The organism is Streptomyces aurantiaciflavus (assembly GCF_049808595.1).
GTDB lineage: Bacteria > Actinomycetota > Actinomycetes > Streptomycetales > Streptomycetaceae > Streptomyces.
Genome location: NZ_JBNCAQ010000005.1, coordinates 54,395 through 249,750, shown reverse-complemented (window position 1 = coordinate 249,750; position 195,356 = coordinate 54,395). Strand labels below are relative to the sequence as shown.

Genomic DNA, 195,356 nt, shown 5'->3' with positions numbered 1-195,356 from the left:
CGGGCCCGGCCCTCGACACACAGGGTGTCAACGGGGCGTACGCCTCACAGCAACCCGTCCCACATCTGCTCCAGCAGCACCGACCACCAGCTGTCCGGCGAACCGAGCGCCGCCGGGTCGAGCGAGGCCAGCTGAGCCTGGAAGTCGACGGTCCAGCGGCCCGCCTGCTCCTGGTTCAGGCCGAACCGCAGCCGCCACATCCGCCCGAGCAGCGCCAGACAGCGCGCGAACTCCGGCAGCCCGGTGTTCACGAACTGCGGCGGCGCGGACACCCCGCCCGGCCCCGCCTCCACGGGCACCGCGACGATGTTCGCCGTCCCGTACTGCACACAGATCGCCTTGCCGAAGTCACTGCCCATGACGAGGTACGAACCCGCGTCCGCCGCCGGCTGCACACCCCGCTCGGCCGCCAGCTCCGCCAGCGTCGGCACCGGCCGCCCCGGCTGGGCCTGCGCCCAGAAGAACGGCCCCATGTCCATCGGCAGACCCGCCACCACCAGCGTGTGCGCCACGACCGGCGGCACACCCTGCCGGGACACCGCCGCCTGCTCGAACCGGAACACGCCCGGCCCGAACGCCGCGCCCAGCTCCTGCGCGATCGCCTCCGGCGGAACCGGCGGCGCCGCCTGCACCGGCGGCAACGGCGCACGCACCGGCGCGGGACGCGCGGGACCGTCGGCCACCTGATGCAACTCGCCCTGGTGCGCCAGCAGCTGCTGCATCCCCTGCTGCCGGCTCGCGTGATCCGTCCCGTACGGCGCGATGCTCGTGATCCGCGCCTGCGGCCACTGCTCCCGGATCATCCGCGCGCAGTACGCGCCCGGCAGCTCGCACGACTCCAACTCCGTGTGCAGCTCCAGCACCTGGTCCGGCGGCACGTTCATCGCCCGCAGCTCGTGGAAGATCTGCCACTCCGGATGCGGCGTCCCCGGCGCCGAACGCCGGATCAGCTGCTGCTCCGACCCGTCCTGCGCGCGGTAGCGCAGCACGGCCTGATAACCCGGACCGACCGTCGGCTGCCCCTGCTGCGGATACCCGTACGCCGGCGGCTGCCCCGGCACCGGCGCACCCGGCGGCGGCATCGCCCCCGACGACATCGGCTGCGGAGCGCCCGGAGGCATCCCGGGGGCACCCGGAACACCAGGGACGCCGGGGGCGTGAGGCGGCGGGGGCGCGCCGGGGCCACCCGACGGGGGCCCCGCCAGCATCGTCTCCGCGCGGTGAACGGCCCCTTGCCCCCCACCGGGAGAGCCGTGCACACCCGGGGCACCAGGCGCACCCGGGGCGCTCGGCGGCTGGGATGCGCCGGGCGCACCCGGGGTGTGAGGAGTACCCGAAGGGCCCGGTGCGCCGGGGGCGCCCGGAGCGACGGGCGCGCCAGGCGTGTTCGGCGCACCCGGGGCGCCCGGAGGCTGCGGCACGCCGCTCCCCGCGCCCATCCGTCCGGGGTCGGCCAACATCGTGGCGGCATGGTGAACCCCACCCGGCGGCTGGCCTCCGGGCGCGTTCGGCGCGGAGGGCGCGTTCGGCGCGGAGGGCGCGTTCGGCACACCCGGGGCGCCCGGGACACCCGGCGCGCCCGGCGCATTCGACGCACCCGGCGCGCCAGGAGCACCCGGCGCGCCCGGCACGTCAGGACCGAGCGCCGACACGAGTTGCGTCGGCACGTACCCGCCCGCCGGGGCACCGGGCGCACCCGGGCCGGAGGAGGGCGGAGGCGGCGGCGTGTTGCCGGGCCGCGCGCCCGGTGTACCCGGCGCACCCGGCGGGGGCGGCGGAGTCGCCCCGCCACCGCGCCCACGACGCGGAGGCGGCGCCGCCTTGCTGGTCGCGGCATCGGCGATGTCACCGGCGTTCGGCGCGAGCGGCCGCTCGGGAGCGCTTGGAACACCGGATGCGCCCGGCGCACCCGACACAACCGGGGCGCCCGGAGCCTGCGGCACGCCCGCCCCCGGCGCACCAGGAGCCGGAGTCCCGGGCCCACCCGGGGCACCGGGCCCCTGCGGATACCCGTACGACTGCCCCCCGGGCGGCGGCGGAGGCGGCGCCCCCTGCGGCCCGCGAGGAGGCGGAGTCCCCGGACCACCGGGAGCACCAGGCCCCTGCGGATACCCGTAGGACTGCGCACCCGGCGGAGGCGGCGGCGTGCTGCCCTGGAAGCCGCCAGGCGCACCCGGGCCCTGCGGGTAGCCGTACGAGGGCGCGCCCGGGCCGGGCGGCGGAGGGGGCGTGTTCCCCGGCGCGGACGGCACGCCCGCGCCCCGCGCACCGGGCGCACCACCCGGCGCGTTCGGGTCGTCGAGCGCCGGTGCGACCGCCGTCGGCGGGAGCTGGCTGCCGCCCGCCATGAGCGCCGTCTGGGCGTCGGGCAGGGCGGAAGGCCCCGCGTCGTCGTCGGAACCGCTCAGCGGCGGCGCGAACACGGTCGCGGGAAGAGGAACCGAACGATCCTCGCCGACATCGGCGTTGGTGTCCGTGCCCGTCCACGGCGTCGCCCCGACAGGCGTGGCAGCCGCCCCGGAACTCGCGTCCACCGGCACCCCCGCCTGCGTCTGAGGCAACGACGGATCGGGCGTCACAACCCCACCGGAACCAGCCGCCCCACCGACCGACCGCCCCCCGGCCACACCCGAGCCCGCACCCGCACCAACACCCGTACCCGCGGCCCCACCCCCGGCCGAACCCGAACCGACAGACGAACCCGCGGCCGAACCCGGCCCCGACCCCGCGGACGCCCCCGCCCCCACACGCCCAGCGGAATCCGCGCCCCCGGAAGAATCCGCCCCCCGCTGCTCCCCGATCCCCAACTTGTCCGCCGCCTCCTGCAACCACTCCGGCGGCGACAGCAAGAACGACGTCTGATTCAGATCCACCCGGGCCGCAGGCGCCGGCGCGGACTGCGCGGCCTCGCCGTCCGGACGCCCGTACTCCTCCTCGTACCGGCGGATCACCTCACCCACCGGCAACGACGGCCACAGCGAGGCCTCACCACTGTCACGGGCGAGCACCAGCCGCTGCGCACCCCCGTCCGAACGCGGCCCCTCCGCACGGTCCTCGGCCCACACCACGAAGCCCAGCCCGAACTCCCGCACCCGCACCTCACGATGCTGGTACGCCGGAACGTCCCCGTTGATCCACTCTTCCCCGCGCTCCTGCGCCTGTGCGAACGTCACCATCGCCCGATCACTCCCCCACGCCCACGGACGACACGGAAACAGCCCGCGCGAACCCGCCGTCCACCATCAGATTCGCCACCGTCTCCAACTCCGGCGGCCGGCCCGCCAACCGCGACAGGAACACGTCGAAGTCCTCACCGCACGGCAGCAACAGCCGCTCCGTCCGCTCCGCCGGGGACCACGCCGGATCGACGTCCCGCGCGTCGTCGTACGCGCAGAACCACACCGAACCGATCCGGTCACCCTTCACCTTCACGGCCAGCAGACCACCCTGCACGAAACCGACGCCGAGATAGTCCTTCGTCAGATGGTCACGCAGACACTTGTTCACGTACACCAGGTCATTGACGGCCGCCTCGTCCCGCACCGTGAAGAACGGCTGATCCACCAGCAGCCCCAACTCCGCGTCCAACGCCGCACCCACCGGCGCGCAACCACCCGCCACCTTCAGAAACGACCGGTACGCACCCGGCAGCCGGTACCCGAGATCCTCCTCGACCCCCTGCACCTGCTGCTCCGTCACCGCCACACCCGACTTCGGCAACCCGAAATGCGCCGGACGCGTCTCCTGCAACGGCCGCGTCCCCCGCTTCGACTGGTCCACCGCCGCCGTCGCGACACCACCGTGATGCCGCAGCAACGCCTTCACCTCGACCGGCACCAGCTCCAGACGCCGCGAACCCACCACGTGATGCCACGTCCAGCCATGCGGAGTCGCCACATTCGCCACCGTGTCCCACAACTCATGGCCCGACGCCGCCAACGCCGCGTTCGCCGACACATAGTCCGTCAGCCGCAACTCGTCCACGCCGAAACCCTCCGGCGGCTCCGCGATCTCCGCGGCCGCACGCGCATACGGCGAGAAGTCGGGGTAACCACGCTCGTCGACCCGTACCCCCCTCGGGTGACGCGCGGCCCGGACCGGATCCGGGAAATGCACGACCTGCCCGGCATAGGCCGCGTTCGGCGGCGCGGCTTGCTGCCCGAGCCGACCTGTCGTCATGGCGGTTGCCCCCTGCGGCACTCTGTACGGACCGCGGCGCCGGCCCCGCTTCCGGTTCCGACCACCACGCCCCGTATACGACTGTCTCCAACGGTCTCCAACGCGCGTCAACCGCGCGCCAGGCGGTGCCGACAGCCTATGCGGTACGACGACACCGGTCACCGGGCCTCCGCTTCCGTGACCAGCCGTCACCCCGCCGTGACAGCCCGCCCCGAAGCGGGCGTGTCACACCGCCCCAGCTTCCCCACCGGCCTCGCCATTTGGCACCCTGAGACCTCCGGGGGGATGCACGGGAGGGGAAAGACGATCATGAACGCCACACAAACGGGACCGCACACCAACCACTCCGGCGACCCCCGCATCGGCTGGAGCCACGACGACACCCCCCACGCCCCCACCCTCCACCACCGCCGCGACGGCATACTCCCCACCATCGCCGCCGCCCTCTCCGTCCGCGGCGCCACCCTCACCGGCACCGCCGCCCGCGGCGACCAACCCCCCACCCTGCACCCCCTCGTCCAGGACTTCCTCGACACCCTCACCAGCGCCCAACGCGACCGCTTCACCGGCCGCTGCGCCGAAGCACTCCTCATCTCCCGCCACCTCGCCGCCGTCGACGCCGCCCGCAGCAGACGCGCCGCCCGCAAACCCATGACCAACGGCGAAGCCCGCAAAGCACTCAAACAGGCGAAGCTCACCGCCCGCCGCATCCGCGAGGACGGCGACCCCCTCCACGGCAGCTTCGCCGCACCCTGCCGCGCCTGCACCGCCCTCAGCGCCCACTTCGGCGTCCGCATCGTCGACCCGACAGCACCCGAAGACTGACCTCAGAAACCACCCAACTGAGGACAAACCCACCGAGCACCGGCCCACCCCCACACCATCTCGCGAACTCGACGAACGAAGAGCACATGCACCCCGACCGCACCTCCACCACGCGCTTCCCCGTACCCGTCGACGCCGCCCTGCGCACCGCCGGCTGGCAACCCGGACGCTGGGACATCAAACAAGCCGAGATCTGGGCCGACACCCTCCGCGAACACACCTCACCCGCCGGCCACCGCCACGCCGTCTTCCCCGCCGCCGTCGAAGCCTGGGCCGAATTCGGCGGCCTGCACATCACCCCCACCGGCCCCGGCCGCCAAGTCGCCCCCGCCACCCTCGACCTCAACCCCCTCCACGGCCTCCACCTCGCCCGCACCCTCGCCGACCTCGGCCGCGCCCTCGACACCGACGTCGCCCCCCTCGGCACCGAAACCGACACCCACGCCCTCCTCGCCATCGACGCCGAAGGCCGCGTCTACACCCTCGACCACACCGGCGACTGGTACCTCGGCCCCGACATCGACCACGCCCTCGGCGCCCTCGTCTCCGGCACCGAACCCGTCCGACTCACCGCCGGCTGACCCACCACCCACGCCCACCACGGCCTCACGCCGCCGGAATCACCGCCGACACCCGAAAACCACCCGCCTCCGTCGGCCCCGACACAAACACCCCACCCAAACCCACCACCCGCTCCCTCATCCCCACCAACCCATTACCCCCCGACGGCAACCGTGCCGACGACGCCGACCCCACCTCCGGCGGCGGCTCGTTCTCCACCTGCATCGCGATCTCCGCCACCCGATGCGCCAACCGCACATGCGTCTTCGCCCCCGCCGCATGCTTGTGCACGTTCGTCAACGCCTCCTGCACCACCCGGTACGCCGTCTGCTCGACCTCCGGCGCATACACCCGGACGTCGCCCTCGACCGACAGATCCACGACCATCCCCGCAGCCGCCGACTGCCCGACCAACTCCTCCAACTCCGACAGACACGGCCCCTCACCGTCCTCCCCCACCCGCGACACCGCCACCGCCGCGGCCACCGGCACCGACGCCCGCCGCTCCCCCTCACCACTGCGCAACACCCCCAGCATCTCCCGCAACTCCGTCAACGCCTGCCGCCCCATGTCCCCCACCAGCGCGGCGTTCTTCACCGCCTTCTCCGGATCCTTGCGCGCAACCGCCTGCAACGCCGCCGCATGCACCACCATCAGACTCACCCGATGCGCGACCACGTCATGCATCTCCCGCGCGATCCGCGTCCGCTCCTCATTACGCGCCCACTCGGCCCGCTCCTCCGCCCGCTCCGCGAGCAACTGAAGCTCCCGCTCCAGACTGTCCGCCCGCTCCCGCAGGCTCTCCATGAGCCGCCGCCGAGCCCCCACGTACAACCCCAGCAACAACGGCGGCGCCGTCAGCCCCAGCGACGTCGTGATCGACGCGAACGGAACGAACCAGTCCCCCAGCGTCAGATCCCCCCGCGCCATGTCCTGCCGCACCCGCACGAACGTCACGATCAACGTCCCCACCAGCTGCATCCCCGCCAGCGACCCGATGATCCGCCGAGGCAACTCCGACGCCGCCAGCGTGTACAGCCCCACGATGCCCATCAGGAACCCCATCTGGGCAGGCGTGATCGCGATCGCCACCAACACCACCGCGATGGGCCACTGCCTCCGCACCAGCAACACGGACCCCGCGAGCAGCCCGAAAACCACCCCCGCCGGCACCGGAATCCCCGCGTCCCGCGCGAACGGAACACCCTCCAGCGCACACTCCGCGGCGGACACCACCGCCAGACTCCAGTCGAACACCGCACTACGGCGCCTGCTCCACCACAACGGCCCTCCCCGAGCCGTCGCGTCCTCTTCCCCCGTCGTGGTCATGCCCCCAGCCTACGAGCACAGGCCCCGGCTTTTCCGGCGAGTTTCCACGACTGCGCCACACCACACTCCGTAACCGAACAGCACCGAAACCCACCGGTATCCCTCGAACTGCTGAACCAGGGCCGTTCGAGGCCGGAACCTGCCATTCCGGCCGGACGGTATGCACATGGCACATTCCCATGGCAAGTACGCGGACTTCGAGGGCCTCAGGGAACAGGCGGTCGCCCTGCGGCGGGCGGGCTACAGCCTTCGGCAGATCCGCGACGAACTGAAGATCTTCAACAACGACATCCTCAACCAGCTGGTGAAGGGGGAGCCGCCGCCTGAGTGGACGAAGCGGCCACGTGCGAAGGACGACCTGCGCGAGAAGGCGCGAGAACTACGACTCCAGGGGTGGACATACGACCAGATCGAGCTGGAGCTCGGCTGCTCCAGGAGTTCGGTCTCACTGTGGGTGCGAGACCTACCGAAGCCGGAGCGCCGCGACCCGAAGGAACAGGCAGTGCTGGCGGCACGCAGGCGCTGGGAACACGAGCTGATGGTGCGAGACCAGGCGCGACAGCAGACCAAGGCCGCAGCCTCCGCAGAGATCGGCGAGATGTCCGATCGCGAGCTGTTCCTCCTGGGTGTCGGCCTGTACTGGGCGGAGGGCACCAAGGACAAACCTCACGCCCGGCGCGAACGGGTCACTTTCGTCAACAGTGACCCGAGCATGATCCGATTGTTCCTAGCCTGGCTCGACCTCCTCGAAGTGACACGAGAGGACGTCACATATCGCGTGATGATCCACGAGACGGCCGATGTGGAGTCGGCTGAGTCGTACTGGGCGGATGTCGTCCAGTCCGGTCGCAGCTCGTTCGGCAAGACAACTCTTAAGCGGCACAACCCAAAAACCGTGCGCAAGAACACCGGCGAGGACTACCACGGGTGCCTCGTACTCACCGTGCGGCAGAGTGCCGAGTTGTATCGACGGATCGAGGGCTCGTGGAGGGGAATCGCTGCTGGCGCAGCCACGCGACTCCGGTAAGGTCTGACGCACGTTCCCCCGTGGTGTAACTGGCAGCACACTAGATTTTGGATCTAGCAGGACAAGGTTCGAATCCTTGCGGGGGAGCCACTGCGCACGGCCTCTTGTTGGGCCCTGACCTCCCCGTCAGGGCCCACTCCCATGTCCCCCAAGAAACGCCCCGGTATCCTTCGGGTGTCCCCACCCCTACACAGCCGAAGGGCAACTCCGTGAGCGCCAATCGCCCGGCAGCCGTCGTCGTTCTCGCAGCGGGTGAGGGCACCCGTATGAAGTCGGCCACACCGAAGGTTCTGCACGAGATCTGTGGCCGCAGTCTCGTCGGTCACGTCCTGGCCGCCGCCCGTGAGCTGGACCCCGAGAACCTGGTCGTGGTGGTCGGGCACGCGCGGGAGAAGGTCACGGCGCATCTGGCCGAGATCGACTCGGCCGTGCGGACCGCGATCCAGGCGGAGCAGAACGGCACCGGGCACGCCGTGCGGATGGGTCTGGAGCAGCTCGGTGGCGGTGTGGACGGCACGGTGGTCGTCGTCTGTGGTGACACTCCGCTCCTGACGGGCGCGACGCTCGCTCAGCTGGCCGCCACCCATGGGGCGGACGGCAACGCTGTGACGGTGCTGACGGCCGAGGTGCCGGATGCGACCGGGTACGGGCGGATCGTGCGGGACGCGGCCTCGGGTGCCGTGACCGCGATCGTCGAGCACAAGGACGCGACGGAGGCGCAGCGGGCGATCCGTGAGATCAACTCGGGTGTGTTCGCGTTCGACGGGCAGTTGCTCGCGGAGGCGTTGAAGCAGGTGCGTACGGACAACAGTCAGGGTGAGGAGTACCTGACGGATGTGCTCGGGATTCTGCGTGAGGCGGGTCATCGTGTGGGTGCGTCGGTGGCGGCCGATCATCGGGAGATCGCGGGTATCAACAACCGTGTGCAGTTGTCGGAGGCTCGTCGGATCCTGAACGACCGTCTTCTGACGGCGGCGATGCTGGCGGGTGTGACGGTGATCGATCCGGCGACGACGTGGGTCGATGTGACGGTGTCCTTCGAGCAGGACGCTCTGATCCATCCGGGGACGCAGTTGCAGGGGGCGACGCGTATCGGTGAGGGTGCGGAGGTGGGTCCGAACTGCCGGCTGAAGGACACGACGGTCGGTGCCGGTGCTCGGGTGGACAACACGGTTTCCTACAGTTCGCACATCGGTGAGAACGCGTCTGTGGGGCCGTATGCCTATCTTCGTCCTGGTACGCGTCTTGGGGCGAAGGGCAAGATCGGTACGTATGTGGAGACGAAGAACGCGTCGATCGGTGAGGGGACGAAGATCCCGCACCTGTCGTACGTGGGTGACGCGACGATCGGTGAGTACAGCAACATCGGTGCCGCGAGCGTGTTCGTGAACTATGACGGGCAGGACAAGCACCACACGACGGTGGGGTCGCACTGCCGTACTGGTTCGGACAACATGTTTGTGGCTCCTGTCACGATCGGGGACGGCGCGTACACCGCTGCGGGGTCCGTGATCACGAAGGATGTGCCGCCCGGTTCGCTGGCTGTGGCCCGTGGTCAGCAGCGGAATATCGAGGGTTGGGTGGCTCGTAAGCGTCCGGGCAGTGCGGCGGCGAAGGCGGCCGAGGCGGCTTCTCCGCAGGGTGGCGGCGAAGACTGACCGGATTCGAGTGCGTCGAACACGGCGTACCGTGATAGGTGCACACCCGCACCTACCAGCTGAGACGACCTCTGATGCGTTGTCGAGGTCGCTCGACATCCAGCTGAGACACCTCTGAGGAGACAGTGCTGTGACCGGGATCAAGACGACCGGCGAGAAGAAGATGATGTTCTTCTCCGGCCGCGCCCACCCCGAGCTTGCCGAGGAGGTCGCCCACCAGCTGGGTGTCGGGGTCGTCCCGACCAAGGCCTTCGACTTCGCCAACGGTGAGATCTACGTCCGTTACCAGGAGTCGGCACGTGGTGCGGACTGCTTCCTGATCCAGAGCCACACGGCTCCGATCAACAAGTGGATCATGGAGCAGTTGATCATGATCGACGCGTTGAAGCGTGCGTCGGCTCGTTCGATCACGGTGATCGTGCCGTTCTACGGTTATGCGCGGCAGGACAAGAAGCACCGTGGGCGTGAGCCGATCTCGGCGCGTCTGATCGCGGATCTGATGAAGACGGCGGGTGCGGACCGGATCCTGACGGTGGATCTGCACACGGATCAGATTCAGGGTTTCTTCGACGGTCCGGTGGATCACCTGTTCGCTCTGCCGTTGCTGGCGGACTATGTGGGCGCGAAGGTCGACAAGGAGAAGCTGACGGTGGTGTCGCCGGACGCCGGCCGTGTGCGTGTGGCCGACCGGTGGTGTGACCGGCTGGGTGCGCCGCTGGCGATCGTGCACAAGCGGCGTGACAAGGACGTGGCGAACCAGGTGACGGTCCACGAGGTCGTGGGTGAGGTCAAGGGTCGTGTGTGTGTCCTGGTGGACGACATGATCGACACGGGTGGCACGATCTGTGCGGCTGCGGACGCGTTGTTCGCGCATGGTGCGGAGGACGTGATCGTGACGGCGACGCACGGTGTGCTGTCCGGGCCGGCTGCGGACCGTCTGAAGAACTCGAAGGTGAGTGAGTTCGTCTTCACGAACACGCTGCCGACTCCGACGGAGCTGGAGTTGGACAAGATCACGGTGCTGTCGATCGCGCCGACGATCGCAAGTGCGGTGCGTGAGGTGTTCGAGGACGGTTCGGTGACGAGCCTGTTCGACGAGCAGTGAGCGGCTGTTAGCGCCTCGGGTTGATCGCCCGCGCCCCGGAGGGGGCGCTCAAGGTCGATTTTTGTGCGGCCTCCCGCGCCGAGTAGACTGTTCAGGTTGCTCGGCGAGGGAGGCCGTTCCCGTGTGTTGGGGTACGGCGGTCCGTTATCGACGCGCTCTTCGTAGCAGGCCGTTCGTGGCCGGGTGACCACGTCCGTTCCGATTCCTACGAGGAGTGATGGTTATGTCCGAGGTGAAGCTCGCCGCCGAGACGCGCACCGAGTTCGGCAAGGGTGCCGCGCGTCGTATCCGCCGTGACAACAAGGTTCCGGGTGTTCTGTACGGTCACGGTTCGGAGCCGCTGCACCTGACGCTGCCGGGTCACGACCTGCTGCTGGCGCTGCGTACGCCGAACGTGCTGATCTCGCTGGACATCGACGGCAAGACGAACGAGCTGGCGATCCCGAAGGCCGTGCAGCGTGACGCGCTGAAGGGCTTCCTGGAGCACGTCGACCTGCTGCTGGTCAAGCGGGGCGAGAAGGTCACGGTCGAGGTTCCGGTTCACACCGAGGGTGAGCTGGCGCCGGGTGGCAACCTGCTGGAGCACGTGCTGAACGCGCTGCCGGTGGAGGCCGAGGCGACGCACATCCCCGAGGCTGTCACCGTGTCCGTCGAGGGTCTGGAGGCGGGTGCCTCCGTCCTGGCGAAGGACATCACGCTGCCGGCCGGCACCACGCTGGCCGTCGAGGAGGACGCGGTCGTCCTGCAGGTCCTGGCCGCGCAGGTCGAGGAGGCCGCGGAGGGCGAGGAGGCCGCCCAGGGCGAAGAGGCTTCGGCCGAGGCCTGATCCTCGCCTTTCATCGCGAGGCCTGATCCTCCCTTTCGTTGCGAGGTCCGATTCTCGCCGTCGTCGCGAGGTCTGGTCCTCGCCGTCGTCGTTCGATCGTCAGCCGCTGTTCCCGTGGGGGGCAGCGGCTGGCGCGTATCAAGGAGACATGGACGTGACGACCGACCCAAGTGCCCCCTGGCTGATCGTGGGCCTCGGCAATCCGGGCCCCGAGTACGCCATGAACCGGCACAACGTGGGGTTCATGGTGGCCGATCTGCTGGCCGAGCGGATCGGGGGGAGGTTCAAGCGGGCGAGCAAGGCGCAGGCGCAGGTCGTCGAGGGGCGGATCGGTCCGCCGGGGCCGGCGAACCGGCGGGTGGTTCTGGCGAAGCCGATGTCGTACATGAATCTGTCGGGTGGTCCGGTGAACGCGCTGCGGGACTTCTACAAGGTGCCGACGGCCCATGTCGTCGCTGTGCATGACGAGCTCGACATCGATTACGGGGTGTTGCGGCTGAAGCTGGGTGGTGGGGACAACGGGCACAACGGGTTGAAGTCGATGACGAAGGCGTTCGGTGCGGACTATCACCGGGTGCGGTTCGGGATCGGGCGGCCGCCGGGGCGGATGCAGGTGGCGGATTTCGTGCTGAAGGATTTCTCGTCGGCGGAGCGCAAGGAGTTGGACTACTTCGTGGACCGGGCGGCGGATGCGGTGGAGTGTCTGGTGATCGAGGGGTTGGAGCGGGCGCAGAGCACGTACAACTCATGAGGCCCGGGGTTGGCGGGGGCGGGTGGCGGGACAGGGGCGGACAACTGGCGACTTGTCCCCCGTCGAGGTTGACGGCTGGTTCGGGCATGGCGAATGATCCCCGCCATGCCTGCCACAGCCGCCGCTTCCTCCCGTCGGCGCTCCCGTCGGGGGGTCTCCCGCCGGGGTGCCTCGCGTCAGGTCTCGGTCACCGCGCTGCGGTGGGGCCGGCTGGCGGCGATGGGTGTGGTGGCCGTGCTCATCCTGATCGCGGGGGTGTGGGGGTCGTGGGGGACCGCGCAGCACGTGATGCTGACGAAGGGGCACGAGCAGGGCACGATCAAGGTGACCCGGTGTGGTGGGAATGTGTGCACGGGGCCGTACACGCCGTTGTCGGCGGGGTCGACGGCACGCGCGCGTGTGGTGATCGAGAAGACGGTGGCGGTGCGGGCGGGGCGGACGTACTCGGTGGTGGTGAAGCCGGACAGTGACGAGGTGGTGCGGTCGGGTCCCGCCGGGGTGCTGTATTCGTGGGTGCCGATGGGTGGGGCGCTGCTGCTGGCGTCGGTGGTGGTGGCCGGCGGGCTGGGGCGGACGCGGTTGGGGTGGGTGCTGGCCGGGTCCGGGGTGGCGTTGCTGACGGCGGTTTTCGTGGCGGTCTGAGGGTGGCGTCGCTGCGGCGGTTTTCGTGGCGGTCTGAGGGGGGTCGCTGTGGTGGTTCTCGTGGCGGTCTGAGGGGGGTCGCTGTGGTGGTTCTCTGAGGGTGGCGCTGTTCTTCCGGGTGTGGAGGGCGAGTTCGTTGCCGGTTCGTGCTTGACCGGAGGTCAGCGGGGCTGAATGCTGACCGCACCCTCCACATCTTCCCCTTTCGTCACTCGAAGATGGATTGCCCCATGCGTACCCTCAACCGCGTCGGCGTTCTGACCGCTGTCGCCGTGGCGGCGCTGTTCGCCGCCCCTTCCGCCGCCCAGGCCACCCCGAAGGGTGACAACGGTGATGTGAAGACCCATGAGTCGACGACCGACGAGTTCGATCAGCGCGACGAACCGAAGGTCTGCACGTTCTATCTGGACGCCTTCGACTTCGACGGCCTGCAGAAGGTCGACTGGCACATCGAGGCCTGGGCGAACAACGACGCCGAGAAGGGTGAGACGGTCAAGACCGGTTCCATCACCCTGGACAGCGACGGTCATGGTCGTACACAGGACATGACGCTGCCCGACGGCCAGTACAAGCTGTTCTGGAACTTCGACGGCGAGAAGGGGGCCGCGAAGCACAAGGTGTTCAAGGTGGACTGCGAGGAGGAGGGCGGCGGCACGGGTTCGTCGCCGTCGGCTTCCGCGTCGCCCTCTGCGAGCGCGTCGTCGTCCGGGTCGGCGTCCCCGAGTGCGTCCGCTTCGGAGTCGGCGTCCGCGGGCGCGTCCGGGTCGGCGTCCGCGGATCCGTCCGGGTCCTCCACGGCCGGGGCGACCCCCGCGCCCAGCGGTCAGGGCGGCGGCGGTGACCTCGCCGAGACCGGCAACGGCGCCCCGGTGGGTGCCCTGTCCGCGGTGGCGGCGGCGCTGGTCGCCGCGGGCGGTTTCCTGGTGTTGCGCCGTCGTAGGGGCGCGCGTCAGGGCTGATGTGCGGACGACGGTGCCCCCGAGCCGGTGATGGCTCGGGGGCACCGTCGTGTGCGGGCGGCGGCGGTCAGCCGGTGTTGCGCAGGCCGGCTGCCACGCCGTTGACGGTGAGGAGCAGGGCGCGGGAGAGGAGGGGGTCGGGTTCCTCGCCGGCGGCCGCGGCGTCGCGTTGGCGCTTGAGGAGGGTGACCTGGAGGTAGGAGATGGGGTCGAGGTAGGCGTCGCGGATGGCGAAGGTCTGCTTCAGCACCGGCTGGGCGTCGAGGAGTTCGGTCTCGCCGGTGATCTTCAGGACCTCGGCGACGGTGAGTTCGTGTTCGGCCTGGATGGTGTCGAAGACGTGGCGGAGCTCGTCGGGGACGAGGGTGTCGACGTAGTGGCGGGCGATCCGCAGGTCGGTCTTGGCGAGGGTCATCTCGACGTTGGAGATGAAGTTGCGGAAGAAGTGCCACTGCTGGTGCATCTCGTCGAGGACGGTGTCGAGGCCCGCCTCGCGCAGGGCCTTGAGGCCGGAGCCGACGCCGAACCAGCCGGGGACGATCTGCCGGGACTGGGTCCAGCCGAAGACCCAGGGGATGGCGCGCAGGCCGTCGAGCGAGACGCCGGAGCCGGGGCGGCGGGAGGGCCGGGAGCCCAGGTGCAGGTCGGCGAGCTGGTCCACCGGCGTCGACGCGAGGAAGTACGTCGGCAGGTCGGGGTCCTCGACGAGCCTGCGGTAGGCGGCGTGGGCGGCGTCGGAGACGACGTCCATGGCGGCGTCCCAGCGGGCGAGGGCCTCGTCGGACTGGCGGGGGGCGGTGTGCAGGGCGGAGGCCTGGAGGGTGGCGGCGACCGTCAGTTCCAGGTTCTCGCGGGCGAGGGAGGGGATGAGGTACTTGTCGGAGATGACCTCGCCCTGTTCGGTGACCTTGATCTCGCCTTCGAGGGTGCCCCAGGGCTGGGCGAGGATGGCGTCGTGGGAGGGGCCGCCGCCGCGGCCGACGGTGCCGCCGCGGCCGTGGAAGAGGCGCAGGCGGACGCCGTAGCGGTGGGCGACGTCGCGCAGGCGGCGCTGGGCGCGGTGGATCTCCCACTGGCTGGTGGTGATGCCGCCGAACTTGGAGGAGTCGGAGTAGCCGAGCATGACCTCCTGGACGTCTCCGCGCAGGGCGACGAGCCTGCGGTAGGAGGGGTCGGAGAGCATGTCCTCGAGGATGGTGTCGGCGGCCTTGAGTTCGTCGGTCGTCTCGAGCAGCGGGACGATGCCGATCTTGGCCCAGCCGGCGTGGAGGTCGAGGAGGCCGGCTTCGCGGGCGAGGACGGCGGCGGCGAAGACGTCGTCGGCGCCCTGGCACATGGAGATGATGTACGACTCGATGACCTCGGGCCCGAAGACTTCCAGGGCGCGCTTGACGGTCTGGAAGACGCCGAGGGTCTTGGCGCCGGCCGCGTCGACGGGGGCCGGGGTGGGGGCGAGGGGCCTTCTGGAGCGCAGTTCCTTGGCGAGGAGCTTGGTGCGGTACTCGCGGGGCATGTCGGTGTAGCGCCAGGATTCCTCGCCGAGGCGGTCGAAGAGCTGGCCGAGGGCGTGGTGGTGGGCGTCGGCGTGTTCGCGGACGTCCATGGTGGCGAGCTGGAGGCCGAAGGCGGCGAGGGTGCGGATGGTGCGGTTCATGCGGCCGTCGGCGAAGAGGCCGCCGCGGTGCTCGCGCAGGGAGGTCTGGATGAGGGTGAGGTCGCGCAGGAGTTCGCTGGTGCCGAGGTAGTCGCGGCCGGGTTCGTGGGGGATGCCCTTGGCGAGGCGCTGCTTGGTGTTCTCCAGCTTCTGCCGGATGCAGGTGGCCTTGAGGCGGTAGGGCTCCTCGGCGTTGAGGCGCTTGTAGCGGGGGCTGATCTCGGGGAGGCGTTCGAGGTCGGCCTTCAGGGACTCCAGGAGTTCCTCGGTGGCTCCGGCGTAGCGGATGGAGTTGGAGAGGAAGCCGCGCAGTTCGTCGATCATCTCCAGGGCGTCGTTGATGCCGTGTTCGTGCTGGAGGATGAGGACGTCCCAGGTGACCTGGGGGGTGACGTTGGGGTTGCCGTCGCGGTCGCCGCCGATCCAGGTGCCGAAGGTGAGCGGGCGGGTGTCGTCGGGGAGGGTGACGCCGACGCGTTCGAGTTCGGCGGTGAGGTCCTCCAGGACGTCGCCGACGGCGTTCGCGTGGAGTTCGTCGAGGTAGTAGATGGCGTTGCGGGCCTCGTCGGCGGGTTCGGGGCGGACGACGCGCAGTTCGTCGGTCTGCCAGACGAGGTCGATGTTCTCGGCGAGCCGGGTGTCGTAGCGGCGGCGGTCGGAGGCGATGACGGGGGTGTCCAGGAGCGCGGCGATGCGCCGGAGCTTGTTGAGTACCGACCGGCGCGCGGCTTCGGTGGGGTGTGCCGTGAACACGGGGCGCACGTTGAGGTTGCGGACGGTCTCGCGGACGTGGTCGGGGTCGGCGTCCTTGAGGCGGTCGGCGGTGCGGGCGAGGAGGCCGCCCTCGGCGGCGCGGCGGGCGCGCAGTTCGCGGCCGCGGTGGACCTGTTCGGTGACGTTGGCCAGGTGGAAGTAGGTGGAGAAGGCGCGGACCAGCTTGGCCGCGGTCTGCAGTTCGATGCCGCGCAGCAGTTCGGCGGCGGCCTCGCCGTCCTCGCGGGTGAGGCGGCGGACCTTCTCGACCAGGTCGAGGAGGTCGGGGCCCTCCTGCCGGACGAGGGTCTCGCCGAGGAGGTCGCCCAGTCGGCGGATGTCGGCGCGCAGCTCGGTGCTGGTCGTGATCTGGTCGTCGGCACTGCTCACAGGTGCGGCTCCTTGCAGTGTTGAAGCTCGTCCGGGAGGGGAACCCGTCTGGTCGGGCCCCGCGGCGGGCGCCGCATACGGGCCAGAACATCCGGGAATGAATCAGAGCGGACCGCGCTGTCCGACCGTCTCCAAGGATAGGTGTCCGTGTGGACGCGCTGGTTCTCGGGCTCGTGCCGCCGGGCGGCGCACTGCCATACTTACGATGCCGTAGGTTACGGAACCGTAGGGAACTCTCCGCGGTTGCCGGCCCGGCTTCTGTCTCGAATCCACGACCCCCCAGGGGACGCGCATGACCACAAGCTCCGACGTGATCGAAGACCCTTCGAAGGCGCCCGACGACTCTCCCACGCTCTCCGCCACGCTGGGTGGCGAACAGAAGCGTTCGATCGAGCAGATCACGCTGCTGCTCTTCATCACCGTGCCGTTCCTGGCGCTGCTCGCGGCGGTGCCGCTGGCGTGGGGCTGGGGGGTGAGCTGGCTGGATCTGGGGTTGCTGGTCTTCTTCTACTTCCTCGGGTGCCACGGCATCACGATCGGCTTCCACCGTTACTTCACGCACGGCTCGTTCAAGGCCAGGCGGCCGCTGCGGATCGCTTTGGCGATCATGGGGTCGCTGGCGGTGGAGGGGCCGCTGGTGCGGTGGGTGGCCGATCACCGCAAGCATCACAAGTTCTCCGACGCGGAGGGCGACCCGCATTCGCCGTGGCGGTTCGGGGAGACGGTCCCGGCTTTGATGAAGGGCCTGTGGTGGGCTCACATCGGCTGGATGTTCGACGAGGAGCAGACGCCGCAGGACAAGTACGCGCCGGATCTGATCAAGGACCGGGCGATTCGGGCGATCTCCCGGCAGTTCGTGCTGTGGACGGTGGTGTCGCTGGCGCTGCCGGCGCTGATCGGCGGGCTGGTGACGATGTCGTGGTGGGGGGCGTTCACCGGGTTCTTCTGGGGTTCGCTGGTGCGGGTCGCCCTGCTGCACCACGTGACGTGGTCGATCAACTCGATCTGTCACGCGGTGGGCAAGCGGCCGTTCAAGTCGCGTGACCGTTCCGGGAACGTGTGGTGGCTGGCGGTGCTGTCCTGCGGGGAGTCCTGGCACAACCTGCACCACGCGGACCCGACGTCGGCGCGGCACGGTGTGGAGCGCGGGCAGCTGGACTCCTCCGCGCGCCTCATCCGCTGGTTCGAGAAGCTCGGCTGGGCGTACGACGTGCGCTGGCCGTCACGCTCACGTATCGATTCGCGTCGGAACGCCGGTGGGGGCGGCTCCCGGCGCCGGAAGGTGACCGCTGACGCGGCATGATGGACGCCGTGGCGACCGACTCCAGCAGTACCCCGAGCAATGAGAAGCCGCGGCGAGCGCGTCGCACCCGGATGACCGGTGCCGAGCGCCGCCAGCAGCTGCTGGAGATCGGTCGCACCCTCTTCGCGGCGAAGGGGTTCGAGGGCACGTCGGTGGAGGAGATCGCGGCGAAGGCCGGGGTGTCCAAGCCGGTGGTGTACGAGCACTTCGGCGGCAAGGAGGGGTTGTACGCGGTGGTGGTGGACCGCGAGATGCGCCGTCTGCTCGACATGGTGACCAGCTCTCTCACGGCCGGCCACCCCCGGGAACTGTGCGAACAGGCGGCTTTCGCGCTCCTGGACTACATCGAGGAGTACACGGACGGTTTCCGCATCCTGGTCCGTGACTCGCCGATCCCCCAGTCGACGGGTTCCTTCGCCTCTCTGATCTCCGACATCGCCACGCAGGTGGAGGACATCCTGGGCCGCGAGTTCAAGAGCCGGGGCTTCGATCCGAAGCTGGCTCCCCTGTACGCGCAGGCGCTGGTCGGGATGGTGGCGCTGACGGGGCAGTGGTGGCTGGACGTGCGGCGCCCGAAGAAGGCGGAGGTGGCCGCGCATCTGGTGAACCTGGCGTGGCACGGTCTGGACGGCCTGGAGCAGAAGCCGCGGCTGATCGGCCACCGCAGGAGCTGAGCGGCGCGAAGAGGCCCCCGCCCGACGGGCGGGGGCCTCTTCGCGTTCTCGTCGGTGCTCGAAGATCAGCACTCGACGATCAGAACTCGCCGATCAGCGCTCGACGATCAGCGCTTGAAGATCTGTGTGTGTGGCTCAGTGCTTGAAGATGTCCTTCATCTTCTCCTTGGCCTGGCGCGCATCGCCCTTCGACTGCCCGGCGCGGCCCTCGGCCTCCATCCTCTCGTCGTCCGCGGTGCGCCCGACGACCTCCTTGGCCTTGCCCTTGGCCTGTTCCTTCTTCGCCTTGGCCTTCTGCTCTCGCGCCACCGTCGGTCACCTCAACCCGGCTCGACTTCGTTGTCACTCCGGGTGACCCTCTTCGGCGCGGCTCAAACGCCGGGTTCCAGGAACTCCAGCCGGTTGCCGACGGGGTCGTGGGCGTAGAAGCGCTTGTGGCCGGGCAGGTCGGCGTCCCAGGTGACCGCCACGCCGTGGGCCTCCAGCCGGGCGGCGTACGCCTCGATGGCGGTGACGCGGAGTCCCGGGTGGGCCTTCTTCGAGGGGTGGAAGTCGTCCTCGGCACCGAGGTGGAGGTGTACGTTCCCCGTCCGGAACCAGCAGCCTCCCCGCGCGGCGAGGACAGGTGGCTTGGGGATCTCCTTCATGCCGAGGGCGCCGATGTAGAAGGGGCGCAGGAGATCCTCGGAGCCGGGTGGGGCGGCGAGTTGGACGTGGTCGAGGGCGGTGAGCACGGTCAGGCCCCCTTCCGGGCCACCACGAACAGGCGGCGGAACGGCAGGACCGTGCCGTAGGCGTGGCTGGGGTAGGCCTCGCGCAGGAGGTCGCGGTATTCGGTGACGAAGGCGTCCCGGGCGTCGGGGTCGTCGGCGAGTGCGGTGAGGGCGGGGCGCAGGGCGGTGCCCTTGGCCCAGTCGAGGACGGGGTCCTCGCCCGTCAGGACGTGGTGGTAGGTCGTCGTCCAGACGTCCGTCTCGCAGCCGAGGCGGGCGAGGTGGTCGAGGTAGACGCCGGGGGCGTGGACGGAGTCCTCGTGGCGCAGGACGGCGGCGAGGCGGTCCTTCCAGCGGGGCGTGTTGCCGAGGTCGCGCAGGAGGGCGTGCAGGGGCGCGTGGATGTTGTGGGGGACCTGGAAGGCGAAGGTGCCGCCGGGGGCGAGGCCGTCGAGCCAGGCGGGGAAGGCGTCCAGGTGGCCGGGGACCCAGTGCAGAGCGGCGTTCGACACGATCAGGTCGTACGTCTCCGCGGGCGTCCAGGTGGTGAGGTCGGCGTACGCGAAGTCGAGGTGTGCGCCGGCGTGCGCCTGTGCCTCGGTGAGCATCTGTTCGGAGTTGTCGTAGCCGGTGATGCGGGCGGTGGGCCAGCGGTCGGCGAGGAGGGTGGTGACGTTGCCGGGGCCGCAGCCGAGGTCGGCGATGCGGGGTGAGCCGGTGGACGGTTCTGCGGGCAGGTCGGGGATGCGGGCGAGGAGGTCGGTGAAGGGGCGGGCGCGGTGGCCTGCGTGGCGCAGGTACTGGGCGGGGTCCCAGGTGGGCGCGGGCATGGGTGGGCCTCCTCGGCGTGACGGTTCCGGTGGTTCCAGCCTCCCAGCCGATTTACCTTGACGTCAAGAGACTCGACATCAAGAGACTTCATGTCGACACAACCACTACACTGATCGTCATGGAGGACGAGGTCGATCGGCTGGTCGCAGCGTGGCGCCGGGAGCGCCCGGACCTCGACGTGGAGCCGCTGGAAGTGCTCAGCCGGGTGAGCAGACTGGCCCGGCACCTGGACCGGGCACGCCGGCTGGCGTTCTCCGAGCACCAGCTGGAGCCCTGGGAGTTCGACGTGCTGACCGCGCTCCGGCGCGCGGGGGCGCCGTACCAGCTGTCGCCGGGGCAGTTGCTGACGCAGACGCTGGTCACGTCGGGCACGATGACGAACCGGATCGACCGGCTCGCGAAGAAGGGTCTGGTGGAGCGGCTGCCGGATCCGAGCGACCGGCGCGGTGTGCTGGTGCGGCTCACGGACGACGGCAAGGACCGCGCCGACCAGGCGCTGGCCGGACTGCTCGACCAGGAGCGGGCGATCCTGGCCGAGTTGTCCCACGCCCAGCGAGGTGAACTGGCCGGGCTGCTACGCCAGCTGACCGCCCCGTTCGACAACATCCCCGGCTAGGTCGACGGGCCCGACGCCCGCGCGGCGCGCGAGGGCGACCGCGGCGAGGGTGGAGTGCACGCCCAGCTTGCCCAGCACGTTCTGCATGTGGGTGCGGACGGTGTGCGGGGAGAGGAACAGGCGCTCGGCGACGGCTTTGCGCCCCAGCCCGGCGACCATGCAGCGCAGCACCTCCCGCTCGCGCGGCGTGAGGGACTCCACGAGCCGCTCGCTCTCGGTGCGGTGCTTGCGCGCGGCCGTCAGCTCCCGCAGCACGCCGGTGAGCAGGGCGGGCGGCAGATGCGTCTCCTCGCGCAGCACCCCGCGGATGACGGTGAGCAGCCGCGACAGCGAGCAGTCCTTCGCCACCCAGCCGGTCGCCCCGGCCTGCAGGGCGAGGGCCGCGCGGCGCGGGTCGTCCTTCTCGGCGAGCACCACGACCCGGACGTGCGGCTGCGCGGTACGGACCCCGGCGACGAGGGAGATCCCGTCGACGAGCCCGTCCTCGCCGACCTCCTGCACGGGCACCGCGGGCCGTACGCCCGGCAGGCGGCCGCCCAGATCGGCGTCGACGAGCAGCACGTCGTACCGGCGTCCCTCGGCGGCCGCGCGCTCCAGGCTGCGCAGGGCCGCCGGGCCGCTGCCGGCGGCGGAGACGTCGACGTCGGGCTCGGCCGCCAGGGCGGCGGCGAGCGACTCGGCGAAGATACGGTGGTCGTCGACGACCAGAACTCGGATGCGAACCACGAAACCCCCTTCCCCAGGCTCCTTCGCGGAGCAGGGGATACCCCAGGTCCGGAGAACGACGACCGGCGCGGGTACGACGCCCGGAGGGGGTGTCCGACCGCACGGCCGCCGCCGTGCAGAAATCGCTACCCCCACCACGGGCGCCGTACCCGACTGTCTCGCCCCCTGATCAGCACCGGCCCCCACCGGTGCTGTTCACAGGGTAGGGCTGTGGGCGGGGAGCGGAAGGCAATTTGCAGAACTGGCCGTCCGGCACGTTTATGGTGTGCCGCATGTTTCGTCTTGAGACAGAAGTCGACAGAACGCGCCGCGATCTTCTCCGCTCGCGGCTGCGCGACACCAACACGGCGGCCTCCCCCGTCCTGCGGGCCCTGCGCGGAACGCCCGCCGAACGCGAGACCCCGCTGCACGTCTGGGCGTCGGACGGCGCCGGCGACCTGGCCGGCGGCCTCGTCGGCCACACCTGGACCACCTGGCTGCACATCACCTACCTCTGGGTCGACGCACGCCACCGCGGCACCGGCCTCGGCAGCCGCCTGCTCACGGAGGCGGAACGCGTCGCCCGGCAGGAACGGGGCTGCCGCCGGGTGCGGTTGGAGACCTGGGACTTCCAGGCGCCGGACTTCTACCGGAAGCGGGGGTACGAGGTGGTGTGCGTGATCGAGGACTATCCGCCGGGGGTCACGGAGTTCACGCTGACCAAGCGGCTGGGGTGAGCCGGGGAGGCCGGAGCACGGCGGCGCTCGCCGGCACCGTGCCGTCCGCCCGGTTCGCGTCCGCCCCGGCCGACCGGGCGAGCAGCGCGGGCGGGAACGCCGAGCGGCCGCCGCCGACGGGGACGGGCGTCAGCCGCCCCCGTCCCCGCTCCCGTCCCCACTCCCGCTCCCGCTCCCGGAAAGACCGTCAGCCCCGCACGGGTGTACGGGGCTGACGAGGTCACGGAGGAGCTCAGCTCATGCGCCGGGCTCCCGCCGAGGGCACCGCCTCGAACACGCGCGGGGCGGTGAAGCCGGCCGCGGCGAAGGCCTCTTCGACGGCCTTGGTGACGGTGTCGACGTCGGCGGCCTCCGCGAGGACGATCGCCGAGCCGCCGAAGCCGCCGCCGGTCATCCGGGCGCCGAGGGCGCCGGCGGCGTTCGCGGTGTCGACGACCAGGTCCAGCTCGGGGCAGGAGACGCGGAAGTCGTCGCGCAGGGAGGCGTGGCCCTCGGTGAGGACCGGGCCGATGGCGCGGGTGTCGCCCGACTCCAGCAGCGCGACCACGCGTTCCACGCGCTCGTCCTCCGTCACCACGTGCCGGACCAGACGGCGGACCTCCTCCTCGTCGCCGAGCCGGGCGAGCGCCGCGTCCAGCTCGGCGTACGGGACGTCCCGCAGGGCGTCGACGCCCAGCAGCGCCGCGCCCTTCTCGCAGCCGGCACGGCGCTTGCCGTACTCACCGTCGCTGTGGGCGTGCTTGACCTGCGTGTCGACGACGAGCAGGCGCATACCCTCGGCCGCGAGGTCGAAGGGGATCTGCTTCTGGGAGAGGTCGCGGGTGTCGAGGAACAGGGCGTGGCCGGCCTCGCAGCAGGCGGACGCGGTCTGGTCCATGATCCCGGTGGGGGCGCCGACGTAGACGTTCTCGGCGCGCTGGCACAGGCGGGCGAGCTGCCAGCGCTGCAGGCCGAGGTCGTACAGGTCGTTGAGGGCGAGCGCCACGACGACCTCCAGGGCCGCCGAGGAGGACAGGCCCCCGCCCGACGGGACCGTCGAGGTGAGGTGGATGTCGGCGCCGGTGACCGGGTGGCCGGCCTCGCGCAGCGCCCAGACCACGCCGGCCGGGTACGCCGTCCAGTTCCGGTCGGTCTCGGGGGTGAGGTCGTCCAGTCGCAGCTCGACGACGCCGCCGTCGACGTCCGCCGAGTGCAGGCGAAGACGGCCGTCCTCGCGGCGGCTGACCGCCGCGGTGGCGGTGTGCGGCAGCGCGAAGGGCATCACGAAGCCGTCGTTGTAGTCGGTGTGCTCACCGATGAGGTTGACACGGCCGGGCGCCGACCAGACGCCCTCGGGCTCGGCCCCGTACAGCTCGACGAAGCCGTCCCTGACCTGCTGCTGTGCCGCCACTTACTGCTCCCTTGCGCTGCTTGCGACGCTCCGCGCGAACTCCCACGCGTCCGCGACGATACCCGCGAGGTCCGCGCGGGACGGGTTCCAGCCCAGGCGTTCCCGGGCGGTGGCCGCCGAGGCGACCAGGACCGCCGGGTCGCCGCCGCGGCGGGGGGCCATGACCTCGGGGATCGGGTGGCCGGTGACCTTGCGGACGGTCTCGATGACCTCGCGGACGGAGAAGCCGTTGCCGTTGCCGAGGTTGCAGATGAGGTGCTCGCCGGGCTTCGCGGCCTCGACGGCGAGCAGGTGGGCCTCGGCCAGGTCCGCGACGTGGATGTAGTCACGGATGCAGGTGCCGTCCGGCGTCGGGTAGTCGTCGCCGAAGACGGAGATGGCGTCCCGCCTGCCCTGCGCGACCTGCAGGACGAGCGGGATGAGGTGCGACTCGGGGTCGTGGCGCTCGCCGTACGCGCCGTAGGCGCCGGCCACGTTGAAGTAGCGCAGGGAGACCGCGCCGAGTCCGTGGGCGGTGGCCTCGCCGGTGATCATGTGGTCGACGGCGAGCTTGGACGCGCCGTAGGGGGAGGTCGGCGCGGTGGGGTCGGTCTCGGTGATCGGGGTGTTGACGGGCTCGCCGTAGGTGGCGGCCGTCGACGAGAAGACCAGCTTGCGCACGCCCGCCTCGCGCATGGCGCCGAGCAGGGCCATGGTGCCGCCGACGTTGTTGTCCCAGTACTTCTCCGGCTTCACCACCGACTCGCCGACCTGGGAGAACGCGGCGAAGTGGAGGACGGCGTCGAAGGAGGGGTCGAGCCACTTGGCGGCGTCGCGGATGTCGCCCTCGACGAAGGAGGCGCCCGCGGGGACGCCCTCGCGGAATCCGGTGGAGAGGTTGTCGAGGACGACGACCTCGTGTCCCGCCTCCAGCAGGTGCTGGGCGACCACGCTGCCGACGTACCCCGCGCCGCCCGTGACCAGATACTTGCCGCTCATGAACTCGCTACCTCTCGCAGTCGCTCGGCCGCGCGCTCCGGCGGCACGTCGTTGATGAACACGCTCATGCCGGACTCGGAACCCGCGAGGAACTTCAGCTTGCCGGACGTACGGCGGATGGTGAAAAGCTCGAGGTGCAGCGCGAAGTCGTCGCGGTTGACGCCCTCGAACTCCTCCAACTGGCCGAACGGCGCCTGGTGCCAGGCCGCGATGTACGGCGTCGGCGGCTCACCCTCCCCGAAGATCCGGTCGAAGCGCCTCAAGAGTTCCAGGTAGACCTTGGGGAACTCTGTGCGCGCCGCCTCGTCGAGGCCGAGCAGGTCCGGGACGCGGCGCTTGGGGTACAGGTGCACCTCGTACGGCCAGTGCGCCGCGTACGGCACGAAGGCGACCCAGTGTTCACCCTCCAGGACGACCCGCTCGTCGGCGAGTTCACGCTCCAGGACGGCGTCGAAGAGGTTCTCGCCTCCGGTGGCGTCCTTGTGAGTCGCGAGTGAACGCAGCATCAGGGCGGTGCGCGGAGTGGTGAACGGGTACGCGTAGATCTGCCCGTGCGGGTGACCCAGGGTCACACCGATCTCGGCACCGCGGTTCTCGAAGCAGAACACCTGTTCCACGGAGGGCAGATGCGACAGCTCGGACGTCCGGTCCGTCCACGCGTCGAGCACCAGGCGCGCCTGCTCCTCGGTGAGGTCGGCGAAGGAGGCGTTGTGATCGGAGGTGAAGCAGACCACCTCGCAGCGGCCGGAGTCGCCGGCGAGGGAGGGGAAACGGTTCTCGAAGACGACGGCGTCGTACGACGAGTCCGGGATCTCGCTCAGCCGGTCGCCCTGGGACGGGCACAGGGGGCACTCGTCGGCCGGGGGATGGTAGGTGCGCCCCTGCCGGTGCGAGGCGACGGCGATGGAGTCGCCGAGGAGCGGATCCCGGCGTACCTCCGAAGTGGTGACGGTGCGCTCCAGCGGACGGCGGTCCACCGCGTCGCGCACCGAGTCGTCCCGCAGGTCGTAGTAGATCAGCTCACGACCGTCGGCCAAGCGGGTCGAGGTCTTCTTCACCGCGACTCTCCATCCCTGCACCGAGCAATATCAACAAAGCTTCAAACAGAACCGAACACATAAAACCATAACTCCCCACGGGAGTCACCACCACAACCAAACAGAGCACCCCAAGCGAAGTGAGCAGCGCATGCGAACCCCCACGTATCACGCGGCAGGGCCCCTGGCGGCGGAGCTACGGCTCCCCACCAACTGGCTCGACTACACGATCCTCGGGATCTACTTCGTCGTCGTCCTGGGCATCGGCTTCGCCGCCCGCCGGTCGGTGAAGACCAGCCTCGACTTCTTCCTCTCCGGCCGCTCCCTGCCCGCCTGGATCACCGGCCTCGCCTTCGTCTCCGCCAACCTCGCGGCGACGGAGATCCTCGGCATGGCCGCCAACAGCGCGCAGTACGGCGCGTACACCGTCCACTGGTACTGGATCGGCGCCATCCCGGCCATGGTGTTCCTGGGCCTGGTGATGATGCCGTTCTACTACGGCTCCAAGGTCCGCTCGGTCCCGGAGTTCCTGCTGCTGCGCTTCGACCGGGGAGCGCATCTGCTCAGTTCCCTGCTGTTCGCCTTCGCCGCCATCCTGATCTCCGGCGTGAACCTGTACGCGCTCGCCATCGTCGTCGAGGCGCTGCTGGGCTGGCCGCAGTGGGTGGCGATCGTCGTCGCGGGCTTCTTCGTCCTGGCGTACATCACGCTGGGCGGCCTGTCCTCCGCGATCTACAACGAGGTCCTCCAGTTCTTCGTGATCCTGGCCGCGCTGATCCCGCTGTCCGTGCTGGGCCTGAAGCGGGTCGGCGGCTGGGACGGTCTGTCGGACTCGCTGACGAAGGCCCACGGCCCGGACTTCGTGACGGCGTGGGGCGGCACCGGCATCGGCGAGGCCAATCCGCTGGGCGCGAACTGGCTGACGATCGTGCTGGGACTCGGCTTCGTGCTGTCGTTCGGCTACTGGACGACGAACTTCGCGGAGGTCCAGCGCGCCCTGTCCGCGCGGAACCTCTCGGCGGCCCGGCGCACGCCGCTGATCGCCGCGTTCCCGAAGATCTTCATCGTCTTCCTCGTGATGATCCCGGGGCTGGTGGCCGCGGTCCTCGTCCCGAGGATCGGCACCGCCGACTCCGACCTGCAGTACAACGACGCGATCCCGTACCTGATGGAACAACTGCTGCCCAACGGTGTGCTGGGCATCGCGGTGACGGGTCTGCTGGCGGCGTTCATGGCGGGCATGGCGGCGAACGTGTCGTCCTTCAACACGGTGTTCACCAACGACATCTGGGCGAAGTACGTGGTGGTCGGGCGGGAGGACGCGTACTACGTCCGCTTCGGCCGGCTGATCACCGCGATCGGTGTGCTGGCGTCGGTCGGCACGGCGTTCCTGGCGTCGTCGTTCTCGAACATCATGGCCTACCTGCAGACGCTGTTCTCCTTCTTCAACGTCCCGATGTTCGTCGTCTTCATCGTCGGCATGTTCTGGCGGCGGGCGTCGATGAAGTCGGGCTTCTGGGGTCTGCTGGCCGGCACGACGGCCGCGATGGTCAACTACTTCGTCCTCTACAAGCAGGACGTCATCGGCATCCCCACCGACCAGGGCGCCAACTTCGTCTCCGCGATCGCGGGCTTCGTGGCGGGCGCGGTGGTGATGGTCGCGGTGTCCCTGTTCACCTCCCCCAAGCCGGACGAGGAGCTCCAGGGCCTCGTCTACGGCACCCGCTCTCCCGGAATGGCCGAGCCGCCCGCGCCGGGCGACGAGGCCTGGTACCGCAGGCCCGCCCTGCTGGGCTGGGGCGCGGTGATCCTCGCCGCCGCCTGCTACATCCCGTTCTCGTTCTGAGCCCGCCGACGCCGATCGCGGGAGGATGGAAAGACCATGTCCGAGCATTTCGAACCCGACGAGCGCGCGGCGGCGGCCGAGCGGCTGCGGCACGCGGGATTCTCCGAGGCCGACGTCCAGCGGGAAGTCACCGAACTCGAGGAGCGCTCCGCGACCGCGGCCCGCATCTTCGACCTGCGCCGCATCATCGGCGGCCTGTTCGTCGTCTACGGCGTCATCGTCACGATCACCGGCCTGACCGACGGCGACGCGGCCATCGACAAGGCCCAGGGGATCAACATCAACCTGTGGACGGGCCTGGGCATGCTGCTGCTCGGGATCTTCTTCCTGGTCTGGCTGAAGCTGCGGCCGGCGGCCCATCCGACGCCGCCGCTGCCGCCGGAGGCCGTGGAGGAGAAGCAGCCGGAATGACCCCCGTCCGGCTCCCCTCGCGGGTTGGGCACCGCCCGGCCTCAGTGGGTGCAGGCGCCGCTCCGGCGGTCGGCGGCCCAGCGCACGCCGCGGCCCGGGCGAGGGCGGAGAGGGTGCCCTGCGGGGGTGGGCCCGGCGCGCGCATGTACCAGGGAAGGCCAACATGCGGCAGCGTGTACGCGAGAAGGACGCCCGGGTCGAAGGTGCGGCCGTACGCCGCGGCGAGGCGGGCGAGCAGCGTGGGGTCGCCGCGGGTGACGACGAGGTCGGCGGTGTCGGCGAGACGGACCAGGCCGTGGAGGGTGAGGATCAGTCTGAGGGTGCGGCGGGAGACGGGAGCGCTCCGGGTCGCGGGTGGCCGGCCGCGGGACGTTCCGTACTCAACACTCCCCGTGTCCTGGACCAGATCGAGCAGGGAAGCGTCGACGTGCGCGTCATCCCCACGGAACGGGAACAGGACGGCTTCGCAGGCGCCGGCGCCTCGATCGGCGAGGCTCGCCTGTGTGCCGGCGGGCGGGGCGGCATCCGCCCCGCCCGCTCACCGGATCAGCCGTAGTAGGGGTTGCCGTCCCAGGGCGAGGTGTCGCAGGAGAGCGGGGTGTCGCCCTCGAACGTGCACACCTGGATGCGCATGGCCCAGATGCCCCTCGAGTCGGTCAGCGAGGTCGCCCAACTGCCCTTGACGCCGTAGCCGCCGGTGACGGAACGCCACGGGTAGGTGCTTATGTTGCGGAGCGGGTCCTCGGCCTGCGCACGGACCCGGACGTGGTGCCCGTCAGCCGCAGTGTCCTGCACAGCCAGGGTGATGCTGTACGCGCTGGTCCTGCTGTTGTAGTAGAACTCGCCCCAGCCTTGGGAGCCGGTGGCCCGGGCGTACACGTCGCCCGCGAACGCGGGTGAAGCGGCGAGGGCGAGGGTCGCCGCGGCGGCGGCCCCCACGGTGAGTCCACGACGGACTGTCAACTTCACGAAATCCCCCAGCGATTGAGTCGGAACGGTCTGCCGCAGGGGATCCTAGAGGTTCAGGAGAACAGCACACATCCTTCAAAGGATCACGTGATCCAGGTAACAACGAGGGTCCGAATACTGAGCCCGACCTCAGCCGCAGCCGGGCCGGCTGCTCCACCCTGAGCCTGGTGCGCCACGACGTCTCGTACATCCGGCCCCTGCACCTCACCGGGTTCGTCCGGGCTCCGATCAGGACGATCTCACCCTGGGTCCTCGGGACGTTCACCGGACCCGTACGAGCACCGCGGCGTGCTCCGGATGCCTGTCCAGCACACCGGGCCGACCGGCCCGCACGCTCTTCGCCGTCCTGTGCCCCACGGCCCGAGGGGGCGGACCGCTCGCGGGCGGTGGTGATCAGCACATCCCGTGAGGGGTCGGCGACGAGGCCGGCGTTCGGATGAGAACGCCGTGAGCATCCGGCCGGCGTGACCGGGGCGGAGTACTGCGGAACTCCGGCCTCCTTCGGGTGCGCAGCCGTGAGGCGGGTCAGGAATCCGGTGGGCTCGGTCGGTGCGGGAGAGGTCCCGCACGGTCCAGCAGCCCCGTGCGTGCCGCCAACGCCGCGGCCTCCAGCCGCGACCCCACCCCCAGTTTCATCAGGACGCGCTGGACGTGGGTGCGGGCCGTGGAGGGGGCGATGCCCATGCCGGCCGCGATCAGACGGGTGTCCTCGCCGTCGGCGACCCGGACCAGGACCTCGACCTCGCGGGGCGTCAGCATCTGCAGCAGGCGCTGGCCCTCGTCGTCGGGCTGGGCCGCGGGGTTCAGCAACTCGCTGAAGGCGCCCTGCAGGAGTTGCGGGGCGACCGCCGCCTCACCCGCCCGCGCCTTCATGATCGCCCGCTCGACGCCCTCGATGCGCTCGTCGTGCCGTACGTACCCCGAGGCGCCGGCCGCGAACGCCGCCGCGATGCCGCGGGGGCTCGGGACCGGACCCAGGACCAGGACGGCGACCTGCGGCCGCTCCCGTTTGATCCGGACCACCGGGTCGAAGATCCCCGGCTCGGCCGGGGTCGCCGTACCCAGCAGGCATACCTCCGGTGCCCGGGTGATCACCAGCTCCGCCGCGCCCGCGGCGGGCGCCGCCGCGGCGAGCACCCGGTGCCCCCGCAGTTTCAACGCCGAGGCGAGCGCCTCGGCGAGCAGTCGGTGGTCGTCGACCACCATCAACCGCACTCCCATCGAGCAACCCCCCAGTCCCCCCATGGATGCCCACACGGACCCACAGACAAAGCCGGATGCCACCACGGACACCCGGATCATGCGCACAGACAAAAGGTGCCCCCCGGCACCTCGTCCTTCATGCCCCCGGAAGCTACACGCTTGTTCGACGTTGCGCTGCCCCTACTCGTGAGAAGTGCCCGGATCGCCGAAATTCCTCTCATTCGAGGGTGATGAGCGGTAAGTGAACGGCCCCGCCCCTGAGCAGGGGCGGGGCCGTCGACGGCCGTCACGCGGCTATCAGCCGCTCGTGCCGAACGCCAGCGCCAGGTACTCCTTCTCGCCCGAGGCGGGCTCGTCCGCGTACACCTCGGCCATGTACAGGTGCCCCTGGGAGTAGATGATCTCGGCCGACTCCGGGGACATGCTGGACTCCGCGTCCCGCGCCGCCTCCGTGTCCGGATTCTTCAGGAGCGTCGTCTGCTTGAACGAGCCGCCGTCGATGCTGACGATCTGCCCGCCCTCGTCGTACGGCGGCTGCTTGTACGCGATCAGGTTGCTGCCGTCCATGCGCAGCGGGGTGAGCTCGTAGCCGTCGCCGGCCTCGGCACGCTGGCCGGTCTGCTTGCCGGTGGTCAGGTCGAAGGCGATGATCTGGTTGGTCCGGCTGTACTCGCCGGTGCCGTCGTCCTCCTCGGTCGGGATGTACAGCCGGTTGGCGCCGACCGCCAGGCCCGTGCACTGCTCGATCTCGGTGATGCCGTCGCAGCGGGCCGCGAACTGTTCGCCCGGCGCGGAGATCCGGGTCTTGAGCTTGCCGGTCCTGTTGTCGATGGAGAAGAAGTCGGAGATGCCGCTGCCGTCCTGGGCGCTGTCCCCGACGTCGGCGGCCACCACCAGCGGCTCCGTCGACACGACGCTCGCGTACTCGATACCGGTCGCCATCCTGTACTCGGAGAGCACCTTCCCGGAGGCCGGGTCGATGGTCTGGATGTGCAGCTCGCGCGCGTCGAAGTCACCGCACTTGCGCACCGCGACCAGCTTGGGGCCGCCGCCGTAGCCGGCGTCGTAGCAGGTGTCGTCGGGCTTCGGAGCCCACAGCTGCTTTCCGGTGTCGATGTCGAAGGCGGCGCCGCCCTCGGTGGCGCCGAGGGCCACCGTGTTCCCGCTGACGGTGACGTTGTCGAAGGTGACCGGGTAGTCGCCGGACGAGACGGTCTTCGTCCACAGCTGCTTGCCCGCGGCGAGATCGATCGCCGCGACCTGGGTGCAGCCGGCCGAGGAGTCCTTCGCGGGCATCTTCGGCTGGAAGACGATCGCCGTCCTGTCGTCGTCGGTGGCGTACCTGCTGGCCGTGCACACCGGGCCGGGCAGCTTGATCGTCCACAGCTTGGAGCCCTTGTCCGGGTCGTAGCCGACGACCTCGGCGACGCCCGACTTCACGTACGCCTTGCCGGTCAGCCAGGAACCGGTCACGACGATGCTGTCGTCCTTGGCGACCGTGGGCGACGGGATCTGGAAGAGGAGCTTGGAGGCGGGGTCGGCGGGCACCTTCTCGCTGCCGCCGGAGGAGGTGCCTCCGGTGCCGCCCTTGTTGTCGCCGCCTCCGCCGCTGGTGCCACCGGAGCTCGCGGTGTCGTCCTTCTTGCCGCTGTCACCCGAACGCGCGTACCAGACACCACCGCCGATGATCAGCGCGATCGCGACGACCGCCGCGACGATGATGGCGACCTGGGCGTTGACCTTGCGGCCACCGCCGCCCGGCTGACCCGGCTGGGGGTGCATCGGCATGGTGACGTGACCGGGGTAGCCGTAGCCCGGCTGCGGGTAGCCCGGCTGACCCGGTTGGCCGGGGTAGCCGTAGCCCGGCTGCTGGCCGTACGCCGGTTGCTGACCGTACGCGGGCTGCTGGCCGTACGCGGGCTGCTGGGCGTAGGGGTTCGGCTGGCCCGACTGGCCCGGCTGATCCGGCTGGCCGGGTTGAGCGGGTTGGCCGGGTTGAGCGGGTTGGCCCGGTGCCGGCTGGTTCGGGTAGCCGTAGCCCGGGCCGGTGGGGGGCTGGGGCGGCTGGGCGGGCTGGGCCGCCTGCGGATAGCCGTAGCCGGGCTGGGGCTGTGGGGGCTGGGACGGGGCGGCGGGTGCCTGCGGGGGCTGGGCGCCGGGCCGGCCGGGCTGCGCGGCCTCGGCCGTCCGGGCTGCCTGGGCCTCCTGGGCCGCCTTGGCCGCCTCGAAGTTGCGCAACACCTGGTCCGCGACGGCCGCCTGATGGGGCATGGGGCCGCTGACCTTCTTGCTGAGCTGCGGGCCCTCGGGCGGGGCCTGCGGTGCCGGGCGCGGGGGCTGAGGGGCCGGGGGCTGGGACGCCGGGGCCGGGGGCTGGGGGGCGCCGAAACCGCCCTGCGGCGGGGCGTCCTGGGGGGTCTGCGACGGCTGGGGCTGCTGGGGCGCGCCGAAACCGCCCTGCGGCGGGGCGTCCTGGGGGGTGGCGTCCTGGGGTGTGGCGTCCCGCGGTGGGGCGTCCTGCGGGGGCTGGTCCTGGGGAGGGGTGTCCCGTGGGGGCTGGTTCGGCGGCTGGGGCGGCGGCTGGGTCATGGTGTGGGTACCTCGGAGGAACGCTCGGGAAGACGGCGCACGGGGGCCGGGACGACGGGCCGGGGAGAACGGAGGGCCGGGCGGACGCGGAAGTGCGCGCCGCCGCGGCCCGGTTCGCCCGCCTCACTTGCCGTAGGCGAGCATCAGCTTCTCCTTCGTGTCGTCGTTGCCCGTCAGCCGGGTGGAGGAGAGGTAGAAGCGGCCGTCGACCCAGGCCACGTCCCGTGAGTAGAAGCCGTTCTCGAGGTCGGCGGTGCTCTCGGGCAGCTGCAGCAGCGTCTTCGGGGTGTGCGCGGCGCCGGCGACCGGGATCGACACGACCCGGCCGGCCGCGTCGTACGACGGCTCGACGTACGCGACGAGGTTGCCGCCCTCGATCCGCACCGGCAGCATCGACTCGTCCGCCGGGGACTTCACGCGCCACTTCTCCTTGCCGGTGGCGAGGTCGATCGCGACGATCTCGTTGGGGCCGCTGGTCGCCTCCGTCGGCAGGTACAGGGTGCCGGCGTCGGCGGCCGTGCCCTCGCAGCCGGTCAGGTTGCGCTGCAGGACGGCCCAGCCGCACTCGGGCGCGAAGTCCTCGTCGAAGGCGACCTGCGAACGGAAACCGCCGCCCGGCTTGAACGCCGCGATGTTCCAGGCGTTCTTGTCCTTGTTGGTGCTGTAGATGACCAGCGGGTCGACGGAGTAGGCGCGCGAGACCGTCCAGCCCTTGTCGAGCTTCTGGGTCCACTTCACCTTGCCGGTCGCCGGGTCCAGCTCCTGCACCTCGTCGTGCTCGTTCGCCTCGGTCGCGGCGCAGGAGGCCACCGAGATCAGCTTGGTGCCGCCCGCGAAGGCGGTGGGGAAGCAGGCTTCGCCGTACTTCTTCTTGTCCCACAGCTTCTTGCCGGTACGGACGTCGTACGCCGTGCCGGACTGTGAACGGCCCACCATCAGCGTGTTGCCCGTGAGCGACAGCTCGATGGTGAGCGCGCTGTCGAACAGCTCGCCTTCGTCGACCGTCCCCTTCCAGCCCTTGGCGCCGGTGTTGAGGTCGATCTGCTGGAGCTGGTTGCACTCGGCGCGGTCGCTGGTGCCGCTCATGTACGCCACGACGACCTTGTCGTCCGCGGTCTTCTGCGGCGTGACCGCGCAGATCTTCTGCGGGAACGCGATGGTGTCCCAGGTGGGCCTGCCGTCACCGACGTTGTAGGCGACGACCTCCTTGTAGGCCGCCTTCACCGCCGTCTTGGCGGTGATCCACATGCCGGGGGCGTCGGCGCCGGAGGCGGGCGCGTCCGGCGCCTCCTTGTACCAGAGGACCTTGGCCTCGCCGGCCTTGCGGTCCGCGTTGAAGTCCTCCGGGTCCTCACCGCCGTCGCCGCTGCCGTCACCGGGGTTGACGGGGCTGTCGCTCGCCGCCGGTTTGTCGTCGTCGCTCTGCTGGGCGACCGGCTTCCTGTCCTCGTCGTCCCCGCCGCCCGTGACCGCGAACACCGTCCCGCCGATCACCAGCAGCGCCGCCACCGCCGCCCCCACGACCAGGGCGGGCTTCCCCTTGAAGGGGTTGCGCGAACCGGGCGCCGGGGCGCCGGGGGCGCCCGGGAACTGGGCTCCGGGCGGGGGCGGGTAGCCGTAACCGGGCTGCTGCCCGTAGGGGCCGCCCGGCTGGGCGTACGGGCCCGGCTGCTGCGGCGGGCCGTACGGTCCCGGCGCGGCCGGGGCGCCGTAAGGGCCGGCCGGCTGGGCGTACGGGCCGGGCTGCGGCGGCTGTTGCTGCGGGTGGCCGTAGCCGGGCTGCGGGGCCTGCGGCGGCTGGGCCGGCATCTGCGGCGCGCCGAAACCGCCGCCCTGCGGGGCCTGCGGGGCCTGTGACTGCTGCGGGGCGTGTGGTGGCTGCGGTGGCTGGTCCTGCGGCGGCTGCTGCTGTGGTGCTCCGAAACCGCCCTGCTGCGGCGGCTGGTTGGGCGGCTGAGTCATCAGCGTGTCCCCCTCGCTCACTGATTTTTAGCCACGCCCTGAGGTTCGTGACGGACCCAGAGTCGTTCTCATTCGGTTCTCAGACGGCTCTTTCTATCACCCGGGACCGACAGCCCACCGGCCCGTATCGGCCGCTGTTCCCAAGGGAGCACACCGCTGTGATGCCGTCGTTATGCGCCTTCACGCCCCCTTCACGCAGCGCACGCGCCGTCATCGCGCGCGGGGGGTGGGGGTGTTGGGCGAGGGCGCGGGTGCAGTCGTTCGCGCCGGGGCGTACGGGGAGTTGGGGGCGTGGGTGGAGTGATTCGCGCCAGGGGTGGTCAGGGGGTGTCTGTGGCCGGGGGTGAGGCGCGCGGTGGGGATGCGCGCGCTGAACTGGGGGGCTCACGGGGTGGATTGCGCGAGCCTGCGAGTGAGGCGCGCGGTGGGGGCGTGCACGCTGGCACTGGGGCGCGCGCTGGGGGCGTGCACGCGGGGTTGGGTGGGTGAGGCGCGTGGTTGGGGCGTGCGCGCTGTCCCTGGGGCGTGCGGTTGGGGCGTGCGCACTGGCACTGGGAGCGCGCGGTTGGGGCGTGCGCGCTGACACTGGGGCGCGTGGTTGAGGCATGCGCGTTACCGCTGGGGCGCGCGGGGCGGGTTGGCACGCGGGGTGGGGGTGCGTGCGCCGCCGGCTGCGAGGGGTGCGCCGCGGCTCACGGCGCGCACAACCAGCGCACTTCCCCGCCCGCACGCACCCCCGCCCGCACGCGCTCTGCCTACGCGTCCTCCGCCAGCTCCAGCCAGCGCAGTTCCAGTTCCTCGCGCTCCCCGGCCAACTCGCGCAGCTCGGCGTCGAGTCGGGCGACCTTCTCGAAGTCGGTGGCGTTGTCGGCGATCTGGGTGTGGAGTTTGGTCTCCTTCTCGGAGATCTTGTCCAACTGGCGCTCGATCTTCTGGAGTTCCTTCTTGGCGGCGCGCTGGTCGGCGGCGCTCTTCTCCGGTCCGGCCTTCGGGGCGGCCGGAGCCGCGGCGGCCGCCGCTACGGCCTCCTCCATGCGGTGGCGGCGTTCCAGGTACTCGTCGATGCCGCGCGGCAGCATCCGCAGGGTGGCGTCGCCGAGGAGGGCGAAGACGCGGTCGGTCGTGCGCTCGACGAAGAAGCGGTCGTGGGAGATGACGATCATCGAGCCGGGCCAGCCGTCGAGGAGGTCCTCGAGCTGGGTGAGGGTCTCGATGTCGAGGTCGTTGGTGGGCTCGTCGAGGAAGAGGACGTTGGGTTCGTCCATCAGGAGCCGCAGGAGCTGCAGGCGGCGGCGCTCACCGCCGGACAGGTCCCCGACCGGAGTCCACTGCTTCTCCTTGCTGAAGCCGAACGTCTCGCACAGCTGCCCGGCCGTCATCTCGCGCCCCTTGCCGAGGTCGACGCGCTCCCGCACGCGCTGGACGGCTTCCAGCACCCGCCAGTCGGGGTCGAGTTCGACGACCTCCTGGGAGAGGTAGGCGAGCTTGACGGTCTTGCCGACGGCGACGCGGCCGCCCGCCGGCTGGGTCTCGCCCTGCGTCCGGGCCGCCTCGGCCATGGCCCGCAACAGGGACGTCTTGCCGGCGCCGTTGACGCCGACGAGGCCGATGCGGTCGCCGGGGCCGAGCTGCCAGGTGACGTGCTTGAGGAGCACCTTGGGGCCGGCCTGGACGGTGACGTCCTCGAGGTCGAAGACGGTCTTGCCGAGCCGCGAGGACGCGAACTTCATCAGCTCGCTGCTGTCGCGCGGCGGCGGCACGTCCTTGATGAGGTCGTTGGCGGCCTCGACCCGGAAGCGCGGCTTGGAGGTGCGCGCGGGGGCGCCCCGGCGCAGCCAGGCCAGCTCCTTGCGGACGAGGTTCTGCCGCTTGGTCTCCTCCGTGGCCGCGATCCGCTCACGCTCCGCGCGCGCGAAGACGTAGTCGGAGTAGCCGCCCTCGTACTCGTGGACGGTGCCGCGCTGCACGTCCCACATGCGGGTGCAGACCTGGTCGAGGAACCAGCGGTCGTGCGTCACGCACACGAGCGCGGAGCGCCGTTCGCGCAGGTGCTGGGCGAGCCAGGCGATGCCTTCGACGTCGAGGTGGTTGGTGGGCTCGTCGAGGACGATGAGGTCCTGTTCCTCGATGAGCAGCTTGGCGAGGGCGATACGGCGCCGCTCGCCGCCGGAGAGGGGGCCGATGACGGTGTCGAGCCCCTGGGGGAAGCCGGGGAGGTCGAGGCCGCCGAAGAGGCCGGTGAGGACGTCCCTGATCTTGGCGTTGCCCGCCCACTCGTGGTCGGCCAGGTCCCGGATGACCTCGTGGCGGACGGTGGCCGCCGGGTCGAGGGAGTCGTGCTGGGTGAGCACGCCGAGCCGCAGGCCCCCGGAGTGGGTGACGCGCCCGGTGTCGGCGTCCTCCAGCTTGGCGAGCATGCGGATCAGGGTCGTCTTGCCGTCGCCGTTGCGGCCCACCACGCCGATGCGGTCCCCTTCGGAGACGCCGAGGGAGACTCCGTCGAGCAGGGCACGCGTGCCGTACACCTTGCTGACGTTCTCGACATTGACCAGGTTGACGGCCATTTCTCTCCTGCCCAGGGGGATCGGTCAGCCTCCCAGCGTAATGTGCGCCGGTCGGTGACCGATCCCCCGCAGGTCAGCGTGCGGCCGCCCGGGTCGGCGGGCGGTCGTCACCCGGGTCGGCGGACGGTCGGCACCGGGGCGGCGGACGGTCGTCGCCCGGGTCAGCGGGTGGCCGCGCGGACCTCGTCGAGCAGGTCGTACATCGTCTGGCCGGGGCATTCGGTGTCCAGCCAGTCACGGTGGCCGGAGACCGTCGTCACGTCCTTCGTGACGCCGTTGACCGGGTTGACGTAGGTGATCTTGGCCTGGGGGTCGAGGCCCTTGAAGCGGGCGACCACCTTGATCAGGCGGATCAGGGCCTTCTTGGCCGCGTCCGTCGGGGGCCGGTCGGTGAGGGTGCCGAGGAAGGCGATGCCGAGGTTGCCGGAGTTGTAGCCGGCGGTGTGGAAGGCGGTGACGAGGTCGCCGTCCTTGTCGAAGGCGGGGAGGGCGTCGTCGCCGGAGTAGCGGCCCTCGTAGACGGTGCCCGCCTCGTCGATGAGGAAGTGGTAGCCGATGTCGCCCCAGTCGAGGGTGACCGCGTGGTACTCGTAGATGCCCCGGACGGTCGCCGCGGGGTCGGGGTCGTCGTTCGGCGTGTCCGTGTGGTGGACCGTGATCGACTGCAACGGGTAGTACTGCTCGGGCGAGTTGACCTTGCCGTCCTTGTAGCGCTTCGACTCGTCGGCGCCCCACGCCGGGCGCGGCAGATACGGCACGCCTCGCACGCGCGTGGGCTCGGACGGGACCTTGAAGCCGCGCGCGGGGCCGTCGGTCGTGTCGATCGCGAGGGCGCGCACGCCGCTCGCGCCCGCCGGCGCCTTCAGCTCGTACGCCGTGGCGTCGCCGGCCGCGATCAGCGCCGTACCGCCGTCCTCGACAGTCGCGCAGCCGCCGGTCAGCGACTGCCAGGTGCCAGGGGAAGCCGTGCCGTCGGTGAAACGGATGCCCGCGCCGGCGCGTGCGCCGCTCCAGCGGACGCCCACGTAGGACGCGGCGAAGGCGGCCGTGGCCGGGCCGGTGCCGGTGGCCGCGTCCGTGCGGGTGGCCGGGAAGCTCTCGGTCCTCGTGCCGGACGAGGGGGCGCCGGAGCCGGATCCGGCGTCGTCCGAGTCGGTCGCGGCGAAGACCGCCGGGGTGACGGCGGCCCCGGCGGCGACGGCTCCGGCGGCCCCGATCACGCCACGGCGCGAGAGGGGCTTCTTCCTGCGGTGGGAGGGGGTGGGGGGTTCGGACACGGACGTGGCCTTCCACAGTCGTTCACGGGGGAAGCGCCGCGTGACAGTACGTCACCCGCGGCGCTTTGAACATCAAGTGACCCTAGAGGCACCTGATTTCTCCCGTGTACTGCGAGAGCAGTAATTCCGTGTGGAGATCCCGCGAAGAGTGTTTACCGCGTCACGTGGCGGCATACAGGGGTCACGCTCCGCCTGCGTCCGCCCTCTGACGCGGCCGGTCGCCGAGCACGGTCGCCCCCGGCGCGGGCCCCGACGCCGTGCGGACGCTCCGGCAGGTTCCGGACCTCCGCAGCGCCTCCGCGACCTCCGCGGCGGAGGCGGGGTCGCGGACGAGGAACGCGGTGGTCGGGCCCGAGCCCGAGACGAGGGTCGCGAGCGCTCCGGCCGCGCGCCCCGCGGCGAGCGTGTGCGCGAGTTCGGGGAAGAGGGACAGGGCGGCGGGCTGAAGGTCGTTGGACACGGCCGCCGCGAGCGCGTCGGGGTCGCCCTCGGCGAGGGCGTCGAGGAGTGCCTCGGAGGCGACGGGCTCGGGGATGTCGCGGCCCTCGGCGAGCCGGTCGAACTCCCGGAACACGGCCGGCGTCGACAGCCCCCGCCCGGCCATCGCGAACACCCAGTGGAAGGTGCCGCCGACCTGCAGGGCCGTCAGTTTCTCGCCCCGCCCGGTGCCGAGGGCTGCGCCGCCGACCAGGCTGAAGGGCACGTCGCTGCCGAGTTCCGCGCAGATGTCGAGGAGTTCGTCGCGGCACGCGCGCGTGCCCCACAGCGCGTCGCACGCTAGGAGCGCGCCGGCGCCGTCCGCGCTGCCGCCCGCCATGCCGCCCGCGACGGGGATGTCCTTGGCGATGTGGAGGTGCACGTCGGGCGTGCGGCCGTACCGTTCGGCGAGCGCCATGGCGGCGCGCGCGGCGAGGTTCGTCCGGTCCAGGGGGACCTGGCCGGCGTCCGGGCCCTCGCAGGTGACGCGGAGTTCGTCGGCGGGGGTCACCGTGACCTCGTCGTACAGGCCGACCGCCAGGAAGACGTTCGCCAGGTCGTGGAAGCCGTCGGGGCGGGCGGCGCCCACGGCGAGCTGGACGTTGACCTTGGCGGGCACGCGGACGGTGACGCTCACTCGGAATCCTTCCGCTGCTGCTCGGCGATCCGCGCGAACTCCTCGACGGTCAGCGACTCGCCGCGCGCCTGCGGGGACACGCCGGCCGCGACGAGCGCCGCCTCGGCGCGTGCCGCGGACCCCGCCCACCCGGCGAGCGCGGCCCGCAGGGTCTTGCGGCGCTGCGCGAACGCCGCGTCGATGACGGCGAACACCTCCCTCCTGGAGGCGGTGGTCTTGATCGGCTCGGCCCGGCGGACCAGTGAGACGAGCCCGCTGTCGACGTTCGGCGCCGGCCAGAACACGTTGCGCCCGATGGCGCCGGCCCGCTTGACCTCGGCGTACCAGTTGGCCTTCACGGACGGCACGCCGTACACCTTCGAGCCGGGCGCGGCGGCGAGCCGGTCGGCGACCTCCGACTGGACCATCACGAGGGTGCGCTCGATGCTCGGGAAGGTGTCGAGCATGTGCAGCAGCACGGGCACGGCGACGTTGTACGGCAGGTTCGCCACCAGCGCGGTCGGAGCGGGGCCCGGCAGCGCGGTCACGTGCATCGCGTCGGAGTGCACCAGCGCGAAACGCTCCGCGCGCTCCGGCATGCGCGCCGTGATCGTCGCGGGCAGCGCGCTCGCCAGCACGTCGTCGATCTCGACGGCCGTGACCCGGTCGGCGACCTCCAGCAGCGCGAGGGTGAGGGAGCCGAGCCCTGGCCCGACCTCCACGACCACGTCGTCGGGCCGTACCTCCGCGGTACGGACGATACGGCGGACCGTGTTCGCGTCGATCACGAAGTTCTGACCACGCTGCTTGGTGGGACGCACACCGAGGGCCGCCGCCAGCTCACGGATGTCGGCGGGGCCCAGGAGGGCGTCGGGGGTGGGGCTGCTCACGGGACAAGGGTACGGGGGTGCGGTGGGGGCGCTTGCCGTACGGGTGTGCGCCGGGCGCGGCGGCCCGGCGCGCCGCGGTGTGACGCCCGCGGACGGCCCGTCAGCCCTGCAGTCGCTCCCCGCAGTGCGGCCAGGGGCTCGTGCCCTGGCGCATGTACAGCTTCTTCGCGCGGCGGGTCTGTTCCGCCGCCGAGGCGTCCTGGGGGCGGCCGCTGCCGCCGAGGCTGTGCCAGGTGCCGGTGTCGAACTGGTACAGGCCGCCGTAGGTGCCCGACGGGTCGACCGCGTTCGGGCGGCCGCCGGACTCGCAGGCGGCGAGGCCCTGCCAGTCGAGGTCGTCGACGCCCCGCTTGGAGGGCGGCAGGGGTTTCGTGCCCACCTTCACCACCTGGGCGCGTGGCTCGCGGACGATGTCGGTCCTGAGCCGCCTCGGCCGCTGGCGGACGCCGTTGACGGTGCGCAGGGAGTACGTGACCCGCCGCAGCCCGGGCTGACCAGCGCGTTCCACGACCTCCGTGCCCTTGAACAGGGACGGGTCCTCGGTGCGCCGCACCCGGAACGGGATCGCCTCCTCGCGCACCTCCCTGGTGCCGGTGATGCGCAGCACGGTGACCGTCTGTCCGTCGCGCGGGAAGCTGCCGGGCGGGACGGACGTGGTGTCCTGGCCGCGCAGGGTGACGCCGGCTTCCTCGACCGCCTCGCGCACGGTCGCCGCGTTGGTGCGGACGGTGCGGGAGCGACCGTCGGCCATGATCGTCAGGGCGCGCTCGGTGCGTACGTCCAGCGCGAGCCCCGCGCGTCCGATGCGCTGGGAGCGCGAGGTGGAGAGGTACGCGCCCTCCGCACGCACCCCGAGCTGCTTGAGCGCTTCCTCCACCGTGCGCGCCGTCGTCCACACCTCGCGCTGGTGTCCGTCCAGCGTGAGCCGTACGGGGCGCCCGTAGCGCACCGCGATCTCGTCGCCGCTGGCGAGCGCCGCGCCGGGGGCGGGCGCGACCAGGTCGTGCTCCCCCACTGTCACGCCCTGCTCCGCCAGCAGTTCGGTCACGTCGTCGGCGAAGGTGTGCAGGGTGCGCGGCTTGCCGTCGACGGTCAGCTCGATCGCCTTGTCCTCGGCGACGAAGGAGGTGGTGCCGCCGGCGAGGAAGGCGACGACGAGTGCCTGTGGCAGCAGACGGCGCACGGTGGATTCCGGGCGCTCGGCAAAGCGCGCTCTGCGCCGACGCGCGGCCCGCCGCCTCGCCCCGGCGTGCGCGACAGGCGTCGGCGCCCACTCGACCAGGGTGCGCGCGTCACCGACGGCGCTCGCCGTGACTGCCGCGCCGTCGCGACCGTCGATACCGGCGGCGCCCTGCACGCCGTACGCGCCGGCGCCGTACGCCTCACCCCCGCTCCCGGCGCCTTCGGGGTTCCCCGCCCCCCAGCCCGCCTGTCGTGGGAGCGTCGCTTCGGGTGTCTCGTAGGCGGGCCGGTACGTGTCCTCGTACGCCCCGGGCATCTCGTAGGCGCCGGGCGTGCCCTGTTCCTCGGGCGCCGCGTACACGCCGTAGGCCTGCGTCTGCGCGCTGTGCACGTCGGGGTACGGGTCGTGGCCGTAGGGGTCGGGGTGGCCGTGGGGGTCGTGGTGGGGGTTCTGTGCGTACTGCGCGTTCCACGGATGGGAGGGGTTGCTCACGCCGACACGCTCCAGGGGTCCTGGGTCCGGAGGGGTCCGGATCGGGCCCCCAGAACCTAGCGGAGCGGTCGTCACTCTCCAAAGCGACGCGACTACTCAGAGTCGTGTTCGGGTGAGTCAGTAGTCGAACGCGCGGGCCGTGTTGGCGGCGAGGGCCGTCGCCAGGGTGTCCTCGTCGGTGCCGCGGACGGCGGCCATGGCACGGACCGTGACGGGGACGAGGTACGGGGCGTTGGGCCGTCCGCGGTAGGGCGCCGGGGTGAGGAAGGGGGCGTCGGTCTCCACCAGAACCAGTTCCAGGGGGGCGACGGTGAGGGCGTCGCGCAGGTTCTGGGCGTTCTTGAAGGTGACGTTGCCGGCGAAGGACATGAAGTATCCGGCGCGGGCGCAGATCTCGGCCATGTCGGCGTCGCCGGAGTAGCAGTGGAAGACGGTGCGCTCGGGGGCGCCCTCCTCCTTCAGAACGCGCAGGACGTCGGCGTGGGCGTCGCGGTCGTGGATGACGAGGGCCTTGCCGTGTCGCTTGGCGATCTCGATGTGGGCGCGGAAGGACAGCTCCTGCGCCTCCTTGCCCTCGGGGCCCGTGCGGAAGTAGTCCAGTCCCGTCTCACCGACGCCCTTCACGTGGGGGAGCGCGGCCAGGCGGTCGATTTCGGCGAGCGCCTCGTCGAGCGCCTGTGCGCCCCCCGGCTCGCGGGCGCCCTGCCGGGACCAGCCGTCGGGGTCGCCGTGGACGATGCGCGGCGCCTCGTTGGGGTGCAGGGCGACGGTGGCGTGGACGCTCTCGTGGGCGGCCGCCGTCTCGGCCGCCCACTGGGAGCCGCGGATGTCGCAGCCGACCTGGACGACCGTCGTCACGCCGACCTGCGCGGCTTTCGCGAGGCCCTCCTCCACCGTGCCGGACTGCATGTCGAGGTGGGTGTGGGAGTCGGCGACCGGCACCCGGAGCGGGGTCGGGAGCGGCGGCGCCGCGTTCTTGTCGGCGTTCGAAGGCATGCCCCGATCCTACGAAAGGGGCATGCCCCGCGGTCGTGCCGCCTGCCGGTCGCCGGCCGGCTCAGCTCGCCTTGCGCTGGAAGGGGTGCAGCAGATCGGACAGGTGCCAGTGGTGGTGCTCCTGGGGGCGCCCGTCGTGAGGCTCGCGCCCCTCCCGCACCTCGTGCTCCCCGTCGGCCTCCGGCGCCTCCACCGGCCCGGCCGCCGGCGTGTGCCGCGACCCGCGGGTCGCGCTGAGCACCGAGGAGACCTGCCCCGGCCGCATGATGCGCACGACGTGCCCGTCGCAGTTCTGGCACGTGGGGCGGCTCAGCGGGGACGGCACTGTCCGGCCGTTCGCCACGTACTGGACGAACTCGTGTCCCTCGGCGTCCGTGTGGTGCTCGATCTCGTACGACTGCTCCCAGCCGTGCCCGCAGCGCATGCAGGCGAAGGAGTACGACTCGTGCACGACGGGGATCGCCGAGGTGCGCAGGCCGGTCTGCCCTGTGATGTCACTCATGCCAGCTCCCGTTTGTCCGCTGGACAAACGCCCCCGGCGCGCGGGTTCCCCCCGGAACCCAGTGGGGGCGAGGGACGGGTGCGTCCCTGAGTCCAGTGGACTCCCCTGCCGGGACGAAGGCAGCAGGCCTGTCGAGTGTTGGGTCCGATTTGGACGTTCCTTGCCGAAGGGGCCCGGGTGAGGGGCCGGGGCTTTGCCTTCCGCGAAGGGCGTTTTGCCCGGCCATGGGGCGCGCGCTCAGGGGAGACGCGCCCCGCTCAGAGGGGACGTCCTCCCTGGTCAGGGGCGCGCGACCGCAGGCGCACCCCTCATCCCACACGCCCCGAGTTCTTCGCGGCGACCACTGCGTCAAACACCTCCCGCTTGGGCACCCCCGCCTCCGCGGCCACCGCCGCGATGGCCTCCTTGCGGCGCTCGCCGGCCTCCTCGCGCACGCGCACGCGCCGCACGAGTTCCTCCGCGTCGAGCTCCTCGGGCCCCCGCTCGGGCGCCCCGGCCACCACGACGGTGATCTCGCCGCGCACGCCCTCCGCCGCCCAGGCGGCCAGCTCTCCGAGCGGCCCGCGCTTGATCTCCTCGTACGTCTTGGTGAGCTCCCGGCAGACGGCGGCCCGCCGTTCGGCGCCGAACACCTCGGCCATGGCGGCGAGGGTGTCGTCGAGCCGGTGCGGGGCCTCGAAGTACACGAGGGTGCGGCGTTCCTCCGCCACGTCCCGCAGCCGCGACAGCCGCTCCCCCGCCTTGCGGGGCAGGAATCCCTCGAAGCAGAAGCGGTCGACGGGCAGCCCGGACAGGGCGAGGGCCGTGAGGACGGCGGACGGGCCGGGGACGGCGGTGACCCGGATCTCCTTCTCGACGGCCGCGGCGACCAGCCGGTATCCGGGGTCGGACACGGACGGCATCCCGGCGTCGGTGACGAGCAGCACGCGCGCGCCGCCGAGCAGGTCCTCGACGAGTTCGGGCGTGCGGGCGGACTCGTTGCCCTCGAAGTACGACACGACGCGCCCCTTGGGTGTCACGCCCAGCGCCTGCGTCAGCCGGCGCAGGCGACGCGTGTCCTCGGCGGCGACGACGTCCGCGCCGGCCAGTTCCTCGGCGAGCCGGGGCGGGGCGTCCGCGATGTCCCCGATGGGGGTGCCTGCAAGGACCAGGGTTCCGGGTGTGGCTGTCACGTTTCCATCCTCGCAGGGGGAGAGACACGGGACTCGCACAGGCGGGTTCCCTACGATGGCGCGGTGACCAGTACCGCGTCCTCCACGGACTCCACGGACTACCGGCAGGACCACGCGCCGCGGGACCAGCGGCCGGCGTGGCGGCAGCGGCTGCGCCGTTTCGGCTATGCGGCGGAGCCGGGCAGCGACGTCCGTGAGCGGCTGGTGCCGCCGTACGCCGAGCCGAGCCCGCGCCTGTGGCAGGCGCTCGGCGTGCCTCCCACCCTGGCGGACCGCGTCGCGCGCTGGTCGGGCTGGGGCGGCCCGCTGCTGATCACGCTGGTGGCGGGGGTGCTGCGGTTCTGGAACCTGGGCAGCCCGAAGGCGGTGATATTCGACGAGACGTACTACGCGAAGGACGCGTGGGCGCTCGTCCACCGCGGTTTCGAGGTCAACTGGGACAAGAACGCCAACGATCTCATCCTCTCCTCGGGCGGTCATGTCCCCGTCCCGACGGACGCCGCGTACGTGGTGCATCCACCGGTCGGGAAGTACGTGATCGGGCTGGGCGAGCTGATGTTCGGGTTCGATCCGTTCGGCTGGCGGTTCATGACGGCGCTGCTGGGGACGCTGTCCGTCCTCATGCTGTGCCGGATCGGCCGTCGTGTCTTCCGCTCGACGTTCCTGGGCTGTCTGGCGGGCGCGCTGATGGCGGTCGACGGGCTGCACTTCGTGATGAGCCGCACCTCGCTGCTCGACGGGGTGCTGATGTTCTTCGTGCTGGCGACGTTCGGCTGTCTGGTGATCGACCGGGACAAGGCGCGGCAACGGCTCGCGGCGGCGCTGCCGCCGGACGCGGACGGCCGCCACCGCCCGGACGCGCACGTCGCCGAGACGACCCGCCTCGGGTGGCGCCCCTGGCGCTGGGCGGCGGGCCTGATGCTGGGCCTGGCCATCGGCACGAAGTGGAACGGCCTCTACATCATGGTCGCGTTCTGTGTGATGGCGGTGCTGTGGGACGTCGGCTCGCGCAGGGTGGCCGGGGCGCGGCATCCGTACCGGGCGGTGCTGAGGCGTGACACGGGTCTGGCGTTCCTGGCCACCGTCCCGGTGGCGCTCGTCACCTACGTCGTGTCGTGGACGGGCTGGATCCTGTCCGCCGACAACGGCTCGGGCGGCTACTACCGCAACTGGGCGGCCACCGACGGCAAGGGCGGCGCCTGGACGTGGCTGTTCCCGGACTGGTGGCGCAGCCTGTGGCACTACGAGCACGAGGTGTTCGAGTTCCACACCCACCTCACCTCGCCGCACACGTACCAGTCGAACCCGTGGAGCTGGATCGTGCTGGGCCGCCCGGTCTCGTACTTCTACGAGTCCCCGGCGCCCGGCAAGGACGGCTGCCCGGTGGACGCGGGCGAGAAGTGCGCGCGGGAGGTCCTGGCGATCGGTACGCCGGTGCTGTGGTGGGCGGCCTGCTTCGCGATCCTGTTCGTGCTGTGGCGCTGGCTGCTGCGCCGCGACTGGCGCGCGGGCGCGATCGCCTGCGGTATCGCGGCCGGCTATCTGCCGTGGTTCCTGTACCAGGAGCGCACGATCTTCCTCTTCTACGCCGTCGTCTTCCTGCCGTTCCTGTGTCTGGCGGTGGCGATGATGATCGGGGCGATCGTCGGCCGGCCGGGGTCGAGCGACACCCGGCGTGTGGCGGGGGCGACGGGCGCGGGCGTGCTGGTGCTGCTGATCGCGTGGAACTTCATCTACTTCTGGCCGCTGTACACGGGGACGTCGATCCCGATCGACGACTGGCGGTCGCGGATGTGGCTGGACACCTGGGTCTGAGTCCGTCGCCACATCGCCCAACAATCCCCAAAACCCGATCTCTGTTCGGACAACTTCCGGAAACTCCCGTCACAGGAGACCGCGCGCCCGCATACAGTGCGAGCACGACCCGGTCTTTCTGAACGCGTTCAGAAAACGCGCGGAGAGACTCACGGGGACCGAAACGGGGACAACGGGGAGGGTTCGCATCATGCGCAAGGGGGCCAAGGCGGCGATCGTCGGCTCGGTGTTCGCGGTGATGGTGGGCGGGGCAGGGTACGGCGCCTTCAACATCGTCAACGCGCTGAACGGGGACGGCGGCGGCGGATCGGGGCCGGGCGAGCCGGTGACGGTGAAGAAGAGCGGGCCGCCGAGCGAGTCGGAGGTGAAGGACACGACCGCCAGGTTCTTCGCCGCCTGGGAGAAGGGGGAGGCGGCGGCCGCGGCGCAGCTCACCAACAACGCGGTGAAGGCCGAGCCGTTGCTGACCTCGTACGCGCAGGCCGCGCACATCACCGGCGTGAAGATCACGCCGGGGGCGGCGACCGGGGACACCGTGCCGTTCACGGTGAAGGCGACGGTGTCGTACGAGGGGAAGTCCAAGCCTCTCGCGTACAGGAGTTCGCTGACGGTGGTGCGGGGGCTCACGACCGGGAGGGCGCTGGTGGACTGGCAGCCGTCGGTGGTGCATCCGGAGCTGAAGGCGATGGACGACACGCTGGTCACGGGCGAGTCGGCGGCGCCGGCGATCGAGGCCGTGGACCGCGACGGCAAGGTCCTCACGAAGGAGAAGTACCCCTCGCTCGGGCCGATCCTGGACGCGCTGCGCGCCAAGTACGGCGACAAGGCCGGTGGTACGGCCGGTATCGAGCTGGCGATCCGGCACGCCACCCCGGACGCCGGCGACACCCCGCTGCTGACGCTCGCCGAGGGCAAGCCGGGCAAGTTGCAGACCACGCTCAGCGCGAGCGTGCAGGCGGCGGCGGAGAAGGCCGTGCAGACGTACGCCCAGTCGTCGGTGGTGGCCGTGCAGCCGAGCACCGGTGACGTGCTGGCGGTCGCCAACCACCGCACGGACGGCTTCAACGCCGCCTTCCAGGGGGAGCGGCCGCCCGGCTCCACCATGAAGATCATCAGCGCGGCCACCCTCATCGACAACGGGCTCACCACGGCGAACGGTCCCGCCCCCTGTCCCGACGAGGCGATCTCCGAGAGCCAGACCTTCCACAACCTCAAGACCCTGACGCCGGACGACAACGCGACCCTCTCGGAGAGCTTCGCCCGCTCCTGCAACACCGCGTTCGTGAAGTTCGCGGACGAGGTCCAGGTCGACTCCCTGACCAACGAGGCGCAGGATCGTTTCGGGCTCGGGCGGGACAACTGGAAGACCGGCATCCCGTCCTTCGACGGCCGCGTCCCGGCCTCCGGCGGCCCGGACACCGCGGCCAACCTGATCGGCCAGGGCCAGGTCCAGATGAACCCGCTGAACATGGCGTCCGTGACGGCGACCGCGATGACGGGCACCTTCCGGCAGCCGGTCATCGTGCCGCAGAGCCTGGACGACCGTGAACTGGCACGCGCGCGTGGACTGTCCTCCAGCACCGTGCAGCAGCTGCGCTCGATGATGAACCGCACCGCGACCAGCGGCACCGCCCAGGGGGTCATGTCGGGGCTGAGCGGCCGCATCGGCGCGAAGACCGGCTCCGCCGAGATCGACGGAAACGCCCAGTCCGACAGCTGGTTCACCGGCTACCGCAACGACATCGCCGCCGCAGCCATGGTCGAGGACGGCGGCCACGGCGTCGACGCGGCCGGCCCGATCGTGGCAGCGGTGCTGAAGGTGGGCGGCTGACGCGTACGGGGGCGCAGCGGGACGGCGCGGCGCGGCGGCGGCCGGGCCCGCGCACGGGGGGCGTGCCCAGCCCCGCGGCGTGGCGCGCGCGCCCGCTACCGCACGGCTACCGCACGCCCGGCGTGCGCCAAGCCTCGCGCGCCGGGCGTGCAGAACCGCGTACGCCCGGCACGCGGGCTGACGCTCGCAGCCGTACGCGGCGTGCGCGCCGAGCTCCGCGCGGGGCGTGCGCGCCCGAGCTCCGCGCGCCGCCGGGGCGTGCAGACCACGGCAGGGCGCGCCGGTAAGTGCCCCCGCCGGGGCGCGGGCCGGCGGGCGTCGCGCAGGCCGGCAGGCGTCGCACAGGCCGGCGGCCGGGTAGCCCGGGGGCGGCGGCCGGGTAGCCCCGGGTGGCGGCCGTGCCCTTGCGGGCGCCGGGTCGGAAGCCGGGCGCGGGTTTCGGGAGGAGTCACGGGGCGTCGCGTGGGGCCGGACCTGCGGTCGAGGCCGTTCGAAGGTCCCGCGGCGGCCCGCAGGACGGGCCCCTCAGGGCGTGGCTGACGTCACATGTGACGTCTGTTTACCCGGGGGGACTCTAGGGTGGTCGTCGTCGTTGGGGTCTGTGGGGGCAACGGCAGCTGGCGGGGTCAGTGGGTCCGGTGGGCTCCCGGGATCGCGGAGGATCGCAGGCAGTGGGCAAGAGAAGGCGCGTCGCCGAGCGACGGAACAAGCGGCCTGCCGTGGTCGCCGGCATGATCGCCGTCGTCGTCGGCGGTGCCGGCTTCGGCGTGTACGCGCTGTACGGCGGTGGCGCGGCGGCCGAGGACGGCGCGAGCGCTGCCGCCGGGAAGAAGCCGGCGGTCAAGACCGGCCCGCTGTCGGCCACCGAGGTCACCTCCGCGGCCCAGGCGTTCCTCACGGCCTGGCAGCAGGAGAAGGCCGCCCAGGCGGCGGCCGCCACCGACGATCCGACGGCCGCCACCGCCCTGCTCACCGGCTACACCAAGGACGCGCACATCACCGGCGTCACCCTCACCGCCGGCACGCGCGCGGGGGACAAGGTCCCGTTCTCCGTGAAGGGCACGGTGACGTACAAGAAGGCGACGAAGCCGCTGGCGTACGAGAGCGCGCTGACCGTCGTACGGCGGGCGAAGGACGGCAAGCCGCTGGTCGACTGGCACGCGTCCGTGGTCCACCCCGATCTCGCCGACGGGGACACCCTGGTGACCGGCGAGGCCGGTGACCCGCCGGTGAAGGCGCTCGACAAGCACGGCGGCGAGCTGACGGCCAAGAAGTACCCGTCGCTGGGCACCGTGCTGGACGGGCTGCGCGAGAAGTACGGCAAGAAGGCCGGCGGCACGGCCGGCGTCGAACTGCGGGTGGTGCGCGGCAAGGCGTCGAAGGCGAAGAAGTCCTCCGACAAGACGCTCCTGGAGCTCAGCGAGGGCACGCCGGGCACGGTGCGGACGACGCTGAGCCCGACCCTGCAGGCGGAGGCGGAGAAGTTGGTGGCGAGCCGTTCGCGTGCCTCGGTCGTCCTCATGCGGGCCTCGACGGGCGAGATCCTCGCCGTCGCCAACAGCAACCCGAACTTCAACACGGCTTTCCAGGGCTCCCTGGCGCCCGGCTCCACGATGAAGGTCATCACGTCGTCGCTGCTGATCGAGAAGGGCCTGGCGTCGGCGGACAAGGCGCACCCCTGCCCGAAGTACTTCACGTACGGCGGCTGGAAGTTCCAGAACGACGACGAGTTCGAGATCAAGGGCGGCACGTTCAAGGCGAGCTTCGCGCGTTCCTGCAACACGGCCTTCATCAGCCAGGCGGGCGAGCTGGACAACGACAGCCTCACCAAGCAGGCGCAGCAGGTCTTCGGGCTGTCCATGAACAACTGGTCGGTCGGGGTGCCCACCTTCGACGGCGCGGTCCCGGTGCAGTCGGCCGCCCAGATGGCCGCGTCGCTGATCGGGCAGGGCGGGGTGCGGATGAACCCGCTGAACATGGCGTCGGTCGCCGCGACCGTGAAGGCGGGCACCTTCCACCAGCCGTACCTGGTGGCGCCGTCCGTCGACAAGCGCACGCTCGCCGCGGCCTCGCGCACGATGTCGTCGTCGACGCTGTCGCAGCTGCGGGAGCTGATGAACTACACGGCCGCGTACGGCACGGCGGCCGAGGCGATGTCCGGGCTCGGTCCCGACTACGGCGCGAAGACCGGCTCGGCGGAGGTCGACGGTCAGAAGAAGCCGAACGGCTGGTTCACGGCCTACCGGGGCGACCTCGCGGCGGCGGGCGTCGTCCAGCAGGGCGGCCACGGCGGTGACACGGCCGGACCGATCGTGGCCGCGCTGCTGAAGGCAGGCGGCTGAGCGGCCGTCAGTGGGTGACGTGCGGCCGGCGGCCGACGGACTGCGCCGCGGCCGCCGTGTACGTACGGCGCAGGAAGCGCACCAGCGTCTTGGACTCGAACTGCACGACCGAGACGCCCTGCGTGGTGTGGAACTCGACGACGGCCTGGACGCGTCCGCACGGCCACACCCTGACCCCTCCGCTGCCGACGGGGGCGCGCAGGCCCTGTTCGAGGAGGGCGCGGGCGATGGTCCACTCGTGGGTGCCGGGCAGTCCGACCCGGACCGTGCGGGGGTCGTCCTCGGGGTCGTAGCGCAGGACGACGGGGACGGCCGCGTGTTCCTCGTCGAGGAGGTCCGCGTCCGTGACGATGTGGGCTCGCGCGTACTGCTCGACTACAGACATCGACCGGCCCTCTCACCGTGCGTGACCTGTGTGGAAGCTGTGCGTCCGCTCCCCTTCCAATGTCGCATATTTTCCGGGAGCCGCTTGCCGGGGCCTGGGTATCTCACATGTGCGATACGCGAGAGCGGCAGGCGGGAGCGATGAACCAGTCACTCGCTCTTGCGAACCGTTCGCATTAAGCCACTATCATCGAACGGTGCACGTACCTGACGGATTCATCAACGCCCCCACCTCCGCCGTGACCGGAGTCGTCGCCGCGGGCGCCATCGCCGTGAGTCTGCGCGGCGCGCGCCGTGAGCTCGACGAACGCACCGCGCCGCTGGCCGGCCTGGTGGCCGCGTTCATCTTCGCCGTGCAGATGCTGAACTTCCCCGTCGCGGCGGGAACCAGCGGCCATCTGCTCGGCGGCGCGCTCGCCGCGATACTCGTCGGCCCCTTCACAGGGGTCCTGTGCATCTCCGTGGTCCTGCTGATGCAGGGCCTTCTCTTCGCCGACGGCGGGCTGACCGCGCTCGGGGTGAACATCACCGTGATGGGCTGCGTGACGACGGTCGTCGCGTACGCCGCCTTCCGTGGGCTGGTGAAGGTGCTACCGCGCGGCCGCCGGTCCGTCACCGTCGCGTCCTTCGTCGCCGCTGTCCTGTCCGTCCCGGCCGCCGCGCTCGCCTTCACGCTGCTGTACTGGATCGGCGGCACCACCGACGTGGCGATCGGCAAGGTCGCCACCGCGATGGTCGGCGTGCACGTCCTGATCGGCATCGGCGAGGCCGCGATCACCGCGCTGACCGTGGGCGCCGTCATCGCCGTACGGCCGGACCTCGTCCACGGGGCGCGCGGGCTGCGGCAGAAGCTGCAGTTGCGGGTGGACGGCGCACTCGTCGACGTGCCCGCCGCCGAGGGGGCGCGCACGGCGCCCGTCGCGGCGCGCACCTCCCGGCGCACGCTGTGGGTGAGCGGCCTGGTCACCTCCCTCGTCCTCGCCGGCTTCGTCAGCTTCTACGCCTCCGCCGATCCGGACGGCCTGGAGAAGGTCGCCGCCGACAAGGGCATCGACAAGAAGGTCGAGGAGCACGCGGCCGCCGACTCCCCGCTCGCCGACTACGGCGTCAAGGACGTCGGCGACGCCCGTCTCTCCGGCGGTCTCGCGGGGGTGATCGGCGTCGGTGTGACCGTCGTCGCGGGCAGCGCGGTGTTCTGGGCGGTGCGCCGGCGTCGCGGCGCGGACGCGTCCCCGACGGCCGTGGAGAATGTCTGAGATGGGCGCCGGGCACGCGCACAGGCTCTACCGGCACGGGCACTCGCGCGTGCATGCCCTGCCGCCGCACACCAAGCTCGCCGCCACGTTCGCCTTCGTGGTGGTCGTGGTGTCGACGCCGCGGGAGGCGGTGTGGGCGTTCGGTCTGTACGCGGCCCTGCTCGGCCTCGTCGCGTTCCACGCGCGCGTGCCGGCCGGTTTCCTGTTGAAGCGGCTGCTGATCGAGGTGCCGTTCGTCGCGTTCGCGGTGCTGATGCCGTTCGTGGCGCAGGGCGAGCGGGTGGACGTCCTGGGCGTGTCGCTCAGCGTGAACGGCCTGTGGGGCGCCTGGAACGTCCTCGCCAAGGGCACCCTGGGCGTCGCCGCCTCCGTCCTCCTGGCCGCCACCACCGAGCTGCGGGAGGTCCTCCTCGGCCTGCAACGGCTGAAACTCCCGCCGCTGCTGGTGCAGATCGCGTCCTTCATGATCCGCTACGGCGACGTCATCACGGACGAGATGCGGCGCATGCGGATCGCGCGGGAGTCGCGCGGCTTCGAGGCGCGCGGGGTGCGGCACTGGGGGGTGCTCGCGAAGACGGCGGGCGCCCTCTTCATCCGCTCCTACGAGCGCGGGGAGCGCGTGCACCTGGCGATGGTGAGCCGGGGGTACGCCGGCGCGATGCCGGTGATCGACGAGGTGACCGCCTCGCGCGCGCAATGGTCGTACGCGCTGACCCTGCCGTTCGCCGCGCTGGTCGTCTGCGTGTTGGGATGGGCCCTGTGACTGCTGCTGTGACGCCTTCGCCGTCCCTCGAAGTGGCCGGACTGGCCTTCGCCTACCCCGACGGGCACCAGGCCCTCTTCGGCGTGGACTTCTCCATCGCGCGCGGGGAGCGGGTGGCGCTGCTCGGGCCGAACGGCGCGGGCAAGACCACCCTCGTGCTGCACCTCAACGGCATCCTCACCGGCGGCACCGGCACGGTGACCGTCGCCGGACTGCCCGTGGGCAAGCAGCACATGGCGGAGATCCGGCGCAAGGTCGGCATCGTCTTCCAGGATCCGGACGACCAGTTGTTCATGCCGACCGTGCGTGAGGACGTGGCGTTCGGGCCGGCGGCGGCCGGGGTCAGGGGCGCGGAGCTGGAGGAGCGCGTGGACCGGGCGCTCGCGCGGGTCGGCATGGCGGAGTTCAAGGACCGCCCGCCGCACCATCTGTCCTTCGGGCAGCGCCGCCGGGTCGCCGTCGCGACCGTCCTCGCGATGGAGCCGGAGATCCTCGTCCTGGACGAGCCGTCCTCCAACCTCGACCCCGCCTCGCGCCGCGAACTCGCCGACATCCTGCGCTCGCTGGACGTCACCGTCCTGATGGTCACCCACGACCTGCCGTACGCCCTCGAACTGTGTCCGCGCTCCCTGATCCTGAGCGAGGGAGTGATCGCGGCGGACGGGCCGACGGGTGAGCTGCTCGCCGACGAGGAGCTGATGCGCGCCCACCGTTTGGAACTGCCCTTCGGCTTCGACCCGCGCTCCGTGACAATGGGCGCGTGACGAACCAGGAGACCGAGGGCTCGCTGCTGCTCGACGACCAGCTGTGCTTCGCGCTGTACGCGGCCCAGCGCGCGGTGACGTCCGCCTACCGCCCGCTCCTCGACGAGCTCGGCATCACCTACCCGCAGTACCTCGTCCTGCTGGTCCTGTGGGAGCGCGGCGAGACGACGGTCAAAGAGCTGGCGGCCGCCCTGCGGCTCGACTACGGAACGATGTCGCCGCTGCTGAAGCGGTTGGAGGCGGCGGGGCTGGTGCGCCGGGAGCGCTCGACGCGCGACGAGCGCTCGGTGCTCGTCGCGTGCACGGGGCGCGGGGAGGAACTGAAGGGGCGCGCGGCGCGCGTACCCGGCGCCCTGCTCGCGGCGACGGAGCTCGGGGGCGCGCAGGTGGCGAGGTTGCGCGAGGAGTTGTGGCAGCTCGCACAACGGGCGGGAACGGCAGCCGACCGCCCCCGCTGACGCCACCGTGTCCGCCCCGCCGACCGCCCCCGCTGACGCCACCGGCCCGCCCCGCCGACCGCCCCTCCCCACCGACAGCCCCGCCCTGACGTCGTGTTACCCGCGGTTGCTACCCCCTGGTAAGCAAGCCCCCACCTACCGGCCGGTACCTTGTGCACGATGTAATCGCACCATCCTCTGGGGGAGGGCCCGCCGTGACCGAGGGCGACGCCGGAGTCGGCACTGTCGACACCCGTCCGACGAAGATCATGTACGTCGCCGAGGCGACCGCGCACGGTGGTCGGGACGGGTATGTGACCAGTCAGGACGGCCAGATCGAGCTGAAGGTGGCGATGCCGCCGGAGCTGGGCGGGGACGGGAACGGCACGAACCCGGAACAGCTGTTCGCGGCCGGCTACAGCTCCTGCTTCCACAACGCGCTGATCCTCGTCGGCAACCGGGCCGGCTACGACCTGACCGGCTCGACGGTCGCCGCGAAGGTGGGCATCGGGCCGAACAAGTCCAAGGGCTACGGCCTCGCGGTCGCCCTCAGCGTGTCGCTGCCCGTCCTCGACGCCGACCTCGCCGCGAAGCTGGTGGACGCTGCGCACGAGGTGTGCCCGTACTCGAACGCGACACGCGGCAACATCGACGTAACGATCCTCCTCGGCTAGCGGGACGCAGGAATCGCAGGCTGCGGGCGCGCGTTCTCCCCACAGTCGAAGGCGAGCCGAGAGGACGTACGGGCGTGGACGTGAACGGTGCGGTGGCCGAGGGCTTCGAGCCGGTCAGGGAGGCGTTCGTACGGAACTTCGAGGTGCTCGGGGACCGGGGTGCGGCGGTGGCCGTCTACCGGGACGGGCGCAAGGTCGTCGACCTGTGGGGCGGCAGCCGGGACGTGAACGGCGGCGCGCCCTGGGAGCGGGGCACCGCGCAGATCGTGCGGTCGGCTACCAAGGGCGTCGCCGCCGCCGTACTCCTGCTGCTGGGGCAGCGCGGGGAGCTGGATCTGGACGCGCCCGTGGGGGCGTACTGGCCCGAGTACAAGGCGGCCGGCAAGGAGTGGACGGTCGTACGGGATCTGCTCGCGCATCGCGCGGGGGTGCCCGTGCTGGACCGGCCGTTGACGCCCGCGGAGGCCGCCGACCCGGAGCTCGGTGCGGCGGCGGTGGCGGCTCAGGCGCCGGTGTGGGAGCCGGGGACGGACCACGGGTACCACGCGCAGACGTACAGCTGGCTGACCGGGGAGCTGGTGCGCAGGGTCACCGGGCGGACGATCGGCGCGTGGATCGCGGAGGAGATCGCCGGGCCGGTCGGGGCGCAGCTGTGGCTCGGGCTTCCGGCGGAGCAGGCCGCGCGCGTGGGACGGGTCGGGCAGGTCGAGGCGCCCGCGCAGGCCGGGGGGCTGAGGACGCGGCCCAAGCGGGCCGTCGCCGACGCGTACGCCGACCCCGCGTCCCTCACCCGGCGCGCGTTCGCCGCGATCACGCCGATGCCCGACGAGAACGACCCCGCCTACCGGGCCGCCGCGCTGCCCGCCTCCAACGGGATCGCCACGGCGGACGGCCTGGCCCGTTTCTACGCGTCGCTGATCGGTGAGGTGGACGGCGGCACGCGCCTCTTCACGCCGGAGACGGTGGAGCTGGCGCGGGGTGAGCGTTCGGCGGGGGCCGACCGTGTGCTCGTCGTGCACACCCGCTTCGGACTCGGCTACATGCTGCACGGCGCCGCGTCACCGCTGCTGTCCCCCACCTCCTTCGGCCACCCGGGCCGCGGCGGCGCCCTCGGCTTCGCCGACCCGGAGTCGGGCATCGCCTTCGGGTACGTGACCAACGGATTCCGCTCCGGCGTGACGGCGGACCCGCGGGCGCAGGCGTTGGTGCGGGCGGTGCGGACGGCGATCGCGGGCTGAACCGTCAGGCCGGCCCAGCCCACGATCAGGACCACCCGGGCCCAGGACCACCCGGGCCCAGGACCATCCGCGCCCTGGACCGGTCGCCCCCTGGACCAGTCGCGACCAAGACCAACCGCGACCAGGACCGCCCGCAGGCGCGAATCGGACGCGGATCCAGCCCCACGTCGGACAGCGATCAGATCTGCGTCAGGCGTGGATCAGACGTTGATCGGGCCGTACGTCGGACCTTGTCCGGCCATACGTCAGACGTGGATCGGGTGCGACGTACGCCCCGACGCCTCGTCGATCTCCGTGTGGGCCTTGGTGAGGAGTTGCATGGCGAGCTCGTTGAGTGCGCGGGCGCCCGCTATCTCCTCGCCCACCCGGGGCTGGTTGGCGTCGACGCGGTGGCGGCTGGCGTGCCCGTGGGCCCTGACTTCGGTCCCGTCGGGCAGGCGCAACAACGCCGCCGCGCGCGTGTGTGTGTCGTCCTCCTGGAACTCCATCTCGACATGCCATCCCACAGCGGTGTGCATCATGACGATCACCTCCGGAACATCTGATTCCAGGGTGCTCCTTCGAGCGTGCGGACGCACCCACTCGGGTGAAAGTCGTCGAGCCGCCGACGGCTTCGCCATCAGTCCTGCGGTACGTCGATGCCGAACTCCTCCTCCAGTGCGCGGCGGGCCTCCGGTCCCTGGTGGTGGGCTGCGGGCGGCCCGGCCGGTGATGGCCGGGATCCTGATTGCGGCGGCCTGCGACGGACGACTACCGTCGGCAGGGTGACTGCCGGGTCGGCCATGGGCCATGCACGAGTGGGGCTCCCGGCCTCGGCGTGAGCGCGAGGCGGGCGCGGGGCCCGCCGTGATCTCCGTGTTCCTCGATCACTTCCGCACAGGACACCGACACCCGGAGACATCCACACCCCATGCCTGCCCAGACGCCTCTCCCCCAGCTCAACCACACCGCCGTGTACGCCCGTGACCGGCAGCTCTCGGCCGAGTTCCTCGCCGCGATCCTGGGGCTGCCGGTCGGCGCGCCCTTCGGCCCCTTCCTGCCGGTCGACCTCGGCAACGGCGTCACCCTCGACTTCTACGAGATGCGGGACGAGCCGATCCAGTCCCAGCACTACGCGTTCCTCGTGCCGGAGGAGCAGTTCGACGCGATGATCGGCCGTCTGGAAGCCGTCGGCGTCACGTACTACGCCGATCCCAGCCACACCGAACCCGGCCGCGTCAACCGGCTGTTCGGCGGCCGGGGCGCGTACTTCGCCGACCCGGACGGCCACAACATGGAGATCATGACGCGGCCGTACGTCCGCCCGTAACCGCGCCACGAGATGGCCGCCCCTTCTCGCTCGACGACGGCGGTCAGCTCCCGCATCCCGCGATGTCGTCCTCACAGTCCTGTACGTCCTCGGCGGCGACGGTGCCGAGTCGCCAGAGGACGAGTCCGTCGACGTCCCGGGTCGGTGGGGCGATCCGGGCGGTGAAGGGGCCGCCGGCGGGGAGGTGGAACTGCTCCGCCTCCCGGCCGCCGCACTCCACCTCCCACTCACTCTCCGCCTCACCCCGTACCAGGGTCAGGGTGAGCGTGCGCGGCGTCGGGGTCTGGCAGGCGACGCCGAAGGTGTAGGGCCTCGCGCCCGGCGTCGTGAACGTCCTGTCCAGCCCCTCCCCCAGGGCTGCCGTGCCCGAGTCCTCGCGGGAGGCACTCCCGGCTTCGACCGCGTTCAGCGCACGCGTGGCCCGCTCCATCGCCTCCTCCTGGTCCTCCTTTCCGTCCCAGGTGGGGGCTGGTGACGCGGACCGGCTGTCCCTGTTCCCGGGGTCTTCCGGCTCCTGTCTCTCCTCCGTACAGGCCGCGCTCAGGAGGGCAGCGAGGGAGAGAAGAAGGGCGGGGGCGAGAGTGTGGCGTGCGGGCATGGGGCTCCCTCCGGTCGAGGTGCCTGTGTGACACCGCTTCTGGAGAGACGGCGACACGCTTTGGGAGGTGCCGTCGAGTGCCGCTGCGGCGCGGGGCACATGAGAGTCCCCACCGATGGCGCAGGGCCAGCCGTCGCCGCGTCGGGAACGCCGACCGAGATTCCGGCCTGTCGGAGCGCAGACGAGCCGACGTCGGCCGTGACCGGCGCGCGATGGAGGTCTGGCCGACGGTCACTTGCGGTTGATCGCTTGCCATATGGCCGCCGCAGCCGCCAACTGCGTGATCAGGAAGGCGACCTGCCCGGACAGGCCTTGCACCTGGTAGATCGATCTCAGCAGGCCGAAGCGTTTTGTCCAGTAGGGCCGTTCACGACGGAACGTGTCAGTGTCCACCCACATGCTCGTCAGAGTCAGCACGATGAGCATGAGGATGACGTTCAGAATCGCCATGCCCACTTCCTTGGGGCCGATGTGGGGGTTGAGCACGGCAACGACGAAGACGGGGGCAAGCCAGGCGAGGAACAGGTGCAACGCTCGCATAGGGCCGCGCCTGCCGGGCAGTACGCGCCACAATGCGCCAAGGACAAGTCCCGCACCGGCGAAGGAGATCTCCCGTGTCAGGAACGTCCCGATCGCATCCGGAATGCCCGTGGGATGGTCGAGTGTGAGCGCCCAGTGCTTGACACCCCACGCGTGCTCGTACGAGGCGGTGACCACGCTGGGGAGAATGCCGAAGATGGCGGCCCAGCGCGCGGCATTGAGGGCGTTCCCCCACCAGCGGGGCTGTGGCCCCCAGCTGAGGGCGACATCGACCACGGACACCGGGTCCGGCAGGCAGTCGTGGCGACATCCGGTGGGCCGCCAGCGGTGCAGCGAGTGGAGTTGCTCCTCCAGGCTGCTTCTCGTGGTTTCCTCTGCGCCTGCGTGATCAACCAGGCGAAGCCGGTGAAGTAGATCGCGGCAGCGGCGGGAGTCCTCCATCAGCTGATCGTGTTTCGCCGTGTCGCTCAGTTCCGCTACGACGCAAGGTGTCTCTGCTTTCCGGTCCACCCGGCTCAGCACGGACCATCGACGTCCCGCCTTCACCACGGCGTAGAGTGCGACCATATTCAGAGGCAGCCAGAGGCCGTACACCGCCGCAACGCTTCCAGCAAAGGGTGCTCTCCTCAGTGCCACCACGATAGCGAAGACGGCGGTCACCAGCAGCAGATCCGCCCCCTCCGGTCCCAGGGACGCCTCAGGTCCGGTCCGGGATTTGCTGTGGAGTAGCGCCACGAGTGCAATTCCGGCCAGTACCCACGTGTAGCCGTAAATCCACTGAGGACCCATGGACGCGAAGTCCGCGAGTTGTCGACTGAGGGCGGTCCTGTAATCGATGCCGAAGACAGAGCCGGCGTCTCCCATCCAGTCGGCGCGTCCCCACTTCAAGTCGAACGAGACCGCACGGCACGCCACCACCACGGCCGCGAGGACGGCCAGGGCGGCTCCGACCGCGACGATATGGCGAAGGAGACGAGTGGATCGGCTTCCGCCTGAGGACTCGGGCTGCTCAGATTCGCCGTCACTCGAGGTTGCGCCGATCTTTCCTTCTCGTGCGAAACGCCACGCCCAAGCAGCGATCGCGGTCAGCCACAACCAGAGTATGGAGAGGTCCAACAGGGCCAGGCCGACAATTCCTGGAGTCGACGGCGGGGCTTTCGGTATCAGATTGGCCGGGAGGCCGAAGAGGTGGGGGGCCAGGATCACCAGCAGACCGATCGCTGCCGCTGCCCCCGCGGAAGTAGCGACTACCACCTTGCGGTTCTTCAGGCTTCTGTCATCGCCGTCGGAGCCCTGCTTCAACGGAAGCCACGGCCGCGCGAGGAGCACGAGGGTGAAACCCGACGAGATGCCGATGAACGCACGCCAACAGGTCACGCTCGGAGTGGGACGAAGCAGCAGCAGCAGTGTCAGGCCGAGGGCTGCACTCACCCCCGCCCACTGCAAAGCCGTGTTGGCCAGATCGGTCTTCCTGCGGAGCGGCCATGCTGATGCGGCGATCACGACCGAGGCGGAGATCCACCAGGAGACGACACCCAGCTTGCTGATCAAGGAAGTGCGGCCCTGCGTGGCAAGATATCGCGGCGGCGCCATGGTGACGTAAATCGCCTTGTCGAATTCCGGATCGTATCCGCTCCACACCCTGCTGCCTTTTTCGGCGATCGACACTTCGGGCGCATCAGGCGTATCGGGTGTGTCGCTGATTTGCAGGCCGCCTGGATGGACCTCGATCCGCTGCCACGTGGATTTGACGAGGGCGCTCGGCGGATGGAGGGTGATTTTCCAGTCGCCGGACCTGACCTCGACCGTCCAGGGACCCACCTCGAACATGCCCGTCTCGCGGATCAGATTCCATGATTCATACTTCACTACGACCGCATCTTTTTGCGTGGACGATTGGCCGCTGGTCGATGGCCACTCCGGATGCCACGTGTTGATATTCTGTGTTGCATTTTTGCCGAGTAGCAGACAGTGCAGGGCTAGACGGTAGTTGGGGGTATCCGGACTGAGTGTCAGATCGTCTGCGCCAGCACCCTTTCGCTTGGGCACCGTGATGGTTGTTATCTGCAGCACTTCGACGTATGCGGGATTTTTTCGACTGAAGGAAAGCTCGGCAGCGACATTTATCTTCTGCGACTCTTCGAATGTCGGGCACTTTTTTGTATCGACAGCGTGCGCCTGAACCGGCAATATTGCCCAGCACCCGAGCGTGGCGATGGCGACCAGGAGCCACCGCCACGCGCGGGACGTCATTTCCGCGGCGGACATCCGCTGTAGGGGTCGCACACGAGGACGACCTCGTAGGGGTCGTCGGTGAACTCGACGCGGCGTGAGTGGTCAACGCCGGGGAGAAACCGCCACTGGGTGGGCTTGCTGTGCTTGGTCCGACTCTTCTTCTCCACGCGGGTGTGAAGGGTGCGCGTCTCCGCGTCGGTCGTCTCGGTCAGAATCTCGCCCTCGGCCAGGGGGAAGTGGTCGTGCAGCAGGCACAGGCCGAAGCGGTCGAGGTTGCCGTGCCTTTCCAGGACCGCGACCAGTTCCTGGACGAATACCGCGTCCCGCGGTCCGAGAGGTTCGGCCTCCTCGAACCGCGGAAGACTCGGCCTCGGGGTCTCTTTGTGAGTGCTCACCACGACCTCCATGAATTACCGAGGGGATTCACGCCATCACCGTAAGTGTTCACAGAGTGTGCTGCCACCCGACGCGGACCAGCGCCGCGTCAGCTTCTCGCCACCGACGTCGCGGCCGTCCCGAACAGGTGCTGCGTGGAGGCGTCAGTGGACCAGTAACGGGTGATCGCGATGCAGCACGGCGAGCAGGGGATCGCCGTGCGCCCAGCCGTCAGAGGCTGGAGAGCAGGTCGTCGAGTGGGGGCGGGACGTGGTCGGGGGTGAGGGCCTCGACGAGGACGCGGCCGTAGTGGATCTTGCGGCCCTTCTTCGTGCCGAGGAAGCGTCTGAACTGCCGTTGTGGGGTGCGGCCCTGCTGTGCGGGCTGGCGCAGGAAGGTGTGCAGGGCGCGCAGGTCGCCTTCCGCCCGGACGAGCTCCTCCACCCGTGTCACGCCCAGCGCGCGGATGAGCTCCTCCTCCAGGTCCGCCGCGCAGACGAAGAAGTCCTGCTGTGCCGCTCCGGCCCGTTCGAAGCCGCGGGCGTAGTAGGGGCGCTCCGCCTCGTCGCACAGTCCTGTGAGGCGCAGGCCCAGGCCGGGAGCGCCGAGGAGTCCGGCGTAGCGCCCGACGCTCATCGCGCCGCCGATCGGCAGGACGCAGACCCCTTCGGACGCCAGGTTCCGGCCGCGGCTCTGCGCCAGGGCGTTGACCGCCGCGACGTCGCTCGGCCCTTCGAGCAGGACGGCCGTCCGAACGTGCAGCCGCGCGGCCAGCTCGTGCGCGGGGTCGCCGGGACCGCCCGCCGCCCACGCGGTGACCGCGTCCCGGAACGCCCCCATGTCAGTCATGAGACGAGTCTCAGCCCGTTCCGGCCCCCGCGCGAGGGAATTTCCGCCGGTGCGTCGATCCGCGGTGAGCTCCGCGGCGAGCAGTCGGGCCCGAGGCTGCCGCCCTGCCGGCCCCGCCGGTGCTGCCGGTCCTGCCCGCCCCACCCGTCCTGCCGGCCCCGCCGGTGCTGCCCGCCCCGCCCGTCCCGCCCGTCCTGCCCGTCCTGCCCGCCTGCCCGTCCCTCGGTGCGCCACGGCATGTGCGCCCCCCGACTCAGCTCAACCCGCGTGCAGCATCAGCCCGATGCCGGCCACGAGGAGCGCCGCGGCCGCGATGCGCGGTGCTCCGAACCGCTCCTTGAAGAACACCGCTCCGATCGCCGCGCCCACGATGATCGACGACTCCCGCAGCGCGGCGATCGGGGCCAGTTCGGCGCGGGTCTGGGCCCACAGGACGAGGGCGTAGGCGGCGACGGACAGGGCGGCGCCGAGCAGGCCCAGGGTGGCGAATGGGCGGAGGACGGTGAGGGTTTCGCCGCGCCAGCGGGTGAACGCGTACGCCGGGAGGACGGTCCCCTGGACGGTCATGAGCCAGGCGATGTAGCCGAGGGAGGTGCCGGAGGCGCGGACGCCGAGGCCGTCGACGACGGTGTACGCGGCGATGGTCAGGCCGGTCGCGAGGGCCGCGCCGATCGCCGCCCAGTCGGGGCGGTGTCCGCGCAGGCCCCACAGGGCCACGCCCGTCAGGCCCGCGCAGGACAGCGCGATGCCCGCCGCCGCCCAGCCGTCGGGCACCTCGTGCGCGAAGACGGCGGCGAGGACCGTGACGACGAGGGGCGCCGAGCCGCGCGCGATCGGGTACGCCTGGCCGAAGTCGCCCAGCCGGAACGACCGCATCAGCAGCGCGTAGTACGCGATGTGGATCACGGCGGAGGCCAACAGGTACGGCCACGCCCCCGCCGCCGGGAACTCCGTGAACGGGACGATCGCCAGGCCGATGAGCAGGCCGCCGCCCGAGATCAGGGCGAAGCCGGTGAGTTTGTCGGTGATGCGGTGGGCGATCGCGTTCCACGCGGCGTGCGTGACCGCGGCGAGCAGGACGGCCGTGGTGACCAGCGGCGTCACGAAGCGCGCTCGCGCACGTCCACGAGGGTGGCGCCGGCGTGTTCGACCAGTTCCTTCGGCGCCATGGGGAAGACGGTGTGCGGGGTGCCCGCGGCGGCCCAGACGACGTCGTGCGCGAGGAGGCCGCGGTCGGCGAGGACCCGGGTGCGGGTGCGGTGTCCGAAGGGGGGTACGCCGCCGATCGCGTACCCCGTCGTCTCCCGTACGACGTCGGCGGCGGCCCGCGTCACCTTCTCCGCGCCGAGTTCCTTGCGGACCAGGCCGACGTCGACCCTGGACGCCCCGTCCATCAGCACCAGCACCGGAACCCCGTCCGCCGCGAAGATCAGCGACTTGCAGATCTGGCTCAGCTCACACCCGATCGCGGCGGCCGCCTCGGCCGCGGTACGCGTCGCGTCGGGGAAGCGGCGGATGCGGGGGTGCAGGTCGTCGAGGCCCAGCTCGTGCAGGGCTTCCGCGAAACGGGGGTGGGCGTGTGCTCCGGGCGTCGTCATGGACAGGGACGGTAGCGGTGCGTGTAGGGGGCAGGCGAGTGGGTTATGGGAGCGCGGGTGGCGTACGTCACATTCAGCCGTGTCACACCTCGCCGGGCCGTGCCGTCAAGGAGGTGTAGTCACCGAACAACGCCGAAGGAGACCGTCATGGAAGCCCGCCTGAACCTCTTCGCCAGCCCGCTCGCCACCAAGCTCGTCAAGCACTTCGTCTCGGCCGGCAAGGTGATCTCGGACTCTGCGCTGCCCGCCGCGACCCGCGACCTCGTGCTGCTCCGCGCCAGTCAGATCAACGGCTGCGCCTACTGCACCGACATGCACACCAAGGACGCCGCGCACGCCGGGGAGACCGCTCAGCGCCTCCACCTGGTCGCCGCCTGGCGCGAGGCGACGGTGTTCACGGACGCCGAGCGCGCCGCCCTGGAGCTGACCGAGCAGGGCACCCGTATCGCCGACGCGGCCGGCGGCGTCACGGACGAGGCCTGGGCGAACGCCGCCAAGCACTACGACGAGGAGCAGCTCGCCGCCCTGGTCTCGACCATCGCCGTCATCAACGCCTTCAACCGCCTGAACGTCATCGTCCAGCAGCCCGCCGGCGACTACCAGCCCGGCCAGTTCGGATGACGATCCGTCACTTTCCGGCGTAGGTGAGGAAGTCGGCCCAAGCGCTGGGAGAGACGGTGAGTACGCCGTGGGCGGGGTTCTTGGAGTCGCGGATGTGGATGATGGCGGGGGCTGTGGCGACTTCGACACAGTCGTTGATGTCACTGCTGTCGCTGTAGCTGCTCTTGAACCAGTGGAGTTCCGTGGCGCTCATAGTCTCCCCAGCGCTTGCTCGATGAAGGCCAGCGACTCCCTGGGCGGGAGCGCCTGGGCCCGGATCATGCCATATCGCAATTCCAGGATACGGAGATCCTTCGGGTTGGAGACAGGGCGGCCGTTGAACGCACCCGAGCACCGGCCGATACCCGTGCCGTCGGCGAACTTCAGCACGTGGATCAGGCCATGGTGCACTCCAGCGTGCTCCTCACGTTCGGTTGGCATGACCTGAAGGGTGACGTTCCTCAACTTACCCAGCTCCAGCAGGTGTTCGAGTTGCCGGGCCAAGACCGCTTTCCCACCAAGGGGCCGTTCCAGCGTCACCTGTTCCTGGACGAAGCTGAGTGTGGGGGCGGGCTCGCGCTCGAAGATCGCCTTTCGCGCCATGCGGGCAGCGGTTCCCCGTTCGACCTCGTCCGGCGAATACGCGGGCTGTGCCATCTCGAACAGCGCCCGCGCGTATTCGGGTGTCTGCAACAGCCCTTGGATGTTGTGGTTGTTGTAGACGAGAATCTCGACGGCCCGATCCTCCAGCGCCTTCAGTTCTCGCACCTTCTTCGGATACCGGGCCTTCCTCATGTCCTCCATGAATGCTTTGAGGTGCCCCTGCGCCTTGAGGACCTGGTCCGCTCGCTCCAAGAACTCGGGGCGGGGAATGCGCACTCCGCGCTCCATCTTGCGGACCATGTCCTCGCCGTATCCCATGATCTCCGCCATGTCGGCCGGTCGCATCCCTGCCGCCTCACGACAGACCTTGAGCAGGCGCCCCACCGCCTGGACAACCGGTTCGATCTCGTCCCCCGGTTCGAGATCCCAACCGGCGTCGTCCACACCTTCGTTCATAGCCACCTCCAACGCGCTCCCGTACCCGTACGGCACGCCGGACAGCTGAGACAACCCGAGACAGATCCCGGACAGTCACGCTACGCACAGGCGTCACCGCTCACTCAAGTGCACAACAGCAGCCACGCTGAGTGACATGAATCAAGGAACGCGTGCCCCTGAAAACCATCTCGGCTCCCCCTTCCGCAGCTTCACCGTCCTGCTGTCCCCCACCCCTCGCGGCGCCCGTCTGGCGCGGCTGCTCGCGACCGAGCAACTGCGGGAGTGGGGGCTGCCATTGGACACCGCGCCGCAGGTCGTGGCCGAGTTGGCGGCGAACGCGGCGACCCACGGGCGGGTTGCGGGGCGGGACTTCCGGCTGACGCTCCACGTCATCGCGGACACCCTCCGCATCGAGGTCACGGACACGCGCGGCGACCGGCTGCCGCAGCTCCGCCGTCCCTGCGCCGACTCGGACTCCGGCAGAGGGCTCCTCCTCGTGGCGGCCCTGGCCCACCGGTGGGGTGTCGTACCGGAGCCGTCTCCACGCAAGACGGTGTGGGCGGAGGTGCTGTGCGGGCCGGGGCGGCACGGGACATAGCCGAGCGGCGCGCCCAGCCCGGGAGGTGGGGCTGGACGCGCCGCTCGGCTATGCGGGCTCAGTGTCAGTGGCGGTCGCCGCCGTGGTGACGGTCGCCGCCGTGGTGACGGTCCCCGTCCCGGTGACGGTCGCCGTCGTGACGGCGGTCCCCGTCGTGACGGCGGTCGTCGTCGTGGCGGCGGTCGTCGTCGTGACGGCGGTCGCCCCAGGAGGCCGCGTCGACGAGCCGGTGGCGGTCGTTGCGCAGGGTGGCGGTGCCGGAGTGGTTGTCCCACACGTGGCGGTGGCGGTCCTGGTACAGGTGGCCGCGGGTGTCGCGGCCCTCGCCGGTGTGGATGCGGACGGTGGCGCGGGCGGCCAGCCGGTAGCCCTCGAAGGTGTACCTGTCGCCGTCCTCGTCCGACAGCGTCCACCCGTCCAGGTTGACCGCGTGGCGGGTGGTGTTGGTCAGCTCGACCCACTCCTTGTTCAGGGAGTCGTTGGAGCGGGTGTCACGGCCCGGCGCGTCGTACTGGACGGCGCTGATCTCCACCTGGGGCCGGTGGTCCGGACGCGGGTGGCCGGCGGCGGACGCCGGCAGCGCCACCGCGCCGATCACAGCGGCGGCCGCGAGCGAGGCGACGGCCAGACGGCGGGCGGAAACAAGGGAAACGGACACAAGGTCTCCTTGCGTGGTGCGTCGGTTCGCGACCAGTCGGCCGCAGGACCACACCTGACCACCCGACACGGCACGTTCGCCGCATCCGCGCCCTCTGTTACAGATCCTTCACATAGCGGTGACCTTCACATGTAATGTCCATTGATGCGCCGAATGCGCGAGGGGGCCGCCGCACCGCCCCGCGCGGCCCCCGCCGACCGGGGTCCTCACCCGAAAGTGGGTCACAGACGACGGCGACCCGGGCAGCTCAGCAGGTCATACGAGCATTCGGCGCGGGATTGCTGCATCCGGGTGGACCCTCCCGTCGTCCGGAACCGGCCTCGCCCGCGGTGAAGTCCCTCCGCACAACGCAGAGTTCGGGCACCCCGTGCCCGAACACCCCGTGCATGAGAGGAAGGAGCCTGACCATGGCCCACAGCACCCTGATCGGCCGGCAGTCCCGGGCGCACGACGACTTCCTGCTGCCGCCGCCCAACCCCGCCCAGCGTGTCGACGTCGCGCTCGACCCGCGTGACGTCCGCCGCCTGGAGATCCACGCCGCGCTCACCATCGCCGGCATCGCGCCCATGCCGGGCGACCTCGAGGCCATCGACCACCTCAGCTCCCTCCCGCACAGCGTCCACACCGCGCTGCACCGCTGGCTCACCGCGTCGTAGCGGGAGGGAAACGGGAAGGAAAGAGGCCGGTGAGGGCGCCCCGTCCCCACGGAGCCCTCACCGGCCGTCCTTCGGCTGCGCCCGATCGGCGCAGCGTCACACGCGGACCAGTTCGCGGTCCTCGTCCGGGTCAGTGTCCTTCGAGTCGGCGTGGGCCTTGAGCCCCTCGCCCTCGACGTCCACGTTGGGCAGGGCCCGGTCCAGCCACTTCGGGAGCCACCAGGCCTTCTTGCCGAGCAGGGCCAGCACCGCCGGGACGATGGCCATGCGCACGATGAAGGCGTCGAAGAAGACGGCGATGGCGAGGCCGAAGCCGATCATCTTGATCATCGACTCGCTGGAGCCGATGAAGCCGGAGAAGACCGCGATCATGATGACCGCCGCGGCCGCGACGACCCGGGCGCTGTACTTGAAGCCGGTCACGATGGCCTGGCTCGGGTTCTCGCCGTGGACGTACGCCTCGCGCATCCGGGTCACGAGGAACACCTCGTAGTCCATCGCCAGGCCGAAGACCACGCCGACCATGAAGATCGGCATCATCGACATGATCGGGCCGGTCTCCTCGACGCCGATGAGCCCCGCCAGCCAGCCCCACTGGAAGACCGCGACCACGGCGCCGAGCGCGGCCAGCACGCTGAGCAGGAAGCCGAGGGCGGCCTTCAGCGGTACCAGGATCGAGCGGAAGACGACGATCAGCAGGAGGAAGGCGAGGCCCACCACCAGGGCGAGGTACGGGACCAGCGCGTCGGTGAGCTTCTGCGAGAAGTCGATGTTCATCGCGGTGGTGCCGGTGACCAGCACCTTCGCGTCGGTGTCGGCCGTCACGCCGGCGCCCGCGTCACGGATGGCGTGCACCAGGTCCTCGGTCTGCGTCGAGGACGGCTTCGAGTCGGGGATCACCGTGATCACCGCGGTGTCGCCGGCCTTGTTGAACCGCGCGGGGGTCACCGTCACGACGTCCTTGAGATCCTTGACCTCGTCGGTCACCGCGGTGGCCGCGTCCTGCGGGGACGCGCTGTGCTCGGCGTCCACGACGACCATCAGGGGGCCGTTGAAGCCGGGGCCGAAGCCCTCGGACAGCAGGTCGTACGCCCGGCGCTGCGTGGTGGACGTCGGCTGCGAGCCGTCGTCGGGCAGGCCCAGCTCCAGCTTGGTGGCCGGGAGGGCGATCGTGCCCAGGCCGACCACGCCGAGCAGCAGCACGGCCAGCGGACGGCGGACGACGAAGCTCGCCCAGCGGGTGCCCAGGTTGGGCTTGGCCGCCTGCTCGGCGGACTCGCTGTCAGCGGACTCGCTCTCACCGGACTTCGCCCTGCCGCGTCCGCGCAGCCTGCCCTTCGCGCCGGCCGGGCGGATCCTGCGGCCCGCGTAGCCGAGCAGTGCCGGGATCATGGTGAGGGCGATGAGGACGGCGACGACGACCGTGCCCGCCGCCGCGAGACCCATCTTGGTCAGCATCGGGACGTTGACGACCGCGAGACCGGCCAGCGCGATCACGACCGTGAGCCCCGCGAAGACCACCGCCGAGCCGGCGGTGCCGACGGCGCGGCCGACCGCTTCCTCGCGGTCACGGCCCTCGGCCAGTTCGGACCGGTAGCGGGAGACGATGAACAGCGCGTAGTCGATGCCGACCGCGAGGCCGATCATCAGGGCGAGGGTGGCGGTGGAGTCGCCCAGGTCGAGGGCGCTCGCGAGGGCCGTGATGGTGGAGACGCCGATGCCGACGCCGATGATCGCCGTCAGCAGCGGCAGCCCGGCCGCGACGAGCGAGCCCAGCGTGAGGACGAGGACGACCGCGGCGATCGCGAGGCCGATGATCTCGCCGATGGCCGCCTGCTCGGGCTCGGCCTGCAGCGCGTCACCGCCCATCTCGACGGTCAGCCCGGCCTCCTCGGCCTTCTCCGCGGTGGCCTCCAGGGCCTCCTTGGAGGAGTCCTTCAGCTCCATGGCCGGGACCTTGTACGACACCGAGGCGTAGGCGACCGTTCCGTCCCTGCTGACCGCGTCGGTGGTGAACGGGTCGGTGACGGAGACGACTTCGGAGCCGTCGCCCAGTTCCTTGACGGTCTTCGCGACGGCCGCCTTGTTGGCGGCGTCGGTCATCTTCTCGCCGTCGGGCGCCTTGAAGACGACACGCGCGGTGGCACCGTCCGCGCTGGAGCCGGGGAAGCGCTGTTCAAGCAGGTCGAAGGCCTTCTGGGCCTCGACGCCGGGGATCGAGAAGGAGCTCGAGCCGGCGGCGGGCGCGGAGGCGGCGCCGACGCCGGCGAGCGTCAGCAGCGCCACCCACAGCAGGGCGACGAAGTGCCGTCGCCGGAAGGCGAGGCGGCCGAGTTTGTAGAGGAACGTGGCCACGGAGGCGTACTCCCGGTCAGGTCGTGGGGTGTAGGGGCCGGTGCCGGAACCCCGGCGGGGGTTGCGGTACAGGCACCCAGGGGCAGGGGTGATCGACCCGGCGGCCCGGGGAGGGGCAGGGGTGATCGGCCCGACGACGTGAGCGGTGACGTCAGGATGGGCGGACCGTGGGGACGGCCGGATGGTTCAGGAAGGGTGTTTCAGAGGGGTGTTTCAGAGGGGTGTTTCAGGAGGTGGAGACGCCGAGGGCGGGGAGGACGACGGCGTCGATGTACGAAAGGAGGAAGTCCTGCGTCGGCGGCTTCTCGTCGATCATCGTGCGGGCGGCGAACCCGCCGATCATCATGTGCATCATGTAGTCGATCGCCGGGTTGTCCGCTCGGACCTCACCCCGGTCGATCGCCCGTTGCACCACGCGACGGAACTCCGCCATCTCCGGCTCGATCAGATGCGCCCGGAACGCCTTCAGCAGGTCCGGGTTGCCGTGGATCGCCATGGCAAGCCCCCGCATCAGCGCGGAGTTCTGCTCCATCTCGCAGTCGTCCGACTTCAGCGTGAGGGCGTGCAGATCACCCTTGAGCGACCCGGTGTCGATCTCGCCGAGGCCGACACCGCCCGGCTTGTTGGACCGCACCGCCTTCGCCACCAGCTCGGCCTTGCCGCCCCACTGGCGGTAGAGCGTCGCCTTGCTGGACTTCGTCCGGGCGGCCACGGCGTCCATGGTGAGGGCGTCGTAGCCGACCTCCCGGAGCAGGTCGAGCACGGCCGCGTACAGCTCGGCCTCCCGCTCGGGGGTGATCCGGGAGCGACGTGCCGTCGCGACCTCGGTCATCTGGCTCACCTTCCCACTCCGAACGACACGGTTTCGTACGTGACGAATGTAGCGCACCCCACCAGCGAAACGAAACGGTTTCGTTCGTGTTGTGGGTCACGCCGTTCCTGATCGTCCCTGTATGGCACGAGTTGCCCTGCACTTCTGACCGGAAAAGCATGGGGAGGTGACCTATTTGCGCCTGCCGCACCTCAGCGGTGACCTGTTGTGCTTCGTGGCCGAGGACGACCTCTGGCTGGCCCCCCTCGACGGGCCGGGCCGTGCCTGGCGGCTCACCGTCGACCGCACCAAGGCCGGCCATCCCCGCTTCTCGCCCGACGGCCGCCATGTCGCGTACACGAGCTGGCGCAGTCTCGTCCCGGAGATCCACCTGGTGCCGGTGGACGGCGGGCCGGGGCGCCGGCTGACCTACTGGGGGAGTCCGGACACGCAGGTGTGCGGATGGACGCCCCCGGACGAGGACGGACACGCCGACATCCTCGCCGTCGCCTCCCACGGCGAGCCCTTCTCGTACTACACCTGGGCCTACAAGGTCTCCACCGACGGCGACCCCGGCCGCAAACTCCCCTGGGGGCCGGTCGCCGACCTCCAGGTCGCCGACATCGAGGGCGAGCACCTGACCCTGCTGCTGACGGGCACGCCCCCGCACGAACCGGCCTCCTGGAAGCGGTACCGGGGCGGCGCCACGGGCCGGCTCTGGCTGCACGGCAAGCGGCTGCTCCCCGACCTCGGCGGCCACCTCCACTCCCCCATGTTCGTCGGGGGACGCATCGCCTTCCTCTCCGACCACGAGGGCGTCGGCAACCTCTACTCCTGCGCCCACGACGGCTCCGACCTGCGCCGCCACACCGACCACGACGCCTTCTACGCCCGGCACGCCTCCAGCGACGGCACCCGGGTCGTGTACCAGTGCGCCGGCGACCTGTGGATCGTCGACGACCTGTCCGCCGGCTCCGGGCCGCGCCGGCTCGACGTGCGGATCGCCGGGCCGCGGGCCGGGCGGCGGCCGTACCAGATCCCGGCCGCCCAGCACGTGGACGGGATCTCCGTGGACGAGACCGGGCGGGCGAGCGCGGTCGTCGTACGCGGGAGTCTGTACTGGCTGACGCACCGGGACGGGCCCGCGCGGACGATCACCGGCCCGCCGGGGGTGCGGGTGCGGCTGCCGGAGATGCTCGGCTCGGGCGGGCAGGTGGCGTACGTGACGGACGCGGAGGGCGAGGACGCCGTCGAGATCGCCTACCTGCCCCGCGCGAGCGGCGACCGCGCGCCGCGGCGGCTGGCCTCCGGGGAGCTGGGGCGGGTGCTGGAGATGGTGTCCGACCCGGAGGGCGAGCGGCTCGCCGTCGCCTCGCACGACGGACGGCTGCTGCTCATCACCGTGTCCGACGAGGCGGCCGCCGCCGCGGGCACGGAGGGCTCGTACGGCGAGGTCACCGAGCTGATCCGGTCGGTCAACGGGCCCGTGCGCGATCTCGCCTTCTCGCCGGACGGGGCCTGGCTGACGTGGTCGCATCCGGGGATCGGGCGCTCGCTCAGGCAGATCAAGATGGCGCGGATCTCCGGGCTCGAAAAGGGGGAGCGGCTGATCGTCGATGTGACCAACGGCCGCTTCGAGGACGAGAACCCCGTCTTCACGCGGGACGGCCGCTACCTCGCCTTCCTCTCCTGGCGCGGCTTCGACCCCGTCTACGACGTGCACACCGGCGACCTGTCCTTCCCGCTGGGCTGCCGGCCGTACCTGGTGCCGCTGTCCTCGGCGACCCCCTCCCCCTTCGCGCTGAACCCGGAGGGGCGGCCGGCCGCCGGAGGGCTGGATCCGCTGGAGGAGGACGAGGAGGGCCACGGCACGGTGACCGTCGAGATCGAGGGGCTGGAGAGCCGGGTGACGCCCTTCCCGGTGGCCGCCTCCAAGTACTCGGCGCTGTCCCCGGTCGCGGGCGGCGGGCTGGTGTGGCTGCGCTGGCCGATCTCGGGCGCGCTCGGCGAGACCTTCGTCAACCCCGACGACATCAGCGGACGGCCGACGCTGGAGTACTTCACCATCAGCAAGGCCAAGAAGGCCGAACTCGTCGGGCATCTCGACTGGTTCGCGGTGAGCGGCGACGGGACGCGGCTGGTCGTCGTCGACGAGGGCGACCTGCGGGCGGTGCCCTCGACGGAGACCGGCGACCTCGACACCACCGTCTGGATCGACCTGCGGCGGATCATGCACGAGGTCGACCCCGGCGCCGAGTGGCGGCAGGCGTACGCGGAGGCCGGGCGGCTGATCCGGGCGTACTTCTGGGATCCGGGGATGTGCGGGATCGACTGGGACGCGGTGCTGGAGCAGTACCGGCCGCTGGTCGAACGGGTCGCCTCCCCCGACGAGTTCGCGGACCTGCTGCGCGAGGTCCTCGGCGAGCTGGGCACCTCGCACGCGTACGTCACCGCCGCGCGCCGCAACGAGGGGCCGCCGCACTACCAGCGGCGGCAGGGCCTGCTGGGCGCCAACTTCGTACGGCGCGACGGCGGTTGGACGGTCAGGCGGATCCTGCCCGGTGACTCCTCCGACTCCAGGGCGCGTTCGCCGCTGGCGGGGGCCGGGATCCGGGAGGGCGCGGTGCTCACGCACGTCGACGGGCGGCCGGTGGATCCGGTCGCCGGGCCCTACCCGCTGCTGGCGCAGGCGGGCGGGACGACGGTCGAGCTGACCTTCACGACGGCGGAAGGCGAGGCCGGGCACGCGCGGCGGGTCGCCGTGATCCCCCTCATCGACGAACGCCCCCTGCGCTACCAGGACTGGGTGGCCAAACGGCGTGCGGTCGTACGGGAGTTGAGCGGCGGTAAGTGCGGCTATCTGCACATCCCCGACATGGGCGGTTCCGGCTGGGCCCAGTTCAACCGCGACCTGCGCATGGAGGTCTCCCGGCCCGCGCTGATCGTGGACGTGCGCGGCAACGCGGGCGGTCACATCAGCGAGTTGGTGGTGGAGAAGCTCACGCGCACCATCCTCGGCTGGGACCTGACCCGGGACGCCCAGCCGGTGTCGTACGCCTCCAACGCGCCCCGGGGCCCGGTGGTCGCGCTCGCCGACGAGGCCACCTCCTCCGACGGCGACATGATCACGGCGGCCTTCAAGCTGCTGAAGCTCGGGCCGGTCGTCGGCCAGCGCACCTGGGGCGGCGTCGTCGGCATGACCGGCCGGCACCAGCTCGGCGACGGCACGGTCATCACCGTCCCCATGAACGCGGCCTGGTTCGACGCCTACGGCTGGTCCGTCGAGAACCACGGAGTCGCCCCCGACGTGGAGGCCCTGCGCACCCCCCTGGACTGGGCGGAGGGCAGGTACGCGCAGCTGGACGACGCGGTGCGGCTGGCCCTGGACCTCCTGGAGACGACCCCGACGGCCACACCCCCGGACCTCTCCCACGTCCCGGACCGCTCACGTCCGCGGCTGCCTCCGCGCACCTGACACGCACGCAGGGTGCCCTCCCGGAGAACGGGAGGGCACCCCACGTCAGCGGCCGAGGCCGAGCACGGTCACACGTCGTAGTCGGCGTCGAACCGCTCCTGCTCCTCGCGCTCGCGCTCGCGCTGCGTCCGCTGGGGGTCGTCCTCGCGGTCGCGCTGGCGGCCGCCGCGCTGCTTGGTCTGCTCCTTGGCCTGTTCCATCTTTTCCTTGGCCTGGTTCTGCCACTGCTCGGCCTGGTCCTGGAACTTGTCCTTCATACCCATGTGGGTTCACTCCCGTGAGGGTGAGGGGAACGGCCCTTGGTGGGGCCTCGACCAGATTCACATGGGCGGACAGAGCACGCATTTCGATCAACTACGCTGCGTAGCACGGGCTTCCTCGTCGGCCGCCCCACCTGCCCCGACGAGTCCCGTCCGCATTCCCCGCAACCTGGGTGCGAACCGCCTCATTTCGCGCTGCCCGACGGTCCCGACGAGTCCCGGCAGGTATCCGCGCACGCTCTGCATCCCGCGCAGCCACCACTGCCCGTACACATGGGCGGCCCGCCGCTCGATGCCGGCGACGAGCCGGTCGACGGCCGGGCCGAGCGGGTACGTCTTGTTGGACGGCCACGGCAGCCGCTGCCTCAACTCCCGCATCACGGCGTCCTGGTCGGCGCCGCGCACCATGTCGGTGTCCGTCCAGGACAGGTAGGCGACGCCGACGCGCACGCCCTGGTGACCGACCTCTGCGCGCAGGCTGTGCGCGTACGCCTCGACGCCCGACTTGGACGCGCAGTAGGCGGTCATCATCGGCGCCGGGGTGATCGCGGCGAGGGAGGCGATCTGCAGGAGGTAGCCGCGACTGGCCGTCAGCAGCGGCAGGAAGGCGCGGGCGGTGACGGCCGAGCCGATGAGGTTGACCTCGATGACGCGGCGCCAGGCGTCCGGGTCGGAGTCGGCGAAGGGGCCGCCGGTGGCGACGCCGGCGTTGGCGACGACGACGTCCACCTTGCCGAAGCGGTCCTTCACCTCCTGGGCGACGCGGGTCATCGCCGCGTGGTCGGTGACGTCGGCGTACCAGTGGGCGCTGTCGCCGTGCAGGCGTTCGGCGACCTGCTTGAGGGCGTCCGGTTCCAGTCCGACGAGCGCGATCCTCGCGCCGCGTGCGGAGAGTTTGCGGGCGAGGAGTTCACCGACGCCGCGCGCGGCGCCGGTCACGACCACGACCTGTCCTTCGAGGCCGACCTTGCTCATGCGTCCTCCTTGAGGTGCGGTGCGTAGGCGGTGACGAGTTCACGGAGCCTGCCGGTCACCTGCTCCGGCGCCTCGACCGGGGTCATGTGGCCGATGCCGGGCAGTTCGGTCAGGCCGACGCAGTCCGGGAGCGCCTCGGCGAGGCGGCGGGCGTGCACGGGCGGAGTCAGCCGGTCGGCGGTGCCCGCGATCACCGCCGTCGGCACCCTCAACTCCCGTACGGCGTGGTCGAGATCGAGCAGGTGCAGGACGTGCGACCAGGCGTGCCGGACCGTGCGGGGGCAGGCGTGCACGATCCGGGCGCAGCTCTCGACCATGTGCGGGGCCGAACCGGCGCCCATCGTGGCGTACTTGAGGATCCGGCGGGCGACCGGGGTGACCGGGCCGAGCGGTGCCCTCGACCCGAGGATGTGGCCGGTCAGCCAGGTGCGCAACCGGCCGGGGCGCAGGGGCAGGACGGTCGACTCGGCCACCAGCCGGGAACTGCCCGTGCTGCACAGCAGGACGGCCGCCGTGTGCGCGCGGAAGGCGGGGCGGGCGGACGCGGCCATGATCGTCATGCCGCCCATGGAGTGCCCTGCCACGACGGCCTTCTCGCCGGGCGCGAGGGTCGCCTCCAGTACGGCTTCGAGATCGTCGGCGAGGACGTCCGTGCTGCACGCCGGGCTCGCCGGGGTGCGGCCGTGGCCGCGCTGGTCGTAGGCGATGACCTTGTGGTCGGCGGCGAGGGCGCGGATCTGGGCCGCCCAGAACGCGGTCGAGCAGGTCCAGCCGTGGCAGAGGACGACGGCGGGCGCGGTGTCCGGGCCGTGCACCTCGACGTGGAGGCGGGCGCCGTCGGCGGAGCGGGCGGTGAGGGTGCGGGCCGGGGTGGGCGGGGCGTCGCCGGTGGCCGTGGTCACGCGGGGGCCTCCGTCTTCGGCGCCGTCTCCCGCGGGGTTCTCGCCGCCGCGTCCTGCCCGGCCTTCGTGGCCGTCTCCCGCGGGGGCTTCTTCGTCGCCGGTGGGCGCAGGACGACGTACTCGGCGAGGTCCACGCGCCGTGTCACCCGGCGGAACTCGCTCGTCGTGCCCGGCCAGACGGTGGTGTTGCGGCCGTCGGCGTCGAGGTACCAGCTGGTGCAGCCGCCGGTGTTCCACACCGTGCGCCGCATCCGGTCCTGCACCCGGCGGTTCCAGGCGTGCACGGCGCTGGGGCGGGCGTCGAGGGCGGCGCGGCCGCCGAGGACGGACAGCTGGCGGAGGTAGTCGGCCATGTAGTTCAGCTGGGACTCGATGATCAGGATCATGGAGGAGTTCCCGAGGCCGGTGTTGGGGCCGATGATCGACATCCAGTTGGGGAAGCCGGGCGCGGACGCGCCGCGCAGGGCCTCCATGCCGCCCTTCCAGGCCTGGGCGAGGGTGCGCCCGTCGGCGCCGACGACCCGCTCGGCGATCGGCATGTCGGTGACGTGGAAGCCGGTGCCGAAGACGATCACGTCGGCCTCGGCCTCGCTGCCGTCGGCGGCGACCAGGGTGGAGCCGCGGATCTCGCGCAGCCCGCTCGCGACGACGTCGACATTGGGCCGGGTGAGCGCCGGGTAGTACTCGCTGGACAGCAGGATCCGCTTGCAGCCGATGCGGTAGTCGGGGGTCAGCCTGGCGCGCAGGGCCGGGTCCTTGACGGCGCGCGCCATGTTCCGCCTGGCGAGCTGCTCGACGAAGCCGAGTTCGTTCGGGTGCTTGGTGAAGGCCTGGACCTGGAGCTCGCGGATGCCCCACAGCAGGCCACGGCGCACCTTGGCGGTGAGGGGCAGCAGCTGGTGCAGCCGGCGCTCGGCGCGGCCGATGGCCCGGTCGACGCGGGGCAGCACCCACGGCGGGGTGCGCTGGAAGACGGTGAGACGGCCGACCTTCGGCTGGATGGCCGGCACGATCTGGATGGCGGAGGCGCCCGTGCCGACCATCGCGACGCGCTTGCCGGTGAGGTCGTGGTCGTGGTCCCAGCGGGCGGAGTGGAAGACCTTGCCGGGGAAGGAGTCCAGGCCCGGGACGTCGGGGATCTTCGGGTCGGACAGCGGCCCGGTCGCGGAGACGACGAAGTCGGCGCAGAGGAACCCGCTCGCCGTCTCGATGTCCCAGCAAAGCCGCTCCGGGTCCCAGGTCATGCGCCGGACCTCGGAGTCGAAGCGGAGGTGGGAACGCAGCCCGAAGACGTCCGTGACGTGCTCCAGATAGGCGCGGATGTGCTCCTGGCCGGAGAACGCGCGCGGCCAGTCGGGGTTGGGTGCGAAGGAGAAGGAGTACAGGTGGGAGGGCACGTCGCAGGCGCACCCCGGGTAGGTGTTGTCCCGCCAGGCGCCGCCGACGCCGCTCGCGCGTTCGAGGACGACGAAGTCGGTGATCCCCTCCCGCCGCAGCCGTACGGCGGCCCCGAGCCCCCCGAACCCGGCCCCGATCACCGCCACCCGCACATGTTCGCGTCGCCCCTCGCCCACGGCTTCGTGCTCGCCCACGGCTTCGTGCTCGCCCACGGCTTCGTGCTCGTCCGCGGCTTCGTGCTCGTCCGCGGCTTGGTGTTCGTCCACGGTCATCCCGGCGCCTCCCTGCCTCACACGACCATGCCAGTGAACACTGGCGCAATGGAGGTTAGAGCAGCCCGGTACTGATGGGTAGGGGTCGTACGGGGGACGTTCGCGGCGGCGGCCACCCCCGCGGGGGCCGACGGTACGACATAGGCTTCCGGCGTGGCGGACAAGCGGGAATACCGGACGGAGGAGCTGGCCAGGGAGGCCGGCATCACGGTGCGCACCCTGCGCTTCTACCGCGAACGGGGACTGCTCCCACCGCCCCGCCGCGAGGGCCGCATCGCCTGGTACGACGACCACCACCTGGCCCGCCTGCGCACGATCACGGCGCTGCTGGAACGCGGCCACACCCTGAACGGCATCGCGGAGCTGGCGGACGCCCTCGACCAGGGCCGCGATGTCGCCGACCTCCTCGGCGTCGACGCCCCCACCGAGGAGGAGCCGGTCCGCCTCACCCCCGAGGAACTCGCCGCCCGCTTCGAGGGCCAGGTCACCCCCGAGAACCTCGCCGCCGCCCTCGACCTCGGCTACCTCGCCGCCGACGGCGACGACATCGTCCACATCAGCCGCCGCCTGCTGGACGTCTCCGCCGCCCTGGTCCGCGAGGGCATCCCCCTCGCCGAGATCCTCGCGGCGGGCGCCCGCGTCCGCGAACACGCCGACGCCCTCGCCGAACTCTTCACCGAACTCGTCCTGCGCCACGCGACCGAGGAGGACCTGCCCCGCCTGCGCCCGCTGGCGCGGAGCGTGGTGGAGGCGGAGGTGTCACTGGCGCTGGACCGGCGGTTGCGCAAGCGCGGCTAGCCGACCACGAGAGGCCGGGTCGGTCAGAGGTCGTAGACCACGGTCACCGGGGCGTGGTCCGACCAGCGCTCGGCGTGGGTGGCGGCTCGCTCGACGTAGCCCTTGACGGCCTTGGCGGCGAGGCCGGGGGTCGAGACGTGGAGGTCGATCCGCCATCCCGAGTCGTTGTCGAAGGCCCGCCCCCGGTACGACCACCAGGTGTAGGGGCCGGCGACGTCCGGGTGCAGGGCGCGGACCACGTCCACACAGCCGCCCGCCCCCGGCGTGAACACCTGGGTCAGCCACTCGCGTTCCTCCGGCAGGAAGCCGGAGTTCTTCTGGTTGGCGCGCCAGTTCTTCAGGTCGGCCTGCTGGTGGGCGATGTTCCAGTCGCCGGTGATCAGGACCTCGCGGCCGTCGGCGGCGGCGCGTTCACGCAGGGTCTTGAGGTGGGCGAGGAACTCGCCCATGAAGCGGACCTTCTCGTCCTGGCGGTCGGTGCCGACCTCGCCGGAGGGGAGGTAGAGGGAGGCGACCGTGACGCCGGGGAGGTCGGCCTCGACGTAGCGGCCGGAGGTGTCGAATTCCGTGGAACCGAAGCCTATGCGGACGGCGTCCGGTGCGCGGCGGCTGTAGAGGGCGACGCCGGCGCGGCCCTTGGCGGCGGCCGGGGCGTGCGTGACGTGCCAGCCCTCGGGGGCGCGGACCTCCTCCGGCAGCTGGTGGGGCTCGGCGCGCACCTCCTGCAGGCACAGCACATCGGCGGAGGTGTCGGCGAGCCACTCCACGAAGCCCTTCTTCGCGGCGGCGCGCAGCCCATTCACGTTCACGGAGGTCACCGTCAGCAAAACTCTCTCCTACTTCGCGGGCGACCCCTTCGGCAGGACCCGTTGTCCGAGGTCACGGTCAGCACCCGGGCACGATACCGGCACACTGGACGGGGTCCGGATTTCTCCGTCGTCACGATTACTGCATGGATGTACCTTGAGCCGCATGGATATACGTCGCGTTTCCTTCGACCACCCCGACGCCGTCAAGCTGAACGACGAGGTCCAGGCCGAGTACCACGAGCGCTACGGCGACGGCGGTGACGCCACGGTTCTGGAGCCGGCCGACTTCGAGCCGCCGCGTGGCGTGTACCTCATCGCCTACGACGAGCTGGGGCGGGCCGTGGCCACGGGCGGCTGGCGCAGTCAGGACGAGAACGGCGAGGGGAACCAGGACGGGGACGCCGAGCTCAAGCGGATGTTCGTGATCAGGGAGATGCGCGGGCTGGGGCTCGCCCGGCGGATGCTGGCCGCTCTGGAGGAGGACGCGCGGGCGGCGGGGCGCCGGCGGATGGTGCTGGAGACCGGGACGGAGCAGCCGGAGGCCATCGGGCTGTACACGTCCAGCGGGTACGAGCCGTGCGCGAAGTTCGGCTACTACCGGCACTACGAGTCCAGCCGGTGCTTCGCGAAGCCGCTCAGCTCCTGAGGTAGGCGAGGACCGCGAGCACCCGGCGGTGGGTGTCGTCGGCGGGCGGCAGGTCCAGTTTGGTGAGGATGCCGCCGATGTGCTTGCCGACGGCCGCCTCCGACACGACCAGGGCCCGGGCTATCGCGCCGTTGGACTTTCCCTCCGCGACCAGCGCGAGCACCTCCCGTTCGCGCGGGGTGAGGCGGGCGAGCGGGTCGCGGCGGCGGCGCAGCAGCTGTCGTACCACCTCCGGGTCGACGACCGTGCCGCCGGCCGCGACCTCGTGCAGGGCGTCCACGAACTCCTCGACCTGGCCGACGCGGTCCTTCAGGAGGTAGCCGAGGCCGGTGCCGTCGCCGGAGTCGAGGAGTTCGGCGGCGTAGGCGCGCTGGACGTACTGGCTGAGGACGAGGACGGGCAGGCCGGAGTGTTCGGCGCGCAGCCGGATCGCCGCGTGCAGGCCCTCGTCCTGGAAGGCGGGCGGCATACGGACGTCGGTGACGACGACGTCGGGGGTGTGCTCGGCGACTGCGGCGAGCAGCGCTCCGGCGTCGCCGACCGCCGCCACGACCTCGTGGCCGAAGCGGGTCAGCAGGGCCGTCAGGCCGTCGCGCAGCAGGACGCTGTCCTCGGCGAGGACTACGCGCAGGCCGTCCCGCCCGGGTGACTCGGCCCGCTGGGCTCGCTCGGCTCGCAAGGGATCTCCACACGCAACAGGGTCGGTCCGCCCGGCGGGCTGGTCAGCGACAGTCTCCCATCCAGCACCGACACACGGTCGGCGAGACCGGTGAGGCCGGTGCCGCGCGCGCTGTCGGCGCCGCCGCGCCCGTCGTCCTCCGTCTCCAGCACCAGCCGGCCGTCCCGGTGCTCCCCGCGCACCCGGGCGCGGCTCGCCCCGCTGTGCCGGGCCACGTTGGCGAGGGCCTCGCGGACGACGAAGTACGCGGCGGCCTCCACGGGCCGGGGGAGGCGGCGGGGGAGTGCGAGGTCCACGTCCACGGGGACGGGCGAACGGTCGGCGGCGTCGGCGACGGCGGCTTCGAGGCCGTAGTCGGCGAGGACCTTCGGGTGGATGCCGTGGATCAGCTCGCGCAGTTCCGCGAGGGCCGCGCCGGCCTGCTCGTGGGCCTTGGCGAGCTGTTCGGCGAGGGGGCCGCCGGGCGGGGCGTCGAGGCGGGCCAGGCCGAGGGTCATGGTGAGGGCGACGAGGCGCTGCTGGGCGCCGTCGTGCAGGTCACGCTCGACGCGGCGGCGTTCCGTCTCGAAGGCGTCGACGAGGCGGGCGCGGGAGCGGGTCAGTTCGACGACGCGGGTGTCGTCCGGGTCGCCCTCGCGCGGGGCGAGCAGCAGCCGGGTGAGGGCGGCCCGGGCGCCGGCGGCCACACCGAGGACGTAGGCGCCGGCGGCCAGCAGCAGGACGCCGAGGGAGGCCGCGGCGAAGGCGGTCGGCCAGTCGGTGACCGTCCACACCTTGAGCACCTTCGTCTCACGGCCGTCGCCGGCCGTCGCCAGCAGGAGCGGGGTCGCGACGATCGAGAGGGGGGAGGCGAGGGCCACGGTGAGCAGGAGCGCCTCGGCCGGCCAGAGCAGGCACGCGACGAGGAGGGTGTGGCCGAGTGCGCGCCGGGTGGCGCGTTCCCGCAGGCGCGTGGTGAGCCAGGCGCGCAGGCCGGGGGCGGGCGGCTCGGTGTGCGGGCCGGGGGCGTCGGCCGTGTCCACGAGCCGCAGGCGGCGGCGCTCCAGCGCGGCCACGGGCAGTCCGGCGAAGGCCAGGGCCGCGAGGAGGGGCAGTCCGACCAGGGCGACCGCGAGGACCGCGCCCACCGCCGCCCATGCGACCAGGCCCACGAGGACGACGGCTCCGGTGACCGTCCCCGTCAGCAGGTACGCGGCGGCCCGCCAGGGCCACGGCGACAGCAGGTAGGCCGGGCGGGAGAGGGCCTGCCACAGGGTTCGGGGGCGCATGCGGATCACCGTAGAAGCCGCGCCCGGGGGTGGGCCATCCGTTCAGGAAGAGGTCCGGAGGTATGCCTGGCCCTACCCCGGATCTCGTTCCTGCCCCAGCGACCTGGGCGGGTGTCCCACGGTTTCGTGGACCCACCGACATCGACCGGTGGGAGCTGAGGCAGAGATGACCGAACACGCCGTCCGACTGACCGCCGTCCGGCGCGGGCACGGAACGAAGGGCGCCCGGGTGATCGCGCTCGACGACGTCACGCTCGCCCTCCCCCGCGGCTCCTTCACCGCCGTGATGGGGCCGTCGGGTTCGGGCAAGTCGACGCTGCTGCAGTGTGCGGCGGGGCTGGACCGGCCCGACTCGGGGTCGGTGCGGATCGGCGGGACGGAGCTGACCGGGCTGAGCGAGCGGCGGCTGACGCTGCTGCGGCGGCAGCGGATCGGGTTCGTGTTCCAGTCGTTCAACCTGCTGCCGGCGCTCACCGCCGAGCAGAACGTGGCCCTGCCGCTGCGGCTGGCCGGGCGGCGCCCGTCGAAGGCGCGGGTGCGGGAGGCGCTGCGGCAGGTCGGGCTCGCGGAACGGGGCCGGCACCGGCCCGGCGAGCTGTCCGGCGGACAGCAGCAGCGGGTCGCGCTGGCCCGCGCGCTCATCACCCGCCCCGAGGTGCTGTTCGGCGACGAGCCGACCGGCGCCCTGGACTCCACGACCGGCCGCGAGGTGCTGACGCTGCTGCGCGGCATGGTCGACGGGGACGGCCGGACGGTCGTGATGGTCACCCACGACCCGGTGGCCGCGTCGTACGCGGACCGGGTGGTGTTCCTGGTCGACGGCCGCGTGCACGGGGAGCTCGCCGGGGCGGACGCGGAGACGGTGGCGGCGCGGATGGCGGGGCTGGAGACGGGGCGGACGGACGCGGGCGGCACCGGCAGCGGCCGGGCCGGCCTCGGCACCGGGCGAGCCGGCCGGCACGACGACGCCCCGGCCCGCCCGCACGCCGGGCCACCGGCCGGACGCGGTGCCACGCAGGCCGCGCAGGCCGCGCAGGCCGTCGCGGCGGACCCGGAGGGTGCCTCGTGCTGAGTGTCGCGGTGCGGACGCTGCGGGTCCGGTGGGCCGCGTTCGCCGGGAGCTTTGTCGCCCTCGCGCTGGGGGTGGGGCTGCTCGCCGTGATGGGGCAGGCGTTGGCGGCCTCGGTGGAGGCGCCCGTGCGGGGCCCGGAGCGGTTCGCGGCGGCGCCGGTGGTGGTGAAGGGGCAGGACGCGCTGCGGGTGGAGACGCCGACCGGGGTGCGGACGGCGGCGTTGGGGCAGCCGCGGGCCGTGCCGGACGAGGTCGTCGCCGCGTTGCGGGCGCTCGGGACCGTCACCGAGGACCGGTCCTTCCCCGTGCGGGTCGAGGGCGGCCCCGAGGGGCTCGTCGGGCATCCGTGGTCCACCGCGCGTTTCGCCCCGTACGAGCTCGGCGCGGGGCGTGCGCCCCGCGCGGACGGTGAGGTCGTGATCACGGGTGACTGGGCGCGCGTGGGTGAGCGGCTGAGCAACGGGGACCTGGTCGTGGGCGCCGTGCGGGCGCTCGGGTTCGAGGACGCCGTGTTCTGCACGGACGTACGGGCGGCCCGGCTGGCGCCCGTGTCACGGCAGTTGGTCGTGGAGGCGGACCCGGCCGCCGTCCGGGCCGCCGTCGGTGATTCCGGCGCCCGCGTGCTCACCGGGGACGACCGGCGGCTCGCCGACGCGGACCCGGGCCGCGACGGCGAGGCCCTCACGGCGCTGAACGCGCTGTTCGGCACCGCCGGCGGGGTGACCGCGTTCGTGTCGGTGTTCGTCGTGGCGTCCACCTTCGCCTTCGCGGTGGAACGGCGGCGCCGCGAGTTCGGCCTGCTGCGGACCGCCGGTGCCACACCGGGGCAGGTGCGGCGGACGGTCCTGGCGGAGGCGCTGCTGGTGGGGGTGCTCGCCTCGGCGGCGGGCTGCGCGCTCGGCGCGTACGCGGCGCCGCTGCTGGGCGAGGTGGTCGTCGACGGCGGGCTCGCGCCGCGGTGGTACGCCATCGGCGGGCACACCTGGCCGTATCAGCTCGCTTTCTGGACCGGTCTGTCGGTGGCCCTCGCCGGTGCGGCCGTCGCCGCGTGGCGGGCCGGGCGGACCGCGCCGGCGCAAGCCCTGCGCGAGGCGTCCGTGGACGGGCGCGCGCTGACCCGGGGGCGGCGGGTGTGCGGGGTGGCGCTGCTGGTCACGGCCCTGGCGACCCTGGCGTACGGGCTGGCCGCCGACCCGGGTGACCTGCTGCACCGCAAGACGTACGTCAGCCGCCCCATGCTGCTCATCACGGCGGTGGCCCTCCTCGCCCCCGCTCTCGTACGGCCGCTGGTGCCCCGGCTGCCGGGCACGACCGGGCTGCTGGTGCGGGCGAACGCCGTCGCCGCGGTCCGACGTACCGCCGCCGTCGCCGCGCCCGTGCTGGTCACCGTGGCCCTCGCGGGCTCCCTGCTCGGCGCCACGGCCACGCTGGACGAGGCGCGGGCGGCGCAGGTGCGGGAGCGGACGCGGGCGGACTTCGTGGTGACCTCGGCGGACGGAACCGCCCTGGACGTGCGGGCACTTGCGCGGGTGCCGGGGGCGGTCGTGTCGCCCTCCGCCGCGACCGCCGTCCACACCCTGGAGGACGGGGTCGCGCTGGTGCGGTCCGAGGCGCGGGCCGTGGATCCGGCGCTGCTCGCCGGGACCGTACGGCTGCCGGTGACGGCCGGCCGGATCGCCGGCCTCGACGACGGGTCGATCGTCGTGAACGAGGAGTGGGCCGAGCACCGGGTGGGGCAGCGGGTACGGGTGTGGCTCGGGGACGGCACGGCGAAGTCGCTGCGGATCGTCGCCGTACTGGCCACGGGGACCGGGGACAACGGCGTGTACGTCACCGCCGCGAACGCGGGCGGCGCCGGTGTCGACCGGGTCGACGTACGGGTGCGGGCGGGGGCGGACGCGGCGGCCGTCGCGAAGGGGTTGCGGGCGGTCGACGGGGTGCGGGTGGCGAGCAGGGCGCAGTGGGTGGCGGCGAGTCGCCCGGGGACCGACCGCACGACCCGGCTCGGGATGCTGCTCGTGCTGGGCATCGCGCTCCTCTACACCGGTCTCTCTCTCGCCAACACCCTCGTCATGGCCGCCGCCGAGCGCGGACGCGAACTGGCGGCGCTGCGGCTGGCGGGCGCGACCGGCGGGCAGGTGCTGCGGCAGGCCGCGGCGGAGGCGCTGACCGTCGTCGCGGTGGGCGGGGTGCTGGGGCTGCTGGTGACGCTCGTCAACCTGGCCGGGACGGGCGCGGCGCTGGGGCTGTTGTCGGCGCCGGTGACCGTGGTCGTGCCGTGGGCGGAGCTCGCCTGGACGACGGGGGCGTGCGCGGTGCTCGCCCTGGCCTCCGTACTGGTGCCGACGGCGTGCGCGCTGCGCCGCCCCGCCGGACGCCTCACGTGACGCCCCGGAGGAACCCCTGCCCGACGACGCGGCACCGCCGCGAACGCGGGCGCGGCTCGGTCCCGGCGGACGCCGACGCGGCCCCGAGGCAGAGCGCGAAGAGGGCGACGGCGGTGCGGGCGGCGATTCGAAACGTCGACCGCACAGCAACGCCGGGCGCACGTCAAGCACGTACGTAGCACGCTCTTGGTGAGCACACAGCAAGCTCTCCCGGCTTTGGCCCACAATCGGTCAACTTGGGCCGTGATCCCGCCACAGGTGTCTCATTCCGGCAGGACAGCCGCAGGCTGTCACTGACGATCTACTCAGCCCGCTGGGACGAGAGAGCGGGGAGACCGGTGCGTGGTCCAAGACGCGCATAGGGGGCGAAGAGTGTTGCGGATACTCGGGCTTGCTTCGGATGCCGAGAGTCTGTATCGAGCCATGATCGGCGAACCCCGTCTGGACGTACCGGGGCTCGCCGCGCACCTCCAGTGGCCCGAGGAACGGGTCCGTCACGCCCTCGACGAACTGGCCCGACTCGCCCTGGTCCGCCCCTCCGGCGACGCCCCCGGTGAACTCCTCGTCGTCAGCCCCGAACTGCGGCTGACCGCCCTGCTCACCCAGGAGGAGGTCCGCCTCGCCGAGCGCCAGCAGCAGATCGCCAACAGCCGCCAGGCCGTCACCGAGATCATCGACAGCTACCACAACGCCGTGCGCAACCAGCGCGGCCTCGAGATCGAGCGCATCAACGGCCTGGAGATGATCCGGGCCCGGCTGGAGGAGCTCTCCCAGGAGTGCGCCGAGGAACTGAGCGCCTTCATCCCGCTCAGCCGGCACCCGGCCGACTCCCGCCGCGCGGTCCGCCCGCTCGACGAGAACCTGCTGGGCCGCGGGGTCCACATGCGCAGCATCTACCTGCAAGGTTCCCTCAACGAGCCGGACATGACCACGCACTTCGACTGGCTGACCGACCTCGGCGGCCGGGTGCGCACCGTCGCCGCCCTGCCCCTGCGCCTGATCATCTTCGACCGGCGCGTCGCCATGGTCCCCTCCGACCCGGAGAACACCGCCTCCGGCGCCCTGCTGCTGCGCGGCAAGGGCCTGGTCTCCGCCCTGTGCTCGCTGTTCGAGCACGTCTGGGAGGCCGCGACCCCCTACGGCCAGGAACCGATCACCGACAGCCGCACCGGCCTGTCCAGCCAGGCCCGCGCCATCCTCAGCCTCCTCGCCCAGGGCTACACGGACGACGTCGTCGCCCGCAAGATCGGCGTCTCCGTACGCACCTCCCGCCGCATCACGGCCGAACTGATGAGCCAACTCGGCGCCCGCAGCCGCTTCCAGGCCGGCGTCCTCGCCGGCGAACGCGGCTGGCTGCGCGGCGCGACGGCGGAGGGCGGGGCCGGCTGACACGGGGCACCTGGGGAACACGGACGCGCCGGACCGCCGCGGGAACACGGGAGCGCCGGGCCGCCGCGGGAACACGGGAGCGCCGGGCCGCCGTAGGAAAGTTGTACAGGAACGAGAACACGACGAGCGCGAGCGCGGTGACGTCCGGCGAGCCCGATCCGGCGGCGCACCTCACGGGGCCGGCGCACCACGTCGTAGCCCGCCACCGTGGCCCGGCCGCCGTCCGGCGCGAGCAGTGCGGCCAGGGTGCGGACCGCGGTGGTCTTGCCCGCGCCGTTCGGTCCGAGCAGCCCGAGCACCGTTCCCGGCGGCACGGAAAGGTCGACTCCGGCCGGCACTTCGTGATCACCGAATCTCTTTTTCAACCCTTCGGCTTGCATGGCGAATTCCATGCCCCTCCCCGCCCTTCGTGGATCTTTCTCGGGGTGTGTGCGGATTCCCTTTCCGGCGCTGGAAGGCAGCAGGACAAATACCGGCCAGGTGGCCGATTTGCCCGGTATGGCATGGCAGTACTCTGCAGCCGCAGCATGCTGCCTCCGCCAGGCCTGCGAATGCCCCGGAACACCCCCCTAGCGTTTTGGAGGAATCCCGCACCCCCATGCCGCAGGAGAGAAGAAGCGAATGGCAGCCAAACGGAACCTCGCAGCCGCACTCGGCAGGTGGAGTGCCGAACACCGGAAGACCGCGGTGTTCGGCTGGCTCGTCCTGGTCGTTCTGGTGATGACGCTGGGCAGCGCCGCGGGCCAGGTCAACCTCACCGAGGCCGACTACGGCACCGGTGACTCGGGCCGCGCCGAGCGCATCCTCCAGGACGCCGGCCTGACCGAGCCCGCCGCCGAGCTGATCCACGTCCACAGCGACGAACTCACCGCCGACAGCCCCCAGTTCACCAAGGCCGTCACCGACACCGCCGACGCCGTCGAGGCCACCGGCCTCGCCACCCGCGTCCGCACCCCCGACACCACCCGGCTCGTCTCCGCCGACAAGCACGCCGTCCTCATCACCTACGACGTGAAGGGCGACCCGGACACCGCCGCCGACCGCATCCAGCCGGTCATCGACGCGGTGCGGAAGACCGACGCCGCCCACACGGACGTGACGCTCGGTCAGTACGGCGCCGCCACCGGCCTGAAGGCCATCAACGACAGCCTCGGCGAGGACTTCGTGCGCGCCGAGTACACCGCGCTGCCGGTCTCGCTGGGCATCCTCCTCGCCGTGTTCGGCGCGCTGGTCGCCGCCCTGCTGCCGATCGCGCTCGCGGTGACCGCCTGCGTCGGCGCGATGGGCCTGCTCGCCCTGACCAGCCACGTGGTGCCGGTCGACGGCATGACCAACTCCATGATGTTCCTGATGGGCCTCGCCGTCGGCGTCGACTACTGCCTGTTCTACCTGCGCCGCCAGCGCGAGGAGCGCGAGGCCGGCCGCGACAACGCCACCGCGCTCCAGGTCGCCGCCGCCACCTCCGGCCACTCCGTGCTGATCTCCGGCATCACCGTCTGCGTCGCCATGGCCGGCATGTTCCTCTCCGGCCTGACCGTCTTCGAGGGCTTCGCCATCGCCACCATCGAGATCGTCGTCATCGCCGTCCTCGGCTCCATGACCGTCCTGCCCGCCCTGATGGCGATGCTCGGCGACCGGATCGGCGCGGGCCGCATCCCGTTCCTGGGCCGCCGCGCCCGCCGCGCCGCGGCCGGCACCCCGCGCAACAGCCTGCTGCTGCGCGGCGTCCTCGCCCGCCCCGGCGTCTTCGCCCTGCTCGCCGCGGCCGTCCTGCTCGCCCTGGCCGCGCCCGCGCTCGGCATGAAGACCGAGAAGCTCGGCACCGACAAGCTGCTGCCCGCCGACAACCCGACGGTGAAGGTCTCCCGGCAGATCGAGAAGGACTTCCCCGGCTCCCCGGCGCCCGCGAGCGTCGTCGTCAAGGCCACCGACATCGACTCCGCACAGATGAAGCAGGCCCTCGCCGACTTCGAGGCGAAGGCCCTGGCCTCCGGCCGGACCGGCAAGTCCATCGACGTCACCGTCCACGCGAAGGAGAACATCGCCGAGGTGAGCGTCCCGCTCGCCGGCAACGGCTCCGACGCCACCTCCAAGAAGGCCCTCACCACCCTGCGCGAGACCCTCGTCCCCGACACCATCGGCAAGGTCGACGGCACCACCGCCCTCGTCCGCGGCGACCTCGCCTTCTCCGTCGACTACAACGACCAGCTGAGGAAGAGCATCGTCCCGGTCTTCGCCTTCGTCCTCGGCGTGACCTTCCTGCTGATGCTGTTCTCCTTCCGCTCCCCCGTCATCGCCCTCACCTCGATCGTCCTCAACCTGCTCTCGGTGGGCGCCGCCTACGGCGTGATGACGGCCGTCTTCCAGCACGGCTGGGGCGCCTCCCTGGTCGGCACGGAGGGCATCGGCGCCGTCGAGTCCTGGATGCCGCTGTTCGTCTTCGTGGTCCTGTTCGGCCTGTCCATGGACTACCACGTCTTCGTGGTCTCCCGGATCCGCGAGGCCTACGACCGCGGCGCCACCACCCGTGACGCCATCGCGCACGGCATCCGCTCCACGGCGGGCGTCGTCACCAGCGCCGGCCTGATCATGGTCGCCGTCTTCGCGGTCTTCGGCACCCTGGACATGCAGGACTTCAAGCAGCTCGGCGTCGGCCTCGCGGTCGCCGTCCTGCTGGACGCCACCGTGGTCCGCGCGGTCCTGCTGCCCTCGGTGATGCTCCTGCTCGGCAAGGCCAACTGGGCGGCCCCGTCCTTCCTGCGCGCCTCCCGCCCGGCCGGCACCGGCGCCCCGTACCCCGCCCCGTCCGCGGCGGCCCCGGAACACGCCGCGGCAGGCCGATGACCCCCACCTGCGGGACCACGACGACGACTTCGACGGAGAGGGCCCCCGTGTTCGAGTTCAGCGGGGTCGGCGGAACCACGGCCCGCGCCGTCATCGACCGCTCCCGCCCCGAGATCGTGCGCGAGGTCCGCTCCACGTACCTGGCTCACGACGACGGCGACTCGGTCAACCCCGACAGCTGCCTCCTGCGCTTCCCCGACAAGCCCGACACCCGCATCATCGCGCTCCCCGCCTGCCTGGGCGGCGAGCACGACGTGGCCGGCATCAAGTGGATCGGCTCGTTCCCCCAGAACATCGCCGACGGCATCCCCCGCGCGAGCGCCGCCCTGCTCCTGAACGACTACGCCACCGGCTACCCGTTCGCCCTGCTGGAGGCCTCCCGGATCAGCGCCGCCCGCACGGCCGCCTCCGCGGTCCTGGCCGCCGAGCAGTTGTCCGGCTCCCGCACCGCCGGCCATCTGTCGGTGATCGGCGGCGGCGTCATCGCCCGCAACGTCCTGGAGTTCTTCGCCGCGCAGAACCGGCAGTTCGGCGGCGTCACGGTCCACGACAAGATCCCCGAGTACGCCGAGGCCCTCGCCGCCCACGCCGGCGACCACCTCGGCTACCGCACGTCGACCACCGCGAGCCTCGAAGTCGCCCTCCTCAAGGCCGACATCGTGGTCTTCGCGACGACGGCGGCGGAACCCTACGTCCTGGACGCGGGCGCTTCGCCCCCGGCCAGGTCGTGTTGAACATCTCCCTGCGCGACATCGGCCCGGAACTGATCAACGACGCGTACGACATCCTGGACGACGCCGACCACTGCCTGAAGGCCAACACCTCACCCCACCTCGCGCAACAGAGGTACGGCCACCGCGACTTCGTCACCGGCACCCTCGCCCGGCACATCCGCGGCGGGGTGACCACCGGCACCGACAAGCCGGTGATCTTCTCCCCCTTCGGCCTCGGCGTCCTCGACCTCGCGGTCGGCCTCCACGTCCACCGCGAGGCCCGCGCCACCGGCGAAGCCGTCCCCGCCGACCGCTTCTTCGGCGAGACGACCCGCCGGCCGACCCGCCCACCCCGGCACGGCTGACCGTCCGCACATGACGACAGCCCCCGCCGGCTTCACCGGCGGGGGCTGTCGTCATGTCACGCATGGCAAGGGGCCCTTCCCGAGATCGGGAAGGGCCCCTGTGCTGCGTGGACCTGAGGGGATTTGAACCCCTGGCCCCCTCGATGCGAACGAGGTGCGCTACCGGACTGCGCCACAGGCCCTTGCAACGAGTGAAACTCTAGCACCCCCATCGGGCTGCTTGGAAATCCGTTCCCCGGGCCCGACCACGCACGACGCGGTCCCGCTCACTCGTTGGCGGCCCGCGGCCGCTCCCCGTCCTCGTACTGGTCGAACAGCGGTGTACGGCCCCGCTCCCGCGACCGGCGGGCCGACGCGGCACGGCGGGCGTCACTGCGTTCGCCGCCCTCGGCCCTCGCCGTCCCGCCCGAGGCGTCACCCTCCACGGAGGCCCCGGGGTCGCCCTCGGCCTCTGCGTCCGCCGCCTCCTGCTCCGGCGCGACCGAGCTCGACCGGGCCGAGCTCCACGTGTCCGGCGCGCCCAGGTCGACGCCGGCCGTGGCGCGCGGGGCGACCGGTGCGGTCACGTACGTCGGCAGGGGCACGGGCACCGGATCCCAGCTGTCTCCGTGGCCCGGCCGCCGCTGCCGCTCACGCTGCTGATCGACCCACTCCGCGTGATCGGTCTGCTCGACGAGCGCCCTGCGGTCGGCGGCGAGCGCCAGCAGCCCCGGGTCGGTCTCCGGTTCGGGGTCCGCGTGCGGCTCCTCCGCGCCGGCGTCGGGGCCGTCGTCGGCCGCCACGGGCGCGGCGGCGGGGGTGCGCCGGCGCGGCTGGCGCTCCCGCAGCCGCTGCGCGGCGACCTCCGCGCGTCTGCGGTCCATCTGGAAGGCGAAGCGGCGGCGCTCCTGGGAGCGCAGGTGCGCGATGTACGCGCTGAGGAGGACGGCGGGTACGCCGGGCGCCCACAGGAACGCGAGCCCGCCGACGGCGGCGACGATCGCACCCAGGGTGAACGCGAGGAACAGCATCACGGTGGTGCGCCGTCGGCGTGCGAGCACCTTCGTGCGCCGGGCGCGCGCGGCGGCCGCCTGCGCGGAGGCGGTGGGAGGCGTGCGCCGCGCGTCGGGCACGCGCGGGTGCGCCGGCGCGGCAGCCGGTTCGTGCGCGGGCCTGGACGCCGGTTCGCGCGCCGGCTTGGAGCTCTGCTCACGCGCGCCCATGGCCGCCGCTTCACGCGCCGGATCGCGCGCCGTCTCCGGGCGCTCCTGTTCGCGCTCCTGAACCGTCGCCTTGGCCTGCGGACGCGTCGGAGGCATGGCGAAGGCCCGGACGTCCACCGATTCGGTGACGGCGTCCGGCGCGTCGGCGTCGGGCTCCCCCTCCTCGGTGGAGCGCGCCCGCAGGTCCCTGGCGTACCGACGCTCCATCCCCGCCCGTCCGGACAGCAGCCGGATGGCGGTGCTGAAGCGTTCCGTCGGACGGGCCTCGTTCAGCTCGTCCTGCCTACGGAGCCACATCGGCACCAAGTAGGCGGCCCAGGCCCCGACGATGACTGCGTAGATGAGGCCGCTGCTGCTCACGCCTCACACGGTAGAGGGGTTTGCGCGAGGCCATCCGCCAATTGGGCCGGTGTGTCGCACGATCTGGCTGATATTTCGAGCTTTTTTTGGGACCGATGCGATCAGCAGGCCGCTCGGAGGCGTGAATTCAATGCCATGAGACGGTCACCGCCCGATCATTTTCGAACACTTATTCAATTTCCAGGACCGGTGTGATTCCGCGGCGTGTTCCGCTGGTCACCGGGCGTGCTCCTGGCCCGGGCGCGCCGCCAGCGGCTCAGCAGGCCTTCCGGTACTTCCTCCGCCGTGAGCGCGAAGACGAGATGGTCGCGCCAGGCTCCGTCGATGTGGAGATAACGCGGCCGCAGCCCCTCCTCACGGAATCCGAGTTTCTCCACGACCCGGCGGCTGGGGCCGTTCTCGGGCCGAATGCAGACCTCGATGCGGTGCAGCCCCACGGTCCGGAAACAGTGGTCCACGACGAGCGCCACCGCCGTCGGCATCACCCCGCGTCCGGCCACCGCCTCGTCCACCCAGTAGCCGACGTGCCCCGAGCACATGGACCCCCAGGTGATCCCGGCGACCGTCAACTGGCCGACGAGCCGCCCCTGGTACTCGATGACGAACGGCAGCATCCGCCCCGCGTTCGCCTCGGACCGCAGGTGCCGGACCATCTGGCGGTAGGTCGGCCGGTGCGCGATCGGCCCGCTGGGCGCGGGCGGCGGGATGGTCGCCTCCCAGGGGCGCAGCCAGTCCCGGTTGCGCCGGTTGACCTCGCGCCACGCCCTCTGGTCGCGCATCTTTATCGGCCGCAGGACGACATCGCCCTCAGCGAGTTCGACGGGCCAGGACGGGCTGTTCAGCTCGCACCCCCACTCCTGGCGCCGGGTCTGGGGTGGTCACCGCCGCGCAGCTGCTCCACCGCGTGCACCAGCAGGGGCTCCAGGACGGTCAGCCCGTCCTTCACTCCGCCGGTGGAACCGGGCAGGTTCACGATCAGCGTCCGGCCCGCCACCCCGGCCAGGCCCCGGGAGAGCACCGCGGTCGGCACCTTCTCCCGGCCGAACGCCCTGATGGCCTCCGCGACGCCCGGCACCTCGTGGTCGATGACCCGGCGGGTCGCCTCCGGCGTGCGGTCGGTGGGCGAGACGCCGGTGCCGCCGGTGGTGACGATCACGTCGTAGCCGGCCGCCACGCCGGCGCGCAGCGCGGCCTCCACCGGATCCCCGTCGGGGACGACCTGCGGCCCCTCCACGGCGAACCCGAAGCGCGTCAGCCCCTCGGCGATCAGCGGGCCGCCCCTGTCCTCGTACACGCCCGCCGAGGCGCGGTTGGAGGCCGTCACGACCAGCGCGCGATACGGCGCGCGCGGCGCGCCACCGGCGGTCGGCGCGGCGCTCACGACCGGCTCCAGTCGCCCGACTTCCCGCCCGTCTTCTCGTCCACGCGCACGTCCGTGATGACCGCTCCCTTGTCGACCGCCTTGACCATGTCGATCACGGTGAGCGCGGCGACGGAGACCGCGGTGAGGGCCTCCATCTCGACGCCCGTGCGGTCCGTCGTCCGCACCGTGGCCCGGATCTCCACGGCGTCGTCCGCGACCGACAGGTCCAGTTTCACACCGGACAGGGCCAGGGGGTGACAGAGCGGGATGAGGTCGGGGGTGCGTTTGGCGCCCATGATGCCCGCGATGCGCGCGGTGGCCAGGGCGTCGCCCTTGGGCAGGCCCTCCGCGCGCAGCAGCTCGACCACGCGGGGTGAGACGAGGACGCGTCCGCTGGCGCGCGCGGTGCGCGCGGTCACGTCCTTGTCGGATACGTCGACCATGCGGGCGGCGCCCGCCTCGTCGATGTGCGTCAGTCGGTCCTGCGTGCTCATGCGTGTCGCGCTCCCGGTCCGGGCCCGTCGCGATGCGGCGCACGGGCCTGTTGTGCGCGACACGGTACCCCCAACCTGGGGGGTTCAGCCGAGCAGGACCACTTCGACCTCGGTGCCCGGCTCGACGGACTCCACGTCCTCGGGGACGACGATCAGCGCGTCCGCGTGGGCGAGGGCGGCGACCAGGTGGGAGCCGGCGCCTCCGACGGGGCGCACGGCGCCGTCGGCGTATGTCGCGCGCAGGAACTGTCTGCGCCCCTTCGGTGAGGTCAGCGCCTTGTCCGCGGTCAGCTTCGCGCGCGTGGTGGGCCGGTGGACTTCCTCGAGCCCCATCAGCGCGCGGATCGCGGGCCGCACGAACAGCTCGAAGGAGACGTACGACGACACCGGGTTGCCGGGGAGGGCCAGCAGGGGGACGTGGTCGGGGCCGATGGACCCGAAGCCCTGGGGCTTGCCGGGCTGCATGGCGAGCCTGCGGAACTCGATGCCGCTGCCCGCCTCGTCCTCGTCCCCGACGTGCGACAGGGCCTCCTTGACGACGTCGTACGCGCCGACGCTGACGCCGCCCGTGGTGACGACCAGGTCGGCGCGGACGAGCTGGTCCTCGATGGTGTTGCGGAGGGTCTCGGCGTCGTCGGCGACGGCGCCGACGCGGTAGGCGATGGCCCCCGCGTCCCGGGCGGCCGCGGTGAGGGCGAAGCTGTTGGAGTCGTAGATCTGGCCGCTGCGCAGTGCCTCGCCGGGCTGGACGAGTTCGCTGCCGGTGGACAGGACGACCACGCGCGGGCGGGGGCGCACCCGGACCGTGCCGCGGCCGATCGCGGCGAGCAGGGCGATCTGCGGCGGGCCGAGGACGGTGCCGGCCTCGAGGGCGCGGTCCCCGGCCTTCACGTCGCTGCCCTTCGCGCGTACGTGCGCGCGTGCCTCGGCGGGCCGGTGCACGCGCACGTGCCCCGAGGCCTGTTCCGGGGCGAGGCTGCGGGCGCGCATCCCGTCGACGGGGCCCTCGCCGAGGCCCCCGTCGGTCCACTCGACGGGTACGACGGCCTCGGCGCCGGGCGGCAGCGGCGCCCCGGTCATGATCCGGGCGGTCTGGCCCGGCCCCACGTGCAGCAGGTCGGCGGCCTGTCCGGCCGCGACGTCCCCGACGACTTCGAGGACCGCCGGGAACTCCTCGCTCGCGCCCGCCACGTCCGCGACCCGCACCGCGTACCCGTCCATCGAGCTGTTGTCGAAGGGCGGCAGCGAGACCGGCACCGTGACGTCCTCGACCAGGACGCATCCCTGGGCGTCGGGCAGTTGCAGCTCGATGGGTTCCAGGGGGCGGACGGTGGCGAGGATGTCCTCCAGGTGCTCGTCCACCGACCAGAGGTGGTCCTGGCCGGTGGGACGGGGCGCGGCGGTGCTCAAAGTTGCTGCATCTCCTCGGTGACGTAACTGCGAAGCCAGGTACGGAAGTCCGGACCCAGATCTTCACGCTCGCACGCGAGTCTGACAATGGCACGCAGGTAGTCGCCGCGGTCGCCGGTGTCGTAGCGGCGACCCTTGAAGACGACGCCGTGCACCGGGCCGCCGACCTTCTCGTCCTGCGCGAGCTGCTGGAGGGCGTCGGTGAGCTGGATCTCGCCGCCGCGGCCCGGCTCGGTCCGGCGCAGGACGCCGAACACGGCGGGGTCGAGGACGTAGCGTCCGATGATGGCGTAGTTCGAGGGGGCGTCGGCCGGGTCCGGCTTCTCCACCAGTCCGGTCACCTTGACGACGTCGCCGTCCACGGTGGCCTCGACGGCGGCGCAGCCGTAGAGGTGGATCTGTTCGGCGGCGACCTCCATGAGCGCGACGACGCTGCCGCCGTACTGCTCCTGGACCTCGATCATCCGTGCGAGGAGGGGGTCACGGGGGTCGATCAGGTCGTCGCCCAGCAGGACGGCGAACGGCTCCTGCCCGACGTGCGGAGCGGCGCACAGGACCGCGTGTCCGAGACCCTTGGGGTTGCCCTGGCGCACGTAGTGCATGGTCGCGAGGTCGCTGGACTGCTGGACCTTGGCGAGCCGCTGGGCGTCGCCCTTCTTCTCCAGCGCCGACTCGAGTTCGTAGTTGCGGTCGAAATGGTCCTCGAGGGGGCGCTTGTTGCGGCCCGTGATCATGAGGACGTCGTCGAGACCGGCGGAGACGGCCTCCTCGACCACGTACTGGATCGCGGGCTTGTCCACGACCGGCAGCATCTCCTTGGGAGTGGCCTTGGTCGCCGGCAGGAAGCGGGTGCCGAGGCCGGCCGCGGGGATGACAGCCTTGCTGATCCTGGGGTGCGACTGAGTCATGGCGGCCACCTTATCCGGTGGCTTTGAGAGGAATCTGTATCTCCGGTTAATTCGTGATCGTATGGGTGTATTGGAACAGTGGCGGAACGGTGCGGGAGCGACACATGAGCCACCTCAAGGGCGGACCGGATTCTGACAAACGTATGTTGCGGCGCGAGCTCCTGGCAGTGAGAAACACGTTGACGACGGATGACGTGCGGGAAGCGGCCTCAGCACTGGCCGAGCGCGCCCTGGAGCTGCCGGAGCTGGCGCACGCGCGGACGGTGGCGGCGTACGTCTCGGTGGGGAGCGAGCCGGGGACGCTCGCGCTGCTGGACGCGCTGCGCACCCGGGGCGTGCGCGTCCTGCTCCCGGCGCTGTTGCCGGACAACGATCTCGACTGGGGCGCCTACGCCGGTGAGGGCTCCCTCGCACGGGTGCAACACGCCGGGCGGATGGCTCTCTTCGAACCCGCCGGCGAGCACCTGGGCCGCGACGCCGTGATGGACGCCGACGTGGTGCTGCTGCCGGGCCTCGCGGTCGACGCGCGCGGTATGCGCCTGGGGCGTGGCGGCGGCTCGTACGACCGCGTGCTGACGCGTCTGGCGCGCGCCGACGCGCGTCCCACGCTGGTGGTGCTCCTGTACGACACCGAGGTCGTCGAGCACGTCCCGGAGGAGGCGCACGACCGGCCGGTGCACGCCGTGGTGACGCCGTCGGGGGTGCGCCGGTTCACCTGAGGCATGCGGAAGGGGTCCTTCACGCGCGCGTGAAGGGCCCCTTCCGGTGGTTCACGGCTTGAGCACGAGGGTGTCGCTGGTGCTGTCGTCGACCGCCTTCTTGGAGAAGGACCAGTCGAGCAGTTCGCCCTTGGCCCACTTTCCGGTCTGGTCGGTGTAGTGGGCGCTGAAGGCGTGTCCGGAGGCGCCGCTGAGGTTGATCCACTTCGACTTGTCGAGGTCGTCGAGGTTGACCACCATCCGCATGGACGGCACCCACACGACCTCGTAGCCGCCGGCGGCGTTCCAGCCGGTGGCGTTGACCGCCGCCTCACCGCCGCTGAGCTTCCAGGGGCCGCGGTTGAGGAGGTACTGCAGGAAGCCAGGGCCGCTGGTGCCCAGGGTCTGGTTCTTCAGGAACAGGCGGTGCAGCCGGCCCCAGCTCCAGGTGTCGATGTCCTTGCCGAGCTTGGCGGTCAGCTCCCAGCGGGCGTCGATCATGGCGCGTTCGAACAGCTTGTCGCGGTTGTGGTCGGCGCCGTCGCGCGCGCCCCTCGCGGGCGTCGTCCACCAGTCGCTGTCCGGCTTCTCCATGAGGTTGCGCACGACCTCGAACCAGCGGTCGCCGCCGTCGGGCTGCGCCTGGTCGGCGTCGCGCTGGCCGCACTCGCGGACCTTGCCGGTGTTGTCGACCGGCCCGGTGCTGTTGACGGGGTCGACCCACAGGCACTGGCCCTCGACCCGCAGCTCCTTGGGCAGCTTGTTGCCGAAGGCGAGCTTGAGGATGTTGCGCCACACCGCGTTGAAGTAGGCGGCGGCGGCCGAGTCCGCGTCCTGGGTGTAGTCCCAGCCCTGCAGCAGTTCCTGCGCCTCACGGACGTCCGGGTCGTCCAGGTTGATCTTGAGCAGTGTGGGCACGAGCAGCGTGGCGATCTGGCTCCTGTTGTCCAGCTGCATCTGGCGCATGTCGTCGGTGGAGATCTTGCCGCCGCCCTTGATCTTCTGCTTGATCAGGTCGGTGATGCGCTGGCTGCGGGTGCCGTAGCCCCAGTCCGTGGTGAGCGTGTAGGGGTACTTGTCCGGGTCGATCACGGCCTGGTTGGCGGTGACGATGTAGCCGCGGGCCGGGTTGTACTCGTAGGGCAGCTTGTCGAAGGCGATGGTGCCGGTCCACTTGTACTTGGAGTCCCAGCCGGGCGCCGGGATGGAGCCGTCGTGGCCCTTCGCGCGCGTGGGGATCTTGCCGGGGAGCTGGTAGCCGATGTGGTCCTCGGTGTCCGCGTAGATCAGGTTCTGCGAGGGCACGTCGAAGAGCTTGGCGGCGGCGCGGAAGTCGTCCCAGTCGGCCGCCTTGTCCATGGCGAAGACGGCGTCCATGGTGGTGCCCGGCTCGAGCGCGGTCCACTTCAGGGCGACGCCGTAACCGTCGCCGCGGTCGGGGGCCGAGGTGTCCACCGTGTCCACGGTGGCCTTCTTGCCGACCTTGACGAGCTCGTCGTCGCGGTCGGACAGCAGAGGCATCCCGTCCTCGGTCTGGCGGACGACGATCTTCTTGGGGGAGCCGCCGGCGACCTTGATGGTCTCCTCGCGCGTGGTGAAGGGCTTCACCTTGCCGTCGTACTGGTAGCCGTCGCCGGAGAGCTTCTCCAGGTAGAGGTCGGTGACGTCGACGCCGGAGTTGGTCATGCCCCAGGAGATCTTCTGGTTGTGGCCGATTATCACGCCGGGCATGCCGGCGAAGGTGTAGCCGGAGACGTCGTACTGGCAGGTGCTGGATACCGTGCGGCAGTGCAGGCCCATCTGGTACCAGACGGACGGCAGTGAGGCCGACAGGTGCGGGTCGTTGGCCAGCAGCGGCTTGCCGGTGATGGTGTACTTCCCGGCGACGGCCCAGGAGTTGGAGCCGATGCCGTTGCCGTTGACGCCGACGGCCGTGGGCAGGTCGTCCAGGACGTCGTAGAGGCCCGACAGCTGGCCCTGCAGGGCCGAACCGTCCGTGTTCGAGGAGGTGCCCGTGCCGCCCGTCGTTCCGTCCGTGGAGGAGCCGTCGGAGCCGCTGCGGCCGCTGCCCTGCTCGAACTTTCCGGTCAGCTCGTCGTACTGGCCCTCCTGGACGATCGCCTGGTTGCGGTCGTAGGGGTACTGCGGGTACAGATCGGCGATCTGCTGCGGGCCGAGGCGGCTGGTCAGCAGGGCGCGGTCGATCTCGTCCTGCATGTTGCCGCGCAGGTCCCAGGCCATCGCCTTCAGCCAGGAGACCGAGTCGACCGGGGTCCACTGGGCGGGCTTGTAGTCGTTGCTGAACCCGAGCGCCGCGTACTCGAGGGAGATGTCCTCGGCGTCCCTGCCCTTGAGGTAGGCGTTGACTCCCTTGGCGTACGCCTGGAGGTACTTCTTCGTGGAGGCCGACAGCCTGGTGTCGTACTCCTGCTTGGCGACTCGGTCCCAGCCGAGGGTGCGCAGGAACTCGTCGTTGTCGACCTGGCTCTTGCCGAACATCTCCGACAGGCGCCCGGAGGTCATGTGCCGGCGCACGTCCATCTCGTAGAACCGGTCCTGCGCCTGGACGTAGCCCTGCGCCATGAACAGGTCCTCGTCGGAGGACGCGTAGACCTGCGGGATGCCGTAGCCGTCCCGCTTCACGTCGACGGGGCCGGACAGGCCGTCGAGAGTGATCGAACCCTTGGTCTGCGGGAACGAGGCGCGGACGGTGCTGATGGACCAGTAGGCGCCGAAGGCGATGCCGCCGATGAGGGCCAGCACCAGGACGAGGACGATCAGACGGGCTTTGCGCCCCTTCTTCCTGCCGGACTTGCCGGGCTTGTCACTCGTGGTGGCGGTGGTGTTGGGGGGCATCGCTGTCCTTGCTGTCCTAACGCGAGCGGCAGGTCGGGCTGTGACTATGAATGAGCGCTGGAGCAACCATAGGCGCAGGGGTCCGCGGCACTTGACGCGGAGTCGGCAACCAGCGCGGAAGGATGTTCGATCACGCCCGGACCAACGTCAAGAAATCGTCAAGAGTTAGGTAAGGTAACGAAGTAGTTGGGGCCGGAGCTCGGAGCTCTCGTGTCCCATGTACGTGATGCTCCCGCGCGCGAGGCGTGCGCCAGGGAAGGGAACCGTCGCTGACCGTCCACCACCTCAACCAGCTCCTGCTCGTCTGCTCGATCGTCCTGCTCGTCGCCGTGGCAGCGGTCCGGATCTCCTCACGCAGCGGGCTCCCCAGCCTGCTCGTGTACCTGGGCATCGGCGTCCTCATCGGCCAGGACGGCATCGGCGGCATCCACTTCGACAACGCCGAACTCACCCAGGTCATCGGCTACGCGGCCCTGGTCGTGATCCTCGCCGAGGGCGGCCTCGGCACGAAGTGGAAGGAGGTCAGGCCGGCCCTGCCGGCCGCCACCGCGCTGGCGCTGGCCGGCGTCGCGGTGAGCGTCGGGGTCACGGCGGCGGGCGCGCACTACCTGACCGGACTCGAGTGGCGGCAGGCGCTCATCATCGGAGCGGTGGTGTCCTCGACGGACGCGGCGGCGGTCTTCTCCGTCCTGCGCAAGATCCCCCTCCCCGCGCGCGTGACGGGCACGCTGGAGGCGGAGTCCGGCTTCAACGACGCCCCCGTGGTCATCCTGGTCGTCGCCTTCTCCACCGCGGGTCCCGTCGAGCACTGGTACCTGCTGCTCGGCGAGATACTCCTGGAGCTGGCCATCGGCGCCGCGATCGGCATCGCGGTGGGCTGGGCGGGCTCCTGGGGCCTGCGGCACGTCGCCCTGCCCGCCTCCGGCCTCTACCCGATCGCCGTCATGGCCATCGCGACCGTGGCGTACGCCGCGGGCTCCCTGGCGCACGGCAGCGGCTTCCTGGGCGTCTACCTCGCCTCGATGGTCATGGGCAACGCGAAACTGCCGCACTGGCCGGCCACGCGCGGGTTCGCCGACGGGCTCGGCTGGATCGCCCAGATCGGCATGTTCGTCCTGCTCGGCCTGCTGGTCACCCCGCACGAACTGGGCGACGACATCGTGCCCGCGCTCGTCATCGGCCTGGTGCTGACCATGGTGGCGCGCCCGCTGAGCGTGGTGCTGTGCCTGGTGCCGTTCCGGGTGCCGTGGCAGGAGCAGACCCTGATGTCCTGGGCGGGGCTGCGCGGCGCCGTGCCCATCATCCTGGCGACGATCCCCATGGTGGAGGGCGTCGAGGCCAGCCGCCGCATCTTCAACATCGTCTTCGTCCTGGTCGTGGTCTACACCCTGGTCCAGGGGCCGACGCTGCCGTGGCTGGCCCGCAAGCTGCGCCTGGGCGAGGACACGGAGGCCGCCGACCTCGGCATCGAGTCGGCGCCCCTGGAGCGGCTGCGCGGGCACCTGCTGTCGGTCGCGATCCCCGAGGGCTCGAAGATGCACGGCGTCGAGGTCAACGAGCTGCGCCTGCCCGCCGGGGCCGCCGTCACCCTCGTCGTGCGCGACGGCACCACGTTCGTGCCGCTGCCGACGACGGTGCTGCGGCGCGGCGACGAACTCCTCGTCGTCGCCACCGACCCCGTCCGCGACGCGGCCGAGGCCCGGCTGCGCGCCGTGGGGCGCGGCGGCAAGCTGGCCGGCTGGCTGGGCACGAACGGCGGCACGCGTTAAGTGCACGTTTCGCACCGTTCACACCCCCTTCATTCGGAGGCTGCCGGCTCCGTGGTGCTCGTTTTCACAGGCCAGGGGGTGGACGGCCCCTGTACGATGAAGGCGCACCCAGATCGAACCAACTCTGCCTGACGCAGAGCTGGCGCGACCGTATGGCGGCCGGGACGCCTCCCGCAGTGGCGCCGGTATCTACCGCGTACGCGCAAGAGGACAGCTCTCGGCGCCCCCGCCCGACATCCGGGGTCGCGCTACCAGGCGGCAGAAAGGCACGGGCCGTGGCGTCCACGGTCACCTCCGAGCCGTCGAAGGACTCGTCGGCATCCTCCCGCCCGGGATACGGGCAGCTGCTGCGCACCCGCGGCGCATGGACGTTCCTGCTGCCCGGCTTCGCGGCGCGCCAGCCGTTCGCGATGCTCACCCTCTCCATCGTGCTGCTCGTGCAGCACACCACCGGCTCGTACGGCGCGGCGGGCGCCGCGGCGGCCGTCACCGGCGTCTCCATGGCGTTGTGCGCGCCCTACGGCGGGCGCCTCGCGGACCGCTACGGACAGCGCGCGGTGCTGGTCCCGGGCGTGCTCGTGCACGCGCTGTCGGCGCTCGCGCTGACGGCGCTCGCGCTGGCGCACGCGCCCCTGTGGGCGCTGTTCGCGGCGGCCGTGCCGACAGGCGCCTCCGTCCCGCAGATCGGCCCGATGGTCCGCGCCCGCTGGGGCGTGACGCTGAAGGGCTCACCCCTGATGACCACCGCGGCGGCCTTCGAGTCCGTCACCGACGAACTCACCTTCGTCGTCGGCCCGCTGCTGGCGACCGCCCTGTGCACCACCGTGAACCCGGCCGCCGGCCTGGTCACCGAGGCCTCCCTCACCCTGCTCGGCGGCTTGCTGTTCGCCGCGCAGAAGCACACGCAGCCCCCGGCCGCCCGCGGCGGGCACGCGCGCGGGGAGCACGCCTCCGCCCTGCGCGTCCCCGGCGTGCGCGTCCTGATCGTGACCTTCCTGGGCATCGGATCCGTCTTCGGCGGCATGCAGGTCTCACTGGCCGCGTTCACCGAGTCGATCGGCGAGCCCGGCCTGAACGGCGTCCTGTACGGCACCTTCGCCGCCGGCAACATGCTCTCCGGCCTGGTCTGCGGCGCCGTCGCCTGGAAGGCGGCTCCGCAGCACCGCCTCGTCGTCGGGTACGGCGCACTGGCGCTGACGGCCTCCGGCCTGTGGGCCGCGCACTCCGTGCTCGTGCTGGCCGGGCTCGGCCTCCTGGTCGGCATGTGCATCGCGCCCGCGCTCATCACCGGCTACACGCTGGTGGAGAACCTGGTCCCGGCCGAGGCGCGCACCGAGGCGTTCACCTGGCTGACCGGCGCGGTGGCGCTCGGCCAGGCGGCCGCCGTCACGGTCGCCGGGCAGCTGGAGGACCGCTTCCGGGACGGCGCCGGGTTCCTGGTGCCCATGGGCGGCACACTGCTGGCCCTGGCGACCCTGCTGGCCCTGCGCTCCCGGCTGGTGGCGCACCCCCGGAGCCGTACCGTCGCACGTGGCGTCGGTCACCGCGTGCCGGTGACAGTGGACTGATCCCCGGGAATACGTCACTATGGATCGTCGTTAGCACTCATCGAGTGAGAGTGCCAGGAGGAAGACAGTGCCGACCTACCAGTACCAGTGCACCGAGTGCGGCGAGGGCCTCGAGGCGGTGCAGAAGTTCACCGACGACGCCCTGACCGAGTGCCCCAACTGCGGTGGTCGCCTCAAGAAGGTGTTCTCCGCGGTCGGCATCGTCTTCAAGGGCTCCGGCTTCTACCGCAACGACAGCCGCGGCTCCTCGTCGAGCAGCTCGCCGGCGTCGTCCAAGTCGTCGACGTCCTCGACCCCGGCCTCGTCGTCCTCCTCGGACTCGAAGCCGTCGAGCACCGGCACCTCCGCCGCCGGCACCTCCGCCGCGTAAGGCTTCCTCACGGGACCCTGCCGTCGTACGACGGCAGGGTCCTCGGCGTCTGCCGAGGCGGGAGGCAGGGACCACGGGCGGAGGCGGGAAGCGGTTCCGGAGCCGGAAACAAGTGTGTTCGATTCCGGCTACTGTGCTGGTCATGGCGAACGCAGAGATCGGCGTAATCGGCGGCTCGGGCTTCTACTCGTTCCTCGACGACGTGACCGAGATCCAGGTGGACACCCCGTACGGACCGCCCAGCGACTCCCTCGTCCTCGGCGAGATCGCCGGCCGACGGGTCGCCTTCCTGCCCCGGCACGGACGCGGCCACCATCTGCCGCCCCACCGCATCAACTACCGGGCCAACCTGTGGGCGCTGCGCTCGCTCGGAGTGCGCCAGGTCCTCGGGCCGTGCGCGGTGGGCGGTCTGCGCCCCGAGTACGGGCCCGGCACGCTGCTCGTCCCCGACCAGCTGGTCGACCGTACCAAGTCGCGAGTGGGGACGTACTTCGACGGGCTGCCACTGCCCGACGGCTCGGTGCCCAACGTGGTGCACGTGTCGCTGGCCGACCCCTACTGCCCCGCTGGCCGCGCGGCGGCGCTGAAAGCGGCGCGCGGCCGCGACTGGGAGCCGGTGGACGGCGGGACGCTGGTCGTGATCGAGGGACCGCGGTTCTCGACCCGTGCCGAATCGTTGTGGCACCGGGCACAGGGCTGGTCGGTGGTCGGCATGACGGGCCACCCGGAAGCGGCGCTCGCCCGTGAACTCGAGCTCTGCTACACGTCGTTGAACCTGGTCACCGACCTGGACGCGGGTGCCGAGAGCGGTGAGGGCGTCTCCCACGAGGAGGTGCTGCGGGTGTTCGCGGCGAACGTGGACCGGCTGCGCGGGGTGCTGTTCGACGCGGTGGCGGCGCTGCCCGCGAGCGACGAGCGGGACTGCCTGTGCACGAACGCGCTGGGCGGGCTGAATCCGGGGTTCGACCTGCCGTAGCCGGGTCCGGAGGCAGGGACGCGGAGGCGGAACGCATCGTTCGGGTGAGGGAGTTGTCCACAACCCCTCGGTGATCCACCGGCTCCGGCGAGCGGCGGCACGATGGCCCATCGTGGCTTCGCACACCGATTCCTCGTCGCTGGTGGTGATCCCATGTCCCTTTCCCCCTCGCCTCCCTCTCCCCTCGCCCTCCCGCCGCCGTCCGAGTCCCCTTCCGCGTCCACGTCTGCGTCGGCGTCTTCGTCCCTGTCCGCTTCGCGCCCGCCCGGCACGGACGCTCCCGCGACCCGCGAGGTGCCGCTGTTCGCTCCCGTGCGGGTGCGCGGCGGGCGCTTTCGGCTGCGGCGGCTCGTCCGCAGCCGCCGGCGCGCCCTGGCGCTCGGTCTCGCCGTCACCGCCGCCGTGCTCGTGGCGGCGGGGCCGGGGGACGCCGGCCCGTCCCGCGGGCACTCGGACGGGGGCGTGCACGCCCGCGCGCAGGCGCCGACGGGCGATCCCGTACGCCGTCGTCCCGCCGCCGAGGCCAACGAGGCCGTCGAGGCGCCGGTGCGGATCGCCGACGCGGCCGCCGTACGCCTGTTGCGGCCCGGTGACCGGGTGGACGTCATCGCCGCCGACCGGAGCGCGGCGGGCGGTGCGGCGCGTGTGATCGCGCGCAGGGCGCTCGTGACGAAGGTGCCCGAGCCGCTCGACGGGGTGGTCGGCGCGGCCGACCCCACCGGTGGGGAGGTGGTCGACGGCGGCGCGCTGGTCGTGGTGTCGGTGTCGCCGTCCACCGCGGCGCGCCTGGCGGGCGCGAGCGCCACGGCTCAGCTGGCGGTGACGCTGTGGTGAACCTCTTCTTGCGCGTACTGCGCGGTGTGCTGTCGAGTCGCCCGTTGATGCCCCCGAGGGGGACACGGCGGCCTCGTCCTGACGTAGGTTGCGGAGCTGTTCGTTCCCCTACCCGTTCAGACGAGGAGTGTCCCCGAGGTGAGCGAGAACAAGAAGGAACCGAGCGTCTGGCATGGCTTCAAAGCCTTCCTGATGCGCGGGAACGTCGTCGATCTGGCGGTGGCGGTGGTGATCGGCGCGGCCTTCACGAACATCGTCAACTCGGTGGTGAAGGGCATCATCAACCCGCTGGTCGGCGCCTTCGGTACCAAGAACCTGGACAGCTACAGCTCCTGCCTCAAAGGTCCGTGCACCGGTACCGGCGACGCGGCGACAGGCGTCCGGATCCTGTGGGGGTCGGTGCTGGGCGCCACCCTCACCTTCGTGATCACGGCGGCGGTCGTCTACTTCCTGATGGTGCTGCCCATGTCGAAGTACCTGGCGAGGCTGGAGGCGCGCCGCAAGGCACGGGAGGGCACGCAGGAGGTGGTCCAGGTGACCGAGCTGGAGGTGCTCAAGGAGATCCGGGACGCGCTGGTCGCGCAGCGGGACTCGGGGCACAAAGGGCCGTAGCGGCGACGGTTTTCCGCGGGGCCCGGCGAGCGTGGGCCCGCTGTGCCAGGCGGCTTCAGAGGTGGTGGGGAGGCTTCTCGTCGAGGAAGCGCCTGAGGTCGGCCGCGCTGTCGCCGCCGGCCACCGGCCGCTCGCCCCAACCACGGTCCGTGTCGTCCGAGGACTGCTGGTCCAGCGGGTCGTCGAAGACCAGCGCGGCCTTCGGCTCGCGCGGCTCGGGGGCGGAGGGGGTGCTCATGCGTCCAGGGTACGGCCCCGAAGCCGGCCCGGACGGAACCCGTGCCGCCGCGCCACCGGCCGGGGCACGTGCCGCCGCGCCACTGACCGGAACCCGTACCCACGCGCCACCGGCCGGAATCCGCGCCGACGCGCCACCGGCCGGGCGCCTGCGGCTCGGCCTCGTCCAGCCGGTCGAAGGGCAGGCCGTCGACGCGCCGGTGGAGGGGCGGGACACCGACGCACGTGACCGCGTCGAGGAAGACGACGGAGGCTGCTACCGACCACGTCGGGGCGTCGACGGCGGGCGGGCAGGAACGCGCGCGTGCCGCCTGGCCCCGGCGTTCGCCGAGAGTGGCGACCCTCCTGCGCCGGGGCGTCCCTGTGCAAGATATTCGGGCGGTTATCTGCTGTGCTGGGACCCATGACGACCAGCCCCGTTCCCCCGTCCTCCCCCTCCGGCGGGCCCACTCGCCAAAGACCCTTGCGCAGGCTCACCGCGCGCGGGCGCGGCGAGGCCCATCGGGTCGCCTCGCCGCTGGAACTCTTCTTCGACCTCTGCTTCGTCGTGGCCATCGCGCAGGCGGGCGTCCAGCTGGTCCACGCCGTGGCGGAGTCCCACACGGGCGAGGGGATCATCAGCTACGCGATGGTCTTCTTCGCCATCTGGTGGGCCTGGATGAACTTCACCTGGTTCGCCTCGGCGTACGACAACGACGACGTCCTCTACCGCGTCGTCACGCTGATACAGATCGCCGGCGTCCTGGTCCTCGCGGCGGGGGTGCCCCGGGCGTTCCAGGACCACGAGTTCCTCGCCGTCCTGCTGGGCTACGTGATCATGCGACTGGCCATGACCGCGCAGTGGCTGCGGGTCGCGGTGTCGAGCGAGGGCCCGGAGCGGACGATGGCGCTGCGGTACGCCGGTGGCGTGGTGCTCTGCCAGATCGGCTGGGTCGGGCTGTTGGTGCTGCCCGAGGGTGGCAGGTCCTGGCTGTTCCTGGTGATGGCGCTGCTGGAGATGTGCGTACCGGTCTACGCCGAGAAGGACCATCCGACCGCCTGGCATCCGCACCACATCGCGGAGCGCTACGGGCTGTTCACGATCATCGTGCTGGGCGAGACGATCGCCGCGGCGACGGTCGCCGTGAAGTCCGCCATCGACGAGGACGAGGCGCTGGCCGAGCTGTTGCCGATCGCCGCCGGCGGCTTGTTGATCATCTTCGCCGCCTGGTGGATCTACTTCGTGCCGGTCCACGGCCATCTGCGCTCCAGCAGGCAGGCGTTCCTGTGGGGATACGGCCACTACGTGGTCTTCGCCTCGGCCGCCGCGATCGGAGCGGGCCTGGAGGTGGCCGTCGAGGAGGCGGTCGGCGAGGCACACCTGTCCCTGCTCGCCGCGTCGGCGGCGGTGACCCTGCCGACGGCGCTGTACCTGCTCACCGTCTGGGCGCTGCACGCGCGTTACGTCAGGGTGGGCCTCGCCCAGCAGCTGGTTCTGCCGGTCACCGCGCTGCTGGTGATCTGCTGCACCTTCCTGGGCGAGTGGGCGGTCCTCGCGGCCGGGCTCGTGTTGGCGCTGGCCGTGGCGACGGGGACGACGCTGACGGCGCGCAGGCCGGCGCGAGAGAGCGCGTCGCGCGCTTCGAGCGCGGCGGCGTGACACCGCCTCCTCGCGGCGCGCTGAGTGAGACTGGCTCCCATGACAGTTGACGCTCTGACGGACGTCGCCGGCCTGCGGGTGGGCCATGCGACGCACACCGGCGACGGTTGGCTCACCGGCGCCACCGTCGTCCTCGCTCCGGAGGGCGGCGCCGTCGCCGCCGTCGACGTGCGCGGTGGCGGCCCCGGCACGAAAGAGACCGACGCCCTGGATCCGCGCAACCTGGTGCAGCGAGTCGAGGCGATCGTGCTGACCGGTGGCAGCGCCTACGGGCTCGACGCGGCGTCCGGGGTGATGGCCTGGCTGGAGGAGCAGGGGCGCGGGGTGCCCGTCGGCACGGACCCGGCGCACGTCGTCCCGGTCGTACCCGCCGCCTGCGTCTTCGACCTGGGGCGCGGCGGCGACTTCCGAGCCCGCCCGGACGCGGCCACCGGCCGGGCCGCGGTCGAGGCGGCCGCGGCGAGCGAGCCCGGCGCGCTGGTGCTGCAGGGGTGCGTCGGCGCCGGGACGGGTGCCGCGGTCGGGCCGGTGAAGGGCGGGGTCGGCACCGCCGGCACCGTGCTCGACTCGGGGATCACGGTGGCGGCCCTGGTCGTGGCCAACGCGGTGGGATCGGTGATGGACCCCGCAACGGGCGTGCTGTACGGCGAGTTGTTCCAGGGGCGTGTGGAGTACCCGGAGGGGCGCGTGCACGATGCCGCGCGCCGGCGCCTCGCGGAGAGCGCCGCGAAGAGCGCGCCTGCTCCCCTGAACACGACGCTCGCGGTGGTCGCCACCGACGCGGACCTGACGAAGGCGCAGGCGCAGAAGCTGGCGGGCACGTCGCACGACGGCATCGCACGCGCCGTGCGCCCGGTGCACCTCCTGCACGACGGGGACACCGTGTTCGCGCTGGCGACGGGTGCGCGTCCGCTCACGCCCGCGCACCCGCTCGCGCTGAACGACATCCTCGCGGCGGGCGCGGACATGGTGACGCGCGCGATCGTGCGGGCCGTGCGCTCCGCGGAGTCGGTCGAGACCGCGGGCGGCGCGTGGCCGTCGTACACGGAGTTGTACGGCGAGCGCCGGTAGCGCGGTCGGCCTGCGAGCTTCGAGAACGGGCGATTGTCCCGGTTCTGTCACGCGATGGCGTTCAGGGCGCACGGAGGGAACCTCGCCGGGCGCCGAGCTCCTCTTCCTCCACGTACTGGAGCGGAGCAACGCACATCACATGAAGCTGGAGCAGCCCGTGACAACGCCGGACATAGCAGCGCGGCGCGTACTGGGGGCCTGTGCCGTCCTGGTGGTCGGCGCCCTGACCCTGACGGCCTGCGGTGGCAGCGCCACCGCCAAGAACGACAGTGACAAGGGCGGTAAGGACGCCGCGAAGACGTCCACCGCGAAGATCGTCATCTCGGCCCAGGACGGGGCGACGGGGGCGTCGATCAACACGACCGGCGTGAAGGTGAGCGACGGCACGCTCACCGGCGTGAAGATGACGGTGGCGGGGACGAACCAGGTGGTGGAGGGCTCGGTCTCGGGCGACGGCCACAGCTGGAAGCCGAAGGAGCAGCTGGAACGCGGGACGAAGTACCAGATATCCGCGACGGCGAAGGACGCGAACGGGCGCACGGCCGCCGCCAACTCCATCTTCACCACGGTCACTTCGGCCAACAGCTTCATCGGGACGTACACGCCGGACAACGGGACGACGGTCGGCGTCGGGATGCCCGTGTCGTTCACCTTCGACAAGGCGATCAGCGACAGGAAGGCCGTGCAGTCCCACATCACGGTGACGTCCAGCAGCGGGCAGAAGGTGGTCGGGCACTGGTTCGGGTCGCAGCGGCTCGACTTCCGGCCCGAGGAGTACTGGAAGGCCGGCTCCAAGGTCACGATGAAGATCGACCTGGACGGCGTGCAGGGCGCGAACGGCGTCTACGGGGTGCAGAAGAAGACGGTGACCTTCACCATCGGGCGCTCGCAGGTGTCGACGGTGGACGTCGACACGCAGACCATGACGGTGGTGCGGGACGGCAAGACGCTGAAGACGGTTCCGATCTCGTCGGGCAGCCCCCAGCACACCACGTACAACGGGCAGATGGTGATCTCGGAGAAGTTCACGCAGACGCGCATGAACAGCCAGACGGTCGGTCTGGGGGGCGAGTACGACATCCCGGACGTGCCGCACGCGATGCGTCTGACGACGTCCGGCACCTTCATCCACGGCAACTACTGGTACAACCGGGGCAACCCGCCGTTCGGGCGCGAGGGCACCAGCCACGGCTGCGTGGGGCTCGCGGACGTGCAGGGCGCGCAGGGCGACACGCCCGCCAAGTGGTTCTACGACAACTCGCTCATCGGTGACGTGGTGATCGTGAAGAACTCCCCCGACAAGACGGTGGCTCCGGACAACGGGCTCAACGGGTGGAACATGGCGTGGAGCGAGTGGATCGCCGGGAGTGCCGCGTGAAGGGCGGCAAACCGGTCGGAGCGGCCGGGCACCAGGTGAGTCCGGTGGCGGCCGGCGCGGGTGACCTGTCCCGGTCGCCGCGTGGCAACAGGCCGCTGACCGGCTGTTTCTGACGGATCATCGGGCCGTGCGGGAATTTTTCGCGCGGCCCGCGCGTATTCCTGGCGTACGTTTTCTCGGTTCCCGGACATGATGTCCGGCCGAGGGGCTACGGTATGCACCCACAAGGTGACATGCAGCAACGCCGGGAGAAACCTTGAGCGTTCCGTACGAGACGGCAGCGCACGAACCAGCCGAGTCGCCCGAGACTCCGGAGGAGCACCTCGAGCGGCTCCTCGGTCGCGCCCTGAACTCGTTCGAGCTGCCCGACGAATGCGTGAGGCGGCTCGACTGCGCGTTGGCGCACGACAGCTCGCTGCACTCCGCGCACCACAGCGCGGGGCTGCACCGCGAGACGTACCGGCACACCTGGCTGCTGGCGGACGGCTCCGCGCTCACCCTGTGGGAGCTCGTCCACAACCCCGAGCCGGGCAGCGAGCCGCAGCACGAGGTGTACGTCGACGAGGAGGAGCTGCGCGCCGCCACGGCCCGGCTGCCGCTGCCGCCGGACGCGCCCGATTTCGAGCTGCCGGTGTTCGCCCAGCTGTCGCCGATCCCCGCGCCGCGGCATGTGTACGTACCGGACGACTCGGCGGACCACGCGCGCCGGCTGCTGCGCCGCGCGGAGAACGCCGACCGGCCCGGCGCGGACACGGCGACGCTGCTGAGGTCGGCGTTCGCGCACCAGATCACGCAGGCGTTCGGGCGCCCGTGCCGCGCCGGGCGCATCGGTCTGGGCTTCGCGCTCTACGAGCACGCGTTCCTGCTCCGTGACGGCCAGGAGATCTCCCTGTGGGAGGTCGAGCACACGGCGACGCCCGACGGGCGGCACATGTGCGAGGTGTATCCGACGGAGGACGCGGCCCGGGAGGCGATGGAGCGGCGGGCGGCGCAGGTCTCCTGACTCCGGGCGCGTTCAGCGTCCGCTGCTGAGCCGGCGTACAAGACCGGCGAAGGCGGCCTGCTCCGCCGGGCTCAGTTGCACGGCCTCCAGGGGCGGGCCTGCCTGGCGTTGGCGCGGGAGCGCCGGAAGGGCGGGCAGGGGATGGAAGGGGTCCCGCGCCGGGTGACGTACGCCGGCGCTCCCACGTCGTATACGCGCCCCTGGACGCAACCTGCCCGCCCCGGGACGCGACCCGCCCGCCTTCGAGCGCCGTGCGCGCCCTCGTGACCGGTGCGCGCCGGTCCCGAGGCCCCCTGTGCCCGCGCTCCCTCGGCTGCGGCGCAGGACGCGGCTCAGGCCGTACAGCCAGGCGGCGCACGCCAGGGCGAGGGCGGCCACGCCCGCCGCTTGGGGGATCGAGAGGTGCTCAGGCATACGGGCCAGTAGACATCACGGTCCGGGACGTAGGTCCCGGACCGTGACGTATGTCGCAGGTGGCGCAGGTCGCATGAATGCCTCATGCGGCGCGAAGGAGTTGGGAACCGCGCACAGCGCGTCAAACGGGCGAGCGGCCGGTCGCAGCCCCGTCCCGCGAGGGCTGTGACCGGCCGCTCCGGTGAGAGCCGTACCGCTACGCCGCCACCGGCTGCTTCTTCTCCGCCGCCGTGGCGGCCGCGCCGCTCTCCGCTTCGGGGGCGGTGGCGCCGGGGGCCGGCTTGCGCAGGCCCTTGAGGACGACGACCAGGGCGGTCGTGACGCCCACGCCGGCCGCGATGGCGATCAGGTAGAGGAACGGGTTGCCGATCAGCGGGACCACGAAGATGCCGCCGTGGGGGGCGCGCAGGGTGGCGCCGAAGGCCATCGACAGGGCGCCGGTGACCGCGCCGCCCACCATCGAGGAGGGGATCACACGCAGCGGGTCGGCGGCGGCGAACGGGATCGCGCCCTCGGAGATGAAGGAGGCGCCCAGGACCCAGGCGGCCTTGCCGTTCTCGCGTTCGGTCTGTGTGAAGAGCTTGCCGCGCACGGTGGTCGCGAGGGCCATCGCCAGCGGCGGGACCATGCCGGCCGCCATGACGGCCGCCATGATCTTCATGGCCGAGTCGCTGGGGCTGGCGACCGCGATACCGGCCGTGGCGAAGGTGTACGCGACCTTGTTGACCGGGCCGCCGAGGTCGAAGCACATCATCAGGCCGAGCAGGGCGCCGAGGAGGACGGCATTGGTGCCGGTGAGGCCGTTCAGCCAGTCGGTCAGGCCCTTCTGCGCCTCGGCGATGGGCTTGCCGATGACGACGAACATCAGGAATCCGACGACCGCCGAGGAGACCAGCGGGATCACCACCACCGGCATGATGCCGCGCAGTGGCGCCGGGATGTTGACCTTCTGGATGGCCATCACCACCGCGCCGGCGATCAGACCGGCCACCAGGCCGCCGAGGAAGCCCGCGCTGATGGTGAGGGAGATCGCGCCGCCGACGAAGCCGGGGACCAGGCCGGGCCGGTCGGCCATGCCGTAGGCGATGTAACCGGCGAGGACCGGGACGAGGAAGCCGAAGGCGGCGCCGCCGATCTGGAAGAAGAGCGCGCCCCAGCTGTCGGCCTGGGTCCACACGAAGTGCTCCATGACCGACGGGGCCTTGTTGATCTGGTAACCGCCGATCGCGAACCCGAGGGCGATGAGCAGACCGCCCGCGGCGACGAACGGGACCATGTAGCTGACGCCGGACATCAGCCACTTGCGGAGCTTGGTGCCGTAGCCCTCGGTGGAGTCGCCGGCGCGTTCGACCGGCGTGCGCGAGCCGGCGGGCGCCGCCGATGTCACCTCGCCGCGCTCGGCCTTGCCGCGCACCTCGGTGATGAGCTCGGCGGGGCGGTTGATGCCCGCCTTCACGCCGACGTCCACGGTGGGCTTGCCGGCGAAGCGGTCCTTCTCGCGGACGGGGACGTCGTGGGCGAAGATCACGCCGTCCGCCGCGGCGATGACGGCCGGGTCGAGCCGGGTGAAGCCGGCCGAGCCCTGGGTCTCGACGACCAGCTCGACGCCCGCCTCGCGGCCGGCGTTCTCCAGGGACTCGGCCGCCATGTAGGTGTGGGCGATACCGGTCGGGCAGGAGGTGACGGCGACGATGCGGAAGGGGCGCTCGTCGGGGCCGGAGGGGGCGCCTGCGGCCGGGGCGTGCGCGCCCGGCGCGGGCGCCGTGTCAGCCGCCGTGGCGTCGCGAGAGGCCGCCCCCGACGCCACGGCGGTGTCCTTGGAGGCGCCGGCGGCACCCTGTGCGCCCTCGCCGGCGCTCGTGGCGCCTTCGTCGGCGCCCTTCACACCCGCACCCGCGCCGTCCTCAGCGCCGTGCGCGCCCGCGCCCGTGACCGCGTTCGCGCCGTCCGCGTCCTTGTCCGCCCCGGCGCCCTGCGCGGGCGCGGTAGCCGCCGTGGCCGCCTCGTCGCCGCGGATCAGCGCCGCAGCGGCTCGCCCGTCCTCCACCGACCGCAGCGCGGAGGTGAAGTCGGTGTTCATCAGCTGGCGGGCCAGGGACGACAGGATCGTGAGGTGGGCGTCGTCGGCGCCGGTGGGGGCGGCGATCAGGAAGATCAGGTCGGCGGGGCCGTCCGGGGCGCCGAAGTCGATGCCGGCGGCGCTGCGTCCGAAGGCGAGTGTCGGCTCGGTGACGTGGGCGCTGCGGCAGTGCGGGATGCCGATGCCGCCGTCGAGGCCGGTCGGCATCTGGGCCTCGCGGGCGGCCACGTCGGCGAGGAAGCCCTCCAGGTCGGTCACCCGGCCCTGGGCCACCATGCGCTCGGCGAGGGATCGCGCCGCCGCTTCCTTGGTGTCGGCGGACAGGTCGAGGTCGACCAGGTCCGCGGTGATCATGTCGCTCATCGCGGGCTCCTTCGCACGCGTATCGCCCGGGGTGTGGGGTGGGCGGGGGAGGGGACGGGGGTGCAGTGGGGGGCGGGGTGGGGTGGGCGGGGGGAGGCAGGGGGCGCGGAGGCGGGGGCGGGGAAACCCCGCCTCCGCGGGGCGGCAGAGCGGCTCAGGTGGCCCTGCCTCCCGTCTGCCACGGCGAGTAACGGGGTGCCTCGCCGTTTCGGGGCCGGTGCGGTGAGCGCCTCGGCGGGCGCGCCGGGGTCGACGAGGAGGGTCATGACACCGGCTCCTTCAGTTCGCGGTCCACCGGCACCTCCGCTGTGACCGTCACCGCCGCCGGGTCCAGGTCGGCGGGGGTCGGCATCACGCTGCCGGGCAGTTGGACGGCGGCCGCGCCGTGCGCGACGGCGGAGGCGAGCGCCTGCGCGCCGCTGCCGCCGGCGATGAGGAAGCCGGCGAGGGAGGAGTCGCCCGCTCCCACATTGCTGCGGACGACGTCGACGCGCGCGGAGGCGAACCAGGTGCCCGCGTCCTCCACGAGGAGCTGTCCGTCGGCGCCGAGGCTCGCGAGCACGGCGCGTGCGCCCATCTCGCGCAACTCCTCGGCCGCCTTCACCGCGTCGCCCACGGTCGCCAGGGGGCGCCCGACGGCCTCCGCGAGCTCTTCGGCGTTCGGCTTCACCACGTCGGGCCGTTCACGCAGCGCTTCGAGCAGCGCGCGCCCCGAAGTGTCCAGCGCGATCCGCGCGCCCCCGGCGTGCGCCCGCGCGACCACATCGGCGTACCAGGACGGTGCGAGCCCTCGGGGCAGGCTGCCGCAGCAGGCGATCCAGTCGGCGTCGTGCGACTGTTCGCGCACCGTCTCCAGGAGCAGTTCCTGCTCGGCGGCCGTCAGGTCGGGCCCGGGCGCGTTGATCTTCGTGAGTACTCCGTCCGACTCCGCGAGCGCGATGTTCGAGCGGGTGGCTCCGGCGATCGGGACCGGCGCGACCTCGATGCCCTGCGCGTCGAGCAGGTCGGCGACGAGCGCCCCCGGCGCACCACCGAGGGGCAGGACGGCGACCGTGCGCCGTCCGGCGGCCGCGACGGCGCGCGAGACGTTCACGCCCTTGCCGCCGGGATCCATGCGCTCGGTCTCGGCGCGGATGACTTCGCCGCGCTTCAGGGCCTGGACCTCGTAGGTGCGGTCGAGGGAGGGGTTGGGGGTGACGGTGAGGATCATGCGCGCACTACTTCCGTGCCGCCGCGCTCGATGGCGGCCGCGTCGTCGGGGCTCAGCCCGCTGTCGGTGATCAGCAGGTCCACGTCGCTCAGGTCGCCGAAGCGGGCGAAGTGTTCCTGACCGTGCTTGGAGGAGTCGGCGAGCAGCACCACACGGCGGGCCGCGGCGATCGCCGCGCGCTTGACCGCGGCCTCGGCGAGGTCGGGGGTGGTCAGGCCGTGTTCGGTGGAGAAGCCGTTGGCGGCGACGAACAGGACGTCGGCGCGGATCTCTCCGTATGCGCGGAGCGCCCAGGCGTCCACGGCGGCGCGCGTGCGGTGGCGTACGCGCCCGCCTACGAGGTGGAGTTGCATGCCGGGGTGGTCCGCGAGGCGGGCCGCGATGGGCAGGGAGTGGGTGACGGCGGTGAGTGAGACCTCCAGGGGGAGGGCGGCGGCCAGGCGGGCGACCGTGGTGCCGGCGTCGAGGATCATCGTGCCCTCGGACGGCAGCTCGGTGAGGGCGGCCTTGGCGATGCGGTCCTTCTCGTCGGCGGAGGTGGTCTCGCGTTCGGCGAGGTCCGGTTCGAAGTCGAGGCGTCCGGCCGGGATGGCACCGCCGTGCACACGGCGGACGAGGCCGGCGCGGTCGAGGGCCTTGAGGTCGCGGCGGATGGTCTCCGCCGTGACCTGGAACTCCTCGGCCAGCGACAGGACGTCCACCCGGCCGCCGTCACGGGCGAGCCGCAGGATCTCCTGCTGCCGCTCCGGTGCGTACATGTCCGTCGCCTCCGACTCAGGTCCGGCCGATGCCCGACTGCTTCCGACTCATGCCCGAACTTGTGGTTTCTCTTCGGAGGCTACGCCCGGATGTCCGGAAAGTAAACACCTTCGGACCGCATTCGGGCATGAACGGACTTCGGACCCGGCAGTCAGGTGGCCGCATGCGCGGCCGGGCATGCCAAAGGGCCCGGCACCTGGTGTGGCGCCGGGCCCTTCAGGGGCCCTCAGACCCCGCGCTTGTCCGAGTCGGCCTTCGATCAGCGCACCAGCTCGGGCTCACGCCCCTGTCCAGCGGAGGCATGCCCAGCCGGCCTCTCCCCGGCCGGGCCCTCCCCAGCCGGCTTCTCGGCAGCCGGCTCGTCCGCGGAACGCGCCTCCCCGTAAGCGCCCGCTTCCATCGCCGCTTCCGCCCCAGCGCCCTCGCCCGCGCCCGCGCCCTCCACATGCTGCGCCGGCCGCTTCGGCAGGGCGAACATCAGCAGGAAGATGACGGCCATCACCACGGCCACCCAGCCCAGCGCGTACCGGAAGGCCGCCACGAACTCGGGGCCGATCCGGTCCGGGGTCAGCCGTTCGCCGATCCGCCCGAAGAAGACGACGGACACCAGGCCGAGGCCGAGCGCGTTGCCCATCTGCTGCACGGTGTTGATGAGCCCGGACGCCGAGCCGGCGTGCTCACGCGGCACCTCCGACAGCACGGCGTCCGTCAGCGGGGCGACGATCAGGCCCATGCCGACGCCCATCACGATCAGCGGCAGCGCCATCTGCCAGGAGGCGATGCCGAGGCCGTACCGCTCGGACTCCCAGATGTAGAGCAGGACACCGACGGCCATGGCCAGGGCGCCCGCCTGGAGCACCTTGCGGCCGAAACGCGGGACCAGCTTCTGCACGGACAGTCCGGCGGCCGTCGACACGGCGAGGGAGAACGGGACGCCGGTCAGGCCGGCGCGCAGAGGGCTCCAGCCGAGGCCGTTCTGCATGTACAGCGTCCAGACCAGGAAGAAGATGCCGAGACCGACGCCGAAGACCGTCTGCACCGCGATGCCCGCCGCGAAGCTCTTCACCCGGAAGAGGGAGAGCTCGATCAGCGGCGAGCCGTCCCGCGCGCCCTTGCGCCGCTCGTACGCGACGAGCGCCCCGAACACGCCGAGCGCGCCGGCCATCGAGACGTACCCCCACAGCGGCCAGCCCAGCTCGCGGCCGCGGGTGAGCGGGTAGAGCAGCATCAGCAGACCCAGCGTCACGAGTGCGACGCCGACGAGGTCCAGCTTCAGCGCCTTCGGCGCGCGGGACTCGGTGATGAAGCGGCTGCCGAGGATCAGGCCGGCGATGCCGACGGGCAGGTTGATGAGGAAGATGGGCCGCCACTCCAGCCCGAACAGGTTCCACTCCGTCAGCAGCGCGCCGAGCAGCGGACCGGAGACGGCCCCCAGCCCCACGATGGCGCCGAAGAGCCCGAACACCTTCCCTCGCTCGTGCGCCGGGAAGGTGGCGTGCACGATCGACAGCACCTGCGGCACCATCAGCGCCGCCATGCCGCCCTGCAGGATGCGGGAGGCGACCAGCATCTCCGGGTTCGCTGCGAAGCCGCACAGCGCGGAGGCGAGGGTGAAGCCGCCGATGCCGACGAGGAACAGCCGCTTACGGCCGTAGATGTCGCCGAGGCGGCCGCCGGTGATGAGGCCCGCCGCGAAGGCGAGCGCGTAACCGGCGGTGATCCACTGGATCTGGCTCCAGGAGGCGCCCGCGTCCTGCCGGATGGACGGGATGGCGATGTTGACGATCGTGACGTCGACGAGGTCCATGAAGGCCGCGGTCATCACGATCGCGAGGGCGAACCAACGACGGCGGTCTGCGACGTTCACCCCGCGGTCTCCGGCGTCCGCCCCGTAGTCTCGAGCGTCCACCCCGCTGCGCCGGCCGGCGTCAGCCCCGGCGCTCCCGGGGTTCGCACCGGCGTTTCCCTCGGCGCTGCGATGGTTCTCACCGGCGTTTCCGGTGTTCCCACCGGCGGTGGGCGTGGTCTCGGTAGAAGTCATGCTGCGACATTAGAAGGGCATTAGGTCAGATCATGTCCTAGAGGTGCGGCATCCTCGGATGCATGACGACGGACACCCCGGCACGGCTGCTGCAGCTCCTCTCCCTCCTCCAGACGCCCCGCGAATGGCCGGGCGGCGAGCTCGCCGATCGGCTCGGCGTGGGCCCCCCGCCCGGCCCGCGGGGCCACCACCCGCGCCCGGAGCGGGGGGGTCCGGGGGCCCCGCGATGGGCGGGGGGGCGTGCGCGCCGCGCGGCTCGGGGTGACCCGCCGTACGGTCCGGCGGGACATCGACCGGCTCCGTGAGCTGGGCTATCCGGTGCAGGCGACCAAGGGCTCGGACGGCGGGTACCGGCTGGTCGCCGGCAAGGCAATGCCACCGCTCGTCCTCGACGACGAGGAGGCGGTGGCGATCGCGGTCGGTCTGCGCGCGGGCGCCGGGCACGCCGTGGAGGGGGTGGACGAGGCGTCCGTACGGGCCCTCGCGAAGCTGGAACAGGTCCTGCCGTCCCGGCTCCGCCACCGCGTCTCCACACTCCAGGCCGCGACCACCCCGCTGACCAGCGGCGACGGGGCGAGCATCGCGCCCGAGACACTGACCGTCATGGCGTCGACGGTGGCCGGGCAGGAGCGGCTGCGGTTCGCCTACCGGGCGAAGGACGGCACGGAGTCACGACGGCTGACCGAGCCGTACCGGCTGGTGTCCACGGGACGCCGCTGGTACCTCGTCGCCTACGACCTCGAACGCGAGGACTGGCGCACGTTCCGCGTCGACCGCGTCCGCGAGCCGTTCGCCACCGGGGCGCGGTTCGCTCCACGGGAGGTGCCGAAGGGCGATGCGGCCGAGTACCTGCGGCAGTCGATCCAGCGGCGGCAGGAGACGTACGAGTTCGACGTCGCGTTCGCCGCGTCGGCGCAGTACGTGGCGGGGCGGATGCCGGCGTGGTTCGGGAGCCCGGTGGAGCAGGAGGGCGGGTGCGCGCTGCGCGGGGTCACCGGTGAATCGGTGGAGTGGCTGGCGGTGCGGCTGGCGATGGTGGGGTGCGAGTTCTCGGTGCGGGCGCCGGGAGAACTGGTGGAGTGTGTACGGGAGTTGGGCGGGCGACTGGCGAGGGCGGCCGACACCGGCTGACCTGGCCGTACCACTCCCCCGCTGAGGCCGTAATCCCTCTCCCCCGCTGAGGCCGTAATCCCTCTCCCCCGCTGAGACCGTACTTCTCCCCCGCAGGGCTTACCGCGCCCCGCGCCTCTCTCTCGCCCCTCCGTCACCCCCGGCGGCGGCCCCCGGACCCGGCCCCCGGACCCGGCTCCCGGCTCACGACCCCGGCTCCCGGCCCCGACCCCCAACCCCCGGCCCCCGGCCAAGTCCTTCACCGCTCCCCCTCCACCCACCCGAACCCCCGCAACGCCTCGAGATTGCGCAGCGCCAGCTCGGCCGGGCCGTCCGCACCGTTCGGCGGGCGGTCCGTCATGGCCCAGCTCTCCACGGCCACCCTGATCGCGGCACACACGACCGCCGCCGTGAAGCGTTGGCGGGGAGTGGGACGGGAAGCGGAAGCCGGAGCCTGAGCCGGCGCGGCAATGTCCGCGGGAGCCGAGGAGGCAACGCCCGCAGGGGTCGCCTCGTCAACGCCCGCTGCAGACGCCTCGTCAACACTCCCGGCGGCCGCCTCGGCAACGTTGTCGACCCCTGAGGCACGCGCCCCGAGAGCCTCGGCGAGCGTCCCCTCCGACGCATGGCAGACCTCGGCCCAGACCTTGCCCAGGGCCGGACTGGTCGCCGCCAGGCGGATCAGGGTGCGGGCCCATTCCCACGAGGCCGCCGACACTCCGGCGCCGGGGGTCAGGGTGTGCCGTACGGCGTGTTCCAGGGCCTCGGGAAGCGGCAGTTCCGCCGGGGCCGCGCGTACCGCCTCCGCCCAGCGCTGGGCGCCTGCCGCGTAGAGGGGGGCGACGGCCTCCTCCTTGGTGGCGAAGTACCGGTAGAAGGTGCGCGGGGCGATGCCGGCGGCCTGGGCGATGTCCTCGGCGCGGGTGGCCTTCAGGCCGTGCTGCACGAAGAGGCGGGCCGCCGCCCCGGCGATCTCCATCCTGGTCGCCGCTTTGCGTCGCTCTGTCAGCGAAGTCGGGGCGGACGGTGATCCGGGGGAGGGCGGTGGTGCGGGGGTGGAGCTGGTCACATCGGCAGGCTATGCCCATGTGGCACAATCTGCCATTCGGCGGGTCACCCCGTGGTTCAGGTACGGGGTGCCCCGCCTTCCAGCATGCCCGCACGTCCGGCGCGAGCGCCCGTCGGCCCTGGCCGGGTGGGCCCGTCCGCCCCTGTGAGCCGTGTGCGGCAGCAACCCGCCCGCCCCCTCCTCCCTCCCGCGCTCCCCCGCCCGGGGGCTGCGCGAAGGGAGCCGGGCCCCGGCGCCTGGGGGGAGAGGCACCGAAGCCCGGCTCGGGAAGTCCCGGCGCCGGGGGGATTGCGTCGGGACTGGTCCGGGGTGTTCACGACCCCGGGCCCTCACGGGTCGGGGCGTTCACAGGTTCGGGGTGTTCAGGGGTGTTCAGGGGTCCGGGTGGAGCAGAGCGATCCTGGGGGTGGGGGAACAGTGCTCCGACCATGCTCACGCGAGGGCTTCGAGGTCCGGTGGTGTCGAACTCTCGTGCCCTGAAGTCTTGTTCCCCCGTCTCGCGGGTTGAAGCGGCGTTGTACCGCCATGTTTTGCGCGTACTTCAGCCACCCCGCGTACGCCGGTGGCGCGGGCCTTGCGACTCCACGCCACCTCGCGTCGCCATGCCACCGGGCCGCTCACGCGGCGGCTTCGAACCCGGTGTCGCGGGCCAGCTTCTTCAGCTCGAGCAGCGCGTGCTTCTCGATCTGCCGGATCCGCTCGCGGGTCAGTCCGTGCTCCTTGCCGACCTCGGTCAGCGTCCGCTCGCGGCCGTCCTCGATGCCGTACCGCATCTTGATGATGGAGGCCGTGCGCGGGTCGAGGCGGTCGATGAGGCCGTCCAGGGCCTCGCTGCGCAGCAGGGTCAGGACGGACTGTTCCGGGGAGACCGCGGAGGTGTCCTCGAGCAGGTCACCGAACTGGGTCTCGCCCTCGTCGTCGACCGACATGTTCAGCGAGACCGGGTCGCGGGCCCAGTCGAGCACGTCGATGACGCGCTCCGGCGTGGAGCCGAGCTCGGCGGCGATCTCGACGGGCTCGGGCTCGCGGCCGTTCTCCCGGTTGAACTCGCGCTGGACGCGGCGGATGCGGCCGAGTTCCTCCACGAGGTGGACGGGCAGCCGGATCGTGCGCGACTGGTCGGCTATGGAGCGGGTGATGGCCTGGCGGATCCACCACGTGGCGTACGTGGAGAACTTGAAGCCCTTGCGGTAGTCGAACTTCTCGACCGCGCGGACCAGGCCGGCGTTGCCCTCCTGGATCAGGTCGAGCAGGGGCAGTCCGCTGCGGGGGTAGCGGCGGGCGACCGCGACGACCAGGCGGAGGTTGGAACGGATGAAGATGTCCTTGGCGCGCTCTCCGTCGGCGACGAGCGCCTCGAGCTCCTCGCGGGAGGCGTCCGCCTTGGACTCCTCGTATCCGTCGAGGATCTGTTGCGCGAACACACCCGCCTCGATGATCTGCGACAGCTCGACTTCCTTGGCGGCGTCGAGCAGCGGCGTGCGCGCGATCTCGTCGAGGTACATGCCGACCAGATCGCGGTCGGCGATCTCGCCGCCGTGGACGCGAGCGCTGCTTGCCGCGTCGGCCGTCTCGCCGGTGGCGGACTGACGACGGGCGACGGCACGGGTTGCCATGCGTGCTCCCTTGCGATGGTGGGGTCAGCGGGTGGTCCGTGGACACCGGGCCACTTCTCGGGTCCTCCCGGGACTCTCACCGGGACTCTCCTCGGGTGCCCTGCATCCGATGGAAACAACGACTGGAATCAGGACAGAATTCCCAACCCGCCCCTCATTTTTTCTGATCTTGCAGTACCCTGTCCGGCCACACAAGGAGGCGGGATGCCGTCGGAACGCACAGAGGTGCAGGTCAGGCCGGGAGTCGAGGGTGACCTCGAAGCCCTCACGGACCTCTACAACCACTACGTTCGTGAGACGCCCATCACATTCGATACCGCGGTCTTCACTCCGGAAGAGCGCCGCCCTTGGCTGCTCTCCCACCCTGAAGACGGCCCGTACCGGTTGATGGTTGCCACGGAGGGCGACCTCCGGGGCAACTCACAGGAAATCCTGGGGTACGCCACATCCAGCCCTTACAGGCCGAAGGCCGCCTACTCGACCTCGGTGGAGGTGACGGTCTACGTCGCCCCGCACGCCGGCCGCCGCGGCGTCGGCACGCTGCTGTACAAGGCCCTGTTCGCGGCCCTGGCCGACGAGGACCTGCACCGCGCGTACGCGGGCATCGCCCAGCCCAACGAGGCGTCCGTCCGCCTGCACGAGCGCTTCGGCTTCCGCCACATCGGCACGTACGGCGAGGTCGGCCGCAAGTTCGGCAGGTACTGGGACGTAGCCTGGTACGAGAAGGAGCTCTGACCTCAGGCAGCCACGGCCGTCCGGAGCAAGAAGCGTTGACGTCGGACAGCCATGGCCGTCCGGAGCACGGAGCGCCGACCTCGGACAGTTACGGCCGTTGAGAGAAGGAAACCCGGGAAGCTCCCGGGGAAACCCCGGAGAAGGCCCGGGGAACCCGGCAAGTCCGCAAGTCCTCCCGGATCTCAGCCGAACTGCACCGACCGCTTCGCCAGCCCCATCCAGAACCCGTCGATCACCGACTTCTGGTCACCCAGCTCGCCGGCCGCGTCGGCGGCCCCCATGGTCACGAACAGGGGCGCGAAGTGCTCGGTGCGCGGGTGGGCGAGCTGTCCCGCCGGGGACTTGCGGGTGAAGTCGAGCAGCGCGTCGACGTCACCGGCGTCCAGCGCCCGCCGGCCCCAGTCGTCGAACTCGGCCGACCAGCCGGGCACCCCTCCTCCCCCGTGCCGCAGGGCGGCCAGGTTGTGGGTGAAGAAGCCGGAGCCCACGATCAGCACGCCCTCGTCGCGCAGGGGCGCGAGCCTGCGGCCGATCTCCATGAGCCTCACCGGGTCGAGGGTCGGCATGGAGATCTGCAGGACGGGGATGTCGGCGGCGGGGAACATCTCGACGAGCGGGACGTAGGCGCCGTGGTCGAGGCCGCGGTCGGGGATGTCCTGCACGGGCGTGCCGGGGGCGCGCAGCAGTTTGCGTACGGACGCGGCGAGCTCCGGTGCGCCGGGGGCGTCGTACCTCACCCGGTAGTAGTGCTCGGGGAAGCCCCAGAAGTCGTAGACGAGGGGGACGGTCTCGACGGCGCCGAGGGCGAGCGGGGCCTCCTCCCAGTGGGCGGAGACCATGAGGACGGCCTTGGGCCGGGGCAGGCCGGCGGACCAGGCGGCGAGCTGGCCGGGCCAGACGGGGTCGTCCGCGAGGGGCGGGGCGCCGTGGCTGAGGTAGAGGGCGGGCATGCGCTCCTGCGGGACGGCGCGCTCCTCGGTGGCGGCGGACATGGCGGCGACTCCCTCCGAGGGCCTGTCGGCAGGCCCCCGCATCCATCAGTACTTGAAGTCTAAATCTCGTACAGTCATTACTGTATAACCCACTTGTTTAAATTTCAAAGACAGGCCCCGTACAGTGGAGTACATGACGAAGGCAGCCGCATCCACCGACGAGCCCCAGTGGCTCACCGCAGAGGAGCAGCGCATCTGGCGCTCCTATCTGCACGCCTCCTACCTCCTCGAGGACCACCTGGACCGCCAGCTCCAACGGGACGCCGGCATGCCCCACGTCTACTACGGGCTGCTCGTCAAGCTGGCGGAGTCCCCCGAGCGGCGGCTGCGCATGACCGAGCTGGCGATGCACGCCAAGATCACCCGCTCCCGCCTCTCCCACGCCGTCGCCCGCCTGGAGAAGAACGGCTGGGTACGGCGCGAGGACTGCACCTGGGACAAGCGGGGCCAGTTCGCGGTGCTGACCGACGAGGGCATGGAGGTGCTCAGGAAGGCCGCGCCGGGCCATGTCGCCACCGTGCGCAACGCGCTCTTCGACCGCCTCACCCCCGAACAGCAGAAGTCCCTCGGCGAGATCATGGAGATCGTCGCCGAGGGACTCCAGCCCAACGAAGCGGGTGCGGACCTCCCCTGGCTCCGCTGAGGACCCAGGGGGTACGGCCCTGTCGAGTACGACCCTGATCAGGTACGGCCCGACCAGGTACTGCCTGATCAGGTCCGACCCTGATCAAGCACAGCCCGATCAGGTACGGGCCCTACTCGGTTACGTACGTCAGTGGGCGACCACCGGCACCGGCACGGCGTCCTCGGCGTCCTGCGACTCCGAACCGCTCACCGCGCCCATGTCCGGCTTGCCGGCGTTGACGAGGGTCAGGGCGATCACGGCGGCGGTGACCAGGATGCCGACGGCGAACCAGATCGCGCTGGTGTAGCCGTGCACCATGCCCTCCAGCTGGACCAGCTGCTGCTGCGGCTTGGAGGCCGCACCGGCGATGTGGTCCTTGATGTAGGACGTGGTCGCGGAGGCGGCCACGGTGTTCAGCAGGGCGGTGCCGATGGCGCCGCCCACCTGCTGCGAGGTGTTGACCATCGCGGAGGCGACACCGGCGTCCCGCGGCTCGACGCCCTGCGTGGCCAGGGACATGGCCGGCATGAACGCCGTACCCATGCCGAGGCCCAGCAGCAGCATCGCCGGCAGCAGCAGGGCCGCGTACGAGGAGCCGATCTCCAGGCGGGTCAGCAGCAGCATGCCGAGGGCGGCGGTCAGGAAGCCCGGGCCCATCAGCAGCCGGGGCGCGACCCGGGTCATCAGGCGGGTGCCGATCTGGGTGGAGCCGGTGATCATGCCCGCGATCATCGGCAGGAACGCGAAGCCGGTCTTCACCGGGGAGTAGCCCTTCACGACCTGCAGGTAGTAGGTCAGGAACAGGAACAGGCCGAACATCGCGATGATCGCGAGGCCGAGCGAGAGGTAGACACCGCCGCGGTTGCGCTCGGTGACCACGCGCAGGGGCAGCAGCGGGGCCTTGACCTTCGCCTCGACGAGCACGAACGCGGCGAGCAGCACACCGGACGCGACGAACATGCCGACGGTCAGGGAGTCGCTCCAGCCCTCGGACTCGGCGCGGGTGAAGCCGTAGACCAGGGCGACCAGGCCCAGCGTGGAGAGGATGACGCCCGGGATGTCGAGCGGGGAGCGGTTGCGGCCGCCCTCCGGCTCACGAATGACGAACCAGGCGCCGGCCGCGGCGACCACGGCGAAGGGGATGTTCACGAAGAACGTCCAGCGCCAGTCCAGGTACTCGGTGAGGAAGCCGCCGAGGATGAGACCGACGGCGCCGCCACCACCGGCGATCGCGCCGTAGATGCCGAACGCCTTGGCGCGCTCCTTGGCGTCCGTGAACATCACGGCGAGCAGGGAGAGGGCGGCGGGCGCGAGCAGCGCGCCGAAGACACCCTGGAGGGCGCGGGCGCCGAACATCATCGCCTCGTTGGTCGCCGCGCCACCGAGCGCGGAGGCCAGGGCGAAGCCGGTCAGGCCGACGAGGAAGGCGTTCTTGCGGCCCCACAGGTCGGCGATCCGGCCGCCGAAGAGCAGCAGACCGCCGAAGGCGAGGGCGTAGGCCGTGACGACCCACTGCCGGTTGCCGTCGGAGATGCCCAGGTCCTGCTGGGCGGAGGGCAGCGCGATGTTCACGATGGTCGCGTCGAGGACGACCATCAGCTGGGCGAGCGCGATGAAGACGAGCGCTTTCCAGCGGCCCGGATCCGCCTGGAGGGCGCCGGGAGCCTTGGTGGCTGTTTCAGACATGGGGATACCCACTTCGGGACTTCGTGACGGAAAAAAGGTGAGTCGGAGCGAAAAAAGGACGAGTCGAGGAACGGGCCGTCCCGGGTGACGGCCGGTGATCGGGTCGGTGATCACTCGGGCGATCGGGCCGGGAGATCCGGTCGGAAGATCCGGTCGGGCGACCAGGTCGGGCAAGCAGATGGTGCGGTCGGATCGGGCAGGCGGGTCGGACGCTCGGATCGGGCAGGCAGGCAGGCAGGCAGGTCGGTCGGATCGCTGATCAGCTCGGGTGATCAGGGAAACCAGCTCTAGTGATCAGGGGTGTCAGCTCGGGTGATCAGCGCTGGTCATCAGCTCCGGTGATCAGGGTGATCAGGGTGATCGGCTCGGGTGGGCCGGGGCGGCCCCGTGGGCTCAGGCCTGGCGAAGGTCCTCCAGGGTGACGGCCGCGCCCGGCAGGATGGAGCGGGCGGGGGCCCGCAGCCCGTCCAGGAACAGCTGCAGATGGCGGTGGACGAAGCGGTCGGCGCTCAGGCAGGCGGTGCCCGCCGGGGGCCGGCTGAGCTGGGACACGGCGACCAGCAGATCGCCGACGCCGACGTCCTCGCGGAGCTGCCCGGCCCGCCGGGCGCGTTCCATGACCTCTTCGACGAGCTGCTCGGTGCGCAGACGGGCGGCGACGAGATCCGGGTGGTTGACGTCGAACGTGCTGGCCACCATCGGGCACAGCGCGCTGACGCGTTCGTCGGCGGCGGTGTGCACGAAGCGCTCCAGCGCGCCGAAGGCGTCGCCCGTCTCCGCGAGCGCCCGCCGGGCCGCCTCGGCCGTCCGGTCCATGACGGAGCAGACGACCTCGCGGACCAGCGCGTCGCGGTCGGGGAAGTTGCGGTACACCGTGGCGTTGCCGACGCCGGCCCGGCGGGCGATGTCGTCGAGCGGCACGTCGGGCCCGAGCTCGACGAACAGCTCGCGGGCGGCGGTGACGATCCGCTCCCGGTTGCGCAGGGCGTCGGCGCGCGGCCGGGTCGCCTTGCGCGGCGCGGGGGCTGCGGTCTGCACGGCGTACTCCTGACAGTGGTGGAGAAACCGATCCGGGGATCCTCTCCCCGTTTCAGTCGGACGTCTGGTTAAACGGGGAGAGGATCCCCGGATATTTCCCGCCCGCTGCTTCATTTTCTGTGACCTGGGCCACATACGCCCTACCGCCAGGTAATCCCCGAACGGTCGCCCCAGCGCGCGCCTCGGCGCGTCGCGGCGGAGGGTGATCCCAAGGGTGCAGTCGGTGACGGGTGGCTGCCTGGAGCGAAAGGTCCCTGCATGCAGCCGCGACCCGAGCGCTCCGGGGGAGGCCGCCGGAGCACGCCTTCGGAGCCGCTCCCCCGGCGGATACGCCCGCGCCGCCTGGCCGCCCTCGCGTCCGTGACCGTGCTGACCCTCGCGGTCAGCACCTCGGCCGGTTCCGGCCCCCTCGCCCCGAGCCCGACGCCGTCCGGGGCGGGCCCCATCTCCCTGGCCCGCTCCGCCGCCCTCGCCCCCTGCATGATCAGCGGTGGCGCCTCCGTCCAGATGTCCGAGGGCGTGCCGACACCCGGCGGCTACACCCGCTCCACGGGCACCGTCCGCGCCCTGACCCTGATGATCGACTTCCCGGACGCACCGGGCCGGGGCAGCGCGCAGAACCGTTTCCGCGAGTTCTTCCCCCAGACCCGGCAGTGGTTCCGCACCGCCTCCTACGGCCGCCTCGACTACCGCCCCGCGACCCCGGTCCGCGGCTGGCTGCGCATGCCCAAGCCGTTCAAGGAGTACCGCATAGAGCGCGGCGCGCCCTTCGACCCCGGCTACCGGGAACTGGTCCAGGACATCGTGGCCGCCGCCGACCCGGCCGTCGACTTCCGGGCGTACGACCTCCTGAACGTGCTGGTCACCCCGAACGCCGGCCCCTCCGCGCTGGACACGGTCCTGTCGGTGACGTTCGCCGGCAACGCCGAGGCACCGGTGGCCGACGGCGTGCCCGTCTCGAACGCCTCCTTCGTCTACTCCCGCCAGGACGACGGCTCCGGCTCCTACGACAAGACCGGCTACCGCGTCCTGCCGCACGAGAACGGCCACGTCTTCGGCCTGCCCGACCTCTACACCCAGGAGGGCGGGGGCGCCGTCGGCCACTGGGACATCATGAGCGAGGACTGGGGCGCCAACAACGACCTCCTCGGCTGGCACAAGTGGAAACTGGGCTGGCTGGACCCCGGCCAGATCGACTGCGCGGCCGCCCCCGGCACGAAGGAGTACACCCTCACCCCCCTCTTCCGGCGCGGCGGCCCCAAACTGATCTTCGTCCCGCTGGACGGCCGTACCGGCTACGCCGTCGAACTGCGCACCCGCGGCGGCAACGACGAGGCGGTGTGCCGCCCCGGCATCCTCATCTACAAGGTCGACGCGGACGTCGACACCGGCATGGGTCCGGTGACCGTCCACGACTCCCAGCGCCACAGCGGCGGCTGCACCCGCAGCCCGAACGTCCACGCGGAACTCTCCGACGCGCCCTTCGTACCGGGCGAGACCTTCAAGGACCCCAAACGGTCCGTCCGGATCTCGGTGACGGCGGCGGACCTCAAGGGGGACTACCGGGTCCGGGTGACGCGGGGCTGAGATCCCGCGATCCGCACCGGCGCCCGACCGGCCGCCCGACCGGCCGCCCGACCGGCCGCCGTGCGGAGCGCCGCCCGTCCTGCTGGAGGGGCCGGGCCCGGCTGTGACTACGGTAGGCGTGCCGCGACCGCCGTACCGGAGAACCGATGCCCGCCAAGACGCCCACGACGCCCGCCACGGAGAACCCTCCCGCGGAGGCGGTCACGCCGTTGATCCGCGGGGTCGCCGTGCTGCGGGAACTGACGACGGCGGGCGGCACGATGAGCCTGAGCGCCCTGGAACGCGCCACCGGCCTCGCCCGCTCCACGGTCGACCGCATCGCCGCGACCCTGGCCCGCATGGGGTACGTCCGCCTCGACGGCCGCGACGCCGTACTGGCACCGCCGGTGATGGAACTGGGCAACGCCTACCTCGCGGCCCTGCGCCTCCCGGCCCTGCTGTCCGCCCGCGCCGACGCCCTGGCCGACGAACTCGACGAGTCGGTCTCGCTCGCCGTCGCCGACCGTGACGGCATCCGCTTCATCCACCAGGCGACCCGCCGCCGCGCCATGTCCCTGAGCTTCCGCATCGGCGACCTGCTGCCGGCCGAACGCACCGCACCGGGCCCGCTCTTCGCGACGGAGTGGACGGACACCGACTGGACCCACTGGCGCACCCGCCGCACGACGGACCCCCAGGACCGGACCTTCCCCGCCGTACCGCCGGCCCCGCACACCACCCCCGACGAGGACTTCGTACGGCGCACCGAGCGGGCCGGGGCGGACGGCTGGTCCCTGGACGACCAGCTGATCGAACCCGGCCTGGTGGCCGTCTCCGTCCCCGTACGGGACCCCCGTACGGGCCGCATCGCCTGCGTGGCGAACGTGGTGAGCCACACCAGCAGACACACGGCGGCCGACCTGCGCGACACCCTCCTGCCCCGGCTCGCGACGGCGGTGGCGGCGATGGAGGAGGACCTGCGCCAGGCCCCGCCCCCCGAGCCGGGCCCGCCCCCCGCGGGCCTGGCCCTGTGGACGGGCGCCTCGAAGCAGGAACTGGGCCGCGAGTTCGTCGAATCCCTCGCCCGCGGTCTGACGGTCCTCACCGCCTTCGGCGAGGGCCGAGCCGCCCTCACCCTCACAGAGGTGGCCAGAGCGACGGGCCTGGCGAGGGCGACCGCCCGCAGAGCCCTGATCACCTACGACCACCTGGGCCTGGTGACCCCGACCTCCGACCGGACGTTCACGCCGACGCCCCAGGTCCTCTCCCTCGGCTTCCCACCCCTGTCCCGCACCTCCCTCCCCCACATCGCTACCCCGCACATGACAGCCCTCACGGCCCACCTGCACGAATCGACGTCCCTGGCGATCCTCACGGAGACCGGCGAGGAGATCCAGTACACGGCAAGGGTGGCCGCCCGCCATGTAATGAGCGTGGACCTAGGGATCGGCACACGAGCACCGGCGACCAGGACGTCGGCGGGGATGGTGCTGCTGGGGGAGGCGGGGAGCTGGGGTGGGGGTGGGGACATGGACGGGGCCGGGGACGGGCATGGGGCTGCGGATCGGGACGGGGACAGTGTCGGGGCCGCAGACAGGCATGGGGCCGGGACCGGGGACAGGCCCGCGACCGGGGCCGGAGCCGTGGCCGGGGCCGGACCCTCGCCCTACGCCCTGACGGACGAGGAGTTGGAGGACGGCCTGCGCACCATCGCGGTCCCCGTCCGCGACCGCACCGGCCGCACGGTCGCCGCCCTGAACGTGGCGACCCACGCGGCCCGCCGCACCCCGCAGGAATGCGTCCAGGACATCCTCCCCGCCCTCACCGCGACGGCGTCCTACATCGAGACGGACCTCCACGTCGCGTCCCGGTTCACCCGTGTCCCCCTGACCTGACCCCCACACTCCGCCCCACGAGATCCGGTACGCTGACGCCTGTGGTCCACACGACCACTGCCCTGCCTTCGTAGCTCAGGGGATAGAGCACCGCTCTCCTAAAGCGGGTGTCGCAGGTTCGAATCCTGCCGGGGGCACCATGCCTGACCAGGCACGGAGTATCGAACAGCCCCCTCGGAGTGATCTCCGAGGGGGCTGATTCGTGCCCTGTGGGACCAATGTGAGGCCGAGGCTCGCGGCGGCGTGTGTCCTGTATCTGTGCCGGCTCGCTGCGGCCCCCTGCAGCCCGTGATCCGGTTACGCGGCCGGCTCCTCTTCGATGGCCGGGGACTCGGGGTCCGGGACGGCCTGGGGCGGTCGCGGCCCCTCGCCCTGGCCGGGCTTCTGCCGCGCCTTGCGCGGGACGATCGCCACGGGCGCGTCCGCGGCTTCCTGTTCGAGCTGCGGGAGAACGCTGGTGTAGGTGTCGGCGGTGAGCTTGTACGAGGAGTGCCCCAGCATCACCTGGATGGTCTTCATGTGGATGCCGGCCGCGAGGGACAGCGTCGCGGCGCAGTGGCGCAGGTCGTGGAGCCGAATCGGCGGCAGGTCGAGCTTCTGGACAAGCCGGTTGAAGATCTGGGAGAGGTACTCCGGGTGGTACGGGCGGCCGTCCTCCCAGGTGAAGACGCGGCCTGAGTCGACGTAAGGCCCGTACTTCTTCGGCTCCTTGCGGTGCTTCTCCTCCCACTCCGCGCGCTCGGTCTGCTGGCGTCGCCGCCAGAACTTGAGGAGTTGGTGGGTCTGGCTGTCGAGCCGGATGGTGCGGGCACCGCTGTCGCTCTTGGGGGTGTCCTCCCAGACGTCGTAAGAGGCGGCGACGAGTTGCTCGCTGATGTGGACCGTGCCGACGGTCATGTCGGTCTCACGCCAGGGCAGGCCGCAGGACTCGCCACGGCGGGTGCCGCGGAAGACCATGAGGTGGAACATCGGGTAGAGCCGGTGCTCGGCGACACCGTCGAGGAAGGCGCCGGTCTGCTCTGCCGTCCAGACCATGACCGCGCCCGCCTTCTCCCTCGTCTCGCGCCAGTGGGCGACGCGTTCGTCGGTCCAGACGAGCGGCTTGGGCGGGGTGTACTTGGGCAGGACGACGTGCTTGGCCCAGTTGTCGCTGATCAGCTTCTCGGTGTTCTGGGCGTAGTCGAGCGCGGCGCTGAGCTCGGTCTTCAGCTTGAGCTGGGCGCCGGGGCCGGTGATGTACCGGGGCTTGCGGCGGGCCTCGCGGAGGTTCTCCTTGGCCGCGTTCCAGTGCTGACGCAGCTCGGGCGGGCGCGGCTTGGCCGCCCGCTTCCAGGCACGATGGGCGGCCTCGCACTCCAGCCTGGCCAGCTCGGCGGCGTCCCGGTTGGCGGCGCGCTGTTCGTTGTCACGCCAGATCTGCTCGAACATCTCCTGCAGGTGCCGGGTACGCAAGTCCCGCATCTTGATCTGGCCGAGCGCCGGGATGAAGACCCGGTGGATGTGGTCGCGGTAGCTCTCGCGTGTGGAGCGCTTGAGGTCGACGCGTTTGTCGAACCAGCGGAGCAGGAAGTGCTCGACTGTCTCGTCGGAGAGGACGTCGATGCCGTCCTGCGCCTCGTCCCACAGGCTCTGCGCCTCGTCCTCGGCCTTCTTCTTGGTGAGGAAGCCGCCCCTGCGGACCCGGCGTCTCCTGCCATCCGGTCCGGCCGGCAGCTCCATGGTGAAGTACCAGAGGCCATGGTCACGCTTGCCCATCTGCGGGCACTCCGAGCCGAGTTGCCGCTGTTTCGGTCTGCCTCTGCTGTCGAGGACGAACTCGCCGTCCTCGTCCAGCACGGGCCCCCTGCACGCGCAGCGCTTGTAGACAGAGCCTTTGAACACATCCCCTCCTGGAACTCACCTGAGCAGCCACGCAGCCGCGATCATATGTAGAGACAGAAGGTCTGTCTCCTATCTGGATGAGAGGGCACAGCGCCCGCTGAAGACTCCAGTACCGTCACGAGCCCTCTCTGCACCGACGATGGAGCGACCGACGCCAACAAAGAACATGTGTCGTGGCAGATCACAGCCAGGCGCCATACATCTTTGGCATGGATCTTGTTCCGTAGCCAGGAGAGAACTTAGACTCCGCCGGGACTTCCTGGGAGGCGCGGGGGCGGAACAGGAGAGTCTGAACATGCCAGAGCGAAACGATCCGGCCACCGACGCGACCTCGGAGGCGGTGGTGCTTCAGTGACCCGGGACGAGGTCCTCGCCCTGCCCGTGACGGTCGACGTCCTGACGGCCGGCAGGGCGTTCGGCTTCAGCAGGAACACAACGTACGAACTGATCAAGTCCGGAGAGTTCCCGGTGCCCGTGCACCCGTACGGCAAGGGCAAGCGCAGGGTGCTGACTTCCGAGCTGTGGGAAGCACTGGGGGTTCGGCCGTAAGAAAAGGCAGCGAGACACCGCAAGCCCCATCCGCCCCCTCGACATCCGGCACTGCACGGTCTCCGCCACACCAGCCGTCAATCGGCACATGCCAGAATGCCCGAACTCCCCGGTAGCCGATCTCCCCGCTGTACAGTCCGCCATGCAGCGGCTGAACCGGACTCACGAACAGCTCTACATGTCGGGGTGACAATGCTGCGTTTTGGCATACCCTGTCCGGGGAAGCAGGGGGAATCGGGCTGGAGAGAACATGAGGGCCTATGGCCACGAGACGGACGGTGTCACCGCCGTCCCGGATGAGGCTGCCTGGCTGGCGGCGGCCGCCAAGCGTCTTCTCGAGGAGAAGAGGACACTCGCGGAGACCGCGGACTGGATGACTGAGAACGCGGGTCCGACGGTGTCGGGGCGCTCTTGGTCTCCGACGACGCTGCGCCGCCGCCTCCTGAATCCGGCGATTGCCGGCCTCAGAGAGAACGCGGAGGGTGAGCTGGTTCCGGGTCCCGCCGAGCCGTTGGTCGACCGCGAGACGTTCGGCGCCCTGCAGGAACTGTTCCAGGGGAACAGGAAGAGCCAGGGCACCAGGCCCAGGCACGTGCACTATCTCTCCGGCGGCACGGCGACGTGCGCGCTGTGCAAGCAGCCGCTGACGCCCAGGTCCACGGCGAACGGCGGGCGAGGGTACGTCTGCGAGAGCGAAGGCTGCGGCAAGGTGCGCATCTCCGCCGAGCCGCTAGACGAGTACGTGGGTGAACGCGTCGTCGCCCGGCTGGCCGGCCCGAAGCAGCTCAAGCGCCTGGCCGCGATCCGTGACCGGTTCGCGGCGGAGGCTCGTCGGGGTGAGGAGTTCCTGAAGGAACTGCGAGGCCACAAGGAGGAGTTGGCGAAGGCGTTCGGCGCCAGGGACCTGAACCTCAGCGAGTTCAGGGCGGCGAAGGCCGCCCTCGAGAACCGCCGTGGAGAGGCGATGGCCGCTGTACGTCGGGGGAAGGCACTCGAGGAGCTGCCGGAGTTGACCCCACAGGGCGTCGAGACCTGGTGGAACGAGACTGCCGGTCGCCAGCAGCGCCGTAACTTGGTCCAGCTCACCGTACGGGAGGTGCGCGTGGGCCCGGCGACGGTGCGCGGTTCGCGGAAGTTCGACGAGACCCGGTTCGACATCTTCTGGCGGTGACGCCCGCACCTGCGGGCGGCGTCCGGCCGCCCGCAGGGGACCTGCTCAGGTCAGCCAGGTGAAGACGCCACCCGCTACGAGGCTGCCGAGTGCCGCACCGGCCACCACCTGACCCAGCGTGTGGTCCCGCAGGGCGACCCGCGACCAGCCGATGAGCGCGACCAGCGGGAAGGCCGCCGTCCACCAGAGACCGACTCCCACGGTCAGGATCGCGACGGCCCCGGCCGAGACCGAGGTGTGCACGCTGATCTTCCAGAACGCCGTCACCGGCAGGATCGCTCCGAGCGTGGCCAGCATCGCCACGACCAAGGCGGTCATCTGCGGCGGTGCGTCGAGAACCACCATGGCGGCGATGGCGACGCCGACCGACGACATGATCACGGGTATGAGGTGCAGGCGCCGTTCACGCTGTCCCACGTGGCGGTCCTGCCAACGTCCCGCGCGGATCCCGTACTTGATGTACGCCATGGGAATCACGGCGGCGAACACGATGGCGTGGACGGCCCAGGCCAACCCGACGAGTACGTCGTCCTGGGCCACCCCGAGCACGAGGCACACGGCGAGGATGACGTTCTTCGGCTCCAGGCCGTCGGTGACGGTTCGTGCAGCACGGTTTTCAGCAGCGTGGTCTTCGACAGTGGGCATGGTGGTCATGTGAGGTTCCTGATGGTGAGGCGGGCCTCGAGGGCATCCATGAGCGGGGAGTGGTAGTACTTGGCGACCCGTGAGAGCCAGGCCGCGTTGACGTCCAGGTCGTTGCCCATGGTCAGGAGCGGCGAGGTCGGAGAGCTGTCAGCGCGGGGCTCGTCGTCGGCGCGACCGCGGCGGCCGGTCCGCAGGCACAGCGCCTGAGCCGCGGCCTCGGCGTCGCCGCCTTCCAAGCCGTGGGCGCGGGCGGCTTCCAGGGCTCTCAGCGGCAGGTCCGCCGCGATCCAGGGAAGGACCTCGAGGGCGGAGTCGCTGATGTCGAGCACCCGTTGGTCCAGCCGTTCCCACAGGCCACGCAGGCGGTACCGGTCGCGGGACGGCGACGGAGCCTCCGCGAGAACACGGACGATGGCCTCGGCGGGCAGAACGGAGACCAGCTCCAGCCACAGGGATCGCAACGCGATCAGCCAGCGCCGGCGCCGGACCACGCGCGTGGCGTTCTCCCAGCCTCGGAACGACACGCCGGCCAGAATCAGCCCGATGGCAACGACCTGGACAAGGCTCGCGACATCGTCGGCAGCCTCAGCGGACATGGGATAGGCGATGTCGGCCAGGCCGTAGACCAGGTAACTGCCCCGGAAGAGGGAGTAGCCGACCCCTGTCCAGCAGCCGAGGGACATCAGGTACATGCACGTGCTGAACATCCGCTGACCGGAACGCCGTGCCGCCCGGGCGGCGACCGTGCACAGAGCGCCGGAGAAGGTCAGGGCCACGGCCATGGTGCCCAGGTAAGCGGCCACGTACACGGTCCCGGCCAGATCGCCCGACTGCGCCACGATGAAGTTCCGGTCGCCGTCGGCCTCCACGACCGAGGGCCTGGAGAAGGGGAACGTCGCGCCGGCACCGGCGACGGCGACCACCGCGGTGATGGTGCGCGGCCATGCGGTTGTCAGTCTCCGCCACCACCGATGGCGCCCACCATCGGCCGCTATGGAATCCACCCAGCGCCACAGCAGCACGGAACTGAGGATGACCGCCAGGTGTTTGACCAGGACCGAGATGTCGGTGACACCCGACCACCGGGTGACAGCACGCTCGACGTGGCTCAGGCGCAGTGTCGCGCCGAGCGCGAGCAGCGCCAGGACCGTCCACAGCTCCCGCTGCCCGCGAGTGCTTCTGATATAGCCGATGCGCCATAGGCACCAGGCCCACAAGGGCACGATGGTGCACAGGGCTATGACGTCGTCTCTGATCATGTGAGGGTTTTCCAGCTGTCGGTCAGAGGCTGCGGTGCAGCCGGTCCAGCAGGGGGTCGGCGTGTCGACCTGAGCTGTGCGCTGCGGCGCGCTGCCGAAGAAGGACGGCGAAGGACTCTGCCTCGTCCTCGCGTTCGGTGTACAGCGGATCGCGGTGGCGGCTCGAGGACCGCGTACGGACTCCCAGGAGATCACCGTCGAGAAACGCCGGGGAGAGCCACGTGAACGTCACCGACTCCGCGGGTTCGACGGGCTCGGACGGCTTCTCGCCGGCGGCTATGAGAGGCAGCGGAGGATGGCCAAGGAGCTGGTGGCCCAGCTCGTGGGCGTACGTGTGCACGGCGTGAGCACCGGCCGCTTCGGGCGCCACCCAGATGTGGTCCGCCTCCTCCGTCGGCCACCACATGCCGCACGGGCGCTGGAGGCCCGGCGGGAACGGTTCCCGGTGCAGGACCAGGGGCCGGTCGTGGTGTTCGACGGCGGCCCGGTGCAGCGTCTCGATGGTCAAGGGGTGCGGTACGGGGAAGCCGTCGAGTGCTTCGACACAGCGGCGGCGCAGGGCAGGTCTCAGCACGGGTGGGAGACACCGCCCGCGGTCATCGGTAAGAGGGGGCTCATCACTGGAGGCTTCCGGGAGGGTCGGCGTTCAGTCCTGGTGCTTCTGCATCTTCTGCAAGCTGGAGATGAACTCCATGGCGAGCTTCAGTCCGCGGGAGTCGAGCCGTCGGGCGCTGCGTGCCAGCATCCGGATGTCGTCGGCTTCCTTCGCCACCTCGCGGTCCACCTTCTCCGTGTGTTTCCGGCGCGCTTCGAGCAACTTGCCCGCTTCGGCGGCGACGGCCTCGTGAGTGTGGGTGCCGTCCTTGAAGGCGTCGAGCGGCACCTGGAAGAAGGCGGCGAGGTGGGCGACCCTGTCGAACGACGGCTGAGGACCACCCGGTGTACGCAGCTTGCGGATCGTCTCGTCGGAGATCACGCGCCTGCCGGCACGTTGGTTAATGGCGGCCGCGACTTCGGAGTTGGTGTACTCCACGCCGTTGCGCGCCGCCGCCGCCGCTTCGAAAAGCAGGTTCAGCATCCGGGCGCTGAACGACCACTCGTCCACGGCCGTGCCGTCAGGCGGCGTCATGAGCATCTCCTCTGCCGGCCAGTCCGCAGGCCACGTGGCAGCCGGTGACCACATATCTTTGGCCGATCAAGACTCAACAACCCAAAGATCCTTGACAGTTCGTGAAGGTCATGTGTTGGATCCGTAGCGTAATTGAGCGGTTGTGCTCATGCCAGGCACCCCGGACGCCCACCCTCCACTTCCGGACACCCTGACACGACAGGCCGGCCGCCCCACTCCCACGACGCCTGCCACCAGAGGGGCCCTCGATGCGAGCCGCCGACAACTCGCCTACACGGCCGTCCGGACCGCCCCGCACGGCCGACCCCTCCCCGAGGGCGCGGGAACCAGGCGGGCGCGGCAGCACGAGCACCGGATCACAGAGGGACACCACAGGTAACCGAGGGGACGACATGGAGCGGCACGACCCGCTGGAAGCGACGGGGGCGCGCGGCGAGAGCAGCTCCATCGGGGCACCGGAAGTTGACCCGGAGGGCGAGAGCTGGCGGGATATGGAGATCTGGAAGGTGTTCATCGGGGCCGACGTCGAGCTGAACCCGGAACTTCTCCCTTCTACATATGTTGAGACGGAAGACTGATTCCCTTCCCTCACTGGCACACAATTGTATAAAACTTACTTGACGCTCATGATCGATTGATCATAGTATTTAGCTATCACCTCACAGGAACCCGTCCTGCGAGACCGAAAGTGCGAGGAGTCGACGAAAATGAGCGTCACCGAGGCGAACATCGAGGTCATCGCGATCCCGCTCGCGGACATCGAGCCCAACCCGGACCAGCCCCGCAAGTTCTTCGACGAGGCCAAGCTGGAGGAGCTCGCGGCCCAGTTCCGCTCGGTCGGCCAGCTCCAGCCCATCGTGGTCCGGCCGGCCGGCGACAAGTTCCAGATCGTGATGGGAGAGCGCCGCTGGCGCGCGATGCACCTCGTGGAGGGCGCCACCACCATCGAGGCCAAGGTCGTCGGCAGCGTCGACGACGAGCAGGCGTTCGTGATGGGCATCTCCGAGAACATCGGCCGGGCGGACATGACGCTGATGGAGGAGGCGCAGGCGTACGCGGACCTGGTCGGGTTCGGCTATCAGGCAGAGCGCATCGCGGAGATGTTCGGCAAGACCACCGACTACGTGCGGTGGCGGATGGACCTGCTGAACCTGACCACGGACATCGCGGAACTGGTGGCCGAGGGGAAGATCAAGGCGGACTTCGCCTGGTACCTCTCCAAGCTCACGCCGGCGAACCAGAAGGTGGCGGTCACCCGGTACATGAAGGGCGACTTCAAGACGGAGACGGACGCCTCGACCTTCGCACAGGCCCTGCGGATGAAGGAGAACCAGGAGGGCTTCTTCTCCGAGAAGGAACTGTCGGACAAGGAGAAGGAGGACAAGGCCAAGGAGCGCAAGCAGGCCAGGGGCAGGGTGGACCAGGTCGAGCGGGCCGGGACCCTGCTCGAGGAGCTGGGGAAGATGACGCCGTCGGAACTGGCGGACCTGTTCGAGGGCGAGGTCGGCAAGCAGCTGGACGCGGTGGAGCGGGTGCGCAAGGCGGCGGCCGAAGCGGTGAAGAAGCTGCGGAAGGCGAAGGCGATGTCGGAGGCCAAGCAGCTGACGGTGCGGCCGGAACTGGAGGTTGAGCCGGAGGCCGAGGCGATCGAGGAGGTCGAGGGCGCGGAGGAGCCGAGCGAGGCCGAGATCGCCGGGGTGGCGACCGAGGAGCCCTCAGAGGCGGAGCTCAAGGCTGCCGCCTGAGCTGCTGCCCGAGCGCATGTGTTGCAGCCGGGGCCCTGGTGCGGGTCCCGGCTGTTTCGTATCGGCGGGCACCGGGGGCGGCGTGTACGGGATGGGGTGGCCGTGGGGGGCGAGTGGGGCAGTAGGCGGAACTCCCAATGATAAAACTATATTGACACACCCAGTCACTTGAAGATAGAATGTTATTGCCGAAAGTCGGCACCGCGAGAACTGAGTGAGTGCGTCGCGGGTGCGCGGAACGATCCGGCGGCCGGCCAGGGAGGCAGCCCCCCGGTCGGCCGCCGACTTTCAGTGACGCCCCTCGGGACGCGCGGAAAGGCGGGCGACATGGAAGTCGTCGTGAAAGAGGGCGACCGCCTGGACCCGGACCAGGCGGCCGGCCTCCTGGCAAGTGGCGTGGTGACGCCAGGGTGCGGATGGTTGGCGGCCGCGCTGGGCACGATGATCCCCTGCCGGTCATGCGGGCGGCACCTGCGAGTGGTACCCGTGCCGGGACCCGGAAGGGACACCGTGGCGGTGGACAGCGAGGGACGCCTCGTGTTCGGCTCCGACAGCGTCGCGCGGGATGCGCTCGGTGTGCGGTTGTGCGACGCCTGCTTCGAGCTGGCCGGGTGGGAGAACACCCACAGCGACGAGGGCCATGAGGAGAAGCCGGACCCGGACTGCCCGCTGTGCGGTACGCCGGAACCGGCGCGAGGGAGGAACGTGTTCGAGCTGTTCACGCACAGGTACCAGGACTTCGAGCCGTCGATGGGGGTGCCGGTGCGCATCACGTTGGGCGCGCCACGATGGACGCTGCCGTACTCGCTGGAGCACCAGGTGCGGGAGGCGGCGCCGAGTCGGGAGTACTTCGGGTCGGCCCGGCCGGTGTACGAGGCGGCATATCGGGCCCAATTGGACCGGCACGGCGTGAAGTTCTACGCGTCACGGTTCCAGGGGATCGCGAAGGCGGCGGGGGATCTGCGGCTGGTGCTGCTGTGCTTCGAGGACCTGTCGAAGCCGGACCAGTGGTGCCACCGGCGGATGTTCGCCGCCTGGTGGAAGGAGAGGACCGGAGAGAAGGTGAGGGAGCTCGGGCCACTGGGACCCGCGTTCGAGCAGGGGACGCTGCTGTGAGCGAGGAGCGCGGGCCCAACTGGGCCGAGATGAGGCGGGAGGACTTCGAGGCCCCGCCTAGGCCGAAAGCGGCGCCGCCTGGGCAGATGGAGTTGTTCGAGCCCGGGCCGGCGAGAGCGAAGGCAAAGCCACACCTTCCGCAAGAGTGCCCGATGGGGACGCTGAGCCTGCTGGACCTCCTGCCACCGGAGCAGTGATGACAGTCGCCCCAGCCTGACGATCCATGTGGTGGGTGCAGCACCGCACCCACCACATGTGTTGTGACAGTCGTACGTCTGATAGCGTTTCATCGTGGCGAGGCGATCTTCCCGGTCGGCTCCGCCGCGCGTCGGTGGTGCATCTGGCAGCACGCCCCGCCCCCGGTGGGGAGGAGCTCGTTCGAGTCGGGCCCGGCGCTCGAGGACGCGTCCGCACAGGCACGTGGTGCGGAGCCGACCAGCCAAGGAACCATCCCCCTCCAGGCGTCCCCCGCGCCTCCTGGTTCCCAGGCGGTCCGGCACGGCAGGACCAGCCCCCTGCCCCTCCGGGCCCGCGTCCCACCCTCGACGAGGCTCAAGGCCGGAACGAACGAAGAAGTCACCACAGCGGGGAGGCACGGTGTTCCACGGCTCGATCCCCGCGGACCTTCGCGCGATCATCCACGAGCACGCCACCACGTGGCGTGACCAGTCCGAGGACATCCACGTCGGCTGCTCGGGCAACTTCACCATCGAGCGCGTCCTGCACGACTCGGGCTTCCGGCTCCACGGCTGCGACGTGCAGCTGTACTCCTCCGCGATCGGTTGGTACCTCGCCGGGCAGCAACTGCCCATAGCCATCCGCGCCGAGTCGGCGGACGAACTCGACTGGCTGGCCCCGTACATGGACGGCCGGGCCGGGACCCTCGCCGTGGTGCTACTCGGATCCCGGTTCTTCCAGTGGATCGGGCGCGGCGATCATCCGTATTACGGGCGGATGTTGGCCGCGTATCGCCGGCAGTTCCCGGAACTGCACGCGAAGACGGTCGCGAAGATCGAGGCGCTGCCGCTGCGCCTGGCGTCGTACGCGCCGATGGATGTGAACCAGTGGCTCGCCGAACAGGTCCCGGCGGACGCCCCGGTCGTCGCCTTCCCGCCGTTCTACGCCGGGGACTACGAGGGTCAGTTCGCGGCTCTGGACAAGCACCTGGACTGGCCGACACCGGAGTACCCGCCGCTGGACGACGCGGCGAAGCAGACCCTGATCGAGCGCGTCACCGACCGTCCTCACTGGGTGCTCGGGCTGCACTACGACGTCGACGAGCTGGCGGACCATCTGCGCGGTCAGGTGCAGACGGCCAACCGCGGTCTGCCGATCAACGTGTACTCGTCGGTGCCGCGGTCGCGGATCGTACGCCCCAACCAGCGCCTGGAGCCGGTGCGCGCCCCGCGCCTCGTACCGGGCCAGCGCCTCGGCGAGACGCTGACGCTGGCCCCGCTGTCGATGGGCCAGTTCGCGACGCTGCGCTCGCAGTACATGAACCACAACATCCGCCCGGGCACGCCGACGATGGCGCTCGCGGTGCTCGTCGACGGGGTCGTGGTGGGCGCGTTCGCGTTCTCGACGCCGAAGTACGACCCGCACAACGTGTACCTGCTCTCGGACTTCCCGGTGGCGCCGACGTCGTACGGGCGGCTGGCGAAGCTCGTGCTGTACGCGGCGCTGTCGGCGGAGGCGCAGTTCCTGGCGCAGCGCACGATGAACACCCGCCTCACCAGGCTGAACACGACGGCGTTCACCCAGCGCCCGGCCTCCATGAAGTACCGCGGGCTGCTGCGTCTGAACTCCCGCAAGGACTCCACCGATCCCGCCTACCGCTACCAGCTCGACTACGGCGGAGAGCTGGGCCGCTGGTCGCTCAACGAAGGGTTCGCGCAGTGGAGGAGAAAGCACGGACAGGCCGAGGGACTGAAGGAGGACAGGAGGCCATGAGTGAGCCGCTCAAGCCCCGCATGGTCGAGGGCGACCCGCGTGAGCTGACGCTGTTGGACGTCAACGCACGGTTCATGCGGCATGAGCAGTTCCAGCGCCTCGTGGCGAACATTCGGGCCGACGGGGCGCTGACCTCGACCCCGTTGGTGTGGAACGACCTGGAGTCGGGGCGTCGGATCGTGCTGTCGGGCAACCACCGCACGAAGGCCGCCGTCGAGGCTGGCCTGGAGCGAATCTGGTGGATGGAGATCACCGAGCCGCTTCCCAGGCAGCGGCAGATCGCGTTGCAGCTGGCACACAACGCGATCGTGGGTGAGGACGACCCAGCCACCCTCAAAGCGCTGTACGAGGAGCTGGAGGACGTCTCCATGCGCCTGTACTCCGGCTTGGACGACAAGACGCTCGACCTGCTGGACGAGATCAGCGTGCCGAGTCTCGCGGAGGCCAACCTGGACTTCGCGACGGTGCAGATCGTGTTCCTGCCGGAGGAGAAGGAGGCCGCGGAGAAAGCCTTCGAGGCCGCGCGGAAGGCCGCATCGGCCGACGCCCGCTGGCTCGCGCGCATCGAGCAGTACGAGAGCGTGCTGGACACGCTCGACACGGTGAAGGGCGCGCACAACATCGGCAACGTCGCCGCCGTGTTCGCGATCATCCTCGCGCTGGTCGAACGCCACCTCGGTGAGCTGGCGGAGGGCTGGTACGACCCGGACGAGCGGACCGCCACCCGCAAGGGCACCGCCCCGGTCGAGACGGTGCTGGCCACCCGCACCATGCCCGCCGACGCCGCGGCCGTCGTGCAGCTGGCCATCGACCGCATGGAGCGGGACGGCGACATCGAGGCCGGCCAACGGTGGCGAGCCCTGGAGCTGTGGGCAGCCGACTACCTGGCGGGTGCGGCGTGAAGCGGCCCGATGTGCGGGTCGGCCAGGTGTGGGCCGACAACGACAAGCGAAGCGAGGGCCGCACGGTACGCGTCGACGAGGTCGACGCCCGCTACGCGTACTGCACGGTGCTCACCGCGGCAACCCCCGGCGGCCGGACCGGGCAGCGGACCCGGATCGCGCTGGAGCGGCTGCGGCCGACGAGTACGGGCTACCACCTCCTGGACGGTGCCCCGTGAACGGGGAGCTGTACCGCAGGCTGCTCACCAAACGGTACGGGCCACTCGACCGACTGGAGGCCGAGCGCTTCCCGCCGGCCGTCGGCCGGGCGGAGTCGGCGAGGTCGGTGACCGGCACGAACGAGGAGCAGTGGCGTCATCAGGTCCGCGACATCGCCACGCGCTACGGCTGGCGCCTGCAGTACCACACGGCGGACTCCCGGCGCTCCGACCCGGGCTGGCCCGACGAGGTCTTCGGCCACCTCGGCCAGCGCCGCACGCTGTTCGTCGAGTTCAAGACCGACACCGGGCGGATCCGCCCGGCCCAGCGCGAGTGGCTGGCCCACCTCGCCGACAGCGGGTTCGAAGTCGCCGTATGGCGCCCTCGCGATCTGCCCACCGTCCTGCGGGTGCTCGGCCCGGCACGGCAGCGGGCCGCTCTTCCCCCGGACTTCCGGAGGCCCGCCTCGTGAGCGGCCCGTACGCCGGCGAGTCGAACCTGCTCCACGCCGAGATCGACCACCTGACCACCGTTCACCGCACAGCCGCCGGTCTGGCCCGTGTCCTGAGAGAACACCTCGCGGACGAACCGTTCCGCCTCGCCGACCAGCTCGCTCGCCTCCTCGCGGGCGAGCTGGAGCCCGACGACATCCCCGAGGGAGAGATCTGATGAACCTCGCCAAGGACTCCGCGTCGTGGGAGCGCACCGTCTCCGTCACCCCGCTACCCGACTCCGTACGCCGCAGGGCCGCCCTCCAGGTCGCCGCCCGCGCCGTCGGCGGGGAACACGCACAGCGTCGCGCCGACTGCGCCGACCTCCTGGCGCACCTCGGCCTCCTCGACCCGGCTCTGCGAGGCCCGTCGAGCTGAGACAGGACGTCCGTCAGGAGGGGAGTGGGAGGAGACAAGCCAGTCGGGAGAGCAGTGATCGGATGTCGGACAGCGCCGAGGCATGGGAGCGGCAGCCGGGTGAGTCGACCGCCGCGTGGGAGGCGTTCGCCTGCTACCGCGACCTCGGCCTGTCCCGCAGCATCGGCAAGGTCGCCGAACGCCTGGCCAAGTCCCGGACGCTCATCGAGCGCTGGTCGACGACACACCGCTGGGTGCTGCGCGCCGAGGCGTGGGACCGGGAGCAGGACCGCCTGTGGCGCGCCGAGCAACAGCAGGCCGCTCGAGAGGTGGCCCGGCGACACGCTCGCCTGGCCTCCGCGGCCCAGTCGAAGATCGTCGCCCAGCTCCAGCAGCTCGACCCCTCACGCCTCAGCCCCTCGGACGTGATCCGCTGGCTGGAGGTCACGATCCGCATCGAGCGCCAGGCGTACGGCATGGACCTGGCCGACGCCGCCGCGTCGACCTCCAAGGGGATGGAGACGGCGGACGTGTCGGGCCTGACGGACGAGGAACGCCGGGCCCGCATGGAGCAGCTGCGCCGCGAACTCGAGGCGCGCATCAGCACGTTGGGCGGTGAATAGCCGTGACCGCCGATCCGCTGACCGCGCTGCCGGACCCGGCCGGCATGTCCGACGCCGAACTACACGCCGAGATCACCGCGCTGATCGAGGCCGACGCTGTCTCGGCACGCCGCTGGGCATGCGATCGCCCCGACTGCGACGGCCTGCCCCACGCCGGCTGGCTGCACCACCACGCCCGTGCCACGCAGCGCCTGCCCGAGGGCGACTGGGCGGCATGGATGATGCTGACCGGCCGAGGCTGGGGCAAGACGAAGTCCGCGGCGGAAGCCGTACGGGAGTGGGCGGCGACACCGGGGACGATGATCGCGGTCGTCGCGAAGAACGCCACCCTGGTCAAGGAGATCTGCTTCGAGTCCCCCAAGTCCGGCCTCCTGGCGGTCATCCCACCCGAGGACGTCCGCCGCTACAGCCCAGGCAACGGCCTGACCACCCTCCGCCTGAAGAACGGCTCAGCGATCTATGGCTTCGGGGCCGAGACCCCGGACAACCTGCGCGGCTTCGCCTTCGACAAAGGCTGGCTCGACGAGTACGCGGCCTGGAACCGGCACACCGCCCAGTCGGTGTACGACATGCTGTGGTTCTGCCTGCGCGAGGCACCGAGCCCGCAGGTCGTCATCTCCACCACGCCCAAGCCACTCCCCCACGTCAAGCGCCTGGTCGAGCGCGGCCGCCGCCCCGGCTCCACCGTGCTCCTGACGACCGGCCGCACCGAGGACAACCGCGCCAACCTCTCCCCCGCCGCACTCGCCGAACTCGACTCCGAGTACGGCGGCACCCGCCTGGGCCGCCAGGAACTCGACGGCATGCTGCTCGAAGATGTCGAGGGCGCCCTGTGGAAGCAGTGGATGTTCGAGGTCGAGGGCTTCCGCATCGCCCGCACCGCGGTCCCGCCGCTCGACCGCCTGGTCGTCGCCGTCGACCCGGCCGTCACTACAACGGACTCCGCGGACCTGACCGCCTTCACCGTGGCGGGCCGCTCCTACCCGCTGGAGCAGATGTACGGCGACCGCCGCCCCCGCGGCTACGTCCTCCACGCCGAACAGGACCGCTACACACCCACGGCCGCGATGCGCCGCGCCGCCGCGCTGTACCACGAGCACCAGGCCGACTGCGTGGTCATCGAGGCCAACAACGGCGGCGACTACCTCCCCGCCCTCCTCGCCGAGGTCGACCCGACCGTCCCTTGCCGCGTCGTCCACGCCACGCGCGGCAAGCGGGCCCGGGCGGCGCCGGTGGCGATGCTGTATGAGCAGTCCCGCATCAGTCACGCGGGCTCGCCCCGCACGTTCGCGGCCCTCGAGGAGCAGATGACGACGTATGTGGGTGCCTCTGAGTCCGAGGAGAAATCTCCTGACCTGCTCGATTCCTGCGTCTGGGCTCTGACCGACCTGCTCCTGGACCCTTCGGCTCCGGAAGCACCTACGGCGTCCACGGACAGGCGTCTCACCGGCAGGCGTTGAACCTCCGCTGTTGGCCCCGGCCCAGACTGGCAAGCCGGGGCCAACGGCTCACATCAGTCCTCCGCAGCCATCAACTCGTTGCGGAGATCATCCAGAGTCCGACCATCGGGCAGCCGCCAGAGCGTCCAGCCGTTGATGGCGTTCCCTGTCACAGCACTGGCAGCCTTGGAGGGCGACTGGAAGGGCATGGCCTTTCCCTCGACGATCAGCTGCCCATCCGGCTGGACGATGGCCGTGGCGGACCGTCGCGCGCGAGTCTGGCGAAACGTCAGCACTTCGTTGGCCTTGAGCAGGCCCGCCGCCATGAGCGGAGCCAGGGGCCCGGTGGGAGGCGCCGACGTAGCCTTGGCAGTCCCGGCATCCCCGCCAATCGACACGTTGACCTCTACGGTCCCTTCAGCTCCTGCCGCAGCGATGTGCGCCAGCACCTCTGGGTCGAAGTGAATGGTGAGTGTTGCCACAAGCTTCCCCTCCCTGGTTGGCGGCTCGCCGCCAGCTCAACTCTCTGCGCTTCACTCTAGCTTAGAGGAGAACGCAGAACAATCCTAGAAATCAAGCGTCCAGTGATGGGTCTTAGACTGCGCCGCTCAGTTCGACCGGGGAGTGACAGATGCGGCGTTTACACAGGTTGATCATCGACACGTGGGGAGCGCTGGCGTACAAGCCGGCCTTCCAGGCGGCAGCCGAAGGCCGGCCGACGCGGCTCCCCGGCCCCATGGCTGCCTCGTGGCTGCCCGATACGGACCGGCGGCGCCTGGCCGCGTACACGGTGCTCGCCGCGTACGACAGCAACCAGGCCGCAGCCCTGCTCGACGAGGACGGCGACGACCGACGCGAGTACGGAGATGCCTCCCTGATCGTCGACCAGACGCTCAGCCACCTGCTCGGCGAGACTCAGCAGATCATCGTCGACGGCGCCGAGGAGGACCCGGCCGCACAGGAGCGGGAGACCCTGCTGCGGCAGTGGGCGCAGTCCGAGCAGCTGCCGATGCGCATGCAGAGCGCCGAGCGCTCGGCCGTACTGCTCGGCGACACCGTCTACCTTCTTGCCTGGTCCCGTACGAGGAACCGCCCGGTGCTGAAGACCATCGACCCAGGCTTCTACTTCCCGGTGCTGCCGGACGGCGCCCTCGACACGGACGACTACCCGCAACGCGTCCACCTGGCATGGGAGGTACCAGAAGACCCGGCAACGGGTCGCAAAGGCACCCTGCGCCGTGTGACCTACGAGCTGGGCCCCATCGAGGACGGCGCCTCCGCGCGCACGTACCCGTGGTCGAGCCGACCGAGCACCACCACCTGCTACCTCACCGACGCCGAATGGGACCTGGACCAGTTGGACCGAACCGGCGACATCAACGTGCTCTCCCTGTCCCGCGCCCGCTTCCGCACGAACGCCGACGGCGAAGTCCTCAACCACCTGGATCTGCAGCTGGACTTCATCCCGGTCATCCACGTACCGAACACGATCGACAGTGCCGAGCACTACGGCAAGTCCAGCCTGCTGTCCGCCGCCCAGCTCCTCGATGACCTCGCCGCCGCCGACACCGACAGCCAGCGTGCCTCAGCCACGACCGGATCACCGATCATCGGCCTGTCCGGGGCGCGTCTCCCGGTCGACCGCAGGACCGGCAACCCGCTGCCCGTCCAGGTCGAACCGGGGATGCTCTGGCCGCTCGGCGACAACGGCCAGCTCAGCACCGTCGACACCTCGACACAGCTGGCCGAGCTGCGTGCCTACGTGGAGACGTTGCGCGACCGCCTGTCGGTGGTGACCCGGCTGCCGGGCAGCGTGCTGGGCACGATCCGTCCCTCCGAGGTTCCGTCCGGGTACGCCCTGCAACTCAGCTTCGGTCCACTCGACGCCATGGTCCGCTCCATGCGGCTCGCTCGCGAGGTGAAGTATCCGCTGCTGCTGAAGATGGTGCAGCGGCTGTACCAACTCGGCGGCGTGCTGCCTCCCGGCGACAACCCCCGCGCCACGATCGTCTTCGGCCCCTACCTGCCGACCGATCTGACCGGCACCCTCGACCTGGTGACCCGCGGAGTACAGGCAGGTGTGCTCTCGCTGGAGACCGGCGTGCGCATGCTGGTCGACTCCGGCTTCCCCATCGAGGATGCCGCCCAAGAGGTGGAGCGCATCCGGGCTGCGGGCCGGTCTGAGCCAGCTGCCCCGCAAAGCACTGACGACGGGGTGGAATCCGTGACCGACGACGCGGCCTGAACCCGGAGATCCCGCACCACGCAGACCGGCCAGGGGTATTAGACTCCGCGCCGACGCGGGGGCGTCTGGGCGAGGAGTGCCCATGACCGAAGAGCCGACAAGGCCCGCCGCCGAGCCCGCAACCGAGGACACCGGCGTCGCCGTGGTCACGATCCCCCAGGACGAACTCTCCCGCCGGTTCGCGCGGGAGAAGGACCAAGGCCGCCGCGCCGGGGTCCGCGACCTGCTCGGTCAACTCGGATTCGAGTCCGCGAAGGCCCTCACGGAGTTCGTGGAAAACCAACGCCAGGCCGAGCAGCAGCGCAGGGACGCCGAACAGGCACGTCTCTCCGAGGCCGAGCGCCGTGAGCAAGCCGCGGCAGAGCGCGAACGCCAGGCGCAGGAGCGGGAAGCGCAGGCCACCGCACGGGAGCGTGACGCCGCCCGCCGCGCCGCACTGGTCGGCCTGGGCGCCACCGGCCCGGAACTGGAAGACGCGGTCGTCCTGCTCGCCCGTCGAATCGAACCGGATGCCGACGACTCCACCCTGATCCAGGCTGCCGAGGAGCTGAAGCAGCGACGCCCGGAACTCTTCGACGCCCGCTCCCCGCAGCCGCCGGCGTCCCCGCCCTCGGGCAGTCCCTCCAACATCCCGGGACGTTCCGGCAGCACTCCGCCCCGACCGGGCCAGTTCGGTCTGGACCTCGCCCGGCGCCGGGGCCACCTCAGGGATTCCTAACCTCCGGCCACCTGCAGGGACCGCGCCCTCTGCACCTCCGCGGACGACGGCACCACCGGTGACCGTACGGCCTCACCGCCGACACGCCCTTCGTGGAGGAACCCGGCGTGGATCTCCAACCGATCACCTACTCCCAGTCCGCCACCGCCGACCGCCCCTGGCTGGCATCCATCCACGGACTCGACACCCCGGTGACCATCACCCTCGACACGAGCCTGTTCACGCAGGGCACTCACTACGCACCGCCGGGCCCGGCCCAGCCCCACAACGTCATGCACTCCGGCATCCCCCTCGGCCGCATCACCGCCACCGGCATGTACGGCCCCTGGGACGGAGATTCCACCGACGGCCGCGCCACCTTCACCGGGGTACTCCTCGCCGACGTGCCCTTCACCCCGGGCAGCCTCCGTGTCGGCGCGGCCCTGCTCTGGCACGGCGTGATCGCCGCCGCCCACATCCCCGGCGGCCTGGACGTCTCCACCATCGCCGCCTCGACCGCACAGATCCACTTTGTCTGAGCTCCCGACCCGCTGAGGATCCCGCCCCCATGCTCGAAACCCTGCTGCGCGACATCGACGCAGCCGACCTGAACGCCTTCGCCCGCACCATGCAGACGCCGGCCGACTTCGAACTGACCCGCACGGTCATGCCCGAACGCCGCCTGAGCTCCGTCAAGTTCCGCATCAAGAGCAGCAAGCGACGCGTGAACGCCGCCAAGTTCCGCGCCTACGACGCCCAGACAACCGTCGCCCGCCGCCAGGCCGAGAAGATCATCACCGAGGGCATGCTGCCCCCGCTCGGCCAGAAGCTGATCGTCGGCGAACTGGAGCAGATCCTTCTCGACGCCTCCCGCGGCGCAGACTCGTCGGAGTTCGTCGAGCTCCTCTACGACGACATCGAACGCCACGTCGAGTCGATCCACAACCGCATGGAACTGGCCGCCGGCGACCTCCTCCTCGACGGCAAGTTCACCCTCAACGGCGAGAACGGCCTCACCCTGGAGGCCGACTTCGGTGTCCCGGCCGCCAACATGCCCACGGCGGCGAAGCCCTGGTCGGATCCGACCAGCGACCCGATCGCCGACGAACTGCGCTGGATCGAGTACCTGCGCTCCATCGGCGCCCCGCTCCCGGCCCGCGTCCTCACCTCCTACAAGGCTCGGGCGACGCTGGCCGCGAACGACGCCTACCGGGCCGCGTACTACGGCAGCGTCAACGGCTCCACGACCCCCACAGCGGTCCTCGCCCCGAACGAGGTCGAGGTCGTCCGCGCCCGCTACGACCTCCCCCCGATCACCGTCTACGACGTCCAGATCTCCGTCGACGACACGTACCAGCGCGTGATCCCCGAAGACCGCTGGATCCTCCTCCCGCCCAACCCCGAGTCGTGGGCGGAGACCCAGTACGGCATCACCGCGGAGTCCCTGGTCCTGTCCTCCGGTACCAAGCCGGCCATCAAGCGTGAGGACGCCCCGGGCATCGTCATCACCGCCGACCACCAGGACGACCCGGTCCAGGTCTGGACGAAGGGAGCCGCCGTCGCCATGCCGATCATGTACGTCCCCGACATCCACATCACCGCGAAGGTCTTGTAATGCCGGCCGCCGCCCGCAGCCTCGCCGCCGCGGTCTTCGTCACCGACCCGAAGACCCATCAGACGCTGCTCCTCCAACCTGGCACGGAGGTCAGCGATCCAGCCCTCGCCGAGCAGATCACCCACCCCGGTGCCTGGGCGCCGGAGGCGCCTCGTCCGTCCCGACGTGCCAAGGCCGAAGCGGCGTGAACCTCACCGACGCCGAGTACGCGTACCTCCGCTCCGAACTCGGAAGTGCTGACCGTGCTGACCTGGACTCCCGCTACCTGCGACTGGGCTCACTCCAGGCCGTCGCTGTCGAGATCCTCCGGGAGCGCAAGGCGGCCTTGGTCGCCGACCCATTGGCGGTCACGGTCCAGGGGGTTGCCACCGTCAATAGTGCAGAGAACGTCAAGGCCCTGGAGCGGCAGATCGCCGGGCTGGCTGGGAGCGACCAGTCCGAGACAAGCTGCGTCTGTCCTGCTCCGCTGCAGCGTCGCCAAAGCCGATAGAACCAGCTGCTCCCGCCCATGAGAACGGTCGTGAACGAGCTGCGCGACGGCTTGCCGCACATCAGGCACCTGCACCAGAGAACACCCCCAGAATCTCGGCTCGGCTTCGGGTGACGACAGCCAATTGGCGTGGCCCGTGAGGGAGTTCGGCCCGGAGCTGTCCCACATGAGATGGAGGCCGCTCCACCGACCGATGTCAGTGGGGTGGGCTACCGTTCTGGTACCTGCTGATGCCCGAGTCGACCGCATGGCGACGCGGGCCAAAGGGACAGCAGGTCACAACCTACATGGGCCCGCCGTATAGCCGTCGGGCACCGGGAGGGGGAGCCTTGACGCTCCAGCTGTGTGACGTGCGCATCGACGCAATGTGCCGCCTGTACGAGATGTACGAGCAGGGACCGCGGGATACCGAGTTCCTGGACAAGATCGACACCGCTCTCAACCTGGCCCTCGGCGAGAACCGGGCCGCAGACAACGCCTATTACCTCTGCCGCAACCTCTTGCGGGACGCCCGCCGTACCATCTACCGATCCAGGGAGAACGCACGCGCCGCCGCTGCTGGCCGCCCGTTGGCGGATGCCCGGCACCGCCGTCTCGTCTCCTACGGCACCGATGGTTCTGTCCACGCCGACCTCATCTCTTGCGTGACCCCTGAGGAAAGCGCGATCGCCGACGAGATCATCGAACACCTGCACGATCACGCGGCGTCAATCGGAGCACATGGACCTAGCTGCCTCCAGGGACTGCTGCGTGGTGAATCCGCAGCTGCGACGGCGCGTCGGACTGGGGTATCAGTATCCACCGTGGAACGAGCGCGGCGGTCTCTCCGTGAGTTCACCGAAGCGTTGGTAACCCTGGGCTCGTAACCAGGCGACCCTCCTGGGCGCGCTGACGCCCACCCCTACAACTGTTCGTGGGCATCGTGAGCGCCACCGCAGCTAGCCACGGCGAGCAGAACGGTGGTGTGCCGGGCCATTGCCCCCCCGCTGGGGGCCGGGGCGCGCCGGGGGGGGGGGGGGGGGCCGGGGGCCCCCCCCCCCCCCCACCACCCGTTGGGCAGGCTGTCTGACAGTGCGCTGCCACCTCCACCCGCTGACTCCGCAACGTCACTAACCCTCCTGTAAGACGATCTAAGGAGACACCTCGTGAACGGTCTTGAAGACAACGCCATCCCTGTAGTTCTCTCTGGCCAGGCCCTGATGAGCTTGCGGGAGTCCGGTCATAACTTCCCCTCGGCTGTCGGAGAGGTGGTGGACAACAGCATCGAGGCCCAGGCCAACCACATCCAGATCGTCACGGAGGAGGGCCTGCGCAACCGCAAGAAGGTGATAGAGCAGATCGCCTTCATCGATGATGGAAGGGGAATGGAGGAGGAGATCCTGCACCACTACCTCCAGCTCGGCTTCTCGACGCGCTTCATGTCCAACGACACCATCGGCAAGTTCGGCGTTGGGGCGAAGCTCGCCGGTCTCAGCGTGGGTACGCGGATCGACGCATGGTCGCGAGTTGAAGGCAGTGATCACATCCGACATGTCTTCTTCGACCTGGATGCAGCCGTGGAGGAAGAGAAGGCCGGCCGCAAGATCGGGATTGCACCGCCGGACGACGAGCCCCTTCCTTCTCATCTGCTCGCATACTTCCCGGAGGGATCCGGCACGCTCGTCCTCTGGTCAAAGACCGACCGGGTATCGGACGGCCATGGCCGGAGCACTCCTGAGCATGTTCGGAACGAGCTCAACAAGGAGCTTTCGCGTGTGTTCCGCGAGTTCCTCTGCGGTGGAATCCGTATCACCGTCGATGGACTGGACCTCCGTCCACACGACCCCACTTTCCGTCGCCAAGGGACGTGGGTGGATCACGTCCTGACCGAGGAGCTGCGCCGTACCGCGAGCGGACATGTACACAGTGGTCCCCACCACTTCGAACCGCAGGTCTTCTTCAATGAGGAGGTTCCTGTCGAAGGAACCGGGCACAAGATTCACGTGACGATCACCCTCGCTCCCCCCGAGGTACTTCGCCACAAGGGGTCCGGTGGTGATGCCATGGCAAAGAAGCTGCGTCTCCCCGAAAATGAGGGGGCGATCAGCTTCCTGCGCCTCGATCGTGAGATCAGTTACACGAACGTGGCACGCATGTATCCCGATGGTGTGAAGACGCCGGACCGCTTCATCGGCTTCGAAGTTCGGTTCACCCCTGAGCTGGACCGGCTCATGGGAGTCCGGAATGTGAAGAGGGGTGCTGTTCCTTCTGACGAGCTGCGCAAGACCCTGCGCGACATCGCCCGGAAGGTCATTCCCGGCGCCCGAGCGGAACTGGCACGCATCTGGGGCCAGCAGGACAGGGAGCGTGCCGAGCATTCGGGCGAACATGCGCCTATCGCGAAGGCCGTAAAGAGCGCAGACCGCACGATGCCGAAGTCCCGCATCAAGGCGACACCCACTCCTGCCGAAAAGGAGCGGGCCTACGACGACATGGCGAAGGACGCAGGCAAGAACCACTCGGAGGAAGAGAAGGCCGCGTACGTGCAGGCGATCAAGGACCTGCCGTTCGTAATCGAGACAGTGGACTTCCCAGGTGACCAGATGTTCGAGATCACGCACCTGGGAGAGCAGACCTTCATCCGCCTCAACGAACGCCACCCCTTCTACCGGGAGATGTATCAGCCGCTGCGTCAACTCTCTGGAGGGGCGGACGGCGAAGGAGCCGGCAGCAACGTCTCCTCCACCGCCAAGCGCGCGATCGAGGCGATCACACTGCTCATCGTGGCGTACGCGAAAGCGGAGACTCTGCACGAGACACCCGACGAGCAGTATGGAGAGCTGCGGAAGCACTGGGGTAGCTTCACCCAGCTCTACATGAGCAAGATCAAGGACGTCCTGTAGGCGCTAGCGCAAGGGGCGGCGCGGAAGTGGTCCTCCTAGCGACGTATCGGCGTAGAGTTCCTGATCCCGCCGCCCCCGATGAGGTTGGTCTTGCTCCTAAGGGCACTACTTTGACAGAGGCTTGAGGCTAGGTCAGAGAGTGCCGGACACGACTAGACCAGCGTAAACAAGACGGTTTGCGAGAATTCAGGATATATAGCATGAGATGTCAGCAAATGTTGTTGGGCCTGCCAGCCCTCCGAGCGCAGCGTCGAGGGTGAGGATCAGCACGCAGTGACAGAGGGATTGCAACCAAGGCGGTTCCCGATGCTCGATGTCGATCAGGCTCCCGAGTCGCCGGGACTGTACGCGTGGTACGTCAGCTTCCGCGCCGGTCCTCACGACTGGAAGCTCAAACCTGGCCCCGACGGCGATCAGGCTATCGAGGGATTCGTTGGCCTCCTCCGTAGGTACGCCGGGTACTACGAGCCGCTACCACTCGCTTTGAGCGGACGCGGAGCCTACGGTGCCAAGTGGGATGGTGAGCTAGCTCCCGACTATCCCCTACGCGAGCCTGATGCCGAAGATCCGCAAGTAGACGACATAGAGCCGCGCCTGGAGAAGCTCACTCAGTCACTTGACACAGAATCACGCCGCCGTGTCATGGCAACGATCCTTGAAAAGGCGACCCCCGTCTTTTCCACGCCTGTCTACATAGGGGTTGCCGAGAATTTGCGTCAGCGTTTGCGCCAGCATCGAGTTTCCTACACAAAGGCACATGACTGGCTGCGCGAGCATCCGGAGGACATCGAACTGGTACGAACCAAGGGAAAGTCGTTCGGAGAGCGTGCGGCTGCACGTGAAATCGCCATGCAACACCTCGAAGCGTGGGTCATCGACCTCGCCGATGAGGAGAACGATGAAGTCACTAAGAAGAATCTGAGAAACACGGCAGAGTCGGCTGAATGGCTCCTGCATCGACTCTACTCACCGATCCTGGGAAGGCAGTAACTGGCGATGTTCGGCACTGGCACCAAACTGACGTTCCGCGACTACGTGCAGGGAACTTGGGGAAGCTTCAATACGCCGGCTGGTCGTGTGGACTACATCATGACCAAAGCGCGCCTCGGAGAGGACGCCCTGGACCCCGAGCGGCAGTTGACCAAGAGCCTTGCGCCAGTGCGTGAGGTCATGGAGGCCGGAGATCTGGACTTCAATCAGCTCTTGCAACGCGACCTTGATGATCACCGTGTTGCCGTCAAGCTCATCCCTTACCTGCTGAAGCAGAAGATGACTGGCCCGGCGTTCTTTCCACCCATTGTGGCGGTGCTGTTGCCGTTCCGCAGCAAGCGCCCCTCCCACTTCGCGGCGTTGGCCGAACCGCGTGTGGTCCCAGAGGACGGCGCACGCTGGCTGCAGGAGCGCGCTGGTGACTCCTTCCAGGTGCAGCGTCTACTCGGCGACGACGACCAGTTGCATCCCGCGAATTTGGGTAAGCTTTGGTGGAACAGGACTGAGTCTCAGCTGGTCGTCCTGGACGGACAACACCGGGCCATGGCGCTGCTGGCAGTCGAACGAACCATGACGAACAGCTGGCAAAATTCCAGCGGTGCCCGTTTCCGGTCCTTCTACGAGAACCAGGTCAAGCAACTTCTTCAAGAGGTTGGTGGTGAGCACCTGAATCTCAATAAGGTTGAGGTTCCGGTCACCGTCTGTTGGTTCCCTGATCAGACAGGCGCGGATGCCAAGCCTCACGAGGCGGCGCGCAAACTCTTCGTTGACGTCAACAAGGAGGCGCGACCGCCATCGGAGTCCCGGATCATCCTGCTGTCTGACGCTGAGCTGAGCAACGTACTCACCCGCCGTTTGCTAAGCGAGCTGCGCAACAACTCTGATGACTCTTTGCTGCCTCTGTACGCCGTCGAGTACGACAACCCTGAGGTGAACTCCAGTCGCCCGGCAAGGTGGTCAGTTCTAACCAACATCAACCTACTCAAAGCGGCGGTCGATCGGTGCATCTTCGGGCCACCGAAATACCTGAAGGACGTGACACTCAAGTTCGTTGGGCGTCCCAGCCCCACGGAACAGGACGCCTTCATGCAGGAGCAGCTGAACATCACCAGCCTCTTTCCAGACCAGTTCGACGACGGAGGCATTCCCTACCAGCGAAACAAGCTCGGCAACGTGGAATTCCCACTGGGGCAGGTAGATGTCATCAGCGATCAGTTCGCCCAGACTTGGGGAGCCGCAATCTTGACCGTGCTGTCGAAGACTGCACCCTATGCGGCGCACGCGAAGGCACTTACCCGGCTCAAGGAAGAGTGGCATATCGATGACACGGGGCTGACTTTGGCGCACGATGCCCTCTTCAGCGGTGTCGGCGTCTTTTGGACGCTGCGCGACAGCTACGAGCACTACAGGGAAAGCCGATCCCTGGGGAAGAAGACCACGAAATCAGACGTGATAAGGGCTTGGGAGGCTCTTAAGTCGAGAGAAGAGAGTTTCGAAAGCTACCGCGTTGCAGAATTCCTGGACTCTGGAGGCAAGGACAGCCTGACCAAGTCAAAGTCTGCGTACGCGGTATTCAATACCCACGCCTGCCAGCTCGGGCTCGTGATGACGCTCGGATCCCTTTGGGAGCTGCGCAAGGAACAGGGAGAGATCGATCTCGAAGACCTCCCCGCCTTCGCAGAGGACCTTGTGAAGGGTTGGAACGCGTTCTTCTCCCAGGAGCAAGGAAAGGCGAAGGACCGGAAGCTGGCCTTCAATAAGAATCACATCAGCTATCCCCTCAACCAGATCGCGAACATGGACACTCCGCAGTCTGTGTACTTCCGATACTTCTGGATGCAGGCCCTTAACACTCCGCCGGCATGGGAGCATGTATCTCACTGGTTCTCCAGCCGGGCGGGATTCGATCGAATGCTCAGCGCCGCACGGGATCTCTATCTGAAGCTCTGCATCGACCAACAGCTCAAGGCACTAAAGACGAGTCGGCCCGGTACTGGTGAAACCAAGCTTCAGAAAGAGGCCGAAGCGTCAGCCAACAAGTCGCTGATGCAGGCGCTGGACAAGTGGTTCTACGTGGATCAAGACGAGTACCGCGCCTGGCAGAAGGCACTGGAAGAGAAGCCTGGTGAGGCTTCGACAGATGCAGCACCATCTGAGGAGATCAACTCGGACGACTCTGATGCGGACGCGGAAGAAGAGGGGCGCGCCACGAGCGTCAACGACCTGATCTCCGATTAGCGAAACCTGTATGAGCGGGGTTACCGCTCGCTCAAACGATGGTGGGGTGGGTAAGTGGGGACGGTGACATTGCTTGCTTTAAGGTCACCGCGCCCACCCCAGCGTGTACTTCCGATCAGACGGCCGTGACCGAGTGCACCAGTCCTTCGATCGTGGTCAGTTCCTTCTGCCCGCCGAGGTAACCGATGCCGCGGTGCAGGTGCACAATTAGCGTCTTGGCCACGTGGTCGTCTGTGAGCGCCAGGCCATCGGAAATACATCGCTGCTTGAGCAGGGCTAGATAGATGTCTCCGTGCTGGCCGGCGAATGTCTTCCACGTCATTTCGACGTTGGAATCGGTGACGATTTCCTTCACCAGCGGGGTGGAGGGGTCCTTCAACGAAAGCACCAGGGCCCAGCGGCACAGGACGTTCCACTGTGTGATCCCGGTAGTGCGCTTCAGCCGGACGAGCCGGTCGCGAGCTGGCTGGGAAAGACGGACAGTATCAAGCGACATCCTGAATTCCTCCGTTCCACCAGTAGCCCTTAACAACGCTTGTAGTGAACTTAGTGTCGTCGTGGACGAGCATGTACGTACGCGCGACAGACTTCTTCAGGCGACCGAGCAGGGCGTCGTCGATCTCTTCATCGGTAGACAGCAGGAGTACCTGGTCGCTGGCGTGCGGGAAGTACCGATCCACCAGATGTTCGCGGTGTCGGCTGTCGAGGCGGCCAAGAGGGGTGTCGATGACGCTCGGGAGGTGGCTGCCCGCTACCTTCATCAAGCCCCAGAGGAGAGAGACCGCCAGGAGTTGGCGTTCGCCGGCGCTGAGACGGCCCGGATCAATCGGCTCGCCCTCAGAGTCGGCGAGGGTAAGCGTGAATCCATCACCAATCCGAAGATCCTTGACGAGGCTCTGCTTCCTCATCAACTCCTTGAAACTCTGGAGCACAGCTACCTCAAGTCGGGTGATGTGCTGCTGAAGCAATGCCTCGCCGAAGCGCTCCAGAGTGCTTCGCGCCTTCTCAGAGAATTTTATAATCCGGTCGACTTCTTCGGCCTTGACCTTAGTCTGCACGAAGTCGTCATGTGCGCGAGCGAGAGCAGCAACAACCTGATCACGGCGCCGCTTCAGCTCGCCAATTCGTTCTGAATCACGGAAGACTGCTGCCTGAACTCGGGCATGCTCCTGGAGCCGCTGTTCGCGGGCAATCTGAATTGCTTCTACCTTGCTCTGCTCAGGAACACCGGCCAGCTGACGGTCCAGTTGGTCCAGCTCTTCGGAAGCAACAGTAGCTAGGGTGAGCAGCTCATTAGCCCTCACCTTGTCTCGGATAAGGACTTCATCTAGCACAGCAAGTTGTGCTAGAGCGTCACCCGGGAGACCAAAGTCCACCGTGAGGGTGGTAGACCTGGCACGCTTATTCCGGTCCTCGTCCAGCGTCTTTACGACGCTCTCGCGCACGTCATCGGGTAGTAGCGCAAGTAGCCACTGATCCCGCTCTTCCAGGACGCCGAGGACCTGGCTGGCTTCGGCGGCTGTCTGCTCACGTTGGGCCTGCTTGCGAACATCTTTCAGATGTTCGCCCATCATGAGCAGAGGCAATGGTCCGGCAGCGAGTTGCATGAGGGCGGAACGCATTTCAGCAAGACGTTCAGCTGTCTGCTTCCGTTCCTGCTCAAGCTCGATGCGACGCTCGAACAGGCCGCCGCCTTCTTTCTCAAACTCCAGCTCTACGGCTTCAAGCTCGCGTTCAGCCTTACGCAGCTCGTTCTTACGCTGAGCAAGTTCCTGGGCCGCCGCGTCCAGCTCGCTCTGGACAGAGTCTCGCTCTCTCTCCTGCGCATGAATGATATCCATCAGCTGCTGTTCCTCGTCGGACAGCTTTTGACGACGTTGGAGGGCAAGGAGATCTGTACGAAGTTGCTCTACCGCGCTTACGCCCAGCAATGAGTTCACTGCCGATTCGATGACCGAAGCGGCACGCTCCGGGTCCGCAAGAGATTCGATTTTCTCTCCGTCGAAGAAGGACAACGAAGCAACTTCAAGAGGGAGTAGATCTTCGATGTGATCTGCCCAGCCTTCACTCAAAATTCTGTTGAACTTGAGGTCCGGTTGGACGCGTCGGCCACTCTTGGCCTTGTTTCCATACTCGTCATCGACGAAGACGTTGAGGAACTCCTTCAGTGTCTTCCCACTGGTGTGCCAGCTACGGACCACCTTGTAGTAGCGCTCCTTGCCGTCCACGGTGACGGTGAACTCCAACGCCACCGACGAGCCACGAGTGGGGTCGTGCTGACGATTGATACTCTCGCGCAGGTAAGTGTCGTACGCCCTGTTACCTCGGCCGCTGCACCTTGCGCGCGGCCCATACAGGACCAACTGGATAGCGTCTAGCAGTGTGGTCTTGCCGCAACCGTTGAGACCGCCGATCAAAATGATCGGTTTGTTCTTCTTCACGGTGAGGTCAAGCGACTGCTTGCCACGGTAAGCCCCGAACTCTTCGAGGGTGATCTTATGCAGAAGCATCGATATCGGTCTCTTCGTCCAGAGTCGGGTTCGCCACGAGGTCTTTCCGCCACTTCTTCTTGCGCTGCGCAAATGAGACAGCGTCGTCGCGGTCCTCGTAGTACCCTCGCCTAATAGCCTCTTCAAGCGCTTGGAAGAGGCCGGCACGCCGGGTCATGGTGCGGTACTTACGTTCCACCGACAGAAGTTCACGCACCATGTCGTAATGGAGTTCGTCACCGTCACAGACTTCCCTGAGGAGCTTCATCTCGTTGGCCCCCATGACGAGCTGTTCGTCGAGCCGGCCACCGGGAAATTCCTCGCCAGTGGCCTTCTTGTAAATCTGCGGCAACGTATCCTCGACTTCGTGCTTGTCAAAGACCCAAATACGTCGAATTTCGTGCAGCTCGTCGAGGGTGATCAGTTCGATGTTACGGACGTGCTCGGGGGCGTTTGCGCGAATCCAGGTCTGCGCGGACAGCAGCTCTTCAAGCCACTCCTGGCGATACTTCTGCAAATAGGGGCCGTGAATTGCGTTGTCGTTGAACAGCATTACCTTGCCGTTCATGCGGCGGAAGTCACGAGCGTACTTGTCCGTACGAGGGTGAGGGAGTTTCTTCCCCTTCTGGTAATCGGGGTCGTCTTCGCTCTCAACGAATCCGAATGGGGAGTCCAGCTTGTCACGCAGCGCCAAGAGCGGGAGCATCCACTCCTTTTCCTCGTCATTCTGGATCATCGCGGACATGGACTTGTCCTGCTCGACCAGCGTGCATGTCCAGCACCCGAAGCGGCTGGAGCCACATGACGGAGTTGTCGAGTCGACGACAAGCGGGCACTCGCCGTCTGCGGAAGCCCCCTGGTACATGGTGAGGAGGTCCTGATTGTTGTAACCCCAGGGGTTGGGCTTCTGCATCAGGTATTCCCACACGTCATCGTTTGTCCAGTCCTCAATAGGGCTGTACACGAGAGAGTTGGGGAGGTTCGCGTTCGGCGAGAGACGGTCACGAACGCGCCGCTTCCCGTGCTTCTCCATTGCGCGAGCACGCGCCTGGCTCTCAGTCTTGCGGATACCGAGGACCATGATCGCCTCGCCGTGAGCCGCGACGACATTGCGGATGAAGGAGTTCGACGGCTTGATCTTCAGCCGCTCGGTACACCAGCGGAACTTGGGGCGGGGCGCAGGATAGCCGCGACCGATGAGGTTGACCCAAAAGGTGTCTTTGATCTCGGGTGTCAGGCGGTGCGGCTGGATGGGGAGCCCCTGCTCTGCCGCGGCCTTCTCCATCGTGTCCAGCGACGTGGTAACCCACGCGGCGACAACGGGATTCTCGACGAGAGTGTCCGTGCTGATGACGTGAACCGGCTTGGTGAGCTTATCGGCCGGCAACACCTGGAGTGCTGACCAGACCAGTTGGAGGACTGCGGTCGAGTCTTTGCCTCCGCTGTAGCCAATGACCCAGGGGACCTCATCCGCGGTGTAGAGCTCACGGACCTCTTCGCTCAGCTCGGTGGCAACCTCCTCGAGTGAGCGTCCGTTGAACGGCAGCCGCCTCATAGAAGGGATGCCGAGAGGCAGAGGGGTGTTCATGCATCGCCTCGCAGATATGCGTCTTCCACTCGCTGCTCTTCAGGGCTCAGCCCGAGTCCCAGGTGGTTGCGCAGGTAGTTCACGGTCAGGGTCACGTTTTGGTGGCTCTTAGAGACGCGGCCTCCGACGATGGCGCGTCCCTCCCAGTCGCAGTTGGAGCGGGACCAGTCCACCTTCTTGAGCGGGTTGAGCTGCTTCTTCCACTTCGAGGGGGCTGTGGACTCCCGCAAGAGAGAGTTCCCGATGCGCCCGAGGGCGTGCAAGGCGATGCCGTGACTGTGGATGAAGTCGCGGCGCATCTCCGTGGCCGACAGCGTCCGGTCGCGGACCATGGCCCACTCCGGGAGCAGCTTGTCGATTGTCTCCCAGTACGACTGAGCCAGGTCGGCCGCTTCACCGGTCTTCATGTCCAGGCCCTGCAGGAGGGCTTGGGTTCCGTAGTAGAGAGCACTCAAGGTGAACATCATCCGCGAGCGGGCCGAGAGGTTACTCTTCTCCATCTCGACGTAGCCCTTGAAGACAGTCGATCGGCCGGCCATGACTCGCACGACTTGCGCAGACATGTCGCGGTGGTCGTAGAGGACGCTGATGGAGCGGGCTGGTCGGACTGCGTGCCGGTTAAGGTCGGCGAACATTTGTTGTGAACGGGCCAGGCCAGCGTCATGGAAGAAGACGACGGCGATCGTCTCCTCACCGAGGTCGGGGTTCTCCTTGAGGGCGAGTTCAATGGCTGCGCGGCGGTGCTGACCATCGTTGATCAAGAACCGAGAGTCCATGGGGATTCGCAGCTGGCCGGTCCGGAATCCCGCGCCGTCAGAGCTGTGGTTCTCGAAGGCCATGTCACCGTCGACGGAGGCGGTCAGAGCACTGAAAACGTAATCGTCCGGATTGTCCAGAATGTACTTGGCAAGGGCTGGCAATCGCCCCTTGTTGAGGATGCGCTGAGCCCGCAGCTCGGGAGACAGCTCATCCTCATCGAAGATGAAGATCTTAGGAATCAGCCGCAGGGGGCACATCGAGACGTAGAACTCTCGCCCTGCCTGGATGCCGCGGATAGCCGGAAAAGTGTACTCGAACCCCGTGGACGTACGGGGGGCGACGACTCGGGTCGCAGGTGCCACAGCTTCGCTCTCCACTTCGGCAACTTTAACGTACTCGCACCGCCTAACACCCTCGCATCCGCCTCAAGGCACACACTCTTTACGTACTGGTCCCCGTGGGGGCAGTGCACGGGATCTAGCGCGCGCCACGGGACACTCGCCGTACTGCCATGCCACGGGATGACGTACGGCACTGCGGTTGTTGACGGAGGTGTCGGTGCTGCGCTTCGCGTTAGCGCGTTACCCGTGTACGTTAACCGATTGACGTACACGATGGCAGCGAAGCGTCTCGGAAGTGGGTGGCAGTGGTGGTGGCGTATCTGGATGCGGCGGCAACGACCCGGGTCGATCCCCGGGTGGCGGAGGTAGTGCTCCACTGGATGACCGAAGACTTCGGGAACGCTGGCAGCCGCACGCATGAGTACGGAGCGCGCGCTAAGAAGGCAGTTCAGGAAGCCCGGGCGTTCCTCGCTGGGACGGTCGGAGCGAAGACCGAGGAGGTCATCTTCACCAGCGGGGCGACCGAATCCAACAACATCGCCCTCCTAGGGCTAGTTCCGCATGGGGAGAAGCACCAGCGTCGGCACATCATCACCTCTGCCATCGAGCACAAGGCGGTCATCGAGCCACTCTTGCACCTGCAGAGCAAGGGCTTCGAGGTGGACTTCCTTGAGCCTGGTCCAAAGGGCCGCGTCACCACCAAGGCCGTGCTTGACAAGCTACGGCCGGACACTCTCCTGGTCTCGCTGATGCACGTGAACAACGAAACTGGCGTGATCCAGCCCGTCGCCGAGCTCGCTGAGGAGCTGCGCGAGACGCAAACGTTCCTGCATGTGGACGCCGCTCAGGGCTACGGGAAGATCCCGCAGGATCTTAAGGCTCCTATCGACCTGATCAGCATCAGTGGTCACAAGATCGGGGCTCCCAAGGGGGTAGGTGCCCTGGTGACCCGCCGTCGCGGCTGGGAGAAGATTCCGCTGGCGCCGATCATGTTCGGAGGCGGCCAGGAACGGAAGCTTCGCCCGGGTACCCTTGCCGTGCCACTGATCATGGGGCTTTACGAGGCAGCCAAAGTCTTCCAAGAGGGTCGCGAACGCTGGGAGCGAGATGCCCGCGCCATGCGTGAGTGCATGCTCACTGCCCTCAGCAAGACGCGCTTCCGCATCAACGGTGATCCGGATCACTCTGTGCCGCATATCCTGAACGTGACTTTCGAGGATTTGAACGCTGAAGCGCTGATCGTAAGGTTGAAGGACCAGGTCGCCGTCGCGACGGGATCGGCTTGCACCAGCGCCTCATATACGCCGAGCCACGTCCTGACTGCCATGGGCCTGCCGGAGGAGGTTGCCAACAACGGGCTGCGCTTCTCGTGGTTTCCCAGCCAGGTCGCGGACTTCAACCCCGAGGATCTGGCCGCAGCCATCGTTCGGATGCAGCCCGCTGCTGCCTGAGACCACCCACAATCACTGCGCTGCGCGGCGCACCAGACGGTGCCCGCGTAGCGTACGTCCGCACCTGATCAGCTCAGCCTTCCAACCGTTCTCGGTGCCGATGATGTGAGGATTCTCGTAGAGACCCGCTTTGACCTCGGCCTCAGTGAGACGGCGGTAGCGGGGCGCATCACGATCGTCAGGCGCCAGGAACTCATGCTTGCGGTGGAGTACAGGCCGATTCGTGGAGTTCACGTACGACAGGTGGGAGGTTTCTAGTGACTGGAGGTCCACCATGTAGGAGGACCGGATGCGTGGATGCGGGTCGGTGTCGAAGTCCGGGTAGTCGAGCCACGATACGGCGCGGCCCTGGTGCTTCAGTTTGACCACCGTCCACTCCTGCGGGCGTCCAGCTGCGATCGACGCACAGTGCTCGTAGAGCCTCAGCACCGTGGGCATCTGGTCGACCGCACGCTGGTGTACGTACAATGCCGTTGGTGTCAGCTTTCCGACCTGCGAAGCGTTCATCGCTCCTCGGATGTAACCGTCGTCGCGGAGCTTGAGGAGCAGCCGGTCAGAGCGTCTACAAGCCTCTTTGTAGGACGTGAAGAAGGCACGTACATCGAGTTGCACACTAACCGGAAGGCTGCTGAAGGGTCCGCGCCCGTTGAAAAGCTCCACAGCCAAGTACAGAAGCGTGTTCAGAGTCGAGCGCTTCGCCCCTTCCTCGGCCTTCTCCTGGTCAGCGGAGTCACGGACGAGTCTCTTGAGTTCGTTCGGTTTGAAATGGGCAAGGAGTTCGGCCGTCGTACGCGGCACCTCATCAATCCTGGGTAGCCGGCCACGTCGTTCAACGTAGTCTACGAGCGCTGTGATCGCCGATGCCGTGTCTTCGGAAGCGAGCCACGCGGCATCTGGAACGATGCGCTGGGCGAGGTAGCTGAGACGTGCAGCGTCGTCTCTGAACGCATAGACAATGCCAGGGGCAGCCGAGACAACCCGAGCGCCGGTGACTTCCTCAACGTAGGAACGCAATTCGCTGGAACCGTAGAGGTGTTGGAAGGTCTGCCGACTGGTGCGCAGTCCGTCGCCGAACACCTCGCCCTTGACCTTGGACTTCTCCCAGGTCAGCCGCGCCGAAACGACCAGGACCGTTGTCGACAGTTCCCAGGCCCGCTTCAACGTCTCTCGGCGCTCTACCGGGTCCTCAATGACGTTCAGGACGTACGTAAGGAGGACCACCGACGATGGTTCAAGTCGCTTTTCAGGCTGGTAGTACGGATCCCAACCGATGATGTTGCAATCGAGCCGTTCCAAGGCTCGGACATCATCGCCCCGGCCACAGCCGTAGTCGAGGATCGTTCGGTCTGGGGTGAGCTGTCTATCAGCGAGCGCTTGACGCGCGGGGACGGACAAGTTGGCGCGGCTGATAGCCGTACGACGCCGATCGCTGTTCCAGGTCTGCTGCATCGAGCCTCACTGCGTCTCTCCTGCTGGAGGTCAGCGTAGTCGGGTGAACAACGTGTCGCAGATGGTCACCAAAGGTGCTGTGCTCGGTGACGCGTCTCCAAGCCGACCGATTTCTCCCGTGGTCCAACGCTGACCTGCTATTGACGCTGAGGCGTCCTTGACCAAGGTCCGTGAGGGCTGTTCCGCTAGAAGGGTTGGGGCGTCGGACTCGGGGGTTGCCTTCGTGACCAGGTCGGTTTGCGGTGTGTGGTATCTCGTCAGCGGCACCGGGGCGGAATCGGCCGCTCCCCCGGCCGCTGGGGACCGCACGTGAGACTCCGGCGCGGGATCGCTATCGCCGTCGTCGCCGGCGGGAGCGCTGTGACCACGCTGCTGGTCGGGCTCGTTACGAACGCCGCTTCCGATGAGTCTCAGTGGCCCGGCTGGCTGGGATGGTTACAGGAGCACGCCTGGTTCTCGTTTCTCGTGCTGGGCGTGGCGATGGCAGGGCTGACGGCCCTGCTCACAGCTCTGTCCGAGACGCGGGAGCCGGGACGTCCGCCTGCACCGACCGGGCGAGCAGAAGATGGAGCGGGGCCACCGGGGGCCGCCCAGGTGCTGCGGTCGTTGCCACGCGACACCGCCGCCTTCACCGATCGAGGCGCGGAGCTGGAGCGACTGGTGGGTGCAGTGCGGGCCTCGCAGGAGCGTGGCGAGGGGCTGCCCGTTCACGTGATCGACGGCATGCCAGGTGTCGGGAAGACGACCTTCGCCGTGCACGCGGGGCACTTGCTCTCCGAGCGGTTCCCCGACGGACAGCTCTTCGTGAATCTCAACGGGCACACGCCGGGGCGCACTCCGGTGCAGGCCGGCGAGGCGCTGGCCTCGCTTCTCGCGGCCGCCGGCGTGCCGACGCAGCAGATTCCCGTCGGTGATGACGTCGGAGCGGTCACGGAGGCCCGGGCGGCCATGTGGCGGAGCAGGCTCGCGGACAAGAAGGCGCTGCTGATTCTCGACAACGCGGCCAGCTACCGACAACTGGAGCCGCTGCTCCCCGGTGGGAGCGGGTGCCTTGTGTTGGTGACCAGCCGCAAGCGGCTGGTGGCGAACGAGGAGGTGGTCATGTCGGTGGACGCGCTTCCACCGGATCACGCGGTCGAACTCTTCGTGCGGCTCAGTGGGCGGCCGGCCGACGCTCTCGGCCGGGGTGTGGTGGACGAGTTGGTGCGGCTGTGCGGGTGTCTACCGTTGGGGGTGTCGCTTCTCGCGGCACGGTTGCGGCACCATCCGTCCTGGAGCGCCGAGGACCTGCGCGGGCGGCTGGTGGCGGCGCGGGACCGGCTGGGAGAGCTGCGCGCCGGGGAACGCGCCGTCACCGCGACGTTCGATCTCTCCTATCGGGATCTCGCGCCGGAGCGGCAGCGCTTCTTCCGGCGGCTCGGGTTCTTCCCCGGCACCGATCTCGACCCGCAGGTCGGTGCGGCACTTGGCGAGGTCTCGGTCGTGGTAGCACGGCGGCACCTTGAGGCGCTCTACGACGACCACCTGATCGACGAGCAACCGGGGAGTCGCTACCGACTGCACGATCTCTTGCGCGACTACGCTCGCGGTCTCGCCGCCGAGGGAGACAGCATGGATCACGTACAGGCCGTCCAGCGTGTGTGCACCTACTACCTGGCCGCTCTCGCCGTCGCGAACGGGCACATCGTGCGCAGCGGAGCCGCGGTGCCACCGGCGCCGGACGACGCCTCGCGGGTGGAGACACCGGTCCTGGAGTCGCGGTCGGATGCCCTGAGCTGGCTGGAGACCGAACGGGCCAACATCTTGGCCTGCGTCCGGCGGGCGAACGGCCTCGCCCTGTACGACCTCGTGGTCCGGCTCGCCGCGGCCATGGCGCCCTTCCTGCGCCAGGCCGGCCCCTGGGACCAGGCCGTAGGGCTCCACCGGACCGCCGCCGAGGCCACCCGCCACACAGGCGACCAGCGGGCGCGGGGTGACGCTCTCGCCGAGCTGGGTGTCGTACGCCGCTTCATGGCCGCCTACCCACAGGCGATCGAGGCCCTGAACGACGCCGTGACGGCGTACGAAGCAGTCGACGACCGGCGCGGCAAGGCGGACGCACTCAACCAGCTCGGCATCGTCTGGTACCTGACCGCGGACAACGAGGACGCGGCCCGCGCCCAGACCGAGGCCCTCGCCCTCTACCGAGAGCTGGGGTACCGGCTCGGGCAGGCGAACGCGCTCGCGGATCTCGGCATGACACACCGGCAGATGAGCCGGTTCAACGCTGCGGTGGAGGCCCAGAGCGAGGCCCTGGCGATCTACCGAGAACTGGGTGACCGGTACGGGGAGGCGAATTCCCTGCGGGACCTGGGTGTCGCGCACTGCCTCATGGGCGCGTACGACCTGGCCGCGCGGCATCACCAGGAAGCGTTCGACATCTACCTGGAGCTGGACGACCGTGTGCACCAGGCTTACGCGCTGAACGAATTGGGTGTCGTCCGACGGCTGACCGGAGACATCGAGGGAGCGCGGACGGCACACAGCCAGGCCCTGACGCACTTCACCGAGCTCGGTGAACGGTTCGGCCGCGCGAACAGCATCCGCCACCTTGGCGTCGTGGAGCGTGTGACCGGGGATGCGACGGAGGCGATCCGGCTTCTGGAGGAAGTCCTGGACACCTACCGCGAGCTCGGCAGCCGCGGAGGTGAGGCCGCCTCGCTGAGCGAGCTGGGCGTGGCGCGGGGCATCAGCGGTGAGCGCGACGGCGCGATCGAGGCGTTCCAACGCGGTTTGGAGATCCTGCGGGACCTGGGCGACCGGTGCGGCCAGGCAGAGCTACTGAACCACTGGGGGATGCTGCTGTTCACCTCCGATGAGGCGACGGCGGCGCGTCGGCACTTCGACCAGGCGCTCACGCTCGCGCAGGACATCCGCTGCCCGCTGGAGGAGGCGCGAGCGCTGGAAGGCATCGGCCGCTGCGACTGGACGATTGACGGGCCTGGTCACGGCATGGGCTCGCTGCGAGCCGCCGTGACCGTGTACCGGAGATTGGGAGTGAGCGTGGCCGCTGATGACATCGAACGGTTGTTGGTGCCGCGGTCCGGTTGACGCCGACCATGTGGCCGAATTTCCTGTGCCAGGTGGGTGGTTGAGGATGCTACGTTTCCGGCTGATCTGTCGCTTCAACCCCGTCGCACCTTGCCGCCTCCGGCAGGTACCTTACGAGGAGCGTTGAATGCCGTCACCCACGTCCGTCACCGAACCACGCACCATCACGCCCGTCGGCCCGGCGACGGCGGCCGGCACCGCCGTCCTGTACCGCGTGGCCGCCCGTGTCCGGCAGCGGCTGGAGGCCGAGGAGGGCGCGACGGGCCGGGTCGGTGACGGTACCCACGCGGCCTCGCTCATCTGGCCCTGGCCGCTGTAAGCACCTCCGCTCGATGACAGAACCCGAAGGCCCCGTTCCTTTCCGGACGTTCATCCTGAAGGTCGCCAACCGCTGCAACATCGACTGCGATTATTGCTTCGTCTTCAACTCCAGGGACCAGACAGCGCGGCGCCTGCCCGCCCGAATGGACCTCGCTGTGGCGAGGGCCGCAGCCCGGCGGATCGGTGAGCACGCCACCGCGCACGGCCTTCGGACCATCCACGTTGTACTGCACGGCGGGGAGCCGCTTCTCGTCGGCGTCGGGCACATGGCCGGGCTGCTGGAGGTCGTCCGGGACGCCGCGCCGGCCGGGACCCGGGTCCTCTTCGAGCTCCAGACCAACGGGACTCTTCTGTCCGGTGCCTGGCTGGACCTCTTCGAGCGGTACGAGGTCGCGGTCGGAGTCAGCCTCGACGGGCCGCCACCTGCGAATGACCGGCACCGGCTGACCCACGCCGGGCGGTCGAGCGCCGGCTCCGCCGTGCGCGGCATCGAACTCCTGCGGTCGCGGCCGCACCTGTTCGCGGGGCTGCTCGCTGTCGTGGACCTGGCCAACGACCCCGTGGAGGTCCACGACTACCTGGCGGCGTTCGAACCACCCGTGATCGACTTCGGCCTGCCGCACGCGACCCACGACGACCCGCCGCACCGCTCCGACCCGAGTGTGCCCGAGTACGGGCTGTGGATGAGCAGGGTGTACGACGCCTGGCTCGCCCGGCCCGAGTACGAGCACAGCGTCCGGATGCTGGAGGACATCGTGGCCCTCAGCTCTGGCGTGCGCGGTTCGGTGGAGACGCTCGGCCTGGCCCCGCCGATGAGTGTCGTGATCGAGTCCGACGGCTCCATCGAGGCCGTGGACACCCTGCGGTCGGTCGAGGAGGGTGCCTCCTGGCTCGGGCTCGACGTCCTCCGCCACTCTTTCGACGACGCGCTGTCGCATCCGAAGCTGCTGCACCGGCAGCACGGCAGGGATGCGCTCGCCGAGCAGTGCCGTGCCTGCCCGCTCGTGGACGTGTGCGGTGGTGGCTACCTCCCGCACCGCTTCAGCGAAGCCCAGGGCTACCGGAATCCGTCTGTCTACTGCGCGGACCTGGAGTACCTCATCCGACACGTCCAGGGTTCCCTGCGGCAGCACGGCTGGAACCCGTATGCGCAGGCCGCCTCGCCGCCGTAGACGCGTGTGCCGTACCGCCAGGAGGGGATCACGCGTTGGAACGAACGAGTCCAGCAGCGACAGAAGCAATCGAGGAAGGACCGGAGGCGCCGATGACCGTGACGATCCGTCCCGCGGAGAAGCGGGACGTCCCGGCCGTGGCCGAGCTGATCGAGGAGATCGAGCGGTTCTACGGCGCGACCGACACCAGTATCCAGCCGCTGGAGGAACGCCGAACCCAGGTCGAGGAAGCGCTGTTCGGCTCGCCGCCGCTGGCCTCCGCACTGCTCGTGGAGGACGAGACCGGGGACATCATCGGACTCGCCGCCTACTCGTTCCTCTGGCCGGCCGCCGGCTCCTCGCACTCCTTGTTCCTCAAGGAGCTTTACGTCCGTGACACGCTCCGACGGCAGGGCATCGGTGCTCGCCTCATGGACGAACTCCGCGCCATCGCTGCCGCACGTCCCGGGTGCAGCCGCGTGGAATGGATGACCGACAGCGACAACCCGGGGGCACGGGCCTTCTACAAGTCACTCGGCTTCACCGAGTTCGACGGGAAGATCGTCTATCGGGTCGACTCCAGCACCGGGTGAGGGTGGTACGAGGCCAGTGGAAGTAGAGCGCTGCGACGAGTGCGGCAGCAAAATCGTCATCGGGCTCGGATGCGAGTGTCCGCCGGGCTCGTCCGCGTCGGCGTCGGCGACCCCGCGTTCGGTGAGTACGTTCGTGAGGACGGAGTGGCGTACTCACCCGGAGGACACAATCCTGATCTCCCCGGCCCAGTGCGCGCACAGGCCGGGATGGTGCGACCACATGACCGAGGACGACGTACAGCCGCCGCGCTGGGGGTGGATCCCGAATCCTCCTCCCGGGCTCTGGGAGCGGTTGAGCAGTGTTTCTCCGGCGACCGCCACCGCGGGCAATCCGAGGCGGCGGGCCGTGCGACGGTGCACCACCTGTGAGGCGAACCTCGCGCAGGGCTGACCACCGTGCTGCGACAACGCTCTGTTCTCGCTCGGTGGGCGCGGCCTCACCCGTCAACGGCCACGCCCACCTGCGTCAGGATCAGTAGGCGATGACGAGCCGCACGGAGGGCCGGTCGATCAAGGCTCCGTCGGCGAGATCGCTGTCCGGTGTGTCCGCGGGGTAGGCCGTGACCACCGGTTCGGCGGTCCGGGCCGGGCTCCAGGCGCGGATCTGCGCGCAGATCCGCTCGGCGAGATCGGCGCCGGCAGGGCCGTAGCCGACGGCTCCCAGCCGGAACCGGGGCTCTGCCCCCGGGTCTTCGGCGATCCGCTCCAGAGTGAGGTACGCGATGGAGTCGCCCTCGACGAGGGCGGGGCTCAGGGCAGGTGAGGCGGGGCGGTGGAGACCAGCCTCCATCGCTGCGGGCTTCGCTGTGATACGGCAGGTCGCTCGCTCCGTGGCGCTCAGCCGTAGCCAGACACCGTCGAACGACTCGGCGGGTCCGACCGTCACATCGGTCCAAGCGACCGACTTCGATTGGGTGAGCGCGTCGCGCAGGAGGTCCAAGGCAATCGACTGGTCCTCATCCCAGTAGAGCCTGACGAGCCGGTCGTCGTCGATGTAGTCGTTCCGCTCCCCGTCCTGGCCGATCACTGGGAGGAAGCCGCACATCTTGACGGAGTCGGACCGCATCCGCCTCTCCTCGCGTTGGAAGGCCACGGCCCTGGAAAGTCCGCGCCATCGCAGTGGGACTACGAGGCGTCCGCCGACGGCGAGCTGGTCCCACCAGGCACCGGGGAGGTCCCACATACCGACCGTGGCGATCATTCGGTCGTAGGGGCTGAACTCCGGGGCGCCGAGGGCGCCGTCCCTCGTGACCACACGAACGTCGTCGTATCCGTTCGCGTCCAGCATCCGGCGGGCGTAGGCGGTCACGTCGGGGTCGATGTCGCATGTGGTGACCTGTCCGGACTTCCCGGTGAGGTGCTTGAGCAGGGCGGCGTTGTAGCCGGTGCCAGCCCCGATCTCGAAGACGTTGTCGCCTTCGCGGACCGTGAGCTGGACCAGCATGAAGTGCACGACGTCGGGCTGGGAGGCGCAGCTCAGCGGGAGGGCGTCCTCGTCAGGGTTCTCCTTGATCGTCACGCTCTTGTTGGCGTACGCCTCCTCAGGGGGAGCGTCGGGGAGGAAGGCATGGCGGGGTACGGTCCGCATGGCGGTTTCGACGCGCGCGTCGCGGAGGCCGGAGATGTCCTCCTTCACGATGGCGTCGACCAGGCGGTTGCGCAGATCCTCGGGGGAGGCGCCAGGATTGGTGTTCATCGCGTCCTTCTGGAAGGTGCCCGGCCGTGCGTGCGGCAGGGGCAGATCGTACTCATTTGTTCTGGTGCGCGGGTGCGGGTGGCGGCTTCATTTCGTCAGAAGCAGGCAGCGGTCCCAGGGGGCGGTGATCGCCGTGTTGACGGGGTCGGTGAGACGGACCAGGTGGATGCCTGCCGTGCCGTCCATCAGGCCGGCGCCGTCCGGCAGTCCGCGGTGGTCCAAGTGCTCGTTGAGCCGGGCGTTCAGGCGGGGTAGATGCGACGCGAGTTCGTCGTCGATGGCGTCGGCGGCGGCACGGGAGACGGTCCGTATGAGCCCCGCCCAGCCGTGGCAGAGCGATGCGTCGGTGAGCTGGGCGAGCTGCTGGTCGTCGGCCAGGCATCCGGCCAGGGCCTGCTCGGCTTGGCGTTGCCGGTCACGGTCGCCGAGAGCGAGGCCGGCGAGTTGTTGGGCGCGGGCGATGCCGGGGGTGCCGTAACACCAGGACGGGCGTCTCGGTCCTGGGCGCTGCAGCTCGCCACGTCGGTGTTCGGCTCGGGTGATCAGGTCCGGCCACCAGACGCGCGAGCCGGTGCCGGTGCGCCACCGGTCGAACCAGTCGCAGATCCGGTTGATGGCTTGCGTCTGTCCGGGCACCCTGTGGCCGTGGCGCCGTGCCATAGCCAGCAGCGCCAGTGGCCCAGCAATGCCGTGGGCGAGGCCGAAGTTGCCGTGTCCGCCGGGCCATCGCGGCGACGGTCGTAGATCGGGGCTGTCGCTGGTCCACCACCCGGGCAGATGTTGCGCTTCGATGATGACCGGTTCCGTCAGCCGCACCATGTAGGCGAGCACGTCCTGAAGTTCCGTCTTGTGGCCGCGGTGCAGGTGGTACACGCCCAACCCGGTCAGTCCGCTGATGAGGTCGTACTCACCCAGGGTGGGCAACGCGCCACGATCGATGCGGGCGTGTGCCCGCTTGAGTCGTTGGTGTGTGACATCGGCGAGGTGTGTGTCCAGGGTCGCCAGGGCGCGAGTGGCGGTGTTCGTGTGCGTGAAGCTGAGGACGTACGCGACGGCTGGGGCGCCCTCGTACAGACCGCATGCTTCGGGGGCGGCCTGGATCGGGCCCTTGACCATGGCGGCGGCCCACGGCCGGAGCGCGTCCCTGTCATCTTCGCCGGTGTAAGCCCTGACGGCGTGCAGTAGGGCGACTCCCGCCGCGCCCGAGTACAGCGACTGGCCCCAGCCGGGTCTGGTGGGTGTGGGCGGTGCATCGTGATTCATCAGCGCTTCTCCCCCGGCCAGGCGGCCCACGCTACGGCGGACTGACGGGCCAGGCGGCGGCAGATCCTCTCGTCCTCCCGGTCCAAGCCGCGCAGGCGGTTGTGGTGCATGTGCAGCAGGGACTCCAGGACGGAGTCGATGTCCATGCCCTCGGCGAGGCGCTCGCGATACAGGGCCAGGGCCACGGCGCGGCGGTGCCACGTGTTGGCGACCGCTTCGCCCCAGCCGCGGGTCCGAGGCGTTGTGCGGCGAACGAGTTCGATGGCCTGGTCGCTGACGCCTCGCTCGACGCGAGCCGTAGGCACGGGGCGATTCGCCAGCCACTGCATGCCCTCGTCGGGGCCGAGCAAGCCGCAGGCGATGTCCACCATGCCGGCCGCGGCCAGCGCGCGTCCGTCGATGCCGTCGGCTCCCAGGCTCTGCAGGACGGCAAGGACGTAGGCCGAGTCGGCCGTGAACACCGCCTCGGCACTGCGCAGGGCGGCGCCGGGGCCGTACCGGCCGATCTCCGGGGTGTACGTGTCGAATACGAGCCTGCTGCTGAGCCCCTCGCGGCGCAGCCCGGCGGCCCATCCGGCGACCAGCTCGGTGCAGGCGGCGTACTGCCCCGGGCTGCGGGTGCGGATGCGCAGACGCAGGTGGTCGAAGTCGTTCGGGGTGCGGTATCGGACGAACCACCACTCGGGTGTGCTCGGGAGTTGGGCCACGAGCCGGGCGAGGTGAGTGCCGATCAGCTCCTCGAACTGTTCGGGATGACTGTAGATCTTGGCGTTCAGCCAGGGCGCCTGCACCGCCCCCGGTACGGGTCCGAGGGTCCCGTTGGTGAGCACGGGGAGGAAGCCGGAAAGCGGGTCGGGTATCGGCGGGCGAGTGCTGGTCATCGGCAGGGCGATCTCGTGGACGTGTCCGCCGATCCAGCCATAGGTATCCTCGGCCGGCGCCTCCGTGAGCACGGCATGGGCTTCCTGGTCCAGGTGGGCGCGCAGGACGGTGGCGTGGGCGGGCACGTCGAGCTGCAGCCGCCGTGTCCGGTCGTCCTCCCGCAACTCGACGGCACCGTGGCAGTGCCACAACTTCCGCCACCGGCCGAGGGCGTCGGCCCACTCCCGCACGTCCGCGCCGCGGCTTGGAAGGTCGTCGGCGGTCAGGTTCCAGCGGCTAGGAGAGAGGATCACGCGCCCATAGCGGACGCGCGGCAGGAACGGCAGCCGTGCACCGTGCGGCCCCCAGTCGAAGCCCGTCCAGGCAGGGCCGAAGGAGCGGGTCATGTGTGCCAGGAACCGGGCCAGGGGCGGGGGTTGCTTGTCCAGGGCCATGGCATGGAAGACCTGCGGGTCCACCAGGCGACGGCGGGAGATGCTGACCAGGTACAGGCGGGTGTGCGTGGCCGTGACCGCGAGGTCGTCTACGTCGATGAGCGTCGGCGAGCTGTCGTCGGGGCTGCGGTGCTCGCCCAACGGGATCACGTGTGGGAGATAGGCGGGGATGCGGGCGACGTTCTCTGTGTGCGGGTACAGGGGTGGGAAGGAGAGCTGCGCGGTCAGCGCGTTCTCGACGCCCGTGGGAACTCGGCGGTAGATCTCGTCGAGTCCCGTGCCGGTGGCGACCGGAGTGAACCGGGAGGTCAGCGTGCCCGCGGCGCGAGCCGGTGTCACCGTGAGCGTGAAGTCCCCGCGCTGCAGGGCGGAGAGGCTGTCGGCGTGCAGGCGCGCGCACATCTCCACGTGGGGCGGTGCCTCCTGCCCAGTCAGCGCCTCGCCGGCCAGGCGGTCGATCAGGTCGTCGGTGAGGACGATCTCCCTGCTGCCGTCGGCCAATGCCTGCCAGGCAAGTGCCAACAGCCGCTCGTCGCGCTCCAAAACTGCTGGTGGCGGTTGGGTCATGCGGCTGCCAGGGTATTCGGCCGGATAACCCAGCCCGGACGCCGGGTCGACGACCTCCTTCACCGGCACGAGCGTGCCGGTGCCGTACCGCTCCCAGAACGCGACCTGGTACTCCTTCCACACACCCTGGCCTGCCGGTCGGCGCGTAAGCCGCAGCAGGGCGTCGGCAGCCCTCTCCATCTCGAGCGCGACGCTCTCGGGGATCCGCACCTCGGCGTCAAGCCGCAGGTCGACGGCCAGGGGACTTCGACCTGCGGCGGAGAGCCGACGCAGCTGACCCGTGAGTTTCTCCCGAGCCGACCCTTGCGAGCTCACCGGGCGCCAGTTGTGCTCGTGTACGGCGCGTTGCACCGCTTCCAGCTCGTGCAAAACCCGCGCCGCCTGCGGCACCGCGCCCGCGTCCACGCCATGCAACTGCTCGATCAGATGCGAAAGCGGATCGGTGTCGGTCATCGGCGCGCGCAAACTGGTGATCAAGAACTGCTCGCGCACCAACGCGCCGAGCAGTGTGCCGATGTTCCGCGGCTCGGTTCGGGGGAAGGATGCGGCCAACTGCTCGGCGAGGGCGGCGAAGCGGACCGGCCCGCGCGCGAGGCGCTCGATCACACGTACCGCGCTGGTGCGCCGGACGGTGGCCCCCATCGGTCCGCCGTGCGGGACGTGCAGCCGCCCGCCACGACGCGCCGCCAGGTTGTTGAGGACGACGTCCAGGCGCTCCAGCAGGGCCGGGCACGCCTCCAGGCGGACGATGACGTCGTCCAGCCACTCGGTGTCCACCCGCGCTACGGCCCGGTGGGCGTTTCCCCACCTCGCGTACGGCGTGGAGCCCATGCTGACCGGGGCCACCCCCGCGAAGAGGCCGAACGGAGTCGATCGCCCAGTGGCACGCAGCACGTAGCGGACGGTGGCCATGGCGGCACGCCGGATCTGCTTGGGGCGTGCCGGCTGCCCGGCGCAGATCGCGTCGATCCGCGCGGCGAGACCGCCGCTCGCCTGCCGAACGGCATCGGCGAACCGCGCATCGGCCCACACCTGCTTCAGCCACCTGCCGCACGCGTCCGTGTCAGTCGGATCGGGCCACCATCCCGGCAGACTCGTCAGCGGCATCGCGGCGGCCCGGAGCAGCGCCGCGCCCGTGTGCTGGTAGAGCTTTCCGTCGATTCCCAAGCCATTGCCTCCGTCATCAGTGCTGTGAACGGGCGGGGTCGGGAGCGGCAGCGCCCCCGACCCCGTGCACAAGCCGCCGTCAGACGGCGCTCGCGCAGGACGAGGCACAGGTCGACGCGCACCCGTCACCGGTGCCGCACGCCTTGGGCAGCAGGTCGGCGCCGGTCTCCGTGACGATGGTCAGGTCGATGTCGAACGGGTCGGCGGGCGCCTCGGGGACGGCCGTCGTGACGGACGCCTCGGGGACGGCCGTCGTGATCCGGCTGAGCGTGGCTGCGGTCATCGCACTTCCTCCTGTCGGAAGGATCTGAACGGTTCGTCGTGCTCCCCGGCCGACGTCTGGATTGACACGGGCCGGGTTTCTGCGTTCGCACCTTTCGGTGCGCCCCCTCTCCGGTTGATCGGATTCCGTGGGGGACATGAATTCGGAGCATCCGGAGAGGGGAGTCGAGGACACGGGCCGGAGCTACCGAATCTGGCCCGCGTAGAGCGTGGTCAACGTTGTGCCGGTCACCAGGACGGGCAAGAACAGCACCTGAAAGGCGCCGAAGCCGAACCGGCCGACGTACTTCGCCGGATGGCGAAGCACCCTTCCGACCTGGCCCAGCATCTGCCGGAGAGACCCTTGCTGCGTGGTGGTCATCACGCCGCCGGCCTACGTAAGGCCGTGGTGGAGTCGACAGCGTCGACGACCGCCCACGGCGTCGTGATCAGCGCTCCGGTCCGGGCCTGCCAGGCGGCGAGGTTGGTCCGGTCCTCCTCCAGATGACCCAGCATCACCAGCAGGGGGGTGACGATCCCGACCGCCCTCCTCTGCTCGACCGCGGCCAGAGCCCTGTGCCATCCCTCGCACAGGGCGCGGCTCTCGAACGGTGCCGCACGGTCGACGTACGTCTCGACCGCCTCCCAGCCGGCAGCGGTGACGTACCGCCGTGTGCTGGCCACGCTGTGGTCGGCGGCCTCACCGAGCGACGCGGGCAGGCAGGCGTAGAGCACCAGGCGCGTGCCTGGCGGCACCTCGTGTGGTGCCGTTTGCCTCACACTGCTGCTCATTCCGCGTTACCTCCAGCCAGGTGTGACGAGACGCCAAGGGCCGGCGTCTCGGAGAAGAGCCTCGCCGGGGGCAGTCGACGGCGGTACGCCGTCAGCACGCCGTTCGTCCGCCGTCCGGCAGCGCGCGAAGAGGCGGAGCCGCGGCGTACCGTCGCGGCTCACGGGTGGCGAGGCTGATCGATCCAGTGCCTAACCGGAAACGAGAAGCGGCGATGGACGCGGTAGACGAAGAGCGCCTCCGCAGGCGGACATCAGTGAGGCGTCATTGGGTGAAGCTGGCAGACTGCCCCGAGCCTTCGGGCCTCGCGCGCAGGCACGTACGAGAGCTCCTCGAGGGACGTGCCTCGCCGGAACGGGTCGACGACGCCGTTCTGGTCGCCTCGGAGCTGGTGGGCAACGCGGTCAGGCACACAGCCGGCGGACCGGACTGCATGTGTGTGGAGGTCTACCGGAACGTGGCGGTACTGCGGGTCCACGACGCGGGACGGGATGTCTCCAGGGTCCGGGCACGATCGGCGGAGGGGTCGTCGGACGAGCTGACGGCCAGTGGGCTCGGGCTGCTGCTCGTCGGGGAATTGGCTTTCAGTTGGTCGGTCCGGCCGACCGCGATCGGCAAGGAAGTGGTCGTGGTTCTCCCCCTGGACGCCGACGGGCTATCCGAGCGGGACGTTCTTCCGTACATCCCAGCGGTATGTCCGCCCCTCACGGCGGAGCTCCACCAACTGGGCAGCGGACACGGGGAGTTCGACGGCCGGGAGAGCGCGGAGACCTGAGACCGCCTCCACGACGGGGGCGGCGGGGCGCCGACGGTTGTTGTACGCGAGGCTCAGATGCGGCCGGAAAGCGGACGTCGGCTTCTTCGGGGCCAGGCCGGCACTGCTCCCAGCCTTGGCCAGCGCATGGTGCAGCCGGAGCAGGGGTTCCCAGGGGCCGAGGGACAGGCGGACGGCGCCTCGGGAGCCGGCCAGCGGCATGGCGCGTACGGAGAACGCGGAGGGCAGCAGCGCCTCGGCCTCCCGCGCCAGGCTGTCCAGCTGGCTGGAGGTGACGACGTCCGGCGTTCCCACTCGGGCGAGGGTGATGTGCAGTCCGTCCGCCGGAACCGGGTCAAGGCCGAGGGGGGCCAGCGCCTCCTGGCAGCGCCCGGCGAGAGCCGCGAGCCGCTGATCATTCGGGAAGGTCAACATCCAGTAGTACGCCCGGCTGCCGTCCGACCAGCCGGGGCGTGCCCAGTGGTCGGTCATCTCGTCGAGTGCGCTGAACGCCGCCCAGTCGTGGGCCGCGGTGACCGCCGGATCGTGCGTGTCGGCGGGGGGCTCGGCGGGGAACGCGGCGGGGTCGGCGCTGAGCAGGGGCACCCGGCGTACTCCTTCGGCTTCACACTGCCCCGGAGTACGACGACACCGACGGCGCCTACGACGCGGATGACGCCATGGCCAGGGCCGCTGGCTGCGAGCTCCAGGTCCGGAACTCGTCGCCATAATCGCGTACCGCCGGATGTTCACGCCACGGCCCGGCCTGCTCGTGCAGGTCGCGGGAGCGTTGGTAGACGGAGCTGATCGGGGTGTCTCCGCACAGCCGCAGGGCCTCACGGCCCAGCGCCATCGCGTGGTCGACGTCGGGCATGCGCTGCTGCAGCAACGCGGTGGCGACGTCGAGGCGCACGAGCGAACGGCTCCAGGAAGAGGTCGAGTGCTCCACCAGATCGTCGATGTGCTCGGCGTCGCGCAGTACCTGGGTCGTGTTGCGCAGGGCCACGTGTGACGTGACGGCGTTGGCCAGCGTCCGGGCCCGTCCGTACGGCTCGAAGGAGATGCAGGAGGTCAGGCCGACGGGCACCTCGTGGAGGTCGGAGAGGCGGAGGGCCTGTCCGATGGCCCGCTCGACGGCACGCCGATCGCCGGTCTTGCCGAGAGCCCGGGCCCGGCCGTTGGCGAGCAGGCGGATGGATTGGGCGTGGCGTGGGGCGCGCTCAACGGCCGCGGCAGCGCAGCCGTCCGCCTCGTCGTACCGGCCGGCGTAGTAGAGGCCGAAGGAGAGGGTGCCACACGCCCAGAGCTCTGTGTCCAGGTCGCCGATCTCGCGGCTGAGATCCCGGGCCTCGGTGCAGTACGCCTCCGACAGCGCGAAGTCGCCCGTGTTCACCGCCATGTAGCCGAGCAGGCCGGAGGCGCGGGCGGCGAGGCGGAACAGCTCCTGGCGCGCGCGTGGGGGCTGGCGCCCGTCGAGGAGGGTGTGGGCGAGCTGCCGGGCCTGGCGGGCCTGGGGGCGGAGGGCGTACGGCCCGTCCTGTTCGTACCGGGTGGTGATGCCCTCCAGGGAGGAGTCGAGGAAGGCGAGCGTCGCGTCGTCGGCGTTGCTGGCCGTCAGCTGCCGGGTCCGGGTGACGATGTCCAGTGGATTCTCGTCATCCCCTCGTGGGGGAGGCGGACTCGGTGCCTGCCGCAGACTGCGCGGCTCCTCCTCGTCTCCGTCGTGCTCGGAGTCGACGTCGTATTCCGTGGAGAACAGCTCGGAGACGGGTCGGCCCAGCATGTGCTCCAGCACCCGGCAGGCGTCAGGACGGGGCAGAGTCAGTAACTCCCCGCCGTACCAGCGGTCGAACTGGCGTGGGGAGACCTGGAGAGACGCCAGGCGGGGGTCGCGGTCAAGTTCCGCCAGCCGGGAGGCGGCCCGCTCGTACTGGGCGGCGAAAGCCTCATGCGTCGTCAGGTGCCGTTGCTGGAGCAGCTGCCGAAGCAGCGTTATCCGTGGCATGGCCCACCCTCCCGGTGCGGCGTGCGGGACCGACGCGGAGGCGCGTGCCGATATCGGGGTGGTGGCGATGCGTCGCCCATCGGTCGGTTGCGGCGCACGCCCGTACGAACGCGCACCGTGACTCATGACAGCATGCCGACGCAACCGTCAACTAGGCAATATGTCTTGAGAAGTTGACCCGTATGGGTTGTAGAGGCGTCGCCGGTACGGAGAGACTTTCGGCATGGCCTTGAAGAGAAGCCTGGTCCCGCAGTCCGTGTACCGGCGACAGCTCGCGGCCCGGCTGAAGGAGCTGCGCGACGCAGCCGGGCTCACCCTCACCGAGGTCGCCGATCAGCTCGAGGTCAACCAGAGCTCGCTAAGCCGCATCGAGAACGGGGAGCGCGGCACGACTCCGGTCCTCGTACGGGCGCTCCTGGACCTGTACGGCGTCGAGGACACGGCCCAGCGGGACGACGTGCTGGACCTTGTGCGGGCGGACAAGGAGCAGCAGAAGCCCTGGTGGCGGAAGTACTCGACGGTGCTGACCGCGACCCGTTACGACGGGTACCTCGCGCTGGAGGCCGGCGCGACGTACCTCGCCAACTACCAGCCGATGCTCGTACCGGGTCTGCTGCAGACCGAGGACTACGCACGCGCCGTGATCACACAGATGCGGATGGATCTGACTCCGCCGCAGGTCGAGTCACTGGTCAAGGTCCGCATGGAGAGGCAGAACAACCGCCTGGCCGGCGACCAGCCCGCCAAACTCTGGGCGATCCTCGACGAGTCCGTGTTGCGCAGGACGGTCGGTTCCGTGGAGGTGATGCGCGAACAGATGCGGAGGCTGGTCGAGGCGAGTGAGCAGCCGAACATCACCGTTCAGCTTCTGCCGTTCTCGCTCGGCGCGCATCCCGGGCTGTACGGTCCCTTCGTCATCCTCACCTTCCCCGACCCCACTCCCAACCTGGTGTGGCTGGAGAACCCCAAGAACTCGGTGTACCTGGAGTCCGCCGAGGACCTGGACAACTACACGGAGATCTTCGACCAGTTGAGGGCCTGCGCCCTCAGCCCGTCGGAGACCCGCACCCGAATCACTGAGATCAGCAAGGAGCTCGAGTAGTGAGCACGCGCCGCACGAACGAACCGTTGTACGACGCCGATCTCGCACACGCGCGGTGGCGCAGGAGCTCGTACAGCGGGGGTGCGAACGACTGTGTGGAGATCGCGGAACTGGATGAGTTCGTCGCGGTGCGCGACTCCAAGAACATCGCACTCCAGCCGCTGCTTTTCTCACGGCTCGCCATGCACGCGCTGATCGACGAAATCGTATGGGGAACAAATCGCGGGCCGACTCATTGATGCACGGAGCAATCGATTTCCGTAACGCGGTGTCACGCGTCTGGCCACAGCTATCACCGATTCGGTGAAGCCTGGACGATCGAGCCGCTCCCTGAAGAGAAAAACGACCCGCACTGGCGCGGGTGCGGGCCGTCCCTAGCTTCCGACTACTCGGTCGCTGAGGGACTGCATACCGTCGATGACCTTCTCAGGATTCCGAGGAGCCACCACCGTGGTGGATGGCTGATGAGCCCCGAGCAGCTCACACATGACCTGCGCGGCAGGCAGTGAGTGCGGGTGGCTGCAATTCTCGTCCACCTTCGAAACGCCGGTCACCAGCGCCGCGAGGAGCGCTGCCACAACCTGCGCCTTTCGGAGGCATGTAAACCATGCAGGCTCCGCTGAGAGCTGACCGTGGTCGACGGTAGGTGTCGGGAAGTTGGGGCGCTGCGTCCGCGTCCTGAAGATCGCGGAACGCAGAGGCTGCACGAACACAGCGACCCTGCGGAGGGTCCTCCGTAGTCTAAACACCTGAGTCCCAGTCCACTATTGACTTAGCACCGGCGCCGGATAAGCCGGCGCTCTCGGATTCGCGTGGACGGATCCGATGTCCGGATTATGCAGGAAGCGACTTGGGGCACACCACCCTTAAGCACCGAAAAGATTCCGATCGTCCATCGAGTTTGATCGCCAGTGCTGCCTCGTAGAGACCACCAGCCCTTGGCCTGCGACAAGCGGCCAAGGGTTTAGGCTCCGCCGGTGACGACACCGAACCGCTTCAAACTTCGCTTCGACGGCCGCTCGTACGCCGTCGCTGTCGACGGACGCGACGTGAGCGAGCACGTCACCGCCGTGGATCTGCACGCTGCTCAGCACGAACTGCCCCAGGTCGTACTGCGCTTGTCGCCAACCAGCTCGTGGCCCGCTGAACTCGACCTCCTCGCCCGTGTGCAGGTCGGGACGTCTCCCGCTTCCGGGCCCTCGGCGGCGGCCTTTCTGGAGGCGCTGGACCCCCTGGAGGTCGAACGGGCGGCCCTCGCTCGCATGGACCTGGAGAACGTGCCGGGTGGTGGTACCGCCGCGGTGCTGCGGCAGTTGGCGGAGTGGGCTCGTGGCACTTGATCTGTCAGGCGTCCGACGGGTCGTGGAGGGGTTGCTCGACGACCAACTGCGGCTGTGGCGTGACGTGGATGGCGAGTCGGGTGACGAACTGGACGAGGAGACTGGGACGTTGCGGACGCGCGGCCAGGCGACAGTCCCGCTGTGGGAGGGACGGGGGGCGATCGTGCGTCCGGGGCAGCTCTCGTACGTTCCGCCTTTGGACGGTGCGGCCGCCTCGCTGCCCGCCTCGACCGCGTACCAGGCGCTCCTGCCTCTGTCCGCACCGCCGGTGGCGGTCGATGACGTGCTCGGCGTTTCCCGTTCCGCTCGCGACAAGCAACTGGTCGGCAAGCGGTTCCGGGTGGCGGAGGTCTCGGTCGGCACGTACGTGGTGGTACGCGTCGTACGGCTGGAGGTGATCAACTGATGGCGGTCATGAACCCGCATCCCAACGCCCACCCCCACGCGACCGCCTTCCGGGATCCGATCCAGCTGGCGGCCGCGCTGTCGGGGATGGGGTCGGCGGTGCGTGCCCGGACTCGGGCGATCACCCGGCACCATGCCATGCTCCTGCGTGTCCGCATCCAGCGGAACGCCTCGGGGCGGCCGGGTCCCAACGTCATCACGGGGCGGTACCGGGCGTCCTGGGACGTGAAGGTGACCGTCTCCGGAGGGCTCGTGAGCGCCGAGGTGTTCACGGACGCGCCTCAGTCCAGGCGGCTGGAGTACGGCTTCGTCGGCGTCGACCGGCTGGGGCGTCACTACCGTCAGCCGCCGTACCCGCACATCGAGCCGGCCTTCCGGCAGACCGAGCCCGTGTTCCTGGAGGCACTGCGTACCGGGGTGCTGCCGCGATGAGTCCACCACGGCTGCCGCTGACGCGGGCGCTCGTGGACGTGCTGGCCGCTGGCACCGGACGGCCGTGCGGGCTCGGCGTACTGCCGCGAACGGCGGACGGGCAGCCCTCGGCGTTCCCGTACCTGGTGCTCGACAGTCTGCCCGGTGAGTTCTCCGGGCCGGTGTTCGCCGACTGGCACGCCGACGCCGGGTGGACGTACCAGGCGACCAGCGTCGGTGAACGCGCCGATCAGGTGCAGTGGCTCGGCGACCGCGTCCGTGCCGTGCTCTTCGATCGCACGCCGAACGGCTGGCGTACGCGCATCCCCGTCGCCGGAATGCGGGTCATCGATCGGGAGTTGACGTACGACGCCGCCGGGGAGCCGGTTGACGGCTCGCAGGGCGGTATCGTTACCTACGTGCAGCGGTTCACGATCACCGTGACGCCTGCCGCCTGATCTTCTACACCTCACCGCGGAGCCACGCGGACGCCCGGCCGTCGCGCCCGGCGCAGCACCCGTCCAGGAGTGCCTCCGTGGCTCAGCAGCGCTTCATGCGGCGCGGCATCACCAGGATCTACTGGCTCAAGAAGGTCGCCGCCGAGTCCCAGATCCCGACGCGTTCCGAGCTCGCCGCACCGAACGCCACCGACCTGACCGAGGCGATCAGCGACGTCGACGGCTGGTCGCTGACGAACGAGGCGATCGAGACGCCGGACATGGCCTCGACCTTCTCGTCCTCGATCCCCGGCAACGACAAGGCCGACAACTCCTCGATCACCTTCTACGAGGACCAGCTCAGCGACACCATCGAGACCCTGCTGCCCAAGGGCGCCGTCGGCTTCGTCGTCTTCCTGCGCAAGGGCGACATCCCCGGGTCGAAGTCGATGGACACCTTCCCGGTCCAGGTGGCCTCTCGCACCGCGCAGTACAACGCCGGCAACGAGGCCGCGAAGTTCCAGGCCGTCTTCTCCATCACCTCCCCGCCGACGCTCGACGCCGCCGTCCCGGCCGCCGCCTCCACCTCGTCTTCGTCCTCTTCCTCCTCCTCCGGAGGCAGCTGATGGCCCCCAACAAGGCTCAGGACACGGTGACCTGGGAGGAGAAGATGGAGCGGCTGCGCCGCCGCTCGCTGCCAGAGCGCGTTCTGCAGATCTGCGACGACGCAGCGCTGCGGGCAGAGTACGACGAGGCCAGGCGAGCCGCCGACCGGGCGCGGATCCTGGCCGAGAGCGACGCGGACAACAGCATCCTCGCCGAGCGGGCGGCGGAGACGGGTCGACGGTACGACGCCGCGACCAGGGCTCTGCGCGCGGCCTCGATCTACCTCACCTTCCGCGCCCTTCCGCGCCCGGTACTCGAGGAGCTCCTCCACGCCCATCCGCCCACCGACGAGCAGGCGGCCGACGGGGCGGCGTTCAATCCCGACACCTTCCCGGCCGCGCTCATCGCGGCGTCGTCCACCGACGGCATGACCGAGGCCGAGGCCCGCGAGCTGCTCGACGCGTGGTCGGCCCCGGACGCGAACGCCCTGTGGGAGACCGCCTGGGAGGTGCAGCAGGAGGTCCGTACCGACCGGGCCGATCTGGGAAAAGGCTGAAGGCCGACCCGCGGCTGCGGGCCGAGCTGGAGCTGTGCGAGCAGTACGGCATCCCGCACTCGCAGTTCCTCGGCGGGGACGGCCGCTGGAGCGACCTGGACCGGGCCAAGGCCCTGGCCTGGCAGCAGTGGCAGCGCACCGTGTGCCCGGACTGCCGTACCCGGCTCGACGAGTGGAACCCGGCCGAGGGTGGGCACCGGCACGCGTACGTCACGGACACCGTGCGCTGCCCGGGCTGCGAGCTGATCGCCCAGGAGCGCGACCAAGTCCCTGAGGGGCGGGCCAGTTACGGCATCAAGATCACACTCCTGCCCCGACCGGCCTACGAGGCGCTGCAGCGCGGTGGTCCGTCCGGGCAACCCGCCCCGGCGAACGGACGGTGAGTCGGCAGGATGGCGACGTACAACCTCACCGTCCAGCTGACGGCACAGGCCAGCAGCCTGATCTCCGGCCTGCGTTCGGCCGCCGACGCCGCCCAGGACCTGGGCCGCCGCAGCCGCGAACTCGACCGCCGTCTCGACACACTGGACGCCTCCACCCGGCGCACCGCTCGGCAGATCAACACTCTCGGCGCCCAAGCCCGTACCACCGCCACCCGACTCGGCACCCTCAGCGCACGCGGCGGCCAGGCCGGCCGCGGCCTGCGTCGGGCGGGCGACGACGCCGGCACTCTGGAGCGTTCCCTCAGGAGCGTCGGCCGCCAGGCCACCGCCCTCACCCGCCTCCTCGCCGGGGGCGCCCTTGTCCTCGGCACCGGCCAGCTCGTCGAGGAGGGCAACCGCTACCAGCGGCAGATGAACATCTTCCAGGCGGTGACTGGGGCCACCGCCGGTCAGATGCAGCGCGCCGCCTGGATGGCCAATCAGCTCGGCAACGACCTCACCCTCCCGACCACCACCGCGGCCGACGCCGCCGAGGCGATGGTCGAGCTCGCCAAGGCGGGCTTCCGAACCGACCAGGCCATCAGTGCCACCCGTGCCTCGCTCCAGCTGGCCTCCGCCGCCGGCGTCAACGCGGCCGACTCGGCTCGCTACCTCGGCGACATCATGGACCAGTTCGGCCTCGGCGCCGACCAGGCCGCCCGCGCCTCCGACATCCTGGCCGCCACCGCGAACAACGCGTCCGGCGGCATCATCGACATCTATTACGCGATGCGGTACGCCGGGCCGGTCGCCGCCGGCCTCGGCGTGAGCATGGAGGACGCAGCCAGCGCGGTCGGCATGCTCGGCAAGGCCGGCATCCTCGGGCAGACCGCCGGTACCGCGCTGCGCGGCATGATGGCCAACCTCGCCGCGCCCACCAAGGAGATGCGCGACGGCCTGGAGGCCCTGGGTATCGAAGCGTGGGACGCACAGGGCCGGTTCAAGGGCCTGCGGTACGTCATCGAAGAGCTGAGCCACGCCCAGCACGAGATGTCCCAGCAGGATTTCACCGCCGCGGTGAAGAAGGCGATGGGCAAGCCCGCCATGTCGGGCGCCATCGCGCTGGCCCACCAGGGCACCGAGTCCTTCGACGCGCTCAACCTCGCCGTACGGGAGACCGGCGCGGCCGCGCAGATCACCGCCGCCCGTGGCCAGGGGCTCGCGGGCGCGATGACGCTGCTGCGGAAGCAGACCCGGCAGACGGGGCTCGCGCTGTACGACGCGATGGCCCCGGGCCTGGAGTACGTCACCCGGCTCCTGACGCGCGGCATGTCCGGCGCGACCCCGTACCTCGTCGCCGCCATCGAGTACGGGCGCGACCTGGCCACCCTGTACGGCCCGGAACTCGGGGACAGCGCACGCAGCGGTCTCGGTGAACTGGTCGACGAGGCCGAACAACTCCTCGGCCCGCTCCAGGCCCTCGGCGAGCACGGCCTGGCCGCCGGACTGAACCTCCTCGTCAACGCGGCCCGCTCCCTCGGCGAGGTCCTCGGCAACGCCGCCGAGGGCGCCGCACCGGTCGCCTCCGCGCTCGGCCTGCTCGGCGACGAGGCCGGCGGGGCCAGTACCAGCCTCGACGTCCTCGTCACGACCGCGGACCTCGCCATGTCCGCGGTCGCCGGGCTGTCCGCCGTACTCGTCCCGGTCGGTGAGGTGGTCGGGTCCCTGGTGCGGGCGTTCGGGTCGCTTCCCGGTCCTGTGCAGACGGCGATCGCCGCGATGTTCCTCGCCCGGCGCCTCACGCCGGTACTGGGAGGGCTCGCCTCGACGGTGAGCGGTCGGCTGACCGGCGCCTGGCGGGGCTTCGGCGCGCAGATGCGGGTGCAGCAGAACCTGGCCGCCCGGGCCGGGGCGTCCCTGTCGCGCTACGGAGCGGCGTTCGCGGTGATGCAGACGCGGATTCCCGTGGTGGGTCAGATGGCGGCCGCCTTCCGCAGCGCCCAGGGCCCGACGTCCGGTTTCGCCGGCACACTCAGCGGCGTGGCCCGTGCGGCCGGGGCGGGGCTCCTCGGTGCCGGCCGTGGGCTGGTGGCGTTCATGGGCGGGCCGTGGGGTGCCGCCATGGTCGCCGCGACCTTCGGTCTCGGGCTTCTCGCCAGCCACCAGCGGAAGGCCGCCCAGGCGGCGGCCGAACACGAGCAGCGGGTGAGCACGCTCACCGACGTCCTGCGCGAGTCCAATGGCGTCGTCGACGACAACGTGCGCCGGGTCGCGGCCCAGACCCTGCTCGACACCAAGGTCCGTGACGGCAAGGAGAAGCTCGTCGACGTCATGGAGAGCGCCGGCGTCTCCATGCGCGAGCTCACCGACGTCTACCTGGGACAGGGCCAGTCGCTGGAAGACCTGCAGACGGAGCTGAACGCGACCGCCGAGGCGAACGTCAAGTGGATCGCCACGCAGGGCGGCGCCGCGAAGACCTACACCGACACCGGCCTGAAGGCCAAGATCGCCGCCGATGCCCTCGGTGAGGTCAAGGGCGAGATGGCCGAGAGCCTGAAGAACGCCGAGCGCCTCGCCGACGCCAGCAGCGACGCGAAGGCCGGTACGAGCGCGTACGACCGCTTGAAGACCGCGGTCGGCGAACTCGCGGACACCACCGCGGACGCCGACACCCGTACCCGCGCTCTCAAGGACGCCCTCGACCTCCTCTCCGGCGGCAGCATCTCCCTCCAGGCCGCCGAGGCCCGCGTCAACAACGCCGTCCTCGACGTGAACGAGGCCCTGGCCGACGGGATCGACAAGGCCGACGGCTACGGCAAGGCCCTGCTGAACAACAACGGCACCCTGAACACCGCCACCCGCAACGGCCAACAGCTCTACCAGTCGCTTACCTCCCTGAGCGACGCCGCCGCCGACGCGTCCATCTCCGCGTACGCCCTCGCCCAGCAGAACGGCCGGCCGCTCACCGAGTCGCTGTCCGCCGCCCGCGCACAGATGACGAAGGCGAGGGCGGCCGCGGTCGAGGCGGCCCAGGGCTACGGGCTGACGCGCGCGCAGGCCGAGGCTGTGGCCGACAGCCTCGGTCTGCTGCCGTCGAAGGTCTCGCTCCTCCTGGAGACCGAGGGCATGAACTCCGCGTTGGCCGATCTCCTCGCCGTGCAGGCCGAGTTCGACCGCGTCCCGAAGAAGGCGACGATCCAGGTGGACTCCCTCAGCGCGGAGGCGCAGAAGGACCTCAGGGACCTCGGCTTCAAGGTCGAGACCATCCCGGGCACCCGCCAGATCAGGATCACGGCGCCGACGAAGGACGCCCGTGGCGCGCTCCAGGCGCTCATCGACCAGCTCAGCGCCACTCCCGGCCACAAGACAGTGAAGGTCGACGCCGCGACGGTCGGCGCGCTCGCCAGCCTCAAGGCTCTGGAGACCCAGCTGATCAAGACACCGAACGCCAAGAGCGTGACCATCAGCGCGCCGACGGCCGCCGCTCGTAAAGCGCTTGAGGACCTCGGTTTCAAGGTTCAGAACATGCCGAACGGCAAGGCCGAGGTCACCGTCCCCGTCCAGCCGCCACTGACCGCCCTCGGCACCATCCAGGGCGCGATCAACAACATCACCGGGACAACCGTCGGTGTGGGCGTCTTCCTCAAGGCAACGGCCTGGGACCGGGACGGCAACGGCGTACCCGACGCCGTCCAGGCCCGCGCCGACGGCGCGGTCGTCGACTACTTCGCCAACGGCGGCGTGCGGCATGAGAACCACGTCGCGCAGATCGCCCCCGCCGGCTCCTGGCGGGTGTGGGCCGAGCCGGAGACACAGGGCGAGGCGTACGTGCCGCTCGCCGTGAGCAAGCGACCCCGCAGCAAGGCCATCGTCGAGGAGGTCGTCCGGCGCTTCGGCGGTGACGTCACCTGGTATGCGGGCGGCGGCCTGTCCGACTGGTCCTACAGCGCCTCCGGCGGGAGCGAACTGATCTCGGTGTCGACGATCCGGTCAGACTCCATGCGCACCGTGAAGCGGAAGGGCAAGGAGGTCGAGATCTTCGACCTGTCGAGGTTCGAGAAGAACCTCGACAAGGCGGTGAAGAGGACCGAGCGGTGGCGCCGGGACCTGCGGACCGTCGCCCGCCGCGCGGGCCAGGACGTGGCCGACGCGCTCGAGGCCATGGGCGAGGACGGCATCGAGCTGACCCACAAGATGGCCACCGGCTCGTCGAAGTACCTCAAGGAGATGGCCTCCGACCTGGAGCGACTCGGCCTGGTCGCGAAGACGTCCCTGAACGACTTCACCGCCCAGCTCAAGCAGGCCGTGAAGGACCAGAGCACCTTCGAGCAGAACCTGGCCAAGCTCGCCGCCCTCGGCTACGGGGACTTCGCCGCGAGGCTCGCCGAACAGGGCGACGAAGCCGCGGAGGACCTGGCCGCCGAGGCGGTGAAGGACAAAAAGAAAGCGAAGAAGGCCGACGACGCGGCGAAGGCGGCCGATAAAACGCTCGCGGCCGAGGACCTCGCCGACCTGCTCGACATCATCAGCGCGATCAAGTCGAGCAGCACGGGCATCCACAAGGTCGCCGACACCACCGGCCTGGAGGAGGACCGCGTCATCGAGGTCGGCAGCCTCGGCAAGTCCCGCATCCAGTCCGCCCTCGGCTCCCGCGCGACGCAGTTCCTCGACGACCTGGCCAAGGCGACCAGGGGACTGGCCTACGCGAACGGTGGCGTCTGGGAGCCCGGCGTCTACTCCTCGCCCACCGCCCTGATCAAGTTCGCGGAGGCGAGTACGGGTGGGGAGGCGTTCATCCCACTCGCCTCCGCCAAGCGCACCGCGGCGACGGCGGTACTCGCCGACGTGGCGCGGCGCTTCGGTCTCCAACTCACCCCGGAGGCAGGGCCTTTCGGCCCAGTCCACACGGTTGACGCCCGCCCGGCCGGATCCGTTCAGGTCGTCGTCGTACGGGAGCGGCAGCCGCTGATCGGCACCATGCCGGTCACCGTGTCGTCGGCTCAGGCCACTCCACAGCAGATCGGCGCCGAGGTCATGCGCCGCCTCCGCAACGCGCAGAGGGGAGCCAGGCTTTGACGGCGGAACTCGCCGAGTGGCAGATCGAGATCGCCGGGGTCCTCATCGGTGCCGGAACCGACGTCCTGGTGAGCGAAGTCGAAGGTCTCGGCATCCCCGAACTTCGTACACAGGATGTGGATAATCCAGTCGGGGATGGCGCGTTCCCCGGCGTCGACCTCTACAGCGTACGGACAATCCGTATCGAGGCGGGCATCCGCACCGCCGGCAACCCAGCGGCCGCTCTCGACGTGCTGGGCCGGCTCCACCGCGCCGCCGACGATCCCGCCGTCCGGACGGGCACCGGCGCCCAGTCCGTGCTGCGCCTGCGCTTTCCGGGCCGTACGACGCGCCGCCTCTACGGCCGTCTGCGCCGGGTGGAGGCCACGAGCACCGCGAAAATGCTGCACGGCTGGATCCCGCTCGACCTGGAGTTCGCGGCACTCGACCCGCGTTTCCACGCCGACGACGCCTCCGCGCTCACCCTCGCCCTGTCCGCCGACGGCCTGGGCGGCTTCCGCGCCCCGCTCGTCGCCCCGCTGACAACCGGCGTCGCCATCCCCGACGAACGCCGCGGATGGGTACGCAACGACGGCGACCTCCCCGCCTGGCCTTCGCTCCGTATCACCGGCCCGTGCGTCAACCCGCGCATCCGTCACGTCGAGTCGGGCGACGTCATCGAGCTGTCCGTCGCGCTGCGGAGCGGCGAGCACGTCGACATCGAGACCCGGCCCGGCACCCGTTGGATCCTCCGCAACGGCACCGGCAACCTCTCCCCCGCGCTCTCCCCCGCGTCGCGGCTGGACACCTTCGTCATCCCGCCCGGCACCACGGAGATCTGGTGGACCGCCCGCGACCACACCAACGCCACACGACTGGCCGTGACCTGGCGCGCGGCCTACGCCGCCCTGTAGCCCACACGAGGAGTACGTACGTGACCCTGATCAACCCACCGTTGCTCACTCACGGCGGCACGCACGCCGCCCGAGCCTTCCGCATGATGGTCCGCGACCTCGCCCGCAGCTCGCAGGGTGTCACCGAGGGCGACGACCTGAAGGTCAGCCAGCTGTCCACGCCCGGCACCGGCGTGCGGGTGGTGGACGGCTCGGCGGTGATCCGCGGTGCGGCATGGGGGCAGGGCTCGTACACGCAGTACAACGTGGGCGAGGCCGTGGTCCCCATCGCGCCCACGGGAGCGAACGCCCGGTCGGACCTGGTCTGCCTTCGGGTGGAGGACCCCGAGTACGAAGGCACGCGCGATCCGGAGACCGACGAGATCGGGTACTTCCACGTGATCAGCAACGTGTCGGCCACAGCGACCACCGTGCCCTCCGGCATGACCGCAGTCCCGCTCGCCCGCGTCGACATCCCCGCCAACACCGCGGTCATCACCGACTCGATGATCAAGGACCTGCGGCAGATCGCGAACCCACGCCGTGAGCGGACCCTGTACACCGCGTATCCCGGCTCGCTGAGCAGTCTCACCCCGCAGAACGGCCAGTGGTACAACTGGCCGGCAGCCGCTCGCTGGAAGGTGCCGATCCCTACCTGGGCGGTGACCGCGAAGCTGGTGGTGACTCTCGCGGGTCTGCGACTGTCCCGGGCCGACGTGTTCGCCAACATGCAGACGGTCCTGGGAACCAGCTACGGGCAAGCCGTCGCCATCGACGACGACCAGGGCGCGAACACCCGCCGCAACACCGTCGTGCTGGCCGACACGATCAACGTCTCGGCGGCTCTCCGCGGCACCACCCAGGACCTGTACGTCCGCACCCAGCCGTCGAAGAGCGAGTCGGGCGATCTGGGCGTCGACACGGCTACGTCCCTGATCGCGGACGTCGAGTTCACCGAAGGCGTGCGGTGAGGCCGGGCGATGACGACGTCGTACCGCTACCGCAGCTGGGACGCCCTGACCGGCGAGTCGCTGGCCACCGACCTACCGCTGTCCGAGGTGGAGTTCGGCCTGTCTCTCAATGCGACTGGCGACTTCTCGGGCCGCCTGGAGCCGCGCTTCGCCCATCTCCTCCCGACCCAGCTGGACCCCGGCAACACGCTACTCACCGCCGAGCGGAACGGCACCCTGCTGTGGGGCGGCATCGTCTGGCGGGCGGAGCCGGAGGGCGCCGCGTACCCCGTCGAGGCCGCCGGGTGGGGCAGCTACCTGCACCGCCGCCACGACGTCCACGGCAACCTGGGCGGTCGCGGCCCGTACACCGACGCCGATCCCTGCCGGGTAATTCGCGACGTCTGGGCCTACGCCCAGTCCCAGCCTGACGGCGACCTCGCCGTGGCGGTGGACGCCACCACCAGCGGGGCCAGGGCCGGCACCCCGGCCGAGCCGTACGCCACCGAATGGTGGGAAGCCCCGGTGCTCGGCGAGGTCGTCGACGACATGACGAAGGTCGACGGCGGGCCGGAGTGGACCGAGGCCACCGACTGGACCGCCGAAGGCCGCCCCGGCGGCCGTATCCGCCTCGGCTGGCCCCGCCTCGGCACCCGCCGCACCGACATCTCCTTCACCTCGGGCATCAACGTCGCCACCACTGTCCCGGTGGCCTACGACGCCGACGAGTACGCCCGGGTCGTCATCGCCCTCGGCGCGGGAGAGGGCCGCAGCCGGCGCCGCGCCGTCGACGCGGTCCGCAACGGCCGCCTCCGCCTGGAACATGTCCTCGAAGTCCCCACCGAGAAGGCCAACGACCGCCTGGCCGCCCGGGCCCGCACCGAACGCACCGCCCGCCAGATCCTCGGCGAAGTCACAGAGATCCAGGTCCTCGACCACCCGGCGGCCCCGGTCGGCAGCTGGCAGATCGGCGACGACGTCCGCGTGTCCCTCCACGACCAGTGGTCGGACTACGACGGCTGGTGCCGCATCACCGCGTGGACCCTCTGCCCGCCCCAGGGCAACGACCCCGAACGCGTCACCCTCACCCTCGCCCGCGCCGACCGCTTCACCTACGGGAGCTGACCGCCATGGCTAACGACCTCACGAAGCTTGCGGCCCGCATCGCCGCCCTGGAACGCCGTCTCACCCAGCAGACCCGCACCTCCCGCCTCGCCTACTCCTCGCTCGAGAACGGCGCGCTGGACGTGTACGACGAGAACGGCTCCCTGCGCGCCGTCATCGGTCAGCAGCCGGACGGGACCACAGCGGTCAACATCGTCAACGCTCCGCCTCCGCCCACTCCGAGCCAGCCCACCGCTGTGCCCGTGCTCGGCGGCATCGCCGCCACCTGGGAGGGCACCTTCGCCGACGCCGTCGCCGCACCGCTGGACTTCGCGCGCGTCGAGATCCACGCCTCCGCCCTGGACGGGTTCACCCCCAGCCCGACGACACTGCGCGGCACCGTCGAGTCCCCACTCGGCGGCACCCTCACCATCTCCGCCGACCAGCCGCTCTACGTCCGCCTGCTCGCCCGCAACACCTCCGGCTCCTCCTCCGCCCCCTCCCCCCAGAGCGGCCCGGTCGGCCCGGCACCGGTCGTCGCCCAGTCGGTCCTGGACGGGATCGTCACGGAAACCGCCTTGGCCGAGGGTTCGGTGACCGCGGAAAAGGTCGTGGCTAAGACGCTCACGGCCCGCGAGATCAAAGCGCTGTCCCTCACGGGCGACGAGATCGCCACGAACACCCTCACGGCCCGCCACATCGCCGCCGGCTCCCTGACGGCGTCCCGATTGGCGATCGGCACGACCGGCAACCTGGTGGGTGATCCCTCCTACGAGACCGGCCTGGTGGCCTCGTACATCGTGGGCAAGGAGGAGTTCGCCGTCGAGGACGGCGGCAAGAACTCCGCCAAGTGCCTGCGTGTCACAGCGGGAGCGGGCACCTACCGATGGCTCCAGCACGCTTCCTCACCCGTCCTGCCCGGCGACAGGTACTGGGTCGCCGCCGACTACAGAACGTCCACCGACTTCACCGGCGGCAAGATCATGCTGTACCTCGGCTTCTACGACGAGGCCGGCACCCGGTTCGGCTCCGACGGCGTCACCGTGTCAGCCCCGGTCACCGACGGCACCTGGCAACGCGTCTCGAAGATCGTCACCATCCCGGCCGGCACGTCCCTGGGCAACGTGCGCGTCGGCGTCGACGCCACCGGCGACACCACCGCCACCGGCCGGGTCTACTTCGACAACCTCGAGTGCCGATCGCTCCTCACCACCCCGGGCACCGGAGCACGCGCCGAACTCTCACCCCAGGGGCTTCGCCTGTACGACGAGTCCGGTGACGAGGCCGTATCCCTGACCACCGGCTCTCCCAACTACCTCACCCTGACGAACGACGGGACGGCCGTCGCCACCATCGACCAGGACGGCAATACCGGCGTCGCGGACCTCGCGGTCGCGGGGCGGCTCACCATCGCCGGGGACCCCATCGAGACCTACCTGTCCGGCTTCGCCCGCGGCCTGGTCGCCATCGACCACCAAACCACCTCCGTGTCGGCGGGCACCACCGACTACGGCTACGTCGAGCTCTCGTTCGACGCCGATACCAGCCGCATGTACCGCGTCGTTCTGGACTGCTACGCCGATCCCTCGGCCGCCGGCGGCGAACTCGTCCTGGCCCTGAAGGACGGCGGCGCGAGCACCCCGACGATCTCCTCCACACAGATCCAGTCCGCGATCTTCCCCGTGCCCACGGCCGGCTACAGCCGCATCCACATGGAAACCGTCCGATCGGGAGCGGCCTTCGGCGCCGGCCTC

174 protein-coding genes, 3 tRNA genes and 3 pseudogenes (1 of these 180 cut by a window edge) are annotated in these 195,356 nt (G+C 70.3%); 99 read left to right on the top strand and 81 right to left on the bottom strand.

Annotated features, from left to right (window positions below):
* Positions 1–44: 44 nt before the first annotated feature.
* Both ACPT94_RS07795 and ACPT94_RS07790 read right to left on the bottom strand, forming a co-directional pair.
* Positions 45–3,176, bottom strand: a complete 3,132-nt coding sequence (locus ACPT94_RS07795; RefSeq protein WP_425245483.1) for an SUKH-4 family immunity protein — start codon at positions 3,174–3,176, stop codon at positions 45–47.
* A 7-nt stretch (positions 3,177–3,183) separates the two neighbouring features.
* The gene (locus ACPT94_RS07790) at positions 3,184–4,179 is read right to left on the bottom strand and encodes an SMI1/KNR4 family protein (RefSeq protein ID WP_360344786.1); all 996 of its coding nucleotides are present in this window, start codon (positions 4,177–4,179) and stop codon (positions 3,184–3,186) included.
* Between the two features lie 309 nt (positions 4,180–4,488).
* Between ACPT94_RS07790 and ACPT94_RS07785 the strand changes: the two genes are divergently transcribed.
* Positions 4,489–5,004: a YwqJ-related putative deaminase gene (locus ACPT94_RS07785; RefSeq protein ID WP_360344706.1), complete on the top strand. Its 516-nt coding sequence runs from the start codon at positions 4,489–4,491 to the stop codon at positions 5,002–5,004.
* 86 nt (positions 5,005–5,090) lie between these two features.
* Positions 5,091–5,585 carry an SUKH-3 domain-containing protein gene (locus ACPT94_RS07780; RefSeq protein ID WP_360344703.1) on the top strand — a complete coding sequence of 165 codons (495 nt, stop codon included), beginning with the start codon at positions 5,091–5,093 and terminating at the stop codon, positions 5,583–5,585.
* Positions 5,586–5,610: 25 nt separating this feature from the next.
* On the opposite strand, the gene ACPT94_RS07775 is transcribed toward ACPT94_RS07780, so the two are convergent.
* Entirely contained in the window at positions 5,611–6,894 is a 1,284-nt protein-coding gene (locus ACPT94_RS07775) for a sensor histidine kinase (protein WP_425245482.1), read from the bottom strand.
* Positions 6,895–7,060: 166 nt separating this feature from the next.
* Here ACPT94_RS07775 and ACPT94_RS07770 point away from each other — a divergent pair, with 166 nt between their 5' ends.
* The 8 genes from ACPT94_RS07770 (at position 7,061) to ACPT94_RS07735 (ending at position 13,862) form a co-directional block, all read left to right on the top strand.
* Complete coding sequence (locus ACPT94_RS07770; protein WP_425245481.1) at positions 7,061–7,921, top strand: hypothetical protein; 861 nt, start codon at positions 7,061–7,063, stop codon at positions 7,919–7,921.
* 14 nt (positions 7,922–7,935) lie between these two features.
* A tRNA-Gln gene (locus tag ACPT94_RS07765) sits at positions 7,936–8,011 on the top strand.
* A 119-nt stretch (positions 8,012–8,130) separates the two neighbouring features.
* A complete protein-coding gene (gene glmU, locus ACPT94_RS07760; RefSeq protein WP_425245502.1) occupies positions 8,131–9,579 on the top strand; it encodes a bifunctional UDP-N-acetylglucosamine diphosphorylase/glucosamine-1-phosphate N-acetyltransferase GlmU in 1,449 nt (482 codons plus the stop codon).
* Between the two features lie 130 nt (positions 9,580–9,709).
* On the top strand, positions 9,710–10,684 hold the full coding sequence (locus ACPT94_RS07755; RefSeq protein WP_360344691.1) for a ribose-phosphate diphosphokinase: 975 nt from the start codon (positions 9,710–9,712) through the stop codon (positions 10,682–10,684).
* A 223-nt stretch (positions 10,685–10,907) separates the two neighbouring features.
* A complete protein-coding gene (locus ACPT94_RS07750; RefSeq protein WP_425245480.1) occupies positions 10,908–11,510 on the top strand; it encodes a 50S ribosomal protein L25/general stress protein Ctc in 603 nt (200 codons plus the stop codon).
* 148 nt (positions 11,511–11,658) lie between these two features.
* Positions 11,659–12,261 (top strand): aminoacyl-tRNA hydrolase, encoded by a 603-nt coding sequence (pth, locus tag ACPT94_RS07745; RefSeq protein WP_360344685.1) that lies wholly within the window; start codon positions 11,659–11,661, stop codon positions 12,259–12,261.
* Positions 12,262–12,354: 93 nt separating this feature from the next.
* Positions 12,355–12,903 carry a hypothetical protein gene (locus ACPT94_RS07740; protein WP_425245479.1) on the top strand — a complete coding sequence of 183 codons (549 nt, stop codon included), beginning with the start codon at positions 12,355–12,357 and terminating at the stop codon, positions 12,901–12,903.
* Between the two features lie 230 nt (positions 12,904–13,133).
* A complete protein-coding gene (locus ACPT94_RS07735; protein ID WP_360344679.1) occupies positions 13,134–13,862 on the top strand; it encodes an LPXTG cell wall anchor domain-containing protein in 729 nt (242 codons plus the stop codon).
* A gap of 67 nt (positions 13,863–13,929) precedes the next feature.
* On the opposite strand, the gene ppc is transcribed toward ACPT94_RS07735, so the two are convergent.
* Positions 13,930–16,659: a phosphoenolpyruvate carboxylase gene (gene ppc / locus ACPT94_RS07730; protein ID WP_360344676.1), complete on the bottom strand. Its 2,730-nt coding sequence runs from the start codon at positions 16,657–16,659 to the stop codon at positions 13,930–13,932.
* A gap of 292 nt (positions 16,660–16,951) precedes the next feature.
* Here ppc and ACPT94_RS07725 point away from each other — a divergent pair, with 292 nt between their 5' ends.
* Both ACPT94_RS07725 and ACPT94_RS07720 read left to right on the top strand, forming a co-directional pair.
* Positions 16,952–17,962 carry an acyl-CoA desaturase gene (locus ACPT94_RS07725; protein WP_360344673.1) on the top strand — a complete coding sequence of 337 codons (1,011 nt, stop codon included), beginning with the start codon at positions 16,952–16,954 and terminating at the stop codon, positions 17,960–17,962.
* Complete coding sequence (locus ACPT94_RS07720) at positions 17,959–18,636, top strand: TetR family transcriptional regulator (RefSeq protein WP_360344669.1); 678 nt, start codon at positions 17,959–17,961, stop codon at positions 18,634–18,636. The genes ACPT94_RS07725 and ACPT94_RS07720 overlap by 4 nt, the downstream gene beginning before the upstream one ends.
* 135 nt (positions 18,637–18,771) lie before the next feature.
* On the opposite strand, the gene ACPT94_RS07715 is transcribed toward ACPT94_RS07720, so the two are convergent.
* From ACPT94_RS07715 to ACPT94_RS07705, 3 genes are all read right to left on the bottom strand, one after another.
* Positions 18,772–18,945, bottom strand: a complete 174-nt coding sequence (locus ACPT94_RS07715; protein ID WP_360344666.1) for a CsbD family protein — start codon at positions 18,943–18,945, stop codon at positions 18,772–18,774.
* 62 nt (positions 18,946–19,007) lie between these two features.
* The gene (locus ACPT94_RS07710; RefSeq protein WP_360344663.1) at positions 19,008–19,370 is read right to left on the bottom strand and encodes a VOC family protein; all 363 of its coding nucleotides are present in this window, start codon (positions 19,368–19,370) and stop codon (positions 19,008–19,010) included.
* Positions 19,371–19,372: 2 nt separating this feature from the next.
* Entirely contained in the window at positions 19,373–20,179 is an 807-nt protein-coding gene (locus ACPT94_RS07705) for a trans-aconitate 2-methyltransferase (protein ID WP_360344661.1), read from the bottom strand.
* A 119-nt stretch (positions 20,180–20,298) separates the two neighbouring features.
* On the opposite strand from ACPT94_RS07705, the gene ACPT94_RS07700 reads away from it, so the two are divergent.
* The gene (locus ACPT94_RS07700; RefSeq protein ID WP_057600602.1) at positions 20,299–20,796 is read left to right on the top strand and encodes a MarR family winged helix-turn-helix transcriptional regulator; all 498 of its coding nucleotides are present in this window, start codon (positions 20,299–20,301) and stop codon (positions 20,794–20,796) included.
* Here ACPT94_RS07700 and ACPT94_RS07695 read toward each other — a convergent pair.
* Entirely contained in the window at positions 20,755–21,522 is a 768-nt protein-coding gene (locus ACPT94_RS07695; protein WP_360344658.1) for a LuxR C-terminal-related transcriptional regulator, read from the bottom strand. The two genes, ACPT94_RS07700 and ACPT94_RS07695, sit on opposite strands and share 42 nt — an antisense overlap.
* A 260-nt stretch (positions 21,523–21,782) precedes the next feature.
* Here ACPT94_RS07695 and ACPT94_RS07690 point away from each other — a divergent pair, with 260 nt between their 5' ends.
* Positions 21,783–22,238 (top strand): GNAT family N-acetyltransferase, encoded by a 456-nt coding sequence (locus ACPT94_RS07690; RefSeq protein WP_360344655.1) that lies wholly within the window; start codon positions 21,783–21,785, stop codon positions 22,236–22,238.
* A 232-nt stretch (positions 22,239–22,470) separates the two neighbouring features.
* Here ACPT94_RS07690 and galK read toward each other — a convergent pair whose 3' ends face one another.
* Genes galK through galT form a run of 3 tightly spaced genes read right to left on the bottom strand, consistent with a single transcriptional unit; the run spans position 22,471 to position 25,664 of the window.
* Positions 22,471–23,628, bottom strand: a complete 1,158-nt coding sequence (gene galK / locus ACPT94_RS07685; RefSeq protein WP_360344652.1) for a galactokinase — start codon at positions 23,626–23,628, stop codon at positions 22,471–22,473.
* Positions 23,629–24,606 (bottom strand): UDP-glucose 4-epimerase GalE, encoded by a 978-nt coding sequence (gene galE, locus ACPT94_RS07680; RefSeq protein ID WP_360344649.1) that lies wholly within the window; start codon positions 24,604–24,606, stop codon positions 23,629–23,631. It abuts the gene before it with no gap.
* The gene (galT, locus tag ACPT94_RS07675) at positions 24,603–25,664 is read right to left on the bottom strand and encodes a galactose-1-phosphate uridylyltransferase (protein ID WP_360344646.1); all 1,062 of its coding nucleotides are present in this window, start codon (positions 25,662–25,664) and stop codon (positions 24,603–24,605) included. Before galT ends, galE begins: the two co-directional genes overlap by 4 nt.
* 130 nt (positions 25,665–25,794) lie before the next feature.
* Between galT and ACPT94_RS07670 the strand changes: the two genes are divergently transcribed.
* From ACPT94_RS07670 to ACPT94_RS07660, 3 genes are all read left to right on the top strand, one after another.
* Positions 25,795–27,489, top strand: coding sequence for a sodium:solute symporter family protein (locus ACPT94_RS07670; protein ID WP_360344643.1), 1,695 nt, complete (start codon positions 25,795–25,797; stop codon positions 27,487–27,489).
* A 36-nt stretch (positions 27,490–27,525) separates the two neighbouring features.
* The gene (locus ACPT94_RS07665) at positions 27,526–27,900 is read left to right on the top strand and encodes a hypothetical protein (protein ID WP_360344640.1); all 375 of its coding nucleotides are present in this window, start codon (positions 27,526–27,528) and stop codon (positions 27,898–27,900) included.
* Between the two features lie 163 nt (positions 27,901–28,063).
* Positions 28,064–28,456 (top strand): hypothetical protein, encoded by a 393-nt coding sequence (locus ACPT94_RS07660; protein ID WP_425245478.1) that lies wholly within the window; start codon positions 28,064–28,066, stop codon positions 28,454–28,456.
* On the opposite strand, the gene ACPT94_RS07655 is transcribed toward ACPT94_RS07660, so the two are convergent.
* From ACPT94_RS07655 to rsmI, 12 genes are all read right to left on the bottom strand, one after another.
* On the bottom strand, positions 28,447–28,869 hold the full coding sequence (locus ACPT94_RS07655; protein WP_360344637.1) for a hypothetical protein: 423 nt from the start codon (positions 28,867–28,869) through the stop codon (positions 28,447–28,449). The two genes, ACPT94_RS07660 and ACPT94_RS07655, sit on opposite strands and share 10 nt — an antisense overlap.
* 525 nt (positions 28,870–29,394) lie before the next feature.
* Complete coding sequence (locus tag ACPT94_RS07650; RefSeq protein ID WP_360344634.1) at positions 29,395–30,090, bottom strand: helix-turn-helix transcriptional regulator; 696 nt, start codon at positions 30,088–30,090, stop codon at positions 29,395–29,397.
* Positions 30,091–30,369: 279 nt separating this feature from the next.
* Entirely contained in the window at positions 30,370–32,661 is a 2,292-nt protein-coding gene (locus ACPT94_RS07645; protein WP_425245477.1) for an outer membrane protein assembly factor BamB family protein, read from the bottom strand.
* A gap of 123 nt (positions 32,662–32,784) precedes the next feature.
* Positions 32,785–34,623, bottom strand: a complete 1,839-nt coding sequence (locus ACPT94_RS07640) for an outer membrane protein assembly factor BamB family protein (RefSeq protein ID WP_425245476.1) — start codon at positions 34,621–34,623, stop codon at positions 32,785–32,787.
* 755 nt (positions 34,624–35,378) lie between these two features.
* On the bottom strand, positions 35,379–37,187 hold the full coding sequence (locus tag ACPT94_RS07635; protein ID WP_425245475.1) for an ABC-F family ATP-binding cassette domain-containing protein: 1,809 nt from the start codon (positions 37,185–37,187) through the stop codon (positions 35,379–35,381).
* Between the two features lie 161 nt (positions 37,188–37,348).
* Positions 37,349–38,464: an N-acetylmuramoyl-L-alanine amidase gene (locus ACPT94_RS07630; RefSeq protein WP_425245474.1), complete on the bottom strand. Its 1,116-nt coding sequence runs from the start codon at positions 38,462–38,464 to the stop codon at positions 37,349–37,351.
* 181 nt (positions 38,465–38,645) lie between these two features.
* Positions 38,646–39,578 (bottom strand): 4-(cytidine 5'-diphospho)-2-C-methyl-D-erythritol kinase, encoded by a 933-nt coding sequence (locus ACPT94_RS07625; RefSeq protein ID WP_425245473.1) that lies wholly within the window; start codon positions 39,576–39,578, stop codon positions 38,646–38,648.
* On the bottom strand, positions 39,575–40,447 hold the full coding sequence (gene rsmA, locus ACPT94_RS07620) for a 16S rRNA (adenine(1518)-N(6)/adenine(1519)-N(6))-dimethyltransferase RsmA (protein WP_425245472.1): 873 nt from the start codon (positions 40,445–40,447) through the stop codon (positions 39,575–39,577). Before rsmA ends, ACPT94_RS07625 begins: the two co-directional genes overlap by 4 nt.
* Positions 40,448–40,547: 100 nt before the next feature.
* Positions 40,548–42,122: a resuscitation-promoting factor gene (locus ACPT94_RS07615; RefSeq protein ID WP_425245471.1), complete on the bottom strand. Its 1,575-nt coding sequence runs from the start codon at positions 42,120–42,122 to the stop codon at positions 40,548–40,550.
* A gap of 117 nt (positions 42,123–42,239) precedes the next feature.
* Complete coding sequence (locus ACPT94_RS07610; protein ID WP_425245470.1) at positions 42,240–43,118, bottom strand: TatD family hydrolase; 879 nt, start codon at positions 43,116–43,118, stop codon at positions 42,240–42,242.
* 61 nt (positions 43,119–43,179) lie between these two features.
* The gene (locus ACPT94_RS07605; protein WP_360344612.1) at positions 43,180–43,620 is read right to left on the bottom strand and encodes a hypothetical protein; all 441 of its coding nucleotides are present in this window, start codon (positions 43,618–43,620) and stop codon (positions 43,180–43,182) included.
* A gap of 308 nt (positions 43,621–43,928) precedes the next feature.
* Positions 43,929–44,792, bottom strand: a complete 864-nt coding sequence (gene rsmI / locus ACPT94_RS07600) for a 16S rRNA (cytidine(1402)-2'-O)-methyltransferase (RefSeq protein ID WP_425245469.1) — start codon at positions 44,790–44,792, stop codon at positions 43,929–43,931.
* A gap of 63 nt (positions 44,793–44,855) precedes the next feature.
* Here rsmI and ACPT94_RS07595 point away from each other — a divergent pair, with 63 nt between their 5' ends.
* The 3 genes from ACPT94_RS07595 to ACPT94_RS07585 all read left to right on the top strand — a co-directional run bounded on the left by ACPT94_RS07595 (position 44,856) and on the right by ACPT94_RS07585 (position 50,780).
* Positions 44,856–46,607, top strand: coding sequence for a dolichyl-phosphate-mannose--protein mannosyltransferase (locus ACPT94_RS07595; protein WP_425245468.1), 1,752 nt, complete (start codon positions 44,856–44,858; stop codon positions 46,605–46,607).
* A 190-nt stretch (positions 46,608–46,797) separates the two neighbouring features.
* Entirely contained in the window at positions 46,798–48,438 is a 1,641-nt protein-coding gene (locus ACPT94_RS07590; RefSeq protein WP_425245467.1) for a penicillin-binding transpeptidase domain-containing protein, read from the top strand.
* Positions 48,439–49,109: 671 nt separating this feature from the next.
* Positions 49,110–50,780, top strand: coding sequence for a penicillin-binding transpeptidase domain-containing protein (locus ACPT94_RS07585; protein WP_425245466.1), 1,671 nt, complete (start codon positions 49,110–49,112; stop codon positions 50,778–50,780).
* 7 nt (positions 50,781–50,787) lie between these two features.
* Here the strand turns inward: ACPT94_RS07585 and ACPT94_RS07580 are convergent, their stop codons facing one another.
* A complete protein-coding gene (locus ACPT94_RS07580; protein WP_360336628.1) occupies positions 50,788–51,165 on the bottom strand; it encodes an SsgA family sporulation/cell division regulator in 378 nt (125 codons plus the stop codon).
* Between the two features lie 196 nt (positions 51,166–51,361).
* Between ACPT94_RS07580 and ACPT94_RS07575 the strand changes: the two genes are divergently transcribed.
* The 6 genes from ACPT94_RS07575 (at position 51,362) to ACPT94_RS07550 (ending at position 56,296) form a co-directional block, all read left to right on the top strand.
* Entirely contained in the window at positions 51,362–52,420 is a 1,059-nt protein-coding gene (locus ACPT94_RS07575; protein WP_360336626.1) for an energy-coupling factor ABC transporter permease, read from the top strand.
* Position 52,421: 1 nt separating this feature from the next.
* On the top strand, positions 52,422–53,183 hold the full coding sequence (gene cbiQ, locus ACPT94_RS07570) for a cobalt ECF transporter T component CbiQ (RefSeq protein WP_360336624.1): 762 nt from the start codon (positions 52,422–52,424) through the stop codon (positions 53,181–53,183).
* Positions 53,171–53,947, top strand: a complete 777-nt coding sequence (locus ACPT94_RS07565; RefSeq protein ID WP_360336622.1) for an energy-coupling factor ABC transporter ATP-binding protein — start codon at positions 53,171–53,173, stop codon at positions 53,945–53,947. The genes cbiQ and ACPT94_RS07565 overlap by 13 nt, the downstream gene beginning before the upstream one ends.
* Positions 53,944–54,405 carry a MarR family winged helix-turn-helix transcriptional regulator gene (locus ACPT94_RS07560; RefSeq protein WP_360336620.1) on the top strand — a complete coding sequence of 154 codons (462 nt, stop codon included), beginning with the start codon at positions 53,944–53,946 and terminating at the stop codon, positions 54,403–54,405. Before ACPT94_RS07565 ends, ACPT94_RS07560 begins: the two co-directional genes overlap by 4 nt.
* Positions 54,406–54,653: 248 nt before the next feature.
* On the top strand, positions 54,654–55,058 hold the full coding sequence (locus ACPT94_RS07555) for an organic hydroperoxide resistance protein (protein ID WP_425245501.1): 405 nt from the start codon (positions 54,654–54,656) through the stop codon (positions 55,056–55,058).
* A 74-nt stretch (positions 55,059–55,132) separates the two neighbouring features.
* Complete coding sequence (locus ACPT94_RS07550; RefSeq protein ID WP_425245465.1) at positions 55,133–56,296, top strand: serine hydrolase domain-containing protein; 1,164 nt, start codon at positions 55,133–55,135, stop codon at positions 56,294–56,296.
* 245 nt (positions 56,297–56,541) lie between these two features.
* Here ACPT94_RS07550 and ACPT94_RS07545 read toward each other — a convergent pair whose 3' ends face one another.
* Positions 56,542–56,817: a DUF1876 domain-containing protein gene (locus ACPT94_RS07545; protein ID WP_360336614.1), complete on the bottom strand. Its 276-nt coding sequence runs from the start codon at positions 56,815–56,817 to the stop codon at positions 56,542–56,544.
* A 389-nt stretch (positions 56,818–57,206) separates the two neighbouring features.
* Here ACPT94_RS07545 and ACPT94_RS07540 point away from each other — a divergent pair, with 389 nt between their 5' ends.
* Positions 57,207–57,605 carry a VOC family protein gene (locus tag ACPT94_RS07540; RefSeq protein ID WP_425245464.1) on the top strand — a complete coding sequence of 133 codons (399 nt, stop codon included), beginning with the start codon at positions 57,207–57,209 and terminating at the stop codon, positions 57,603–57,605.
* A 43-nt stretch (positions 57,606–57,648) separates the two neighbouring features.
* Here ACPT94_RS07540 and ACPT94_RS07535 read toward each other — a convergent pair whose 3' ends face one another.
* The 6 genes from ACPT94_RS07535 to ACPT94_RS07510 all read right to left on the bottom strand — a co-directional run bounded on the left by ACPT94_RS07535 (position 57,649) and on the right by ACPT94_RS07510 (position 63,800).
* Entirely contained in the window at positions 57,649–58,203 is a 555-nt protein-coding gene (locus tag ACPT94_RS07535; protein ID WP_425245463.1) for a hypothetical protein, read from the bottom strand.
* 231 nt (positions 58,204–58,434) lie between these two features.
* Positions 58,435–61,011 carry a DUF6185 family protein gene (locus ACPT94_RS07530; RefSeq protein WP_425245462.1) on the bottom strand — a complete coding sequence of 859 codons (2,577 nt, stop codon included), beginning with the start codon at positions 61,009–61,011 and terminating at the stop codon, positions 58,435–58,437.
* A complete protein-coding gene (locus tag ACPT94_RS07525; protein WP_425245461.1) occupies positions 60,993–61,373 on the bottom strand; it encodes a hypothetical protein in 381 nt (126 codons plus the stop codon). The genes ACPT94_RS07530 and ACPT94_RS07525 overlap by 19 nt, the downstream gene beginning before the upstream one ends.
* A 211-nt stretch (positions 61,374–61,584) precedes the next feature.
* Positions 61,585–62,202, bottom strand: a complete 618-nt coding sequence (locus tag ACPT94_RS07520) for a TOPRIM nucleotidyl transferase/hydrolase domain-containing protein (protein ID WP_425245460.1) — start codon at positions 62,200–62,202, stop codon at positions 61,585–61,587.
* 258 nt (positions 62,203–62,460) lie between these two features.
* Positions 62,461–63,306, bottom strand: a complete 846-nt coding sequence (locus ACPT94_RS07515; RefSeq protein ID WP_360336606.1) for an EamA family transporter — start codon at positions 63,304–63,306, stop codon at positions 62,461–62,463.
* Positions 63,303–63,800 (bottom strand): YbaK/EbsC family protein, encoded by a 498-nt coding sequence (locus ACPT94_RS07510; RefSeq protein ID WP_425245459.1) that lies wholly within the window; start codon positions 63,798–63,800, stop codon positions 63,303–63,305. Before ACPT94_RS07510 ends, ACPT94_RS07515 begins: the two co-directional genes overlap by 4 nt.
* A 147-nt stretch (positions 63,801–63,947) precedes the next feature.
* Here ACPT94_RS07510 and ACPT94_RS07505 point away from each other — a divergent pair, with 147 nt between their 5' ends.
* Positions 63,948–64,421 (top strand): carboxymuconolactone decarboxylase family protein, encoded by a 474-nt coding sequence (locus tag ACPT94_RS07505; protein WP_360336602.1) that lies wholly within the window; start codon positions 63,948–63,950, stop codon positions 64,419–64,421.
* 7 nt (positions 64,422–64,428) lie between these two features.
* Here the strand turns inward: ACPT94_RS07505 and ACPT94_RS07500 are convergent, their stop codons facing one another.
* Positions 64,429–64,614, bottom strand: a complete 186-nt coding sequence (locus tag ACPT94_RS07500) for a DUF397 domain-containing protein (protein ID WP_360336601.1) — start codon at positions 64,612–64,614, stop codon at positions 64,429–64,431.
* On the bottom strand, positions 64,611–65,459 hold the full coding sequence (locus ACPT94_RS07495; RefSeq protein ID WP_425245458.1) for a helix-turn-helix domain-containing protein: 849 nt from the start codon (positions 65,457–65,459) through the stop codon (positions 64,611–64,613). Before ACPT94_RS07495 ends, ACPT94_RS07500 begins: the two co-directional genes overlap by 4 nt.
* A 136-nt stretch (positions 65,460–65,595) precedes the next feature.
* Here ACPT94_RS07495 and ACPT94_RS07490 point away from each other — a divergent pair, with 136 nt between their 5' ends.
* Positions 65,596–66,039, top strand: coding sequence for an ATP-binding protein (locus ACPT94_RS07490; RefSeq protein WP_360336597.1), 444 nt, complete (start codon positions 65,596–65,598; stop codon positions 66,037–66,039).
* A 64-nt stretch (positions 66,040–66,103) separates the two neighbouring features.
* Here the strand turns inward: ACPT94_RS07490 and ACPT94_RS07485 are convergent, their stop codons facing one another.
* Positions 66,104–66,697: a lamin tail domain-containing protein gene (locus tag ACPT94_RS07485; RefSeq protein ID WP_360336595.1), complete on the bottom strand. Its 594-nt coding sequence runs from the start codon at positions 66,695–66,697 to the stop codon at positions 66,104–66,106.
* Between the two features lie 407 nt (positions 66,698–67,104).
* Between ACPT94_RS07485 and ACPT94_RS07480 the strand changes: the two genes are divergently transcribed.
* Positions 67,105–67,353 carry a hypothetical protein gene (locus tag ACPT94_RS07480; RefSeq protein ID WP_360336593.1) on the top strand — a complete coding sequence of 83 codons (249 nt, stop codon included), beginning with the start codon at positions 67,105–67,107 and terminating at the stop codon, positions 67,351–67,353.
* 96 nt (positions 67,354–67,449) lie between these two features.
* On the opposite strand, the gene ACPT94_RS07475 is transcribed toward ACPT94_RS07480, so the two are convergent.
* The gene (locus tag ACPT94_RS07475; protein ID WP_425245457.1) at positions 67,450–69,708 is read right to left on the bottom strand and encodes an MMPL family transporter; all 2,259 of its coding nucleotides are present in this window, start codon (positions 69,706–69,708) and stop codon (positions 67,450–67,452) included.
* A 226-nt stretch (positions 69,709–69,934) separates the two neighbouring features.
* Positions 69,935–70,540 carry a TetR/AcrR family transcriptional regulator gene (locus tag ACPT94_RS07470; RefSeq protein WP_360336589.1) on the bottom strand — a complete coding sequence of 202 codons (606 nt, stop codon included), beginning with the start codon at positions 70,538–70,540 and terminating at the stop codon, positions 69,935–69,937.
* A gap of 166 nt (positions 70,541–70,706) precedes the next feature.
* Here ACPT94_RS07470 and ACPT94_RS07465 point away from each other — a divergent pair, with 166 nt between their 5' ends.
* Positions 70,707–73,994, top strand: coding sequence for a S41 family peptidase (locus ACPT94_RS07465; protein ID WP_425245456.1), 3,288 nt, complete (start codon positions 70,707–70,709; stop codon positions 73,992–73,994).
* A 68-nt stretch (positions 73,995–74,062) separates the two neighbouring features.
* On the opposite strand, the gene ACPT94_RS07460 is transcribed toward ACPT94_RS07465, so the two are convergent.
* The 4 genes from ACPT94_RS07460 to ACPT94_RS07445 all read right to left on the bottom strand — a co-directional run bounded on the left by ACPT94_RS07460 (position 74,063) and on the right by ACPT94_RS07445 (position 77,723).
* Entirely contained in the window at positions 74,063–74,257 is a 195-nt protein-coding gene (locus ACPT94_RS07460) for a hypothetical protein (RefSeq protein WP_360336585.1), read from the bottom strand.
* An 87-nt stretch (positions 74,258–74,344) separates the two neighbouring features.
* Entirely contained in the window at positions 74,345–75,229 is an 885-nt protein-coding gene (locus tag ACPT94_RS07455) for an SDR family oxidoreductase (protein ID WP_360336583.1), read from the bottom strand.
* Complete coding sequence (locus tag ACPT94_RS07450) at positions 75,226–76,131, bottom strand: alpha/beta fold hydrolase (protein WP_360336581.1); 906 nt, start codon at positions 76,129–76,131, stop codon at positions 75,226–75,228. Before ACPT94_RS07450 ends, ACPT94_RS07455 begins: the two co-directional genes overlap by 4 nt.
* Positions 76,128–77,723, bottom strand: coding sequence for a flavin-containing monooxygenase (locus ACPT94_RS07445; RefSeq protein WP_425245500.1), 1,596 nt, complete (start codon positions 77,721–77,723; stop codon positions 76,128–76,130). Before ACPT94_RS07445 ends, ACPT94_RS07450 begins: the two co-directional genes overlap by 4 nt.
* 231 nt (positions 77,724–77,954) lie before the next feature.
* Between ACPT94_RS07445 and ACPT94_RS07440 the strand changes: the two genes are divergently transcribed.
* Positions 77,955–78,599, top strand: a complete 645-nt coding sequence (locus tag ACPT94_RS07440) for a MerR family transcriptional regulator (RefSeq protein ID WP_425245455.1) — start codon at positions 77,955–77,957, stop codon at positions 78,597–78,599.
* A 23-nt stretch (positions 78,600–78,622) separates the two neighbouring features.
* Here the strand turns inward: ACPT94_RS07440 and ACPT94_RS07435 are convergent, their stop codons facing one another.
* On the bottom strand, positions 78,623–79,426 hold the full coding sequence (locus ACPT94_RS07435) for an exodeoxyribonuclease III (RefSeq protein WP_425245454.1): 804 nt from the start codon (positions 79,424–79,426) through the stop codon (positions 78,623–78,625).
* A gap of 145 nt (positions 79,427–79,571) precedes the next feature.
* Between ACPT94_RS07435 and ACPT94_RS07430 the strand changes: the two genes are divergently transcribed.
* On the top strand, positions 79,572–80,054 hold the full coding sequence (locus ACPT94_RS07430) for a GNAT family N-acetyltransferase (RefSeq protein WP_360336573.1): 483 nt from the start codon (positions 79,572–79,574) through the stop codon (positions 80,052–80,054).
* Here ACPT94_RS07430 and ACPT94_RS07425 read toward each other — a convergent pair.
* Both ACPT94_RS07425 and ACPT94_RS07420 read right to left on the bottom strand, forming a co-directional pair.
* Positions 80,044–80,733, bottom strand: coding sequence for a response regulator transcription factor (locus tag ACPT94_RS07425; RefSeq protein ID WP_425245453.1), 690 nt, complete (start codon positions 80,731–80,733; stop codon positions 80,044–80,046). The genes ACPT94_RS07430 and ACPT94_RS07425 overlap by 11 nt on opposite strands.
* Positions 80,676–82,001, bottom strand: coding sequence for a sensor histidine kinase (locus ACPT94_RS07420; RefSeq protein ID WP_360336569.1), 1,326 nt, complete (start codon positions 81,999–82,001; stop codon positions 80,676–80,678). Before ACPT94_RS07420 ends, ACPT94_RS07425 begins: the two co-directional genes overlap by 58 nt.
* 166 nt (positions 82,002–82,167) lie before the next feature.
* Here ACPT94_RS07420 and ACPT94_RS07415 point away from each other — a divergent pair.
* The 3 genes and pseudogenes from ACPT94_RS07415 to ACPT94_RS07405 all read left to right on the top strand — a co-directional run.
* A pseudogene (locus tag ACPT94_RS07415) lies at positions 82,168–82,890 on the top strand (ABC transporter ATP-binding protein); the annotation flags it as partial.
* A gap of 176 nt (positions 82,891–83,066) precedes the next feature.
* Complete coding sequence (locus ACPT94_RS07410) at positions 83,067–85,460, top strand: ABC transporter permease (protein WP_425245452.1); 2,394 nt, start codon at positions 83,067–83,069, stop codon at positions 85,458–85,460.
* A gap of 423 nt (positions 85,461–85,883) precedes the next feature.
* On the top strand, positions 85,884–86,849 hold the full coding sequence (locus ACPT94_RS07405; RefSeq protein WP_425245451.1) for a LuxR family transcriptional regulator: 966 nt from the start codon (positions 85,884–85,886) through the stop codon (positions 86,847–86,849).
* Positions 86,850–87,001: 152 nt separating this feature from the next.
* Here the strand turns inward: ACPT94_RS07405 and ACPT94_RS07400 are convergent.
* Positions 87,002–87,229, bottom strand: a pseudogene (locus tag ACPT94_RS07400) (ATP-binding cassette domain-containing protein); the annotation flags it as partial.
* A gap of 241 nt (positions 87,230–87,470) precedes the next feature.
* Between ACPT94_RS07400 and ACPT94_RS07395 the strand changes: the two are divergent.
* From ACPT94_RS07395 to ACPT94_RS07385, 3 genes are read left to right on the top strand one after another with little or no spacing between them, the layout of a single operon-like run.
* Complete coding sequence (locus ACPT94_RS07395; RefSeq protein WP_425245450.1) at positions 87,471–89,693, top strand: MMPL family transporter; 2,223 nt, start codon at positions 87,471–87,473, stop codon at positions 89,691–89,693.
* Between the two features lie 47 nt (positions 89,694–89,740).
* The gene (locus tag ACPT94_RS07390; RefSeq protein WP_425245449.1) at positions 89,741–90,427 is read left to right on the top strand and encodes a hypothetical protein; all 687 of its coding nucleotides are present in this window, start codon (positions 89,741–89,743) and stop codon (positions 90,425–90,427) included.
* Entirely contained in the window at positions 90,421–90,771 is a 351-nt protein-coding gene (locus ACPT94_RS07385; protein WP_360336557.1) for a hypothetical protein, read from the top strand. The genes ACPT94_RS07390 and ACPT94_RS07385 overlap by 7 nt, the downstream gene beginning before the upstream one ends.
* A 108-nt stretch (positions 90,772–90,879) precedes the next feature.
* Here the strand turns inward: ACPT94_RS07385 and ACPT94_RS07380 are convergent.
* The 7 genes from ACPT94_RS07380 to galU form a co-directional block, all read right to left on the bottom strand.
* Positions 90,880–90,953, bottom strand: a tRNA-Ala gene (locus ACPT94_RS07380).
* Positions 90,954–91,037: 84 nt separating this feature from the next.
* Positions 91,038–92,333, bottom strand: coding sequence for a divisome protein SepX/GlpR (sepX, locus tag ACPT94_RS07375; RefSeq protein WP_360336555.1), 1,296 nt, complete (start codon positions 92,331–92,333; stop codon positions 91,038–91,040).
* Between the two features lie 173 nt (positions 92,334–92,506).
* A complete protein-coding gene (locus tag ACPT94_RS07370; protein ID WP_360336660.1) occupies positions 92,507–93,175 on the bottom strand; it encodes a GNAT family N-acetyltransferase in 669 nt (222 codons plus the stop codon).
* Complete coding sequence (locus ACPT94_RS07365; RefSeq protein ID WP_360336553.1) at positions 93,172–93,714, bottom strand: MogA/MoaB family molybdenum cofactor biosynthesis protein; 543 nt, start codon at positions 93,712–93,714, stop codon at positions 93,172–93,174. Before ACPT94_RS07365 ends, ACPT94_RS07370 begins: the two co-directional genes overlap by 4 nt.
* Positions 93,711–94,190 (bottom strand): cyclic pyranopterin monophosphate synthase MoaC, encoded by a 480-nt coding sequence (moaC, locus tag ACPT94_RS07360; RefSeq protein WP_360336551.1) that lies wholly within the window; start codon positions 94,188–94,190, stop codon positions 93,711–93,713. Before moaC ends, ACPT94_RS07365 begins: the two co-directional genes overlap by 4 nt.
* A gap of 84 nt (positions 94,191–94,274) precedes the next feature.
* A complete protein-coding gene (gene glp, locus ACPT94_RS07355) occupies positions 94,275–95,600 on the bottom strand; it encodes a molybdotransferase-like divisome protein Glp (protein ID WP_425245448.1) in 1,326 nt (441 codons plus the stop codon).
* Positions 95,597–96,508: a UTP--glucose-1-phosphate uridylyltransferase GalU gene (galU, locus tag ACPT94_RS07350; protein ID WP_360336547.1), complete on the bottom strand. Its 912-nt coding sequence runs from the start codon at positions 96,506–96,508 to the stop codon at positions 95,597–95,599. Before galU ends, glp begins: the two co-directional genes overlap by 4 nt.
* 104 nt (positions 96,509–96,612) lie before the next feature.
* On the opposite strand from galU, the gene ACPT94_RS07345 reads away from it, so the two are divergent.
* On the top strand, positions 96,613–97,227 hold the full coding sequence (locus tag ACPT94_RS07345) for a 5-formyltetrahydrofolate cyclo-ligase (RefSeq protein WP_360336545.1): 615 nt from the start codon (positions 96,613–96,615) through the stop codon (positions 97,225–97,227).
* 51 nt (positions 97,228–97,278) lie between these two features.
* Here ACPT94_RS07345 and ACPT94_RS07340 read toward each other — a convergent pair whose 3' ends face one another.
* Complete coding sequence (locus ACPT94_RS07340) at positions 97,279–100,062, bottom strand: penicillin acylase family protein (RefSeq protein ID WP_360336543.1); 2,784 nt, start codon at positions 100,060–100,062, stop codon at positions 97,279–97,281.
* A 245-nt stretch (positions 100,063–100,307) separates the two neighbouring features.
* On the opposite strand from ACPT94_RS07340, the gene ACPT94_RS07335 reads away from it, so the two are divergent.
* The 6 genes from ACPT94_RS07335 to mscL all read left to right on the top strand — a co-directional run bounded on the left by ACPT94_RS07335 (position 100,308) and on the right by mscL (position 106,191).
* Positions 100,308–101,831, top strand: coding sequence for a potassium/proton antiporter (locus ACPT94_RS07335; RefSeq protein WP_360336541.1), 1,524 nt, complete (start codon positions 100,308–100,310; stop codon positions 101,829–101,831).
* A 275-nt stretch (positions 101,832–102,106) separates the two neighbouring features.
* A complete protein-coding gene (locus tag ACPT94_RS07330) occupies positions 102,107–103,399 on the top strand; it encodes an MFS transporter (RefSeq protein ID WP_425245447.1) in 1,293 nt (430 codons plus the stop codon).
* A 67-nt stretch (positions 103,400–103,466) separates the two neighbouring features.
* A complete protein-coding gene (locus tag ACPT94_RS07325) occupies positions 103,467–103,769 on the top strand; it encodes an FmdB family zinc ribbon protein (RefSeq protein WP_360336537.1) in 303 nt (100 codons plus the stop codon).
* Positions 103,770–103,911: 142 nt separating this feature from the next.
* Entirely contained in the window at positions 103,912–104,745 is an 834-nt protein-coding gene (locus tag ACPT94_RS07320; protein ID WP_360336535.1) for an S-methyl-5'-thioadenosine phosphorylase, read from the top strand.
* A gap of 153 nt (positions 104,746–104,898) precedes the next feature.
* Positions 104,899–105,579 (top strand): hypothetical protein, encoded by a 681-nt coding sequence (locus tag ACPT94_RS07315; RefSeq protein ID WP_360336533.1) that lies wholly within the window; start codon positions 104,899–104,901, stop codon positions 105,577–105,579.
* Positions 105,580–105,717: 138 nt separating this feature from the next.
* Entirely contained in the window at positions 105,718–106,191 is a 474-nt protein-coding gene (gene mscL / locus ACPT94_RS07310; RefSeq protein ID WP_360336531.1) for a large conductance mechanosensitive channel protein MscL, read from the top strand.
* Between the two features lie 55 nt (positions 106,192–106,246).
* Here the strand turns inward: mscL and ACPT94_RS07305 are convergent, their stop codons facing one another.
* Positions 106,247–106,429 carry a hypothetical protein gene (locus ACPT94_RS07305; protein WP_360336529.1) on the bottom strand — a complete coding sequence of 61 codons (183 nt, stop codon included), beginning with the start codon at positions 106,427–106,429 and terminating at the stop codon, positions 106,247–106,249.
* Positions 106,430–106,831: 402 nt separating this feature from the next.
* Here ACPT94_RS07305 and ACPT94_RS07300 point away from each other — a divergent pair, with 402 nt between their 5' ends.
* From ACPT94_RS07300 to ACPT94_RS07285, 4 genes are all read left to right on the top strand, one after another.
* Complete coding sequence (locus ACPT94_RS07300) at positions 106,832–108,067, top strand: low temperature requirement protein A (RefSeq protein WP_360336527.1); 1,236 nt, start codon at positions 106,832–106,834, stop codon at positions 108,065–108,067.
* 39 nt (positions 108,068–108,106) lie between these two features.
* On the top strand, positions 108,107–109,138 hold the full coding sequence (locus ACPT94_RS07295) for a P1 family peptidase (RefSeq protein WP_425245446.1): 1,032 nt from the start codon (positions 108,107–108,109) through the stop codon (positions 109,136–109,138).
* A 157-nt stretch (positions 109,139–109,295) separates the two neighbouring features.
* Positions 109,296–110,516, top strand: coding sequence for a L,D-transpeptidase (locus ACPT94_RS07290; RefSeq protein WP_425245445.1), 1,221 nt, complete (start codon positions 109,296–109,298; stop codon positions 110,514–110,516).
* 256 nt (positions 110,517–110,772) lie between these two features.
* Positions 110,773–111,519, top strand: a complete 747-nt coding sequence (locus ACPT94_RS07285; RefSeq protein WP_360336521.1) for a DUF6227 family protein — start codon at positions 110,773–110,775, stop codon at positions 111,517–111,519.
* Positions 111,520–112,129: 610 nt separating this feature from the next.
* Here the strand turns inward: ACPT94_RS07285 and ACPT94_RS07280 are convergent.
* From ACPT94_RS07280 to ACPT94_RS07265, 4 genes are all read right to left on the bottom strand, one after another.
* Entirely contained in the window at positions 112,130–114,376 is a 2,247-nt protein-coding gene (locus ACPT94_RS07280; RefSeq protein WP_425245444.1) for a PTS fructose transporter subunit IIABC, read from the bottom strand.
* A gap of 262 nt (positions 114,377–114,638) precedes the next feature.
* On the bottom strand, positions 114,639–115,586 hold the full coding sequence (pfkB, locus tag ACPT94_RS07275) for a 1-phosphofructokinase (RefSeq protein WP_360336517.1): 948 nt from the start codon (positions 115,584–115,586) through the stop codon (positions 114,639–114,641).
* Positions 115,583–116,344, bottom strand: a complete 762-nt coding sequence (locus ACPT94_RS07270; protein ID WP_360336515.1) for a DeoR/GlpR family DNA-binding transcription regulator — start codon at positions 116,342–116,344, stop codon at positions 115,583–115,585. The genes pfkB and ACPT94_RS07270 overlap by 4 nt, the downstream gene beginning before the upstream one ends.
* A gap of 260 nt (positions 116,345–116,604) precedes the next feature.
* Positions 116,605–118,167, bottom strand: coding sequence for an MFS transporter (locus ACPT94_RS07265; protein WP_360336658.1), 1,563 nt, complete (start codon positions 118,165–118,167; stop codon positions 116,605–116,607).
* 471 nt (positions 118,168–118,638) lie between these two features.
* Here ACPT94_RS07265 and ACPT94_RS07260 point away from each other — a divergent pair.
* Positions 118,639–119,517: pseudogene (locus ACPT94_RS07260) on the top strand (helix-turn-helix transcriptional regulator); the annotation flags it as partial.
* 238 nt (positions 119,518–119,755) lie between these two features.
* On the opposite strand, the gene ACPT94_RS07255 reads toward ACPT94_RS07260, so the two are convergent.
* Positions 119,756–120,565, bottom strand: a complete 810-nt coding sequence (locus ACPT94_RS07255) for a TetR/AcrR family transcriptional regulator (protein WP_425245443.1) — start codon at positions 120,563–120,565, stop codon at positions 119,756–119,758.
* 617 nt (positions 120,566–121,182) lie between these two features.
* Positions 121,183–122,181: a sigma-70 family RNA polymerase sigma factor gene (locus ACPT94_RS07250; protein WP_360336511.1), complete on the bottom strand. Its 999-nt coding sequence runs from the start codon at positions 122,179–122,181 to the stop codon at positions 121,183–121,185.
* Positions 122,182–122,385: 204 nt separating this feature from the next.
* On the opposite strand from ACPT94_RS07250, the gene ACPT94_RS07245 reads away from it, so the two are divergent.
* Positions 122,386–122,916, top strand: coding sequence for a GNAT family N-acetyltransferase (locus ACPT94_RS07245; RefSeq protein WP_425245442.1), 531 nt, complete (start codon positions 122,386–122,388; stop codon positions 122,914–122,916).
* A gap of 182 nt (positions 122,917–123,098) precedes the next feature.
* Here the strand turns inward: ACPT94_RS07245 and ACPT94_RS07240 are convergent, their stop codons facing one another.
* On the bottom strand, positions 123,099–123,866 hold the full coding sequence (locus tag ACPT94_RS07240; RefSeq protein WP_360336654.1) for a dioxygenase family protein: 768 nt from the start codon (positions 123,864–123,866) through the stop codon (positions 123,099–123,101).
* 175 nt (positions 123,867–124,041) lie between these two features.
* On the opposite strand from ACPT94_RS07240, the gene ACPT94_RS07235 reads away from it, so the two are divergent.
* A complete protein-coding gene (locus ACPT94_RS07235) occupies positions 124,042–124,551 on the top strand; it encodes a MarR family winged helix-turn-helix transcriptional regulator (RefSeq protein WP_360336507.1) in 510 nt (169 codons plus the stop codon).
* Between the two features lie 129 nt (positions 124,552–124,680).
* Here the strand turns inward: ACPT94_RS07235 and ACPT94_RS07230 are convergent, their stop codons facing one another.
* Both ACPT94_RS07230 and ACPT94_RS07225 read right to left on the bottom strand, forming a co-directional pair.
* Positions 124,681–126,219, bottom strand: coding sequence for an MFS transporter (locus tag ACPT94_RS07230; RefSeq protein WP_360336505.1), 1,539 nt, complete (start codon positions 126,217–126,219; stop codon positions 124,681–124,683).
* A 393-nt stretch (positions 126,220–126,612) separates the two neighbouring features.
* The gene (locus tag ACPT94_RS07225; RefSeq protein WP_360336503.1) at positions 126,613–127,257 is read right to left on the bottom strand and encodes a TetR/AcrR family transcriptional regulator; all 645 of its coding nucleotides are present in this window, start codon (positions 127,255–127,257) and stop codon (positions 126,613–126,615) included.
* A gap of 258 nt (positions 127,258–127,515) precedes the next feature.
* Here ACPT94_RS07225 and ACPT94_RS07220 point away from each other — a divergent pair, with 258 nt between their 5' ends.
* The 3 genes from ACPT94_RS07220 (at position 127,516) to ACPT94_RS07210 (ending at position 130,858) form a co-directional block, all read left to right on the top strand.
* A complete protein-coding gene (locus ACPT94_RS07220; protein ID WP_425245441.1) occupies positions 127,516–128,844 on the top strand; it encodes a M6 family metalloprotease domain-containing protein in 1,329 nt (442 codons plus the stop codon).
* Between the two features lie 146 nt (positions 128,845–128,990).
* A complete protein-coding gene (locus tag ACPT94_RS07215) occupies positions 128,991–130,718 on the top strand; it encodes an IclR family transcriptional regulator domain-containing protein (RefSeq protein ID WP_425245440.1) in 1,728 nt (575 codons plus the stop codon).
* Positions 130,719–130,782: 64 nt separating this feature from the next.
* Positions 130,783–130,858: transfer RNA gene (locus ACPT94_RS07210), tRNA-Arg, on the top strand.
* A 157-nt stretch (positions 130,859–131,015) separates the two neighbouring features.
* Here ACPT94_RS07210 and ACPT94_RS07205 read toward each other — a convergent pair.
* Entirely contained in the window at positions 131,016–132,599 is a 1,584-nt protein-coding gene (locus ACPT94_RS07205; RefSeq protein WP_425245439.1) for a tyrosine-type recombinase/integrase, read from the bottom strand.
* A gap of 351 nt (positions 132,600–132,950) precedes the next feature.
* Here ACPT94_RS07205 and ACPT94_RS07200 point away from each other — a divergent pair, with 351 nt between their 5' ends.
* Together ACPT94_RS07200 and ACPT94_RS07195 are read left to right on the top strand one after the other, a co-directional pair.
* Positions 132,951–133,148, top strand: a complete 198-nt coding sequence (locus ACPT94_RS07200; RefSeq protein ID WP_425245438.1) for a helix-turn-helix transcriptional regulator — start codon at positions 132,951–132,953, stop codon at positions 133,146–133,148.
* 202 nt (positions 133,149–133,350) lie between these two features.
* Positions 133,351–134,319: a recombinase family protein gene (locus ACPT94_RS07195; protein WP_425245437.1), complete on the top strand. Its 969-nt coding sequence runs from the start codon at positions 133,351–133,353 to the stop codon at positions 134,317–134,319.
* A gap of 45 nt (positions 134,320–134,364) precedes the next feature.
* On the opposite strand, the gene ACPT94_RS07190 is transcribed toward ACPT94_RS07195, so the two are convergent.
* The 4 genes from ACPT94_RS07190 to ACPT94_RS07175 all read right to left on the bottom strand — a co-directional run bounded on the left by ACPT94_RS07190 (position 134,365) and on the right by ACPT94_RS07175 (position 137,352).
* Positions 134,365–134,964: a phosphatase PAP2 family protein gene (locus ACPT94_RS07190; protein WP_425245436.1), complete on the bottom strand. Its 600-nt coding sequence runs from the start codon at positions 134,962–134,964 to the stop codon at positions 134,365–134,367.
* 5 nt (positions 134,965–134,969) lie between these two features.
* On the bottom strand, positions 134,970–136,223 hold the full coding sequence (locus tag ACPT94_RS07185) for a DUF6545 domain-containing protein (RefSeq protein WP_425245435.1): 1,254 nt from the start codon (positions 136,221–136,223) through the stop codon (positions 134,970–134,972).
* 22 nt (positions 136,224–136,245) lie between these two features.
* A complete protein-coding gene (locus ACPT94_RS07180) occupies positions 136,246–136,797 on the bottom strand; it encodes a hypothetical protein (RefSeq protein WP_425245434.1) in 552 nt (183 codons plus the stop codon).
* Between the two features lie 72 nt (positions 136,798–136,869).
* Positions 136,870–137,352, bottom strand: a complete 483-nt coding sequence (locus ACPT94_RS07175) for a hypothetical protein (protein ID WP_425245433.1) — start codon at positions 137,350–137,352, stop codon at positions 136,870–136,872.
* A gap of 392 nt (positions 137,353–137,744) precedes the next feature.
* On the opposite strand from ACPT94_RS07175, the gene ACPT94_RS07170 reads away from it, so the two are divergent.
* The 11 genes from ACPT94_RS07170 (at position 137,745) to ACPT94_RS07120 (ending at position 146,194) form a co-directional block, all read left to right on the top strand.
* The gene (locus tag ACPT94_RS07170; protein WP_425245432.1) at positions 137,745–137,930 is read left to right on the top strand and encodes a hypothetical protein; all 186 of its coding nucleotides are present in this window, start codon (positions 137,745–137,747) and stop codon (positions 137,928–137,930) included.
* Positions 137,931–138,059: 129 nt separating this feature from the next.
* Positions 138,060–139,097, top strand: a complete 1,038-nt coding sequence (locus ACPT94_RS07165) for a ParB/RepB/Spo0J family partition protein (protein WP_425245431.1) — start codon at positions 138,060–138,062, stop codon at positions 139,095–139,097.
* A gap of 510 nt (positions 139,098–139,607) precedes the next feature.
* The gene (locus tag ACPT94_RS07160) at positions 139,608–140,213 is read left to right on the top strand and encodes a hypothetical protein (RefSeq protein WP_425245430.1); all 606 of its coding nucleotides are present in this window, start codon (positions 139,608–139,610) and stop codon (positions 140,211–140,213) included.
* Positions 140,214–140,810: 597 nt separating this feature from the next.
* Positions 140,811–142,163, top strand: coding sequence for a putative antirestriction adenine methyltransferase (locus ACPT94_RS07155; protein WP_425245429.1), 1,353 nt, complete (start codon positions 140,811–140,813; stop codon positions 142,161–142,163).
* On the top strand, positions 142,160–143,065 hold the full coding sequence (locus tag ACPT94_RS07150) for a ParB/Srx family N-terminal domain-containing protein (protein ID WP_425245428.1): 906 nt from the start codon (positions 142,160–142,162) through the stop codon (positions 143,063–143,065). The genes ACPT94_RS07155 and ACPT94_RS07150 overlap by 4 nt, the downstream gene beginning before the upstream one ends.
* Complete coding sequence (locus ACPT94_RS07145) at positions 143,062–143,283, top strand: DUF6354 family protein (protein WP_425245427.1); 222 nt, start codon at positions 143,062–143,064, stop codon at positions 143,281–143,283. Before ACPT94_RS07150 ends, ACPT94_RS07145 begins: the two co-directional genes overlap by 4 nt.
* Positions 143,280–143,735, top strand: a complete 456-nt coding sequence (locus ACPT94_RS07140) for a VRR-NUC domain-containing protein (RefSeq protein WP_425245426.1) — start codon at positions 143,280–143,282, stop codon at positions 143,733–143,735. The genes ACPT94_RS07145 and ACPT94_RS07140 overlap by 4 nt, the downstream gene beginning before the upstream one ends.
* Positions 143,732–143,932: a hypothetical protein gene (locus ACPT94_RS07135; RefSeq protein WP_425245425.1), complete on the top strand. Its 201-nt coding sequence runs from the start codon at positions 143,732–143,734 to the stop codon at positions 143,930–143,932. Before ACPT94_RS07140 ends, ACPT94_RS07135 begins: the two co-directional genes overlap by 4 nt.
* The gene (locus tag ACPT94_RS07130) at positions 143,932–144,132 is read left to right on the top strand and encodes a hypothetical protein (RefSeq protein WP_425245424.1); all 201 of its coding nucleotides are present in this window, start codon (positions 143,932–143,934) and stop codon (positions 144,130–144,132) included. Before ACPT94_RS07135 ends, ACPT94_RS07130 begins: the two co-directional genes overlap by 1 nt.
* Before the next feature lie 62 nt (positions 144,133–144,194).
* Positions 144,195–144,734 (top strand): hypothetical protein, encoded by a 540-nt coding sequence (locus ACPT94_RS07125; RefSeq protein ID WP_425245423.1) that lies wholly within the window; start codon positions 144,195–144,197, stop codon positions 144,732–144,734.
* Between the two features lie 2 nt (positions 144,735–144,736).
* Positions 144,737–146,194 carry a phage terminase large subunit family protein gene (locus tag ACPT94_RS07120; RefSeq protein ID WP_425245422.1) on the top strand — a complete coding sequence of 486 codons (1,458 nt, stop codon included), beginning with the start codon at positions 144,737–144,739 and terminating at the stop codon, positions 146,192–146,194.
* A gap of 53 nt (positions 146,195–146,247) precedes the next feature.
* Here ACPT94_RS07120 and ACPT94_RS07115 read toward each other — a convergent pair whose 3' ends face one another.
* Entirely contained in the window at positions 146,248–146,655 is a 408-nt protein-coding gene (locus ACPT94_RS07115) for a DUF4357 domain-containing protein (protein WP_425245421.1), read from the bottom strand.
* Positions 146,656–146,804: 149 nt separating this feature from the next.
* Here ACPT94_RS07115 and ACPT94_RS07110 point away from each other — a divergent pair, with 149 nt between their 5' ends.
* The 10 genes from ACPT94_RS07110 to ACPT94_RS07065 all read left to right on the top strand — a co-directional run bounded on the left by ACPT94_RS07110 (position 146,805) and on the right by ACPT94_RS07065 (position 157,330).
* Positions 146,805–148,418: a phage portal protein gene (locus ACPT94_RS07110; protein WP_425245420.1), complete on the top strand. Its 1,614-nt coding sequence runs from the start codon at positions 146,805–146,807 to the stop codon at positions 148,416–148,418.
* A gap of 82 nt (positions 148,419–148,500) precedes the next feature.
* Positions 148,501–149,136, top strand: a complete 636-nt coding sequence (locus ACPT94_RS07105) for a hypothetical protein (protein WP_425245418.1) — start codon at positions 148,501–148,503, stop codon at positions 149,134–149,136.
* 107 nt (positions 149,137–149,243) lie between these two features.
* Positions 149,244–149,654, top strand: a complete 411-nt coding sequence (locus tag ACPT94_RS07100; protein WP_425245417.1) for a head decoration protein — start codon at positions 149,244–149,246, stop codon at positions 149,652–149,654.
* A 29-nt stretch (positions 149,655–149,683) separates the two neighbouring features.
* The gene (locus tag ACPT94_RS07095) at positions 149,684–150,730 is read left to right on the top strand and encodes a major capsid protein (protein ID WP_425245416.1); all 1,047 of its coding nucleotides are present in this window, start codon (positions 149,684–149,686) and stop codon (positions 150,728–150,730) included.
* Positions 150,730–150,918 (top strand): hypothetical protein, encoded by a 189-nt coding sequence (locus ACPT94_RS07090; RefSeq protein ID WP_425245415.1) that lies wholly within the window; start codon positions 150,730–150,732, stop codon positions 150,916–150,918. The genes ACPT94_RS07095 and ACPT94_RS07090 overlap by 1 nt, the downstream gene beginning before the upstream one ends.
* Positions 150,915–151,220, top strand: coding sequence for a hypothetical protein (locus ACPT94_RS07085; protein WP_425245414.1), 306 nt, complete (start codon positions 150,915–150,917; stop codon positions 151,218–151,220). The genes ACPT94_RS07090 and ACPT94_RS07085 overlap by 4 nt, the downstream gene beginning before the upstream one ends.
* 329 nt (positions 151,221–151,549) lie before the next feature.
* Positions 151,550–152,086, top strand: coding sequence for a hypothetical protein (locus ACPT94_RS07080; RefSeq protein WP_425245413.1), 537 nt, complete (start codon positions 151,550–151,552; stop codon positions 152,084–152,086).
* A 279-nt stretch (positions 152,087–152,365) separates the two neighbouring features.
* The gene (locus ACPT94_RS07075; protein ID WP_425245412.1) at positions 152,366–154,102 is read left to right on the top strand and encodes an ATP-binding protein; all 1,737 of its coding nucleotides are present in this window, start codon (positions 152,366–152,368) and stop codon (positions 154,100–154,102) included.
* A 306-nt stretch (positions 154,103–154,408) separates the two neighbouring features.
* Positions 154,409–155,092, top strand: a complete 684-nt coding sequence (locus ACPT94_RS07070) for a GIY-YIG nuclease family protein (RefSeq protein WP_425245411.1) — start codon at positions 154,409–154,411, stop codon at positions 155,090–155,092.
* Between the two features lie 6 nt (positions 155,093–155,098).
* Positions 155,099–157,330, top strand: coding sequence for a ParB N-terminal domain-containing protein (locus tag ACPT94_RS07065; protein ID WP_425245410.1), 2,232 nt, complete (start codon positions 155,099–155,101; stop codon positions 157,328–157,330).
* A 115-nt stretch (positions 157,331–157,445) separates the two neighbouring features.
* Here ACPT94_RS07065 and dndE read toward each other — a convergent pair whose 3' ends face one another.
* Genes dndE through dndB form a run of 4 tightly spaced genes read right to left on the bottom strand, consistent with a single transcriptional unit; the run spans position 157,446 to position 162,543 of the window.
* A complete protein-coding gene (gene dndE / locus ACPT94_RS07060) occupies positions 157,446–157,826 on the bottom strand; it encodes a DNA sulfur modification protein DndE (protein ID WP_425245409.1) in 381 nt (126 codons plus the stop codon).
* Positions 157,816–159,840, bottom strand: coding sequence for a DNA sulfur modification protein DndD (gene dndD, locus ACPT94_RS07055; protein ID WP_425245408.1), 2,025 nt, complete (start codon positions 159,838–159,840; stop codon positions 157,816–157,818). Before dndD ends, dndE begins: the two co-directional genes overlap by 11 nt.
* Entirely contained in the window at positions 159,827–161,407 is a 1,581-nt protein-coding gene (dndC, locus tag ACPT94_RS07050; protein ID WP_425245407.1) for a DNA phosphorothioation system sulfurtransferase DndC, read from the bottom strand. The genes dndD and dndC overlap by 14 nt, the downstream gene beginning before the upstream one ends.
* Positions 161,404–162,543 (bottom strand): DNA sulfur modification protein DndB, encoded by a 1,140-nt coding sequence (dndB, locus tag ACPT94_RS07045; RefSeq protein WP_425245406.1) that lies wholly within the window; start codon positions 162,541–162,543, stop codon positions 161,404–161,406. The genes dndC and dndB overlap by 4 nt, the downstream gene beginning before the upstream one ends.
* 263 nt (positions 162,544–162,806) lie before the next feature.
* Here dndB and dndA point away from each other — a divergent pair, with 263 nt between their 5' ends.
* Positions 162,807–163,958 carry a cysteine desulfurase DndA gene (gene dndA / locus ACPT94_RS07040; RefSeq protein WP_425245405.1) on the top strand — a complete coding sequence of 384 codons (1,152 nt, stop codon included), beginning with the start codon at positions 162,807–162,809 and terminating at the stop codon, positions 163,956–163,958.
* A 12-nt stretch (positions 163,959–163,970) separates the two neighbouring features.
* Here dndA and ACPT94_RS07035 read toward each other — a convergent pair whose 3' ends face one another.
* Positions 163,971–165,407: a DNA phosphorothioation-associated putative methyltransferase gene (locus tag ACPT94_RS07035; RefSeq protein WP_425245404.1), complete on the bottom strand. Its 1,437-nt coding sequence runs from the start codon at positions 165,405–165,407 to the stop codon at positions 163,971–163,973.
* 309 nt (positions 165,408–165,716) lie between these two features.
* Between ACPT94_RS07035 and haaT the strand changes: the two genes are divergently transcribed.
* The 4 genes from haaT (at position 165,717) to haaN (ending at position 170,562) form a co-directional block, all read left to right on the top strand.
* Entirely contained in the window at positions 165,717–168,497 is a 2,781-nt protein-coding gene (gene haaT / locus ACPT94_RS07030) for a cyclophane-containing RiPP biosynthesis TPR protein HaaT (protein WP_425245403.1), read from the top strand.
* A 127-nt stretch (positions 168,498–168,624) separates the two neighbouring features.
* Positions 168,625–168,816, top strand: a complete 192-nt coding sequence (haaA, locus tag ACPT94_RS07025; RefSeq protein ID WP_425245402.1) for a HaaA family cyclophane-containing RiPP peptide — start codon at positions 168,625–168,627, stop codon at positions 168,814–168,816.
* Positions 168,817–168,829: 13 nt separating this feature from the next.
* Complete coding sequence (locus ACPT94_RS07020; protein ID WP_425245401.1) at positions 168,830–169,990, top strand: FxsB family cyclophane-forming radical SAM/SPASM peptide maturase; 1,161 nt, start codon at positions 168,830–168,832, stop codon at positions 169,988–169,990.
* 92 nt (positions 169,991–170,082) lie between these two features.
* Complete coding sequence (gene haaN / locus ACPT94_RS07015; RefSeq protein ID WP_425245400.1) at positions 170,083–170,562, top strand: cyclophane-containing RiPP N-acetyltransferase HaaN; 480 nt, start codon at positions 170,083–170,085, stop codon at positions 170,560–170,562.
* 472 nt (positions 170,563–171,034) lie between these two features.
* On the opposite strand, the gene fxlM is transcribed toward haaN, so the two are convergent.
* The 6 genes from fxlM to ACPT94_RS06985 all read right to left on the bottom strand — a co-directional run bounded on the left by fxlM (position 171,035) and on the right by ACPT94_RS06985 (position 177,624).
* Positions 171,035–172,258 (bottom strand): methyltransferase, FxLD system, encoded by a 1,224-nt coding sequence (gene fxlM, locus ACPT94_RS07010; RefSeq protein WP_425245399.1) that lies wholly within the window; start codon positions 172,256–172,258, stop codon positions 171,035–171,037.
* A gap of 87 nt (positions 172,259–172,345) precedes the next feature.
* A complete protein-coding gene (locus tag ACPT94_RS07005) occupies positions 172,346–173,521 on the bottom strand; it encodes a lanthionine synthetase C family protein (protein WP_425245398.1) in 1,176 nt (391 codons plus the stop codon).
* Positions 173,521–176,571 (bottom strand): lantibiotic dehydratase, encoded by a 3,051-nt coding sequence (locus ACPT94_RS07000; RefSeq protein ID WP_425245397.1) that lies wholly within the window; start codon positions 176,569–176,571, stop codon positions 173,521–173,523. The genes ACPT94_RS07005 and ACPT94_RS07000 overlap by 1 nt, the downstream gene beginning before the upstream one ends.
* Before the next feature lie 79 nt (positions 176,572–176,650).
* The gene (locus ACPT94_RS06995; RefSeq protein WP_425245396.1) at positions 176,651–176,854 is read right to left on the bottom strand and encodes an FxLD family lanthipeptide; all 204 of its coding nucleotides are present in this window, start codon (positions 176,852–176,854) and stop codon (positions 176,651–176,653) included.
* Positions 176,855–177,037: 183 nt separating this feature from the next.
* Positions 177,038–177,217 (bottom strand): hypothetical protein, encoded by a 180-nt coding sequence (locus tag ACPT94_RS06990; protein ID WP_425245395.1) that lies wholly within the window; start codon positions 177,215–177,217, stop codon positions 177,038–177,040.
* Complete coding sequence (locus ACPT94_RS06985; protein ID WP_425245394.1) at positions 177,214–177,624, bottom strand: hypothetical protein; 411 nt, start codon at positions 177,622–177,624, stop codon at positions 177,214–177,216. Before ACPT94_RS06985 ends, ACPT94_RS06990 begins: the two co-directional genes overlap by 4 nt.
* Before the next feature lie 212 nt (positions 177,625–177,836).
* On the opposite strand from ACPT94_RS06985, the gene ACPT94_RS06980 reads away from it, so the two are divergent.
* Complete coding sequence (locus ACPT94_RS06980) at positions 177,837–178,397, top strand: ATP-binding protein (RefSeq protein ID WP_425245499.1); 561 nt, start codon at positions 177,837–177,839, stop codon at positions 178,395–178,397.
* On the opposite strand, the gene ACPT94_RS06975 is transcribed toward ACPT94_RS06980, so the two are convergent.
* The gene (locus ACPT94_RS06975; RefSeq protein WP_425245393.1) at positions 178,278–178,982 is read right to left on the bottom strand and encodes a 2'-5' RNA ligase family protein; all 705 of its coding nucleotides are present in this window, start codon (positions 178,980–178,982) and stop codon (positions 178,278–178,280) included. The two genes, ACPT94_RS06980 and ACPT94_RS06975, sit on opposite strands and share 120 nt — an antisense overlap.
* Positions 178,983–179,037: 55 nt before the next feature.
* Positions 179,038–180,381, bottom strand: a complete 1,344-nt coding sequence (locus ACPT94_RS06970) for a tetratricopeptide repeat protein (RefSeq protein WP_425245392.1) — start codon at positions 180,379–180,381, stop codon at positions 179,038–179,040.
* A 223-nt stretch (positions 180,382–180,604) separates the two neighbouring features.
* Here ACPT94_RS06970 and ACPT94_RS06965 point away from each other — a divergent pair, with 223 nt between their 5' ends.
* The 14 genes from ACPT94_RS06965 to ACPT94_RS06900 all read left to right on the top strand — a co-directional run.
* Positions 180,605–181,483, top strand: coding sequence for a helix-turn-helix domain-containing protein (locus ACPT94_RS06965; RefSeq protein WP_425245391.1), 879 nt, complete (start codon positions 180,605–180,607; stop codon positions 181,481–181,483).
* A complete protein-coding gene (locus ACPT94_RS06960) occupies positions 181,483–181,722 on the top strand; it encodes a DUF397 domain-containing protein (protein WP_425245390.1) in 240 nt (79 codons plus the stop codon). Before ACPT94_RS06965 ends, ACPT94_RS06960 begins: the two co-directional genes overlap by 1 nt.
* Positions 181,723–182,460: 738 nt before the next feature.
* Positions 182,461–182,823 carry a hypothetical protein gene (locus ACPT94_RS06955; RefSeq protein ID WP_425245389.1) on the top strand — a complete coding sequence of 121 codons (363 nt, stop codon included), beginning with the start codon at positions 182,461–182,463 and terminating at the stop codon, positions 182,821–182,823.
* Entirely contained in the window at positions 182,813–183,229 is a 417-nt protein-coding gene (locus tag ACPT94_RS06950) for a DUF6093 family protein (protein WP_425245388.1), read from the top strand. The genes ACPT94_RS06955 and ACPT94_RS06950 overlap by 11 nt, the downstream gene beginning before the upstream one ends.
* The gene (locus tag ACPT94_RS06945) at positions 183,229–183,660 is read left to right on the top strand and encodes an HK97 gp10 family phage protein (protein WP_425245387.1); all 432 of its coding nucleotides are present in this window, start codon (positions 183,229–183,231) and stop codon (positions 183,658–183,660) included. The genes ACPT94_RS06950 and ACPT94_RS06945 overlap by 1 nt, the downstream gene beginning before the upstream one ends.
* On the top strand, positions 183,657–184,097 hold the full coding sequence (locus ACPT94_RS06940) for a hypothetical protein (RefSeq protein ID WP_425245386.1): 441 nt from the start codon (positions 183,657–183,659) through the stop codon (positions 184,095–184,097). The genes ACPT94_RS06945 and ACPT94_RS06940 overlap by 4 nt, the downstream gene beginning before the upstream one ends.
* 77 nt (positions 184,098–184,174) lie before the next feature.
* A complete protein-coding gene (locus ACPT94_RS06935; protein WP_425245385.1) occupies positions 184,175–184,702 on the top strand; it encodes a phage tail tube protein in 528 nt (175 codons plus the stop codon).
* Entirely contained in the window at positions 184,702–185,238 is a 537-nt protein-coding gene (locus ACPT94_RS06930) for a hypothetical protein (protein ID WP_425245384.1), read from the top strand. Before ACPT94_RS06935 ends, ACPT94_RS06930 begins: the two co-directional genes overlap by 1 nt.
* Positions 185,172–185,621 carry a hypothetical protein gene (locus ACPT94_RS06925; protein WP_425245383.1) on the top strand — a complete coding sequence of 150 codons (450 nt, stop codon included), beginning with the start codon at positions 185,172–185,174 and terminating at the stop codon, positions 185,619–185,621. Before ACPT94_RS06930 ends, ACPT94_RS06925 begins: the two co-directional genes overlap by 67 nt.
* 9 nt (positions 185,622–185,630) lie before the next feature.
* Positions 185,631–190,676: a phage tail tape measure protein gene (locus tag ACPT94_RS06920; RefSeq protein WP_425245382.1), complete on the top strand. Its 5,046-nt coding sequence runs from the start codon at positions 185,631–185,633 to the stop codon at positions 190,674–190,676.
* Positions 190,673–191,569 (top strand): phage distal tail protein, encoded by an 897-nt coding sequence (locus ACPT94_RS06915; protein WP_425245381.1) that lies wholly within the window; start codon positions 190,673–190,675, stop codon positions 191,567–191,569. Before ACPT94_RS06920 ends, ACPT94_RS06915 begins: the two co-directional genes overlap by 4 nt.
* A gap of 20 nt (positions 191,570–191,589) precedes the next feature.
* A complete protein-coding gene (locus tag ACPT94_RS06910; protein WP_425245380.1) occupies positions 191,590–192,519 on the top strand; it encodes a hypothetical protein in 930 nt (309 codons plus the stop codon).
* Between the two features lie 9 nt (positions 192,520–192,528).
* Positions 192,529–193,623 carry a hypothetical protein gene (locus ACPT94_RS06905; RefSeq protein WP_425245379.1) on the top strand — a complete coding sequence of 365 codons (1,095 nt, stop codon included), beginning with the start codon at positions 192,529–192,531 and terminating at the stop codon, positions 193,621–193,623.
* Between the two features lie 5 nt (positions 193,624–193,628).
* On the top strand, positions 193,629–195,356 hold the 5' portion of the coding sequence (locus ACPT94_RS06900; protein WP_425245378.1) for a hypothetical protein. Its footprint extends 648 nt past the window's final position; 1,728 of the gene's 2,376 nt are visible here — the first part of the coding sequence; the start codon lies at positions 193,629–193,631; the stop codon falls past the right edge of the window.

Coding starts and splice junctions, on each gene's coding strand:
- ACPT94_RS07795 (WP_425245483.1), bottom strand. CDS start 3,176: ATGGTGACGTTCGCACAGGCGCAGGAGCGCGGGGAAGAGTGGATCAAC.
- ACPT94_RS07790 (WP_360344786.1), bottom strand. CDS start 4,179: ATGACGACAGGTCGGCTCGGGCAGCAAGCCGCGCCGCCGAACGCGGCC.
- ACPT94_RS07785 (WP_360344706.1), top strand. CDS start 4,489: ATGAACGCCACACAAACGGGACCGCACACCAACCACTCCGGCGACCCC.
- ACPT94_RS07780 (WP_360344703.1), top strand. CDS start 5,091: ATGCACCCCGACCGCACCTCCACCACGCGCTTCCCCGTACCCGTCGAC.
- ACPT94_RS07775 (WP_425245482.1), bottom strand. CDS start 6,894: ATGACCACGACGGGGGAAGAGGACGCGACGGCTCGGGGAGGGCCGTTG.
- ACPT94_RS07770 (WP_425245481.1), top strand. CDS start 7,061: ATGGCACATTCCCATGGCAAGTACGCGGACTTCGAGGGCCTCAGGGAA.
- ACPT94_RS07750 (WP_425245480.1), top strand. CDS start 10,908: ATGTCCGAGGTGAAGCTCGCCGCCGAGACGCGCACCGAGTTCGGCAAG.
- pth (WP_360344685.1), top strand. CDS start 11,659: ATGGACGTGACGACCGACCCAAGTGCCCCCTGGCTGATCGTGGGCCTC.
- ACPT94_RS07740 (WP_425245479.1), top strand. CDS start 12,355: ATGATCCCCGCCATGCCTGCCACAGCCGCCGCTTCCTCCCGTCGGCGC.
- ACPT94_RS07735 (WP_360344679.1), top strand. CDS start 13,134: ATGCGTACCCTCAACCGCGTCGGCGTTCTGACCGCTGTCGCCGTGGCG.
- ACPT94_RS07725 (WP_360344673.1), top strand. CDS start 16,952: ATGACCACAAGCTCCGACGTGATCGAAGACCCTTCGAAGGCGCCCGAC.
- ACPT94_RS07720 (WP_360344669.1), top strand. CDS start 17,959: ATGATGGACGCCGTGGCGACCGACTCCAGCAGTACCCCGAGCAATGAG.
- ACPT94_RS07705 (WP_360344661.1), bottom strand. CDS start 20,179: ATGCCCGCGCCCACCTGGGACCCCGCCCAGTACCTGCGCCACGCAGGC.
- ACPT94_RS07700 (WP_057600602.1), top strand. CDS start 20,299: ATGGAGGACGAGGTCGATCGGCTGGTCGCAGCGTGGCGCCGGGAGCGC.
- ACPT94_RS07690 (WP_360344655.1), top strand. CDS start 21,783: ATGGTGTGCCGCATGTTTCGTCTTGAGACAGAAGTCGACAGAACGCGC.
- galE (WP_360344649.1), bottom strand. CDS start 24,606: ATGAGCGGCAAGTATCTGGTCACGGGCGGCGCGGGGTACGTCGGCAGC.
- ACPT94_RS07670 (WP_360344643.1), top strand. CDS start 25,795: ATGCGAACCCCCACGTATCACGCGGCAGGGCCCCTGGCGGCGGAGCTA.
- ACPT94_RS07665 (WP_360344640.1), top strand. CDS start 27,526: ATGTCCGAGCATTTCGAACCCGACGAGCGCGCGGCGGCGGCCGAGCGG.
- ACPT94_RS07660 (WP_425245478.1), top strand. CDS start 28,064: ATGCGGCAGCGTGTACGCGAGAAGGACGCCCGGGTCGAAGGTGCGGCC.
- ACPT94_RS07650 (WP_360344634.1), bottom strand. CDS start 30,090: ATGGGAGTGCGGTTGATGGTGGTCGACGACCACCGACTGCTCGCCGAG.
- ACPT94_RS07645 (WP_425245477.1), bottom strand. CDS start 32,661: ATGACCCAGCCGCCGCCCCAGCCGCCGAACCAGCCCCCACGGGACACC.
- ACPT94_RS07640 (WP_425245476.1), bottom strand. CDS start 34,623: ATGACTCAGCCGCCCAACCAGCCGCCGCAGCAGGGCGGTTTCGGAGCA.
- ACPT94_RS07635 (WP_425245475.1), bottom strand. CDS start 37,187: ATGGCCGTCAACCTGGTCAATGTCGAGAACGTCAGCAAGGTGTACGGC.
- ACPT94_RS07610 (WP_425245470.1), bottom strand. CDS start 43,118: ATGCCTTCGAACGCCGACAAGAACGCGGCGCCGCCGCTCCCGACCCCG.
- ACPT94_RS07605 (WP_360344612.1), bottom strand. CDS start 43,620: ATGAGTGACATCACAGGGCAGACCGGCCTGCGCACCTCGGCGATCCCC.
- ACPT94_RS07590 (WP_425245467.1), top strand. CDS start 46,798: ATGCGCAAGGGGGCCAAGGCGGCGATCGTCGGCTCGGTGTTCGCGGTG.
- ACPT94_RS07580 (WP_360336628.1), bottom strand. CDS start 51,165: ATGTCTGTAGTCGAGCAGTACGCGCGAGCCCACATCGTCACGGACGCG.
- cbiQ (WP_360336624.1), top strand. CDS start 52,422: ATGGGCGCCGGGCACGCGCACAGGCTCTACCGGCACGGGCACTCGCGC.
- ACPT94_RS07565 (WP_360336622.1), top strand. CDS start 53,171: ATGGGCCCTGTGACTGCTGCTGTGACGCCTTCGCCGTCCCTCGAAGTG.
- ACPT94_RS07555 (WP_425245501.1), top strand. CDS start 54,654: ATGTACGTCGCCGAGGCGACCGCGCACGGTGGTCGGGACGGGTATGTG.
- ACPT94_RS07545 (WP_360336614.1), bottom strand. CDS start 56,817: ATGATGCACACCGCTGTGGGATGGCATGTCGAGATGGAGTTCCAGGAG.
- ACPT94_RS07540 (WP_425245464.1), top strand. CDS start 57,207: ATGCCTGCCCAGACGCCTCTCCCCCAGCTCAACCACACCGCCGTGTAC.
- ACPT94_RS07535 (WP_425245463.1), bottom strand. CDS start 58,203: ATGCCCGCACGCCACACTCTCGCCCCCGCCCTTCTTCTCTCCCTCGCT.
- ACPT94_RS07530 (WP_425245462.1), bottom strand. CDS start 61,011: ATGTCCGCCGCGGAAATGACGTCCCGCGCGTGGCGGTGGCTCCTGGTC.
- ACPT94_RS07520 (WP_425245460.1), bottom strand. CDS start 62,202: ATGACTGACATGGGGGCGTTCCGGGACGCGGTCACCGCGTGGGCGGCG.
- ACPT94_RS07510 (WP_425245459.1), bottom strand. CDS start 63,800: ATGACGACGCCCGGAGCACACGCCCACCCCCGTTTCGCGGAAGCCCTG.
- ACPT94_RS07505 (WP_360336602.1), top strand. CDS start 63,948: ATGGAAGCCCGCCTGAACCTCTTCGCCAGCCCGCTCGCCACCAAGCTC.
- ACPT94_RS07500 (WP_360336601.1), bottom strand. CDS start 64,614: ATGAGCGCCACGGAACTCCACTGGTTCAAGAGCAGCTACAGCGACAGC.
- ACPT94_RS07495 (WP_425245458.1), bottom strand. CDS start 65,459: ATGAACGAAGGTGTGGACGACGCCGGTTGGGATCTCGAACCGGGGGAC.
- ACPT94_RS07490 (WP_360336597.1), top strand. CDS start 65,596: ATGAATCAAGGAACGCGTGCCCCTGAAAACCATCTCGGCTCCCCCTTC.
- ACPT94_RS07480 (WP_360336593.1), top strand. CDS start 67,105: ATGGCCCACAGCACCCTGATCGGCCGGCAGTCCCGGGCGCACGACGAC.
- ACPT94_RS07470 (WP_360336589.1), bottom strand. CDS start 70,540: ATGACCGAGGTCGCGACGGCACGTCGCTCCCGGATCACCCCCGAGCGG.
- ACPT94_RS07460 (WP_360336585.1), bottom strand. CDS start 74,257: ATGGGTATGAAGGACAAGTTCCAGGACCAGGCCGAGCAGTGGCAGAAC.
- ACPT94_RS07455 (WP_360336583.1), bottom strand. CDS start 75,229: ATGAGCAAGGTCGGCCTCGAAGGACAGGTCGTGGTCGTGACCGGCGCC.
- ACPT94_RS07430 (WP_360336573.1), top strand. CDS start 79,572: ATGGATATACGTCGCGTTTCCTTCGACCACCCCGACGCCGTCAAGCTG.
- ACPT94_RS07420 (WP_360336569.1), bottom strand. CDS start 82,001: ATGCGCCCCCGAACCCTGTGGCAGGCCCTCTCCCGCCCGGCCTACCTG.
- ACPT94_RS07405 (WP_425245451.1), top strand. CDS start 85,884: ATGATCGGCGAACCCCGTCTGGACGTACCGGGGCTCGCCGCGCACCTC.
- ACPT94_RS07395 (WP_425245450.1), top strand. CDS start 87,471: ATGGCAGCCAAACGGAACCTCGCAGCCGCACTCGGCAGGTGGAGTGCC.
- moaC (WP_360336551.1), bottom strand. CDS start 94,190: ATGAGCACGCAGGACCGACTGACGCACATCGACGAGGCGGGCGCCGCC.
- galU (WP_360336547.1), bottom strand. CDS start 96,508: ATGACTCAGTCGCACCCCAGGATCAGCAAGGCTGTCATCCCCGCGGCC.
- ACPT94_RS07345 (WP_360336545.1), top strand. CDS start 96,613: ATGAGCCACCTCAAGGGCGGACCGGATTCTGACAAACGTATGTTGCGG.
- ACPT94_RS07340 (WP_360336543.1), bottom strand. CDS start 100,062: ATGCCCCCCAACACCACCGCCACCACGAGTGACAAGCCCGGCAAGTCC.
- ACPT94_RS07320 (WP_360336535.1), top strand. CDS start 103,912: ATGGCGAACGCAGAGATCGGCGTAATCGGCGGCTCGGGCTTCTACTCG.
- ACPT94_RS07315 (WP_360336533.1), top strand. CDS start 104,899: ATGTCCCTTTCCCCCTCGCCTCCCTCTCCCCTCGCCCTCCCGCCGCCG.
- ACPT94_RS07305 (WP_360336529.1), bottom strand. CDS start 106,429: ATGAGCACCCCCTCCGCCCCCGAGCCGCGCGAGCCGAAGGCCGCGCTG.
- ACPT94_RS07300 (WP_360336527.1), top strand. CDS start 106,832: ATGACGACCAGCCCCGTTCCCCCGTCCTCCCCCTCCGGCGGGCCCACT.
- ACPT94_RS07295 (WP_425245446.1), top strand. CDS start 108,107: ATGACAGTTGACGCTCTGACGGACGTCGCCGGCCTGCGGGTGGGCCAT.
- ACPT94_RS07280 (WP_425245444.1), bottom strand. CDS start 114,376: ATGAGCGACATGATCACCGCGGACCTGGTCGACCTCGACCTGTCCGCC.
- pfkB (WP_360336517.1), bottom strand. CDS start 115,586: ATGATCCTCACCGTCACCCCCAACCCCTCCCTCGACCGCACCTACGAG.
- ACPT94_RS07270 (WP_360336515.1), bottom strand. CDS start 116,344: ATGTACGCACCGGAGCGGCAGCAGGAGATCCTGCGGCTCGCCCGTGAC.
- ACPT94_RS07265 (WP_360336658.1), bottom strand. CDS start 118,167: ATGACCGCGGCCTTCATGGACCTCGTCGACGTCACGATCGTCAACATC.
- ACPT94_RS07250 (WP_360336511.1), bottom strand. CDS start 122,181: ATGGCAACCCGTGCCGTCGCCCGTCGTCAGTCCGCCACCGGCGAGACG.
- ACPT94_RS07245 (WP_425245442.1), top strand. CDS start 122,386: ATGCCGTCGGAACGCACAGAGGTGCAGGTCAGGCCGGGAGTCGAGGGT.
- ACPT94_RS07240 (WP_360336654.1), bottom strand. CDS start 123,866: ATGCCCGCCCTCTACCTCAGCCACGGCGCCCCGCCCCTCGCGGACGAC.
- ACPT94_RS07235 (WP_360336507.1), top strand. CDS start 124,042: ATGACGAAGGCAGCCGCATCCACCGACGAGCCCCAGTGGCTCACCGCA.
- ACPT94_RS07230 (WP_360336505.1), bottom strand. CDS start 126,219: ATGTCTGAAACAGCCACCAAGGCTCCCGGCGCCCTCCAGGCGGATCCG.
- ACPT94_RS07220 (WP_425245441.1), top strand. CDS start 127,516: ATGCAGCCGCGACCCGAGCGCTCCGGGGGAGGCCGCCGGAGCACGCCT.
- ACPT94_RS07215 (WP_425245440.1), top strand. CDS start 128,991: ATGCCCGCCAAGACGCCCACGACGCCCGCCACGGAGAACCCTCCCGCG.
- ACPT94_RS07190 (WP_425245436.1), bottom strand. CDS start 134,964: ATGCCCACTGTCGAAGACCACGCTGCTGAAAACCGTGCTGCACGAACC.
- ACPT94_RS07185 (WP_425245435.1), bottom strand. CDS start 136,223: ATGATCAGAGACGACGTCATAGCCCTGTGCACCATCGTGCCCTTGTGG.
- ACPT94_RS07175 (WP_425245433.1), bottom strand. CDS start 137,352: ATGACGCCGCCTGACGGCACGGCCGTGGACGAGTGGTCGTTCAGCGCC.
- ACPT94_RS07170 (WP_425245432.1), top strand. CDS start 137,745: ATGGAGCGGCACGACCCGCTGGAAGCGACGGGGGCGCGCGGCGAGAGC.
- ACPT94_RS07165 (WP_425245431.1), top strand. CDS start 138,060: ATGAGCGTCACCGAGGCGAACATCGAGGTCATCGCGATCCCGCTCGCG.
- ACPT94_RS07150 (WP_425245428.1), top strand. CDS start 142,160: ATGAGTGAGCCGCTCAAGCCCCGCATGGTCGAGGGCGACCCGCGTGAG.
- ACPT94_RS07130 (WP_425245424.1), top strand. CDS start 143,932: ATGAACCTCGCCAAGGACTCCGCGTCGTGGGAGCGCACCGTCTCCGTC.
- ACPT94_RS07125 (WP_425245423.1), top strand. CDS start 144,195: ATGTCGGACAGCGCCGAGGCATGGGAGCGGCAGCCGGGTGAGTCGACC.
- ACPT94_RS07110 (WP_425245420.1), top strand. CDS start 146,805: ATGCGGCGTTTACACAGGTTGATCATCGACACGTGGGGAGCGCTGGCG.
- ACPT94_RS07105 (WP_425245418.1), top strand. CDS start 148,501: ATGACCGAAGAGCCGACAAGGCCCGCCGCCGAGCCCGCAACCGAGGAC.
- ACPT94_RS07095 (WP_425245416.1), top strand. CDS start 149,684: ATGCTCGAAACCCTGCTGCGCGACATCGACGCAGCCGACCTGAACGCC.
- ACPT94_RS07090 (WP_425245415.1), top strand. CDS start 150,730: ATGCCGGCCGCCGCCCGCAGCCTCGCCGCCGCGGTCTTCGTCACCGAC.
- ACPT94_RS07070 (WP_425245411.1), top strand. CDS start 154,409: ATGCTCGATGTCGATCAGGCTCCCGAGTCGCCGGGACTGTACGCGTGG.
- ACPT94_RS07065 (WP_425245410.1), top strand. CDS start 155,099: ATGTTCGGCACTGGCACCAAACTGACGTTCCGCGACTACGTGCAGGGA.
- dndE (WP_425245409.1), bottom strand. CDS start 157,826: ATGTCGCTTGATACTGTCCGTCTTTCCCAGCCAGCTCGCGACCGGCTC.
- dndD (WP_425245408.1), bottom strand. CDS start 159,840: ATGCTTCTGCATAAGATCACCCTCGAAGAGTTCGGGGCTTACCGTGGC.
- dndC (WP_425245407.1), bottom strand. CDS start 161,407: ATGAACACCCCTCTGCCTCTCGGCATCCCTTCTATGAGGCGGCTGCCG.
- ACPT94_RS07035 (WP_425245404.1), bottom strand. CDS start 165,407: ATGCAGCAGACCTGGAACAGCGATCGGCGTCGTACGGCTATCAGCCGC.
- haaA (WP_425245402.1), top strand. CDS start 168,625: ATGCCGTCACCCACGTCCGTCACCGAACCACGCACCATCACGCCCGTC.
- ACPT94_RS07020 (WP_425245401.1), top strand. CDS start 168,830: ATGACAGAACCCGAAGGCCCCGTTCCTTTCCGGACGTTCATCCTGAAG.
- haaN (WP_425245400.1), top strand. CDS start 170,083: ATGACCGTGACGATCCGTCCCGCGGAGAAGCGGGACGTCCCGGCCGTG.
- fxlM (WP_425245399.1), bottom strand. CDS start 172,258: ATGAACACCAATCCTGGCGCCTCCCCCGAGGATCTGCGCAACCGCCTG.
- ACPT94_RS07005 (WP_425245398.1), bottom strand. CDS start 173,521: ATGAATCACGATGCACCGCCCACACCCACCAGACCCGGCTGGGGCCAG.
- ACPT94_RS06995 (WP_425245396.1), bottom strand. CDS start 176,854: ATGACCGCAGCCACGCTCAGCCGGATCACGACGGCCGTCCCCGAGGCG.
- ACPT94_RS06985 (WP_425245394.1), bottom strand. CDS start 177,624: ATGAGCAGCAGTGTGAGGCAAACGGCACCACACGAGGTGCCGCCAGGC.
- ACPT94_RS06980 (WP_425245499.1), top strand. CDS start 177,837: ATGGACGCGGTAGACGAAGAGCGCCTCCGCAGGCGGACATCAGTGAGG.
- ACPT94_RS06970 (WP_425245392.1), bottom strand. CDS start 180,381: ATGCCACGGATAACGCTGCTTCGGCAGCTGCTCCAGCAACGGCACCTG.
- ACPT94_RS06965 (WP_425245391.1), top strand. CDS start 180,605: ATGGCCTTGAAGAGAAGCCTGGTCCCGCAGTCCGTGTACCGGCGACAG.
- ACPT94_RS06945 (WP_425245387.1), top strand. CDS start 183,229: ATGGCGGTCATGAACCCGCATCCCAACGCCCACCCCCACGCGACCGCC.
- ACPT94_RS06940 (WP_425245386.1), top strand. CDS start 183,657: ATGAGTCCACCACGGCTGCCGCTGACGCGGGCGCTCGTGGACGTGCTG.
- ACPT94_RS06930 (WP_425245384.1), top strand. CDS start 184,702: ATGGCCCCCAACAAGGCTCAGGACACGGTGACCTGGGAGGAGAAGATG.
- ACPT94_RS06920 (WP_425245382.1), top strand. CDS start 185,631: ATGGCGACGTACAACCTCACCGTCCAGCTGACGGCACAGGCCAGCAGC.
- ACPT94_RS06905 (WP_425245379.1), top strand. CDS start 192,529: ATGACGACGTCGTACCGCTACCGCAGCTGGGACGCCCTGACCGGCGAG.